The 230,686-nt window shown below is 51.9% G+C and carries 215 protein-coding genes, 4 tRNA genes and 2 pseudogenes (1 of these 221 cut by a window edge); 89 read left to right on the top strand and 132 right to left on the bottom strand.

The features are described 5' to 3' along the window. On the top strand, positions 1 to 148 hold a 148-nt coding region (locus tag DU000_RS13135; RefSeq protein WP_420812122.1), incomplete at its 5' end, for an ATP-binding protein. Between the two features lie 156 nt (positions 149 to 304). After that, entirely contained in the window at positions 305 to 1,204 is a 900-nt protein-coding gene (locus DU000_RS04050) for a response regulator (RefSeq protein ID WP_114402110.1), read from the top strand. A 117-nt stretch (positions 1,205 to 1,321) separates the two neighbouring features. Here DU000_RS04050 and DU000_RS04055 read toward each other — a convergent pair whose 3' ends face one another. From DU000_RS04055 to DU000_RS04065, 3 genes are all read right to left on the bottom strand, one after another. Further along, positions 1,322 to 2,836, bottom strand: coding sequence for a fumarate hydratase (locus tag DU000_RS04055; protein ID WP_114402111.1), 1,515 nt, complete (start codon positions 2,834 to 2,836; stop codon positions 1,322 to 1,324). 20 nt (positions 2,837 to 2,856) lie between these two features. Continuing rightward, positions 2,857 to 3,465, bottom strand: a complete 609-nt coding sequence (locus DU000_RS04060; RefSeq protein WP_114402112.1) for a YqhA family protein — start codon at positions 3,463 to 3,465, stop codon at positions 2,857 to 2,859. Between the two features lie 68 nt (positions 3,466 to 3,533). Then, positions 3,534 to 4,232 carry a hypothetical protein gene (locus tag DU000_RS04065; protein ID WP_114402113.1) on the bottom strand — a complete coding sequence of 233 codons (699 nt, stop codon included), beginning with the start codon at positions 4,230 to 4,232 and terminating at the stop codon, positions 3,534 to 3,536. Positions 4,233 to 4,540: 308 nt separating this feature from the next. Between DU000_RS04065 and mnmC the strand changes: the two genes are divergently transcribed. The 3 genes from mnmC to DU000_RS04080 all read left to right on the top strand — a co-directional run bounded on the left by mnmC (position 4,541) and on the right by DU000_RS04080 (position 10,048). Continuing rightward, on the top strand, positions 4,541 to 6,607 hold the full coding sequence (mnmC, locus tag DU000_RS04070; RefSeq protein WP_114402114.1) for a bifunctional tRNA (5-methylaminomethyl-2-thiouridine)(34)-methyltransferase MnmC2/FAD-dependent 5-carboxymethylaminomethyl-2-thiouridine(34) oxidoreductase MnmC1: 2,067 nt from the start codon (positions 4,541 to 4,543) through the stop codon (positions 6,605 to 6,607). A 121-nt stretch (positions 6,608 to 6,728) separates the two neighbouring features. Beyond that, positions 6,729 to 8,708 (top strand): acetate--CoA ligase, encoded by a 1,980-nt coding sequence (acs, locus tag DU000_RS04075; protein WP_114402115.1) that lies wholly within the window; start codon positions 6,729 to 6,731, stop codon positions 8,706 to 8,708. Between the two features lie 245 nt (positions 8,709 to 8,953). Further along, positions 8,954 to 10,048: a serine hydrolase domain-containing protein gene (locus DU000_RS04080; RefSeq protein ID WP_205074012.1), complete on the top strand. Its 1,095-nt coding sequence runs from the start codon at positions 8,954 to 8,956 to the stop codon at positions 10,046 to 10,048. Between the two features lie 55 nt (positions 10,049 to 10,103). On the opposite strand, the gene aspA is transcribed toward DU000_RS04080, so the two are convergent. After that, positions 10,104 to 11,516 (bottom strand): aspartate ammonia-lyase, encoded by a 1,413-nt coding sequence (gene aspA / locus DU000_RS04085; protein ID WP_114402117.1) that lies wholly within the window; start codon positions 11,514 to 11,516, stop codon positions 10,104 to 10,106. A gap of 105 nt (positions 11,517 to 11,621) precedes the next feature. On the opposite strand from aspA, the gene DU000_RS04090 reads away from it, so the two are divergent. Beyond that, positions 11,622 to 13,682, top strand: a complete 2,061-nt coding sequence (locus DU000_RS04090; RefSeq protein ID WP_114402118.1) for a VC_2705 family sodium/solute symporter — start codon at positions 11,622 to 11,624, stop codon at positions 13,680 to 13,682. Positions 13,683 to 13,738: 56 nt separating this feature from the next. Here the strand turns inward: DU000_RS04090 and DU000_RS04095 are convergent, their stop codons facing one another. After that, positions 13,739 to 18,595 carry an NAD-glutamate dehydrogenase gene (locus DU000_RS04095; RefSeq protein WP_114402119.1) on the bottom strand — a complete coding sequence of 1,619 codons (4,857 nt, stop codon included), beginning with the start codon at positions 18,593 to 18,595 and terminating at the stop codon, positions 13,739 to 13,741. A 176-nt stretch (positions 18,596 to 18,771) separates the two neighbouring features. On the opposite strand from DU000_RS04095, the gene DU000_RS04100 reads away from it, so the two are divergent. The 5 genes from DU000_RS04100 (at position 18,772) to DU000_RS04120 (ending at position 26,248) form a co-directional block, all read left to right on the top strand. Continuing rightward, complete coding sequence (locus tag DU000_RS04100) at positions 18,772 to 19,281, top strand: dihydrofolate reductase (protein ID WP_240001795.1); 510 nt, start codon at positions 18,772 to 18,774, stop codon at positions 19,279 to 19,281. Between the two features lie 403 nt (positions 19,282 to 19,684). Continuing rightward, positions 19,685 to 20,917 carry a TolC family protein gene (locus tag DU000_RS04105; protein ID WP_158529624.1) on the top strand — a complete coding sequence of 411 codons (1,233 nt, stop codon included), beginning with the start codon at positions 19,685 to 19,687 and terminating at the stop codon, positions 20,915 to 20,917. Positions 20,918 to 20,953: 36 nt separating this feature from the next. Next, the gene (locus DU000_RS04110; RefSeq protein ID WP_114402121.1) at positions 20,954 to 22,138 is read left to right on the top strand and encodes an efflux RND transporter periplasmic adaptor subunit; all 1,185 of its coding nucleotides are present in this window, start codon (positions 20,954 to 20,956) and stop codon (positions 22,136 to 22,138) included. Between the two features lie 21 nt (positions 22,139 to 22,159). Continuing rightward, positions 22,160 to 25,306, top strand: coding sequence for an efflux RND transporter permease subunit (locus DU000_RS04115; protein ID WP_240001796.1), 3,147 nt, complete (start codon positions 22,160 to 22,162; stop codon positions 25,304 to 25,306). A 9-nt stretch (positions 25,307 to 25,315) separates the two neighbouring features. Next, entirely contained in the window at positions 25,316 to 26,248 is a 933-nt protein-coding gene (locus tag DU000_RS04120; RefSeq protein ID WP_114402123.1) for a LysR family transcriptional regulator, read from the top strand. Positions 26,249 to 26,250: 2 nt separating this feature from the next. Here DU000_RS04120 and DU000_RS04125 read toward each other — a convergent pair whose 3' ends face one another. The 7 genes from DU000_RS04125 to DU000_RS04155 form a co-directional block, all read right to left on the bottom strand. Further along, positions 26,251 to 26,769: an Lcl C-terminal domain-containing protein gene (locus DU000_RS04125; protein WP_158529625.1), complete on the bottom strand. Its 519-nt coding sequence runs from the start codon at positions 26,767 to 26,769 to the stop codon at positions 26,251 to 26,253. Positions 26,770 to 27,001: 232 nt separating this feature from the next. Then, positions 27,002 to 28,312, bottom strand: a complete 1,311-nt coding sequence (gene aceA / locus DU000_RS04130) for an isocitrate lyase (RefSeq protein WP_114402125.1) — start codon at positions 28,310 to 28,312, stop codon at positions 27,002 to 27,004. Between the two features lie 286 nt (positions 28,313 to 28,598). Then, the gene (locus DU000_RS04135) at positions 28,599 to 28,874 is read right to left on the bottom strand and encodes a hypothetical protein (protein WP_114402126.1); all 276 of its coding nucleotides are present in this window, start codon (positions 28,872 to 28,874) and stop codon (positions 28,599 to 28,601) included. A gap of 283 nt (positions 28,875 to 29,157) precedes the next feature. Next, a complete protein-coding gene (locus DU000_RS04140; protein ID WP_114402127.1) occupies positions 29,158 to 29,469 on the bottom strand; it encodes a hypothetical protein in 312 nt (103 codons plus the stop codon). A gap of 2 nt (positions 29,470 to 29,471) precedes the next feature. Next, the gene (locus DU000_RS04145; protein ID WP_158529626.1) at positions 29,472 to 30,035 is read right to left on the bottom strand and encodes a hypothetical protein; all 564 of its coding nucleotides are present in this window, start codon (positions 30,033 to 30,035) and stop codon (positions 29,472 to 29,474) included. 125 nt (positions 30,036 to 30,160) lie between these two features. Continuing rightward, positions 30,161 to 30,508: a hypothetical protein gene (locus DU000_RS04150; protein WP_114402129.1), complete on the bottom strand. Its 348-nt coding sequence runs from the start codon at positions 30,506 to 30,508 to the stop codon at positions 30,161 to 30,163. A 114-nt stretch (positions 30,509 to 30,622) separates the two neighbouring features. Continuing rightward, positions 30,623 to 31,840: an MFS transporter gene (locus DU000_RS04155; protein WP_158529627.1), complete on the bottom strand. Its 1,218-nt coding sequence runs from the start codon at positions 31,838 to 31,840 to the stop codon at positions 30,623 to 30,625. A 132-nt stretch (positions 31,841 to 31,972) separates the two neighbouring features. On the opposite strand from DU000_RS04155, the gene DU000_RS04160 reads away from it, so the two are divergent. Continuing rightward, positions 31,973 to 32,827, top strand: coding sequence for an AraC family transcriptional regulator (locus DU000_RS04160; protein WP_114402131.1), 855 nt, complete (start codon positions 31,973 to 31,975; stop codon positions 32,825 to 32,827). Here DU000_RS04160 and DU000_RS04165 read toward each other — a convergent pair. The 6 genes from DU000_RS04165 to pdxR all read right to left on the bottom strand — a co-directional run bounded on the left by DU000_RS04165 (position 32,824) and on the right by pdxR (position 39,472). Further along, positions 32,824 to 33,747: a CysB family HTH-type transcriptional regulator gene (locus tag DU000_RS04165; RefSeq protein WP_114402132.1), complete on the bottom strand. Its 924-nt coding sequence runs from the start codon at positions 33,745 to 33,747 to the stop codon at positions 32,824 to 32,826. The genes DU000_RS04160 and DU000_RS04165 overlap by 4 nt on opposite strands. Positions 33,748 to 33,749: 2 nt before the next feature. Then, the gene (locus DU000_RS04170) at positions 33,750 to 34,871 is read right to left on the bottom strand and encodes a sulfate/molybdate ABC transporter ATP-binding protein (RefSeq protein WP_114402133.1); all 1,122 of its coding nucleotides are present in this window, start codon (positions 34,869 to 34,871) and stop codon (positions 33,750 to 33,752) included. Positions 34,872 to 34,882: 11 nt separating this feature from the next. Beyond that, positions 34,883 to 35,767 carry a sulfate ABC transporter permease subunit CysW gene (cysW, locus tag DU000_RS04175; protein WP_114402134.1) on the bottom strand — a complete coding sequence of 295 codons (885 nt, stop codon included), beginning with the start codon at positions 35,765 to 35,767 and terminating at the stop codon, positions 34,883 to 34,885. Between the two features lie 8 nt (positions 35,768 to 35,775). Then, positions 35,776 to 36,687, bottom strand: coding sequence for a sulfate ABC transporter permease subunit CysT (gene cysT, locus DU000_RS04180; protein WP_240001797.1), 912 nt, complete (start codon positions 36,685 to 36,687; stop codon positions 35,776 to 35,778). An 11-nt stretch (positions 36,688 to 36,698) separates the two neighbouring features. Further along, positions 36,699 to 37,745: a sulfate ABC transporter substrate-binding protein gene (locus DU000_RS04185; protein WP_114402135.1), complete on the bottom strand. Its 1,047-nt coding sequence runs from the start codon at positions 37,743 to 37,745 to the stop codon at positions 36,699 to 36,701. Between the two features lie 128 nt (positions 37,746 to 37,873). Next, a complete protein-coding gene (pdxR, locus tag DU000_RS04190; protein WP_114402136.1) occupies positions 37,874 to 39,472 on the bottom strand; it encodes a MocR-like pyridoxine biosynthesis transcription factor PdxR in 1,599 nt (532 codons plus the stop codon). 100 nt (positions 39,473 to 39,572) lie between these two features. Here pdxR and DU000_RS04195 point away from each other — a divergent pair, with 100 nt between their 5' ends. Beyond that, the gene (locus DU000_RS04195) at positions 39,573 to 40,238 is read left to right on the top strand and encodes a pyridoxamine 5'-phosphate oxidase family protein (protein ID WP_114402137.1); all 666 of its coding nucleotides are present in this window, start codon (positions 39,573 to 39,575) and stop codon (positions 40,236 to 40,238) included. On the opposite strand, the gene DU000_RS04200 is transcribed toward DU000_RS04195, so the two are convergent. The 12 genes from DU000_RS04200 to trpA all read right to left on the bottom strand — a co-directional run bounded on the left by DU000_RS04200 (position 40,239) and on the right by trpA (position 53,364). Beyond that, a complete protein-coding gene (locus tag DU000_RS04200) occupies positions 40,239 to 41,090 on the bottom strand; it encodes a 2-keto-4-pentenoate hydratase (protein WP_114402138.1) in 852 nt (283 codons plus the stop codon). A gap of 9 nt (positions 41,091 to 41,099) precedes the next feature. Then, a complete protein-coding gene (locus tag DU000_RS04205; protein ID WP_114402139.1) occupies positions 41,100 to 42,209 on the bottom strand; it encodes a patatin-like phospholipase family protein in 1,110 nt (369 codons plus the stop codon). After that, positions 42,206 to 44,098, bottom strand: coding sequence for an MFS transporter (locus tag DU000_RS04210; RefSeq protein WP_114402749.1), 1,893 nt, complete (start codon positions 44,096 to 44,098; stop codon positions 42,206 to 42,208). Before DU000_RS04210 ends, DU000_RS04205 begins: the two co-directional genes overlap by 4 nt. A gap of 81 nt (positions 44,099 to 44,179) precedes the next feature. Then, positions 44,180 to 44,557 carry a 50S ribosome-binding protein YggL gene (locus DU000_RS04215; protein ID WP_114402140.1) on the bottom strand — a complete coding sequence of 126 codons (378 nt, stop codon included), beginning with the start codon at positions 44,555 to 44,557 and terminating at the stop codon, positions 44,180 to 44,182. A 106-nt stretch (positions 44,558 to 44,663) separates the two neighbouring features. Continuing rightward, positions 44,664 to 46,811, bottom strand: coding sequence for a polyribonucleotide nucleotidyltransferase (pnp, locus tag DU000_RS04220; RefSeq protein WP_114402141.1), 2,148 nt, complete (start codon positions 46,809 to 46,811; stop codon positions 44,664 to 44,666). Positions 46,812 to 46,958: 147 nt separating this feature from the next. Beyond that, positions 46,959 to 47,228: a 30S ribosomal protein S15 gene (gene rpsO / locus DU000_RS04225; RefSeq protein WP_114402142.1), complete on the bottom strand. Its 270-nt coding sequence runs from the start codon at positions 47,226 to 47,228 to the stop codon at positions 46,959 to 46,961. Between the two features lie 131 nt (positions 47,229 to 47,359). Continuing rightward, entirely contained in the window at positions 47,360 to 48,877 is a 1,518-nt protein-coding gene (gene purF, locus DU000_RS04230) for an amidophosphoribosyltransferase (protein WP_114402143.1), read from the bottom strand. 62 nt (positions 48,878 to 48,939) lie between these two features. Then, positions 48,940 to 49,434, bottom strand: a complete 495-nt coding sequence (locus DU000_RS04235) for a CvpA family protein (protein WP_114402144.1) — start codon at positions 49,432 to 49,434, stop codon at positions 48,940 to 48,942. Continuing rightward, positions 49,431 to 50,270 (bottom strand): SPOR domain-containing protein, encoded by an 840-nt coding sequence (locus tag DU000_RS04240; RefSeq protein ID WP_114402145.1) that lies wholly within the window; start codon positions 50,268 to 50,270, stop codon positions 49,431 to 49,433. The genes DU000_RS04235 and DU000_RS04240 overlap by 4 nt, the downstream gene beginning before the upstream one ends. A 30-nt stretch (positions 50,271 to 50,300) precedes the next feature. Then, on the bottom strand, positions 50,301 to 51,596 hold the full coding sequence (gene folC / locus DU000_RS04245; protein ID WP_114402146.1) for a bifunctional tetrahydrofolate synthase/dihydrofolate synthase: 1,296 nt from the start codon (positions 51,594 to 51,596) through the stop codon (positions 50,301 to 50,303). Between the two features lie 51 nt (positions 51,597 to 51,647). Further along, positions 51,648 to 52,532 carry an acetyl-CoA carboxylase, carboxyltransferase subunit beta gene (gene accD / locus DU000_RS04250; RefSeq protein WP_114402147.1) on the bottom strand — a complete coding sequence of 295 codons (885 nt, stop codon included), beginning with the start codon at positions 52,530 to 52,532 and terminating at the stop codon, positions 51,648 to 51,650. Positions 52,533 to 52,566: 34 nt separating this feature from the next. Then, positions 52,567 to 53,364 (bottom strand): tryptophan synthase subunit alpha, encoded by a 798-nt coding sequence (trpA, locus tag DU000_RS04255; RefSeq protein ID WP_114402148.1) that lies wholly within the window; start codon positions 53,362 to 53,364, stop codon positions 52,567 to 52,569. Between the two features lie 253 nt (positions 53,365 to 53,617). Between trpA and DU000_RS04260 the strand changes: the two genes are divergently transcribed. Further along, complete coding sequence (locus tag DU000_RS04260) at positions 53,618 to 54,850, top strand: SGNH/GDSL hydrolase family protein (RefSeq protein ID WP_114402149.1); 1,233 nt, start codon at positions 53,618 to 53,620, stop codon at positions 54,848 to 54,850. 50 nt (positions 54,851 to 54,900) lie between these two features. Here the strand turns inward: DU000_RS04260 and pgsA are convergent, their stop codons facing one another. From pgsA to DU000_RS04275, 3 genes are read right to left on the bottom strand one after another with little or no spacing between them, the layout of a single operon-like run. Continuing rightward, positions 54,901 to 55,473, bottom strand: a complete 573-nt coding sequence (gene pgsA, locus DU000_RS04265; RefSeq protein ID WP_114402150.1) for a CDP-diacylglycerol--glycerol-3-phosphate 3-phosphatidyltransferase — start codon at positions 55,471 to 55,473, stop codon at positions 54,901 to 54,903. Positions 55,474 to 55,501: 28 nt separating this feature from the next. After that, complete coding sequence (gene uvrC / locus DU000_RS04270; RefSeq protein WP_114402151.1) at positions 55,502 to 57,475, bottom strand: excinuclease ABC subunit UvrC; 1,974 nt, start codon at positions 57,473 to 57,475, stop codon at positions 55,502 to 55,504. Beyond that, positions 57,462 to 58,106 carry a uracil-DNA glycosylase gene (locus DU000_RS04275; RefSeq protein WP_114402750.1) on the bottom strand — a complete coding sequence of 215 codons (645 nt, stop codon included), beginning with the start codon at positions 58,104 to 58,106 and terminating at the stop codon, positions 57,462 to 57,464. The genes uvrC and DU000_RS04275 overlap by 14 nt, the downstream gene beginning before the upstream one ends. A gap of 153 nt (positions 58,107 to 58,259) precedes the next feature. On the opposite strand from DU000_RS04275, the gene DU000_RS04280 reads away from it, so the two are divergent. The 9 genes from DU000_RS04280 (at position 58,260) to DU000_RS04320 (ending at position 65,505) form a co-directional block, all read left to right on the top strand. Continuing rightward, entirely contained in the window at positions 58,260 to 58,682 is a 423-nt protein-coding gene (locus tag DU000_RS04280) for a PaaI family thioesterase (RefSeq protein ID WP_114402152.1), read from the top strand. 208 nt (positions 58,683 to 58,890) lie between these two features. Next, entirely contained in the window at positions 58,891 to 60,339 is a 1,449-nt protein-coding gene (gene ccoN, locus DU000_RS04285; RefSeq protein ID WP_114402153.1) for a cytochrome-c oxidase, cbb3-type subunit I, read from the top strand. A gap of 13 nt (positions 60,340 to 60,352) precedes the next feature. Then, entirely contained in the window at positions 60,353 to 60,976 is a 624-nt protein-coding gene (gene ccoO / locus DU000_RS04290; protein ID WP_114402154.1) for a cytochrome-c oxidase, cbb3-type subunit II, read from the top strand. Positions 60,977 to 60,998: 22 nt separating this feature from the next. Further along, positions 60,999 to 61,190, top strand: coding sequence for a cbb3-type cytochrome oxidase subunit 3 (locus tag DU000_RS13100; protein WP_114402155.1), 192 nt, complete (start codon positions 60,999 to 61,001; stop codon positions 61,188 to 61,190). Next, complete coding sequence (gene ccoP, locus DU000_RS04300) at positions 61,183 to 62,103, top strand: cytochrome-c oxidase, cbb3-type subunit III (RefSeq protein ID WP_114402156.1); 921 nt, start codon at positions 61,183 to 61,185, stop codon at positions 62,101 to 62,103. Before DU000_RS13100 ends, ccoP begins: the two co-directional genes overlap by 8 nt. Positions 62,104 to 62,205: 102 nt before the next feature. Then, a complete protein-coding gene (gene ccoG, locus DU000_RS04305) occupies positions 62,206 to 63,819 on the top strand; it encodes a cytochrome c oxidase accessory protein CcoG (protein WP_114402751.1) in 1,614 nt (537 codons plus the stop codon). A gap of 24 nt (positions 63,820 to 63,843) precedes the next feature. After that, entirely contained in the window at positions 63,844 to 64,425 is a 582-nt protein-coding gene (locus tag DU000_RS04310; protein ID WP_158529628.1) for a FixH family protein, read from the top strand. A 33-nt stretch (positions 64,426 to 64,458) separates the two neighbouring features. After that, a complete protein-coding gene (locus DU000_RS04315) occupies positions 64,459 to 64,734 on the top strand; it encodes a hypothetical protein (RefSeq protein ID WP_240001798.1) in 276 nt (91 codons plus the stop codon). Between the two features lie 294 nt (positions 64,735 to 65,028). Further along, positions 65,029 to 65,505 carry a DUF4410 domain-containing protein gene (locus tag DU000_RS04320; protein WP_114402158.1) on the top strand — a complete coding sequence of 159 codons (477 nt, stop codon included), beginning with the start codon at positions 65,029 to 65,031 and terminating at the stop codon, positions 65,503 to 65,505. A 271-nt stretch (positions 65,506 to 65,776) separates the two neighbouring features. Here the strand turns inward: DU000_RS04320 and DU000_RS04325 are convergent, their stop codons facing one another. Continuing rightward, on the bottom strand, positions 65,777 to 66,055 hold the full coding sequence (locus DU000_RS04325) for a hypothetical protein (protein WP_114402159.1): 279 nt from the start codon (positions 66,053 to 66,055) through the stop codon (positions 65,777 to 65,779). A gap of 200 nt (positions 66,056 to 66,255) precedes the next feature. Here DU000_RS04325 and DU000_RS04330 point away from each other — a divergent pair, with 200 nt between their 5' ends. Then, positions 66,256 to 66,543 carry a FixH family protein gene (locus DU000_RS04330; protein WP_158529629.1) on the top strand — a complete coding sequence of 96 codons (288 nt, stop codon included), beginning with the start codon at positions 66,256 to 66,258 and terminating at the stop codon, positions 66,541 to 66,543. Positions 66,544 to 66,576: 33 nt separating this feature from the next. Beyond that, positions 66,577 to 66,852: a hypothetical protein gene (locus tag DU000_RS04335; protein WP_240001799.1), complete on the top strand. Its 276-nt coding sequence runs from the start codon at positions 66,577 to 66,579 to the stop codon at positions 66,850 to 66,852. 51 nt (positions 66,853 to 66,903) lie between these two features. On the opposite strand, the gene DU000_RS04340 is transcribed toward DU000_RS04335, so the two are convergent. The 4 genes and pseudogenes from DU000_RS04340 to DU000_RS04355 form a co-directional block, all read right to left on the bottom strand. Continuing rightward, complete coding sequence (locus tag DU000_RS04340; protein ID WP_114402161.1) at positions 66,904 to 67,320, bottom strand: hypothetical protein; 417 nt, start codon at positions 67,318 to 67,320, stop codon at positions 66,904 to 66,906. After that, a pseudogene (locus DU000_RS13140) lies at positions 67,299 to 67,451 on the bottom strand (hypothetical protein); the annotation flags it as partial. The pseudogene DU000_RS13140 and the gene DU000_RS04340, both read right to left, overlap by 22 nt. 58 nt (positions 67,452 to 67,509) lie before the next feature. Next, a complete protein-coding gene (locus DU000_RS04350) occupies positions 67,510 to 71,109 on the bottom strand; it encodes a UvrD-helicase domain-containing protein (RefSeq protein ID WP_114402162.1) in 3,600 nt (1,199 codons plus the stop codon). After that, positions 71,079 to 74,156, bottom strand: a complete 3,078-nt coding sequence (locus DU000_RS04355) for a PD-(D/E)XK nuclease family protein (protein WP_114402163.1) — start codon at positions 74,154 to 74,156, stop codon at positions 71,079 to 71,081. Before DU000_RS04355 ends, DU000_RS04350 begins: the two co-directional genes overlap by 31 nt. 313 nt (positions 74,157 to 74,469) lie before the next feature. Between DU000_RS04355 and trxA the strand changes: the two genes are divergently transcribed. Continuing rightward, the gene (gene trxA, locus DU000_RS04360; RefSeq protein WP_114402164.1) at positions 74,470 to 74,796 is read left to right on the top strand and encodes a thioredoxin TrxA; all 327 of its coding nucleotides are present in this window, start codon (positions 74,470 to 74,472) and stop codon (positions 74,794 to 74,796) included. Positions 74,797 to 75,108: 312 nt separating this feature from the next. Further along, complete coding sequence (gene rho / locus DU000_RS04365) at positions 75,109 to 76,371, top strand: transcription termination factor Rho (protein WP_114402165.1); 1,263 nt, start codon at positions 75,109 to 75,111, stop codon at positions 76,369 to 76,371. Positions 76,372 to 76,472: 101 nt separating this feature from the next. On the opposite strand, the gene DU000_RS04370 is transcribed toward rho, so the two are convergent. Further along, complete coding sequence (locus DU000_RS04370) at positions 76,473 to 77,399, bottom strand: LysR family transcriptional regulator (protein ID WP_114402166.1); 927 nt, start codon at positions 77,397 to 77,399, stop codon at positions 76,473 to 76,475. A gap of 153 nt (positions 77,400 to 77,552) precedes the next feature. Between DU000_RS04370 and gstA the strand changes: the two genes are divergently transcribed. Beyond that, positions 77,553 to 78,161: a glutathione transferase GstA gene (gene gstA / locus DU000_RS04375; protein ID WP_114402167.1), complete on the top strand. Its 609-nt coding sequence runs from the start codon at positions 77,553 to 77,555 to the stop codon at positions 78,159 to 78,161. Between the two features lie 8 nt (positions 78,162 to 78,169). After that, a complete protein-coding gene (locus DU000_RS04380) occupies positions 78,170 to 79,051 on the top strand; it encodes a DODA-type extradiol aromatic ring-opening family dioxygenase (protein ID WP_114402168.1) in 882 nt (293 codons plus the stop codon). On the opposite strand, the gene DU000_RS13185 is transcribed toward DU000_RS04380, so the two are convergent. The 5 genes and pseudogenes from DU000_RS13185 to DU000_RS04400 all read right to left on the bottom strand — a co-directional run bounded on the left by DU000_RS13185 (position 79,044) and on the right by DU000_RS04400 (position 84,078). Continuing rightward, the gene (locus DU000_RS13185) at positions 79,044 to 79,835 is read right to left on the bottom strand and encodes a dimethylarginine dimethylaminohydrolase family protein (protein WP_476704057.1); all 792 of its coding nucleotides are present in this window, start codon (positions 79,833 to 79,835) and stop codon (positions 79,044 to 79,046) included. The two genes, DU000_RS04380 and DU000_RS13185, sit on opposite strands and share 8 nt — an antisense overlap. 183 nt (positions 79,836 to 80,018) lie before the next feature. Then, positions 80,019 to 81,287: pseudogene (gene rocD, locus DU000_RS13145) on the bottom strand (ornithine--oxo-acid transaminase); the annotation flags it as partial. Between the two features lie 149 nt (positions 81,288 to 81,436). Further along, positions 81,437 to 81,916 (bottom strand): Lrp/AsnC family transcriptional regulator, encoded by a 480-nt coding sequence (locus tag DU000_RS04390; protein ID WP_114402170.1) that lies wholly within the window; start codon positions 81,914 to 81,916, stop codon positions 81,437 to 81,439. Between the two features lie 3 nt (positions 81,917 to 81,919). After that, positions 81,920 to 82,447: a GAF domain-containing protein gene (locus DU000_RS04395; RefSeq protein ID WP_114402171.1), complete on the bottom strand. Its 528-nt coding sequence runs from the start codon at positions 82,445 to 82,447 to the stop codon at positions 81,920 to 81,922. A gap of 188 nt (positions 82,448 to 82,635) precedes the next feature. Then, entirely contained in the window at positions 82,636 to 84,078 is a 1,443-nt protein-coding gene (locus DU000_RS04400) for an aminotransferase-like domain-containing protein (RefSeq protein WP_114402172.1), read from the bottom strand. Between the two features lie 161 nt (positions 84,079 to 84,239). Here DU000_RS04400 and DU000_RS04405 point away from each other — a divergent pair, with 161 nt between their 5' ends. Genes DU000_RS04405 through DU000_RS04420 form a run of 4 tightly spaced genes read left to right on the top strand, consistent with a single transcriptional unit; the run spans position 84,240 to position 86,295 of the window. Further along, positions 84,240 to 84,602: a DUF2917 domain-containing protein gene (locus tag DU000_RS04405; protein ID WP_158529631.1), complete on the top strand. Its 363-nt coding sequence runs from the start codon at positions 84,240 to 84,242 to the stop codon at positions 84,600 to 84,602. Then, the gene (locus DU000_RS04410) at positions 84,599 to 84,928 is read left to right on the top strand and encodes a DHCW motif cupin fold protein (RefSeq protein ID WP_114402174.1); all 330 of its coding nucleotides are present in this window, start codon (positions 84,599 to 84,601) and stop codon (positions 84,926 to 84,928) included. Before DU000_RS04405 ends, DU000_RS04410 begins: the two co-directional genes overlap by 4 nt. Positions 84,929 to 84,937: 9 nt before the next feature. Next, positions 84,938 to 85,345 carry a RidA family protein gene (locus DU000_RS04415; RefSeq protein WP_114402175.1) on the top strand — a complete coding sequence of 136 codons (408 nt, stop codon included), beginning with the start codon at positions 84,938 to 84,940 and terminating at the stop codon, positions 85,343 to 85,345. 8 nt (positions 85,346 to 85,353) lie between these two features. Then, on the top strand, positions 85,354 to 86,295 hold the full coding sequence (locus DU000_RS04420) for an NAD(P)-dependent oxidoreductase (protein ID WP_114402176.1): 942 nt from the start codon (positions 85,354 to 85,356) through the stop codon (positions 86,293 to 86,295). A gap of 11 nt (positions 86,296 to 86,306) precedes the next feature. Here DU000_RS04420 and DU000_RS04425 read toward each other — a convergent pair whose 3' ends face one another. After that, positions 86,307 to 88,199: a propionate--CoA ligase gene (locus DU000_RS04425; RefSeq protein ID WP_114402177.1), complete on the bottom strand. Its 1,893-nt coding sequence runs from the start codon at positions 88,197 to 88,199 to the stop codon at positions 86,307 to 86,309. A 206-nt stretch (positions 88,200 to 88,405) separates the two neighbouring features. Here DU000_RS04425 and DU000_RS04430 point away from each other — a divergent pair, with 206 nt between their 5' ends. Both DU000_RS04430 and DU000_RS04435 read left to right on the top strand, forming a co-directional pair. Next, positions 88,406 to 90,238: an acetate--CoA ligase gene (locus DU000_RS04430; RefSeq protein ID WP_114402178.1), complete on the top strand. Its 1,833-nt coding sequence runs from the start codon at positions 88,406 to 88,408 to the stop codon at positions 90,236 to 90,238. 110 nt (positions 90,239 to 90,348) lie between these two features. Then, positions 90,349 to 91,218 (top strand): oxygen-binding di-iron domain-containing protein, encoded by an 870-nt coding sequence (locus DU000_RS04435; RefSeq protein WP_158529632.1) that lies wholly within the window; start codon positions 90,349 to 90,351, stop codon positions 91,216 to 91,218. 119 nt (positions 91,219 to 91,337) lie between these two features. On the opposite strand, the gene DU000_RS04440 is transcribed toward DU000_RS04435, so the two are convergent. From DU000_RS04440 to DU000_RS04470, 7 genes are all read right to left on the bottom strand, one after another. Beyond that, the gene (locus DU000_RS04440) at positions 91,338 to 92,879 is read right to left on the bottom strand and encodes a 2-isopropylmalate synthase (RefSeq protein WP_114402180.1); all 1,542 of its coding nucleotides are present in this window, start codon (positions 92,877 to 92,879) and stop codon (positions 91,338 to 91,340) included. 57 nt (positions 92,880 to 92,936) lie between these two features. After that, the gene (gene pssA / locus DU000_RS04445; RefSeq protein ID WP_114402181.1) at positions 92,937 to 93,779 is read right to left on the bottom strand and encodes a CDP-diacylglycerol--serine O-phosphatidyltransferase; all 843 of its coding nucleotides are present in this window, start codon (positions 93,777 to 93,779) and stop codon (positions 92,937 to 92,939) included. A 28-nt stretch (positions 93,780 to 93,807) separates the two neighbouring features. Beyond that, entirely contained in the window at positions 93,808 to 94,449 is a 642-nt protein-coding gene (locus DU000_RS04450) for a phosphatidylserine decarboxylase (protein WP_114402182.1), read from the bottom strand. Between the two features lie 61 nt (positions 94,450 to 94,510). After that, entirely contained in the window at positions 94,511 to 94,750 is a 240-nt protein-coding gene (locus tag DU000_RS04455; protein WP_114402183.1) for a hypothetical protein, read from the bottom strand. A gap of 87 nt (positions 94,751 to 94,837) precedes the next feature. After that, entirely contained in the window at positions 94,838 to 95,854 is a 1,017-nt protein-coding gene (gene ilvC / locus DU000_RS04460; RefSeq protein ID WP_114402754.1) for a ketol-acid reductoisomerase, read from the bottom strand. Between the two features lie 239 nt (positions 95,855 to 96,093). Beyond that, positions 96,094 to 96,585, bottom strand: a complete 492-nt coding sequence (gene ilvN, locus DU000_RS04465; protein WP_114402184.1) for an acetolactate synthase small subunit — start codon at positions 96,583 to 96,585, stop codon at positions 96,094 to 96,096. Positions 96,586 to 96,595: 10 nt separating this feature from the next. After that, entirely contained in the window at positions 96,596 to 98,314 is a 1,719-nt protein-coding gene (locus DU000_RS04470; RefSeq protein ID WP_114402185.1) for an acetolactate synthase 3 catalytic subunit, read from the bottom strand. 392 nt (positions 98,315 to 98,706) lie between these two features. Here DU000_RS04470 and ruvC point away from each other — a divergent pair, with 392 nt between their 5' ends. The 13 genes from ruvC (at position 98,707) to DU000_RS04535 (ending at position 107,714) form a co-directional block, all read left to right on the top strand. After that, entirely contained in the window at positions 98,707 to 99,267 is a 561-nt protein-coding gene (gene ruvC, locus DU000_RS04475; protein WP_114402186.1) for a crossover junction endodeoxyribonuclease RuvC, read from the top strand. Positions 99,268 to 99,294: 27 nt separating this feature from the next. After that, positions 99,295 to 99,627, top strand: coding sequence for a hypothetical protein (locus DU000_RS04480; protein WP_114402187.1), 333 nt, complete (start codon positions 99,295 to 99,297; stop codon positions 99,625 to 99,627). Between the two features lie 34 nt (positions 99,628 to 99,661). Continuing rightward, entirely contained in the window at positions 99,662 to 100,246 is a 585-nt protein-coding gene (ruvA, locus tag DU000_RS04485) for a Holliday junction branch migration protein RuvA (protein ID WP_114402188.1), read from the top strand. Between the two features lie 46 nt (positions 100,247 to 100,292). Then, positions 100,293 to 101,360: a Holliday junction branch migration DNA helicase RuvB gene (gene ruvB, locus DU000_RS04490; protein ID WP_114402189.1), complete on the top strand. Its 1,068-nt coding sequence runs from the start codon at positions 100,293 to 100,295 to the stop codon at positions 101,358 to 101,360. Positions 101,361 to 101,478: 118 nt separating this feature from the next. Then, positions 101,479 to 101,949, top strand: a complete 471-nt coding sequence (locus DU000_RS04495; RefSeq protein WP_114402190.1) for a YbgC/FadM family acyl-CoA thioesterase — start codon at positions 101,479 to 101,481, stop codon at positions 101,947 to 101,949. A 64-nt stretch (positions 101,950 to 102,013) separates the two neighbouring features. Continuing rightward, positions 102,014 to 102,688, top strand: coding sequence for a protein TolQ (tolQ, locus tag DU000_RS04500; RefSeq protein ID WP_114402191.1), 675 nt, complete (start codon positions 102,014 to 102,016; stop codon positions 102,686 to 102,688). Between the two features lie 12 nt (positions 102,689 to 102,700). After that, positions 102,701 to 103,150: an ExbD/TolR family protein gene (locus DU000_RS04505; RefSeq protein WP_114402192.1), complete on the top strand. Its 450-nt coding sequence runs from the start codon at positions 102,701 to 102,703 to the stop codon at positions 103,148 to 103,150. A gap of 18 nt (positions 103,151 to 103,168) precedes the next feature. Then, on the top strand, positions 103,169 to 103,948 hold the full coding sequence (locus DU000_RS04510; RefSeq protein ID WP_114402193.1) for an energy transducer TonB: 780 nt from the start codon (positions 103,169 to 103,171) through the stop codon (positions 103,946 to 103,948). 33 nt (positions 103,949 to 103,981) lie between these two features. Next, the gene (tolB, locus tag DU000_RS04515; RefSeq protein ID WP_114402194.1) at positions 103,982 to 105,280 is read left to right on the top strand and encodes a Tol-Pal system beta propeller repeat protein TolB; all 1,299 of its coding nucleotides are present in this window, start codon (positions 103,982 to 103,984) and stop codon (positions 105,278 to 105,280) included. A 35-nt stretch (positions 105,281 to 105,315) separates the two neighbouring features. Beyond that, entirely contained in the window at positions 105,316 to 105,873 is a 558-nt protein-coding gene (gene pal / locus DU000_RS04520; RefSeq protein ID WP_114402195.1) for a peptidoglycan-associated lipoprotein Pal, read from the top strand. Positions 105,874 to 105,899: 26 nt separating this feature from the next. After that, entirely contained in the window at positions 105,900 to 106,694 is a 795-nt protein-coding gene (ybgF, locus tag DU000_RS04525) for a tol-pal system protein YbgF (protein ID WP_114402196.1), read from the top strand. A gap of 5 nt (positions 106,695 to 106,699) precedes the next feature. Beyond that, entirely contained in the window at positions 106,700 to 107,410 is a 711-nt protein-coding gene (gene queC / locus DU000_RS04530) for a 7-cyano-7-deazaguanine synthase QueC (protein WP_114402197.1), read from the top strand. A 13-nt stretch (positions 107,411 to 107,423) separates the two neighbouring features. Beyond that, positions 107,424 to 107,714: a SemiSWEET transporter gene (locus tag DU000_RS04535; RefSeq protein ID WP_114402198.1), complete on the top strand. Its 291-nt coding sequence runs from the start codon at positions 107,424 to 107,426 to the stop codon at positions 107,712 to 107,714. A 70-nt stretch (positions 107,715 to 107,784) separates the two neighbouring features. Here DU000_RS04535 and DU000_RS04540 read toward each other — a convergent pair. From DU000_RS04540 to pstS, 7 genes are all read right to left on the bottom strand, one after another. Then, positions 107,785 to 107,860: transfer RNA gene (locus DU000_RS04540), tRNA-His, on the bottom strand. Positions 107,861 to 107,873: 13 nt separating this feature from the next. Continuing rightward, positions 107,874 to 107,950, bottom strand: a tRNA-Arg gene (locus DU000_RS04545). A 55-nt stretch (positions 107,951 to 108,005) separates the two neighbouring features. Beyond that, positions 108,006 to 108,082, bottom strand: a tRNA-Pro gene (locus DU000_RS04550). A gap of 143 nt (positions 108,083 to 108,225) precedes the next feature. Beyond that, entirely contained in the window at positions 108,226 to 109,017 is a 792-nt protein-coding gene (gene pstB / locus DU000_RS04555) for a phosphate ABC transporter ATP-binding protein PstB (RefSeq protein ID WP_240001800.1), read from the bottom strand. A 46-nt stretch (positions 109,018 to 109,063) separates the two neighbouring features. Further along, a complete protein-coding gene (gene pstA, locus DU000_RS04560; RefSeq protein ID WP_420812104.1) occupies positions 109,064 to 109,987 on the bottom strand; it encodes a phosphate ABC transporter permease PstA in 924 nt (307 codons plus the stop codon). Next, the gene (gene pstC, locus DU000_RS04565; RefSeq protein WP_240001801.1) at positions 109,984 to 110,934 is read right to left on the bottom strand and encodes a phosphate ABC transporter permease PstC; all 951 of its coding nucleotides are present in this window, start codon (positions 110,932 to 110,934) and stop codon (positions 109,984 to 109,986) included. Before pstC ends, pstA begins: the two co-directional genes overlap by 4 nt. 85 nt (positions 110,935 to 111,019) lie before the next feature. Further along, positions 111,020 to 112,060, bottom strand: coding sequence for a phosphate ABC transporter substrate-binding protein PstS (pstS, locus tag DU000_RS04570; protein WP_114402200.1), 1,041 nt, complete (start codon positions 112,058 to 112,060; stop codon positions 111,020 to 111,022). 260 nt (positions 112,061 to 112,320) lie between these two features. On the opposite strand from pstS, the gene DU000_RS04575 reads away from it, so the two are divergent. The 5 genes from DU000_RS04575 (at position 112,321) to DU000_RS04595 (ending at position 115,094) form a co-directional block, all read left to right on the top strand. Next, complete coding sequence (locus DU000_RS04575; RefSeq protein ID WP_114402201.1) at positions 112,321 to 112,827, top strand: fasciclin domain-containing protein; 507 nt, start codon at positions 112,321 to 112,323, stop codon at positions 112,825 to 112,827. A 145-nt stretch (positions 112,828 to 112,972) separates the two neighbouring features. Further along, entirely contained in the window at positions 112,973 to 113,311 is a 339-nt protein-coding gene (locus DU000_RS04580; protein ID WP_114402202.1) for an ArsR/SmtB family transcription factor, read from the top strand. A gap of 12 nt (positions 113,312 to 113,323) precedes the next feature. Then, positions 113,324 to 113,890: an ArsI/CadI family heavy metal resistance metalloenzyme gene (locus tag DU000_RS04585; protein ID WP_205074015.1), complete on the top strand. Its 567-nt coding sequence runs from the start codon at positions 113,324 to 113,326 to the stop codon at positions 113,888 to 113,890. 30 nt (positions 113,891 to 113,920) lie between these two features. Further along, a complete protein-coding gene (locus DU000_RS04590; RefSeq protein WP_114402203.1) occupies positions 113,921 to 114,403 on the top strand; it encodes an arsenate reductase ArsC in 483 nt (160 codons plus the stop codon). 13 nt (positions 114,404 to 114,416) lie between these two features. Beyond that, positions 114,417 to 115,094 carry an aquaporin gene (locus DU000_RS04595; protein WP_114402204.1) on the top strand — a complete coding sequence of 226 codons (678 nt, stop codon included), beginning with the start codon at positions 114,417 to 114,419 and terminating at the stop codon, positions 115,092 to 115,094. A gap of 105 nt (positions 115,095 to 115,199) precedes the next feature. On the opposite strand, the gene DU000_RS04600 is transcribed toward DU000_RS04595, so the two are convergent. Next, positions 115,200 to 115,571, bottom strand: a complete 372-nt coding sequence (locus tag DU000_RS04600) for a Fur family transcriptional regulator (RefSeq protein ID WP_114402205.1) — start codon at positions 115,569 to 115,571, stop codon at positions 115,200 to 115,202. A gap of 109 nt (positions 115,572 to 115,680) precedes the next feature. Here DU000_RS04600 and zigA point away from each other — a divergent pair, with 109 nt between their 5' ends. The 10 genes from zigA to DU000_RS04650 all read left to right on the top strand — a co-directional run bounded on the left by zigA (position 115,681) and on the right by DU000_RS04650 (position 125,734). Then, positions 115,681 to 116,880 carry a zinc metallochaperone GTPase ZigA gene (gene zigA / locus DU000_RS04605; protein WP_114402206.1) on the top strand — a complete coding sequence of 400 codons (1,200 nt, stop codon included), beginning with the start codon at positions 115,681 to 115,683 and terminating at the stop codon, positions 116,878 to 116,880. Between the two features lie 48 nt (positions 116,881 to 116,928). Further along, the gene (locus DU000_RS04610; RefSeq protein ID WP_114402207.1) at positions 116,929 to 117,993 is read left to right on the top strand and encodes a CobW family GTP-binding protein; all 1,065 of its coding nucleotides are present in this window, start codon (positions 116,929 to 116,931) and stop codon (positions 117,991 to 117,993) included. Beyond that, entirely contained in the window at positions 117,990 to 119,399 is a 1,410-nt protein-coding gene (cysS, locus tag DU000_RS04615; protein ID WP_114402208.1) for a cysteine--tRNA ligase, read from the top strand. The genes DU000_RS04610 and cysS overlap by 4 nt, the downstream gene beginning before the upstream one ends. Before the next feature lie 167 nt (positions 119,400 to 119,566). Continuing rightward, positions 119,567 to 120,934 carry a dihydroorotase gene (locus tag DU000_RS04620; protein ID WP_114402209.1) on the top strand — a complete coding sequence of 456 codons (1,368 nt, stop codon included), beginning with the start codon at positions 119,567 to 119,569 and terminating at the stop codon, positions 120,932 to 120,934. Positions 120,935 to 120,952: 18 nt separating this feature from the next. Beyond that, on the top strand, positions 120,953 to 121,459 hold the full coding sequence (hisI, locus tag DU000_RS04625; protein WP_114402210.1) for a phosphoribosyl-AMP cyclohydrolase: 507 nt from the start codon (positions 120,953 to 120,955) through the stop codon (positions 121,457 to 121,459). Positions 121,460 to 121,471: 12 nt separating this feature from the next. Continuing rightward, positions 121,472 to 122,434 (top strand): M14 family metallopeptidase, encoded by a 963-nt coding sequence (locus DU000_RS04630; RefSeq protein ID WP_205074016.1) that lies wholly within the window; start codon positions 121,472 to 121,474, stop codon positions 122,432 to 122,434. A 41-nt stretch (positions 122,435 to 122,475) separates the two neighbouring features. Next, positions 122,476 to 123,237, top strand: a complete 762-nt coding sequence (locus DU000_RS04635) for a ZIP family metal transporter (protein WP_114402211.1) — start codon at positions 122,476 to 122,478, stop codon at positions 123,235 to 123,237. A gap of 27 nt (positions 123,238 to 123,264) precedes the next feature. Continuing rightward, on the top strand, positions 123,265 to 123,756 hold the full coding sequence (locus DU000_RS04640; RefSeq protein WP_114402212.1) for a DUF2796 domain-containing protein: 492 nt from the start codon (positions 123,265 to 123,267) through the stop codon (positions 123,754 to 123,756). A gap of 5 nt (positions 123,757 to 123,761) precedes the next feature. Then, complete coding sequence (locus tag DU000_RS04645) at positions 123,762 to 124,466, top strand: ABC transporter ATP-binding protein (RefSeq protein ID WP_114402213.1); 705 nt, start codon at positions 123,762 to 123,764, stop codon at positions 124,464 to 124,466. Next, positions 124,463 to 125,734 carry an ABC transporter permease gene (locus tag DU000_RS04650; protein ID WP_114402214.1) on the top strand — a complete coding sequence of 424 codons (1,272 nt, stop codon included), beginning with the start codon at positions 124,463 to 124,465 and terminating at the stop codon, positions 125,732 to 125,734. Before DU000_RS04645 ends, DU000_RS04650 begins: the two co-directional genes overlap by 4 nt. 27 nt (positions 125,735 to 125,761) lie before the next feature. On the opposite strand, the gene DU000_RS04655 is transcribed toward DU000_RS04650, so the two are convergent. After that, positions 125,762 to 126,922, bottom strand: a complete 1,161-nt coding sequence (locus DU000_RS04655; protein WP_114402215.1) for an aminotransferase class I/II-fold pyridoxal phosphate-dependent enzyme — start codon at positions 126,920 to 126,922, stop codon at positions 125,762 to 125,764. A gap of 77 nt (positions 126,923 to 126,999) precedes the next feature. Between DU000_RS04655 and nadB the strand changes: the two genes are divergently transcribed. Then, positions 127,000 to 128,613 (top strand): L-aspartate oxidase, encoded by a 1,614-nt coding sequence (gene nadB, locus DU000_RS04660; protein ID WP_114402216.1) that lies wholly within the window; start codon positions 127,000 to 127,002, stop codon positions 128,611 to 128,613. A gap of 69 nt (positions 128,614 to 128,682) precedes the next feature. After that, positions 128,683 to 129,513, top strand: a complete 831-nt coding sequence (locus DU000_RS04665) for a bifunctional transcriptional activator/DNA repair enzyme AdaA (RefSeq protein ID WP_114402217.1) — start codon at positions 128,683 to 128,685, stop codon at positions 129,511 to 129,513. Here the strand turns inward: DU000_RS04665 and nhaA are convergent. From nhaA to aceB, 9 genes are all read right to left on the bottom strand, one after another. After that, positions 129,510 to 130,757: a Na+/H+ antiporter NhaA gene (nhaA, locus tag DU000_RS04670; protein WP_114402218.1), complete on the bottom strand. Its 1,248-nt coding sequence runs from the start codon at positions 130,755 to 130,757 to the stop codon at positions 129,510 to 129,512. The two genes, DU000_RS04665 and nhaA, sit on opposite strands and share 4 nt — an antisense overlap. Positions 130,758 to 130,762: 5 nt before the next feature. Continuing rightward, positions 130,763 to 131,719, bottom strand: coding sequence for a calcium/sodium antiporter (locus DU000_RS04675; RefSeq protein ID WP_114402219.1), 957 nt, complete (start codon positions 131,717 to 131,719; stop codon positions 130,763 to 130,765). Between the two features lie 249 nt (positions 131,720 to 131,968). Further along, positions 131,969 to 132,856 carry an EamA family transporter RarD gene (rarD, locus tag DU000_RS04680; RefSeq protein WP_114402220.1) on the bottom strand — a complete coding sequence of 296 codons (888 nt, stop codon included), beginning with the start codon at positions 132,854 to 132,856 and terminating at the stop codon, positions 131,969 to 131,971. Beyond that, positions 132,856 to 133,701, bottom strand: coding sequence for a carboxylating nicotinate-nucleotide diphosphorylase (gene nadC, locus DU000_RS04685; RefSeq protein ID WP_240001802.1), 846 nt, complete (start codon positions 133,699 to 133,701; stop codon positions 132,856 to 132,858). Before nadC ends, rarD begins: the two co-directional genes overlap by 1 nt. Further along, entirely contained in the window at positions 133,676 to 134,194 is a 519-nt protein-coding gene (locus DU000_RS04690; protein ID WP_158529633.1) for an anthrone oxygenase family protein, read from the bottom strand. The genes nadC and DU000_RS04690 overlap by 26 nt, the downstream gene beginning before the upstream one ends. A gap of 55 nt (positions 134,195 to 134,249) precedes the next feature. Further along, positions 134,250 to 135,371 carry a quinolinate synthase NadA gene (gene nadA, locus DU000_RS04695; RefSeq protein ID WP_114402758.1) on the bottom strand — a complete coding sequence of 374 codons (1,122 nt, stop codon included), beginning with the start codon at positions 135,369 to 135,371 and terminating at the stop codon, positions 134,250 to 134,252. Positions 135,372 to 135,456: 85 nt separating this feature from the next. Next, positions 135,457 to 135,993: a gamma carbonic anhydrase family protein gene (locus tag DU000_RS04700; protein ID WP_114402223.1), complete on the bottom strand. Its 537-nt coding sequence runs from the start codon at positions 135,991 to 135,993 to the stop codon at positions 135,457 to 135,459. Positions 135,994 to 136,027: 34 nt separating this feature from the next. Then, positions 136,028 to 136,762: a S1 family peptidase gene (locus tag DU000_RS04705; RefSeq protein ID WP_114402224.1), complete on the bottom strand. Its 735-nt coding sequence runs from the start codon at positions 136,760 to 136,762 to the stop codon at positions 136,028 to 136,030. A gap of 131 nt (positions 136,763 to 136,893) precedes the next feature. Beyond that, on the bottom strand, positions 136,894 to 138,492 hold the full coding sequence (aceB, locus tag DU000_RS04710) for a malate synthase A (protein WP_114402225.1): 1,599 nt from the start codon (positions 138,490 to 138,492) through the stop codon (positions 136,894 to 136,896). 152 nt (positions 138,493 to 138,644) lie between these two features. Here aceB and DU000_RS04715 point away from each other — a divergent pair, with 152 nt between their 5' ends. Next, positions 138,645 to 139,892, top strand: coding sequence for a GNAT family N-acetyltransferase (locus DU000_RS04715; RefSeq protein WP_114402226.1), 1,248 nt, complete (start codon positions 138,645 to 138,647; stop codon positions 139,890 to 139,892). Positions 139,893 to 139,903: 11 nt separating this feature from the next. Here the strand turns inward: DU000_RS04715 and DU000_RS04720 are convergent, their stop codons facing one another. Next, positions 139,904 to 140,626, bottom strand: a complete 723-nt coding sequence (locus tag DU000_RS04720) for a pseudouridine synthase (protein ID WP_114402227.1) — start codon at positions 140,624 to 140,626, stop codon at positions 139,904 to 139,906. 71 nt (positions 140,627 to 140,697) lie between these two features. On the opposite strand from DU000_RS04720, the gene DU000_RS04725 reads away from it, so the two are divergent. Next, entirely contained in the window at positions 140,698 to 141,306 is a 609-nt protein-coding gene (locus tag DU000_RS04725; protein ID WP_114402228.1) for a DUF2238 domain-containing protein, read from the top strand. On the opposite strand, the gene DU000_RS04730 is transcribed toward DU000_RS04725, so the two are convergent. After that, positions 141,307 to 142,929 carry an NAD+ synthase gene (locus DU000_RS04730; RefSeq protein ID WP_114402229.1) on the bottom strand — a complete coding sequence of 541 codons (1,623 nt, stop codon included), beginning with the start codon at positions 142,927 to 142,929 and terminating at the stop codon, positions 141,307 to 141,309. Positions 142,930 to 143,081: 152 nt separating this feature from the next. Then, positions 143,082 to 143,615, bottom strand: coding sequence for an inorganic diphosphatase (gene ppa / locus DU000_RS04735; RefSeq protein WP_114402230.1), 534 nt, complete (start codon positions 143,613 to 143,615; stop codon positions 143,082 to 143,084). Between the two features lie 147 nt (positions 143,616 to 143,762). Between ppa and DU000_RS04740 the strand changes: the two genes are divergently transcribed. Further along, positions 143,763 to 146,306, top strand: coding sequence for a GspE/PulE family protein (locus tag DU000_RS04740; RefSeq protein ID WP_240001803.1), 2,544 nt, complete (start codon positions 143,763 to 143,765; stop codon positions 146,304 to 146,306). Positions 146,307 to 146,421: 115 nt separating this feature from the next. Next, on the top strand, positions 146,422 to 147,252 hold the full coding sequence (locus DU000_RS04745) for an HDOD domain-containing protein (RefSeq protein ID WP_158529634.1): 831 nt from the start codon (positions 146,422 to 146,424) through the stop codon (positions 147,250 to 147,252). Between the two features lie 51 nt (positions 147,253 to 147,303). Here DU000_RS04745 and pepN read toward each other — a convergent pair whose 3' ends face one another. Continuing rightward, positions 147,304 to 150,123, bottom strand: coding sequence for an aminopeptidase N (gene pepN / locus DU000_RS04750; RefSeq protein WP_114402760.1), 2,820 nt, complete (start codon positions 150,121 to 150,123; stop codon positions 147,304 to 147,306). A gap of 43 nt (positions 150,124 to 150,166) precedes the next feature. Between pepN and DU000_RS04755 the strand changes: the two genes are divergently transcribed. Continuing rightward, the gene (locus DU000_RS04755; RefSeq protein WP_114402232.1) at positions 150,167 to 150,892 is read left to right on the top strand and encodes a DUF4136 domain-containing protein; all 726 of its coding nucleotides are present in this window, start codon (positions 150,167 to 150,169) and stop codon (positions 150,890 to 150,892) included. A gap of 7 nt (positions 150,893 to 150,899) precedes the next feature. Here the strand turns inward: DU000_RS04755 and DU000_RS04760 are convergent, their stop codons facing one another. The 12 genes from DU000_RS04760 to DU000_RS04815 form a co-directional block, all read right to left on the bottom strand. Further along, entirely contained in the window at positions 150,900 to 151,442 is a 543-nt protein-coding gene (locus DU000_RS04760) for a disulfide bond formation protein B (protein WP_158529635.1), read from the bottom strand. Between the two features lie 47 nt (positions 151,443 to 151,489). Continuing rightward, positions 151,490 to 152,050, bottom strand: a complete 561-nt coding sequence (locus DU000_RS04765) for an RBBP9/YdeN family alpha/beta hydrolase (protein WP_114402234.1) — start codon at positions 152,048 to 152,050, stop codon at positions 151,490 to 151,492. An 85-nt stretch (positions 152,051 to 152,135) separates the two neighbouring features. Then, on the bottom strand, positions 152,136 to 152,960 hold the full coding sequence (locus DU000_RS04770; RefSeq protein WP_114402235.1) for an EAL domain-containing protein: 825 nt from the start codon (positions 152,958 to 152,960) through the stop codon (positions 152,136 to 152,138). 27 nt (positions 152,961 to 152,987) lie between these two features. Beyond that, positions 152,988 to 153,203 carry a TOBE domain-containing protein gene (locus DU000_RS04775; protein ID WP_114402236.1) on the bottom strand — a complete coding sequence of 72 codons (216 nt, stop codon included), beginning with the start codon at positions 153,201 to 153,203 and terminating at the stop codon, positions 152,988 to 152,990. A 33-nt stretch (positions 153,204 to 153,236) separates the two neighbouring features. After that, entirely contained in the window at positions 153,237 to 154,106 is an 870-nt protein-coding gene (locus DU000_RS04780; RefSeq protein WP_240001805.1) for an ATP-binding cassette domain-containing protein, read from the bottom strand. A gap of 15 nt (positions 154,107 to 154,121) precedes the next feature. Beyond that, entirely contained in the window at positions 154,122 to 154,928 is an 807-nt protein-coding gene (ssuC, locus tag DU000_RS04785) for an aliphatic sulfonate ABC transporter permease SsuC (RefSeq protein ID WP_114402238.1), read from the bottom strand. Positions 154,929 to 154,973: 45 nt separating this feature from the next. Next, on the bottom strand, positions 154,974 to 156,152 hold the full coding sequence (ssuD, locus tag DU000_RS04790) for an FMNH2-dependent alkanesulfonate monooxygenase (RefSeq protein WP_114402239.1): 1,179 nt from the start codon (positions 156,150 to 156,152) through the stop codon (positions 154,974 to 154,976). A gap of 11 nt (positions 156,153 to 156,163) precedes the next feature. Continuing rightward, positions 156,164 to 157,144, bottom strand: a complete 981-nt coding sequence (locus DU000_RS04795) for a sulfonate ABC transporter substrate-binding protein (protein ID WP_240001806.1) — start codon at positions 157,142 to 157,144, stop codon at positions 156,164 to 156,166. Positions 157,145 to 157,214: 70 nt separating this feature from the next. Next, positions 157,215 to 158,180: a sulfonate ABC transporter substrate-binding protein gene (locus tag DU000_RS04800; protein WP_114402241.1), complete on the bottom strand. Its 966-nt coding sequence runs from the start codon at positions 158,178 to 158,180 to the stop codon at positions 157,215 to 157,217. An 82-nt stretch (positions 158,181 to 158,262) separates the two neighbouring features. After that, positions 158,263 to 158,865 carry an NADPH-dependent FMN reductase gene (gene ssuE, locus DU000_RS04805; protein WP_114402242.1) on the bottom strand — a complete coding sequence of 201 codons (603 nt, stop codon included), beginning with the start codon at positions 158,863 to 158,865 and terminating at the stop codon, positions 158,263 to 158,265. A gap of 41 nt (positions 158,866 to 158,906) precedes the next feature. Then, on the bottom strand, positions 158,907 to 159,911 hold the full coding sequence (locus tag DU000_RS04810; protein WP_114402243.1) for a sulfate ABC transporter substrate-binding protein: 1,005 nt from the start codon (positions 159,909 to 159,911) through the stop codon (positions 158,907 to 158,909). Positions 159,912 to 160,053: 142 nt separating this feature from the next. Continuing rightward, the gene (locus tag DU000_RS04815) at positions 160,054 to 160,935 is read right to left on the bottom strand and encodes an MBL fold metallo-hydrolase (protein WP_114402244.1); all 882 of its coding nucleotides are present in this window, start codon (positions 160,933 to 160,935) and stop codon (positions 160,054 to 160,056) included. 148 nt (positions 160,936 to 161,083) lie between these two features. Between DU000_RS04815 and DU000_RS04820 the strand changes: the two genes are divergently transcribed. From DU000_RS04820 to DU000_RS04840, 5 genes are read left to right on the top strand one after another with little or no spacing between them, the layout of a single operon-like run. After that, positions 161,084 to 161,416, top strand: coding sequence for an ArsR/SmtB family transcription factor (locus DU000_RS04820; RefSeq protein WP_114402245.1), 333 nt, complete (start codon positions 161,084 to 161,086; stop codon positions 161,414 to 161,416). Beyond that, entirely contained in the window at positions 161,386 to 161,904 is a 519-nt protein-coding gene (locus DU000_RS04825; protein ID WP_338049454.1) for a YeeE/YedE family protein, read from the top strand. The genes DU000_RS04820 and DU000_RS04825 overlap by 31 nt, the downstream gene beginning before the upstream one ends. Before the next feature lie 17 nt (positions 161,905 to 161,921). Next, positions 161,922 to 162,362, top strand: a complete 441-nt coding sequence (locus tag DU000_RS04830; protein WP_114402247.1) for a YeeE/YedE family protein — start codon at positions 161,922 to 161,924, stop codon at positions 162,360 to 162,362. A gap of 10 nt (positions 162,363 to 162,372) precedes the next feature. Further along, positions 162,373 to 162,585: a YgaP family membrane protein gene (locus DU000_RS04835; RefSeq protein WP_114402248.1), complete on the top strand. Its 213-nt coding sequence runs from the start codon at positions 162,373 to 162,375 to the stop codon at positions 162,583 to 162,585. Position 162,586: 1 nt separating this feature from the next. Then, positions 162,587 to 163,318, top strand: coding sequence for a DUF599 domain-containing protein (locus DU000_RS04840; protein WP_158529636.1), 732 nt, complete (start codon positions 162,587 to 162,589; stop codon positions 163,316 to 163,318). A gap of 42 nt (positions 163,319 to 163,360) precedes the next feature. On the opposite strand, the gene DU000_RS04845 is transcribed toward DU000_RS04840, so the two are convergent. The 19 genes from DU000_RS04845 to tpiA all read right to left on the bottom strand — a co-directional run bounded on the left by DU000_RS04845 (position 163,361) and on the right by tpiA (position 180,441). Further along, positions 163,361 to 163,924: an NUDIX domain-containing protein gene (locus DU000_RS04845; protein ID WP_114402250.1), complete on the bottom strand. Its 564-nt coding sequence runs from the start codon at positions 163,922 to 163,924 to the stop codon at positions 163,361 to 163,363. A 17-nt stretch (positions 163,925 to 163,941) separates the two neighbouring features. After that, positions 163,942 to 164,271 (bottom strand): DUF2818 family protein, encoded by a 330-nt coding sequence (locus tag DU000_RS04850; RefSeq protein WP_240001807.1) that lies wholly within the window; start codon positions 164,269 to 164,271, stop codon positions 163,942 to 163,944. Between the two features lie 4 nt (positions 164,272 to 164,275). Then, positions 164,276 to 165,742 carry an NADH-quinone oxidoreductase subunit NuoN gene (nuoN, locus tag DU000_RS04855; protein ID WP_114402762.1) on the bottom strand — a complete coding sequence of 489 codons (1,467 nt, stop codon included), beginning with the start codon at positions 165,740 to 165,742 and terminating at the stop codon, positions 164,276 to 164,278. Between the two features lie 7 nt (positions 165,743 to 165,749). Then, positions 165,750 to 167,237, bottom strand: coding sequence for an NADH-quinone oxidoreductase subunit M (locus DU000_RS04860; RefSeq protein WP_114402251.1), 1,488 nt, complete (start codon positions 167,235 to 167,237; stop codon positions 165,750 to 165,752). A 51-nt stretch (positions 167,238 to 167,288) separates the two neighbouring features. Next, positions 167,289 to 169,289: an NADH-quinone oxidoreductase subunit L gene (gene nuoL / locus DU000_RS04865; RefSeq protein ID WP_205074034.1), complete on the bottom strand. Its 2,001-nt coding sequence runs from the start codon at positions 169,287 to 169,289 to the stop codon at positions 167,289 to 167,291. Positions 169,290 to 169,306: 17 nt separating this feature from the next. Then, positions 169,307 to 169,612, bottom strand: a complete 306-nt coding sequence (gene nuoK / locus DU000_RS04870; RefSeq protein ID WP_114402252.1) for an NADH-quinone oxidoreductase subunit NuoK — start codon at positions 169,610 to 169,612, stop codon at positions 169,307 to 169,309. Positions 169,613 to 169,625: 13 nt separating this feature from the next. Continuing rightward, positions 169,626 to 170,285 (bottom strand): NADH-quinone oxidoreductase subunit J, encoded by a 660-nt coding sequence (locus DU000_RS04875; RefSeq protein ID WP_114402764.1) that lies wholly within the window; start codon positions 170,283 to 170,285, stop codon positions 169,626 to 169,628. A 61-nt stretch (positions 170,286 to 170,346) separates the two neighbouring features. Next, positions 170,347 to 170,835, bottom strand: coding sequence for an NADH-quinone oxidoreductase subunit NuoI (gene nuoI / locus DU000_RS04880; protein ID WP_114402253.1), 489 nt, complete (start codon positions 170,833 to 170,835; stop codon positions 170,347 to 170,349). A 17-nt stretch (positions 170,836 to 170,852) separates the two neighbouring features. After that, positions 170,853 to 171,920 carry an NADH-quinone oxidoreductase subunit NuoH gene (gene nuoH, locus DU000_RS04885; protein WP_114402765.1) on the bottom strand — a complete coding sequence of 356 codons (1,068 nt, stop codon included), beginning with the start codon at positions 171,918 to 171,920 and terminating at the stop codon, positions 170,853 to 170,855. Between the two features lie 24 nt (positions 171,921 to 171,944). Beyond that, positions 171,945 to 174,281: an NADH-quinone oxidoreductase subunit NuoG gene (gene nuoG / locus DU000_RS04890; protein WP_114402254.1), complete on the bottom strand. Its 2,337-nt coding sequence runs from the start codon at positions 174,279 to 174,281 to the stop codon at positions 171,945 to 171,947. A gap of 40 nt (positions 174,282 to 174,321) precedes the next feature. Continuing rightward, positions 174,322 to 175,617, bottom strand: coding sequence for an NADH-quinone oxidoreductase subunit NuoF (gene nuoF / locus DU000_RS04895; RefSeq protein WP_114402255.1), 1,296 nt, complete (start codon positions 175,615 to 175,617; stop codon positions 174,322 to 174,324). Further along, entirely contained in the window at positions 175,614 to 176,102 is a 489-nt protein-coding gene (gene nuoE / locus DU000_RS04900) for an NADH-quinone oxidoreductase subunit NuoE (RefSeq protein WP_205074017.1), read from the bottom strand. The genes nuoF and nuoE overlap by 4 nt, the downstream gene beginning before the upstream one ends. Before the next feature lie 184 nt (positions 176,103 to 176,286). Beyond that, entirely contained in the window at positions 176,287 to 177,540 is a 1,254-nt protein-coding gene (locus DU000_RS04905) for an NADH-quinone oxidoreductase subunit D (RefSeq protein ID WP_114402256.1), read from the bottom strand. After that, the gene (locus DU000_RS04910; protein ID WP_114402767.1) at positions 177,540 to 178,139 is read right to left on the bottom strand and encodes an NADH-quinone oxidoreductase subunit C; all 600 of its coding nucleotides are present in this window, start codon (positions 178,137 to 178,139) and stop codon (positions 177,540 to 177,542) included. Before DU000_RS04910 ends, DU000_RS04905 begins: the two co-directional genes overlap by 1 nt. A gap of 29 nt (positions 178,140 to 178,168) precedes the next feature. After that, positions 178,169 to 178,669 (bottom strand): NuoB/complex I 20 kDa subunit family protein, encoded by a 501-nt coding sequence (locus DU000_RS04915; protein ID WP_114402257.1) that lies wholly within the window; start codon positions 178,667 to 178,669, stop codon positions 178,169 to 178,171. Between the two features lie 42 nt (positions 178,670 to 178,711). Then, entirely contained in the window at positions 178,712 to 179,074 is a 363-nt protein-coding gene (gene ndhC / locus DU000_RS04920; RefSeq protein WP_114402258.1) for an NADH-quinone oxidoreductase subunit A, read from the bottom strand. Between the two features lie 96 nt (positions 179,075 to 179,170). Next, a tRNA-Leu gene (locus DU000_RS04925) sits at positions 179,171 to 179,255 on the bottom strand. Between the two features lie 21 nt (positions 179,256 to 179,276). Continuing rightward, positions 179,277 to 179,612, bottom strand: a complete 336-nt coding sequence (gene secG, locus DU000_RS04930; protein WP_192878447.1) for a preprotein translocase subunit SecG — start codon at positions 179,610 to 179,612, stop codon at positions 179,277 to 179,279. Positions 179,613 to 179,673: 61 nt separating this feature from the next. Beyond that, on the bottom strand, positions 179,674 to 180,441 hold the full coding sequence (tpiA, locus tag DU000_RS04935) for a triose-phosphate isomerase (protein ID WP_114402259.1): 768 nt from the start codon (positions 180,439 to 180,441) through the stop codon (positions 179,674 to 179,676). Positions 180,442 to 180,953: 512 nt separating this feature from the next. Between tpiA and DU000_RS04940 the strand changes: the two genes are divergently transcribed. From DU000_RS04940 to DU000_RS04960, 5 genes are all read left to right on the top strand, one after another. Then, the gene (locus tag DU000_RS04940) at positions 180,954 to 183,812 is read left to right on the top strand and encodes a 2-oxoglutarate dehydrogenase E1 component (RefSeq protein ID WP_240001808.1); all 2,859 of its coding nucleotides are present in this window, start codon (positions 180,954 to 180,956) and stop codon (positions 183,810 to 183,812) included. Positions 183,813 to 183,883: 71 nt separating this feature from the next. Continuing rightward, entirely contained in the window at positions 183,884 to 185,167 is a 1,284-nt protein-coding gene (odhB, locus tag DU000_RS04945) for a 2-oxoglutarate dehydrogenase complex dihydrolipoyllysine-residue succinyltransferase (RefSeq protein WP_114402260.1), read from the top strand. A 297-nt stretch (positions 185,168 to 185,464) separates the two neighbouring features. Next, positions 185,465 to 186,889: a dihydrolipoyl dehydrogenase gene (gene lpdA / locus DU000_RS04950; RefSeq protein WP_114402261.1), complete on the top strand. Its 1,425-nt coding sequence runs from the start codon at positions 185,465 to 185,467 to the stop codon at positions 186,887 to 186,889. A gap of 81 nt (positions 186,890 to 186,970) precedes the next feature. Further along, complete coding sequence (gene zapE, locus DU000_RS04955; RefSeq protein ID WP_114402262.1) at positions 186,971 to 188,065, top strand: cell division protein ZapE; 1,095 nt, start codon at positions 186,971 to 186,973, stop codon at positions 188,063 to 188,065. Positions 188,066 to 188,076: 11 nt separating this feature from the next. Then, positions 188,077 to 188,421, top strand: coding sequence for a nucleotide pyrophosphohydrolase (locus DU000_RS04960; protein WP_114402263.1), 345 nt, complete (start codon positions 188,077 to 188,079; stop codon positions 188,419 to 188,421). Between the two features lie 17 nt (positions 188,422 to 188,438). Here DU000_RS04960 and DU000_RS04965 read toward each other — a convergent pair whose 3' ends face one another. The 9 genes from DU000_RS04965 to DU000_RS05005 form a co-directional block, all read right to left on the bottom strand. Further along, complete coding sequence (locus DU000_RS04965; protein WP_114402264.1) at positions 188,439 to 188,735, bottom strand: hypothetical protein; 297 nt, start codon at positions 188,733 to 188,735, stop codon at positions 188,439 to 188,441. An 80-nt stretch (positions 188,736 to 188,815) separates the two neighbouring features. Then, positions 188,816 to 190,288 (bottom strand): class I SAM-dependent DNA methyltransferase, encoded by a 1,473-nt coding sequence (locus DU000_RS04970; RefSeq protein WP_114402265.1) that lies wholly within the window; start codon positions 190,286 to 190,288, stop codon positions 188,816 to 188,818. Positions 190,289 to 190,581: 293 nt separating this feature from the next. Then, positions 190,582 to 191,406 carry a DUF3037 domain-containing protein gene (locus tag DU000_RS04975; RefSeq protein WP_158529637.1) on the bottom strand — a complete coding sequence of 275 codons (825 nt, stop codon included), beginning with the start codon at positions 191,404 to 191,406 and terminating at the stop codon, positions 190,582 to 190,584. After that, the gene (locus DU000_RS04980) at positions 191,403 to 192,146 is read right to left on the bottom strand and encodes a HipA family kinase (protein ID WP_114402267.1); all 744 of its coding nucleotides are present in this window, start codon (positions 192,144 to 192,146) and stop codon (positions 191,403 to 191,405) included. Before DU000_RS04980 ends, DU000_RS04975 begins: the two co-directional genes overlap by 4 nt. Further along, positions 192,143 to 193,645, bottom strand: coding sequence for a restriction endonuclease subunit S (locus DU000_RS04985; RefSeq protein WP_114402268.1), 1,503 nt, complete (start codon positions 193,643 to 193,645; stop codon positions 192,143 to 192,145). The genes DU000_RS04980 and DU000_RS04985 overlap by 4 nt, the downstream gene beginning before the upstream one ends. Beyond that, complete coding sequence (locus DU000_RS04990; protein ID WP_114402269.1) at positions 193,642 to 196,431, bottom strand: type I restriction endonuclease subunit R; 2,790 nt, start codon at positions 196,429 to 196,431, stop codon at positions 193,642 to 193,644. Before DU000_RS04990 ends, DU000_RS04985 begins: the two co-directional genes overlap by 4 nt. Positions 196,432 to 196,587: 156 nt before the next feature. Further along, entirely contained in the window at positions 196,588 to 198,537 is a 1,950-nt protein-coding gene (locus tag DU000_RS04995) for a DNA repair helicase YoaA (protein WP_240001809.1), read from the bottom strand. A 108-nt stretch (positions 198,538 to 198,645) separates the two neighbouring features. Further along, positions 198,646 to 199,494, bottom strand: coding sequence for a secretin N-terminal domain-containing protein (locus tag DU000_RS05000; RefSeq protein ID WP_158529638.1), 849 nt, complete (start codon positions 199,492 to 199,494; stop codon positions 198,646 to 198,648). Between the two features lie 38 nt (positions 199,495 to 199,532). Beyond that, positions 199,533 to 199,730 carry a YdcH family protein gene (locus DU000_RS05005; protein ID WP_240001810.1) on the bottom strand — a complete coding sequence of 66 codons (198 nt, stop codon included), beginning with the start codon at positions 199,728 to 199,730 and terminating at the stop codon, positions 199,533 to 199,535. A gap of 210 nt (positions 199,731 to 199,940) precedes the next feature. Between DU000_RS05005 and DU000_RS05010 the strand changes: the two genes are divergently transcribed. The 5 genes from DU000_RS05010 to DU000_RS05030 all read left to right on the top strand — a co-directional run bounded on the left by DU000_RS05010 (position 199,941) and on the right by DU000_RS05030 (position 205,215). Then, on the top strand, positions 199,941 to 200,687 hold the full coding sequence (locus DU000_RS05010) for a PP2C family protein-serine/threonine phosphatase (RefSeq protein WP_114402271.1): 747 nt from the start codon (positions 199,941 to 199,943) through the stop codon (positions 200,685 to 200,687). Positions 200,688 to 200,690: 3 nt separating this feature from the next. Further along, complete coding sequence (locus DU000_RS05015) at positions 200,691 to 201,218, top strand: GNAT family N-acetyltransferase (RefSeq protein WP_114402272.1); 528 nt, start codon at positions 200,691 to 200,693, stop codon at positions 201,216 to 201,218. A gap of 258 nt (positions 201,219 to 201,476) precedes the next feature. Next, positions 201,477 to 203,255 (top strand): flavin monoamine oxidase family protein, encoded by a 1,779-nt coding sequence (locus tag DU000_RS05020; protein WP_158529639.1) that lies wholly within the window; start codon positions 201,477 to 201,479, stop codon positions 203,253 to 203,255. Next, on the top strand, positions 203,245 to 204,447 hold the full coding sequence (locus DU000_RS05025; protein ID WP_114402274.1) for an FAD-dependent oxidoreductase: 1,203 nt from the start codon (positions 203,245 to 203,247) through the stop codon (positions 204,445 to 204,447). Before DU000_RS05020 ends, DU000_RS05025 begins: the two co-directional genes overlap by 11 nt. Positions 204,448 to 204,465: 18 nt before the next feature. Further along, the gene (locus tag DU000_RS05030) at positions 204,466 to 205,215 is read left to right on the top strand and encodes a response regulator (RefSeq protein WP_114402275.1); all 750 of its coding nucleotides are present in this window, start codon (positions 204,466 to 204,468) and stop codon (positions 205,213 to 205,215) included. Here the strand turns inward: DU000_RS05030 and DU000_RS05035 are convergent. Genes DU000_RS05035 through flgB form a run of 11 tightly spaced genes read right to left on the bottom strand, consistent with a single transcriptional unit; the run spans position 205,207 to position 217,584 of the window. After that, positions 205,207 to 209,109, bottom strand: coding sequence for an ATP-binding protein (locus DU000_RS05035; protein ID WP_114402276.1), 3,903 nt, complete (start codon positions 209,107 to 209,109; stop codon positions 205,207 to 205,209). The two genes, DU000_RS05030 and DU000_RS05035, sit on opposite strands and share 9 nt — an antisense overlap. A 6-nt stretch (positions 209,110 to 209,115) precedes the next feature. After that, positions 209,116 to 210,198: a TRAP transporter substrate-binding protein gene (locus DU000_RS05040; protein ID WP_114402277.1), complete on the bottom strand. Its 1,083-nt coding sequence runs from the start codon at positions 210,196 to 210,198 to the stop codon at positions 209,116 to 209,118. Positions 210,199 to 210,239: 41 nt separating this feature from the next. Further along, complete coding sequence (gene flgJ / locus DU000_RS05045; protein WP_114402278.1) at positions 210,240 to 211,247, bottom strand: flagellar assembly peptidoglycan hydrolase FlgJ; 1,008 nt, start codon at positions 211,245 to 211,247, stop codon at positions 210,240 to 210,242. Between the two features lie 12 nt (positions 211,248 to 211,259). Further along, a complete protein-coding gene (locus DU000_RS05050; RefSeq protein ID WP_192878436.1) occupies positions 211,260 to 212,375 on the bottom strand; it encodes a flagellar basal body P-ring protein FlgI in 1,116 nt (371 codons plus the stop codon). A 7-nt stretch (positions 212,376 to 212,382) separates the two neighbouring features. Continuing rightward, on the bottom strand, positions 212,383 to 213,072 hold the full coding sequence (locus DU000_RS05055; protein ID WP_114402279.1) for a flagellar basal body L-ring protein FlgH: 690 nt from the start codon (positions 213,070 to 213,072) through the stop codon (positions 212,383 to 212,385). A gap of 48 nt (positions 213,073 to 213,120) precedes the next feature. Continuing rightward, positions 213,121 to 213,897, bottom strand: a complete 777-nt coding sequence (flgG, locus tag DU000_RS05060; RefSeq protein ID WP_114402280.1) for a flagellar basal-body rod protein FlgG — start codon at positions 213,895 to 213,897, stop codon at positions 213,121 to 213,123. Positions 213,898 to 213,939: 42 nt separating this feature from the next. Further along, entirely contained in the window at positions 213,940 to 214,683 is a 744-nt protein-coding gene (gene flgF / locus DU000_RS05065; RefSeq protein ID WP_114402281.1) for a flagellar basal-body rod protein FlgF, read from the bottom strand. Between the two features lie 25 nt (positions 214,684 to 214,708). Then, positions 214,709 to 215,992: a flagellar hook protein FlgE gene (gene flgE / locus DU000_RS05070; protein WP_114402282.1), complete on the bottom strand. Its 1,284-nt coding sequence runs from the start codon at positions 215,990 to 215,992 to the stop codon at positions 214,709 to 214,711. Positions 215,993 to 216,031: 39 nt separating this feature from the next. Then, positions 216,032 to 216,706: a flagellar hook assembly protein FlgD gene (locus DU000_RS05075; protein WP_114402283.1), complete on the bottom strand. Its 675-nt coding sequence runs from the start codon at positions 216,704 to 216,706 to the stop codon at positions 216,032 to 216,034. 33 nt (positions 216,707 to 216,739) lie between these two features. Further along, on the bottom strand, positions 216,740 to 217,165 hold the full coding sequence (gene flgC / locus DU000_RS05080) for a flagellar basal body rod protein FlgC (RefSeq protein ID WP_114402284.1): 426 nt from the start codon (positions 217,163 to 217,165) through the stop codon (positions 216,740 to 216,742). A gap of 5 nt (positions 217,166 to 217,170) precedes the next feature. Beyond that, on the bottom strand, positions 217,171 to 217,584 hold the full coding sequence (gene flgB, locus DU000_RS05085) for a flagellar basal body rod protein FlgB (protein ID WP_114402285.1): 414 nt from the start codon (positions 217,582 to 217,584) through the stop codon (positions 217,171 to 217,173). 192 nt (positions 217,585 to 217,776) lie between these two features. Here flgB and flgA point away from each other — a divergent pair, with 192 nt between their 5' ends. The 3 genes from flgA to flgN all read left to right on the top strand — a co-directional run bounded on the left by flgA (position 217,777) and on the right by flgN (position 219,785). Then, the gene (gene flgA, locus DU000_RS05090; protein ID WP_114402286.1) at positions 217,777 to 218,631 is read left to right on the top strand and encodes a flagellar basal body P-ring formation chaperone FlgA; all 855 of its coding nucleotides are present in this window, start codon (positions 217,777 to 217,779) and stop codon (positions 218,629 to 218,631) included. A 214-nt stretch (positions 218,632 to 218,845) separates the two neighbouring features. Continuing rightward, entirely contained in the window at positions 218,846 to 219,154 is a 309-nt protein-coding gene (gene flgM, locus DU000_RS05095) for a flagellar biosynthesis anti-sigma factor FlgM (RefSeq protein ID WP_114402287.1), read from the top strand. Positions 219,155 to 219,191: 37 nt separating this feature from the next. Then, entirely contained in the window at positions 219,192 to 219,785 is a 594-nt protein-coding gene (flgN, locus tag DU000_RS05100) for a flagellar export chaperone FlgN (protein ID WP_114402288.1), read from the top strand. A 42-nt stretch (positions 219,786 to 219,827) separates the two neighbouring features. Here flgN and DU000_RS05105 read toward each other — a convergent pair whose 3' ends face one another. The 7 genes from DU000_RS05105 to flhB form a co-directional block, all read right to left on the bottom strand. Further along, positions 219,828 to 220,289 carry a response regulator gene (locus DU000_RS05105; RefSeq protein WP_114402289.1) on the bottom strand — a complete coding sequence of 154 codons (462 nt, stop codon included), beginning with the start codon at positions 220,287 to 220,289 and terminating at the stop codon, positions 219,828 to 219,830. A 9-nt stretch (positions 220,290 to 220,298) separates the two neighbouring features. Then, entirely contained in the window at positions 220,299 to 223,508 is a 3,210-nt protein-coding gene (locus tag DU000_RS05110) for a PAS domain S-box protein (protein WP_114402290.1), read from the bottom strand. A 21-nt stretch (positions 223,509 to 223,529) separates the two neighbouring features. Then, on the bottom strand, positions 223,530 to 224,267 hold the full coding sequence (locus DU000_RS05115; RefSeq protein WP_114402291.1) for an RNA polymerase sigma factor FliA: 738 nt from the start codon (positions 224,265 to 224,267) through the stop codon (positions 223,530 to 223,532). A gap of 118 nt (positions 224,268 to 224,385) precedes the next feature. After that, a complete protein-coding gene (locus DU000_RS05120) occupies positions 224,386 to 225,309 on the bottom strand; it encodes a hypothetical protein (RefSeq protein ID WP_114402292.1) in 924 nt (307 codons plus the stop codon). 17 nt (positions 225,310 to 225,326) lie between these two features. Next, on the bottom strand, positions 225,327 to 226,943 hold the full coding sequence (gene flhF / locus DU000_RS05125; RefSeq protein ID WP_114402293.1) for a flagellar biosynthesis GTPase FlhF: 1,617 nt from the start codon (positions 226,941 to 226,943) through the stop codon (positions 225,327 to 225,329). After that, on the bottom strand, positions 226,940 to 229,036 hold the full coding sequence (flhA, locus tag DU000_RS05130; protein WP_114402294.1) for a flagellar biosynthesis protein FlhA: 2,097 nt from the start codon (positions 229,034 to 229,036) through the stop codon (positions 226,940 to 226,942). Before flhA ends, flhF begins: the two co-directional genes overlap by 4 nt. Positions 229,037 to 229,251: 215 nt before the next feature. After that, on the bottom strand, positions 229,252 to 230,451 hold the full coding sequence (flhB, locus tag DU000_RS05135) for a flagellar biosynthesis protein FlhB (RefSeq protein WP_240001811.1): 1,200 nt from the start codon (positions 230,449 to 230,451) through the stop codon (positions 229,252 to 229,254). Between the two features lie 218 nt (positions 230,452 to 230,669). On the opposite strand from flhB, the gene DU000_RS05140 reads away from it, so the two are divergent. Then, positions 230,670 to 230,686, top strand: the beginning of a protein-coding gene (locus tag DU000_RS05140) for a tetratricopeptide repeat protein (protein WP_114402296.1). It continues 2,518 nt past the right edge of the window; only the first 17 of its 2,535 coding nucleotides appear in the window; its start codon is at positions 230,670 to 230,672; its stop codon lies beyond the right edge, outside the window.

Raw genomic sequence — 230,686 nt, forward strand, 5'->3', positions numbered from 1 at the left:
GACAGGATTGGGCTTGGCTATCTGCCGTGAAATCGTTGAGGCGCATCACGGTCGTATCAGTGCCCATAACAATGCCTCGCCCGATAACCCCTCACGACCAGGCGCCGCCTTCGAAATTAGATTGCCATTAACAAACAAAGAATTGTGACGTTAACAGAGATAGTCCATTTTTCTCTTACAAGAAGCTTAGATGAGAGCAGCCAGTGCCACGTCCGGCCAGGGGGCCAGACACCACGAGACGATTGGCAATGTCTGATTGATTTAATTCAGCTTTTCTATCCTATTTTTGGCATGAAAGGGCACCATGAACCCAGGTAACCAAGCAATGATTTTGGTCGTTGATGACGAACCCTTAAATCTGGAAATTATTGGCGAGTATCTCGACGACCCACGTTTTGTCCTGACCTTTGCCGAAAATGGCCAGGAAGCCTGGGAAAAGCTACAACAATCTCCCCCTTTCGATCTGATTGTCCTCGATCGCATGATGCCCGTGATGGATGGGATGGAGTTGCTGCATAAACTCAAAGCGGAAAGCCGGTTCAGTAAAATTCCGGTCATCATGCAAACCGCCGCAGCCAGTAAAGAGCAAGTCGCGGAGGGACTTCGGCAAGGCGCGTATTACTACCTGACCAAACCCTATGAAGAAGAAATTCTGCGCTCGATTGTTGAATCCGCACTCGGGGAGCAACAGCGCCTTGAAAATCTACGCGAGGAGCTCAAAGCCCAAGCGGGCTTAATGAAACTGCTACACCAGGCTGAATATCACTTTAGGACATTGGAAGAAGCACGCCGCTTGGCCGCTTTACTGGCCGAGACTTGCCCGAACCCCAGCAAAGCGATGACAGGACTCGCGGAACTCATGATCAATGCGGTCGAGCATGGCAATCTCGGTATTACCTACAGTGAAAAAAGCCGGTTAAATGCCGAGGGCCGGTGGTCCGACGAAATCGAGTTACGCTTGCAACAACCGCTTTACGCCGAGAAGTTCGCCACGGTATCCCTACAGCGTGAGACCAATCAGATCCGTTTCACCATCACCGACCAAGGGAATGGCTTTAATCCAGAAGGCTATTTAGAGCTTTCGGCTGAACGGGCCTTCGATACCCACGGGCGCGGTATTGCTATGGCAAAAATGTTCAGCTTTCACAGCATCGAATACCAAGGTAAGGGCAATATAGCGGTTGCAATTGTGGATCTAAGTTAACGACAAGCCAGAATATTAGCTCACAGCACATTTGCCCATAAAACTGGGGAGCAGATAAGATAAGGGCCGCCACACCAATAGCGTGGCGGCCCTTATCCATTTAGCCGACAGAGTTGCTTAGCTTACAACCACCGGAATTTTGCCAATCTTAGCTTGCCATTCTTTCGGTCCAGTTTGGTGAACCGAGGTACCCAAGCTATCCACTGCCACCGTCACGGGCATGTCTTTCACCTCAAACTCATAAATCGCTTCCATACCTAGATCAGCAAAGGCCAGCACTTTAGAGGCACGAATCGCTTTAGACACCAAGTAGGCCGAACCACCGACTGCCATCAAATACACCGCTTTGTTGTCTTTAATCGCATCAATCGCAGTTTGACCGCGCTCGGACTTGCCAATCATCCCTAGTAAGCCAGTCTGTTCCAGCATGGTCCGGGTGAATTTATCCATCCGAGTGGCGGTAGTGGGACCGGCAGGGCCGACGACTTCATCGCGCACCGGATCAACGGGGCCAACGTAGTAAATAAAGCGGTTGGTGAAATCCACCGGCAGTTTTTCGCCCTTGGCCAGCATATCGGTCATGCGTTTGTGCGCAGCATCACGGCCCGTCAAAATCTTGCCATTCAGCAGCAGTACTTCGCCAGGCTTCCAGCTCGCCACCTCGTCACGGGTAATCCCATCCAAATTCACCCGCTTGCCGTTGGTCGGGTTGTAGGTAATGTCGGGCCAGTCTTCCAGGCTCGGCACTTCTAACTCGGCAGGGCCGCTGCCATCCAACACAAAGTGAGCATGACGGGTAGCGGCACAGTTGGGAATAATCGCCACGGGCAGGTTCGCCGCATGGGTTGGGTAGTCTTTAATCTTCACATCCAGCACAGTAGTCAGGCCACCCAAGCCTTGCGCGCCAATCCCCAGTGCATTCACTTTCTCATACAGTTCTAAGCGCAGTTCTTCCACCCGGTTTTGCGGGCCACGTGCAATCAGGTCTTGAATATCAATCGGCTCCATTAGGGCTTCTTTGGCCAGTAGCATGGCTTTTTCAGCAGTCCCGCCAATGCCGATCCCCAACATACCGGGTGGGCACCAGCCCGCGCCCATGGTTGGCACTGTTTTCAGCACCCAGTCCACAATCGAGTCTGAAGGGTTCAACATCACAAATTTCGACTTCGCTTCGGAGCCGCCGCCCTTGGCCGCCACGATCACATCGACTGTGTTACCGGGCACCACTTCGTAGTTAATCACCGCCGGGGTATTGTCTTTGGTGTTCGTGCGTTTACCGGCGGGGTCGGCCAACACAGAGGCGCGCAGTTTATTGTCGGGATGGTTGTAGGCTCGGCGTACACCTTCGTTCACCATGTCCGCCACACTCATATTCCCTTCCCACTGTACATTCATGCCGATTTTCAGGAACACGGTCACAATCCCGGTGTCCTGACAAATCGGCCGGTGGCCTTCGGCACACATGCGCGAGTTCGCCAAAATCTGCGCCATGGCATCTTTTGCCGCCGGGGACTCCTCTTTCAGATAAGCCTGATACAAATTCTGAATGTAATCCTTGGGATGGTAGTAGCTGATAAATTGCAATGCATCTGCAATCGATTGAATAAAATCATCACGTTTGATCAGTGCCATGATCGGATACCCTTAAAAAATTAATGCTGAGCAGGAGACAATAAACGATCGCAATACGCAATCGCGAGTGCAGAGAATAAAAAGACAACATGGATACCCGTTTGGGCGACCAGCGTTTTGACATCATATTGCGGGGCGTTAATGAAAGTTTTCAGTAAGTGAATCGAGGAAATGCCGATGATCGCAGTCGCTAGTTTGACTTTGAGGACGGAGGCATTCACATGCGATAACCACTCAGGCTGATCGGGATGACCGTCTAACCGCATCCGTGAAACAAAGGTTTCATAACCACCGACGATCACCATAATCAGCAAATTAGAAATCATGACAACATCAATCAACCCGAGCACCAGCAACATGATCATGGTTTCATTCAGTTTAGTTGGGGTACTCTGCCCCTCAACGACGGTGAGATTCACGGCCTTGGCAATCGCCGCCACCGCCGTCTCGGAGCCAAACGCGGCTTCAATTAAATGAACCAGCTCAACCCAAAAATGCGCCACATAAACAGCTTGCGCGAGAATCAACCCTAAGTACAGGGGAAGTTGTAACCAGCGACTGGCGAAAATCAGGGCAGGTAAGGGGCGTAAACGAGCTGAAGCGTGATTAGGTGGCGTTGGCGTGTTCATAACAATCAAGCGAATAGAAATGGCTCGTGCAAGAGCCCAAAAACAAAAACAGTATTATGCAAGAAAAGCTATTGGATTGTCACAGTAGAAGACACGGTTGCGGGTGCCGGATTGCCCGATAAATCGTAGGCTTGGACTCGCAACACATGATTGCCAACGGCCAGATCGGTCGTCGGCGCATAGTAGTTATCTTTCGTCCCCAACTTAACCGCGACGCCATCTAAATAAACATCAAAGTAGGTTTCATTCGCACCGCCATAGACTTTCGCCCACTGCCAGCGAAAACGTTTATCGGTGGTGGTCAGGGTGCCGCCAGAGGGAACCTCAAACACAGGCGTGGTGGGTGCAATCGTGTCAATCGTTATTGTCGATGCCGAAAAAACTGGGCCTTTAGACTCGCCAGCAGGACCATTGGTGGCCCGAAACTGTACATTTTTATCACCATCAGTGCTGAAACTGACCGTCACCGTATCTCGCTGCAGGGGGATATTGCGACTCCAATTTATCCACGTGCCACCGAAATTCGTGCTGTATTCCAACCCAGCGCCATCCACGGGTAAGGTCACACTGTAGCGCAACGTACGCCTGCGGGTGTAATTATCGCTGTCGCTAAAACCCGTGTTGTCGGCCGCAAGCAGCTCGGCATAGGGCGCATCACTGGGCTTGGGGTAAGCCGGGGTCGAGCCAACCGGCGACGTCGTTGCACTGCTGTCTTCGTCCGTGCCCCCGCCGCAACCAGCTAATGCTATCGCGAAGATAACCGTCATCAACCCCGCTATGTTGCAGCGTCGTCGGGTCAGCCTCAAAAAAGGCGGGGCGTAAAAAGAGAAGTGCATTAAAATAAGAGAATGGTCACCGTCAGGCGCGATTGTAACCGAGCCGCCAGGCTTCATACGCATAGCCCGTCAGCAAAACCGCTTGAGATGGCTTACAAACATAACTTTGTCGTGAGAGATTGACGCAATTTAACAAATTCTGGCTGGTTGCCGCGTGATACGCTGGTTATGGCCTGTTATGTCTGTTGTATGGTGCTCTTTTGTAGTGCTCTTTTCGTGGATTTGTTACTGGTTTTGTGATGCCAACCCCTGCTGCCACCCCTGCCGATCTCGCACAACACGCCCAGCCCGCTCCTGACATCGCCGCCATAGACTGGTCACAAACACAACCGCATAACCAACAATTCAATGACATTTACTTTTCAACTGTCGATGGCTTAGCGGAAACGAATTATGTTTTTATTCAACACAATCAGCTCCTGGCCCGCTGGCATCGCCTGCCGAGCCACAGCCATTTCACGATCATTGAAAATGGGTTTGGCACAGGATTGAATTTCTTGTGTGCTTGGCAAGCATTTCTGGCTCAAGCGCCTGCCGACAGTCACCTGCATTTTGTGTCAACGGAACGGTATCCCCTCACCCGCACTGACTTACAGCAGGCGTTGCAGCTCTGGCCCAGCCTAAGTCTCGAAAGTGCTGCGTTACTGTCACAGTATCAACTCCCAAGCCGAGGCTTTCATCGCTATCATTTCGCGCAAGATCGCATTCACCTGACCTTGCTGGTGGGCGATATGAATCAGTTATTGCCCCAGCTACAAGCACAAGCCGACTGCTGGTTTCTGGATGGTTTTGCCCCGGCGAAAAACCCTGATATGTGGTCTCCTACGTTATTTCAGGAGATGCGCCGACTCTCTAAGCCTGGAGCAACCTTTGCCACCTTTACCAGTGCCGGCGAAGTCAAACGAGGGCTGCAAGCCGCTGGCTTTGACGTTCAAAAAGTGCCCGGCTATGGCCGTAAGCGTGACATGCTATGTGGTTATCTGCCGGATCAAACAAGCAGCGACGCACGGACTTGGCGTGCCACCTGTCGTCCCCCCCAGTCAGTAGCGATTGTCGGTGCGGGCTTGGCGGGCTGCCATGCTGCTGCTGCGTTGGCTCGATATGGCTGGTCTGTCAGTCTGTTTGAGCAAGGTCAAGCCGTTGCCAGCGCGGCCTCAGGGAACCCCGTTGGGGTTTTATATGCCCGACTGTCAACGCAACTTAAAGAGCAGCAACTGCAGCTACGCGCCCTATCCAAATTCATCCTTCAAGGCTTGGAATACAGCAGCCGCTTGCTATTGGGGCTTGCCCCAGCAAACACAACAGGAACGGCCGCCACCGCGCCAACCAGTACGCCTGCCGGGGTGTTGCAATTGGCATTCAACGACGCTGAATTAAGCCGCGCGCAAGGCATTTTAGGAGCCGGGCTACCGACAAATTTAGTGCAGTGGGTCAGTGCGGCTCAAGCCAGTGAACTTGCTGGGATTGAAGTCCGCTATCCTGGCCTGTTTTATCCACAAGCGGGTTGGACCAGCCCGCCCTACTGGTGCCGTGCGCTCACCCAACATACGCAGATACAGACCCACCTCACCACCACGGCTGTTGAGCTCTGTGTTAGCGCTGCTGGAGTAGCGGCTGGGGTAACCGCTGGTCTCGCCCCAAGTCTCATCATCAATGGGCAGAGCCAATGGGAGGTACGCTGCAAATTGGCGGAGACAAACGGCTTCGGGTATCGTTCAAGGCATGATCATTTGATCCTCGCCAACGCGCATGAAGCAAATCTCTTGCTGGGTAAACAGGGGCTTCCGGTGCTGCCCATGCAATATTTACGCGGACAGATTACCCAATTTCCGGCTTTACCAGCGAGTCAACCCCTGCGCACGGTGCTGTGTGCGGAAGGGTATTGTGCCCCCGCCAGCGCAGGCTGGCATACCTGTGGCGCGACGTTTGACAAGTCCGAACGCGATTTAAGCGTGCGCAGCGCAGACCATCTACAAAACTTGATGGCGCTGGCCCAGCTTTCCCCCGCGCTCAGCCAGAGTGCCGCCCCCTATCTCGGCGCTGGCACATCAGCCCCAGCATTACAAGGGCGAGCCGCTTTCCGCTGTGCCACGCCCGACTTTAAACCGATTGTAGGTTGGTTAGCGCAGCCCAACGAACTCCCCCTTGGCTTAACCCTAGCCCACGGTGCGCGAGGGCTGATTACCGCCCCACTCAGTGGCGAAAGTTTGGTTGATAGTCTATTAGGGCTGCCCCATTGCCTAAGCCAAACGATGCAAGAAAGCATTGATCCCATGCGATTTATGCAGAGCAAAAGACGGATTTAAGGCCTTTTTCTGTAAGAAAATAGTCAGTCAATCCCGTTAAAGTGCGCTTAGCATTTTTAGTATTGATCAAAACTGAGCGCAATAAGACTCAGTCACCCTAACGTATAACCTGGAGTGAGACATGTCCGGCATCGAATCCGTTTTGCAAGAAAACCGCCTTTTCCCCCCGAGCCCAGCGACCGTGAGCGCTGCCACGATTAGCGGCCAAGCCGCCTACGATGCACTGTGTGCCGAAGCAGAAAAAGATTACGCAGGTTACTGGGCACGCCTCGCCCGTGAGAACTTGCTCTGGCAAAAGCCCTTTACCCAAACACTCGATGAAAGCAACGCGCCTTTCTTTAAGTGGTTTGCCGATGGCGAGCTGAATGTTTCCTACAACTGCTTGGAACGCAACCTGCAAAACGGCAATGCCGATAAAGTCGCAATTATTTTTGAAAGTGACGGCGGCGAGGTCAACAAAGTCACGTATCGGCAGCTCTATGAAAAAGTCTGTCAACTCGCGAACGGCATTAAGTCACTGGGCTACCAAAAAGGCGAGCGCGCAATTATCTACATGCCCATGAGCGTCGAAGCCATTTGCGCCATGCACGCCTGCGCTCGCTTGGGCCTGACGCACTCCGTGGTATTTGGCGGCTTCTCAGCGAAGTCCCTGCAAGAACGGATTGTGGATGCACATGCCACCTTGGTGATTTGTGCCGACGAACAAGTGCGTGGCGGTAAAAACATTCCGCTCAAACCCGCTGTCGAAGAAGCATTTGCGATGGGCGGTTGCGAGCATGTGCGTAAAGTGATTGTGTATCAACGCACTGGCGGCAAAGTCAATTGGGATGCCAATCGCGATGTCTGGATGCATGAACTTGCCGCCAACCAAGCTACCGATTGCGCGCCGACTTGGGTGGATGCCGAGCACCCGCTCTTTATCCTCTACACCTCCGGCTCGACCGGTAAACCGAAAGGCGTACAGCACTCCAGCGCCGGCTATTTGCTGCATGCCATGCTCACCATGAAGTGGACGTTCGACATTCAGCCGAATGATGTTTTCTGGTGTACCGCCGATGTCGGTTGGGTTACCGGCCATACCTACATTGCCTATGGCCCACTGGCCGTTGGCGCGACGCAAATTGTGTTTGAAGGCATTCCAACCTACCCCCACAGCGGGCGCTTCTGGGAAATGATTGCCAAACACAAAGCCAGCATTTTCTACACCGCGCCCACCGCGATTCGTTCCTTGATTAAAGCCAGTGAATCTACCCCTGCTTCACATCCGCGCAATTACGACCTCAGCTCCTTGCGCCTGATGGGTTCGGTCGGTGAACCGATTAATCCCGAAGCCTGGATGTGGTACTACGAAAACGTCGGCGGCAAGCGCTGCCCGATTGTGGACACTTGGTGGCAGACCGAAACCGGCGGCCACATGATTACCCCCCTGCCCGGCGTGCATGGCCTCAAACCCGGTTCTTGCACCATGCCCTTCCCCGGCATTGCCGCCGCGATTGTGGATGAAACCGGCAACGATGTGGAAAAAGGCAAAGGTGGTTTCCTCGTCATTAAAAAACCCTGGCCCTCCATGATTCGCGCCATCTGGGGCGACCCTGAGCGTTTTGTTAAGAGCTACTACCCCGCCGACTTCAATGGCAAATACTACCTAGCAGGTGATGGTGCCAACCGCGACTTAGATGGCTACTTCTGGATCATGGGCCGAATTGACGATGTGCTGAATGTCTCTGGCCACCGCTTGGGCACCATGGAAATTGAATCGGCCTTGGTCGCGAACCCACTGGTGGCGGAAGCCGCTGTGGTGGGCCGCCCTGATGACCTGACCGGTGAAGCAGTGGTTGCGTTTGTGGTGCTCAAACAATCACGCCCCAACGCGGAAGAAGGCCAGAAAATCGCCAAAGAACTGCGGGAATGGGTGGGCAAAGAAATTGGCCCCATCGCCAAACCCAAAGAAATTCGCTTTGGCGAAAACCTACCTAAAACCCGCTCCGGAAAAATCATGCGCCGCCTGCTGCGTGACCTCGCCAAAGGTGCCGAGATTACGCAGGATATTTCGACACTTGAGAATCCGGCCATTCTGGATCAACTGAAAGTGGCGCAGTAAACGAAACATGTACCGCTGGGCCCAGCGGTACAGATAGCCAGATTTCGGTGCAGGCTAGCTTGCATAGCAAGTGAAACAAGCGAGGCACAGTGGCCATATTCAAAACCGTGTATGAAATTGAAATTTATTAAACAAGAAAATTTGCATCTCTGGACATAATAGACATTTACCGCAACGCAGAACGGGTTTGCCCTAATTAACACCTTCTCTCCTCTCTCTACAATGCTAGACACAGGGAGAAGATGATGAAAAATTTATTTCAGCTATACAAAGCCTATTTTGCTAACGTGGTTGCATATTTGGCAGTGACCCTCCTATACGGTGCCCCTGCAATCGCACAAATAAACTGGCAATCGTCAGCCATGCAAGACTACGGCAAGGGTTTTGAAAATCTCAGGCAAGCACTCAGTGACGATAGCCGTATCCGAGGCGTTGTAGTCATTCATAATGAGCAACTACAATTTGAATACTACCGGCAAGAACTAAATCAGCACACTTTGCATGATGCAGCTTCCGTAACAAAAAGCGTCTTATCCAGCCTAATCGGGATTACCACCGAGACGCATCATTTGAACCTGCAAGCTGGGATCAGGGCTTCCATGGAACAATACCCAACGCTCCAAGTATCCCCTGACATGTCCGCACCCACAGAATTACAACTGTGGCATTTACTGACTTTAAGCACAGGCTACGCAGCACAAGTACGTGATCGTTCGGGTGATTATTTTGCCTTTAAGCGAACGATCCAGAAAGGCGCTGCTCTACAGGAAGCATGGCAACGCCCTCGTTTATTTCAGCCTGGCCAAGGTTTCGTGTATAACAATATAGAACCTCATCTGCTTTCGATACTGTTGACGCAGCTCACACAACAAACGGCCCGCGAATTCGCTGCTAAACGTCTATTTCTGCCCCTGCAAATTTCGCAATATGAATGGCCCTCGGCGGGAATAGATACGATTGGCTCGACTGACCTAAAACTCACCACTCGCGACATGGCCAAATTAGGCCAACTGTGGCTACAAGACGGTTTCTGGGAAGGCCAGGCAATTATCCCGAAACAATACTTGCAGCAAGCCACGCAAGCTTATCAGCCGGTTCCTTCATCTGGCATATTGGGAAAGTTAGGTTATGGTTATCTGTTCTGGATTGTCTTATCCGATGCCACCACACCAGCGGCTTTTTTTGCATCTGGTCATGGCGGGCAATTAATTTATGTTGTACCCGGCAAAAAACTCGTTGTGGCCATTAACGCTGAATCCACGGATGCCCAACACGCTACCGGCGCAGTACAAACAGCCCGCATATTGAAACAACACTTATTACCTATTTTTGAAAACTAACCCGACAAAAAAGCCACGCAATCCGCGTGGCTTTTTGCTTCCAAACTAACTCAAATTATTTCTTCAACTTCACCGGCTGGGTCAACACCGCAGGCTGCAAAATCTCATCCAATTGCGCTTGCGTGAGCAAGCCTAATTCCAGCACTAAGTCACCGACACTGCGGCCTGTCTCTACAGCAGTACGTGCCACTTTGGTCGCGTTTTTGTAGCCGATATAGGGATTGAGTGCCGTCGCCAAACCAGCGGATTGCTGCACACGCTGCAAGAGCAGTTCACGATTGGCAGTAATACCTTGTACGCACTGCTGGCGCAGGGTGTGGCAGCCATTGGTGAGATGGCGAATGCTCTTGACCAAGCTCCAGAAAATAATTGGTTCAAACGCATTCAACTGCAACTGCCCACCTTCTGCCGCCATCGTCACAGCGATATCATTGCCGACCACTTCAAAGGCGATTTGGTTCACGACTTCAGGGATCACGGGATTGACCTTGCCGGGCATGATGCTGGAACCAGCTTGCTTAGCAGGCAGGTTAATTTCACCTAAACCAGCTTGTGGGCCGCTAGAAAGCAAGCGTAAATCGTTACAGACCTTGGAGAGCTTGACCGCCACACGCTTGAGTACGCCTGAAAGCTGCACATAGGCGCCGGTATCTTGGGTGGCTTCAATCATGTTGTCGGCCTTGATCATGTGCAGGCCGGTAATTTCGCTGAGGTATTGCGTGGCAAGGCCCGCGTATTCAGGATCGGTGTTAATCCCCGTCCCAATCGCGGTGGCCCCGAGGTTGATTTCGCGCATCAGGGCTTGCGCTTCGCGCACCCGTTGTTCGTCTTCCGCCAACATCACGGCGTAGGTGCTGAACTCTTGCCCGAGGGTCATGGGCACCGCATCTTGTAATTGGGTACGGCCCATTTTGAGCACATCGGCAAACTCTTTGGCCTTAGCATCGTATGCCTGACGCAGTTGAGCCATGGCCACCAAGAGTTGGTCGATCAAATACACCAAACCCAGACGAATTGCGGTGGGGTAAACATCATTGGTGCTTTGCGATTGGTTCACATCATCATTCGGATGCAGGTGTTCGTACTGACCTTTGCCAAAACCCAAAATTTCGAGGGCACGATTGGCAATGACTTCGTTAGCATTCATATTGGTGGAAGTCCCCGCCCCACCTTGAATCACATCGACTACAAATTGTTCATGTAGCTTGCCGGCAATGATGTCATCACAAGCTTTGAGAATCACTGCCGCTTTTTCGGTTTGCAGCAAACCCAATGTTTGGTTTGCTCGGGCTGCGGCTTTTTTCACTTGGCACAGTGCTACAACCAGTTCTTTAATGGAGCCAATCTGAATCCCTGAAATGGGAAAATTTTCAACCGCACGCAGGGTATGTACGCCCCAATAGGCTGCTGCCGGAATCTCGCGATCGCCTAACAAATCACTCTCAATCCGAATAGTTTGTGCTGACATCTGCGGCTCCTTGAATGGGGGAAAGTAAAGTCTGCACTGTAATGAGTGTGGTAAGCATGAGCCAATACTCTTTACACATAGCCAGGGCTGGCGCAGAGTACGGCAATGCGCCACCCCCCTGCGGCACTGGTCCGCAATTATCTTCTTCTTGTGTTGGGTTTACTGATTTTTTTGGCAAGCACAGCTTGGCTCGAAAATCAGGGGATCTCCGCTGCCTGGCTGGGCTATCTCTTTCTGTTCGCCACCATTGCGCTGTACGCCATCATCGGCTTGTTTTGTCGTACCAGTCAAATTGACGAATACTATGTTGCAGGTAGGCGGATTCCTGCTGTTTTCAATGGCATGGCGACTGCGGCAGATTGGATCAGTGCCGCATCCTTCATTGGTCTGGTCGGCACGCTCTATGTCACGGGCTATGATGGCTTGGCTTATGTTCTGGGTTGGACGGGCGGCTATGTCTTAGTCGCCCTGCTGATCGCCCCTTATCTACGTGAGCTAGGGGGATTTACAGTTCCTGAATTTTTAGGCCGCCGTTTTGCCAGTCGCACCGTGCGCTTCGCTGCAGTCCTCGCTGTTCTGCTTTGCTCCTTCATTTACCTCGTAGCGCAAATTCAAGGAATTGGTTTGATTACCCAGCGCTTTGTTGGGGTGGAGTTTACTGTCGGCGTCTTTTTGGGCTTAGCGGGTGTCCTGGTTTGCTCATTTTTAGGGGGCATGCGGGCAATTACCTGGACCCAGGTCGCGCAATACCTCATTTTACTGATTGCTTTTGTTTTGCCAACGGCCTGGGTAGCATGGCAACAAACGGCGAGCCTGTCGCCGCTGACCGTCTTGCAGCGCTCGCTGGCAACCATTGCAACACAAGAAAGTCGTTTAAGGGATGACCCGGCAGAGCAGCAAGTCCAGCAAGCATTGCGCAAGCAAGCTGCCAATTACCAAGCAAAGATCGATCAATTACCGGTAAGTTACAACCTTGAAAAACAGGCACTTGAAATGCAGATCATGCATCTGCGTCAAGATCATGCCTCGCTGCGTGAAATCAAGGCGGCAGAAAAGCAATTAAGCCAGTTTCCCGTTTCACCGGAGGAAGCCAACCGACGCTGGCAAGAAGCGCGGGATCAATATCTAAAACGGGCCGAGCCACCGGGAGACTACGCCCAACCCTATACCCACAGCAGCAACCTGGCGCAGGCTTCGACGCAGCATTACGTCAGCGCTGAGGCGGCACGTCAGCAAAACCGATTAAATTTTATCGCCCTGCTGTTTTGCTTAATGCTGGGCACAGCAAGTATGCCCCATATCCTGACGCGCTATCTCACCACGCCCACCGTTGCCAGTGCCCGGCAATCGGTGGCTTGGACCTTATTTTTTATTTTGCTGCTTTACCTTGCTACGCCAATCTTAGCTGCGCTGGTTAAAGCTGCCGTGATGACGGATCTCGTTGGTAGCTCACTGAAAGCGTTGCCAACTTGGCTAACCAGCCTCAAAAAGCTTGATGTGAATTTCGCCCATTTCACCGATTGGAATCACGATGGTATCTTGCAATATGCAGAGCTAAGCTTACATCCCGATATTGTCATGCTCGCCTTGCCCAGCATGTTTGGTCTGCCATCTGTCATTGCAGGGCTCATTGCTGCGGGGGCGCTTGCGGCTGCCCTTTCTACCGCTGATGGGCTGTTACTCACGCTCGCCAACACCATGTCGCACGATGTTTACTTTGCTCGCTTACACCCTCAGGCCAGCACTCAACGACGGGTCACGATTGCCAAAATCACCTTACTAGTAGTGGCCCTGCTCGCCGCTTATGTCACCTCGTTAAAGCCTGGGAATATTTTGAGCGTCGTCGGCGCTGCGTTTTCACTCGCGGCATCAAGCTTATTCCCAGCCTTGATCATGGCCGTCTTTTTCCCACATTACAGCCCACGGAGTATCTTTTGGGGTATGTTAACGGGAACCGCATTATGTCTGTTTTATATGTTTGCGCATTATCCACTATCGGCTAATTTACTGGGTTGGCAAATGGGTAAATGGGCAGGCATTGAACCGGTTGCTGCCGCCGTATTCGGCGTCCCAGCCGGTTTCATCACGATCGCCTGTGTGGAGGTCTTCTACCGGTTCAAACGCAGCTTTAAACCAAAAAAAGCCTCATCACGAACGGCAAAATAAAAAAGCCAAGTTATTCACTTGGCTTTTTAACTTGGAACAACCTTAGTGGATGTCACTTAGGCAATAGCGCGTAGCTCCCGTAAGGCGACAGACAACATCGCGAGATCACAGTGGTCGGAGACTTGCAGATCACGCAGCAAACGTTGCGCGCTATGCAAGGTACGTTGACCAGCCTGACGCCATTGAATCAATGCCGCAGCCAAGTCGCTGGTATCACTGGCCTGCTGCGCTAACTGGAGTGTCAAATTGCGCTGTTGCAGGGCTAAATCATCGCGCAGCGCCGCCCGTGCCAGCGTTTGCCAGTGCGTATCAGTTGGCAATGCGGCAATCTGTTGACGCACCCAGTCGAGTTCCAACTCAGCCCCCACTGCATGATAAAAACGGGCAGCGGTCTGAACGGGAAGCTGATGCTCCGTTGCCAACTCGACAATATCCAACAATGCCGCACCGGTTTCCAGTACCGCGACAGCGTCAGCCAAGCCGGCTGGCACTCGCTGGGCGATAAGATCATCAACAATACGCTGTATTGGCTGACGGCCGCTTTCGGTCATGCATGCCAACGCCTGCTCCAACAACTCAGCCACATGAGGACGCAGGCGAGCAATATTACTGCCCAACTGTGCCAGCAACTCAGGCTGCTGGGCACTGCGACGCATCAGCCAGACAACCGCTTTTTGAACAAAACGGGAAATCTGAATCAGCATATCACCTTGCGCTTTGTCACTCACTTGGTTGTCTAAGCCATCAATTTGCGCCCACAATTGCTCAAGGCCAAAGAGCTCTTTGGTCAGGATATAGGCTCGGACAATCGGGCCAGGGGCCGCGCCGGTTTCTTCCTGAGCACGATGGACAAACGTTGCACCAACGCGGTTCAGCATGGTGTTAGTGATGCAAGTGGCAATGATTTCGCGCTTCAACGGGTGTTTTGTCGCCGCATCAGCGAACCCTGTTTGGATGGGTTTGGGGAAATATTGCAGCAAAGTCGGCTGGAAGAACGCATCATCCGGGATATCGCTGGCAATCAAATCATCAAACAATTGCATCTTGGCATAGGCTAGCAACACCGCATTCTCTGGCGTTGAGAGGCCAAGGCGAGCTTTGCGTCGTTCCAATAACTGTTCATCAGTCGGTAAATACTCAATACGACGCTTCAAGCGACCGCTGGCTTCTAGCGCATGCATTAGACGAGTTTGGCCTTCGAGTAACTGCAGGCCACGGCGCGTGGTCACCGATAAGCACTGTGTTTGATAGTAATTATCTTCTAACACTAACAAGCCGACTTCTTCAGTCATGTTCGCCAGCAGTTCATTGCGCTGCTTGAGCGTCATATCCCCTGCCGCAACCAATCCATTCAGAAGAATTTTGATATTGACCTCATGGTCCGAACAGTCAACCCCTGCGGAGTTATCAATCGCATCGGTACAGAGCTTGACGCCGTGCATCGCGGCTTCGATTCGCCCAAGCTGGGTGCAGCCTAAGTTACCGCCTTCCCCCACAACTTTACAACGTAAGTCAGCCCCATTGACACGAATCGCATCATTGGCGCGATCACCAACCTGTTGATGTGTTTCTGTACTGGCCTTGACATACGTGCCAATGCCGCCGTTATAGAGCAGATCAACAGGCGCTTTCAGAATCGCCATTTTCAATTCATTCGGGGTCAGGCTATCTGCATCAATCCCCAATACCGCCTTGACTTCAGGCGATAGAGGAATCGTCTTGGCCGAGAGCGGATAAATCCCACCGCCTGCGGAAATCAAAGCACGGTTGTAATCTTCCCAAGAAGACCGAGGCAAGGCAAAAATGCGCTCACGCTCCTCAAAACTGCGTGCCGCATCCGGATTCGGATCAAGGAAAACATGACGATGGTCAAACGCAGCTAACAAGCGAATATGCCGCGATAGCAACATCCCGTTACCGAACACATCGCCGCTCATATCGCCGACGCCGACTACCGTAAAGTCCTGCGTTTGGGTATCACGACCCATTTCACGGAAATGCCGCTTCACGGACTCCCAGGCGCCGCGTGCGGTAATCCCCATTTTCTTGTGGTCGTAGCCATTACCACCGCCTGATGCAAAGGCGTCCCCCAGCCAGAAGCCATATTCTTCAGAAACGCTGTTTGCAATGTCGGAAAAGGTTGCAGTACCTTTGTCTGCCGCCACCACCAGATAGGGATCATCAGGATCATGGCGAACGACTTGAGCAGGTGGCACAAGCTGACCGGTAACCAAGTTATCCGTGAGATCAAGCAAACCACGCAAGAAAGTTTTATAGCATTCAATGCCCTCACGCTGATAGGCTTCGCGGTCACTCATTGGGGGCGCTTTCTTAAGGACAAAGCCGCCTTTGGAACCAACGGGGACAATCACCGTATTTTTGACCATTTGCGCTTTGACCAGACCAAGAATCTCGGTGCGGAAATCTTCGCGACGATCTGACCAACGCAAGCCGCCCCGCGCTACTTTACCGCCACGCAAGTGAACCCCTTCGACCCGCGCTGAATAGACAAAAATTTCAAACATGGGCCGTGGTTCCGGCATGTTCGGAATTTTAGAAGGGTCGAACTTGAATGAAATGTAGGCCTTATGCTCTCCCTGTGCGGTAAGTTGATAGTAGTTGGTCCGCAGTGTCGCCAAAATCGTTTCCAGGTACTGGCGGACGATCCGATCCTGATCAAGGTTGGCGACTGCCTCAAAATCACTACGTAGCTGGTTGACGATGACATTGGCCAGCTCATCACGCTGCGCCACACTCAATTCATTAAGCTCAAAGCGCGTGACAAATAGCGCCACCAATTGACGGGCAATGTGTGGATAAGCGGCCAGGGTATTCGCGATGTAACTCGCGCTGTACGTTAACCCCAACTGCTTGAAGTAAGCGGCATAAGCGCGCAACAAGACGATCTGACGCCACTCCAAACCAGCAGCCAGCACGAGTGAATTAAAATCATCGTTTTCAACAGCACCGGCCCACGCTTGCTCAAACAGCCCTTCAAAAAGCGCCTTCACCGCTGGAAGGTCATGGTCTAATTTGTCGCTGACATGCTGCAGGGTATCGGGCCGCACTTGCAAACCAATATCATGCAACCAGACTGGCTCGGCGCCCTCGGGCGTAATGGCGTAGGGACGTTCATCCAACACGCGCACCCCCATGCGCTCCAGCATCGGCAAACTATCAGAGAGTGCTAACGGCCCACCACGATGACAGACTTTGAAACGCAACATGCCGGGCAAAGCACCAAGCGGGCGATAGAGGTTGATGGCAAGCGGGGCGTTATCGCTAAGGGCATCAAACAGCGCAATATCTGCAACCGCACCAATGGCTGGATACTCTTCACGGTAACCGGCTGGAAATGCCATTGCATAGGCACGGTAACGGGCATTGCCCTCTGCCTCACCATAACGCTCAACCAGCGCTTCTTGGAGATCATCGACCCAACGCCGGACTGCCTGGATCAGGCGCGCCTCGACTGCACGAACATCAATTTGCTCAGTGGCGGTGTTTTCGGGGCGCGTGCGAACCACCATGTGAATCCGCGCCAGCATGGACTCCGAGAGATGCGGTGTGAACTCGACGGCATAGCCTTGAAAAGCCTCAAGCAGAATACTTTGAATGCGCTGGCGCAACTCCGTGTTGTATTTTTCACGGGGAACAAAGAGTAAACAGGAATAGAAGCGGTTGAATGGATCACGCCGGACAAACAAGCGAGTGCGCTGGCGCTCTTGCAAACGCAAAATACCGGTTGCAGTCGCAAACAACTCATCCGTGGTGCTCTGGAACAACTCGTCCCGTGGGAACGTATCCAAAATCGCTTCCAACGATTTAGCCAAGTGACTGCGCGGCAAAAAACCAGCTGTTTGCATGACTTGTGATACTTTGCGGCGAATAAGCGGAATTTCTTCTGGATGCTCGGTATACACCGTGGACGTGTAAAGACCAATAATCCGCGCTTCACCGATCACTTTACCCTGCGCATCAAACCGTTTCACCCCAACATAATCTAAGTAGCCGGGACGGTGAACCGTCGCCCGCGTGTTCGCGGTTGTCAAGAAAATGCATTCTGGCGCTTGAATGATTGCTTCAGAATAAGCGGGAGCTTCAGCCAGGGAGGGTTCACTATTTCGCTCATCACGCAAAATCCCGAGACCTGTTTTAGCAACAATCTGTAGATAATTCTTGCCCCCTTGCTGCACCAAGTCATACTCGCGATAGCCCAGAAGGGTAAAGTGGTCTTCCAGCAACCACTGAATGAAAGCCTGACTCTCGGCGATTTCTTCCTGACCGTAATTGGCCCCAGCGCAAGCGGCAGCGGCGGCCCGCACTTTGTCGCACATGGTTGCCCAGTCTTCAACAGCACAGCGGACATCGCTCAGCACATCAATGAGTGCCTGTTGCAGGCGCTCGCGCTCGGCTTCGGCAGCAATTTGGTCTAACTCAATATGTATGTAGGACTCAAGGTGCGATCCTGCGACATCGCTATCGCGTGGCAAAATGTGTTGCAGGCGTCCCTGGTCATCGCGTTGAACGCGAATCTGCGGGTGAATAATCAAATGCAAGGCATAGCCACTGCGGTTGATTTCCATGGAGACCGAATCAACCAGAAACGGCATGTCGTCATTGACAATCTCAACGACCGTATGTGTCGATTCCCAGCCATGCTCATCCGCATTAGGTTGATAAACACGGGCTTTCACCTCACCCGGTTTACGCTGCTGCGCTAGCTGCAGATGAGATAATGCGGTGCCATACAAATCAGCGATTTTGCGAGACTGCAGCTCTTCACTGTCAACATTCTGGAAATAGTGCTCTAGAAAAGGATTAGCAAGTGCCTGCGTGGCATCATTCAGCCGACCCGCCGCATATGTTTTAAGCTCGCGAATCAGTGTTTGCTTGAGATTTTGTTCAGTCATGACTGGCTAACCATGTAAAGGGGGTTAAACTGCAAAAAGAAGTGCGAGTAGCTTACAGAAATGCCTCTGGACTGTCTTATCGGCCATTTTCCCCAACCGATTAAGCATGATCTAATGCATTATCCGTATAATCATGCTCTATTTTATGCATCGTCGTCTTATTTGATTACCTTGTTATGATGCCCTACCCTAATCTGAGTTTAATTGTTGCAACTGCAAAAAATCGGGCCATCGGCATTAACAATACCCTGCCCTGGCACTTACCGGAAGACCTACGCTACTTCAAAACCCTCACGACCGGCCATACCATCATCATGGGGCGCAAAACCTATGAATCGATAGGGAAGCCCTTGCCAAACCGGCGCAATATCGTCATCAGCCGCCAAACGAGCTATGCCCCAGAGGGGGTTAGCGTTTTTCACACGCTGGATGTTGCCCTTGCAGCCTGCGCGCAGGAGCAAGAAGTCTTTTTGATTGGCGGTGCCATGCTCTATGAACAAGCGCTGCCCCTGACACAGCGCCTGTACATCACCGAGATTGATCTGGACGTAGCGGGAGATGCCTTTTTCCCACCGATCCCCCCAGCGTTTAAAGAGGTTTGGCGCGAAACCCATGTCAACAGCACCACGCCGCCGATTAGATTTTCATTTACACGCTGGGAAAGACTGCCCGCTGGGGTTGACTAAGGCGGAAACGCCCATAGGCTGATGCAACACCTGCTTACAAGTCGTCAGCCTAACGCCACACTGGCTGTAAAGACAGCATGCTAAGATGCATTTGTACTGTCAATGAGGAAATGACAGATAAAAACGATAGTCACCTTGGGCAAAACACAAACATAATCGTGCCCAACGCCGCTCAGGAAATCAGTTTATGGGTATTCGCCTCGTCTCGAAGAGGAATCGTTCGCGTCTGGATAGACGCGCACTAAAAGTAGCGCTCAATCTGTTATCAGATTACAGACTGATATTGTCAGTGCTATTAGTCTCAAACAGCGCTTCCGCGTTAAATTTAGATATTCGTCACTACAGTCAAACGCATCCTACTCATAGGGAAAGCCTCGATTCACTGCATGAATGCAGCAAGACCGTGCCTTTGAGCCTAGCAAATGCGCGGCAGCGCCTAGCAGAAGGTAACCGCGAGCTCAGACAAGCCAAAAACAATATCGCACTCGCCAGCGCAGACCAAGCCAGCGCGGCGGCTCGTCCGAATCCCCAGCTTTCTTATAATATGGCTAGTATCAACCCCAATGGTGGGATCGGTGGCGGGGCTTGGCCAGATAAGCGGATTGACCAGATAGTCCGCCTGGATCAATTAATTGAACGCGGCAACAAGCGAGAATTACGAATTGCGGTTAGCGATGCCAATAAACAAGCGAGTGAAGCAGACTACGCAAATACCCTACGGGAACAGCGACTGGCGCTGGATATTGCCTATTACGACCTCAAACTGGCCGAGCAAAAATTAAGTATCACCCGTGATAACGCCCAACTCTTCGCCGACACCTTACAAAAGCAACAACTGCGGCTGCAAGCCGGCGATATTGCCGGCGCTGATCTTGCCCGTATCCGGGTTGATGCATTACGGGCAAAAAGCGAACAACAACAAGCTACCCTCGAACTCCGCCAAGCGCAAGCCAGCCTGGCGTTGCTATTGGGGCTGGAAAACTGCAGCGATGCGCTACAGACGATTGACCCTTGGCCCCAGCTCAGTGATACCAGCACGGCTTCTGTTTTACCGGATAACCCAGAACTAGACCGTTTAGTGAATCAGCGCAGTGATGTCGTGGCTGCGCAGCAGCGCCGGCAAGCCGCGCAGCAAGCTTATGCCTTAGCGCAATCGCTACGCAGCCGCGATGTCAGTGTGAATGCCCAGTATGAGCGCTTTCAGCCCAACAGCCCAAATACCTACGGCATTGGGGTGTCGGTTCCGCTCTTTTTAGGCTATGACTACCGGGGTGAAATCCGCCGCGCACAAGCCTCACTCGACCAAGCCGACTACGAACTACAAAAAACCCAGCAAATTGCCGCTGCTGAAATCCGCCAGGCTCAGCAGCGCTATCAACTCACGCGCAATCGCTGGCAGGAATATCAAGAACAGATTCTGCCTGCCGCGCGTAAGGCAACGCAGGCCACTGAATTCGCCTGGCGGAATGGGGCAGCCTCATTACTAGACTGGCTGGATGCACGCCGAACCTTGCGGGCAGTCGAACTCGATGCCGCCCAAATTGATGCACAGCTGGCACGGGCACGGGCGGTCGTACAAGCCACCTTAGGCTTGAGCGCTGATTCGCCCCCCCGCACGCCGACATCTGCGCCCTAAACTCCTATCATTGCCGTTAAAAGGACACTCTCAGTCATGTTCGGTTCTGCCTCAATCCGCAATGTATCGCGTAAAACCTTTTTTGTACTGGCTCTGCTTGGCATCGGTGTTGCCTTGGTAATCAAATACGGGCAATCCAACACAGCGCCAGCTCCCCTTGCCAAAGAAGCCAGCAGCCATATCAAGGTCTTGTCTCCCTCACGTATCGCCATTACCGCAGGCGCACCCCAATTGGCGTATCTCAAAAGTGAACCCACTGAGACCTTTCCGCTCCCATTGGTTGAACCCCTCAACGCTCGGATCGCCTACAACGAAAACAACACCGCCAGAATCACCAGCCCGATCGCGGCACGGGTTATCCAAATTCAAGCTGAACTGGGTGACAACGTAAAGCAAGGCAGTGGGCTGGTGACGCTGGATGCCCCAGACTACGCACAAGCTGTCGCCGATGTCCGTAAAGCAGAAGCCGACTTAGCACTCAAAGATAAGCAACGTCAACGCGCTGAAATACTCTGGCGCGGGGAAGCCATCGCCCGCCGTGAGGTAGATAATGCCGAAGCTGACTTTCAAGTTGCTGTTGCCGAAACTCAGCGCGCACGACAGCGCTTGGCGAACCTGACCCATGGCGACAAGGCCAGTACGCAGCAAGGATTACTTACCCTGCGTGCGCCCCTCAATGGCACGATTGTGGAACGCCACATCAACCCTGGCAGCGAAGTAGGAACGGGGGATAATCAACCCCTGTTTGTGATCTCTAATTTGAACACCCTGTGGGTTTACGTTGATTTACCGGAGCGCTACCTGGGTAAAGTCGAACCCGGGATGAATGCGATTCTGACGGCTGACGCTTATCCTGCTGAGCGCTTTGGCGGTACAGTCGAAAAAGTATCGGCTGTGTTAGATCCCACGACACGTCGCTTTACCGTGCGTTGTCTGTTTCCAAATTCTGAACTGCGGCTAAGACCAGAAATGTTTGCCCAAGTCACCTTTGCCGCTAAAAACTCACTGGATGTCTGGCGAATTCCCAATTCAGCCTTAATCGTACAGGGGATTCAACAATATGCTTTTATCGAACTCCAACCTGGGGAATATGAAAAGCGCTCGCTTGATATCCTCAGCAAAGACCATCGCTATAGCTATGTTAGCGGCAACCTAAGTGGCCAACGCGTGGTTGTGAAAGGCGCTCTATTGCTCAATGCCGAATTACTGGCCGGTAATTAACTTGACTGACGAGACTCTCTGATGCGCGCGCTCATTGCTTTTGCAATCCAACAACGGGCCTTTATCCTACTGTTAACTGGCCTGTTAGCTGTCTTCGGATTTCGTTCTTTTTCAGCGATTCCGATCGAAGCCTTTCCTGACGTCCAAGATGTTCAGGTACAAATCGTCACGCAATACCAAGGGCAAGCACCCGAAGAAGTGGAACGGGCAATCAGCTTACCGATTGAACGTGAAATGAGCGGTGTTCCGCGCATGACCCAAATGCGCTCCATTTCTATTACCGGTCTCTCAATCGTTACCCTCACGTTTGCCGATGGCACCGATGATCACTTTGCACGGGCCAAGGTACTCGAAAAACTGCAACAAGTAAGTTTGCCCCCTGACGCGCAACCGGTCTTAGCGCCGCTAACGACCGCAGTTGGCGAAATCTATCGTTACATTCTTGAAATCCCAGAAAGCATGAGCCTGCGTGAAGCGCGTGCGATACATGATTGGGTCATTCGCCCGGAATTACGCTTTGTGCCAGGGGTGGCAGATATTGTCAGTTATGGTGCCACGATTAAACAGTATCAAGTTCGTATCAATCCCTCATTATTGAAAAAATTTGGCGTCACGATCAACGACGTAGCGCAAGCCCTAGAAGCCGGTTCAAGCAATGTTGGCGGTGGGACTATCCGTACTGGGGAAGAAGCCTACGTCCTGCGCAGTGTGGGCATTTTCCGCTCACTGGATGATATTGGCGATGTCATCGTGGCTGACCGCCAAGGTAAAACGATTACTGTACGTGATATTGCGATAGTCCAGATTGGCGATCGTCCGCGTACCGGCGTTGTCTCCTTCACCAACACGGAAGAATCGAAAAATAGCGTTGTGCAGGGCATTGTGCAAATGACCAAAGGCCAGAACCCTGCAGTCGTGATTGCAGCACTGAAAGAAAAAATTGAATTGCTGAATATCAATGGCAGATTACCGAAAGAAATCCGCATTCGACCTATCTACGATAGAACCAAGCTGATTGACAACACCCTACATACTGTCGGCCATAACTTACTGGTAGGGGCGGCATTGGTTGTCGGCATTCTCCTCGTATTTCTACGTAACTGGCGAGCAGCGCTGATTGTTGCCGCAGTAATCCCGCTATCCCTCTTGTTTGCCTTTATTGCGATGGATCTCAAAGGTCTTTCAGCCAACCTCATTTCGCTCGGTGCCGTTGACTTCGGGATCATTATTGACAGTGCGGTGGTGATGGTCGAAGCACTCATGGTTAAGCTGGCCATGGAACATCAAAATCTAGCCATGAATATCCGCACCCCAGAGCGGGCGCTCGGCTGGCGCTTGAGCACCTTACGTACAGTTGCAGCAGACATGGCGAAACCGATCCTGTTTTCCAAAATCATCATTATTTTGGCATTTCTACCGATCTTTACGTTTCAACGCGTTGAGGGGCGAATTTTTTCTCCCGTTGCGTTTACGCTCTCTGCCGCGCTGATTGGCGCCATTCTACTCACCTTGCTGCTGGTGCCTGTATTACTCGCTTTCACTATGCATCGCAGTGACATGGGCGAAAAACATTTAGCCTGGATGGAAGCGCTACAGAAAGGCTATCGACACAAACTACAACAAGCGATGATGTTCAAAAATCGCGTCATCTATGGCTCTTTAGTCATACTCGCCCTGACACTCAGTACCGTCCCTTTAATGGGAACCGAGTTTTTACCCAAGCTGGATGAAGGCAATATCTGGTTGACCATCTCACTAGCGCCATCGACGAATTTAGTGCAATCCAAAGAAATGGAAGAAACTATTCGTAGCGTGCTGCGTACCTACCCTGAGGTAAATATGATGATTGGCCAAGTTGGCCGCCCGGATGACGGGACCGATCCCAAAGGCCCCAATAATATTGAAATTCTTGCCGATCTCAAACCTCATAGCAGTTGGCGCCCCCAATTCAAAGACAAAGAGGCATTGGTCTCAGATATGTCACGAGCCCTGAGTCAAATACCAGGCTTACCCACCAATTTCTCGCAAGTGATTCAAGACAATGTTGAAGAATCGCTCTCTGGCGCTAAAGGCGAAATTGCGGTCAAAATTTTCGGCCCCGATCTAGAAATTCTGCAGGATAAAGCAGAGCTGATTGAGACTATTCTCAAGCGGATTCCCGGCAATGCCGATGTTGCCGCGATTCCTGTTGGCGGGCAAGCCGAAGTCACCATCACCCCTGACCGCCGCAAGATGGCCCGCTACGGTATCAATATCGCCGACATCAACCGGGTCATTGCCACTGCGTTTGGCGGGGCCGATGTGAACGACTTCTTTGAAGGAGACCGTAAATTTGATGTCACGTTACGGCTCCCCGCAGAATACCGGGACTCGATGGAGGACATCTTAAATTTACAAGTCCCGATCCCCAGCGCCATTGATGGCAACATTCAACGGGGTAACTTAACCTTGTCCGAACTTGCTACAGTCGAAATCCGGCAAGGCGCCTCGCGGATCGCCCGCGAAGGCGGCGGCCGGGTAGGCATCGTAAAAACCAATATCCGTGGGCGGGATATGGGTAGCTTTGTGCGCGAAGCACAGCAACAAGTTAAAAAAGAAATTCACTTACCCCCCGGTTACTTCATTACCTGGGGGGGGCAATTTGAAAATCAGCAACGCGCCTCCAAACGCTTAGCAGTGATTGTCCCGATCAGTCTGCTGGGTATTTTTATTGTTCTATTTTGGGCCTTCCGCTCGACCCGGCTGGCATTGCTGGTTCTAGGCATGGTACCGTTTACTCTGATTGGCGGTCTGGCAGGGCTGGGCCTGGCAGGATTAAATCTATCGATCTCAGCTGCCGTCGGCTTTATCGCCGTAGCGGGTATCTCTGTGCAAAATGGAGTGATTTTGGTTGAGCAATATCTGGATAATTTACAGAACGGGGAAGCCCCGCTAACCGCTTTAGTTGAAGGCGCGATCGCTCGACTTCGGCCTATTTTAATGACTGCACTCATGGCTGGCTTCGGCCTGCTACCTGCCGCTTTGTCTAATGGCATTGGCTCAGAAACGCAGCGCCCATTTGCGATTGTGATCGTTGGGGGTATCATTTCTGCGACCTGCTTCACCCTGTTTTTGTTACCCGTCTTGTTGGCACGTTTTGGCTTGCCTCCCACCTCGACACGACCCTAGCACCGGTAAATGGATAAATTCAAACAGCTTGAAACGTTTGTGGCCGTCGCGACCAAAGGCGGCCTATCCGCAGCGGCCAAACTTGAAAACGTTGCGCCGGCGATTATCGGTCGGCGTATCGATGCCCTCGAAGCCCGCCTCGGGATCAAATTACTTATTCGAACGACACGACGGGTCACACTCACTCAGGAAGGCCAAGCCTTCCTAGAGAATTGTGAGCGGATTCTGCAGGACTTAGACACCGCTGAAAATGCGGTCGCCCTCGGAAGTGTGCAGGCGGGTGGGCAGATCAAACTCAGCGCCCCAGGTGGCTTCGGACGACAGCATGTCGCTCCCCTGCTCCCCACATTCACACACCGGCATCCCGCCGTCCAGCTGCATTTGGATTTGAGCGATCGTTATGTGGACTTAATTAACGAAAGTATTGATCTCGCTATTCGGATTGGGCAACTGCCAGACTCTAACCTGATCTCCGTCAAATTAGCTGATAATCCACGCGTTATCGTTGCCAGCCCCAGCTATCTCAGTCAACATGGCACACCACAGACGCCGCAAGACCTCACACAACATCGTTGCCTGACTCTGGGCCAGGAATCTGCCCAGCATCGTGGCTGGCTGCTTAAATCAAGCCCCCATGATCCGCGCCAGCTCGGCTATATAAAAGTTCGAGGTGACCTTGCCTGCAATGATGGTTCGGCCCTGCTTGATTGGGCGATTAAGGGTTATGGGCTGGCATGGCGCTCTATGTGGGAAGTGCGCGGTGCCCTCAGCCGTGGACAGCTTGTTACCGTATTGAATGAATACGCCGCGCCACCAGTTGGGATTTATGCGGTTTTCCCAGACAAACGACTATTGCCGCTGCGGGTTCGCCTGCTGATTGATTTCTTTAAACAAACTTACGGCGATACAGAATACTGGCTCACCGGCAAGGTTACGCAATAACACTAAGGATTGCGCACCAAACGGACGTAATTGGTTGGGCTTTTATTGATCCAATTGGCAAACTCGCCGCTGGCAAAATCCACCAGAAAAGGATTTTTGCCATTATTTTCTTCCGCCAAAAATGACCAGTGCATCGCTTGTGGCGTCTCTGGAAACCATTTGGCGTTGATTGCTGGGTGCTTGCAGGCCTTCTCCGCCAGGCTATGCATTTCAGCATGGGTTGGTAAACGCCAGGCTCGCTTGGTCGCTGTGGCTGCCTTTTTTGCTAACTCTTGTGCCTCGTTCAGGCCGACTTTGATTGCCTCGCCCGCACATTGTTTGCCATCCCATTGCAGACCTTCGACACAACGCCGCCAGATCAGGCCCGACACGGTGTCTTTCACCTCTAAGCCGCCTAAGCCGCTTTCATAGCGGCTATCGGGTCGCGTCAATTTTGCGCCTTGGCATACCTGCTCTGCAAGCGTAACAGATGCAAAAAATAGCCCTGCGCCCAAGCTAATGATTAATTGAGCCAGTCTCATTTCCACCTCCCGCATGATTCACCTTTCTGACATTACGGCAACCTCCATAAAAACTAAATACCCAAAAAAAAGCCGCATGAACCTGACGGTTACATGCGGCGAGCACTGGGAATCGACTACCGTTTTACTGGACTGATTAACATCAAGCGACGCTCAGTCTCGTTATCGGTAGGTCTGTCTCCTCGTCGCGACGCTCCCCTTTATTCATATCAATCAGTACAAACAGCAGTCACTAAGCCACTTTATGCTCAAAGAACTGCTCATTTTCCGTGGAGCCTTTAAGGGCGGTCGTGGACGACTGCCCGCCCTCAATCGTTTGGGTGACGGCATCAAAATAACCAGTACCCACCTCGCGCTGATGCTTCACTGCGGTGAACCCCCGCTCAGCAGCGGCAAACTCGGCCTCTTGCAGCTCAACAAAGGCGCTCATGTTGTTTCTGGCATAGCCATAAGCCAAATTGAACATGCCGTAATTCAAGCTGTGGAAACCGGCCAGCGTAATAAATTGGAACTTGTAGCCCATGGCTCCTAACTCACGCTGAAATTTGGCAATCGTGGCGTCATCTAGATTCTTTTTCCAGTTAAATGAGGGAGAACAGTTATACGCCAGCATTTTCCCGGGGAACTGTTTATGAATCGCCTCAGCAAACGCTTTCGCATAAGCCAGATCAGGCTTACCGGTTTCACACCAGACTAAATCCGCATAGGGGGCATAGGCCAAACCACGAGAAATCGCCTGCTCCAGCCCAGGGCGTGTACGATAAAACCCTTCAACCGTGCGCTCTCCCGTGCAGAATGGCTGGTCAGTCTCATCCACATCACTGGTCAGCAAATCTGCGGCTTCCGCATCTGTCCGCGCGATCAACAAAGTCGGCGTACCCATCACATCAGCTGCCAGACGCGCTGCGCTCAGCTTGGCAACAGCCTCTCGCGTCGGCACCAACACTTTGCCACCCATGTGCCCACATTTCTTGACTGAGGCCAATTGGTCTTCAAAATGAACCCCTGCCGCGCCCGCTTCAATCATCCCTTTCATCAGCTCGAATGCATTCAGCACGCCGCCAAAGCCCGCCTCCGCATCCGCCACGATCGGCGCAAAATAATCTACATAATCAGCGTCTTGCGGGGTCTTACCCTCCATCCACTGAATCTGATCAGCACGCTGGAAAGTATTGTTAATTCGGCGGACAACCGCGGGGACTGAATTCGCGGGATACAAAGATTGATCGGGATACATTTCTCCAGCAATATTGGCATCGGCCGCTACCTGCCAACCAGAAAGATAAATTGCCCGTAAGCCTGCCTTAACTTGCTGCATCGCCTGATTGCCCGTCAACGCCCCAAGCGCATTAATAAATGGCTGGCCCTGCAAGTCTTGCCACAAACGCTCAGCGCCACGCTTAGCCAAGGTATATTCAATCGGTAATGAACCACGCAGGCGAACCACTTCTGCCGCACTGTATTGACGCTTGATCCCTTTCCAGCGGGGGTTTTCTGACCACTCTTTTTGCAACTTCTGTGCAGCTAACTCACGTGCGCTCATCTTGCTCTCCCTATCAATTAAAAAATGCATCACCTTAAAAACGGCTTCAGATCACTCACCTGTCATGATCAACATCGATCACCCTGCATTCATATTAATTTTTCAGCGCAACTGCAACAAGCGCTATTTTTAGGTTAGGCAATATAAATAAATTCATTGAAATCAAACACTTAAAAATTTATTTTTATAATGCGGAAAGACTTTTTTGCTAATGAAATATCAATTTGTGGCGACGCACAAGCGCTTTTCAGATAATAAAATCCGCCTTTCACAATATGAAATAATCTTATATCTTATATAAGACATAGCGAGCTAAGATAATCACTCGCCGGGAGTGGAGTCGCCCTTCAACGCCGTTGTAGAGCAGGTAGCCGTTGGCGTCGTAGCTTTGGCCAAGGGTGTTTACTGGGCCCCAGGCACCATCGGGCAGGTGCAGCGGGAGTGCTTGTTGCCAGTGGTCGCCTTGGTCTTGCCAGGCCCCAGGGTTGAGGAGAACGTCGCCGCTTTCTTTGACAAGAAATTGGATGGATTGGCTGCTGAGTTGGACGATATCCTTGTACATGCTCAACTTCGCTATCCCCCCGTCCCCTATTTACCCCGCGATTTATTGTTCGTCCCAGATTTATTAGTGGTACGTCCCCGTTTATTCGCCATTCAAGATAGAGTCCAGTTGCCATATTTTCATAAAGCCTCCCAAATTATTCATTTAATGGCACGACATTTACTTTGTATCCTAAGGACTCCCATAGCTTTTTGGTAGCAGCCCACTGCGTTTCAGTTATCCCTGCACCAGCACCGAATCGGCCAGACCAAGCATTAATTGTTACAGTGTTATTTGGGCCAGACTAGCAATTAGCCAATCTTTTTTCTAAATCTAAACCGATTCGTCTTACTAAATCAGCTGATTCCTCTGCTAATGAGTGAATAGAATTTCCATAATCATCATGGCAAATTTTAATTGAATGCCCTTCAATCTCAATTACCCATTTGCGAGCATCTGGGCCATCTATTGTATTGATAGCCCTCGCTTGATATTCATTTTTCAAGAATAGAAAAAGTTTATCAAATCCATCCCACCCAGAAACTGCTGGTACATCAACATCAACAATACCATTTCCTCGTTCCAGTATAACAACAGGTTTTCTATGCGCGTTCATGGTTATTTCCTTGTTAATCCTAGAGCATCGTCAACATTTTTATTTGACCGAGTAGCACCATCGCGAACATAGATCCAAACATCATCGCCTCGCAACCCCTGCTCATAAGCTTTACGTACAACATCCTGCAATGTTTTAGGTTCCGGAAGCTCTGCTGCGGCTGCTCTATCGCTCATTAATTCGCGAGCCTGAAGTTTTATTTCATTGCGCATCTGAAAAGATTGCAGCGCTTGTTCACGAAGAGAGAGAGTTGAATCAATTTGGGTTGGAATTGCATCAAGTTGATTGTGATACCAAATGCGTGTTTGTTCATTGCTCAATGAATAGGGCTTTAATGTCGTATTTACTCCACTCCCCACCCTCTGCAACGAGAATGGTAACGGATTAGCATTCAGCGTACCATACTCAAAAGGCCGTGGGGTAATCTTCCAATCCGGCACACCCAAATCACGCAAGTACTTGGCTGAGCCTTGGATTCCTTGCGCAATGCCTTCACCTACATCAGCACCCAGCACGGGCAGTCGGTTGAGTTGTTTAATACCCAGCCCGCCGACTTTACTCCCCACTGGCCCTAGCGCTGCGCCTGCCATAAACTCAGGCACGGTCTCTGGGGCCAGAGCGCTTACCACAGCATAGCCAGTGCCATAGAACCGATAGGCTAGGCTGCCTTCAGGGGCTTGCGCACCGCGTCTTACAAAGAAGGCAAGCGTTTCTTCTCTGAGTCTATTAACCGGGTTAGTGACAGCTGTGTGAGCGCGGGGTTATTGCTGGTAAAGGTCAGTAAGCCAGCTTCGCTAGGCGCTTGCGGGGGCATGGCGCTACTGGTTTCTGCATAGCGTGCTAGGCGGGCGTCTTCAGCTGGGCTTTGGTCGGGGATGGCACCGAGTTGGCTCGCAAGAGAGGCGCGATAGTCAGCCGCTGTATCGGGGTATCCAAATTTATCCAGCATTTGAATGAGCCGGAGTTTTTCGTTAATAGGTAACGCTTCACCTGGCAATGACCATTGCAATCGATCTCCCCCACCCCCAATATCCGTCATTGTGAGTTTATTACCCTTGCCGGCGAGTGAAGATGGCTTCGCCGCTGGCTAATTGCACAAGGGCATTGGTCAACGGGTCAAACCCCTCACTCAACAGCGGTACCGCTCTGGAAGCTAGCGCGTTACTGGCATAGTTGACTGACGCGCAAACCCTGCCAACACGACATTCAGACTAAAAGCGATAGCAACGCACAGAAACGCCCAGTGCGGCGATTGCTGATCGAGCAACCAGCCCAGCACCGCCGGGCCGGTTGCAGCGCCAGTATCGAGGCCCGCATAGACCATGCCATAGACCCGCCCGCTAGCCCCTGGCGGTGCGGCTTTGCGAACCAGCATATCGCGCGAGGGATTGGTGATGCCCGCGACCAAGCCAAGCAGGAAAAGCACGGGTAATAACCCCGGCGTGGGAATCAGGTGCGCGGCAAGTAAACCCGCAATTAGGGCTGCAGCAATCATGCCGCCCGCTGCAATGCGCTCATGGTGCTGCGCCCGGTTGGCCGCAAAGCCTCCCAGCAACATGCCAGTAGCCCCGCCGAGTAACAGCGTGGTTAGCATCGACGTTGCCTGCACAGGCGTTAAAGCGTAGGCGCTTTGTAGCAAGGTAGGCAAAAAGTTCTGCAGACCCATGACAGCAAATGTCGCGAATAAAAAGAAAAAGAAACAAGCAATGATTGGGCGTGTCAGTAAGGCCTGCAGATGCAGCGGCTGATGATTGGCTTTTTGCTGCGCGTGGTGACCGCCATCCAGAATCTGCCGCTGCAAAAAGACAAATAAGGCAACGGCGATCGCAATCGCCATCGCCACTTGTAATGCCACCCGCCAGCCTAAGCTGTGTGAGAGCGCCAGCATGGTGAGCGGCGCCGCAATGTACCCCAAGTTGCCAGATAAAGCATGCGTAGAAAAAGCATGGCCAAGGCGGCTGAGGGAGACGCGCGCATTAAGTAGCGAGAAATCGGCCGGGTGAAACACGCTATTACCCAAGCCAATCAGTGCGGCCCCGAGATATAACCCTGCCTGACCTTGCGCCAGTGAAGCGACCCCGGCCCCGACTGCTAAACACAATAGACCAAATAGTAAGACTCGTACCGCGCCCAGACGATCAACCACAAAACCGCTGAGGGCCTGAAACACCCCAGAGACCACGTAAAAACAGGTCATCGCCATACCGAGCTCAGCGTAAGTCAGTTGCAGGTCTTGCTTGAGTGCGGGAAAGAGTGCAGGTAAGGCGAGCTGGAAAAAATGGGAGGTGCCATGGGCGATTCCGATCACTGCAATGATATGGGTATCGGCCCGCCAAGAAGACGCACCCAGTGGTAGTGGGGAAGTTGTCATGAGAGACTCCAAGACTGAGCATGATTGAGTAATCATCACGATAAAACAAATCGACATAGTCTAAAATGCAACAAACAGACAAAGACTATCGCTAACCCGCCAAGCTTACCGCGTTACCTGCACAATACCCCTATGCCGCCCCCCCATACTTTTGCTCGCCAACATACTGTTCTGGGCATTACCGAAATCAGCCAAGGCGATGATGTGCCCATTCCCACGCCAGCGCGCCCGATACGGGTGCGCGTCAGGCCGCAAGATAGTATTGCAGGGTTGCCCCTGCACCAGCATCCTTGGGCGCAACTGACCTATAGTTTGAAAGGCGTGATGCGGGTTTCTACCCCCAGCGCAACCTGGATCGTGCCACCGACCCGCGCGATTTGGATTCCACCCCGCATTCCCCATGAAGTGCAGCTTTTTTCGGGAGCCCACCCGCATACCTTATACGTTGATGCGGCGATGAAGCCAATTAGCCATCAGGCCTGTTGTGTGATTGAAGTGCGGCCCTTCATGAGTAGCCTAATCAGTGAGCTGGCGAAGTTAGCCAAACAGCACGAAAGAACGTTGCGCGAAGAGGCGCTGGCCATACTTTTACTAGAAGAGTTAGCGCAAGCAGCGCGCCTCCCCTTGCACCTGCCGCTGCCGCAAGACCGCCGCTTGCGTAACTTGTGCGAATACCTGCTCCACCACCCCGCCACAACGCAGACGCTAGCGGCGTTGGCGGCAGACTGTGGCGCGAGTGAGCGCACTATCAGCCGCCTCTTTTTCAAAGAGTTAGGGATGCCATTTACCACTTGGCGTACGCAATTGAAACTCATGCAGGCACTAACACTCGCCAGCGATGGCACCCCTTATCAAGCGATTGCACAAGCACTCGGCTACCAAAGTGCGAGCGCTTTTAGCGCTATGTTTAAAAAAGCCTTTGGGGTGCCACCGAGTCTGTTTTTAAGGCCTGCTAAAGAATCTGGTGAGGCGAGTAGCCCCAATTAGGTAATCGCCAACCCTTGCATCACCACCTCACGCGTGAGCGCTGGCGAGAGTGTCTGCATAAACTGATAGGCATACGCCCGCAAATAGCGCCCGCGCCGAATGGCGACACGGGTAATATTGTCGGCAAAGAGGTGGCCGGCATCGAGACATACCAGACCGTGGTCTTTTTTCGGGTCATAGGCCATGGATGCCACAATCCCTACCCCTAAACCTACTTCAACATAGGTTTTAATAACGTCGGCATCCATTGCAGTGAGTACGATCTCAGGAACGACCTGTGCTTGTTGAAAGGCGTCATCGACTTTTTTACGGCCAGTGAAACCGGCGTCGTAGGTGATGAGAGGATGGGTTGCCAAATGTGCCAAAGTCAGTTTCTTGACCGTTGCTAGAGGGTGGTCAGGCGTGACCAACAACACATGGTGCCAAGAGTAAGCAGGAAAGGTGACCAGTTCAGGAATGTTTTCCAAGCCTTCCGTCGCGATACCAATATCCGCTTCGCCAGTTTGTAGCAGCTCGACAATGTGTGAAGGTGCAACTTGCTGCAACGCCAGTGTCACCCCGGGAAAAGCATCGCGGAAAGTTTTAATCACTTGCGGTAAAGCATAGCGCGCTTGTGTATGAGTGGTTGCAACGGTTAAGCGGCCCTGGGTTTGGCCGGTAAACTCCTCGCCCGCACGCTTGAGATTGTCTTGTTCTTGCAGCAAGCGTTCGATAATCGGTAACACCGCCTGCCCTGGCTCAGTGAGCCCTAGCAGGCGCTTGCCGGCACGTACAAAAATCTCAAAGCCTAGCTCTTCTTCCAGTTCGCGAATCTGGCGCGACACACCAGGCTGTGAAGTATAAAGAGCTTGCGCAACATCGGTCAGATTAAACTGCCGGCGCACTGTTTCACGGACAGAGCGAAGTTGCTGAAAGTTCATGGCTAGGCGGCTTGTTGTGCAAACACACGAAAGCCGGAGGGCTGCGCCCAGACTAATTCACCTGCTTGTAACCCAAGCTGCTGAAAAGTCGCGACCGGCAGATCCACTTCTATCCACTCACCGGTTTCACTACGCTCTAACTCCAGACGCGCTGAAGGACCAATGATATAAGCACGAATGTAACGTGCGCGAATGGCTCCTTCAACAGCGGGATGTTCGCTGACTTTAAGCAGATTGATTTCATGCGGGCGAATGTAGGCAGTTGCCGCAACGGGCTCGCTACCTGTCGTCAACGTAGTCGGCGCTGATTCATCAGCAATTGCAGATGAGATAGAGGTCGATAACGGCAAACGTGTTTCGCCCAAGTCCAGGTGCTGACCATCAGCGCGACCATGAAAAAGGTTAACGTTGCCCAAGAAGCCGTACACAAAGGGGGTGCTGGGATGGGCATAAACGGCATCTGGTGTGCCGACTTGTTCGATTCGACCATGGTTGAGCAAGACCACTTGATCGGCCACTTCGAGCGCTTCTTCTTGATCGTGCGTGACAAAAATACTGGTGACATGCAACTCATCATGCAAACGACGCAGCCAACGGCGCAATTCCTTGCGCACTTTTGCATCCAACGCCCCAAAAGGCTCATCCAATAATAATACTTTCGGTTCTACCGCGAGAGCACGGGCCAAGGCGATACGCTGACGCTGCCCGCCCGATAGTTGTGCTGGGTAACGGTCTGCAAGCCAATCCAGTTGTACCAGATTTAAAAGGCGATGTACTCGTTCGCCAATTTCAGCTTCGCTTGGCCTTTCCTGGCGCGGTTTAACACGTAGGCCAAAGGCGACGTTTTCAAAAACAGTCATGTGTTTAAACAAAGCGTAGTGCTGGAATACGAAGCCCACATTACGCTCGCGCACATGATCTTGAGTTGCATCTTCACCATCAAAGAGCACTTGCCCACTGTCGGGAATATCCAGCCCGGCAATCAGCCGCAACAAGGTGGTTTTGCCACAACCAGATGGCCCCAGCAAAGCAGTGAGCTGGCCTTGAGGAAAATCGAGGGAGACATTATCGAGTGCGGTAAAAGTACCAAAACGCTTGATAATATTTTTAACTTGAATACTCATAATAGATTCCACTAATTTGAAGGCTGGGTGAGCTGTTGCTGCACTCGCCATTCCAGCAGGGTTTTTAGAATTAGGGTGACCAGGGCCAAGATACTCAGGATAGAAGCCACCGCAAACGAGGCGGCGAACTGATATTCGTTATATAAAATTTCAACATGTAGCGGTAATGTATTGGTCATACCGCGAATGTGGCCAGACACCACTGACACGGCACCGAATTCGCCCATCGCCCGCGCATTACAGAGGATGACACCATACAACAAGCCCCATTTGATATTGGGCAAGGTCACACGCCAAAACATCGCCCATCCTGAAGCGCCGAGGGTAATTGCCGCTTCCTCTTCTTCGCTGCCTTGTGCTTGCATCAGTGGAATCAGCTCGCGGGCGACAAATGGAAAGGTCACAAAAATGGTTGCCAGCACAATGCCCGGCACTGCAAAAATAATTTTAATATCGTGCGCCTGCAGCCATGGACCAAACCAGCCCTGAGCCCCAAATAACAAGACAAAAATCAAGCCAGCAATAATCGGCGAGACTGAAAACGGTAAGTCAATTAGGGTAATTAAAAGCTGTTTGCCACGGAATTGAAACTTGGTAATGGCCCAAGCCGCCGCAACCCCAAACACAATATTCAGCGGCACCGATAAACCAGCGATTAACAGGGTGAGCTTGAGTGCCGCCAGCGCATCAGGCTCAACCAAGGACGCCAGATAAACATCCCAGCCCTTTTTCAGCCCCTCATAAAATACCGTACCCAAAGGCAAGATTAAGAAAACCAAGACAAAAAGTAGTGCAACGGTAGTGAGTACATAGCGTAGCCAGCGCGGCTCTTCCACCGCGATACTCCGCCGCCGCGCGCCCGCCCCGACTAAAGAACTGCCAACTGCGCCTGCCATAGCGATTCCTATACTTTCATGCCAGAGCGTTTGCGGCTCCAGACTTGTAATCCGTTAATCAACAGTAACAATACAAACGACACGGCAAGCATTGAAACCGCCAGTGCGGTAGCCCCCACGTAGTCGTACTGCTCCAATTTTGTCAAAATCAATAGCGGCGTAATTTCAGTTTCAAAGGGCAAATTGCCGGAAATAAAGACGACGGAACCAAACTCACCGACAGCACGGGCAAATGCCAGCGTAAAGCCAGTTAGCACCGCCGGTAACATGGTTGGCAAAATCACCCGCAAAAAGGTTTGCGCACGGCTGGCTCCCAAGCTCGCAGCCGCTTCTTCCAACTCTATTTCGAGGTCTTCTAACACGGGCTGCACTGTGCGCACGACGAACGGCAAACCGATGAAGGTCAGTGCAAGCACCACCCCGAGCGGCGCAAAGGCAACCTTGATTCCTAGCGGTTCCAGATATTGGCCGATTAACCCATTGGGGGCATATATGGCGGTTAGGGCGATCCCTGCGACGGCAGTGGGTAAAGCGAAAGGCAAATCGACCAATGCATCAATCACCGTTTTGCCAACAAATTGATAGCGCACCAGGACCCAAGCGAGCAGCACCCCGAATATCACGTTTAACAGTGCGGCAATCAGAGAAGCGCCAAAACTGAGCTGATAGGAAGCGACCACGCGCTCGGTCGTGATGGTTTCCCAAAACTGGGCCCAACTTAAATTCGCGGTTTTTAAAATGACGGCTGAGAGCGGAATCAACACGATTAGCGAGAGATAAACCAAGGTAAAACCCAGTGATAAGCCAAAACCAGGTAATACCGAATAATGCCGCCCCCCCCAACGACGCCCAGCCACAGGCGAGCTTGTGGTTGGCGCATTGGCGGGTGTAGTTTGTGCAGAAACAGACATGGAAGACATGGCATCAGTCATTATTTGTTGGTATAGATCTGGTCAAACGTCCCACCATCATCAAAGTGAGTTTTTTGGGCTTTTTGCCAGCCACCGAAAACCTCATCCACCGTGAAGAAATTGAGCTTAGGAAACTGCGCAGCATATTTCTTCAGAACCTCAGGATTACGAGGGCGCAGGTAGTTTTGTGCAGCGATTTCTTGCCCAGCCGGGGTGTAGAGAAACTCGAGATAAGCTTGGGCCACTTTACGGGTGCCTTTTTTGTCCACGACCTTATCAACCACAGCGACGGGCGGCTCGACTTGGACGCTTAAGCTGGGATAGACCACTTCAAATTGACCCCGCCCAAATTCACGGGCAATCATCTCTGCTTCGTTTTCAAAGGTGATCAAAACATCGCCGATTTGGCGCTGCATAAAGGTGGTGGTTGCTGCGCGCCCTCCCGTATCCAGCACCGGCACGTTCTTGAATACGGCACTGACAAACTCGCGAGCCTTGGCTTCACTGTTTTTATTTTGCTTTAGCGCATAAGCCCAAGCGTTCAGGTAGGTATAGCGGCCATTACCCGCAGTTTTTGGATTAGGAATAACCAGTTTTAAGTCTGGTTTGATCAGATCAGACCAGTCCTTTACCCCCTTGGGATTCCCTTTACGTACAATAAATACAGTGGCAGAAGTAAATGGCACGCTGCCGTTTGGCAAACGCTTATTCCAGTCTGCGGGAATCAGGCCAGCTTTGGTGTGCAAGATGTCAATGTCACTGGCCAGGTTCATGGTAATCACGTCTGCTTCCAAGCCATCCACCACCGCGCGCGCCTGTTTTCCTGAGCCACCATGTGACATTTGTACATTAACTGGGGCGCCCCCCTTGGCTTTCCAGTCTTGCAGGAAGGCGGGATTTAAATCTTTATAAAAATCACGCATGACGTCATAGCTGACGTTAAGGATGGTTTGCTCTTGAGCCTGAACGGGGTTGAGTAAACTGATCGCAGCGATGCCAGCCAAGCCAGCAAGCGACTGAGCAACCGCATGGATGATTCGTGACCCTACAAAACGGCGACGTAACATGGTGACTCCATAAATATCATAACGGAAGCCGCAGCTTACGCGTTTTTGTAATAAGCAGTAAACGAATAATTTCTTAGTTACTTATTTGTTTTTTGCATAAGTGAAATTAAAGATGGCAATACGGTTAACTAGGGCAGCCCATTTGCGATTGCTTGCGTGATGGTTTTCACGAGCAAGGAACACATGCTAGGCAGCATCTTGTCGTCAACATCGCCAAAGCCAATGACCAAACCACGACGCTGGCAGCGCTGGGCCAACTGGCGGTTCCAGTCTGTATCGTGGTGCGCTTCACGGGGGGCGATGGAATAAGACGATAGCGGGCGCGCATATATGCCACATGTCATTAGCGCCTGCGCGATCAACACATCATCGATACCGGCAGGAAAATGGGCGCAAAGATGCAGCCCTGCCTGTTCCCCGGTTAGGGGAAAAGCATCGCCAAACGCCGCATACCATCGCTGTGAAATGTAGCGGCTGCGGGCTTGATAACGTTGTTTTTGGCGCTGACAATGCCTGCTGAAATGACCATCATGCATCCAGGCTGCGAGGGCGGCCTGCTTGGCATAACCCGGTTCGCGATACTGGCGAGCTTGCCAAGCGACCACCGACGGTACCCAAGACGTCGGAACCACCATGTAGGCAATCTGTACAGCCGGAAATAAGCTTTTACTAAACGTCCCTAAATAGACGACCTTGGCGAGGGAGTCCGTTTTCTGTGCCAAACCATATAACGATAACAACGGTGGTCCAGCATAGCGGAACTCACCGTCATAATCGTCTTCCAAAATACACAGATCATGCTGGGACGCAAGCTGTAAGAGCGCTTGCCGTCGTGCCAGACTCATCACAGACCCCAATGGGTATTGGTGTGAGGGGGTAATGTAGCAAAGCGCGGCCGTGGCCCATTGCGCAGTAGCGCGTGCCTCAACGCACAAGCCCTCAGCATCGACGGGACAGGGCACAACAGTTAAGCCTGCAGCGCTCAGCGCCGCATACGCGCCGCCATAACCGGGCGATTCCATGATGGCAAGGTCGCCAACATCGGCCAATAACTCTGCCATAAGCTTAATCGACTGCTGGGTGTTAGCGGTGATAATCACCTGCGCTGGCGTGCAATGAATCCCCCGTGTCAGTAATAGATGTTCAGCAATCGCTTGTCGTAGCGATAATTCACCCCCATTCGCGACATACCCCTGCCATTCCAGCTTGGGATTTTTTTGGTAGTGGTTCAGATACCGATGCCAACTCTCAAGCGGAAAACGACTTAAATCGGGAACCCCCACCGCAAAAGGCCCGCGCATCGGCCCCCAAGGTGCTCCCTGTTGATTGATGCCCTGTGCCCGCTGGCTTAGCCATAGGTCTTGCGTTACGGGCAGGGATATTGTCTCGGGCAGACTCCGCTGGGCCACCATCGGCATCGACTTGACAAATAAACCACGACGTGGATGGCTCTCGATCAGGTCGTCAGCCAATAACTGCCCAAGCGCATCGAGCACCGCATTGCGTCCCATCGGCAACGATTGCCACAACTGCCGTGAAGACGGCAAGCGTGTTCCGGCAGCGACACGGGCCGATAAAATATCTTCACGCATCCACGCATAGAGCTGTCTGGGCTTGCTATAGCGCTCAGCGGCACTCGGCGCGGTCAGTAACCCTTGAAAGCGCGATTGAATGACCTCTAGCCAAGTGGCAGTAACCCAAGCATTTTTCGTCGTTATCTCTGTCATCAAGCGCGCCAAACTGGTTCTAATAAATTAAAAAAACTGTCTCTTTTTAAGGTAACAGAAAAATTTTACAGTAAGGCTCCGACTCCACCAAGGAACCATGATGGCTAACCGTAAAGATTTTTCTCCTACCGATAGGACGCGCTTGAAGCGTAAAAGTAATCGGGGGCGCTATGATGCAAAAACCGTCTATGATATTTTAGATGCCGCCATTTTTGCCAGTATTGGATTCGTGATTGATGGCCAACCGCACCTGATTCCAACCGCCATCTGGCGCGAAGACGTATGGCTCTACATTCATGGCTCCAATGGGAGTCGCTTAATCCAACACCTTGCTAGCGGTGCCCCCGCCGTTGTGTCTGTTACCCATTTAGATGGACTGGTACTCGCCCGCTCGGCGTTTCATGGTTCGGTGAACTATCGCTCGGTTTGCTTGTATGGAGAATTTGAAAAGGTTGAAGCCGCAGAAGAAAAGTATCGCCAAATGCAACTATTTTATGAAAAGCTGGTACCCGGTCGGTGGCAAGATATGCGTCCACCGACAGCCAATGAGCTTGCCGCCACGAGTGTGCTCATGATTAGAATTGAGGAAGCCGTTGCCAAGATTCGCAGCGGCCCACCGATTGATGATGAGGCTGACATGTTGCTACCGCATTGGGCTGGCGTCATTCCAACTCAGCAGGTGTGGGGGCAACCCCAAGCAGATGAAAAACTCAACCCCTGGGTTGTCATGCCAGACTATCTGGCGCGATATGGCGCGCAAGGGTGATTACTCAAACCTCACCACCACCTGAGGATTGCCAGGTAAGCCATCATAAATTGCCATGATGGTTTTACCAGCTGCGCTGGGGATGAGTTTGGAGAAGGAGCCTAGGCTTAATAAGTCTCCAGCTTTAAGCCTAACCCCACGCCGTTGCATTTCTTGCACCAGCCACAGCACGGCATTAAGCGGATGATCAAGAATCGCGGTTCCCGGGGCGCTGTCAAGCTGCGCACCCGAATCATCCAGCAGTTTCACTTGCATACTGGCCAACAACGGCACCAGCTCAGCCGTCATTGGCAATGGTTTGCCGAGCGCGCCCTGGCGGGCGCCGACATTGATGATGGTAATGCTATTCGCATTGGCCTGGCGCATATCGGAAAAGGCTAGGTCGGGCAATTCAATAAAGGGAATCACCGCTTTTACATGTTTAAGCAAATCGGCCTGCGTGCGGGCTTGCATGATGCCAGCGTCTTTCACTTCCACTAATAAATCGGCTTCAAATAATGGACGGGCACCGAATTGTGCGGGCAGTTTGGCGGGGGAAGTGAGCAAGAGATTTTTGAACAATACCCCCGCCACCGGCGCGTCCGCCCCAAAACGCTTTTGCGTCGCGGGGTTGGTCAAACCGGCTTTGTAGCCTGCCACGGGGCCAAACGCTTGCTGCAAATAGCGCACCACTTTCTGTTGGCTGCACAGGGCGTCGGCTGCAGTGATATTGCTGGCCTCAAGGCTAATCAGTTCTTTATTGACGTAGCGGCTGGCAAGCTGTGCCGCTTCTAAATCACTCAGGCAAGCCGCACTGGCATGGCTGAACGGGAGCCAAGCTAAACACATGACGACCACACAGCGCTTGAACATGGTGTTTCCTTATAAAAAGACTTTGGCAATATCGAGGCTGGATTTTTCACCGACGCTACGCCAGTGATAACGCAGCCATTGTTTGGCGGCGTGGTAGCCGAGATCGTGTAACTTGCTGAGAAATTCCCAACTGGTATTGAATTTTGACGAAGCGCCAAATTCGAGCAGGTCTTGCCCACCATCAATCATGTGCATATAAATGCGTTTGTAGTGGGCCTCTTGCGCTGACTTACGGCGGAATAAGCGCTGCACAAACCGTGGGGTACGATTTTTAGGGGAGGCTTCTTGAATCTGCCCTTCTTCGAGCATACGCTGCACAAATTCAATCGCCCGCATTTCCAGCATCAACGACGAATTAAACGAAATTTCATTCACACGGTCGATGATCTCTGCTGCCGTATCCGGCACTTGCGCACGCTCCAGCGGATTAATGGCGACCAATAAAATATCCGGTGCATTGGTGGCATATAGCGGGAACAACGATGGATTCCCCATGAAGCCGCCATCCCAGTACGCTTGGCCTTTAATTTCGACCGCCTGAAAAACAAAGGGCAAACAGGCCGAGGCCATCACCGCGTCGGCACTTAACTCCTCACCCGTGAATACTTTGGCATGGCCAGTACGCACATTGGTTGCACAGAGGTAAAGGTGAAATGGGCACACTTGCTTGATTTTCTCAAAATCAATCTGGGCCTCGACGACATCACGTAAGGGATTGAGGTTTAGAGGATTAAGTTGATAGGGAGAAGCGATCCGACTGAGTAAATCAAACCCCATAAAAAAGGGATTGCCTTCCATCGAATAATCGCTACCGGTGGCCGCATTCCAGCTACCGAAGCCAGGGCCATCGCTAATGCTTTGCCAAAACGTGGCGAGTTTTTCGCGTGCGCCTGTATGCGGGTCTTGTGGGTGGCTGGCCCACCCGGCTGCCAGCGCCGCCGCATTCATCGCGCCTGCACTGGTGCCGCTGATCGCCTCTATCTCAATCCGCCCATCTTCGAGTAAGGCGTCTAATACACCCCAGGTATAGGCCCCATGGGAACCGCCACCTTGTAAAGCAAGGTTAAGCGGCTTTTTTAGCGTTGAGTGAGGAGAAGCCTGCTGTACGGCGCGATTCAACGTACCTCTCCACGCAATGCTTGAACTTTTTCTTGCAAGGCATCCGGTGTCGCCTGCTCAGGCGGCACTGGCTCGCCGACCCGAACGACTAGGGGGAGAAAAATGCCATGAAAATTTTTCCACGCAAACGCTTTACCCCCCTTACGAGAAAAGAAAGAACCCCATAAACCGGAAAGCGCCATCGGCGTCACTGGCACCGCATCATTACTCAGTAGGCGCGTAATGCCAGGCCGGAAGGGGTAGAGTTCGCCGGTATCGGTAATGCGCCCTTCGGGGAAAATACAGAGCAGTTCGCCGTCACGCAGCACCTTGGAGGCCCGTGCGAAAGCCTTTTCCATGAGTTCAGGGTTAACTTTAGCCGAGGCAATCGGAATCGCCCCGCTATGCTTAAACATCCATGACAGCAGCGGGATTTTGAAAATCTGGTGATCCATGATGAAACGAATCGGTCGCGGGCTGACCGCCATCAACACCACGGCATCGACAAAGCTGACATGGTTGCAAATTAAGATTGCCGCCCCTTTTGCGGGAATCTTCTCGGCCCCTTCAACCCGCAAGCGGTACAAGCTATGGATCAATAACCAAGCGAGAAAACGAATCAGAAATTCAGGCACTAAGGAGTAGATATAAATCGCCACCCCGGCGTTTAAGATACCCACCACCAAAAACAACTGCGGCATGCTTAAGCCAATGCCATTCAGTAGCCAGACCGCCAAACCGGCTGAAAGCACCATCAGTAAGGCATTCAAAATATTATTAGCGGCAATAATCCGCGCGCGATGCGTTGCCTCGGAACGGGTTTGAATCAGGGCATACAAAGGCACACTGTAGAAGCCCCCAAACATCGCCAACAAAAAGACATCGGCCAACACGCGTAGATGCGCCCAACTCTGGATAAAGCTCGACCAGGTATGAGGCTGTACCAAATGGGTCACGAGTTGGCTTGCAAAGTACAAGTCCACTGCAAAGAGCGTCATCCCGATTGACCCGAATGGCACCAGGCCAATTTCGACCTTGCGCCCTGAGAGTCGCTCACACAGCAGAGAGCCGAGGCCAATCCCAAAAGAAAACACAGCGAGCAAGAGCGTGACGACCGACGCATCCCCGTGCAAGACCTCTTTGGCAAATGCCGGGAATTGGGTGAGATAAATAGCACCAAAAAACCAGAGCCAGGAAATGCCCAACATGGAAAGCCAAACAACTCGGTTTTGGTAAGCCGTGCGCAGGTTTGTCCAGGTTTCCGAAACAGGATTCCAGTTAATCGCTAAATCGGGGGTGATTGCCGGTGAGCGTGGAATGAAATGGCTGGTGAGCAAGCCCACTAGCGCTACCAGCAGGGAGGCCGCTGCTGCGAAGTAGGCGCTGTACTCGCCCAAATTCGCCAGGCTACCGCCCAACATCGTGCCCAGCAAAATGGCAACGAAAGTCCCCATTTCAACCAAGCCATTGCCCCCCACAATTTCTTCTCGCACCAAATGCTGCGGCAAATAGGCATACTTCACAGGCCCAAAAATAGTGGAGTGCAAGCCCATCATAAACGTACAGGCTAATAAAACCGGGACATTTTTGTCGATAAAACCATAGGTGGCAGCCGCCATAATGAGCAATTCAAGCCACTTGACGCTGCGCATAATCAAGGCTTTGTCGTACTTGTCGGCCAGCTGGCCACTGGTAGCGGAAAATAAGACAAACGGCAGAATAAAGAGGCCTGCAATCGCATTCGCCAGCACACTTAGTGGTAACGTTGAAATTTCCGCCGCATGAAAAGTAACCAGCAACGTAAATGAAAATTTGAAAATATTATCGTTCGCTGCGCCTAAAAACTGCGTCCAGAAAAACGGGGCAAAGCGCCGTTGCGTGAGTAGCTGAAATTGACTCTGGCTCACAATCGACTCTCCTACGCTAAGGAAACAGGGATTGATCTTCGCCAATGACGCGAAGCGCTGGCGATGCGGGCATCAAGGCCGTGATCACCCTAATGTGGGTTGCTCATACCAGCCGTCAGCCAAGACGGCTTGCAGTGTTTGTATTGCTGGGTCTTGTATTAACTTGGCTTGTACTTGCTGTGCCAATTCCGGGGTCACTGAGCCATGTGGATGCAGGAACAACCATCCTTGCGTCATGGCAAGCGGTAACTTACCACCAAAGCCCCCAACTTCAAGACCAAATTCGGCTGCCGTTTCGATCCAGCGGACGATCCAATCATCCCATGCCGTTTCGTCTAGGGGCTGCTTAAAGTGAAGCGCAATAAATAGACCGACTTCCTTAAACTCTGCCACGTGCAGCTTTTTGCGCTGGCGGCGATTCATGCGGCTGATCCGACTTGCTCCTGGCACCGTTTTCAACATACCTCTATCCCTCTCTCTCTGGCTGACAGCTTGCTGGTAATTGAAATTACCATAAAAAACGCCAGTGACTCACATCACTGGCGTTTATCTCTAGCGCGACGCTGGCTTATTGCTGCTGCTGTTGCTGCTGTTGCTGCTGTTGCTGCTCAGCACCTTCATTCAGCAACGCTTTCATGCTCAATCGCACGCGGCCTTTGTCATCCATTTCGATCACTTTTACGCGAACAACCTGACCTTCTTTCAGCACCGATTTAATGTCAGCGATACGTTCGTTGGCAATCTGGCTGATGTGCAAGAGGCCTTCTTTACCGGGCAGTAAGGATACGACCGCGCCAAAGTCGAGCAGCTTGGTAATCGGGCCTTCGTAGATTTGGCCCATTTCTACTTCCGCGGTAATCGCGGCGATACGGGCTTTGGCCAGCTCACCTTGTTCCGCGCTGAAGCAGGCGATGGTGACGGTACCATCATCTTGCAAATCAATCTGAGTCCCGGTTTCTTCGGTCAGCGCACGGATCGTCGCGCCACCTTTACCGATTACATCACGGATTTTTTCAGGATTGATTTTCATCGTGATCATACGGGGAGCGTGATCTGACAGTTCAGTACGCGCACCGTTAATCGCTTGTTGCATCTGGCCGAGAATGTGCATACGGGCTTCTTTAGCTTGCGCCAAGGCCACTTGCATGATCTCTTTGGTAATGCCTTGGATTTTGATATCCATTTGCAAGGCGGTAATCCCATTTGCGGTACCGGCCACTTTAAAGTCCATATCACCTAAGTGATCTTCATCACCCAGAATGTCGGTCAACACCGCGAACTTGTTGCCATCTTTAATCAAACCCATGGCAATACCCGCCACGTGATCTTTAACAGGCACGCCCGCATCCATCATGGACAAGCAACCACCGCACACGGAGGCCATTGAAGAAGAGCCGTTGGACTCGGTGATTTCAGAGACCACGCGCAGGGAGTAACCGAATTCGTCTGCGGACGGCAGCAAAGGCACCAAAGCCCGTTTTGCTAAACGACCATGGCCGATTTCACGACGCTTAGGAGCACCGAAGCGGCCAGTTTCGCCGGTGGCAAATGGGGGCATGTTGTAGTTGAACATGAAGCGATCACGGTATTCACCAGCCAGCGCATCAATGATTTGTTCATCTTGTTTCGTGCCCAAGGTGGTCACCACCAAGGCTTGGGTTTCACCACGGGTAAACAAAGCGGAACCATGGACGCGTGGCAGGACGCCTAAACGAATGCTGATCGGACGTACGGTACGGGTATCGCGGCCGTCAATCCGTGGCTCGCCCTCCAGAATCTGGCTACGCACAATCTTGGCTTCCAGATCAAACAGCAAGTTATCCACTTCGGTGCTGTCCGGTGCGGCGGCATTTTGCGCAGCGGCTTCGGCCGCCAAGGCTTCATGCACTTGCGCATACACTTTGCGCACTTCTTGGGTACGGGCTTGTTTTTGTTTGATTTGGTAGGCAGTGCGCAACGCGGCTTCGGCCAAGGCACCTACACGGCTAATCAGAGTTTCATTCTTCGCCGCAGGCTGCCAATCCCAAGCGGGTTTGCCTGCTGTCGCGACCAACTCATGAATCGAATTGATCACGGCTTGCATTTGCTCATGGCCATACACCACCGCACCCAACATCACGTCTTCAGTGAGTTGATGCGCTTCGGATTCCACCATCAACACAGCTTGCTCGGTACCGGCAACCACGAGGTCAAGCTGGGTTTCTTTGAGCTGGCTAGCGGTGGGGTTCAACACATACTGACCATTGATATAACCCACACGGGCGGCACCAATCGGGCCATTAAAAGGCACACCAGAAATCGACAGTGCCGCAGAGGAAGCGATCAGCGCGGGAATGTCCGCATCAATTTCCGGATCGAGCGACAACACATGCACAATCACTTGCACTTCGTTGTAGAAACCTTCGGGGAACAGCGGGCGCAACGGACGGTCGATCAAACGACTGGTCAGCGTTTCTTTTTCGCTAGCACGACCTTCACGTTTGAAAAAACCACCGGGGATACGACCTGCTGCATAGAATTTTTCCGCGTAGTCAACCGTTAAAGGGAAAAAGTCTTGGCCAGGTTTTGCTTCTTTTTGGGCCACGACGGTCGCTAGGACCACGGTGTCTCCCATTGAGGCCACCACTGCACCACTGGCTTGACGGGCAACTTCGCCCGTTTCGAGGGTGACGGTATGTTGGCCGTAGGGAAAACTGACTTTTGCAACATTAAACATATTTATTTCCTTTCAATCTGGGCGCGCATTTTGCGCGTCCCTCCTGAGCATCCACGGTGGCTCAGAACACCGCTTAAAAATGAAAATGCCCGCGTAGTTCTACGCAGGCATTTCCATGATTAACCAACTTGATCGCGCAAGAGACAATTACTTACGCAGACCTAAACTTTGAATCAATTTGGTGTAAGACTCAGGCTTACGACCTTTCAGGTAATCGAGCAGCTTGCGGCGGCGGCTTACCAGTTTCAACAAACCACGGCGGGAGTGGTGATCTTTAGTATGTGCCTTAAAGTGGCCGGTTAACTCGTTGATGCGGGCGGTCAGCAAAGCGACTTGCACTTCGGGGGAACCGGTATCGCTCGCAGCACGTTGATATTGTGCAATCACTTCTTTTTTGTTGATCTCTGCAACAGACATTTTTTATCCTTTAATTAGCTTAGAAACAGGCGGTCACACTGGATGGGCGTGCCGTGAAAAAAACTTACTTCGGAAAGCAAGACCAAGATTATAGCGCAACATCAAGCCCCCGGTAAAGGGCTGCGCCAGACTCAGCTATCGTTTCCCATAAAGCCGAGGTTGAGCTGGCTGCCGACCCCTTCTTTCTCAGTCGGGTTCAGGCGTGCATATTCGACTTTTTCAAGGTATTCGGGGGTGATATCGCCCGTTATGTAATGTCCATCGAAGCACGAAGCCTCAAAGTTGTTGATTTGCGGGGCTAAATCCCGCACCGCCCGCTTCATGTCATCGACCGTTTGATACACCAGGGCGTCAGCGCCAATCAACTTGCAGATTTCTTCGTCAGTATGACCATGCGCGATCAGTTCACCGCGGGTCGGCATATCAATCCCATAGACGTTGGCGAAACGCACAGGGGGGGCCGCTGACGCAAAAATTACCTTTTTCGCACCAGATTCCCGGGCCATCATCACGATCTCGCGTGACGTCGTACCACGCACAATCGAATCATCGACAATCATCACGGTTTTGCCCTTGAACTCCATCCCAACGGCATTGAGCTTTTGCCGAACTGATTTACGGCGGGTACTTTGCCCCGGCATGATAAAGGTGCGGCCGATGTAGCGATTTTTAATAAACCCTTCACGGTAATCAATATTGAGTAGTTTGGCCAATTGCATGGCGGCGGGGCGAGATGAATCTGGAATCGGCATCACGACATCAATCTCACCGGGGGCAAAGCGTTGGCGCACCTGTTCAGCGAGTGACTCTCCCATTTTTAAACGGGCGGCATACACCGAGACGCCATCAATCACAGAATCAGGGCGGGCCAAATACACATACTCAAAAATACAAGGATTCAGGCTGGCGACCGGCGCACATTGCTGACTAAAAAATTGGCCGTCGAAGGTGATGTAGACCGCTTCACCCGGTTGGATATCTCGTTTAACCGTGAAGCCCATGCCTTCGAGGGTTACCGATTCACTGGCCAGCATATATTCCATCCCACCCGCTGTTTGGTTTTCACCCAAAATCAAAGGCCGAATGCCATAGGGGTCACGGAAGGCAACCAAGCCATAGCCAGCAATCATTGCCACAACCGCGTACGACCCCCGCACGCGACGGTGTACCCCTTCAATCGCCTTAAATACGGTGGTGGCATCTAGAGACAGCCCGGAACTGCTGTCATGTAACTCATGGGCAAAGACGTTCAGCAACACTTCGGTGTCAGAGTCGGTATTGACATGGCGCCGATCAATGCGAAACATCTCGTCCTTGAGCTGTTCAGCATTGGTCAGGTTACCGTTGTGCGCCAAAATAATCCCAAAGGGGGCATTCACATAAAATGGCTGGGCTTCTTCCGAATTGGCGGCTGAACCCGCGGTCGGATAGCGCACTTGACCAATCCCCGCATTACCGGGCAAGGAACGCATATTGCGGGTACGAAAGACATCACGGACCAAGCCATTGCCTTTGTACATATTGAATGCTTTACCATGCGCGGTGGCAATCCCTGCTGCATCCTGGCCACGATGTTGTAGCAGCAACAGGCTATCGTAAAGCAACTGATTCACAGGGCTTTTGGCGACGACTCCAACAATCCCGCACATAGCCAACTCCTTAAAACATAAATAATCGATTCAGAGGACAACACCAAGCACGTAGCGACAAGCTACCCAAGCCGGGCCACCTGGGCCGCAATCGCCTCAGGTAACCAGGGCTGTACCAATAACAACGCACCTTCCACATAGGGCCGAAAAATGGCCTCGTGCCACCAAGCTTGTTGGGGTAAAGCGGTAAAACTTGCCCCCAAGACGAGGGTTAAAATAATCACGCTACCGCGCAAGAAACCAAATATGATGCCTAAACCGCGATCTGCCAATGTCAGACCCGCTGATTGAATCAACTGCACCAGCACTTTGCTCAACAGCGATAACAATAGCAGGCTCACTATCAACACAATGACAAACGCCAGCAGCAAACGCACTAACTCACCCGGGATCACGGTCGGCAACATCGCCGCGAAGGGTGCCCCCAGGACGTTAGCAGCAACAAAGGACACCCCCCAAGCCACCAAAGACATGAGCTCTTTCACCAAGCCCCGCAAGACGCTGATCAAGATCGAACAGCCCAAAATAAACAGGAACAGATAGTCAAAGACTGTCATTTTTCGATAACCAGGGCTGCATTCAATGCCAGGGGTTGCAAACGTTTCTGCGCTGCTTCCGCAGCGGCCTTGCTTGAAAACGGACCAAGCCGGACACGGGTGCGCGGGCCGCCAGACGTCTCTAACACGGCTGTTTGTGGATGAAAGCCACTACCACGCAGTTTAGTTAATAACTGATCGACCTTCTCTTGATTCGCAAACGCGCCGATCTGTAGCCAGTAGCGTTCGCCACCACTCTCCGGTTTGCGGTCTTGCGGCTTTACCGCCTCGGCGGCAGGGCTCGCCCCTTTGCCTTCCAGTAATGCCTGGGCACGGGCCTGCTGACTTGACTCGCGTGTGGCGTCAACGGCAGCTTTCTCTTTCTGGGCGACGCTGGCGCTACTCTCAACAGCCTTAGCGGACGCTTCCACAGCCGCTTTGGCGGGTTTATTCACGGCGTTATTCAGGGTGCTATTCACCGGGTTATCAACAGACTTATTCACTGTATTCTCGGTTGAATCAGCTGATGGCAGCCCAATGGGCTGCGGCGTCTCCTTAGAAGTCGCTGGCGCCGGGTTTGCTTCCTCGGATAAAGGGCGCTCATTGGCCAGACGCTGGTTGGAGGCCGGTACTGTTTTACTCGGGATAGTGATGGCAATCTCGCGAGTCCGTGGCTTAGGCTCACTATCAAAAATCATCGGCAGAACAATGATTGATGTCATCACCAAGGTTGTCACGCCCAAGAGACGATGACGGGCCCGTCGCTTCAACGCCAGCGCGGGATCTTGGGGCAAGGAGCCCGATCTCGCCGCACGCGGATCAGTAGTGTCAGTAGATTGGCGCTTAAAAATAGGCATGGAAAAGCATGCTAGCAAGAAAACAATAACTCATGACTGCAGCCCGGTTCGCTGCGCTAAAACCGGCGCAACCGTCATGAACGATCCAAAGACAACAATTCTATCACCCTCCGCTGCTTGCGATTGCGCCGCTGCCAATGCTTCTGTTGGCGAAGCGAATAGTTGGATCGCCGGTGCCGCAGCCGGTGAATGCGTTGCCAATAACGCGGTGAGACGTTGCGCCAAACTGGCTGCACTGGCTCCGCGAGGCGGTGGCAGATCACATAAATACCAGTAATCAACGCGCTCGCGGATAGCCTGCAACACCCCGTCTATATCTTTATCCTGCATCATCCCCAAGACCACATGGGTGTAGGGATAAAAGCCCATGTTGTCGAGGTTCTGAGCCAAGGTCGCGGTGGCATGGGGGTTGTGGGCGACATCTAGAATGAGTGTTGGTCGCCCAGGCAGCACCTGAAATCGGCCCGGCAATTCAACCAACGCAAACCCTTCACGGATGGCTTGGTTAGGGACTGGCAGAGTAAGTTTGAGAGCCTCCAGCGCAGCCAGTACGGCTGCGGCATTAAGGAGTTGATTGGCCCCACGCAAAGCTGGGTAAGCTAGCCCAGCACGACGCATCGCCCGCCCGCCATAAGCCCATTGCTGTTTGTCACCGGCATAATTGAAATCGCGACCGGCACGCCAAAGGTCTGCGCCGATTTGCTGGGCATATTGCACCAAGCTTTCCGGTGGCAAAGGATCAGCACAAATTGCGGGCTTCCCCGTGCGATAGATGTGGGCTTTTTCCCAGCCGATCGCCTCGCGCGTATCGCCGAGATATTCCATATGATCCAGGTCAATGCTCGTGACAATCGCACAGTCCGCATCAACCGCATTCACTGCATCCAGACGGCCACCCAACCCCACTTCGAGGATGATTACATCGGGCTGCTCTGCTTGAAATAAGCGCAGGATAGCAAGGGTCGTAAACTCAAAATAAGTCAGCTCGATGGGGCTAGGGGCAAGACGTGCGTTTTCCACCGCGGCAAACTGTGCCATCAAAGGCTCATCCGAAACAGCCTGACCTTGTAGTCTGGCACGCTCGTTGAAATGCACTAAATGCGGCGAGGTATACAAGGCAACACGATAGCCTGCACGTAGCAAAATCGCTTCCAGCATGGCGCAAGTAGAACCTTTACCGTTGGTACCGCCAACGGTAATGACAGGGCACTCAAACTGCAGATTCAGACGTTCTTTTACCGCGTTAACACGGTCCAAGCCCATGTCGATGGTGCGGGGATGAATCGATTCGATATACCCCAGCCAGTCAGCTAATTGCGCGAACATAAGCCTCTCGATTCAGCTTGAAGATAAAGGTCACTGAGCAGACAAGAATGTTCAGGCGGTTAACGTTTCCACAGACTGCTTTTGCAGTAGGGCCAACAGATGTCCGATTTCGCGCTTGAGCTGGCGTCGATCAACGATCATATCGACGGCACCCTTTTGCTGTAAAAATTCGGCGCGCTGGAAACCTTCCGGCAGTTTCTCGCGAACAGTTTGCTCAATCACCCGTGGCCCGGCAAAACCAATCAGGGCTTTCGGTTCGGCGATGACCACATCGCCCAGGAACGCGAAGCTGGCTGAGACGCCACCCATAGTCGGGTCGGTCAACACCGAAATAAAGGGCAGCTTGGCCTCCGCTAATTGTGTCAGCATTGCCGTTGTTTTAGCCATTTGCATGAGGGAAAGCAACCCTTCCTGCATGCGTGCGCCGCCCGAGGCCGTCACGCAAATAAACGGGACCTTTTGTTCGAGAGCCGTTTGCACCCCTCTCACAAAGCGCTCTCCCACCACTGACCCCATGGAACCGCCCATGAAATCAAACTCGAAGCACGCCAGCACCACGGGCAAGCTTAGAACCGTCCCGCCCATCACCACCAGCGCATCGGTTTCCCCACTGTCTTCCATCGCAGCAGCGATCCGCTCAGGATATTTTTTACTGTCTTTGAACTTTAGGCTATCGATCGGCAATACTTCTTGACCAATCTCGTAACGGCCCTCGGCATCGAGCAACATCTCGATTCGGGCGCGCGCATCAATCCGCATATGGTGGTCACATTTCGGGCAAACGCCCAAATTGGCTTCCACATCTGTTTTGTAAAGTACCGCATCGCAGCTCGGGCATTTTAACCACAAGCCCTCTGGCATATTGTTTTTCTTTTGGCCTTCTTCTTCCCGCTGAGTATTAATGCGTGGGGGTAATAATTTCTCTAACCAACTCATTTGCCTATTCTCCTAACCCGTAGCCCAAGTTCCATTAACTATCCAGCGCAGTTCGAATCTCGCGGAGAAATGTTTCAACCGCACTCACCGCCTGCGCGGGGCCAACCTGCTCCATCTCTTGAATAATCCGACTGCCAATGACCACCGCATCGGCGCAAGCCCCGATCGCTTTTGCGGTGGCACCATCACGAATACCGAAACCCACGCCGACTGGCAATCGAGTTTGCTCTTGAATCACGGGCACTCGTGCCGCCACGGCATCAATATCAACATGGCCCGCCCCGGTAATACCCTTAAGCGAGACATAGTAAATATAGCCAGAGCCTTGTTCGGCAACATGCGCAATCCGCTCTGGGGTTGAGGTCGGGGCGAGTAAAAAAATCGGGTCAATTGCCTGTGACCGAAGCTGCGCGGCCAGCGCCACTGATTCTTCAGGCGGATAATCGACGGTTAACACGCCATCAACTTGCGCCGCCACACAGGCTTGTGTAAACGCTTCATAACCCATCCGCTCAATCGGATTGGCATACCCCATTAAAACAATGGGGGTCTCTGTGTCGGTCTGGCGGAAAGTCGTGACCATCTGAAAAACCTGTTTCAGCCCGACCTGCTGGGCCAGCGCCCGTTCGCTGGCACGCTGGATTACCGGGCCATCGGCCATCGGGTCAGAAAAAGGAACACCAAGTTCAATAACATCTGCGCCGCCACGCACCAAGGCGTGTAACAGTGGTACCGTCAGTTCAGGGTGGGGATCACCCGCCGTAATAAACGGGATAAGGCCCTTGCGGCCCTGCGCCTTGAGGCTGGCCAGCCTATGAGCAATTTTTGACATAAACAGGAGGACACAATCCTTCATTGCGCTGCGCGATGAAGGATTAACGCCATAACAGACAATGGCCAGAATTATACGCTGAAGCGCTGATAGCCCCCAGCCTCTGCATAAAAAATGCCGAATAGTGCGCTGCCGCATAATTGTGCGACATTAGCACCACACCTAGAGCAGCTTCTCTATCTGCGCATAATCAAGCCGCTTGTTTAAGCGACCCGCTTCGATTACGCTGCAAAAAACCTGATGGAGGCAGACCATGAATCATTCTAAGTTAGCCAAGACACGACGCCAACTGGGTGGCCTCGCGCTGCTGTCAAGCCTGGCCTTAGTCGGCTGCGGCGGTGGTGGCGGCGGTGGCAGCACCAGTGGTAACGGCAGCCCAGCACCAGCCAGCCAATTCGTTGTTTTTGGCGATAGCCTCTCTGATGCAGGCACCTATGTCATGGTTGGCCTGGCGAAAGCAGGAACAGTGAATGGCAAAACCTACTCTGCCGCGGGTCGCTTCACCACCAATCCAGGGAAGACTTGGGTCGAATATCTGGCAGAGCGTTACGGAACCGTACTGGGCCCCAAACTCTTCACTGGGCCAAGTGTTGGCCCAGGTGGCACCGCGGGAACAGTGAATGCCGGGGGCACGAATTATGCGCAAGGCGGCGCCCGGGTTGCGGTATCGCCGGGCATTGGCGCTTTCGCTACCAATACCGCCGGTGATCTGATTGATGCTAGCGGTGTACCCTTATCGGGATACACGATTGTGGGAAGCAACTGCGTTCCCACTGTCGGCACACCCGTGTCAACGGGCATCACGGCAACGTCGATCACCAGCCAGATAGACAGCTACTTGGCCGACAACCCGACGATTCCCGCTGACAAAACCATCATTATTTCAGGCGGGGCCAACGATATCTTTGTTCAGCTCACCGGGATTAACAAGTGTACCGCCGCCTTTGCGGCCCAGGCACAAGCAAACGTGGTGACGGCTGCTGGCCAACTGGTTACGCAAATTAACCGCTTACTGACGGCAGGGGCCGCGCGGATCGTTATTGGAACCTTGCCAGATTTATCAAAAACGCCGCTGGGATTAGCTAACCCGACGGCACAAACTTTTTTGCAAGGCATGTCGCAAAGCGTCATTAACAATACGCTTGTCACCACTTTTACCGGCAACACTAAAGTTCAGTTTGCCCGGATGGACACTTTCTTGAATAATGTGCTCGCCAGTCCCAGTACTTACGGGATTACAGTTACCAACACCGCAACGGCGTGTGACTTAACCAAAATGTACACGCGGATTACAGACTACGCCACAGGCGGCACGCCGAGCCCAGCGAACCGTACGACCTCAGCGCTGGCATGTAATGAAATCGACTATGTCACCAGCAATGCGGCGAGCACCTATATCTTTGCCGATACGGTGCATCCTAGTAGTACGATTCATCAGCAATTTGCCAATAACATTTATACCCAGTTACGCGCCGCAGGGTGGTAAGACGAGAACACTGCCCGTATCGCGCCGATGGCGGGCAGCTTAGTTGTTAGTTATGTACGGCTTTTTATGACTGGCCATGCTTGGTTGAGGTAATAGCACATTGACCATACCGTGAGAACAACCGCCACCCACAGCAAGAGGGTGCCCAACGCCAGCGCTTGACCCAAAATCGGCAGCGGCCCGCCATAGAGTAATAACGGAATCGCCACCATTTGGGCAATGGTTTTAACCTTGCCCAGCCAATTGACAGCGACACTATTGCGGGCGCCTAGCTGGGCCATCCACTCGCGTAAGGCCGAGATGGTGATTTCACGGCCGATAATAATCAGGGCTGCGAGCATGTCAGTGCGCCCCAAATGCAGCAACACTAATAGCGCGGCACCCACCATCAGCTTATCGGCTACCGGATCTAAAAAGGCCCCAAAAGCAGAGGTTTGATGCCACTTACGGGCCAAATAACCATCCAACCAATCGGTTAATGCCGCACCAATAAACAAGACCGTTGCCGTGATATCACGCTCGCTTGCCGTCAACCAGCCGCTAGGCAGGTAGTACAACAAAATCAGCAGGGGAATGGCGATAATACGCAGCCAAGTCAGCAAAATGGGAAGATTAAAAGGCATAAATATTGTGTGAAAAACAAGGCTGCAATCAATGCAGGCGGCGGTAAATTTCTTCAGCCAGCTGACGAGAAATCCCCTCTACCTGAACCAAATCTTCAATACTTGCAGATTGTACGCCACGTAAGCCCCCAAAATGAACCAGTAGCCGCTGCCGCCGTTTCGCGCCGATTCCTGGAATATCTTCCAGACGTGATTGATTACGCTGCTTGGCGCGCTTGGCACGCATCCCGGTAATCGCAAAGCGATGGGCTTCATCACGGATCTGGGCAACCAGCAATAATGCCGGATGTTCTAATCCCAGACTCAGTGGCTCGCGCTCATCGGTAAAGAACAAGGTTTCCAGGCCAACTTTACGGCCCTCGCCTTTGGCGACCCCAATTAGACAATCGGTACTGAGCCCAAGCTCGTGAAACACCGCCACGGCGATGTTCAGTTGGCCTTTACCACCATCAATCAGAATCACCTCCGGCAGCGCTCCCTGGCCGGCAGCCACCCCTTCGTAACGGCGGCGCAAGGCTTGGCTCATAGCGGCATAGTCATCCCCAGGCGTAATATCGGTAATGTTGTAACGCCGATATTCTTTGGGTTGCAGGGCATGCTGCTGATACACAACACAGGCAGCTTGGGTCGATTCGCCCATGGTATGGCTGATATCAAAACACTCGATGCGCAATGGATCAAGTGCCTCAGGATCAAGCCCCATGCCTAATACCTCGGCTAGACTGCGGGTACGCATACGCTGCGAACTGGCTTCCGCAAGCGATTGACTGAGGGCCAGTTTGGCATTCGAATTCGCCATGTCCAGCCATGCCCGCCGTTGACCTTGCGGCTTATGTTGCACCAACAGGCGACGGCCCGCCTGGCTTTCTAGCATCGCCAATAAGTCAGGCTCTGCGACAGGATGACTACAGATCAACACAGGCGGTACTGGTGCCTCAAGATAATGTTGAGCAATAAACGCAGTGAGCAGCTCGCTGGCCAACGCTGCGATGGGGGTCGCGACTGGCGCCTCTTCAGCAGCGCACATACGCTCTGCTGCCAGACTCTCGTCAGTAACGTCCAATGCCTCTGGTAATGGCAGATCAACGGGTAATTGCGGGAAAAAGGTCCGATCACCCAAATGCCGACCACCGCGCACCATGGCCAAAGTCAGGCAGGCGGCACCGGCCTCAATCGCCACCGCCAAAATATCGGCATCTACCGCCTGCCCTGCTTCCATCGCTTGCTGCTGTTGCATCGTGGTTAAGGCGGTGATTTGGTTGCGAACCAGCGCCGCTTCCTCAAAACGCAGTGCTGTCGCCAGGGCGGTCATACGCGCACTCATTTCCTCTAGCATCGCCCGACTTTCGCCGCGTAGAAAACGCATTGCCTGCGCAACATCTTGTGCATACGCCGTCGCCGATATTTTATCGACACAGGGCGCACTACAGCGCTGTATCTGATGTAGCAAGCAAGGGCGGGATCGATTCTGAAAAACCGAGTCCTCACAAGTCCGCAGTTGAAAAACTTTTTGCAAAATCTGCACCGAATGCTTGACCGCGCTGGCATTTGGGAATGGCCCAAAAAATTGACTGCGCTTATCGGTCGCCCCGCGATAGAAACTCACGCGTGGAAAAGCATGCCCAGAAAACTTTAAATAGGGATACGACTTATCATCCCGAAACAAAATGTTGTAACGCGGATGCTGCGTTTTAATGAGGTTATTTTCGAGTAATAACGCTTCGGCTTCGGAGCGCGTGACGGTGATCTCAATCTGCCGAATTTGCCCAACCATGTGCGCAATCCGGGGCGAGATCAGGTTTTTTTGAAAGTATGACGACACGCGTTTTTTCAAATCGCGTGCTTTACCGACATAAAGCAGATTACCGGTTACACCGAGCATGCGATAAACGCCAGGCAAGTGGGGCAACTGCCGCAAAAATGCCGTCGCATCAAAGGCTTCTTCGGGCACTGGCGCGGCTACTTCAGCAGCGGGGGGGGAATCGGGTTTATCGGGCTGCATGCGTGAGATAGTCACGAATATCTGCCACCACCGCATCAAACATGGCAGGGGTTAACCGCCCAGTTTGGGTGTTGTAGCGGCTTACATGGTAGCTATCCACCAAACGCAAGCCGCTGACCAGCTCATGCACCGCATGATGAGCGAAAGGATAGGCACTTCTTTTGAGGTCAAGCGCCATCAGTACGGCCTGATGGGCGACCGCACCCAGCGCCAAAATAACGCGCGGCTGACACTGCGTCAGCTCGACCCGTAAATACCCATTACATTGCTTGATTTCAGCCGGGGTAGGTTTATTTTCTGGTGGTAAACACTTGACTGCATTGGTCACCCGGCAATTCAGTAACTGCAAGCCATCGTCGCGAGCGAGGGCTTCTGGCTGGTTCGCAAACCCATGCCGATGTAGCGTGCTGTAGAGCAGTGGCCCGCACCAATCCCCGGTAAAAGGCCGCCCGGTGCGGTTAGCGCCATGCATTCCTGGGGCCAAGCCCACAATCAGCAAATCCGGCCGGGCCGCGCCAAAGGCGGGCACGGGGCGCGCAAAATAACTTGGGTGTTGGCTGCGCACGATCGCTAGCGCTGAGGCCAATCTGGGGCACGCGGTGCAATCATGGTCATAGTCTTGACGAGACATACGTTTAACCCAATAAAACAGATTGATGGAGATAAAATTGACGTTAACGTTAATTTGAATAACAATCACTGATCGACCAACAATCCGAGTTGCCGTGTCGCGACCAGTGACTTAGCAGGATATCTTGACCGCCTTGAATAAAACGGAAATGCGATGAATCATCCAGCCAACCCGCATGATACAGCCCAATTCGCCGCACGCGGCGCGGAAGGCCTGCCCGGCCTGTTAGGTTTTACCGTCCTGAGCCAAGCAGACAAACAGTTGACCGCACAAATGGCGATCAAACCCGAATTCATGGCACCCAATGGCTATTTACATGCGGGAACCGTGGTCGCCTTCGCAGATACGGCGGCAGGCTATGCAACCCAGCTACATTTACCGCCTCAAGCCCGTGGCTTCACCACCGTTGAGCTGAAGACTAATTTTTTAAGCACCGCCAACAGCGGGAAGCTCGTGGCACGCGCTCAGGCCATGCATCTGGGGCGAACAACCCAAGTCTGGGATGTTGTTGTCAGCCATGAAGAAACCGGTAAGACGCTGGCACTCTTTCGCTGCACACAAACCCTCTTGTACTGACCCAGTCTTAGCCTGCTCGACACTGATTTCGCATTACATCCCGAACTGTCTATAACAAATCGCCCAACATCACTGCGGCGCGTGTTTCTCCTCTCATACAGATTAGCCGACTTGCCCAAGCAAGAAGGGTGGGCTTGACATACATCAACCCGATTCCTTCTCACCTCAATTATGGTGTTGCTGTATTCGTGGCTCATGGAGAGGTGAAATGCAAAATCAAACAGCTGTTGCCAATACCTACAACTATCAGGTTGTGAGGCAATTCGCGGTAATGACCGTCGTTTGGGGGATCGTTGGCATGCTAGTGGGGGTCATTATCGCCGCCCAACTCGCCTGGCCAGCCTTAAATTTTGATATTCCGTGGTTAACTTATAGCCGCTTGCGACCCTTACACACCAATGCAGTGATTTTTGCTTTTGGTGGCTCGGCCTTATTTGCGACCTCCTATTACGCGGTTCAGCGGACCTGTCACACCCGCTTATTTAGTGACAAACTGGCGGCATTCACGTTTTGGGGCTGGACTCTCGTGATTTTGCTCGCGGCGATTTCACTGCCACTGGGGATCACCTCGGGCAAAGAATATGCCGAGCTCGAATGGCCGATTGACTTACTGATCGCTGTCGTTTGGGTTGCCTATGCCATTAATTTCTTTGGCACCATCATCCAGCGCAAAACACCGCATATCTATGTTGCAAACTGGTTTTTTGGTGCCTTTATTATTACTGTTGCGGTTCTGCACATCGTCAATAGTGCGGCTATGCCCGTCAGCCTGCTGAAGTCTTATTCAGCTTACGCAGGGGTGCAAGATGCCATGGTGCAATGGTGGTACGGCCATAATGCAGTCGGCTTTTTCCTGACGGCAGGCTTCTTGGGCATGATGTATTACTTCATCCCCAAGCAAGCGAATCGCCCCGTCTATTCCTATCGCCTCTCGATCATTCACTTCTGGGCCTTGATTTTTACCTACATGTGGGCCGGCCCGCACCACTTGCACTACACCGCCTTACCCGACTGGGCACAGTCACTAGGCATGTTGTTTTCGCTGATTCTCTTGGCCCCGAGCTGGGGCGGCATGATCAACGGGATTATGACGCTCTCGGGAGCTTGGCATAAATTACGGTCAGACCCGATTCTCAAATTTTTGATTGTGTCACTGTCTTTCTATGGCATGTCCACTTTCGAAGGACCGATGATGTCGATCAAAACAGTGAACGCCCTCTCTCATTACACCGACTGGACAGTTGGCCATGTTCACTCAGGGGCGCTAGGTTGGGTTGGGCTGGTTTCCATGGGCTCCATTTACTACTTACTGCCCCGAGTTTTCGGCCGTGACAGCATGTATTCCACCAAGTTGATCGAAGTTCATTTCTGGGTTGCAACCCTGGGAATCGTGCTCTACATCGCTTCCATGTGGATCGCTGGCGTCATGCAGGGCTTGATGTGGCGTGCCACCAACCCGGATGGCAGCTTGACCTACACCTTTGTTGAAAGTGTGAAAGCAACCTATCCCTACTATGTCCTACGTTTAGGAGGCGGCCTGCTGTATCTGCTCGGCATGGTCATCATGGCCTACAACACTTTCAAAACGGTTGCCGCTGGGCGGGCTTACAACGCCCCGATTCCAGCCGCTCAAATTCATGCTGTTGCGCATGCGTAATGGGAGAATAATGATGAGTCAAAACGCAAGCAAACACGAAGTTATTGAAAAAAATGTAGGGTGGATGATCCTACTGATTGTGCTGTTAATCAGTGTCGGGGGCTTGGTCGAAATTGTGCCGCTGTTTTTCCAGAAATCGACGACCGAGCCTGTCCAAGGATTACAACCCTATACCGCACTACAACTGGCAGGCCGCGATATTTATATCCGCGAAGGTTGCTACAACTGCCATTCACAAATGATTCGACCATTCCGGGCTGAAACAGAGCGCTATGGTCACTACTCCGTCGCTGGCGAGTTTGTTTATGATCGCCCCTTCCAGTGGGGCTCGAAACGGACCGGGCCTGATCTCGCGCGTGTGGGCGGACGTTACTCCGATGAGTGGCACCGCATTCACCTCAACAACCCCCGTGATCTGGTGCCTGAATCCAATATGCCAGGCTACCCTTGGTTAGCAAAAAACACCCTTGACCCACAGGGCATCGCGCCAAAAATGAAGGCCTTACGCAAATTAGGCCACCCCTACAGCGACCAACAAATTGCAGAAGCCCCGGCTGCTGTACAAGGTAAAACAGAAATGGAGGCGCTGGTTGCCTACCTGCAAGTGCTCGGCACCAGCATCAAAACCAGTCGCTAATGGGTTGAAAGCGAGGATAAACATGGATATCAATACCCTACGCATTGCAGTGACCGTACTCAGTTTCTTTACCTTTCTCGGGATTATCTGGTGGGCACTGGCAAAAAAACACCAAGCCCGCTTTGAGCGCGCCGCTTATGCCGTTTTAGAAGATGAAACGCCCGCCGCTAGCTGGGCGACCGAACAAAATCTGAAAGGAACCCATCATGGCTGATTTCACCCACTCACTTTGGGGGACCTACATCACCATCGTTACGATTATCAGTATTCTTGGTTGTCTTTGGCTCTTACTCGCCCTGCGCAGCAAGAAACAAGACCCAAATCAGCCCGTCAAAACAATGGGGCATGTGTGGGATGAAACCCTAGAAGAATATGACCACCCGCTACCGCGCTGGTGGCTCTGGTTATTCATTATTACCCTGGTCTTTGCAGCCGTTTATTTGTATCTTTACCCAGGTTTAGGCACGCACAGCGGCGCCTATGCTTGGAGCTCAGCAGGGCAGTATGAAGCTGAAATGAAAAAAATGGATGCCAAAGTCGCGCCTCTATTTGCAAAATATTTACAGCAAGAAATTCAGCAAGTCGCGGCGGACCCTGCTGCCCGGGCCATGGGCGAGAAATTATTTCTCAACTATTGCGCTCAATGTCACGGCTCGGATGCACAGGGCTCCAAAGGTTTTCCTAATTTAACGGATAAAGATTGGTTGTATGGCGGTGATCCTGCCACCATTAAGCTAACCATTCTCAATGGCCGACAAGGCATGATGCCCCCGATGGCAGCAGCAGTCGGGGGAGAAGACGATGTGCGTAATGTTGCTAACTACGTACTGAGTTTGTCGGGGTCAGCCCATGACTCCATCAAGGCAGGTTTCGGTAAAGAAAAATTTGCAGCCTGCGCGGCCTGTCATGGTGCCGATGGCAAAGGCAACCCTGCGCTTGGCGCCCCTAATCTGAGTGACAAAACGTGGCTCTATGGTGGCTCAATTGACACCATTATGGAGACCATCAATAAGGGCCGGAGTAACGCCATGCCTGCCTTTAAAGAAAGGCTAGGCGAAGCCAAAATACAAGTGCTAGCCGCCTATGTATGGAGTTTATCTAACCAAGAGAGTAAGCCCGCTCAGTAACGATCAATGGGCACCGTTGCCAGAGCCCGATGCACCGAATCCCACCGCAGATGTCTCATGCGGTGGGCACAGAGATAAATCTTGAAAGCCGAAAGTAATGCCATGCCTGCTGATGATCTCTCCCCTGCCGCTGGTCTCGACATAGACCGTCAACAGGCAGAAGCAACCGAGTCTCAAGCAGCCGCATCCCACCATCCTCACACCACGATACCGCTCGCCCAAGTAGCGGCAGATCTAAAAGAAAAGACGGTCGCACAACGACAGCGCCTGCAAAATGAGCGCCCCACCAAAGCCCCGTCAGATCGCGATACAGACCTGGATTTGTATGAAGTGCGGAAAAAAATTTATCCCCGCGCCGTAGAAGGCTGGTTTGCAACCTGGCGCTGGAGTCTGGTTTGGTTAACCCAACTTCTCTATTACGGAACCCCTTGGCTGCAATGGAATGGCCGGCAAGCGGTCTTGTTTGATTTAGCCGAGCGTAAATTCTATATTTTTGGGTTGATTTTATGGCCACAAGATTTTATCTACCTCACGATTCTGCTCATCCTCTCCGCCTTTGGCTTATTTTTATTTACAGCTGTGGCCGGCAGACTTTTTTGTGGCTATGCCTGCCCCCAAACCGTATATGCGGAAATCTTTCTCTGGATAGAACGCAAAATAGAAGGTGAAAGAGGCGCACGCCAAAAACTAGATGAAGCCCCATTTTCAGCGCACAAATTCAGAATAAAGGCTACCAAATTTAGCGTGTGGGGGTTGATTGCGTTATGGACTGGCTTCACGTTTGTGAGCTACTTCACCCCCATGCAAGAGCTCTTGCGCGAAGCCCATAGCAGCAATGGCAATTTACGGTTTGGGGGCTGGGAATCTTTCTGGATGCTCTTTTATGCTGGCTTTACCTTTTTACAAGCCGGTTTCATGCGCGAGCAAGTGTGCAAATATATGTGCCCCTACGCACGCTTCCAAAGCGCCATGTTCGACAAGGACACCATGGTGATCACTTATGATCAAGGCCGTGGTGAGCCGCGTGGGGCTAGAAATAAAAAAGCCGATCCAGCGACACTCGGACTCGGTAGCTGTGTGGATTGTGGCATCTGCGTTCAAGTTTGCCCAACAGGGATTGATATTCGCCAAGGATTGCAATACGAATGCATTGGCTGTGCGGCCTGTATTGATGCTTGCGATCAAGTGATGGACAAGATGCACTATCCACGAGGGCTGATCCGTTACTCCACTGAAAACGGGATCAAACATAAATGGGATAAGTCGCAGATGCTGCGCCGGATTTTACGCCCCCGCATTCTCATCTATAGCGGTATCTTGCTCATCATCCTAGGCCTCACCCTAAGCAGTTTGCTGCTGCGTGATCCGTTTAAAGTCGATATCATCCGCGACCGTGGCAGCCTCGGGCGGGAAGTCGCAGACGGCTATATCGAAAATGTTTACCGCGTGCAGATTATGAATACCGACGAGCAACCGTATCAGTTTCAATTCACACCGCATGGATTGGACCACATTGAGATCGTCGGCGAGCCGCAGTTCACGCTCGCGGCAACCGAAACCCGTATGATTGCTATCAAACTGCGTGTGCCGCCACATACTGGCAAACCAGGTGCGAATCCCATTCAACTCGATATTGAGCGAATCCCGCTGAATGACGCCGCTACACTAACCCACGCTGTTGTTCACGAAAAAGCCGTTTTTCATATTCCGCGCTAATAACCCATTATGACTGGACTGACGATGAATATTCCCTCCGCTTCAAGCCCGGCCCCCGCCCTACCCTGGTATCGGCATCGTTGGCCGTGGTTTCTCATGCTTGGCCCAGGGCTGGTCGTGATTGCAGGCTTAATCACCGCTTATATTGCTTGGCATGGCCAAGATGGCCTAGTCGTTGACGATTATTACAAAGAAGGAAAAGCAATCAACCAAAATCTCGCCCGTGATACGCAGGCAAAGGCGTGGGGACTCACCGCAACACTGCAACTGCAACCCACGACAAACGATGCCCCGCGCCGGTTCACCGTTACGCTACAAACAAAAGCACCGCCCCTTGCAGAAAACAAACCAGCCTACACGCCACCACAAGGCTTGCGCCTGCGGCTGATTCATCCCACCCAAGCCAAGCAAGATCAGCTAATCGCTCTGCAGTATCAAACCCATACCGGCGAATGGCTCGGCACCTTGCCGACGCTTGGTGAGCAACATCAAACAACGCGCTGGATTATTCTTCTTGAAGACACAGAATTTCGCTGGCGACTGCAAGGGCACTGGCTGCTTAGCGCTGACCAGCCTACTCCCAGCTTAATGTTGGGTACGCCCTAAAATCTTTCCGGCAGCCTGCGCCAGGAGCACGCCATGTTGACATTTCTGATTCGCAAAATACTTTACCGGGGCATGGTGATTTTGTGGCCCTCGTTTCTCATGGCGGCCGCAGCGACAGGCCTCTTTTTTTCAGCGATCGATCCGCACGATCTCATTCTCTATGGTGCCTACGTACCCGATAACCGCATGGCCGCCTATACAGTAGGATTCCTGTTGATCTGGACATTTACCGCGATTGCCAGCATGCTGACCTACTACCTACACAGCGAGAAACAAGAAGAAGCTTACACTAGGCGATTTACGCGTTGATTGCGATGTTTTTTGTAGTGTGTATCTAGTATCGGGAAGATTGGAGCTGACGGAAAGATCATAGCAAAGGCTATTTTTGAGCTACACTTATTTTTTATTTAGTTAGTTATTTAATTGCTTGTGCACTGTCTTCCTCGGTTGCAATTATCTCGATACAACCTCAGTTATCAAGATCTGCAGAGTAGAAGCTTTCAGTTATGCTTAGGCACTAATCAACTAATTATTAATGCCCCCGTTTCTTATTGCGCCCTTTAGGGTTCAGCCAGCCACTGGCACTCAACAAGGAAATCTTGAATGCGAAGACTCACTAGCCTTTTAATTACTTTAATTTTTGTCCTTTCCGGCTGCGCCGGGACCACGGCAGCCGTTAAGTCGGAGTATAGACTTGCCCAGGGTGAAAAAGTTACATTCAAAGTGACAGCGCCAGAGAATCTTACTGAAGAAGCACGTGGAATCTTTATCTCTCGTCTTACTGAAAAACTTACATCCAGTGGCTTGCTCACTTCTGATGCGGATGCAAATGCCCGTGAGATTGATATCCAAATCATGTACTACAGAATGCGCCATGGCGCAACTCGCGCGATGCTTGGCGTGATAGCTGGTTCAGATAACATGCACAGTGTTGTCAAAGTAAAAAACAAATCCACTGGTGAAGTCCTCTCTGAATACACTATCGACTCAAACAATGCGACTGCAATGGGGACTTCCCGAGGCATGATTCGAGACCATGCGGATAAAATCATCGAGACCTTAATTGCTCCGAAAAAATAAACATCAAAATAGGGTTTATAAGAGTATCGAAGCGGCGGCCTGAGTGAATTCTCGTTAAAAATAGTGTGTTGAAAATACAATCATGGTAGAAAAATTGACCATCATCGTCATGATTCAACATAAATTACGCTACAACTAGGTGCCGTATCGCTACCTACACAACGAGAAACAAGAAGAAGCCTACACCAAGCGATTTATGCGTTAATTAAGACATTTATTAAGAAAAGATAGCTCTTGCAATACCTGACACCGCACTGATATCGCTCTCTCTTTATGAGCTCGAACGAATGACTATTTGTCCATAACCATAATCTATACAACCGTATTTTTTATCCAAAATGATGTCCGGTGGAAAATCAAACTCTTCTTCGAGTTGGTTAAAGTTTATCGGGAAACGAACCACCGCAACCAAGCCCGTTGGGTTACTCGCCCATCTATAACTTGTAGCCAGTTGGTTACCTTGTGCCAGTAAATAATCTAGTACTGGATCAAGTATTGCATGCCCGGGCATGCCCCGACTTAGTGTTATTTGCACTGTTTTCTTTGGCATTATGCATTCCTATGCGTTCAAGTATTACGTAGTCATCCGTGAGGCTATCCATTTTTACTGAGTTTGTATAAGTGATTGAATGGCCTTCAAAATCCTATTAAATCACTAACCTCTTTTATATCCTTGTACATGCTCAACTTCGCTATTCCCCCCCCGTCCCCTATTTACCCCGCGATTTATTGTTCGTCCCAGATTTATTAGTGGTACGTCCCCATTTATTCGAAAACAAACCAGCCTACACGCCACCACAAGGCTTGCGCCTGCGGCTGATTCATCCCACCCAAGCCAAGCAAGATCAGCTAATCGCTCTGCAGTATCAAACCCATACTGGCGAATGGCTCGGCACCCTGCCGACGCTTGGTGAGCAACATCAAACAACGCGCTGGATTATTCTTCTTGAAGACACAGAATTTCGCTGGCGACTGCAAGGGCACTGGCTGCTTAGCGCTGACCAGCCTACCCCCAGCTTAATGTTGGGGACACCCTAAAATCTTTCCGGCAGCCTGCGCCAGGAGCACGCCATGTTGACATTTCTGATTCGCAAAATACTTTACCGAGGCATGGTGATTTTGTGGCCCTCGTTTCTCATGGCGGCCGCAGCGACAGGCCTCTTTTTTTCAGCGATCGATCCGCACGATCTCATTCTCTATGGTGCCTACGTACCCGATAGCCGCATGGCCGCCTATACAGTAGGATTCCTGTTGATCTGGACATTTACCGCGATTGCCAGCATGCTGACCTACTATCTACACAGCGAGAAACAAGAAGAAGCTTACACCAGGCGATTTATACGTTGATTGAAGTATTTTAGTTTGTATCCAAGACACAGCTGTAATGAACAATATTCATTACTTGTGAAGCCAATTCTTCAAATCAAGAATATCTAGAATCCACTCAGATACATCTTCAGAAAATTCTTCATTGCTTTTTCGCGGCAGGATCAAACTTTCTAGGTACCCTCTGCTTTGAATTTTTGAGTGATCGATTTTTCTACAGAAATGCTCTTGAAAATAGACCACGCTATTATCTCGGTATACCGCCCAATACACTACTCCAGAACTATCTGCTGGACTCTGAATGTCGGTAATTAAACCAACTTTCATATGTGTTCCTGACACTAAATTATTAATTGCATCAAGCCATTGCGCAATATATTGATCTGTATTCCAAAATGTCAAAGTGAGTGGGGTAATCTCTGTGTGATCATTCAGTGTCGTGGAGCAAAATATTTTTGAGTTACGTTCTATACATGCAATATCGAACATTTCATTTCCCAATTTTGTTTAAACTGAATCATAGGTTCCAAGCCTGTTTCCTGAGCATCAAATATTTTCCAAACTCCCCTATTGTGTCCATCTGCATCAGGTGTAATGTATGTTTTATCATCCGTGTATACTTTTTGACCACGCGGATTACAGTATAGGGTTTACTAAACTGGATACGACAAATCGCCGTTAAACCACTTCAATCAATCTTCCTTCGGGGGTGATCAGGCCTAAGCGTATCGGTTTTTGCAGTGGGTTACGCCAAGGTTCGCGGGATAGCACGGCAGCGAAAGAGGCTCGATAGTGTTGCAGTTGGGCTTGATAGTCAGCCAAGTTAGCCGCGCTAACCGCCCACTTGTAGTCCAAGATCCAATAAGCGTCGTGTAGCTCCACCAAACGGTCTAGGCGTTTCAGTTCGCCATGCTCATTTAGGAGCGAAAGCTCGGTTTCAATCCGCAGCGCCGCATCACTAAAAAATGGGGCTAATGTTGGCGCAGAAATCACTTGCTTTACCGCTTGGCGCACTTGTTGGCGAAGCCCATGGGGTAAGGCATAGCGCGGTAAGATGGTGGTTAAGATCGCCTCAGCGTGGTGGTGAGTACGTATCCGCTGTAAGACACCGTGCCATGCAGTGCCCAACTGCTGTGCGGCTGATTCCGCAACGGATATTTTTTCATTGTCGTGCGAGGGCTGTGTGTGTTGCGGGGTGGTGATGTAAGCGAGGGGATCGCACCTATCGGCAATCGCTGGTGGGCAGAAATCATCATAGTCGCGCGCGCTATGCTTCAAGCCAGCGGCAAGGCCCGCAGTTGAAGCAGACTGTAAAGCCAGATTTAGGGTATCGAGAGACTGGCTATGGGGTTGAATCTGCTGATACCAGCTCGCTTCCCCGCTATTTTTTTTGCTGGGAACGCCTGTCACCACCACCAGTTGCTGAGCGCGGGTGAGTGCCACATAAAGTAGATTCTGCGCTTCCCGTTGCGCCAGGGCCTGCTCAGTTTGCCAGAGTGCCTCGCGCCGCTTACCGAGGCCCTGCGCACCGGTTATAAATGACACTTGCCGCGGGGCATTTAACGCTGGGGGCCAATCAAATAGCAAACCGGGTCGCCCTTCTTTGGGCTGATAGGTCGCATCAGCTAAACACACCAAGGGGGCTTCCAAGCCTTTCGCCGCGTGTACGGTGAGTAATCGTACAACGGCATGCTCGGTGCCGATCAGGCTCGCTTCGTCTGGCGATTCTTGCTGGCTCAGCTCACGCAGCAAGCTGATTTCCTGCAAAAAACGGCTCACACTGCTGTAGCGCCCCCCATCTAAATTCAATGCAAGGGCAAGAAACTCGCGTAAGTTAGCCTGCACTTGGGCGACCCTTACTGCGGGCACGCAAGCAGTGTAGCGCGCCAGTAATGCTGCTTGGTGATAAATTCGATCGAGCAAATCATGCACAGGGAGTCGCCCGGCGTGTTCCAACCAATCTTGCAATTGCGCCCGAATCCTCTGCCAGACTGGCTGAGACAGGGTGCTGGCCAGTTGCATCAACGCCTGCCACCAGTGCTGGCGCTGAGCTTGTACCGCCATCGCCAGATGATTCAACCCATTTTCTGTGCTGCCATAGGCCTCTGTCAATACTGGCGCAAAAAAGGGAGCGGCTAGGATTTGGGCGAGTGCCAAGTTGTCATGGGGCTCGCTTAAAAAACGCAGTAAGGCACACAAGTCCTGCACTTCTGGCGTTTCCAGCAACCCCCCTCGACGATCACTGACATACGGGATGCCTGCCGCTTGCAAGGCCTGTTCGTAGGCAGCCATATGTGTTCGGGTGCGTACTAAAATCATGACATCGCCATAGTTCGCAGGCCGTCGCTCCCCCAGTGCGGTTGTCACGGTGAGGGTTGGTAATAAACCTTGAATCAAGCTTGCCAGCGCAGTGGCTTCTTGCACTCGGCGCTCATCGGGTACGTCAGTCGCTGGTAGTAAAAGTGGGTTACGAAACTGCGGTAATGTCGTTGAAGCAACGGGCTCAATCACCGCCTCGGCGAGGCCTGGCGGTGCTGGCTCACTGTCAGCAAGGGGATAACAATAGACGCCCGAAAGCATAGCAGTGGTGCTGTCTGTGCCCTCTGGCTGAGGTAAGTTTTGTTGCTGGGCTTGGGTTGTTTGGGGCGCGAAATCTTGTGGCCGCATGGCCTCTGGCAAGGCCAGAAACAGGCTATTCACAGTCTCAATAATTGCCGTTGCATTGCGCCAAGTGTGGTTGGTACGCAGGGCTTGCGCCTGAAAATACTGCTGTAACCAGGCACCGGCACTGGCAAACAAACGTGAATCAGCGCGGCGAAAGCGATAAATCGATTGTTTTGGATCACCCACAATAAAAACACTGGGGCGCTCACCGTCGCGCCCATAACCGGCTAACCAGCTTTGAATAATGCCCCACTGGAACGGATTGGTATCCTGAAACTCATCAAATAACAAATGCTGGTAGCGCGCATCCAGGCGCATTTGCATGTAGGCAGCATAGCGATCGTCTTGCAATAATTCGCGTGTGTGCCACTCAATATCCGTAAAGTCGAGCACTTGCCGCGCTGCCTTGCGCTGCTGGTAGGCTTCTAACCAAGCCAGCGCACAGGGCCATGCCGCCTGGTTCAGGCGGCATGCTTGCCAGTCTTCGTAGTTAGCTTCTAGCGCGTGATAATGCGCAGCCAGGCTTTCCAGGGCTTGCACATAACTGGCCTGCCGCGCACCGATTAATCCCAGTTGTTTTTGATTGATCAGATTTTTTTGAATTTGCCCTTTTTGCGTCAACACGGCGGCAAAGAAATGGCGGTAAGCGCCGAGCACGCTCACTTCAGGCAGCCCTGCGGGGGTTATCGTAGCCAGACAATCTTGGCACCGCTGCAGTAAGTCGCGCACGCTGCCATTCAGCTCAGGGTGCGCTGGCACACTCTCAATAATCGCCTGGCAGGCCGCTTGTAGGGGTGGCTGTTGCCAGTCCAGGCGCGGGTCTTGGTTGGGCATATCGGCCCAAATCGCTAGGGCGGCCTCAATCGGCTCCCGCCCCTGCGCTTCCTGAGCAGCGGCAAAAGCCCACCACTCTGCCCGCTGGTGAAAGAGTGACGCCAGCAAGTCACGCGGCTGCGTCACAAACTGTAGTAGCGTGAGGTAATGCGCTTGCAAACTAAGGTCACGATTGGCGTGTGCAAGAAAATCATGCCAGGCCTCTTCTTGCAGGCGCTCTGTCTGCTCCAACAAGCCCGCCTGTGGCTGTGGCCAGCGTGGCCGACCCCATTGATTGACGCTTGCGCGGCCCGCTTGACGTGGCAAGTCAGGCGGCTCAAGCCGCCAGGGGGCGCGGCGTAAGACTTCCCAAAACCAACCATGAAATGTTTGAACTTTCAGGCTGGGTTGGGCTTGTAAAACCAGGTCATAGAGGGTTCTGGCCCGTGTCAACAAGGCGTGTGCCTGGGCTGGTTGTAAGCCACGTTGCTCTAGCAACGTGAGTGCCTGGGCTGCGGGCGCGCCAGCTAGCTGTTCTAGCAGTGTGAGCAACCGCGCTTGCATTTCTTGTGCCGCTTTGCGGGTAAAGGTAATCGCTAAGATACTGCTGGGTTCCGCCCCTGCCAGCAGTAAGCGCAACATCCGGCCCACCAGGAGCCAAGTTTTACCGCTGCCAGCACACGCCTCAACGGTCACGCTCTGCGCAGGATCTAGGGCGACGCTAACGAACGTGGCATGGGATACCGGCTCTTGATTCAAGGTGTAGGCACTCATGGCGCGCTCCAATCGCGTCGGCGACATAGGCCGCTTACCTCACAATACTCACAGACCGCCGGAATCCCGTGCGCGGGTAACGCCGCCCCAGCTTGCAATTGTGTCCAGACCGTTGCCAGACGCTTCTCCTCTGCAGCGAGCAAGGCTGCAAATTCCGTGGCGGGGTCCTCCTCTGCGGTTGAGTAGGCATACAAGCGTAATCCCGCCGTGGTTTCCGATTGCGTCGGGTTGTGCGCCGCGCCCGTCCGTGCGGTAACTGGTGGCGGAGTGATTTGCGCTGCGGTAGGTTTTTTACTGGGTAAGCTTGCCGGTAAATACGCCGCCCACAGCCGTGCCTCGGCCCCCTCGGCGGCGAGTTTCTGAGCTAGCAACAATCCATAGAATAAGAGCTGTACATCCTCTCCGGGCTGGGCGGCTTTTTCACGCAGGCGCTCGCCTCGCTGCGTTTTGTAATCTAAAACACGCCATTCCTTGGCGACAGGGTTTGCATCAATACGATCCAACCGTCCATATAAACGCAGTGTCTGCCCATTCCCCAGGTCCAAATGTCGCTCTGCCTGCTGCTCACTGGCCTGCCAGCGCCAGCCAGTTGTATATGCTGCACTCCACCAATCTAGAAAATAAGGCAACCACTGGCCAAAACGATGCGCCCAAATAAAGGCATCGGCGAAATGCTTGGCCCACTCGTTAAATAACGTCGCCGCCACCTTAGGGATGAGCTTTGCGAGTGCGGGGGCATCTACCCGTCCGCTTTGAGCCGCTTGTTGATGGGCCTGTTCGAGAATCTGATGCACTTGCGCACCATAATCACGAGGGCTGGCGAGTGGCGCTATGTCTGCTCGCTCAGCCAGCCGCCAGACCGATTGTGCCCAATATCGATAAGGGCAAGCAACCAGTTTTTCCCAAGCCTGGGCACTAACTTGCTGCGGTAAAAGTGCCGCTTGCATGGGAATGGCGGCCCCCATTCGCGGCGTGCTCACTTGCGACAACAATTCGGGAACATACGCCCGCACCAGCGGGGGCAGCAAAGCGCCCTCCCCCGTAACTTGCCCTGCTGTGGGCGGGGCGGCCGCCACCAGACGACAAAACAAATCCAGGCGGGCCAAGGGGGCAGCCAGCGCCAAGGGTTCACCCCGCTCTTGCGCACGCCAAGTACAGCATAGCGGGCGCTGGCTGGCAAAGAGCGCGCACAATGCTGAGTCGACAGACGCTTGACGAAGCGCGCGGGTGGGTAGGCCAAGCTCACGGCGCACTTGCTCGCCAAAGAAAAAGAGTTCTTGATTCCCTGCTTGTAGCACCGTGGCACCGCCCCCCAAAATGACCAGCGCATCACAGGGGCGCAAGCGTGCGCCCGCCAGAGAGACAAAAGTAATGTCAATCGTCGCGGGTAGAGTGGCATCACTCATTAGGGGCTGAGGTTGCGGTGGAATGAAGGGATGCGTTTCCAAAAAGTGGTCAAGCCAGGCGCGAAACTCGGCCACGCTCAGCGGCAGATCCTCGCGAGTTGGTTGAGCTTGAGAATAGCCAATCTCCTCATCCCAATACACTTTTTGTAGCGCTTGCCATAGCTGTAGGCCCGCGGCGTCTCTTAGCCAGTTGGCCGTAACCCCAAGGCACTCAAGGGCTGCAAACAGCGCTTGCAAATGCGCGCTGAGGGTTGCCCGCGTCGGATGCTTAGCGGCGGTGTCGGCCAGCATCTTAAATGCTGTTTGGGCATGGAGCGGCAATCCAGTGTGTGTTGATAGCGCCGCTGATAACGCCTGCCACCCCTGGCGCGTCTGCGTTTGACGCCAGCACGCGTCGGCTTGCTGGATCAGTTCTGCCCGCTCATCAGCACCCAGCAATCCCATAAAGGGAGATTTCAAGAAATCGAGCACCGTGGTCCAAGGCGCTTCTTGAGTTAGCGCCTCTAGCCAGCGCATCAGAATGGTTGCGGCAGCTGTCGTGGAGAGTTTCCAGCCGGTTTCGTCGCGAATCACCAGCCCCTTGCGGGTAAGCAACGCTTGCGTCCGACGGGCGACCACAACGTCTTGCGCGACGACCAATAACTGACGCGGGACAGGCTCAGTTTCGGCCAACCAACGTTCCTGCATCGCGCAGATGTAGCGGGTGGCGGTGAGCGCTTCTTCTTCCAAACTCTGGCAGGCAACAATTTGCCACGGCAAAGGGGGAAACGCTGGTTGGGTCATGCGGGTGGCAAACGCCTGCGCACGCACTAGCGCAGGCTCGACCGCGCTAGACCCCGGCGTTGACCACTCACCCTGATACCATTCTGGCCATGCGAGGGAGAGTAATGTCGACCACGGCTCGGCACTGGGCGCGGCGGCGGCAGGCGCAGGTAACCACAGGCGGACCGCATGTTGCTCGCTCACTAACGAGAGCCAGGCTGCCAACACCGGTGGCAGTGGCTCTAACGCCATGACCCATAAGGCCTGACACTGCCAATTAGCAAGCTGCTGAGTAACGCCAACCAGCCGCGCCAACTGCACCGCTACAGGGCTGCGCTGATCATGCAAAGCTTGCCAGACCGTGAGCAGTAAGCGACTTTCGAGGGTCAGCAGCGTAGCGCGAGGACCAAAATGTTGCTGCAAGAAGTGCTCTAATTGCGCGGGCTGCAGTAACGGGTTTGCGGTTGCTGGCAAGTAAAGACTAAGCTCATCACATAGGCTCAAGAGCTGCCGGGCGATCCGCCATAAATTCGTTTGCGTCGTTGATGCCGCGTCTTCTTGGGACTGCGCCCCCATCATTTTTTGCAACAGCGGCTGCGCCCGCAACACGGTGTAGACGGTTAATAGCCGTGCGTCTTCGCTGATTGGCGCGGGGGCCGTGGCGGCACCAATATCTTCTGCGAGCGTTTCAAGCGTGAAACAGCGCGGGGGAATAATTGGCCCTAAAGCCTGCCGCAAAAGCCGCTGGAAAAGGTGAATATGGGCATGGCTGGGCAGCACTAACCAAAGCGCGCTCCAGTCCGCCACCGGGCTGGGCTGCTGTTGCGCCGCCCAGGTACGAACCGCCTGCAGCAAAAGCGGCCAGCAGTCAGCAGTGGGAAAATAAGATTCTTTAACGAGGGGCATACGCTTACAACGCTAGATTTTCTCTCATGATTAGAAACCACCAAGCCAGGACATGAGGCAAGAAGGTACAGGATGGTAGCCAAGATTCTGGCGCTATTGCCAACATTGTGGTTTTAAGACTGCAGCCGCAATTTAGCAGCACCAAACCCCGTTTCGGGCCGACTTGACCGAGCCTGCGGGCGAATAAAGCGTAAACTCGCCTTGAAAAGCACGAATATCACCCCACGTATTGCCTGTGAAGGCAGAGTGCAGAGTCCGCAAATCCGTTTTATACTCCTTCTGTTATTTTATTATTGATCGTTGAGGAGCCGCCATGAGCGACAAAATCAAATATATTTCCGATGCCAGTTTTGATGACGATGTGCTCAAAGCGGACCAAGCAGTGCTAGTGGACTACTGGGCTGAATGGTGTGGTCCTTGCAAAATGATTGCCCCTATTCTGGACGAAATCGCCAATGATTACGCTGGCAAGTTGGTTGTCGCGAAAATGAACGTTGACGAAAATCAGGAAGTGCCCGCGAAATTTGGCATCCGTGGGATTCCGACCCTGATGTTGTTCAAAAATGGCGCGGTGGTCGCGACCAAAGTTGGGGCCATGTCAAAATCACAGCTAACGGCATTTTTAGACAGCCACCTGTGATACCAGTGCAGCCCTAATGCCTAAACCGTGGCGTTAGGGCAATAGCTACCGATCAGGAATCCTCTCTCTGCCCCTCACAAAGCCCGAAAATAAGGTAAACTTGTGGTTGAAGTTGTTTTGGCAACCGCGGAGGTTGCTAACAGCACGATGCAAGTAGTTCGTTTCTGGTCAACGTCGCATCCTTGCGCATCTGACCCCATTCCAACACTTTCTTAATTAACCAAACTGGTTTTGCCCAAGTCATTGAAATGATAACGATTAAATCGATATCACACTGGGGCAGTCACATACTAGCAAGTCACTCATAAATTTATGCACTTATCTGAACTCAAGGCGCTGCATGTCACGCAGCTTGTCGATATGGCTCTCGGACTGGAAATCGAAAACGCCAACCGCATGCGCAAGCAAGAACTCATGTTTGCCATTCTCAAGCGTCGCGCCAAACAAGGCGAATCGATTTTTGGTGACGGCACCCTTGAAGTCTTGCCCGACGGCTTTGGCTTCCTGCGCTCGCCCGAAACCTCGTATCTGGCTAGTCCGGACGATATTTATATCTCCCCTTCGCAAATTCGCCGCTTTAATCTGCACACCGGCGATAGCATTGAAGGCGAAGTGCGCGTGCCCAAAGACGGCGAGCGTTACTTTGCGCTGGTCAAAGTGGATCGCGTCAACGGCCAAGGCCCCGAGTCCACCAAAAACAAAATTCTGTTTGAAAACTTAACCCCACTGCATCCCGATAAGCCGTTGCCTTTGGAGCGTGACATTCGCGCCGAAGAAAATTTAACGGGCCGTATCATCGACATCATCGCCCCGATTGGTAAAGGGCAACGCGGCTTGCTCGTCGCCCCGCCTAAATCCGGTAAAACCGTGATGCTGCAAAACGTCGCGCACGCCATTGCCACCAACCATCCTGATGTTGAGCTGTTCGTGCTCTTGATCGACGAGCGCCCAGAAGAAGTAACCGAAATGCAGCGCTCCGTGAAAGGCGAAGTGATTGCATCGACGTTTGATGAACCCGCTGCACGCCACGTGCAAGTCGCGGAAATGGTCATTGAAAAAGCCAAGCGCTTGGTTGAACACAAACGCGATGTGGTGATTTTGCTCGACTCCATCACCCGCCTTGCCCGCGCCTACAACACCGTACTGCCTAGCTCCGGTAAGGTTTTGACCGGCGGTGTGGATGCGAATGCGCTGCAACGCCCCAAACGCTTCTTTGGTGCCGCCCGTAACATTGAAGAAGGCGGTTCACTCACCATCATCGCCACCGCGCTGATCGACACCGGTAGCCGCATGGATGATGTGATTTACGAAGAATTCAAAGGCACTGGCAACTCCGAAATTCACCTCGAACGCCGCATGGCGGAGAAACGCGTCTACCCTGCCATCAACCTCGGCAAGTCCGGTACCCGTCGCGAAGAACTGCTCATTCCGAAAGACCTCCTCCAGAAAGTCTGGGTGTTGCGCAAACTGCTATTCGATATGGACGAGATCGAAGCGATGGAGTTCATGCTGGACAAAATGAAATCCACGAAGAACAACAGCGAGTTCTTCGACATGATGCGTCGCGGGGGCTAAGCCTTTCGCTTGCATCAACAGGGTTTCAAACAAAACGGCCACTCATTGAGTGGCCGTTTTGTTTAGGAGCTGATAACTAGTCACGCCTTCGGCATAGAGTTCTATTGTGGTGATGAAGGACATGCTGATTGCTCTTGATTTTGATTTTCTAACCACTGCTGAATAAAGCTCACAAACGTGCGCACCTTGGCCGACAAATGCTTACGGTTGGGGTACACGGCATAAATCGTCATTTCGTCCGCGCTGTATGCTGGCAATACTCGCACCAAGCGCCCCGCTTCGAGGTAGCTACGTACAATAAAGCACGGCCCGGTGCCAATGCCCGCGCCATGCGCAGCGGCTTCCACCATGAACTCACCATTATCGGTATGTACCTCGCCCCGTACTTGTACGGCGTGTTTATTACCCTGCTCATCGTAAAAATTCCAGATGCCGCCATCACTATCGTGCTCGTAGGTAATACAGTTATGTGCGGCTAAATCACTAGGCGTTTGAATGGGCGGATGGCGTTTCAGGTAATCCGGCGAGGCCACGTACAGCAATTTAGTTTTGCCAATTGGGCGGGCCACCACATGTTGTGACCCAGGGTCACCAATGCGCAAGGCCAGATCAAAGCCCTCTTCCACCAAATCCACCTTACGGCTGCTGATCGAGACATTAAATTGCAACTGCGGATGCACCTGCCGACAGGCGGCCAACGCAGGCGCGAGGTGGTGTACCGCAAACCCGGTGGACGTAGTGATTTTGAGGGTGCCGCGCGGCACCACCGCTTGTTCACTGACGGCGGATTCCACTTCATCCAGCTCGGTGAGCAGGTGTGCTGCACGCTCATAGTAAGCCTGACCACTTTCAGTCAAGCTGATGCGACGCGTCGTGCGATTGAGCAAACGCACCTGCAAATGGCTTTCCAACTGCGCAACCCAGCGCGAGACGGCCGAGGTAGACTGCCCCAACTTATCTGCTGCCGCGGCAAAACTACCTAGTTCGACCACGCGGCAAAACACCCGCATTGCCTCTAGTCTATCCACATCCCCTCCTTCACTATTCCACTTAATAATCCCACTTTATATGACAATATATTACATAACAGACTATTTATCTTATTTTTATTGAGGATTATTGTATCGGTGTCGATCTTAGATTGATGTTTTCTGCTCACAACCTTCGCTTAAGGAGAAAAAATGAAACTGTACTATTCGCCCGCTGCCTGTTCTCTGTCCCCCCACATCGCCCTGCGTGCGGCCGGCATGGCCGTTGAGCTGATAAAAGTTGATCTAAAAAGTAAGCAGACGCAAGATGGTCGCGACTTTTATCAAATCAATCCCAAAGGCTCTGTCCCTTGCCTGGAACTGGACAACGGGGAGCGTATTACAGAAGGGCCCGCGATTGTGCAGTACATTGCCGATCTCAACCCGGCGGCCAATCTTGCCCCAGCGAATGGCACTTTCGCGCGGACCCGGCTACAGGAATGGTTAAATTTCATTACCAGTGAGCTGCATAAGGGCTTTTCTCCGCTCTTTAATCCCCAAGCGCCGGCCGAATGGAAAACGTTGGTAAGGGCCACATTGGGCAAAAAATTGGATGTTGTCAGTCATCATCTCGCCGCTCAGCCTTATCTCTTGGGTGATCAATTTAGTGTGGCCGATGGCTATCTCTTTACCGTCTTGTTTTGGACGCGATGGGTAGAGATTGATTTGCAAGCATGGCCCGTGTTACATGCCTACTTCCAGCGCATAGCGACGCTGCCCGCCGTCGCCGCCGCCCTCGAGGCTGAGGGCGTAAAGGCCTAGGTCAGACCATGCGTACCGCCGTTGAAAGCCCCCAAGTATCCTCACTCCCGCAGCCATTCATTGCGCGAGACAGCCTGCTACCGACCTTGTTTTTATCGCATGGGTCGCCAATGCAAGCGATAACGCCAAGTGCCGTTAATCGCCTGTGGCAGCAGCTGAGTGATCAATGGACTCGGCCAACGGCGGTGCTGGTGATTTCAGCCCACTGGGAATCCACCTTACCGTTGATCAGCAGCGCTCCCAACCCGGCGACAATTCATGACTTCGCTGGCTTTCCGCAAGCGCTGTATCGCTTGAGCTACCCAGCCCCAGGGCTGCCCGCCTTGGCCGAGCGGATTCAGGACCAACTCCATGCTGCTGGGTTACCCTGCCAACGAGAAGGCTGTCGGGGGTTCGATCACGGGGCATGGGTGCCGCTGCGGTATCTGTATCCTGATGCGGATATCCCCGTGCTACAACTCTCAGTGCAGCCCGCTTTACCCGCTAGCCACCATTGGCAAATTGGCCAGGCTCTGCAATCGTTACGCGCCGAGGGGGTCTTAATACTGGCGTCAGGTCATACCACCCATAATTTGGGCCTTGCTATGCGTGCAATGCAACAGCACGACGAGACGGTTCCGGCCTACGCACAAGCATTCTGCGATTGGCTGCAGACACATCTCGATCAACTCCAAAACGTAACAACCCAAGCGCTTGCCTGTAAGCAACTGTTGAGCTGGGAACAAAGCGCCCCTGCCGCAACCACGGCGCACCCTACCCCCGAACATTTTCTACCGCTATTCGTCGCGTTGGGGGCCGCTTTTACTGCGGGTCAGGCTCTCCAAGCCCAGCCATTATTCAAGGGCTGGGAATGGCCCGGCTTGGCCCTGGATAGCTATTTGTTCAAATAAGGGTAGCGCGCCGACGTGAATCAAGCCGTAAGGTCAGGCAATAGGCAGCACCACCCGAACGATTGAAAGAACCCAGCGGGATCACGTGGACCCGATAGCCCAGTGCAGTGAGCTTGGCCTTCAGCGCCGGAGAGCAATGGCACATGACAATGTCCTGACCGATACACACCGAATTAACGCCTAAATGTAGCGCATCATCCTCGCCAGCTTCAATCAACTGGGAACCAACAACGGCGGCTAACTGCTGACGTCCGACCTCGCTAAAAGCAGGGGGGTAGTAAATCACTTCGCCACCACTTAACAAACAAAAGCAGGTATCTAGGTGATAAAAGCGCGGGTCAACCAGCTCTAAGGCCAGCGTTGGAGTTTGAAAGACCGCTTCAAGGGTCTGACGTGCGGCATAACTGCTGCGTTGCCCATAACCACACCAAAATAGTTGACGTTGGGCATCCCAGATCGCATCGCCCGCCCCTTCAAAAGGAACGCCTACCGGGGTGTAATGGAGTGACTGAATCACCCCCTGGCGACATAGCGCGGTAAAGATTGCCTGACCATGCGGTTCTTCCCCTTGGCGCTCAGGGCAGGCATAACGGGCCAATAACACTTTGCCATCCAGGACAACCCCTGCATTTGCCGTGAATACCATGTCTGGTAACCCGGCAACCGGCGGCTGCAGCTCGATCTGCGCGCCCAACAATTCGTATTGCTGGCGCAGTTGCTGCCAGCCCCACTGCGCATCTTGCTTGAGGCGCTCAGCCTGGGGGGCCCAGGCTTGTGGTTGCATCCAAGGGTTAATGGAATAACTCACGGTGAAATGATCCGGGGCGCTCAGTAAAAAGCGGGGGGAGCTTGCCGCAGGAAGCGGCTGCGAAGGCGCTGCCTGTGGCGCGGTGCTCACTGGGGTGGCGTTGCCAGTGTCGTGGTATGGCCGCTCCGCACTGAATTGCCCCTTCTCCGATTGCGCTGTCTCGGCCAACACAGCCTCAAATTGCGCGAGGGCCCAAAGCAAATCCGCCCGGGTAATGGTCAACGGTGGCGCAAAGCGAATCACGGTGTCATGCGTCTCTTTCGACAACACGCCTTTTTGCGCCAGGCGCTCGACCAGATCGCGGGCACGATACGGGGCGCGAATATCAACGCCAGCCCACAAACCCAAGCCCCGTACGGCTTGAATCTGCGTAGGATAACGTTGCTGCAACCTGTGTAATTCGGCAAGCAGCACCTGCCCCAATGCCGCACTGCGGGCAATCAGATTCTCTTCTTCGAGCACGGTTAACGCCGCAAAACCCACCGCTGCCGCGAGGGCATTGCCACCAAAGGTCGACCCATGACTACCGGGGCTAAACACATCCATCAAAGAACGGTCTGCCAGAAAAGCGGAAACAGGCAATAGCCCGCCGCCCAGGGCTTTACCAACAATCACCGCATCGGGACGAATATCAGCATGCTGGTATGCAAATAAGCGCCCTGTACGGCCTAAACCAGATTGAATTTCATCCAAGATCAACAATATCTGATGCTGATCACACCATGCCCGCACCGCTTTTAACCAACCTGCTGGCGGTAAGACAATCCCGGCCTCGCCCTGAATCGGCTCAATCAGAACAGCACAGGTATGCCCACTACGCTGGGCATCGAGGCTTGCCATATCGCCAAAGGTAAAGCTTTTGAAGCCTGGCATATATGGGCCGAAGCCGTGGCGATAATCCTGTTCGCTGGAAAAACTGATAATCCCTGTTGTGCGGCCATGAAAATTTTGTCTTGCCACTAAAATTTCTGCACTGTTGGGGGGGAGCCCTTTGACCTGATAAGCCCAGCGCCGCGCCGCTTTGATGGCGGTCTCAACCGCTTCAGCCCCACTATTCATTGGCAGCGCTCGCTCGAAGCCGCTCATGGCACAGAGCTTTTCCAAAAAGGGAACGAGTGCGCTACTGTGAAAGGCGCGTGAGGCGACGGCCACCTTTTCTAATTGCGCTTGCATTGCTGCGACGAGCGTCGGATGCAGGTGTCCATGACTCACAGCAGAGTAAGCACTGAGCATATCCAGATAGCGCTTGCCGTCGGCATCCCACAACCACACATCCTGGCCTCGTTCAATCACAATCGGCAGGGGATGGTAATTATGAGCGGCGACCTGCTGTTCACGCTGTATGAGCTGGCTTGATGCCGAGAGCCCTGATAGCCCACTTGCTTGAGCCTTGGTTGGAGAGGAAAAAATTAAATCGGCGGCACCCATGGGAGACTCCTTCTCAATCACATTGATCTACTTGATGGTAGATCGTTCGCGCCGGAAAAAGGACGAAATACGGGGGCCAAAACCGCAGCAGTTACGCTATTGGGACGCGCTTGCCGTCGAGACGACGGTTATCGGGCAATCAGCCAGCCTCAGGGTACGTTTAACGCTTTTAACGGCCACCGGCTAAAGTGTCGCTGCGTTTGCAAAACTTGATAGGAAACAATGCGGGCAATATTTAAGCTGAGGTTTTCCAGCCAGGCATTGGTTAGCTCACGGTAGCAAGTCGCATCAGGACACACCACCCGTAACTGGAAATCAAACTCGCCACTGATTAAATCACAACTGACGACCTGCGGGCAGCTCAAGACATGCTGTAAGAAAGCAGCGGTTGCTGCGGCACGCTGATCGCGTAGCGTGATTTGCGCAATCATTTGCACATGGGCAGGCAACTGGGCGGGATCGAGCTGGGCTTGATACCCCTGGATGAGTCCAGCCTGCTCAAGCTGCCGCACACGTTCCGAGCATGCACTGGGAGATAAATTGATCGCTTGCGCCAATTGTTGATTGGTGATTCGCCCCTGTTCCTGCAGCAGGGTCAAAATTCGCCAATCTGTGCGATCCCGTTTCATCAATCAACTCTGTTTTGGTAAACGTAATGCCACGGCACCGGCATCAAGGGCTTTATCGAGAATCACTTCTTTGACCAGTTTGGTTAAGTCTTGCAAGGCTTGAATATGATGCTCTTCGACCATGTGGGGGATCGAATCAATTAGGCACAAGGTACCAATATTCTTATGATGGATTTTGATCGGCGCACCCATATAAAAACGAATATGAGGTGGGCCAGTAACCAACGGGTTATCGGCAAACCGGAAATCTTGGCTCGCGTCTGGAACGATGAGGGGGTGATCAGACAAAATAGCATGACCACAAAAGGAAATCTCACGTGACGTTTGAGTTGCATCGAGACCGCAAGCCGATTTAAACCACTGTCGGTTTTCATCGACCAAGCTCACCAGAGCGATCGGCACCTCAAAAACACTGGTCGCATACTGCGTGATGATGTCGAGACGATCTTCTGCTGGCGTATCTAGAATCAGCAGATCACGCAGTACTGCCAATCGGCTGGCTTCATCATCAGGAATCAAAGGAGCTTGCATAAGATCGACGTTAAAAAGTTTGTTTACCCGTTCACAAACGGCAATCAAGCATATAACGGCTCAAGCGCGAGGAATTACAATCAGGAAAGAAAATTTAACACTTCTAGCAAAGACGATAGGATATTTTGCCCATTCTGTTGGAATGCACCCCGCCCAGCCTGACAAAAACGAGCGGTATAGCGAGTCACTTACCCCTGCATAGCCGCAACCAGTCGCCCCAACTGTGCCATGGCGCGCTCAGCCTCAGCATCAAAAGCGTTGCCACAGCTAATCCGCAAATAGTCTTTAAATCGACCGCTACCGGTAAATAAGGTTCCCGGTGTTACCCCAATCCCTTGCTGCACGGCTTGTTCAAACACCTGCCAGGCGTCGATTTCATTGGGTAAACCAATCCACAATAAATAACCGCCAGAGGGAATATGCACCACCGTCCCGGGTGGAAAATGATGGGTGATGGCTTGGGCTGTTTGCCGTGTTTGTATTTTTATTTGTTGCCGCAAACGACGTAAATGGTGGTCGTATCCCCCTGAGGCCATGAATTCAGCCACCATGGCCTGCGGCAATTCTGCGGTGTTGATCGACTGGGTAAACTTCAGGGCTTCTACCCGGTTCTGCCAGCGCCCTGCCACAATCCAACCCACCCGTAAATTAGGCGCCAGCACTTTACTCGCTGAACCGCAGAGCAAGACATTGCCTGTGGTATCCCATGACTTGAGGGCGAAAGGCCGCTGCCCGCCAAAATGCAACTCGCCATAGACATCATCCTCAATCAAAGGAATCTGCCGGGCATTTAATAGCTCGACCAATCTTTTTTTATGGGAATCTGGCATCAGACTGCCCAGTGGATTATGAAAATTAGGAATACTGACCACCGCCGCGACCCTTGGTCCGGCTGTATCGGGTCGGGTCACCAGTTCTAAGGCCTCTAATGACATGCCATGGCTAGCGCTGGTAGGGATTTCCAAGGCACGCAAGCCCAAACTGGCCAAAATCTCTAATAAGCCAAAATACACTGGCGACTCAACGGCGACCGTGCCTCCGACTTGTGTGGTTGCCCGTAATGCTAAATTCAAGGCTTCCGTACACCCGTTGGCAATCAAGACATCATCTGGCCTGACTGTGCAGCCCGCATTCAGCAAACTACGGGCAACCTGTTCACGCAAAGGCAAATAGCCGGTGCTATTCATGCCATAAGAGCTGACGAGGTTCGGTTGCCGCCGCAAAATCTGCCCCCCCAGAAGCTGTAGCTTACGTACGGGATAGAGTGCGGGAGGGCCAATCGCGACATCGAAATGAATACGGCATGTGCGACGAATTCGATTGTAAGAAAGCACCCGATCTTGCACAGCTATCGGATCTACCGTGTCTGCTTTTAGCGGCCCACTGCGCTTTGTGTCAGCCGCGACAGTCACAAAATAGCCTGACTTGGGTCGCGCTTCGACCAACCGCCAATTTTCCAACTGCCGATAAACCTGCAAGGCAGTGGAAATTGACACCCGATGTTGCGCCGCCAAGTGTCGCACCGAGGGCAAGCGACTACCGGGTTGCAAGGTGCCACTGCTAATCGCACTTTGCAGATGGCGCGCCAATTGTTGGTAGAGAGGAATATCCATCTTCACAGTGTGGACCATCACAGAATACGATTAAAGATACAGGAATACTCAAAAAAAACCATAACAGAACACGAAAAAAAGCACCTGTTAGCGGTTATTTATATAACTGTTATGCCTACTCAACCCCACTCTACTTTTCTATGATGCCTTTACCCAGTCACCGAGAAATGGAGGCAATCATGTTACCCCCTCTTTTTACAACCCACGAACTGGCCGCCGGAGCGGTCACGAGCGATATCCGCCATCACGCCCGTACCCTGTCTTGTCAGCAGGGACAGTTATGGGTGACCCTCAGCGAGGATAAAACAGATTATTTTTTAGAGGCAGGGATGTCGCTCGTGCTCAGCCCAGACAAACTGTGCGTTATTGAGGCGGCATCTCTGAGTCGGTTTACACTGACGCCAGATAGGAAAGAAGCTCGTTTTCAACGGGCGATAAGCTTGCTACAGAAATTACGCGGCTTGCTGCGTATGCATACGAGCACGATGCGCTCTCACTTGCCTATCTCCCCCACTTTATTCGATGCGACTAGGAAATCATGAAAATCGAGAATCTCCCATTTGTGACGACCGATTGGCACACTGTTTCACGCAGCGCCCATCCCGGCACCCACGGCATGGCGTATTGGCGCACCCAGCAATTTGGCGACATTCGTGTGCGCATGGTGGAGTACAGTGCGGGCTATCTGGCCGACCACTGGTGCCAGAAGGGTCATATCTTATTGTGCTTGAGCGGAGAATTGCATACCGAACTCGCCGATGGTCGCCACTTCGTCCTCACGCCCGGTCAGAGCTATCAGGTGGCCGATGGCGCAGAGCCGCATCGCTCCAGCACACCCACTGGCGCGACGTTATTTATTGTGGATTAGGAGACGTCCATGTTTGAAATCCAAACACATAATCCCGCCCATACGCCCACTCCGATTGGCCCCTACCATCACATAGCACAAGCGGGGCCATTCATTTGGTTATCGGGCACACCCGGTGTCGATCCCGCTACGGGGCAGCTCGCGGGTACCGATGCGGGTAGCCAAACGACGCAGATTATGGCGAATCTACACACCATGCTGGCGAGTTGTGGTGCCTCCTTGGCACACTTAGTCCATGTGACGGTATTTTTGAAAAAAAACGAAGACTTTGCCGCGATGAATGTGGCCTATGAACAGGCGCTAAAAAAACAGGCTGGAGGGCACTTACCCGCACGCACAGTGATTGTGGTGGCCGACTTACCTAAACCCGGCGCATTGTTAACCATGAACGCCCAAGCGATTCGCCCGACCGCATAAGGATAACCATGCAGATTGGCTTTTATGGCTACCCGCAGCAAATCGAAACCTGGTTACAGCCCTTGCGCCAGGCATTACCCACAGCCGCCATCCGCGTGCTGAGTGCAGAAGATCAGGCCGCTGCGGATTACCTGATTGTGCGTAATCCACCCGCCTCGATATTGGGGGAACGCGAGCGCCTGAAAGCGATTTTTAATTTAGGGGCCGGCATTGATTACTTAGCGCAACTGCGCGCACAAGCTGCGCCGCGTGCATTAGAACAGGTGCCGCTCATTCGCTTGGAAGATGCGGGCATGGCAGAACAAATGCGCGACTATGTCACGCACTGGGTGCTGCATTTCTTTCGGGGCTTTGATCGCTATCAAGCGCAACAGCAACAAGCACATTGGCAAGCCTTGCCGACGCCACAAAAAAGCGACTTTACCGTTGGTATTTTAGGGGGTGGGCAATTGGGGCAGACGATTGCCTTGCACTTGCAGTCATTGGGTTTTCCAGTCCGCGTATGGAAACGCCAGGCTGACCCACATGCACCCTACCCTTGCTGGCACGGCACGGATCAACTCACTGTTTTTGCCCAGAATGTGTCCGCGTTGGTGAATGTATTACCGCTCACCCCTGCTACTCAAGGTATTTTGAATCGGGTTTTATTTCAAGCCTGTCGGCGAGGAGCGTACTTAATCAACGTGGCACGTGGCCAGCACGTGGTCGAAGACGATCTATTACAGGCCCTTACCAGCGGCCAACTCGCGGGCGCATGCCTAGATGTGTTTGCGCAAGAACCGTTGCCCGCGACGCATCCGTTTTGGACCACGCCAAACCTGTACCTCACCCCGCATTGCTCGGCGGACAATCTGCCGCAACCTTCCATGCAACAGATTGCGCACAAGATTCAGCAGATTGAAGCCGGGCAGACTGTCACCGGTATCGTCGATTGGATACGTGGTTACTAGAAGATTCGCCATCAAGCCTGCCCAAGCGCTCGCTGAATCTGCGCGAGGGCGGTGGGGTCTTCAATCGTCGTTAAATCACCGGGATCTCGTCCTTCGCAGAGGGCTTTGAGCGAACGCCGTAGCAATTTGCCAGAACGAGTTTTGGGGAGCGCCGTCACAAAATAAATTCGCTCCGGTCGCGCCACCGCACCTAATTGTTTTTCGACTACCTTTTTAAGCTCGACCTCTAAGGCTTGTGCCGCAATACTCTCTGGCAATGCGGTGCGCAAAATCACAAACGCGCAGGCGACTTCCCCTTTGAGCTCATTCTGCACGCCAATCACCGCCACCTCTGCCACACTGGGGTGTGAGCTGAGCGATTCTTCAATTTCGCGCGTACCTAGGCGATGCCCCGCCACGTTAATCACATCATCGGTGCGACCCAAAATAAAGGTATAGCCCTCGTCGTCTTGTATGCCCCAATCAAAGGTGGAATAGACGTGTTTGCCGGGCACACTGCTGAAATAGGTTTTAACAAAACGGGCATCATCGCCCCACACCGTACTGAGGCAGCCAGGAGGCAAAGGGGGCTGAATCGCGAGCACACCTTTTTGATTACGTGTAACCGGCTCTCCGGTGCGCTCATCGAGTAATTGGACATTAAAACCATACACGGGGAAGCCGGGGCTGCCTAAACGGGTAGGTTTAGGGATGTCATTGGGCAAAGCGCGAGGAATGGTGAGAATCGGCCAGCCGGTTTCAGTTTGCCAGTAATTATCGACAATCGGGACGCCCAAGGCATCGCGAATCCAGTGTGCGGTCGGTTCATCCAAGGGCTCGCCCGCCAAAAACAAAGCCCGCAAGGAAGAAAGCTTGGCTTGTTTTAACCAATGCTCATCTTGCTTCTTGAGCACCCGAATCGCGGTGGGTGCCGAGAACATGCCGGTGACTTGATATTTTTCTACCAAACGCCACCAAATGCCGGGGTCAGGATTGATCGGCAGCCCTTCGTACATGATGGTGGCCATGCCCGCCAGCAAGGGCCCATAAATAATGTAGGAGTGGCCAACCACCCAACCGATATCGCTAGTAGAAAAGAAAGTCTCTCCTGCACGGCCATCAAAGATGTAGCGCATCGAAGCTGCGAGCGCCACTGCATAGCCGCCGACATCGCGCTGCACGCCCTTAGGTTTACCGGTAGTGCCACTGGTGTAGAGGATATAGCTCGGCTGATTAGACTCTAACCAAACGACCGGCACTTGCGCATGCCGTAGCAACGCCAGCGCGGCCTGGGCATCCACGTCCCGCCCGGGTTTGAGCGGCAGTTCAGCCAAACCCCGATTGACCCACAGTACAGCTTGCGGTTGATGTTGGGCGTGTTGTAGGGCTTCGTTCAGCATAGGCGCATAGGCCACCACCTTGCCCGCGCGGGAACCAGCATCGGCACTAATAATGAGCTTGGGTTGCGCATCATCAATTCGGCTCGCCAAACTGATGGCGGCAAAGCCACCAAACACCACCGAGTGAATCGCGCCAATCCGCGCACAGGCGAGCATAGCAAAGGCCGCTTGAGGAATCATGGGCATATATAGCAGAACACGATCACCCTGCTCGACCCCATGCTGCAGCAGGAGCGCAGCCCAGCGATTCACCTCCGCATACAAATCGGCAAAGCTGTAGGTCTGCTCTTGGCCCGTTTCTGTCGAAACATAAATTAAAGCGGGCTGCTGGGCTTGCGTGGGTAGCCAACGATCCACGGCGTTGTGGCATAGATTAGTCGTGCCACCGACAAACCAGCGCGTAAACGGGGGGTGGCTGAAATCCAATATTTGTTGGGGGGCTTGTTGCCATTCAATTAACTGGGCTTGCTCGGCCCAAAAAGCGGTAGGTTGCGAGATAGACCACTCATAAAAATTGATCGCCATGATCAGCTCTTTCTATCCAGGGGATAGTTGACTGTCTCTTACTGCGCTGACGGTAGCCTGACACGCAAACCCTTGGATTCAAGATGAATACCGGTGATGATCTGCAACACGGTGGCTTGCGTGATAAGCAAAGTCGCTCTAGCATCACCCTGTGATTGCTTTCGGTGTTTCTTTATCGTGCGACGCAGCATTTAGCCGGAGACGCTATGCCCCCTGTGCCATCCAACCCTACCCTCAGCAAGCGGTTACCGTCAGCATCAAACATCCCCATTCAGCCCCATGACGTGGCGGCCAATGAGCAATCAGTCAAGTTCACTGCACCATCGATACCCGGCGCCGACGCTTACGCGCAGCTTTACAACCATTTTGGGTGGGCTGTACCCGAGTTTTTCAACCTCGCCGAGGTTTGTTGCCGGCGCTGGCAAGATAAACCTCAGCGGATTGCACTATTTTTGGAAAATGAGGCCGGACAGCGCAGCACGATCAGCTATGGCGAGCTAGGGCAACGCGCAAATCAACTGAGTGTGGCCCTGCAACGACTAGGCGTCAAACGGGGTGACCGGGTTGCCCTTTGCTGTCCACAAACAGCCGAGGTGGCTGTGACCCATATTGCGGTTTACCAGCTCGGGGCCGTCGTTGTGCCGTTGTCGCATTTGTTTGGGCCGGATGCACTACAAGTTCGCTTGAGCTTGAGTGGGGCCAAGGTATTGATCAGCCACCACAGCACCTTACCAGCGCTAGCAGCACTCGCTGCAGGAGACTTGCGAAGCCAATTCGAGACGCTTGAGCATCATATTGTGATTGGAGGTGAATACGAAGGCAGTCTGCGCTGGCACGACCTCTTGGCACGCTCGCCCATTCACTTTGATGCCGTAGAGACCCGAGCTGAAGAGCCAGCACTCTTGCTTTTCACCAGTGGCACTACGGGGCAACCCAAAGGGGCTTTACTGCCGCACCGAGTTTTGCTGGGTAACTTACCCGGCTTCGTCGCTTCACAAAACTGGTTTCCCCAACCCCAAGATCGCTTCTGGACGCCGGCCGATTGGGCCTGGACAGGCGGGTTAATGGATGGCTTACTGCCGACACTTTATTTCGGTATGCCGATTGTCGGCTTTCATGGGCGGTTTACGCCAGCGCGCACGCTCGACCTCTTGCAACGCTATCGAATTACCAACACCTTTCTGTTCCCGACTGCACTCAAAATGCTCATGCGTGAGTACCCTGATCTATCGCCACAGGCCCAACCCTGTGCGCTGCGTGCCATCATGAGCGCCGGTGAAGCCGTGGGTGGGGTCGTCTGCGATTGGGTAGAGCAGGCCTTTGGCGTGCCGTTGAATGTCATGTTTGGGCAGACTGAAATGAATTATCTGATTGGCGATAGCGCCTACTGCTGGCCCAGCCGAAAAGGTAGCATGGGGCGAGCTTATCCAGGGCATCGAATCGCCTTGCTGGATGAGCGTGGAGCCCCGGTTAAACCCGGTCAGATAGGCGAGATCGCCGTTTGCACGCATGATCTGCAGGGGCACCCCGATCCAATTTTCTTTCTTGGTTACTGGCAGGATAACGCCGCCACACAGAAAAAGTTCTGTGGTAATCATGCCAATCATTCGCCCCCAGCGCCACGCCAGGCGCGCTGGTGCCGCACGGGTGATTTAGCCCGCCAGGATGAAGCGGGCTATTTTTGGTATCAGGGTCGAACCGATGACGTCTTTAAGGCCGCGGGTTACCGGATCAGCCCGGCGGAGATTGAAAATTGTTTGCTACAGCATCCGGCCGTTGCCAATGTCGCCATCGTTCCCAGCCCGGATAGCTTGCGGGGTCATGTCGTTAAAGCCTTTATCGTGTTGGCAGCGGGCTATCATGGCGATGAAGACCTCCAGGCCGCATTGCAAGCCCATGTGCGCGATAAGCTGGCTCCCTACGAATATCCTAAACGTATTGAATTTGTGAACTCGCTGCCGCTTACCGCCACCGGTAAAGTGCAACGCCATACCCTCCGCGCCCAAGAAAGCGCGTCGAAACTTATTGCCTCGGAATAAGTCTCACCAAAACCAAGCGTTTGGTTAAGGTTGGCTGGCAAATAGGCCAGATGGCCCTGGCAATTCGCACACTAAGCGATACAATAAGAAAATTCTTGAATAGGTTCGCCATGCCACTTGAGTTATACCGTGATGCCACCCATGTTGTGCAGCAATACACTGATCTATTGCCGCAGAGTGACCTCGCGAGCAGTGAAATCGGCCTAATACAATCCAATCAGTTTTTATTGGTACATGATAAGCAAGGTATCTTGCTCGACCCCGGTGGCACTGCTACATACAGCGGGCTATTCATGGGGGCCAGCCGGTTTTTTTCGCCCAAAGATTTACGTTATCTTGTCGTGAGCCATTGCGCGCCAGACAGTTTGCATTCTGTCGGCCGTTGGTTAATCGGCTCGCAAACAGAGTTACTGATCAGCCAGCACTTGCTGCCTCAACTGCCTCATTTGTGCGACCCAGATCGGATTGTTAATCGTATTCACGGCATTCCTGATAGTGGTGCAGTCATCCAATGCGGGGGGGTTGAATACTTACTGCTATCCGCTCATTTTTTGGGCCACAGTGCCTGCTTTCAGCTTTACGACCCCATTAGCAAAATTCTGTTTACGGGTCCCTTAGGTTGCAGTGATATTGACCCGGGTCAAGCAATTGATATTCACCACTTCCCGGCGCATCAACACAATTTACGAGCATGGCATGCGCGGCATATTCACAGTCGGCGGGTCTGTCAACTGTGGGTGAACATGCTCGAAAACCTGGATATTGCACAAATCGTTCCGCAGCGTGGGCCGCGGCTGCAAGGGCGCGACACCGTTGCCGCATTTTTCGAATGGCTGCAAGAAACCCCCTGTGGCACCGATCTGGTTACACAAGACCATTACCGCATTCCCAAGCAGCATGGTCGCGCCGCCATGATTGGCTGGGAAAAAGAGTTGCCTCGCCTTGATGACACGCAAAGCATCATTCGTACGCCTTCTTAATACAACGGCGCCCCAGCTGAAATGCCTGGGGCGCCGTTGATCTAGATCGGCAAGTAAACTTCCAGCGCTGTCATCCACGATTGAATCAAGGGCTGGCAAGTCGTACTACTCGCGACAGTCTAGACAGGTGTGGCCATTGTTTGTGGATTAAGGCGCTCATCAGTACCGAGTTTGTTCAGCGCACTCAGGTAAGCTTTCGCTGCGGCAACAACGATATCTGGGTCGGCTGCTGTACCATTCACAATGCGGCCATGACGCGCCAGCCGCATCGTCACTTCACCCTGTGCTTCCGTTCCTGTGGTAATGGCGTTAACGGAAAACAAGAGCAATTCGGCACCGCTTTGCACATGCCGCTCAATCGCTTTCACCGTCGCATCGACCGGGCCATTACCATCTGACTGGCTGCTGACTTCGCTCCCTTGCTGGGTAAAAACCAGACGGCATTGGGGGCGCTCACCCGTTTCCGAGTGCTGTGATAAAGAAATAAAACGATAGGCCTCAAGCTCTTCCCTGCCATCGCTAAACAGCGCTTGGATATCTTCATCAAAGATTTCCGACTTGCGATCGGCCAAGTCTTTGAACCGCGCAAAGGCTTCATTCAGGGCTTGCTCTGAGTCCAGCTCAATCCCCAGTTCCTGCAAGCGCTGCTTGAAAGCATTGCGGCCAGACAGCTTGCCCAACACAATTTTATTTGCTGTCCAACCCACATCTTCAGGGCGCATAATTTCGTAAGTCTCACGATGCTTGAGAACCCCATCTTGGTGAATCCCAGACTCATGCGCAAAGGCATTGGCACCCACAATCGCTTTGTTAGGTTGCACCGGGTAACCCGTGATCGTGGAGACCAATTTCGAGGTGGTCACAATTTGGCTGGTCTCAATTCTGGTTTCCACCTTGAAAATATCAGGTCGAGTACGAATCGCCATCACCACTTCTTCCAGTGACGCATTGCCAGCACGCTCACCCAGGCCATTGATGGTACATTCAACTTGGCGGGCCCCATTCATCACCGCAGCCAGAGAGTTCGCCACCGCCATGCCCAAGTCGTTATGACAATGCGTAGACCAGACAACTTTATCTGCATTGGGCACACGCTCAATCAACTGTTTAAAGCGTTCCCCCCACATCGCCGGAACACTGTAGCCCACGGTATCTGGGACATTGATGGTTTTAGCGCCGGCTTTAATCACGGCGTCAAAAATACGGCATAGAAAATCGAGTTCAGAACGCACTGCATCTTCCGCAGAAAATTCCACATCATCGGTATATTCCCGCGCCCATTGCACAGCTTTTACGGCATTTTCCACAACTTGATCCGGCGTCATACGGAGCTTTTTCTCCATATGGATGGGACTCGTCGCAATAAAGGTATGAATCCGTTTTGACTGCGCTGGCTTGATCGCCTCACCTGCGGCCCGGATATCGCGTTCAGTCGCCCGAGCTAGCGAACAGATCGTGCTGTCTTTCACAGCTTGCGCTATCGCATGAATCGCTTCGGCATCGCCTGGACTGGCCGCAGCAAAGCCAGCTTCAATCACATCGACGCGTAACTTTTCGAGTTGTTTCGCAATCCGAACTTTTTCGTCTTTGGTCATGGCAGCGCCAGGGCTCTGCTCGCCATCGCGAAGGGTGGTATCAAAAATAATGATTTTGTCTGTCATCGTCTTCTCCAATCGTTAACCACCTTGTGGGTGGCAGCAGTGTGCGTCTTGTGAACGCTATTCCTCAGCATCAGGCAAGGCTGCTGGTCTAGGGGCTTTGAATAATGGCGGCAAGCCTCGATATTCACGCCACGCCCAAACCGCCCAGCCTGAAAAAGCATACAACACAAATACGGCGAAGAGGGCAATCGGCGGGTCAGCCGAAATCAGCGCCAGGGCAGCCATCAACGCCAACATCACCCAAAAGGGAACGCTGTGTCGCACATCCAGGGTTTTACCGCTCCAGAATGGCGCATTGGAGACCATTGCCACGCCAGCGTAGATGGTCAATGCCCAAGCCAGCCAAGGCATCGCACTCTCACGAATGGAAAATTTATTATCTTCGGCTAGCCACAAAAACCCGGCTATCAAGGCCCCGGCAGCTGGGCTGGGCAAGCCCTGAAAATAACGTTTATCGACCACACCTATGTTGGCATTAAAGCGCGCCAGTCGCAACGCGGCGCAGGCGCAGTAGGTGAAGGCGGCCAGCCAGCCCCACTTGCCCAAATCTTTAAGTATCCATTCATACATGACCAAGGCTGGCGCCACACCAAAAGAGGTCATGTCGGCCAAGCTGTCGAACTGCTCACCAAACGCACTTTGCGTATTCGTTAAGCGCGCCACTCGGCCATCCATGCCATCCAAAATCATGGAGGCAAAAATGGCAATCGCAGCTAGCTCAAAGCGGCCATTCATGGCTTGCACAATTGCAAAAAAACCGGCGAAAAGCGCTGCGGCAGTAAAGGCGTTCGGCAGCAGGTAAATCGTTTTATGGCGTTGCGCAAAATCACCGGGGAGACCACTACCGGACAAACGGTCTGTCGCACGACGGGTAAAGCGTAAAGGACGAATAGGACGCATAGTTACCTCAAAGAGAAACCCGCTTAAATTAAAACTCAGCAAGAATAGTGCTGGTAGCACTGACTTTATCACCAATGCTGACGCGTGGTTTTGCGCTAACCGGTAAATAAACATCAACACGCGAGCCAAAGCGAATAAAACCATAGCGCTGACCGCGGGCTAAAACAGCTTGTGCCTGGGTGTAGCAAAGAATCCGGCGTGCCACCAAGCCTGCCACTTGAACACTGGTCACTACCCCATGTGGCGTGTCGATGATCAAGGCATTGCGCTCATTTTCCAGCGACGCTTTGTCTAAATCCGCATTGACAAATTTACCCGGGAAATATTGAACACTGCGTACCGTGCCATCGACCGGGGAACGATTCGAATGCACATTAAAGACATTCATAAAAACACTGATTTTCAGTGCCTCCCGATTCGCATACGGATCCTGTACTTTTTCTACGGCAACAATGCGGCCATCGGCGGGAGAGAGCACAGCATTTTCCTGTGCAGGAATAACCCGCGCTGGATCTCGAAAGAATTGAATTGAAAACACCGCAAAGAGCCAAAGTGCCCAGGCCAAGCTGGAACCCACCAGCACTTGCGCTACCAGCGCGGCTAACACTGCGCCAGTAATGATAGCCCAGCCTTCACGGGCAATAATAGGATGAGGATAAGGATTGTTCATATTCGCTGCGCTGTATTAATTGCTTTATAGATAAGTCATATCAACCGGAAGGTTGGATTCATCATGGATGACTCGCTACGCCGGAGGAAGGCGGCGATATCGGCTGAGAATCTGACAGACGTGTTTGTGATTCTATCAATTGTTTCTGCACTTCTAATTGTTGCTGAACTTGGCCTTGCACTGCTTTCGCTTTTTCCAAGGCTTCGCGTTGCCCTTGCATAAGACCAGGGGGTTCAGGCTTCTGACAGGCGGTTAACGCCCCCAAAAATAACACCCCCAACAGGCCTTGCTTGAGCAGCATACCCTCCGCGTTATCGCTTTTGGTAGAAGTTGAAAAGTGAAAAGGCACCCAGATTTGAGTGCCTTTTCTACTCATTGCGAGGCCCAATTAATTTTTCGATTGGTCAACCAGTTTGTTTTTGCTGATCCAAGGCATCATCGCACGCAATTGTGCGCCGACTGTTTCAATCGGATGCTCCGCATTCAAACGACGACGGGCAGTCATGGATGGATAATTGGTACGACCTTCCAAAATGAAGTTTTTAGCGTAGTCGCCATTCTGAATGTTTTGCAGACACTCTTTCATTGCAGCACGGGCTTGATCAGCGATCACGCGGGGGCCAGTCACATACTCACCATACTCCGCATTGTTGGAGATGGAGTAGTTCATGTTGGCGATACCACCTTCGTACATCAAGTCCACGATCAATTTCAGTTCGTGTAAGCACTCGAAGTAAGCCATTTCAGGCGCGTAACCGGCTTCAACCAAGGTTTCAAAGCCTGCTTTTACCAACTCAACCGCACCGCCACAGAGAACGGCTTGTTCGCCGAACAAATCGGTTTCAGTTTCTTCACGGAAGTTGGTTTCGATCACGCCACCTTTGGTACCGCCGTTTGCAGCCGCGTAGGCCAAAGCGATATCACGAGCTTGGCCGGATTTATCTTGGTACACCGCGATCAAGCTAGGTACGCCACCGCCTTTGAGGTATTCGGAACGCACGGTATGACCAGGGCCTTTAGGGGCAATCATGATCACATCCAAGTCAGCGCGGGGCACAACTTGGTTGTAATGAACGTTGAAACCGTGTGCGAAGGCCAAGGCTGCGCCTTGTTTGATGTTCGGCGCTACTTCTTTGTTGTACACCTCAGGAATGTTTTCATCAGGCAACAGAATCATGACCACATCCGCCGCCTTAACAGCATCAGCAACTTCACGCACTTGCAAGCCAGCGGCTTCGGCTTTGCTCCAGCTCGCGCCACTTTTGCGCAGACCAACGATCACATTGACGCCGGAATCTTTCAAGTTCAGCGCGTGCGCATGGCCTTGTGAACCATAACCAATAATCGAAACTTGTTTGCCTTTGATGATGGAGAGATCCGCATCTTTATCGTAAAAAACTTTCATCACATTACCTTTCAGTACAAATTTATTAACCACAGAGGTCACAGAGAACACAGAGGAAACTCTTCACAGCATCCTCTGCGGCAAAAACCACGGCGCATCTATAAATCCATTTTCCGGATGAGTTGCGTTGTCGCATGCTCGCTCAAGCTTCGCTGTACCTTTAAGTACTATCTCAGCTCTCGCTGCGCGGCTCCTAGCACTTCATTCCGAAATTCTGCATTTCTAGTCGCGCCTTAAAACTAAACTTTCAACACGCGCTCGCCGCGTCCGATTCCAGAGCTGCCCGTTCGCACTGTTTCCAGGATAGCCGTACGATCAATCGCTTCAATGAAGGCATCCAGTTTAGGACCATCACCCGTCAGTTCAATCGTGTAGGCACGATCGGTGACATCGATGATGCGGCCACGGAAAATATCCGCCATCCGCTTCATCTCTTCACGCTCTTTACCCACGGCCCGCACTTTAATCAGCATGAGTTCACGCTCAATGTAAGGGCCTTCGGTCAAATCCACTACTTTGACCACTTCAATCAAGCGGTTTAGGAGCTTGGTGATTTGTTCAATGATGTCATCTGAACCACTGGTAACAATCGTCATCCGTGACAGCGAACCATCTTCTGTCGGCGCTACATTGAGGTTCTCAATGTTATAGCCACGCGCGGAAAACAGACCAACCACCCGTGACAAGGCACCGGGCTCGTTTTCAATCAAAATCGAAATAATATGTCGCATCGCTGGCTCCTTATAGTTCTTCTGCACCGAGCAGCATTTCCGTTAACCCTTTGCCCGCTTTCACCATGGGCCAGACGTTTTCGGTACGGTCGGTGTAAATATCCATAAAGACCACCCGATCTTTGAGCGCAAACGCTTCACGCATCGCACTCTCCAAATCGGCGGGATCATGCACTTGCATGCCGACATGACCATAGGCTTCTGCCAGTTTCACGAAGTCTGGCAACGAATCCATATAAGACTCAGAGTAACGGCTGCCGTAATCCAACTGTTGCCACTGGCGCACCATACCTAGGTAACGATTATTCAAATTGATAATCTTGATCGGTAGGTGATATTGCTTGCAGGTCGACAGTTCTTGAATACACATTTGAATCGAGCCCTCACCGGTTACGCAAGCCACGGTCGCGCCTGGATTCGCCATTTGCACCCCCATTGCGGCGGGTAAGCCAAAACCCATCGTGCCCAACCCACCTGAGTTGATCCAACGTTTAGGCTGATCAAATTTGTAATACTGCGCGGCCCACATTTGGTGCTGGCCGACATCGGACGTGACAAAAGCGTCGCCGTGAGTCACCTTCCATAAAGTTTCAATGACTGACTGCGGTTTAATCACGTCAGTTGAGGTTTTGTACTTCAGACATTCACGACCTCGCCATTGATTGATCTGTTCCCACCACGCGCGAATATCACGCGGCTTTTGCTCACTTGCTTCTAACAAGGCAGTCAGCTCGCGCATGACCTCCGCCACATCACCGACGATGGGCACATCGACTTTCACACGCTTGGAAATGGAGGAAGGATCAATATCGATATGAATGATTTTACGCGGGTGCGTCGCAAAGTCTTTCGGGTTACCGATCACGCGGTCATCAAAACGCGCCCCAATTGCCAACAGAACATCACAGTGCTGCATGGCCATATTGGCTTCATAGGTACCATGCATGCCCGGCATACCCATAAATTTTTCGTCTGTCGCCCGATAACCGCCCAATCCCATCAGGGTATTGGTACAGGGGAAACCGAGTGTATCGACCAAACGATTTAATTCAGGCGCGGCATTGGCTAGAATAATGCCGCCACCGGTATAGACCATCGGACGCTCAGCTTGCAGCAACAACTGCAAGGCTTTTTTGATTTGCCCTTGATGTCCTTTTACGGTGGGATTGTATGAGCGCATGCTCACCGATTGCGGGTAATGAAACTCGCACTTATGCGTCGTAATATCTTTCGGAATATCAACCAGTACCGGGCCGGGACGGCCGGTGGCAGCGATATAAAACGCTTTTTTAATAGTACTCGCCAGGTCTTTCACATCTTTCACGAGGAAATTGTGTTTGACACAGGGACGGGTAATACCAACGGTATCGCATTCCTGGAAAGCGTCCTGCCCAATCGCATGGGTCGGTACTTGTCCAGACAAAATTACCATTGGAATTGAATCCATGTAGGCTGTCGCAATCCCTGTCACGGCATTGGTTAAACCGGGACCGCTAGTCACCAGTGCCACCCCTACTTTCTGAGTAGAACGTGAATAGCCATCAGCAGCATGAATTGCGGCTTGCTCGTGGCGCACCAAGATGTGCTTTACTTTTTCTTGCTTGAAAATTTCATCGTAGAGATAGAGCACTGCGCCGCCGGGGTAGCCAAAAATATGCTCAACATTCTCTTCTTGCAGGCAGCGCACGACAATTTCGGCGCCATTAAGAACACCATGAGGGGTTTCCATTTGCGTTCCTTTCAAGGTCCACTGGAGATTGATCGGATGACTCGTGACCCACTTGTGGTAGGCGTTGAGCCGAGCAGGCAAGCTATCTGCAAGCAGAATCGCCAACCCACCGATAAAGCGCTAACAGACAACAAGCAAACACAGCTAATTGCTATTAACATTTCGATCCGCGACTATCGCGGCGGAAAGAACTCGTAAAAATACCGTTTTAACCCCTCTTGGTCAAGTTTCAACGGGCAAATACCTTATTTTTAGGCTGTTAAGGCCCAAATAATTCCCGCCAGCACGCAAAAATGCCACGCTTACCCAGCGTCTTAAGGGCATTTTTTCTTGAAACCGGACAAGCTGTTCAAATAAACGTATACTGTATATAAACCCACTCATTTACTTTCATGCAAGCAGCCAGCCGTAAAATCCTTGGTATTGACCCCGGCCTGCGCGTCACTGGCTTTGGCGTGATTGTGCAAACCGGCAGCCAGATTAGCTACCTCGCCAGCGGCACCATCAAAACACCCGATGCCGATTTAGCAGAACGCCTTGGCGTGATTTTGCGGGGAGTGCGAGAAGTCATTCAGACCTACCAGCCTGATCTAGCGGCGATTGAAAAAGTGTTTGTCAACGTCAACCCGCAATCGACGCTATTGCTCGGACAAGCCCGTGGCGCCGCCCTGTGTGCGTTGGTGGATGCGAATTTACCGGTCACCGAATATACGGCTTTACAGCTTAAACAAGCGACCGTTGGATACGGACGCGCGACCAAGGAACAAATGCAAAGCATGGTGCAACGTCTGCTCAAGCTCCCTACCCCACCTGGGCGGGATGCCGCCGATGCCCTGGCTGCCGCGATTTGCCACGTACACAGTAGTAGTATGCAGGGAGCGGTGGGGGGATTGGCCCCGAGCTTGGTCGCCAAAGGCTATCGCGTACGTAAAGGCCGCTTGGTACAGAGCTAAACCGCACCACACAGATTGGAGAATGACATGCGTGTTTTATTACTAGTGCTGGTCAGTACAGCCCTCTTGGCCTGCACCCAAGAACAACAAAATAAAATTCACCGAGAAATTCAAAACTGGACCGGGACCAACGGCGTGCTGGAGATTTATGCGGGCGAGAAGCTGGTAAAACGCTTCCTCAAAATTGATAAACTCAGCACCGCGCTCGGCACCGACGATGGCAAACCCCGGGCCTACCGCTATGGCTATGGCGTGCTGGATGAAAATTTGAACGGCGTGGTCGATAACGGCGAAAAGCGCGTCTACTTTGAAATCAGCGATTTCAATACCTATGTGTTTTTCGATAACCCACGCCCGTAATTACCCAAGTGCTTAGTTTGCGAAAGACACCGCTATGATTAGTCGACTCCACGGCATCCTGCTCGAAAAAAACCCGCCTCAAATTATGCTGGATGTCCAAGGCGTGGGTTATGAGGTCGATGTACCGATGAGCACCTTCTACAACCTGCCGGCGAATGGCCAAAGCGTGACCCTACTCACTCACCTTGCAATCCGCGAAGATGCGCATCAACTCTTTGGGTTTGGCAGTGCAGAAGAACGCAACACCTTTCGCCAGCTGATTAAAATTTCGGGTGTGGGCGCACGTACGGCGCTCTCGATTTTGTCGGGCCTGTCCGTTGCTGAACTTGCCCAAGCAGTCAGTTTGCAAGAGGCGGCCCGGCTCACGCGTGTTCCCGGCATTGGCAAAAAAACGGCAGAGCGTTTGCTACTCGAACTCAAAGGTAAGCTGGGGGCCGACCTTGGTCACAGCAGTCCCGGTACCGCAGGCAGCGACCAGCAGCACGACATCCTACAAGCCCTGATCGCACTCGGCTATTCGGAAAAGGAAAGTAGCACCGCCCTCAAAGCCCTACCCGCCGATGTTAGCGTCGCAGAAGGGATTAAACTGGCGCTCAGACATCTCGTGAAAAGTAATTGACGCACCCTTCACTACTGAATACAACCGGGCTTCGGCAAAATAAAATATGATTCAAATCGACAGCATCCAAAGCGACTCCCCCTCCAATCGGCTGATTACACCCAGCGCCGCCTCACCGAATGAAGAAGTCGTCGAACGCGCGCTGCGCCCGCAACTCCTCGATGAATATGTGGGGCAAGAAAAAGTGCGGGAGCAGCTCGATATTTTTATTGGGGCCGCCCGCAAACGCAAAGAAGCGCTCGACCATGTGCTGCTGTTTGGCCCGCCGGGTCTGGGTAAAACCACATTGGCTCACATCATCGCTCGCGAACTGGGCGTGAATCTCCGCCAGACTTCTGGCCCGGTACTAGAGCGCCCAGGTGATCTGGCGGCCTTACTCACCAACCTCGAAGCCAATGACGTTTTATTTATTGATGAAATCCATCGGCTGTCACCGGTGGTCGAAGAAATTCTCTACCCCGCCCTCGAAGATTATCAAATCGACATCATGATCGGTGAAGGCCCTGCCGCCCGCTCAGTCAAATTAGATTTGCAACCGTTTACCCTCGTCGGCGCGACTACCCGTGCCGGTATGCTCACCAATCCCCTGCGCGATCGTTTTGGGATTGTGGCGCGCCTGGAGTTTTATAATGTCAAAGACATGACGCATATCGTGCAGCGTTCCGCACGCCTGCTGAATGTGGACATGGAAGAAAGCGGCGCGATTGAAATCGCCCGCCGTTCACGCGGCACCCCCCGGATTGCCAATCGCTTACTGCGTCGCGTGCGTGACTATGCCGAAGTCAAAAGTACCGGCACCGTCACCGCCCAGCTCGCCGATGCGGCTTTATCTATGCTCGATGTCGATCAAGCCGGGTTTGATTTAATGGATCGTAAATTACTGGAAGCGATTCTGCATAAGTTTGATGGCGGCCCGGTCGGCGTGGACAACCTCGCCGCCGCGATTGGGGAGGCACGCGATACGATTGAAGACGTGCTCGAACCCTATCTCATTCAACAAGGTTTCTTGCAACGCACGCCACGCGGCCGCATTGCGACGCAAGCAGCGTATCGTCATTTTGGGTTATCAGCGCCAAAAGAGGTGGGTACAAACTCGTTATTTGATACGCCATGACGATCAGTGCGTAAAGTCTCACAGATATTGCTCCACAATCAGACATTGAATCGTAAAGATTCGTAACGCCCACACCGAAAACTGAGTGCACCTGCTTTAAAATGGCAAGATGAATGTAATGTCGCTATTGCCACCTTCGCACTTTAACCACCAGGTCCGTATCTATTTCGAAGACACCGATGCCGGTGGGGTGATTTACCACGCCAGCTATGTGCGCTTTTACGAACGCGCCCGCACCGAATGGTTACGTGCCCAGGGTCATCATCAAACTGAATTATTGGAAGGCCATGATGGTGGAAATGGGAAATTTGGCTTTGTCGTCGTCAAAATGGAGCTAGATTATCTGCGTGCAGGACGATTAGATGATCTGCTGACAATATCCGTTGTGGTGGAAGCTGTTGGCAATGCTTCTGTAACCCTGAAACAAGAAACTTACTGTATTGAATCCGGTGGTAAAGTGCTGGCTGAACCAAGATTGCTGAACCGGGCGCAGGTGAAACTAGTTTATGTAGATTTAATAAAGATGAAGCCGCTAGCGATTGCACAGCCTTTCCGCAGTTTGTTCACTGCCGCGCTGCAAGACACATAACTGAATCACCCCCTGTTGCAAGATACTCATTTCAAGAACGAACACTCATTATTTGGAGCACGCTGTGAACGTATCGCACGACATTTCGATTCTTTCCCTTATTTTGAATGCCAGCTTTGTCGTGCAATGTGTGATGGCGCTGTTATTACTCGTGTCGCTCTGGTCATGGACCTACATATTCCGTAAAAAATTTGGTTTATCCCGCGAAAAACGTCTCACGGATGACTTCGAGCGTAATTTCTGGAGCGGTGGCGACTTATCGGCGCTCTATCAAAAAGCAACCTCTGATCTGCAAAACGCAGGTTCTTTAGAACGGATTTTTGAAGCCGGCATGCGCGAATTTTTGAAAGTCCGCAAGCTCCAAAATACCGATCAAGGAGCCTGTTTAGACGGTGCGCGTCGGGCAATGCGGGCAGCTTATCAGCGTGAGCTGGATGAGATTGAACTGCACTTACCCTTCCTCGCCTCGGTGGGCTCAGTCAGTCCTTATGTCGGTTTGTTTGGTACGGTATGGGGCATCATGCACGCCTTTCGTGGTTTAGCAAATGTGCAGCAAGCGACCTTGGCCAGCGTGGCACCCGGGATCGCGGAAGCACTCGTTGCTACCGCCATTGGTCTATTTGCGGCCATTCCAGCGGTGGTTGCCTACAATCGCTATGCCTCACAAATTGACCGCTTGGCAATTCGTTTTGAAAGTTTTATGGAAGAATTTCTCAATATTCTGCAGCGGCAAAAATAAGGACAGATCACAATGGCAGCTGTGCAAAGAAGCTCCCGCGGTGGCCGTGGCCGGCGCATGATGAATGACATCAATGTGGTTCCTTATATTGATGTCATGCTGGTCTTACTGATTATTTTCATGGTGGCCGCACCCATGATTAATCCGGGTACCGTCGATTTACCCAGTGTTGCAAAATCTACCAGCCCCCAGCGCCCCCCACTCGAAGTGATTCTCAAAAGTAATGGGGATTTATTGTTACGCCAGCGAGATAAAAATGGCCAAAGCCAGGAGCAGCCCATCAACAAAAATGATTTACCCCTGCGAGTCGCCGAACTACAGCGCGAAGATCCTGAGTTGGCGGTCGTGATTGCGGCGGATAAATCAATACGCTACGAACTGGTCATGCAAACCTTAAGCAGCTTACAAAAGCGGCAAATTCAGAAGGTCGGGCTCCTGGTCAACCCAGAGAATGCACCGTAAGCTAAGGTAACGTAGGCTATGTCTGTGAGTTTGACGATTGATACACGGCATCCAATCCAGCGCTCGCAGCGTTGGCAGCTCCGTTCGCTCGGCCTGGCCGTACTGATGCACAGTCTCTTGTTACTGGGGCTATTAATGCATGTTGATTGGCGCAGCAGGCAAACTGAGGCAGTTGAGGCTGAGATCTGGTCTAGCTTGCCTGTCACTGCGGGGCGCCCAGCGCCGCCACCCGAGCCCCCTGTCCCACCGACTCCTCTTGCAAAACCGGTTGAACGGCCAGCACCGGCTATTCAGGAAAAACCGGCTATCGCTTTACCTGAAAAAAAACCACCCCCCCCCGAGAAGACCCCGGTAACTAAGCCGCCTGTACAAACTCCGGCATCGGAATCCAACAAACAAGCCGAGGCCCTGCGCGAAAAATTACGCCAGCAAGAGCTAGATCGTTTGTTTGGTAAAGCCAGTCCGGAAGCGAAGGGAAACGACAGCCAAAGCACAGCCAGCCGGAGCCAAGGGCGCAATGATAATGAGTTTGCCAGTCAAGTACGCGGCTGCATTCGCCCGCACATACGCAAATTAGCCACGCTAAACGGGAACCCCGAAGCACTGTACCGCATCGAATTACTGCCCGATGGCACACACATTGAAGTAAAACTGCTCAAAACGAGCGGACAGCGTACTTGGGATGAAACAGTGGAAAGGGCAATTCGGAATTGTGACCCCTTACCCCGCCCGAAAACAGGGTCGATGCCGCGCCATATAGACATTGGCTTTCGGCCTCTTGATGACAGCACACCCTAGGCCTTATCCGGTATGATTTAGGAATGAAACAACATGAGTAGAACATCTATGCAATTAACGCGACGGCATTATCTACAAGGCGCAGTGGGGCTCGGCGGTTTACTCACTCTGGCTCAACACTCAACGAGCTTGGCGCAGATGCGAATCGACATTCGTGGCACCGGTAATGCACAGATTCCGATCATTATTGCCCCCTTAAATAATGAGGGGAATACAGAGATCAGCAGCTTGATCCGTAATGATTTACAAAACACCGGCGCATTTCGGCTACTGGACATTAGTGCGGACAGCAAACTCACCGAAACGACGCCGCTCGCTTTCGCTGAGTGGCAACGCAGTGGTGCCGATGTACTACTGAGCGGCAGCGTTCAGCGCTTGGCTAACGGCAGTTGGGATATTCGAGTCAGATTGGTGGATTTGGTGAAGCAAACCAGTTTGTTCAACCAAACCTTTACCGCCGATAGCCCACGCTTTGCCGCGCATCGGATCGCTGATCTGATCTACGAACGCCTGCTCGGTGAGCCCGGCATTTTCAGCACTAAAATTGCCTTTGTCACCAAACCAAGTTCAACGAGCTGGGAACTTCGCGTTGCCGATTATGATGGTGCTAACCCAATTGCGGTTTTAGTCTCACGCGAACCCATCTTGTCTCCGGCCTGGTCGCCAGATGGAATGCGCTTGGCCTATGTTTCTTATGAAACCAAGAAACCAGTTATCTATGTTCATTGGATCACCGAAGGGCGACGCTTACCGGTCGCCAACTTCAAAGGCAGCAACAGTGCGCCCGCCTGGTCGCCAGATGGCCGTCAACTCGCGGTTGTCTTGTCCCGCGAAGGATTGCAGCAGGTTTACTTGCTGGGTGCCGATGGGACAAATCTGCGTCGCCTGACGAATTCAAATGGGATTGATACTGACCCATGCTTTTCACCCGATGGGCAGTTTGTCTACTTCACCTCAGACCGTGGCGGCTCGCCGCAAATCTATCGAACCGCTGCGAACGGCGGCGAGACCAGCCGTGTCACGTTCAAGGGCGACTATAATGTCCGTCCAAGGGTCAGCCAGGACGGTAAACGGATGGCTTACATTACCCGGCGCGAGGGATCTTACCGTGCCGCTGTTTACGATATCGAGAGCCAACAAGACATCTGGATCTCAGATTCTAACAATGATGATGCCCCTAGCTTTGCGCCCAACGGTAGAATGTTGGTCTATGAAAACAGTGCGGGGCGCAAAAGTACGCTACTGCGCGCAAGTCTAGACGGCAAGGTGCGGCAGCGTTTACCATTGGATGATGCGCGAGATCCGGCCTGGGGGCCATTGCTCAAATTTTAGTAATATATTGATTAATCACTTTTAGGGAGAAAACCATGTCCACTCAATTCTTGCGTCTCGGCGCGCTTGTATTCGCAGTTAGCTTGCTTAATGCATGCTCATCCGTCAAATTAGACGACAAAAAGGCAGAAGTAAAAGACGCCAACGTCAGCACTGTTAACAGCAGCGGTGCCAATAGTGGCAGCAGCACAGGCAATGCCAATAACAATGTCGTGACAGTCCGTGCCAATCAAGATGGTGGCGCCAAACAACCTGAAGGTCTGCTCGCTAAACGCAGCGTCTATTTTGAGTACGATAGCTATGTCATTAAAGATGAATTTCAAGCAGTGATTCAGGCCCATGCAAAAAATCTCACGGCAAATAAAAATGCCAAAGTCATCATCGAAGGTAACGCGGACGAGCGCGGTAGCCGTGAATATAACTTGGCCTTAGGACAAAAACGGGCTGAAGCTGTGCGTAAAGCGCTAGCCGTCCTGGGCGTGGGTGATAGCCAGCTCGAAGCAATTAGCAATGGTGAAGAGAAGCCCAAAGCCACTGGTAGCGATGAAGCGGCTTGGGCAGAAAATCGGCGTGCTGATATTGTTTACAAATAATCTACTCTGCTCTATCGACGAATTACATGATGCTGAAAACTCACTTATGCCGAGCATGCGTGCTCGGCTTTTTCTTTGTTGCCAGTCACACACACGCCGCTATCTTTGCCGATGACGAAGCCCGAAAAGCCATTTTGCAGCTCCGACAAAGACTGGATACTTTCAATGCCGATCAAAATCAGGAATTGAGTGACATCAAAGCCAGATTACAAAAACTCGAAGAGGGTTTGGAAGCCCGCGCACGCGGTCAGCTCGAAGCAGCCAGACAGACAGACTTATTGCAAAAAGACCTGGCCCAATTTCGGGGCCAATTAGAATTGATCCTCAACGAATTGAGCAAAGCGCAAAAGCAGCAACGCGATTTGTATTCTGATTTAGATAAGCGTATCAGTGCTTTCGAACCAAAGCCGGTTACGATTGATGGCAATACTGCCATGCTTGCCCCAGCCGAAATCAAAGCCTATGAGCAAGCAATCGCCCCCTATCAAACACGCGATTTCAAACAAGCGGCGATCTCCTTGCCCCGTTTTCTAAGTAGCTTTCCGGAAAGCCTCTATGCCCCACAAATTTATCAGTGGCTCGGCAATACCTACTATGCATTACGAGATTGTAAGAACGCGATCACCACACAAGAAAAGCTGGTTCAAACCTACCCCAACAATAGCCGCGTCAGCGATGCGTTGTTAACGATGGGAACATGCCAACTTGATCTGAACGACAAAAAGGCTGCGCGTAAGACCTTTGAGACCATTGTGCGCGATTATCCAACGACACCCGCAGCCGAAACAGCGAAAGAACGGCTGAGCAAATTACCGAAGTAGTAATCGTGAATGCCGCCCCTTCGTCCCCTCAGCGCGCTGTTGTTTTGCTCTCTGGCGGACTTGACTCGACGACCGTGCTGGCGATTGCCCGCGCAGCAGGGTATGACTGTGCCTGCTTGTCCTTTGACTATGGGCAACGCCATCGCGCTGAATTACAGGCGGCCAAGCGAATTGCAAATGCGCTGGGCGCTTATCGGCATCAAGTCGTCCAGCTCGATTTACGGCCATTTGCGGGGTTTGGTGGATCAGCCTTAACGGATGAGAGCATTGCCGTACCAACAGCAGGCTTAAGCAGCGGGATTCCTGTGACCTATGTACCTGCCCGCAACACCATCATGCTCGCCATCGCGCTGGGTTTTGCGGAAGTAAATCAGGCCCAGCATATTTTCTTTGGGGCAAATGCCGTTGATTACTCGGGTTACCCTGACTGCCGACCAGCCTATGTACAAGCGTTTAGTGCGATGGCAAATCTTGCCACCAAAGCGGCGATAGAAGGCCAATTATTAGAAATTCATACGCCAATTATTCATGCCACCAAGGCAGAAATCATTCAACAAGGCCATGCACTGGGTGTTGACTATGGGCTGACCGTATCTTGCTATCAAGCGAATGATGCTGGCGAAGCTTGTGGTGTCTGCGATTCCTGCCGGCTCCGTAAAATTGGCTTTCAACAAGCAGGGTTGGCTGATCCAACACGCTATCAGTCAGCCCAATAAAGACTCGTCTGTCATGTTGAGCCCTAGCGACATTCTCGGTTATGCGGCGGCAACCCTCACGACCTTGGCTTTCTTCCCACAAGCCTGGCACTGCTGGAAAAACCGGGATGTCACGAGCATCTCCTTACCAATGTACTTCGTGTTCTCTTTGGGCGTGGCCTTATGGCTTCTTTATGGCGTGTGCTTGCAATCTTGGCCGATTATCATTGCCAACAGCATCACACTCGTTCTTGCTTGTTTGATTCTGTTTATGAAGATACGCTTTTCAAGCCAGCATGATGCATCGCGTGACAACGCCGCCTAATTTCACACAAACACATGCGGCCACCAAATATGGCAGGCTTGTAGGCGTTTATTTATAAGTTACAAGAGATTGGGGCGAACGATGGGATTCGAACCCACGACAACCGGAATCACAATCCGGGACTCTACCAGCTGAGCTACGTCCGCCACTAAAGAGGGTTGGCCTGCCCGGCAGGAGTCGAACCCGCGACCCTCGGCTTAGAAGGCCGATGCTCTATCCAACTGAGCTACGGGCAGATTTCTACAAGACAGTCAACAAACAGAGGTTTGAGTTGAATACTCAAATAAAAACTGGTCGGGGCGAGACGATTCGAACGTCCGACCACCTGATCCCAAATCAGGTGCGCTACCAGGCTGCGCTACGCCCCGAGAGCTGTGCATTATAGCGCGAAAAAAGCTACTTTAGCAAGCTGTGATTTACGCTTTTGCTGGTGTCAATGCTTTTACCGAGTAAGCCGGTAAGCGCTACATCTAGCCACCAATCGCGCACGCAAAGAAACGTTGAAACAGGTTTAACCAAAACGACCCGTAATGTAATCTTCAGTTTCTTTCTTACTTGGCTTAATAAACATTTGGTCAGTCGCCCCAAACTCGACCAGGTCACCCAAATACATATAAGCCGTGTAGTCGGAGCAGCGCGCCGCCTGTTGCATATTGTGGGTCACGATGGCGACGGTATAATCTTTTTTCAGTTCATGAATCAATTCTTCAATTTTTGAAGTCGAAATGGGATCCAGCGCCGAACAAGGTTCATCCAGTAGTAACACCTCTGGTTTAATCGCAATGCCACGCGCAATGCATAAGCGCTGCTGCTGGCCACCCGATAAACCAAAACCACTTTGATGTAGCTTGTCTTTCACTTCAGTCCACAGCGCGGCTTTGCTCAACGCCCACTCAACGCGTTCATCCATTTCAGCTTTGGTTAAGCGCTCAAACAACTTCACCCCAAACGAGATATTTTCGTAGATCGACATTGGAAATGGCGTTGGCTTTTGAAAAACCATCCCAATTTTGGCGCGGATCAGAGAAACATCGCGCTTACTCGTAATAATGTTTTCACCTTCAAACAGAATTTCGCCTTCAGCGCGTTGCTCTGGATAGAGCGAGTACATCCGATTTAATGTCCGTAGCAAAGTCGACTTGCCGCAACCAGAGGGCCCGATAAAGGCAGTCACTTTTTTCTCGGGAATGTCTAGATTGATATTCTTCAAAGCGTGGAACTTACCGTAATAAAAATTCAAGTTACGTACCTTGAGGGCAATTTTTTGATCTTGCAACAGTTGTGCGGTAGTCATAGTTGGCATAGCAGTCTCTTCTCTTCAGTATGCAATCGATATCCGGCGAGCCGGGTTATTTCATATTTGGCCGCAAAAAGACGCGGGCCACGATGTTCAAAATAAGGACGCTCAAGGTAATCAGGAATACCCCAGCCCAAGCCAAACGCTGCCAGTCTTCAAAGGGGCTCATCGCAAACTTGAAGATGGTTACAGGCAAGTTCGCCATTGGCTCCATGACATCCACACTCCAAAATTGATTATTGAGCGCGGTAAATAACAAGGGCGCAGTTTCTCCTGCAATCCGGGCCAACGCTAACAGGATACCGGTCATCACCCCCGAGCGGGCTGCCCGCAACGTCACACTCAAAATGACTTTATATTTTGGCGTTCCTAGTGCAAAGGCGGCCTCACGTAAGGCAGCAGGAATCAGTTTCAACATATTTTCTGTGGTACGAATGACCACAGGAATCACAATCAGCGCTAACGCCAAAATACCCGCAAAAGCGGAAAAGTTGCCCATCTTGGCGACCACTAGGGCATAAATGAATAAGCCAATAACGATGGACGGCGCAGAGAGCAAAATGTCGTTGATAAAGCGGGTGACAGCACCCAAGCGATTGTGCTGACCATACTCCGCCAAATAGACCCCGGCAAGCACGCCCAGCGGTGCGCCAATGAGTGTCGCGAGCGCAACCATTAAAGCACTACCAAAAATCGCATTGGCTAAGCCCCCTGTTTCAGAACCCGGCGGTGGTGTCATGTCGGTGAATAAACTGAGTGATAACCCGCCCAACCCCAAGGTCAGTGTCGTCACCAAAATCCAGATCAACCAAACCAAGCCGAAGGCCATCGCTAAAATGGAGAGCGTTAGTGCAATCCGGTTGCGCCATACGCGCTGACGGTGAATCGGATTGTTATCGGTAAAGTTTGTGGCTGTCGATTGACTATCCATATCTTCTCGCATCAATTCAGCAGTTTCGTTTAAAAGGGCGCTCATGATTTGCTTCCCTCATTGCGGCTCAAGCGCAATAACAGCAATTTCGATGCCGCTAAAACCAAAGCTGTAATGATAAACAGAATCAGCCCTAATTCCATCAACGCAGCGGTGTGCATGCCGCCTGCTTCTGCAAACTCATTCGCCAATGACGAGGTAATACTATTGGCCGGCTCAAATAAAGAAGCGCTGTTTAATAAATTGGTATTGCCGATGACGAAGGTCACGGCCATTGTTTCGCCAATCGCGCGACCTAAGCCCAGCATAATTCCACCGATTACCCCAACTTTGGTGTATGGCAACACGACCTTCCACATCACTTCCCAAGTCGTTGAGCCCATCCCATAAGCGGCTTCTTTCAGCATGGTTGGCGTGACTTCAAAGACATCACGCATCACTGATGCAATGAAAGGGATGATCATGATCGCGAGAATAACGCCCGCGCACAGCAAGCCAATCCCAACCGGAGGGCCTTGTACTAGCTGACCAATTACAGGCCAGTCGCCGATCATGCGCTGCAGCGGTAACTGCAAGTATTGCGAGAATATCGGCGCAAAAACCAATAAACCCCACATCCCGTAAACAATACTTGGGATGGCGGCAAGCAGCTCGATTGCCGTCCCCAATGGTCGGCGTAGCCAGACCGGAGAAAGCTCAGTGAGAAACAGCGCGATTCCAAAACTAACCGGCACAGCAATAATCAGCGCAATAAGAGAACTGACCAAGGTGCCATAGATCTGTACCAAAGCACCAAATTTTTCCGCTGGCGGATCCCAATCGGTTGTAAACATAAACCCAAGTCCGAATTTCTCGATCGAGGGCCACGCACTCACCACCAGTGAAAAGATAATCCCTGCCAACAAAATCAGCGTCAGGATCGCCGCTGCCCGGGTGACGTTAAAAAATACAACATCAGCGGTTTGGCCAGCAGTTTGCTTAGAGTTCGCCATGACTTTCTCACACATGCCAACGCCCCGAGGAAACTGACGGGGCGTTGTATCTTGTTATAACAATCTTTACTACAGCAATGCGGACTTATTTGCTACTGAATAAGGCTTTGCCTGCACCATCTTTCACACTGCTGCTCCACTGTGCGCGTACCAAGTTAGCGACGTTTTCTGGCATGGGAACGTAATCCAACTCTTCTGCCATTTTGTCGCCATTTTTGTAGGCCCAATCAAAGAACTTTAACACTTCAGCACCTTGCTGAGCTTTTTCCTGATTTTTGTAGAGCAAAATAAAGGTGGCACCCGTGATTGGCCATGCGTCCTTACCAGCCTGATCAGTCAGAATTTGTGCAAACGACTCATTCCACTTGGCACCTGCTGCGGCCGCTTTAAACGTTAAATCATCCGGTGCAACATAGTTACCTGCTTTGTTTTGCAACAGCGCAAAGGTCAGTTTATTTTTCTTGGCGTAGGAATACTCAACATAGCCAATCGAAGCTGGAATACGCTGAATAAATGCAGCAACCCCTTCATTGCCTTTGCCACCGAGACCGACGGGCCAATTCACCGTTGCACCTTCACCAACGCGCTGCTTCCAGTCTGCACTAATTTTGCTCAGGTAATTTGTGAAAATAAAGGTGGTACCAGAACCATCAGCACGACGTACTACAGAAATGTTCTGATCAGGCAGCTTCACACTGGGATTCAGATCGGTCAATGCCTTGTCGTTCCACTTCGTGATTTTGCCCAAATAAATATCAGCCAAGATAGCAGGCGTCATGCGAATTTGACCGGGCTGAACACCCGCCAAGTTCATGACAGGCACCACGCCCCCCATTGCCATCGGGAACTGAATCATGCCGTCTTTATCCAGTTCATCTTGCTTGAGCGGGGCATCTGAGGCACCAAAATCGACAGTTTTCGCTTTGATCTGGCGAATGCCGCCGCTTGATCCAATCGATTGATAGTTGAGCTTAACGCCAGTTGCTTTCTGATAGGCATCGGCCCACTTTGCGTATAGCGGTGCCGGAAAACTGGCACCCGCACCCGTAATTTCTGTTGCCTGAGCAACCGCCAACATACCACCCAAGACTGTTGCGGCTAACAACTTGACTCGCAGAGCTTTCATGTACATCCTTTCAAAATTAGCTGCGTCTTGTGATTCAAACAGATCGAAACTTGCGCAGTTAAAACAAATACACCTAAGCGATAACAGGACGCATTCTAAGAAGCGATTATGACAACACTATGACAAGTCGCTTTCTATTTCTTGCTTTTATGCCCCTGCAGTAGCCTGATCGGAGACGGGTCACGAAGCATTCATATTTTTGTCATATATCTCCAGTAATCTGGGCGAGCTTTTTATCAGCAACCTCGTACGGAGAAAATATGAAACGCCTATCTATTCAACAAGTTTTCGCAAAATTATCGCTGGTCGTTGGTGCCGGCCTACTCGCAGCAGGTTGTGCGACTGGCCCTGACAACACCCCCAAAAATCTCGTTGATACCGCCGCCAGTGCTGGTCAATTTAATATTCTTAGCCAAGCAATCAAACAAGCCGGCTTGGAAGAAACGCTCAAAGGAACCGGGCCCTTTACCGTTTTCGCGCCAACAGACGCCGCATTTAACAAGATTCCTAAAGCCCAACTCGACAAATTGTTGGCAGACAAAGAAGCCCTGAAAAATGTGCTCACCTTCCATGTATTGCCAGGGAAAGTAATGAGCAAAGCCGTTACTAATGCCAGCGTTAAAACGGTCAATGGTGCCAATGTTACCGTCTCACGTTCAGGTGACTTTGTAGGCTACGATGACGCCCTAGTCACCAAGGCTGACATTGAAGCAACTAATGGCGTGATCCATGTCATTGATACCGTTGTCATGCCACCCCGCCGCTAAATTAGACATTTGGCCCTGCCCCGCTCAGGACAGAAGCCACTCCAGATAGGCTTAATAGGCTGACAAGCCATGCTTGAACGGCCTATTTTTAAGCCCTATATTTTGATATTATTAGAAATATTGAAATTTAGACCATTGGATAAAAATGAATGATGCCGCTGCCGTCACCGCACTGAGCGCACTCGCACAGCACCACCGACTGGCCATTTTTCGCCTGCTGGTGGTCGCAGGACAAAATGGCATGCTGGCCGGTGAGCTGGCAAAAGCGGTTGACTGTGCCCCCAGTGCCCTTTCTTTTCATGCGAAGACGCTATTGCAAGCGGGGCTCATCCAACAAGATATTCAAGGACGTCATGTGCGCTACCAAGTTGCCCTAGCGCACATGCAGAGCTTGCTGACCTACCTCACCGAAAACTGCTGTGGCGGTAGCAGTTGCGATGCTGCTGTCCCCTCTGTTTGTTGCCCCACCCCAGAAAAAACTTAAGGGAGAATATCCATGAAACGCTTACATATTCATGTCGCTGTGGCCGATTTACAGCAAAGTATTGGCTTTTACTCCGCGCTCTTTGCCAGTGAGCCCAGCCAGGTTGAGGCAGATTACGCCAAGTGGATGCTCGATGACCCACGCGTGAACTTTGCCATTTCTCAACGCGGGCAAACCCCCGGTTTAGACCATTTAGGTATTCAGGCGGAAAACGCCGGCGAGCTAAACGAATTAGAGCAACGCATTACACAGGCGGCCCTGCCCCATCTCGCGCAAACGAATAGCCAGTGCTGTTATGCGGAATCGAATAAACATTGGAGCGTGGATCCCAGCGGCATCGCGTGGGAAACCTTTCACACCCTCAATCAAATCCCTACATACGGTGCACAGGGCCGTGACCCTGCGGAAACTACTACCGCCTGCGCAACTGAAGGAAATGCAGCGTCCTCGTCCCCATCTAGCTGCTGCGCTCCCGCTGCTAACCCAGTAGCCAAGGTCGGCTTGCCCCAGCTTAGCACCCAGCGCGCGGGGAACTGCGGCAGCACATCCAATTCCACTAACGGCGCTCGTTGCTGTTAAGTAACACGGACTCTATTTTTAGGAAATATCATGAACGTTCTTATGCTCTGCACCGGCAACTCTTGCCGCTCTATTTTGGCCGAAGCCACCTTCAATCACCTCGCCCCTGCTGGGTGGCGCGCCCTCAGCGCGGGCAGCAAACCCACTGGTCAGGTGCATCCCCGCGCCTTGGCCCTACTCGCACGCGAAGGCATTAGCACCGAGGGCTATCACAGCAAATCCTGGGATAACTTACCTGTCATTCCCAATATTGTGCTCACGCTCTGCGCTAGCGCGGCAGGCGAAACATGTCCTGTTTATCTGGGACCAGTCATGCGCGCTCACTGGGGCGTGGCCGACCCCGCCCACGCCACCGGTACTGATGCCGAAATTGATGCAGCCTTTATGACGGCTTACCGAATTATTCGTGCCCGCATTGAAGCCTTCTTTGCCCTACCCTTGGCCGAGTTAGTCGAAGACAAAGCACAACTCAAGGCCGAGCTGGATCGCATTGGCCAATCATTTGCTGATTGAAAGAGGACGCCGCATGTCACGTTCGAATTCTGTTCACTATCCAGCCTATCTTAGCGAAACGCTCGGCACACTCATTCTCCTCGCGGTGGTGGTTGGCTCCGGCATCATGGGTGAACAACTCGCCCAAGGCAATACCGCCGTGGCACTGCTGGCGAACAGCCTCGCCACCGGCTGCGCCCTGTTTGTGTTGATTACCTTATTCGGCCCCCTCTCCGGCGCGCATTTCAACCCCGTGGTGACCTTACTGAGTGCCTGGCAAAAACAACTTACGTGGTCACAGGTGCCGGGCTATCTGATCGGCCAAGTAGTGGGCGCATTGCTGGGTGTGGCGCTGGCGCATGGCATGTTTGATTTGGCATTGATTCAGCAGTCCACGCATATCCGTACCGGCGGCCCCCAATGGTTGGGCGAAATCACGGCCACCGCCGGTTTAATCCTCGTCATTCAATGCATCGCCACACGTGGCAAACTGGAACTCACCGCTGCCTGCGTCGCGCTTTACATCACTGCGGCGTATTGGTTTACCTCATCTACCTCGTTTGCCAACCCCGCCGTCACGCTAGCACGTAGCTTCACCAATACCTTTGCCGGGATTGCCCCGAGTGATGTGGCGGGGTTTGTGATGGCGCAGCTCATTGGCGCAGGTGTCGGCGGGGGGTTAGCTCGTTGCCTACACGGTGGCAAGCAGTAATCGCATTAGCATTTTAGTCCTACGTAAGCATTAATACTTTCACCATTCGCCATGGTAATGGATAGCGGCGAGAGTAACCCAGCGAGTGTCTGGATGAGATATTGCCTAACCCGCGCACGCGCCGCAGCGCCCGTAGAGGATGACCTCATGGTCTTCTACCAAGAAACCAGAAGGTGCTAATTGCTCCATATTTCCTAAGCAGGACTCAAGATCAAAGACTCGCTCACACTGACGACATTGAAAGTGGTGGTGGTGGGTGCTATTCGCAGGTTCATAACGTGGGTTTTGCCCAGGCAGGTGAACCACTTTGAGCAGTCCTTCCTCATAGAGTCCTTTTATGTTTCTATACACAGTGGCCAGTGATAGACGCGGCACTGTTACCGAGGCCATCAATAGGACTTCCTGCGCCAGTAGCGGCCGCTGCGCATCAACAATCACATCCAAAATAGCCTGACGTTGTCGGGTCTTGCGTTCCATAGCGATTCAAGGTTGGTTTGCCGTAGGACTAACAGTACCTAGATTATACGATTGTGCCAACTTCTTATTGAGAATACAATACTATTAGTAAAAAAGGAGATATCAAGCCATGCAATCGACAACGCGCTTGCCAGTGACCGTCCTTTCTGGGTTCTTGGGGGCCGGGAAAACCACGTTACTCAACCATATCCTAAACAATCGTGAGGGAAGACGTGTCGCCGTCATTGTGAATGACATGTCCGAAGTCAATATTGATGCAGCCCTCGTGCGTGAGGGCGGTGCGGAGCTATCCCGCACCGAGGAAAAGTTGGTCGAAATGAGTAATGGCTGTATTTGCTGCACACTCCGCGAAGATCTCTTGTTGGAGGTCGAGCGCCTCGCCAAAGAGGTGCGTTTTGATTATCTGGTGATTGAATCCACCGGTATTTCTGAACCGCTACCAGTGGCTGAAACTTTTACGTTTGAAGGCGAGGACGGTCGCAGCCTGAGTCATGTCGCCCAGTTAGACACCATGGTTACCGTGGTCGATTCATTCAATTTTTTAAAGGACTACAGCTCACGCGATAGTTTGCAAGGGCGTGGAGAGTCACTCGGGGAAGAGGATCAGCGAACGGTGGTTGATCTGCTGATTGAGCAGATCGAGTTCTGCGATGTTATCGTACTGAACAAATTAGACCTCATTAACACCGTTGAACGTGAGCAACTGACGGGCATCCTGAAGAGCCTCAATCCTCGCGCACGAATTGAGCTTGCTTCGTTTGGGCAAGTTCCGCTTGATAAAGTATTGGCTACCGGCCTGTTCGATTTTGAGCAAGCGTCACAAGCCCCCGGCTGGCTTAAAGAAATGCGCGGTGAGCATGTGCCGGAAACCCAAGAATATGGAATCACCAGCTTCGTTTACCGTGCTCGCCGGCCATTTCATCCGACCCGTTTCAAGCAGTGGGTGGATAGCGAGTGGCCAGGAGTCGTGCGATCTAAGGGCTATTTTTGGTTAGCCAGTCATCCTACCTTAGCAGGTTCATGGTCACAGGCAGGGGCCGTAGCAAGGCATGAGCCTGCAGGCTATTGGTGGGCTGCTGTACCAAAAGAAAAATGGCCGGCTGATTCAGAGGCTGTCAACCTTATTCTACAAAAATGGCACCAAGACGTCGGCGATGCCCGACAAGAAATCGTCCTGATTGGTATGGCAATGGATGAAGCCGCGTTACGAGCCCAATTTGATGCTTGTTTATTGACTGATGCGGAAATGAAGCAAGGACCTGCCACCTGGTCTACATGGCCTAATCTGCTGCCAGGCTGGCCAAACTAGGATAGCACTGTCACCACATTGCCCCTCACCAACATAAGAAAAGGCATCATGAACCTCATTCCCGTCACCCTCATTACCGGCTTTCTCGGTAGTGGCAAAACGACTTTGCTCAACCATTTGGTTTGTCAGCCCGAACTGGCCGATAGCTTGGTCATTATCAATGAGTTTGGCGAAATGGCTTTGGACCATATGCTGGTCGCACATAGCACTGAGAATTTGATCATGGAGATGAGCAGCGGTTGTCTATGCTGCACCATTCGCCATGATTTAGTAAAAACATTACGCGATATCACTTGGCGCTTTGCGCGGAATGGCCAACGCCAATTTCAGCGGGTGATCATAGAAACGACGGGGTTGGCTGACCCAGCCCCGATTATTCATACCCTAATGAGTCATCCGGAAATTCTTTCGAAGTATCGGCTTGATGGGATTGTGACCACAATAGATTTAGCCACCGGTATGAATACCCTGGATCAGCACCAGGAAGCCATCAAGCAAGCGGCAGTCGCCGATGCGCTCCTATTGACCAAAGCAGACTTGGCCAGCGAGGTGCAACGTCATGCCCTGCTCCAACGACTGAACAGTATCAATCCCGCTGCTACTCGTTGGGAAGTGACAAACGGTGAAATCAGTGCTCAGCATGTGCTCAATCTCGGTTTGTTCGCCACAACCGACAAAACGCCCGATGTGCAACGCTGGCTCAACGAAGAGGCTTATGCTGCGGGCGCAGATTCGCATGCACATCATCACAACCACGATCATAACCACGATGTAAACCGCCACGACGACAGAATCCACGCTTTCTGTTATTCGTTTGCAGAACCGATTTCTGACGAGGTGCTAACAGCCTGGCTTGAAACAATGACGGCTTTTGTAGGCAGCAATATTCTGCGCGTCAAAGGAATACTCAATATAGAAGGGAATCCCCGCCCGGTGGTGATTCATGGTGTGCAACACATTTTTCATCCACCGGTCACCTTACCTGCTTGGCCGAGCGAAGACCGTCATTCGCGCTTGGTATTCATTACCCAAGAGGTAGGGCGAGCCATGATTGAAAAAACCTTTGCGCCTTTTCGTCAAATCCAACCAAAACCGCAAGAAACCATCGCATGACCCCTTCAATCATCCTGCACAACACACTGACACGCAAAAAAGAACCGCTGCGAACCGAACAGCCAGAGCGCGTTACATTGTATGTGTGTGGCCCCACCGTTTATAACTACGCGCATATTGGCAATGCCAGGCCTGCCGTGGTGTTTGATGTACTTTCGACTTTACTACGTCAACAGTATTCTCAAGTGGTATATGTGCGTAATTTCACCGACGTAGACGATAAAATCAATGCAGCTGCTCGCGCTGCGGGCGTAGCGATTGGGACCATCACAGAACGTTACATCAATGCGTATCACGAAGACATGTATGCGCTTGGCGTATTAACACCGGACATAGAGCCACGCGTCACGGAACACATCCCCAGCATCATTCAACTGATTCAGACCTTGATCGAAAAAGGCCATGCCTATGTGGAACAGGCACATGTGCTGTTCCATGTACCCTCTTTCCCCGCCTACGGTCAGCTTTCGGGGCGGCGCACTGAGGATATGATCGCGGGGGCGCGGGTGGAAGTGGCGCCATATAAGCGTGACCCGATGGATTTCGTACTCTGGAAACCATCAAGCCCTGATCTCCCAGGCTGGGATAGCCCCTGGGGGCGGGGCCGTCCTGGGTGGCACATCGAATGCTCGGCCATGATTAGCCAGCACCTAGGACATACCATCGACATTCATGGTGGCGGGCAGGATCTGATCTTTCCGCATCACGAGAATGAAATCGCCCAAGGCACCTGCGCTCACGGTACGCCCTATTGCCGTACTTGGGTCCACAATAGTTTTGTCACCGTGGATGGGCAGAAGATGTCCAAATCTCTCGGCAACGTCTTGCTGGTACGCGATCTATTGGCTCAGGCTCCTGGAGAAGCGATTCGCTTAGCGCTGCTCTCAACCCACTACCGCAAACCGTTAGATTGGAATGCGCAACGCTTACAAGGTGCAAAAGATACCCTGATCAAGTATTACGAGAGCTTGAATAAGGTGAGGCACATTGATGTCATACCGCAGACCCAGCCCGACGAACGGGTCCTAGAAGCACTGTGCAGCGACCTAAATCTGCCCGGCGCACTGGTGCGACTACACGTGTTGCTAGCGCAACTGAATCATGCAGAAACCGATACCCAGCGGGCACACGCTAAGTCTGTGCTGCTGGCGTCTGCTGGGATGCTGGGGCTGTTGCAACAGCCCCCCTTGGAGGCCCTGGCAACACTGCGTCCAGAAACTGCGAAGAGACCAGTATCGCCGATCGATGAAACCATGATTAATGGCTTATTGGCTGAACGCGCGGCTGCACGTTTAAATCGAGACTTTGTCAAATCTGATGCCTTGCGCGACACGCTAGCAGAAGCAGGCTTTATGGTTGAAGACAGCGCTCAAGGACAAGTATTGCGAGCCCTCACCAAAGAATAATGAGGTGAAATCACAGCACGTTATGGCTGACTTTAGGTAAAGACTGCGATTTGCTGAATCTAGTAGAGAGGAACCTCTATCACTTCAGTCAGCCCTAACAAAACCTAACAACGATTTACCCGCTACAAGAGGATGAAGCCCAAACCAAACGATCAGGAGCATAATGAATGTCAATACAATTTAATCACCCTCATTCTAATCATGCCGATTTATTGGTGCTTGGGGGCATCGTGATCACCCCCAATGGCCCTGAATCTATCGATGTCGCCTGTGTCAATGGCCGTATCGCCGCTCTCGGCGATCTGCGTCATCACTGGAGTGCAGAAACCTTGCTGGACGCAACCGGACTACACGTCCTTCCCGGCGTGATTGATAGTCAAGTGCATTTTCGGGAGCCTGGTCTCACCCACAAAGAAGATCTGGAAAGTGGCACCCGTGGCGCCGTGCTTGGGGGTGTGACAGGCGTATTCGAAATGCCCAACACCCACCCGCTCACATTATGGGAAGGCGATTTGCAAGCCAAGCTTGATGCCGCACAAGGACGAGCTTGGTGTGACTACGCGTTCTATATGGGGGGCTCTGCAGTCAATGCGGAACAGCTAGACACTTTAGAAATGCTACCAGGCTGCGCGGGTGTCAAGGTTTTCATGGGCAGTTCCTTCGGTGACTTACTGGCCGACGAAGACGATGTGCTACGCCGTATTTTGCGGCATGGTAAGCGCCGCATGGCCGTGCATGCCGAAGACGAGACACGACTGCGTGAGCGTAAGGCATTGGTTGAAGCCAGTGGCGATGTAAGAGAGCACCATCATTGGCGTGATGTTGATAGCGCGCTACTCGCCACGCAAAGAATAGTCAGTCTCGCCGCTGAAACTGGTCGTCGCCTCCATGTCTTGCATGTCACCACAGCCGAAGAAATGGCGTTTCTCGCCCAGCACAAGCGCCGCGTAACCGTAGAAACCACGCCGCACCACCTCAGTATGTATGCCCCCGACTGTTATGAGCGCTTAGGTAGCTTGGCGCAGATGAATCCTCCTGTGCGCGAAAAACATCATCAGGATGCACTCTGGCAAGCTATCCGTAATGGGGTAGTGGATGTTATCGGTAGCGACCATGCACCGCACACCCGCGCGGAAAAGGCCAAGCCTTACCCGCAGTCGCCCAGTGGCATGACCGGAGTCCAAACCCTGCTCCCGCTGATGTTGGACCACGTGAATGCCGGTCGCCTTAGTCTGCAACGGTTGGTCGATTTGACCAGTGCTGGACCTGCGCGCATTTTTGGTATCGAGGGCAAGGGCCGGATAGCGCTCGGTTTTGATGCTGACCTCACGCTAGTTGATTTAGCTGCGCAAAGAACAATCCGTAACGAATGGATTGCCAGCCGCAGTGGCTGGACTCCCTATGACGGACTGCATATTACCGGCTGGCCTATTCATACCGTTATTCGTGGTCAAGTCATCATGCGCGACGAAGCTTTGCAAGGTTCACCGCAAGGCCAGGCCATTCGCTTTTTAGAAACGCCTACCAATCCATAACCAGCTAGGAGCTCACTTATGACCACGTCAACGCCTGATACCCATCCCCCAGAGGTTATTCACTTCGCGGCCCGCACGTCGATTGAACAAGTTGAAGAAGGCCACGATCTAGCGCCGAAATTCGATCAGGATGGCCTCATCGCCTGTGTCACTACCGACGCGACCAGCGGTGAGGTACTGATGCTGGGCTATATGAATCGTGACGCTTTGGAAAAAACGATACAGACTGGTGAGGCACACTACTGGAGCCGCAGTCGCCAGGTGTTATGGCACAAAGGAGCTACCAGCGGCTTGGTGCAGCGCGTGGTTGAAATACGTATCGATGATGACCAAGACGCCGTGTGGCTGCGCGTATCGTTATCTGCCGGCACTTATGCGGCACCAGCGAGCTGCCATGTTGGCTACCGTAGCTGCTTTTACCGTACTATCGAACTACAAACGGGTAAGATTGGCTATGCAGAAAACGCAAAGACCTTTGATCCAAAGCAGGTCTACGGTGATGCCCCTAACCCCACTATTTTATGAAATGAGAAAATTGTGTCTGAGTTAACCATCCCAACTGGGATCGCTATTCACCAATTTGCCAGCCTGCAAGCAGGACCTAGGCTGATCATATTGGGCGCGGTTCATGGCAACGAAGTGTGTGGCACCTTAGCCATTCGTCGCTTAATGACCGATATTGAGCAGGGCCGCCTCATTCTCACCCGTGGTCACCTGACGCTAGTCCCCATCACCAATCCACTCGCTTTTCAGCTCAAACGTCGCCACGGTGACCGCAACCTAAACCGCAATATGCGTGAGTCTGCTACCCCACAAGACTTCGAGGACCACTTGGCCAACGTCCTCTGCCCACTATTGAAAGCGCATGATGTTTTACTTGATCTGCACTCCTTCCATACGCCGGGCACCCCATTTGCACTCATTGGGCCAAGTAACAATCATGGTGAAATTGAACCGTTTACCCGCGCCCATGAAGAAGAAGCCCTCGCTTTGGCCTTAGGCGTTAGTCGTTTTGTGGAAGGCTGGCTGGAAACGTATGCCCAGGGCGTAAAAGATCGACAAGCCCGTGGCGCAGAGGCGAATATTGATTATGGCGTCGGCACAACCGAAACCATGCGCCGTTATGGCGGCATCGCGATCACGCTGGAATGTGGTCAACACGAGGAGGATGCCGCGCCCCAAATCGCGTATCAAGCGATCTTGAATACCTTGCACCATCTGAACATGATCCGTGATGCTGCGCCCCCAGCCCCCGCCGCTGCGCGCGAAGTTATCCGACTATACCGGGTGATTGATCGCCTTCATCCCGACGATACATTTTCGCGAGCTTGGCAAAGCTTTGAATCGGTCCAGTATGGCGATCTCATTGCTCATCGTCATGATGGCACGGCATTGATAGCTGATCGGGATGGCTGGATTGTTTTTCCCAATCCAAACGCACAAGTAAATCAAGAATGGTTCTACTTGGCAGAAAAATCGTCGCGGTTGAATCAGGGTTGAAGATCTTGTTTGAATGATACCAATCATGGAATCGTACCAATATGCCATTAATTCTGCAGATCGTTAGCGCCTGTTTGCTTGGTGGGGTATTAAGTTTACTTGCTGCAGGGTGTGTGATAGCAGGTCTTTCAAGGCGATGGCTGTCTTACGCTGTTAGTTTTTCCACGGGGATACTCCTGGCCACCGCAATGCTGCACTTGTTACCTGAAGCACTCAGTTCTGGTTTAACCCCGCATGAAGGCTTTCCTGTGCTACTTGGCGGGGTCCTTGGTTTCTTTATCCTGGAAAAATTAGCATTGTGGCGGCATGCTCAGCCACATAGCGGCCCAGGCACCGCTTTGTTGCATGAGGAGGATCGTTCGCTTCCTCATCATCTTGCTGAATCTGCCCCAGTGAGTATTTTGATTGGTGATGGCTTTCATAACTTCACCGATGGACTCCTCATCGCTGCTGCCTTTTTGACTGACCCAGCGCTCGGTTGGACAACTGCCGTCGCCGTCATCGCCCACGAGATCCCCCAAGAGGCGGGCGACTTTGCGATTTTATTAGCGGCTGGGTGGGGGTACAAACGGGCACTTTTCTGGAACGCGCTATCAAGTCTGGCATCGGTAGTGGGCGGCTTGGCTGGTTATATTGCGCTTGAACAGATTCAGGACTGGGTGCCCTATGTCATCATCCTCGCTGCAGCTAGCTTCTTGTATATTTCAATCGCTGACCTTTTACCTCGGCTCAAGTCCCAATGGCAAGGTCTCGGCTGGCATGGATTGCTGCTAGGCGCTGGCGTCGCGATCTCTGTGCTTTAATACTTAACGCCATTTCGGAGAACGAATATGAAAAAACATATTTTTATGGCCCTTCTACTCACGTCTTGGATGTCATCCCTGATCGCCCATCAGAAGCATGTACATGGTGAAGGAAATCTAGATGTCGCGATCGAAAAATCGACCCTCTCAATCATGTTGACCCTCCCTTTAGACGTACTGGTTGGCTTTGAACGCGCCCCCAAAAATGACAAGGAAAAGGCAGCACTGGCGTTAGCGGAGAAAACGCTGAGAGATGCTACTGCGCTGTGGATATTGCCCCCTGCTGCGAATTGCCGTATTGAATCTACCCAGGTACGCCTACCCAAATTTGAGGGAGGACATGCAGATATCAACGCCGACTATGTTTTCCACTGCAACGATCCAAACGTGCTTAAATCAATCGAGACCACCCTCTTTAAAGCCTTCAAACGCTTGTATCGCCTTGACGTTCAGCGGATTGGACCAACCGGGCAAGGCGCCGCTCGTTTAAGTCCTAATCGTCCCCGACTAAACTGGTAGAACGAATGTCTAGCACCGACACGCTCGCTATTCGGCTAAGTCAACTACGCTACAGTTGGCCACAGCAACAACAGGCTTGCATTGACATCCCTGTTTTCACAGTCGCACAGGGCGAGCGTGTATTTCTGCATGGGCCATCGGGGAGTGGTAAAAGTACGCTGCTGGCGTTGCTCGGTGGCGTGGCCAGACCACAATCTGGAACGATTCATCTGCTAGGGACTGATCTCACACGCTTACCCAGTGCTACCTGTAATCGCTTTCGCGCAGATCATATCGGCTTTATCTTTCAACAGTTCAATTTATTGCCATGGTTATCTGCCATGGATAACGTGTTGTTGCCTGGCACTTTTTCAGCACGACGCCGACACCAGGCTGGTGACTTACGCACGCAAGCACAGCATCTACTCACTCAACTCGACTTATCTCAAGCGCTCTGGCACTGCCCGGCCTCATCCCTGTCTGTCGGACAGCAACAACGGGTTGCGGCGGCCCGGGCATTAATTGGCAAACCGGAAATTGTGATTGCCGATGAGCCTACCTCGGCGCTGGATGACGCAAGGCAGCAGGCTTTTATTAATTTATTGCTAGCTGAAGCCAGTAGCGTTAATGCTACCCTGCTATTCGTGAGCCATGATGCTCGGCTGGCCACACACTTTGACCGTACGGTAGCACTCGCAGACATCAATCAGCCCAATAGGGAGCCTGCATGAAAGCCATCATCAAGCTTGCAGTCAACAGCGCTTGGGCACGTCGGCAGACTCTCATCATCGTCCTATTTTCGATTGCCTTGTCAACGGCGGTGTTACTAGCCGTTGAACGTGTACGCACCGATGCTCGAGCGAGTTTTACGCAATCGGTATCTGGCGTTGATCTGGTGGTGGGCGCACGTACCAGCCCAGTACAACTCATGCTGTATGCCGTTTTCCATACCGGTAATGCGACCCAGAATATCAGGATAGATAACGTCGAGCGTTTAGCAACACACCCTGACGTCGCTTGGGCTATCCCACTCAGTCTGGGAGACTCTCACCAGGGATTTCCTGTGCTAGGGACAACACCGCAATACTTCTCCCATTTACGTTATGGTTTACAACAACCCCTGTTTTTCGCCAAAGGGAAAAGTTTTGGCGGTACGGTGGATACGGTGTTTGAGGCTGTTATCGGGCATCAGGTAGCGAAAACCCTGGGGTATACCATTGGAGACAAAATCACGCTCTCGCATGGCATGCAAACTCTAGGGCCAGAGCATGCTGATAAGCCTTTTAGGGTTGTTGGCATCCTAGCGCCAACGGGCACGCCGATTGACCGTACAGTGCATGTCAGTCTTGAGGCAATTACGGCGGTTCATTTGGATTGGATGGGTGGGGTACCATTACCTGGGGTGAAGATCCCCGCCGAACATGTCAGAAAATTCGACTTACGCCCGCAAGATATCACTGCAATATTGATTGGGCTAAACAGCCGATCGACTGTCTTTAAGCTGCAGCGCCATATCAATAACGACCCTGGAGAACCGCTGCTGGCCGTCATGCCCGGTGTTGCACTGGATGAGTTGTGGCAAACACTCACGATGGTCGAGAATCTCTTGTTATTAGTATCATCCCTTGTGGTCATCGTTGGCCTAGCCGGGCTCACTGCAACCCTGATGGCTGGGCTAACCGAGCGGCGCCGTGAGCTAGCCATCTTGCGAGCCCTCGGGGCAGGCCCAAGAGATCTATTTCTGATGCTAACCGCTGAAGGTATATTCATCACGGTACTCGGTATCGCATTGGGCTATGTGTTATTGGCTGTCGGCATAACCAGCTTGGCTCCCCTACTACAATCCCAATTCGGGATTGTAGTATTGCAACGCCTGCCTACTTATAACGAATGGTGGTTAATCGGTGCCATCTTATTGACCGGCCTTGTCGCCAGCCTGCTACCTGGCTGGCGAGCATGGCGCATATCATTGGCTGATGGCCTAACCCCCAGATATTAGCCATAGGGTTCTACAGAAACGGAATACTTACAACCTGCTGGACCAACTTGCCAGGGCATCACATAGCGCCTTGATCTGACTTGGCGTATGCAAAGCCGAGAGCGAGACTCGAATCCGCGCGGTATGAGGTGGGACGGTGGGTGGGCGGATCGCTGAAGCCAGCAAACCCCGCTCAAGCAAATAATCTTTCAACGCCAAGGCTTGGCTTTCTGCGCCCACAATCAGCGGCACGATATGCGTGGTAGAGGTGCCCGTATCAAAACCCAAGGCTTGCACAGCGTGGCGGAATTGCGCAGCGGTTTCTAACAAAGCCGTGCGCGTAGCTTGTAGGCTGGGGAGCTTGGCCCAAGCGGCTTGCACCGCCCCCACTACGGCAGGCGATAAGCCCGTAGAATAAATAAAGCCCGTGCAGCGGTTGAGCAGATAATCGCGCACCACTTCGCTACACGCCACATACGCGCCGGACACGCCAATCGCCTTGCTAAAGGTGCCCATTACCGCGCCACGACGGCCTCCATCCATCCACTGCGCAGCCAGACCATAGCCCTGCGTGCCGAGCACACCCGTGGCATGCGCTTCATCTAAAAATAAGAACAAATTAAATTCATCGGCCAAAGCGGCGATGGCGGGCATATCTAAACAATCGCCATCCATCCCAAACACCGTCTCCGCCACCAAAAATTTCGGGCGGGGATCATGGGCATACTTTTCCAATAATTCGCGTAAATGCGTGAGGTCATTGTGCCGGTAGCGAAGCTGGTGCACACCGGCCAACTGGCAACCATGATGCAAACTAGCGTGATTCAGCCGATCGGCAAACACCAGTGGCTCGGCGCCCAATACTTTTTTATCCAGCAAGGCTGCCAGCGCGGTGGCATTGGCTTGATAACCAGAATTAAAGGTCAACGCGCATTCCGTGCCCTTCGCAGCGGCAATCGCCGCATCCAGTGCAGCATGAGGGGGCAAATTGCCGGACAGTAAGCGTGCCCCCGTTGCCCCCACGCCGTACGCCTGCGCACAGGCATGCGCAGCGGCAATCAGCTCAGGATCTTGCGCTAGGCCTAAGTAATTGTTGTGGGAAAAATCCGCCAACAAACCGGGCCATTCAGTCGATGGCAATGCGCGGCGCCGCGCACTGGGCTCAAGGCTGCGGGTGTAGTCAGAAAATTTAGATTGGCTGTTGCTCATGCCTGCATTGTAACGCGACGCTCAATCTGCGCTTACAATGCTCTTTATGTTGATATGTGCATAAAGTTGAATGAATTATGAGTGATTTGCATGCCCATGATGTTCTCATTATTGGCAGCGGCTTGGCTGGGCTGACCGTGGCGCTTTCACTGGCCAATGAAAAACGCGTGGCGATTGTGACCAAACGCGCATTGATAGAAGGTGCGAGTGATTGGGCGCAAGGCGGGATCGCGGCCGTGCTGGACCAAGACGAAGATAATTTCGCCGATCATATTCAAGACACGCTGATTGCGGGTGCGGGTCTGTGCGATGAAAACGCCGTGCGTTACATTGTGGAAAATGGTCCTAGCAGCATTCGCTGGCTGATTGAACAAGGCGTGCCCTTCACGCCCGATGCCAGCAGCAAAACTGGCTACCACTTAACCCGCGAGGGCGGCCATAGCCACCGTCGAATTATTCATGCCGATGATGCCACTGGCCATGCAGTGCAAACCACGCTGGAAGCCAAGGTACGTGCGCACCCGAACATTACCCTGTTTGAAAGTCATCACGTCGTCAACCTGATTACCACCGCCAAGCTAGCGAAGTGGGAAGGCGGGAATGAGCAAGCCATAACGGATAATCACTGCGTCGGCGCATATGTGTTTAACAAAGCCACGCAGCAGGTCGAAACCTTTACCGCGCCCTTTGTGGTGCTGGCGACGGGCGGCGCGGGTAAGGTCTATCTGTACACCAGCAACCCTGATACCGCGACCGGCGATGGCATTGCGATGGCCTGGCGCGTGGGCTGCCGCGTGGCGAACATGGAGTTTATTCAGTTTCACCCAACCTGCTTGTATCACCCTCACGCCAAATCATTTTTGATTACCGAAGCGGTGCGCGGCGAAGGTGGCAAACTGCTGCTGCCCGATGGCTCCCGCTTTATGCCCAGCCATGATAAACGCGAAGAGCTGGCCCCGCGTGATGTGGTGGCCCGTGCGATTGACTACGAAATGAAAAAGCGCGGCTTGGATTGTGTGTATCTCGATATTACGCACCAACCTGCCAAATTTATACTGAGCCACTTCCCCAATATTTACGCAACGTGTAAAGAATTGGGCATCGACATGACACACGAGCCCATCCCCGTGGTGCCCGCTGCGCATTACACCTGCGGCGGGGTGCTTACCGACTTACACGCCCGCACGGACATTACAGGCTTGTATGCGGTGGGCGAAGTCGCTTGCACGGGTTTACACGGCGCGAATCGCTTGGCCTCAAATTCCTTGCTGGAATGTTTGGTCATGGGCAAGGCGGCGGCCGCGGATATTTTGACGCGCCCAACGCAAACCATTCCATCTATCCCGCAGTGGGACGAAAGCCGCGTAACGCGGGCCGAGGAAGAAGTCACCGTCTCGCATGACTGGGATGAGCTGCGCCGCCTGATGTGGAACTACGTCGGCATCGTGCGCTCCAACCAGCGCCTAGCTCAAGCCCAACGGCGGATTAGCCTGCTCAAAGAAGAAGTGGATGAGTTTTATAACCGTTACTTGATCAGCCCAGATTTGTTGGAGCTACGTAACCTCACCACCGTCGCGGATTTAATTGTGCAAAGCGCCGTGCAACGTAAAGAAAGTCGGGGACTGCATTACACCAAGGATTTCCCAAACAAGGAAGCCTCGCCTAGCTTCACAATTTTGCATCGGCACTAATTCAATACCCTGACTACCCAACGCAAAAAACGGATAGGCTTATCTAGCCGATCAAGCTACAGTACACACATGGAAAAACTTGATCGGCTCGAACAATTCCGCCAACTCCTTGCCCAATCAGCGACTGAGTCCCACTCCGTCAGCGACATTGCCGCACAAGTGGGTGGTAGCCCAACCCACCTGCAACGCGCCTTTACCGCACGCTATGGCATTACGCCCAAACAATACCAACTGGCGCAGCGTCAGCAATACTTTAAGGCCCAATTGCGCCAGCAAGTGCCAGTGACGCAAGCACTGTATGAAGCGGGATATGGGGCGACCAGCCGCGTTTATGAAAATATCGATCAAACCCTGGGAATGACTCCGCGCCGTTACCAGCGCGGCGCGGCCGGAGAGGTCATCAGCTACGCCCTTGCCGACACACCTTTAGGCCGCATGCTCCTCGCTGCCACTGATCGGGGCTTATGCTGTGTGCAATTCGGAGAGGATGACGCCGCCCTGCTCTCGGCCTTACAGCGCGAATTTCCACAGGCTACGATTGACGCTATGCACACGCCCTCTCCCGCCTTTAGCGAATGGATTACCGCCCTCAATGCGTACCTGCGTGGTGAGCACGCCTTGCCCGATTTGCCGCTGGATGTTCGTGGCACCGTATTTCAAATCAAAGTCTGGCGCTACCTACAACAGATTCCCGCCGGCACCCACCAAACCTATATGCAAGTAGCCGCTGCAATTGGCCACCCCAAAGCGGTGCGGGCGGCTGCCAGTGCCTGCGCGGCGAATCGGCTAGCCTTACTCATTCCTTGCCACCGCGTCTTGCGTGGCGATGGTGGGTTGGGTGGCTACCGTTGGGGCTTGGATCGCAAAGCAAGTTTGCTAGACATAGAGCAATCAGATTAAGGTTTTGTCTGATCATGCGCCTCATACTTCGGCTCGGCACGGATAAAGGGGCGAGTTTGGTCCTCTGCTGAGAAAAAATGAATCCGCCCCGCTCGCGGCAAGCTTAGCGTCAAAATAATTAAGCCTAAACAGGCTGAGAAAATAGACCCGGTATAGACCCCTAACCGAACCGGTGTTGCGAGCGTCGGCTCAGTAAAGGCTAGCGCCCCAACAAATAAACTCATCGTAAACCCGATGCCAGCAATACAACCCACACCAATAATTTGACCTAAATTGCCTGGGGGTCTTGCCTTCATAAGCGTGGCACCCAAATAAGTCATGATCGCAATGCCGGCAGGCTTGCCGACCGCCAAACCCAGTGCCGTCCCTAAGGTTATTGGATGCATCAAATACTGACTGGCGCCGTTCAAACTGAGTCCGGCATTCGCAAACGCAAATATCGGCATAATGAAAAATAACACCCAAGGCCGAAACTGGTGTTCGGCTTCATGCAAAGGGCTATGCCCATCTTTTGCACGCAGGGGAATGCAAGCCGCTACGATCACCCCCGCAATCGTCGGACTGATCCCTGATTGATACATGACCGTCCATAAACCAATGCCCACCAAGAGATACAGGCCAATAAAAGGCAGCTTAAACCGGCCCATGATCCACAGCACGCTAGCAATACCCAGCGCTATCAACAAGTAATCCGTCAGAACTTGTTCTGTATAAAATAGTGCGACGATCAAAATCGCACCCAGATCATCCACCACCGCAACTGCAAGTAAAAAAGCCTTGAGGGCGACTGGAACACGATTCCCAAGCAGTGATAAAACGCCAAGCGCAAAAGCAATATCCGTTGCGGCTGGAATGGCCCACCCCTTAGCGAACCCAGCTTCCGCTGCAAATACCCAGTACAGAAATGCGGGCGCAGCCATTCCCCCTAAAGCAGCGAGCACGGGCAAGAACGCCGCTTTGGGATTAGATAGCTGGCCCTCTAACAGCTCGCGCTTCAGTTCTAGTCCAACAAAAAAGAAAAATAAGGCCATTAACGCATTTTTAATCCAGTAGGCCACGGTCATTTCTATACCACCACCCGTTGGACCAATACTGAAGGGCGTTGACAGTACGGTTTGATAGAGCGGGCCCAACGGCGAGTTAACGACCAGCATCGCCAACGCCGCAATCAATACCAGCAGAGCGCCAGGGAAGGCTTCTTGCGGTAAAAAACCCAATACTTTATGAGAAGAAGGAGCAGTCATAGAGATTAAGCAATCGCAATTAAATAAGCGGTATAGGCAGCGTAACCCAGCATAAATACACAGCCCTCCCAGCGTTGTAGCTTTGCCCCTGTACGCGCAAAATAAATCAACAGGACGGTGGTCATTAACATGACCCAGATATCAAAACGGATAATCTGTTGAGGAATCTGAATGGGTTGAATAATGGATGTCGTCCCTAAGATAAATAGCACATTAAATATATTTGAACCAACGATATTTCCATAAGCGACATCTGCATGTTTGCGCAGCGCCGCCATAACAGAAGTCACCAGCTCGGGCATAGAGGTTCCAACCGCCACAATGGTTAAGCCAATGATCGTATCTGAAACCCCCAACCCTTTCGCTAGAGCAATCGAGCCCTCTACTAAATAGCGCGCACCAAAAATGGTGATAGCAATACCGACAATCGCCATTCCGACTGAAAGCAGGATGCTGGTTGGTCCTTTGCGCGCATCTTCCGCACGATGCTCAGCCACCAGAGCTGCCTCATCCGGGATTCGTTTTTCTTGAATTGCAACATAGACTACATACATCAAGAGAGCCGCAACAAAGACACAGCCGACCCACCGATACATTTCGCCATGCAGCACGACTGCTAAACAGGCCAGGGTAGAGACCGCTAACATCAATGCGTCTCGTTTAAATCCCTTTGGATTAACAGTTAATGGATAGATCAGTGCCGATAGTCCCAAGATGAATAGAACGTTAGCAATATTTGAACCGACCACATTACCCACAGCAATACCTGGCGATCCATTTAACGCAGCCGTAACACTGGTCACCAACTCTGGGGTTGACGTACCAAACCCCACTAGGGTCAGACCGATCAATAACGGTGAAACACCCAGAGACTTAGCAGAGGCAACCGCACCACGAACAAGCAGTTCGCCGCCTGTGAGTAAAAGCGCTAAGCCCAGCCCAATACTGATCCAAATATCCATATGCTCACTCTTATCGTGGTTTAATCAGCTCACAACAACTTGGTCAAGACGAGGTGCTTCAAGGCAATGAATGAAGCATTAAATCGATCAGAGTCGAACAAACCAGGATAGTTCAACGCTTAAATAGAATTGAGTCAGCCAGTAATTCGGCATCATTGGGGGTTATTGAGCGTTAATCGGTTGATAAACTACATAAAACGCAGAAAGTGAACTCAATCGTTCAATGCATAATCAGTCAATAGATCACGTTCACCGGCTCGCGATTTGTCTGGCCTGCCGATTGTTGAATAGACCTTCAGCAGAGTAAACCAACAGTGCCAACCAAATTAACCCATAGCCCCACAGCTTATGTCCTTCCAGCGGCTCATTGTATAAATACACACCCAGTAAGAGCTGTAACGTGGGGCCAATGTATTGCAGTAAACCCAGCAATGAGAGCGGAATCCGTCGTGCCCCCGCCGCGAACAGCAAGAGCGGAATCGCAGTAATCGGCCCCGCCAGTAGCAACCACCCTTGCGTACTCAGCGGCGCAGACACCGCGTCGCTTTGGCCCTGCTGAATTAACCAAGCCCAATACGCCAAGGCAAAAGGGGCGAGGAGCAACGTTTCGAGCGAAAGTCCTTCCAGCGCACCCAAACTGGCGGTTTTACGCATCAGGCCGTACGTACCAAAGGAAAGCGCCAACACCAGCCCGATCCAGGGTAACTGACCTGCATCATAGGTTAGCCAGAGCACCCCCAGCGCGGCCAAAGCAATCGCCCCCCACTGCCCGCGTCGCAAGCGCTCCTTTAAGACCAGATACCCGAGCAAGACATTGATGAGCGGGTTAATAAAATAGCCCAAGCTGCCATCCACCACATGGCCGTTATTGACTGCCCAGATGTAGACCCACCAATTGAGTGAAAGTGCAGCAGAACTCGCCAAAAAACGCAACACCACTCTCGGTTGCTGGCGTAGGGCCGCCAGCCAGGCCCACTGGCGGCGAAACGCCAAGATCACGTACAGGAATACCGCAGACCACATAATCCGATGCAACACAATTTCCAACGCGCCTACACTTTGTAATTGCTTGAAGTACAGGGGAAACAAGCCCCACAAAAAGTAGGCGGCAGCGGCGTAGAGGATGCCGAGTTGCATCAGTTGAATGAATCCAAGCGCATCGAAAAATCGACCGATTGCACATCCTTGGTGAGGGTGCCAATCGAAATACGATCCACGCCGGTTTCGGCAATTGCGCGTAGAGTCGTTAGATTCACGCCGCCCGAGACTTCGAGCTTGGCCCGACCGGCGTTGATGCGAACTGCTTCGCGCACTTGGTCGAGGCTAAAGTTATCCAGCAAAATCAAGGTGCAGCCCCAGTCTAAGGCGTCGCTCAGTTGCGCGAGGGTTTCGACCTCGACTTGAATGCTCACGCCGGCATTGAGTGCTTTGGCTGCATTCAGTGCCGGCACCACGCCGCCTGCACCGGCGATGTGATTTTCTTTAATCAAAATGCCGTCATACAAACCAATGCGTTGATTCGCGCCACCGCCTACCCGCACCGCGTATTTTTGCGCTAAACGCAGGCCGGGTAAGGTTTTGCGCGTATCCATCACCACTGCATTCGTCCCCGCAACGACCTGCGCATATTCGCGCGTTTTAGTGGCGACACCAGAGAGGGTTTGCAAGAAATTCAGGGCCGGACGCTCTGCGGTGAGCAACGCACGCGTTTTGCCGGTGAAGGTACACACCGTATCGTTCGACTGCATGGCAGCGCCTTCCGCGATATGCCACGTTAATTCGATGTTGGGGTCTAAGCGTTTGAAACAAGCTTCAAACCACGCTTGCCCACACAACACCGCATGGTCACGGCAGATTACTTTGCCGCTGCGGGTCTGTTCGGCGGGCAACAACATCGCAGTCCAATCGCCCGCGCCCACATCTTCCGTCAGCGCAACGGTAACGTTATTTTCGATTTCAGTTGTTAAGTGATGAGTTTGCATAAGCATTTTGAGTTGATATTCGTATAGTCAAAAATAGTCCGGCGATAAAGCACATTGTTGCGGCAGCAGTGCGAATGTAGTTACTCATATTCCAGCGATCTCTTAAAACCTGCCAATTTTCTGGCGGCAAGTTAGGATTCCAATCTGCCATTTCTTGATTGATGGGCACATTCACCCAGCGCGTTAATACAAAAACCATCACAAAATAAATCAGTGCTACGATCAACCATGCTTTGGCGTATAACAGTGTTTTTCTTTGATAATAAGACCACGACAAAATGAATGGAAACACTGCAGAGCCAAAATAGACCATGCCAAAAACAACATTACGTACGACACGATTGATCGCTTGTTGTGTCAATACATAATGCTCTGCATCCAATTGCAAGGTAGCCGGTACAACGTCAAACGCAAAAGCAAAGAAAAAGCCTGCCATCAAACCAAGTAACAACAAGGTTAATAGTTGCACCAGCGTATGCCAGCGTGCATTCATGACTTCTCCTCTCAGCATTTCTCAATTGCTAGCCGCTAGCGTGCGCATACCATTACTATGCTGGCCCCATCCCATGCGCATATTTTTGGTTGTAGGTTTCGGCAGGTTTGCTCACGCCCGCTTGCACCGCAAAATCCAGCATGCGGTCAATACAGCGCACGGCTTGTTGCCCAATAGCAGGATCAACGAACACTTCATTGCTGCCGGTTTCTAAGGTGCGAGCCAGATTACGCAAGCCATTCATCGCCATCCACGGGCAATGGGCGCAGCTCTTGCAGGTGGCGCCATTACCGGCGGTAGGCGCTTCAATAAAGACTTTACCGGGCGCGGCTTGCCGCATTTTGTGGAGAATGCCGTTATCGGTCGCCACAATAAATTCCAGCGCATCCAGCTCTTGGGCCGCTTTGATGATTTGCGTGGTTGAACCGACCACATCCGCCATTTGCAACACGCTGTCAGGTGACTCGGGGTGTACCAAAACCTTGGCGAGCGGATGTTTGTCTTTCAGGGCCAGTAATTCATTCGCTTTGAATTCGTCATGCACCACACACGCAGCTTGCCAGAGCAGCATATCAGCGCCGGTTTTTTGTTGAATGTAGTGCCCGAGATGTTTATCGGGTGCCCACAGAATTTTTTTGCCTTGGGCGTGCAGATGTTCGACAATTTTGAGGCCAATACTAGACGTCACCATCCAGTCGGCCCGCGCTTTGACCGCCGCGCTGGTATTGGCATACACCACCACTTCGCGGTCAGGATGCGCATCACAAAAGGCCGCAAATTCATCGGCGGGACAACCTAAATCCAAGGAGCAAGTGGCCTCTAAATCCGGCATCAAAATGCGTTTTTCGGGGCTGAGAATTTTGGCCGTTTCCCCCATAAAGCGCACCCCGCACACGACCAGTGTTTGGGCGGCATGGGCTTTGCCGAAGCGCGCCATTTCGAGCGAATCAGAAACACAGCCGCCCGTTTCATCGGCGAGGTCTTGTAGATCGGGATCGGTATAGTAATGCGCCACCAGTACGGCGTTTTGTTCTTTGAGCAAGCGCTTGATCTTGGCTTTGAGTTCCGTGCGCTCATTCGCACCCGGCTCTTCGGGCACCCGCGCCCAAGCCTGCGCCACGGTGGAGTCGTGGCGACAAAATTCAACGGGGAAAGTAGCAGTAGTGGCTGTCGTCATTTCAGCAGTCATGACCTATGGGGTCTCCGATGGATCTATAACTCCGCTATTGTAAGTGACTACAGCCGACCTTACTGGAACAAGCTTATTTGCTTGCTGACAGGTAGTTATTTTTTACGCGCACATAGTGCTCGGCGGAATAGCGTAGATAGGCGATTTCCTCGGGCGTGAGCGGGCGCACTTGCTTAACGGGTCGGCCAATGTATAGGTAGCCGCTTTCCAGCACTTTGCCAGGGGGAATTAAACTCCCCGCCCCCACCATGACTTGGTTCTGCACCACGGCATCATCCATTACCGTCGTGCCCATGCCGATTAGACACTCATTGCCAATCGTACAGCCATGCAATATGCAGCTATGCCCAATCGTCACGTAATCGCCAATGATGAGCGGTGAACCCTCGGGCTTACTCGGCGTCTTGTGCGAGACATGGCACATGGTCAGGTCTTGCACATTGCTACACACCCCAATGTGGATATGGTTCACATCGCCGCGCAAGACTGCGTGGCACCAGATAGAACTGTCTTGCCCAATTTTGACATCGCCAATGATTTGTGCGCTGGCATGGAGAAAAACCTGTTCCGCGATGTGCGGAAAGGTATCGAGATATTTTTCAAGCGGCATGATAAAAAAGTGAAATATAAAAATTAAAACGCAGTTAGTATGGCCCCGTTAGGGTATTCAGAATATCCGCGTACCAGGCACAGTTTAGCCCAAGCGCCTCATCGACTTCGATATCGCGTGACCCCACATCGAGCCGGGCTGAATGCACGCCCAGCAGAAGCCAAGGCAACGTAGCTTGGTCCACCGTGGGATGCATAATGCGCATGACGACTGGCGCACCGCTGGTGCCGCGATGGGTGCGGGCATCGGTTAAAAAGTAGCCTTGCCCCTGAAACCGCAAGCCAAAGGAAGAGGCAATAATCGCTTGCCGCACCACCGGCATGTGATGCAAGGTATCGTGAAACCCCAAGGGGAACCCCACCACCAACAAAGAGCTGCCGACTTCGACTTGATGGTTCATCGCCACCAAATGGGCCGGCGTAAAGGCTTGATAAACAGCGGTTACGGGCAGTGCGGCCCGGTCAATTTCAATCAAAGCCACATCCACCTCACCCGCCGCGTCATTCGTTTGTCGCCACAGGCTTTGTCCATCGCGATACAGGGGAATAGAAAAACCAATGGATTGCGCCATGTTCTGCGCATTGGTATGCAACTCAATTTCTAAACGACTGGGGAAATGTTTGCTCGGTTCATCGTAAATCACATGCCGACTAGTGACCAAAAACAGCCGTTCATCCCGTGCAAAGAAGAATCCACTGGCATTTGTCAGCGGTGTATCAATGTCATACGTAAAGATGGGAACCGCGCTGAGTAGAATGGATTCGATCATCGTGTGGCAGTCATAGAAGAAAAGGCATGGACATCCAAGACTGCCCATTATGCGCCTATCTGCGATGATAGTAAGTTTAATAAAAAGCCCCTGCACAGGGTGCAGGGGCTGGGTGTGGCTATTTCTGAAAGTTAACCTTGCAACTCTTCATACAACGGCAAAGTCAAAAACTCCGTAAATTGCGAACTGGTGGACATTTGTTCAAAAATCTCCGCCGCCCGCACATACGTAGCCTCATAACGTTCTGCACCAATGGCATCTTTGATCTTAGCCATTTCTTCAGGGATAAACTGGCGAACTAACTCTGCCGTGACTTTGCGACCATCATCCAGCGTGCCTTTGGGTGAGCGAATCCACTGCCACACTTGCGAGCGCGAAATTTCGGCGGTGGCGGCATCTTCCATCAAGTTAAAGATGGGCACGCAACCATTGCCCGCCAGCCAAGAACCGAGGTATTGAATCCCCACGCTGATGTTGTTGCGCAAGCCCGCTTCGGTGATGGGCGCTTCAGGTTGGAAGTTGAGCAAATCCGCCCCAACCACTTGCACATCATCGCGTTTTTTATCGATTTGGTTCGGTCTATCGCCCAACACTTTTTGAAACTCGGCCATCGCAATCGGTACCAAGCCTGGGTGGGCTACCCAACCACCATCGTAGCCATCCCCCGCATCGCGGGCTTTGTCGGCGCGTACACCGCCCATGGCCACCTCGTTTGCAGCCTCATCATTTTTAATGGGGATGAGGGCGCTCATGCCACCAATCGCCGGGGCATTGCGCTTGTGGCAAGTTTTGAGCAACAGCAAGGCATAGGCACGCATAAACGGTACGGTCATGGTGATGTTTTTGCGGTCGGCCAAGCAGAAGTCTTGATTGACTTTGAATTTTTTGATGCAGGAGAAAATGTAGTCCCAGCGCCCTGCGTTCAGGCCCGCGCTGTGTTCGCGTAGCTCGTACAAAATTTCGTCCATCTCAAACGCGGCAAGAATGGTTTCAACCAACACCGTGGCTTTAATCGTGCCGCGCGGAATGCCGATCTCTTCTTGTGCCAACACGAAAATATCGTTCCACAAGCGGGCCTCTAAATGGCTTTCCATTTTGGGCAGGTAGAAGTAAGGGCCAGAACCACGTGCTAACAATTCTTTGGCGTTGTGATAGAGGTAGAGCGCAAAATCAAAAATACCGCCGGATACGCGCTGACCATCGACGGTCACGTGTTTTTCATCCAAATGCCAACCGCGTGGGCGTACGACCAGCGTGGCGACTTTGTCATTCAAGCGATAGCTTTTGCCGCCGCTTTCCAGCGTCAGCGTGCGCCGAACCGCTTCTTTTAAATTGATTTGACCTTGAATCTGGTTATCCCAGCTCGGCGCGTTGGAATCCTCGAAGTCGGTCATATAACTATCCGCGCCGGAATTAAGCGCGTTGATAATCATTTTGCGTTCAACCGGGCCGGTGATTTCAACCCGGCGGCATTGCAGGTCGGCAGGCAGCGGGGCAATCGTCCAATCCCCTTCGCGAATCGCACGGGTGTCGGTGAGGAAATCGGGCAGTTTGCCACCATCCAGTTCAGCCACGCGGGTTTGGCGAGCAGCCAGTAAGCTTTGGCGACGCGCCTCAAACTCCCGATGCAGTTTGGCCACCAAGGCCAAGGCATCCGGGGTCAGAATCTGGGCAAATTCGGGGGAAATATCGGCAGTAATCTGCATGCCGGTGGGCAGGGAAATCGTCATGGTGGCCTCCTTGGTGGTCTTTGTTTACGATGGATTGACTGTACACCCAGCTCTTTCACCTTAAAAGCATGAAATAGTGGCAAGATTTATGACTTATTTAGCTGTAATTGCACTTGGACACTCTAAATGCTGATTTGGGGTACGCTCTCATAATGCAAACACCTTCAGATATCACACCCACTGGCGCAGCAGCGTCACCCTACGAAATCAAATGGCTCAACACGATTAGCGACTGCCCCGCCACCTCTTGGAATGCTTTGCTTCATCCCAAGCATACCGACATGGGTGGGCAGGTGTTTGCCCGGCATGAATTTCTCGCCGCGCTGGAAACTGCCGGCTGTGTGAGCCGCCAAACCGGCTGGCAGCCGCGCCACCTCACCGTATGGGAACCGGCCACCGAGAATCAGGCTGCACGCTTAGTCGCCGCCTGCCCGCTGTATTTAAAAACCCATTCGTATGGCGAATTTGTTTTTGATTGGTCATGGGCCGAGGCGTATCAGCGGCACAGTTTGGCGTATTACCCCAAGCTCCTCTGCGCCGTGCCCTTTACGCCCGTACGTGGGCCACGCCTGCTGGCGGAAACACCTGCCTTGCAAGCGCTACTCATCAGCACCCTGCAAACGGCAGTGCGCGAACTGGGTTTGTCATCCCTGCACCTGCTCTTTCCGCCCAACGCGCAAACCTCACCCTTAAGCGAAGCCGGGTGGGCGCTGCGCACCAGCGTGCAGTTCCATTGGCAAAACCAAGGGTTTGCGCATTTTGAAGATTATCTGCAAGGACTGACGCAGAAAAAGCGCAAGAATATCCGCCAAGAGCGGCGCTATGCCGCGCAGCATGGCCTCCAGTATCAACACCTGAGCGGTGCCGAGATGCGCGAACAGGACTGGGCGGATTTTTATGCCTGCTATGCCCACACCTATCATGTACGCGGCAATCCACCCTATTTGAACCAGGCCTTCTTCACTTTGCTGGGGCAACATTTACCCGAACATGTGCAGGTGATTTTTGCGACCGATCCGCAGCAATCTCAGCGGCGCGTGGCTGCTGTTTTCTTGATGGTTGATCACACCCTGGACACGCCCACCGCTTATGGGCGCTATTGGGGCGCACTGGGCGATTATCCCTATTTGCATTTTGAGCTGGCGTATTACCAGAGCATTGAATATTGCATTCGGCATGGCATTCAGCGCTTTGAAGGTGGCGCACAGGGCGAACACAAAATGGCACGGGGGTTTATGCCGGAACCGCTGCTATCGGGGCACTGGATGGCCCATCCTGGCTTTCATGAGGCGGTGGCTGATTTTGTGGCGGCTGAAACCAAGGGCATGCAACATTATCTGGATGAGCTGGCTGAACATAGTCCGCTCAATCATTCAAGCCTCACCCTGCGCGTGGCGTAAGCAAACGCCAACTATTTCAGCGGCGTTTCAATTTGCGTTAATTGTTCGGGCGTAAGCCAATGCCAGCTCCCAGGCGCCCAGTCGGGAGGCATTACAAACTGGCCAATCGCAATCCGCTTGAGTTGTTCCACGCGATTACTCACCGCCGCCAACATGCGCTTAACCTGATGGTATTTGCCTTCGGTAATCGTTAAGTGCAAACAGCATTCATCTTTAATGTCTGCCGCATGGGCGCAGACTGTATCGGGGTCGTCGTTCAACACCACGCCATTTAGCAACTGTTGCGCCATCGCCTCGGTGAGCGGATGCTTGGTTATCACCTCATACACTTTCGGCACCATTTTTTTCGGCGAAGTACAGCGGTGGATAAACTGCCCGTCATCGGTGAATAGCAACAAACCCGTGGTGTCTGCATCCAAACGTCCAACCGGTTGCACCTCACGTTGCCGCAGCGGAACCGGCAGCAGATTCATCACACTGGGATAGTGCTTGGGTTTGGTGGAACACTCGTAGTCAGCCAGTTTATACAGCGCGACATAGGCTTTCTCTTGATAAGGCCAAGCCTCGCCAGCGATAGTGAGCTGATAGCCCGTTGGGTTTAATTTCTCGCGGTACGAATCAATGGTCTCGCCATTCACTTGTACTTGTTCGGTCTCAATTAAATACTGGCATTCACGGCGTGTGCCGAAGCCTTGCGATTGCAGAATCCGATCCAGGGTTTGTAGCGTGGGCATAGTAATCAATCAGGTTGAAATTGGTTTTATGATGCAGGCAAGATTATGTAGGCAAACTAAAGGATACCTAGATGCCACAAAAAAATTACCTGATTGTCTTGCAAGCGATTGTGCTATTTGCGCTCCTAATCTCTGGGCTACAGCCCTTTGATCGGATTACTTGGTGGCTGGAGGTGTTTCCGGTGCTGTTTGGCTTGCCCCTGCTCTGGCTAACTTATCGCCGCTGGCCGCTGACGCCATTGCTGTATAGCTTACTCGCCCTACATGCGGTGATTTTGATCGTGGGTGGCGCATACAGTTATGCGCGTGTGCCACTTGGATTTACCTTGCAAGAGTGGCTTCATCTTAGCCGCAACCCCTACGACAAGATCGGCCACTTTGCCCAAGGTTTTGTCCCCGCGCTGATTGCACGGGAAATTTTGTTAGGTGGAGCCTATGTTCAAGGCCGCAAGATGCTCGCGTTTATTTGCATCTGCATCGCCCTGGCGACTAGCGCTAGCTATGAATTGATTGAGTGGGTTGCGGCACTCATTCTCGGCCAAGGGGCCGAAGAATTTCTGGGCACTCAGGGCGATATATGGGATACGCAGTCCGATATGGCGATGGCTTTACTCGGTGCTTGCTGCGCCTTGGCGCTGCTAAGTCGTAGGCATGATCGGCAAATACAAAAACTACGCTGATTACTCTCTAAATTTATTGGTAATCGGATACCGCCAGTCACGCCCAAAGCCGCGCTCGGTCACGCGAATGCCTACCGGTGCTTGGCGACGTTTGTATTCGTTCAGCTTAATTAAGCGCACGACTTTATTCACCACCTCCGCCGCATGGCCGCTGGCGATGATGTCGACGACAGGCTCATCTTGTTCCATGTAGCGACGAATTATATCGTCCAGCACTTCATAGGGCGGCAAGCTATCTTGATCGGTTTGATCGGGTCGCAGTTCGGCGCTCGGGGCACGCGTGAGAATGCGTTCAGGAATATCCGGGCGCAGGGTATTGCGATACGCGCACAGGCGATACACCATGGTTTTCAGCACATCTTTAATCACGGCAAAGCCCCCCGCCATGTCGCCATACAGTGTGCAGTAGCCCGTTGCCATTTCGCTCTTGTTGCCGGTGGTCAGCACAATCGAACCATATTTGTTGGAGAGTGCCATCAACAGCGTGCCACGAATCCGCGCTTGTAAATTTTCTTCGGTGGTGTCGGCTTTCAGGCCCTTAAATTCGTCTGCGAGCGTGTGCAGGAAGGCATCGAAGCAGGGCTGAATAGACACTTCGTCATAACGTACCCCGAGGTTTTCCACCAAAGCCCGCGAATCCAGCCAGGAAATTTCAGCGGTGTACGGTGAAGGCATCATCACGGCGCGGACTTTGTCTGGCCCCAGCGCATCCACGGCCACGCAGAGCACCAGTGCCGAATCCACCCCGCCGGACAAACCCAGCAGCACACCGGGGAAGCCATTTTTCTGCACATAGTCACGCACGCCCATCACCAGCGCGGCATAGACTTCGGCTTCCAAGCTTGGGGCGGGTTCAGCGACAGCATTCGAAATAGCTTGCAGCTTGCCATCTGCATAATCCACAAACACCATATCTTCGGCAAAGCTGGGGGCTTGCGCTACGCAGTCGCCCTGTGCATTGAGTGCTACCGATGCGCCATCAAACACCAATTCGTCTTGCCCACCTACAAGGTTGGCATAGCAGATCGGCAAATTGGTTTCCTGAATGCGCTGGCGCAGCACATCTAGGCGTGTGGTTTGTTTACCCATGTGATAAGGCGACGCATTGAGCACCAATAGCACTTCGGCACCGGCCGCTTTCGCGCATTCAGGCGCATAGGCAAACCAGGTATCTTCACAAATATTCAATCCCAGACGCACGCCCTGACACTCGAAGACACAGGGGCGATTGTCGGGTGTGAAATAACGCTGCTCATCAAAGACCGTGTAATTCGGTAAATCATGTTTGTGGTACTGCGCGACAATTTGCCCACGGTACAGTACCGCCGCCGCATTAAAAGCCTTGCCTTGAGGATTCTGCGCGGGGTAGCCCACAACGACATGCACTTCTAACTCCGCCAGCTCGGTTGCCAGCGCGGCCAGCTCCTGTGCACAGGCCTGATAAAACGCGGTGCGCAAAAGTAAGTCTTCCGGTGGATAGCCCGTGAGCGATAGCTCGGGCGTTAACACCACGTGGGCCCCTTGGGCGGCCGCCTGTTGCGCCGCGCGCAGTAGTTTTTTACGATTGCCGGGCAAGTCGCCAACAACACAGTTGAGTTGAACCAGAGCCAGACGAAGGGTCATAAGTGACATCCACAGAGCAATGAAAAAACAATCATTATCTTAACGGCAAGAAAAAGCGCAGGCCTTTTCAGGCACTGCGCTTGGAGCAGCATGATTATTCACTGAGCTTATACTCAATTCAGTAATAGCTCTAGCAGTCTAAAGTGGCGATGTTATTTCGCCGCTGCCGCATTGGCCAGCCCTTTGCGGATCTCCGCTTTGGCGACCTCTGCATCTGCCCAGCCTTTTACTTTGACCCACTTGCCTTTTTCGAGGTCTTTATAGTGCTCGAAAAAGTGGCGAATCTGATCGAGTTGTATCGCGGGCAGATCCTGGGGTTTTTGCAAGCTCTCATACAAAGGCAACTGCTTTGTCGTGGGCACAGCGAGTAATTTCGCATCACCGCCGGCTTCATCATCCATTTCTAACACGCCAATCGCACGACATTTGACTACCGCACCAGCCACAATCGGGAAAGGAGTCAACACTAAGACATCGACCGGATCACCATCATCCGCAATGGTGTTGGGGATATACCCGTAATTGAGCGGATAACGCATTGGGGTCATCATAAAACGGTCTACAAACAGCGCGCCTGTTTCTTTGTCGATCTCATACTTAATCGGGTCCGCATTCATGGGGATCTCGATAATGACATTGAATTCTTCTGGGGCTTTGGTGCCGGGACCAACGCGGTCTAAGTTCATAGCTGTATCCAATCAAAAAACTAACGTGGGTTGATTATAACTTCCTGAATCCATTGCCAAGGCGCAGCGATCTGCAAAAGCTTAATAATTAGACAATTAAGTTATCAGCTTGCAGGCCGATATAGAGTTACTGAATGGAAAACGACCATGGACCACAGCCCTGCACCAGCAACCTTGGAATATTCGACAGCCCCCTCACCAGACAGCCCTCTAAGCGGCACTGAGGGTTTGCCTGTGCGCGAAAAAATTACGCGCCAGAACTTTGCTTGGCCCCACCCGCCCGGGGCAGAACTAAAACTGCCGCGCGAGCAGGACGACGCCGAGCCTTGTTTGCTGATCATGACCAATGGCGCCAAATTAAGCTGCCGCTTGGTCTTTTTCTTGCCCGAAGAACAAGTCGTGAATGTGCAAATCCCGCCCTCGCGGACGACGCTCACCATTCGTTTTGATACTTTCCGTGCATTGCGGCTATCCAATCCCGTGCAACTAGAAACCATGTTGCCCGATCTCAACCGCTCACAACCAACTGTGCTGCCGTTTAATTTGGTTTACCAAGATGGCAAAGACTGGCAAGGCCACACAATTGGCGAAATCAGTCACGAATTTGGCCATTTTTTGTTTGTACCTGACAGCAGTAAAGCCGGATTCATCAAACGGGTGTTTGTGCCTAAAGTCAACCTGAAAGAGATTCATATTGGGCAAAAACTGGGTGAAGTACTCGTCCAGGAAAACATCGTGACACCGCAACAAATCGATGAAGCGCTGGACCAACAGCGGAATTTGCGCGAGAAAAAACTCGGGGAACTGTTGGTTGAGAAAAATATTGTGAGTGCAGAGAGCCTGATTGACGCGATCAAGCGCCAAGAAAGCAAACCTGTGATGAAGTTGGGTGAAGCCCTGCTCGAAACCGGTGCCATTACCAAGACACAACTCGATTCCGCGCTGAAAGATCAGCAAAGTGGGCGTAAAAAACCCTTGGGTGAATTACTGATTGATGCCGGGGTCGTCACGGAAGAGCAGTTGCAAATTGCGCTGGCGAAAAAGCTCGGTTTTCCGCTGATTAAGCTCGATGTATTCCCGGTTGAAGATGAAGCGCTGCTGAAAGTGCCGGCCACAACCGCGACTCGCCTGAAGATTCTGCCTATTCTGAAACGGCAACAAATGTTGGTTGTGGCGATGGAAGACCCCTGGCGTTACAGTGCGCTGGATGAGTTGAAATTTGCAACGCAACTTAAAATCGTCCCGGTGATGGCTCCCCCGCGGAGTGTCGAGGCAGCGATTTATCGCCAGTATGTTGAGCGCAGTGGTCCCTGGCAAGTTCCCCCTGAAACGATTAGCGCGGGAAATTTGCTACCCGACATGGAGTTTGGTGGCAATATCAAAGACCTTGCCAAAGAGCTGGATGGTGACGAAGAAGGCGACAACACTGGCAATCGTCAAGTGCAGGAAAGTGACAATGCGCTGGTTCGCTTGGTGAACTCCATGATTCTTGATGCTTACCAACGCGGTGCTTCTGACATCCACGTAGAGTGCTATCCCGGCAAAGAAAAAGTACGGATCCGCTTTCGTCAAGATGGCTCGCTGGTTTCCTATCTAGAGCTACCCGCGAGCCACCGTGCGGCGCTTATCGCTCGATTGAAAATCATGGCTGATTTGGATATTTCAGAGAAGCGTAAACCGCAAGATGGCAAAATCAATTTTGCTAAATTTGGCCCAGCCAGAATTGAATTACGGCTGGCGAGCATTCCGACCGCCAATGGCTTGGAAGATATGGTGTTGCGGATTTTGGCCTCGGCCAAACCGGTGCCGCTCGATCATTTGGGTTTGGCAAAACATAATGTTACGGGCATGCATGCCATTATGGAACGGCCCTATGGCTTATTCCTGATTTGTGGCCCCACTGGCTCAGGTAAAACAACCACCCTGCACTCGGCCATTTCATATATCAATGTTCCCGAGCGAAAAATATGGACTGCGGAAGATCCCGTCGAGATTACCCAACCCGGCTTACGCCAAGTACAAGTCCAACCCAAAATCGGCTGGACCTTTGCGACGGCCTTACGCGCTTTTTTACGTGCCGATCCTGACGTCATTATGGTGGGCGAAATGCGCGATGAAGAAACCGCCCATATTGGGGTAGAAGCCTCGCTCACGGGACACTTGGTGCTGTCCACACTACACACCAACAGCGCTCCCGAATCAGTCACCCGCCTGTTGGATATGGGACTAGACCCATTTAATTTTGGTGATTCACTGCTGGGCATCTTGGCGCAACGCCTCGTAAAAAAAATGTGTAAAGAATGCAAGGTTGCTGAACCAGCGAGTCAGGAGTGGATTGAGCAGCTCTTGGATGATTACTGTCATCAATTCGCCGAAGACAGCCCCATAACCCGCGCTGATATTCATCAGCGTTGGGTAGATGAATATGCCGAAAAAGGCCAATTCATGCGCTATACGTGCAAAGGTTGCGAGGAGTGTAATCACACTGGCCTAAAAGGTCGCCTAGGGATTCATGAACTCTTGCAAAATAGCCGTGCGGTGAAGCGATTGATTCAAAAAGGCGCGCGTGCTGAAGAGATTCAAGCGCAAGCGCTATTAGATGGAATGCGCACATTGAAACAAGATGGGATTGAAAAAGTGTTACAGGGCCTAACAACACTGGAAGAAGTTCGAGCTGCAACCGCAGGTTAAGAAAATCCGGATCATGTCGTTGATACCAGGGCTGTTAACCTGATGGACTAAATCTGTATTTTCGTCACTTCAGCAATCATTGAGTATGACCCCCGCTTTACAAGGAGTTGCTAGCATGTCAGCACCGTATGAAATTCAGCGTATCTTGACCCAATCTGAAGAATTGGCGCCGGTCTCGCCTGCCGCCATTCAACTCCTACAGATGCTGAATGATCCCGATGCGGATCTGCGGCAAATTGCCGACAAAGTGAGATTGGATCCGGTCGTCTCGCTACGCGTGCTGCGTGCAGCCAACTCGGCGCACTTTTCACGTGGCCGACAGGTCAGTGCCATCAGCGAAGCGCTCATGATTTTAGGCTTAACACAAGCGCGGCCACTCATCTCTGCTGCCATCATGCTCAGCAATACCCGTGCCCCCAAACTACCCGGCTTTGATGCTAACCAATTTTGGCATCACAGTATTTGGGCAGCGGCCAACGCTGAATATCTCAGCACCGCTGTCCGTGAAGCCCCCTGGATTGGCTTTACCTGCGGGCTGCTGCATGATCTCGGACGCTTATTATTTGCCAATGCCTGGCCCCAGGAATATGCACGAGTGCTCACCAATGTCACCAGTGATGATGCCGCTTTGTGTGTCGCAGAAAAAGAGGTGTTTGGCTTTGACCATACCGAATTGGGTGCCGCGTTGCTAGAGCAGTGGCATTTACCCGCCGATGTTTGCCAGGCCATCCGCCTGCATCACCAACCGGCAAACACCACCGGCTTGCCCTTGGTTGGGCTCTTGCAATTTGCCGATGAAATGGCCAACCATATTGATGGCCAGCACCTGCAAATGGTGCCTGCTGAGATGATGCAAGCCCATCAAATTCCTTTAAGTGAAGAACAGTTGCAAGCAGCCTTACCGGCGATGGAGAAGCACCACGAACGGTATATGGTTTTGTTTTAAGCGGACTGCACGCACACTATTGCTGCTACACAGCACGGTCTCTATTAGCGCTCATTGCAGGGCCTTCTCAACCACCTCCCGCACATCTTTTGACAGGGCTGGCTGCTGTTGTAATTGTTGCAGCGCCCGCTGCATCGCATGTGCCAGCGGTGCCACATAACGCTGCCATTGCTCTAAAGTCCGCGCCAAGCGCGCCGCCACTTGAGGATTGAAGGCATCAATCGCGCTTACCTGAGCAACCCAAAAATCATAACTGGGCGTCTCACCCGTTACGCTTTGCCAGTGAAACCCAGCCGGGTTATTGGCAAAATAGCGGAGCAGCAGAGCATAAATTTTATTTGGGTTACGCGGCGAATAGGCTGAATGCTGTAGCAGGTGTTCGACGGCTTGCAAAATAGCCACAGGGGAACGGGTAGCGCTAGGGGCTGCCATCGCTTGCAAGCTAAACCACTTATCCATGACCAAGGGTTCATGCTGCCATTGCGCCGCAAAGTCAGTGAGTATCTCACTGGCAGTGCTTTCCTGAGTCAACACACTGAGCGCTGCCAAACGATCCGTCATGTTGGTTGCAGCCCAATACTGTTGCTCGGCAAGAACGCGCGCGGGGCTGGAGACTAGCTCGCTTTCAGCTAACACCCAATATTGCAAGCACAGATTGCGCCATGCGCGGTAACCCGCTTGCTCAGCATTCGGGGCATAGGCAACCACGGGGGGCAAATGAGGTGAGGTCTGTTGAATCAAGGTTTCCCAGTGGGCCGCCACTGCGCCAGCAATGGCGGCTCTCAAGGTTTCACGCGCCCAATGCAAGCGGGCGGGATCTATCACCACCAATGTTTCTGTCAACACATTAAAGCTGGGCAACGTAAGGCTGATTTCCCGAAAGGCGGGCGCCAGCGTTTGATCTTGCGCGAGCTGAGCGACAACCGCGAGCAGCGCCGCATTCACCTCAACCCCTGCGGCATGACGCGATAGAGCAGCCTCGTCCTGTTCTTGCGCCCAAGTGTAGAGCCGCAAGATTTCTTGCTGAAACAGCTGTTGCCCGGCTTCCCAACGATTAAAAGGATCGGTGTCATGCGCCAACAAGGTGATCAGCGCTTGTTGGGAATATGGGTATTGCAGCGAAATGGGCGCAGAAAAATCACGCCCCAGTGAGGGAATCACGGCGAGGTGTTTGGCAGGAACCCCCTTAAATTCAAAGGATTGCTTGGCTTGTGTAAACTGCAACAAGTGTTCATGCTGTATCACCTCAGCAGCCGCGGCTTGGAAACAAGCCGTTTCTAAAGGCTGCCCCTCCGTACTAAAAAAAGCGACTTTGAGGGGAATCAAATAAGGCTGTTTATCGGTACTGCCTGCCATCTGTTGGCGCTCAATGCCGACCGGTGGACAGCGCTGTGTCAGGTCTAATCGGATGGTGCCCGTCGCAGCGTCAAAATGCTGCTCAACCGTCACGCGAGGCGTGCCCGCCTGACTGTACCAATGCTTAAACTGGGTAAAATCAACCTGACTCTCTGGATTGGCATCGGCTAGCGCTTGCACGAAATCATCACAAGTCACCGCCTGACCGTCATGCCGCGCAAAATACGTATCCATGCCGCGACGAAACCCCACAGGACCCAGCAGTGTCTGCAGCATTCGAATCACTTCGGCCCCTTTCTCGTACACGGTTGCGGTGTAGAAATTGGAAATTTCCTGGTAACTGTCAGGGCGAATCGGGTGAGCCATGGGCCCCGCATCTTCCACAAACTGGGTTGAGCGTAACGCCCGCACATCCTCAATCCTTCTGACTGCGCGCGCCAATGGCTGAGCACCGAAATCGCTTGCCATGTCCATGGAAAATTCCTGATCACGGAAAACAGTGAGCCCTTCTTTAAGGCTCAGCTGAAACCAATCGCGACAGGTAACGCGGTTACCGCTCCAGTTATGAAAATACTCGTGGCCCACGACCGACTCGATGTTGGCAAAATCGACATCAGTGGCAATCGCTGGGTTGGCCAACACATACTTGGTGTTAAAAATATTGAGCCCTTTATTTTCCATGGCCCCCATATTGAAATCACTGACTGCCACGATCATGAATCGATCCAGATCTAGCTCTCGGCCAAAGCGTTGCTCGTCCCAGTGAATCGCCCGTATCAGGGATTGCATGGCATGCTCAGTTTTGTCCAGATCGCGCGCCTCAACCCAGATTTGCAGTTGCTTTTCTGCGCCAGATTGCGTACGAATCGTGCTTTCAACGCAAGAGAGTTGGCCTGCCACAAGCGCGAACAGATAGCTCGGTTTAGGAAAAGGATCTTGCCATTCAGCCGCATGGCGTCCATTCGGCAAGAGCGCGGTTGCTACCAAGTTGCCATTAGCAAGCAAAACAGGATAATCTGCCTGATTGGCCTCTAAGCGCACCTGATAGCGGGCCATGATGTCAGGCCGATCAAGAAACCAAGTAATCCGACGGAAACCTTCCGCTTCACACTGGGTAAAAAAATTGTGATTGGAAACATATAATCCCATCAATGACGTATTTTGGGCTGGGGCCAATGTCACCGTCGTTTGTACTGTGAAATGGGCAGCCGGAACGGGCAAGGTCAGACTGGTTTCTGTGAGCGTGTAATCCGTTGCCGCCAGTTCTACGTTATTGATAGCAACGCGCTCTAAGGTCAAGGCCTCACCCTGCAATACCAGCGGGGGCAAAGCGCCTGTCTGTGCGGCTGCAGGGTGACGATAAACGGTCAGCGTGGCGCTTACCCGGGTGCAGACAGGGTCGAGCTCAAACCGCAGGGAGACTGACTCAATCAGATAGTCTGAAACCTGATAGGCTTGGCGCCAGTAGGTTGGAGAGCGATCTGCTTGCGCTGGCACGGCAGCTTGGGCAGCCATATCTGGCGCGCCTGAAGATGATGAATGTTGATTGGATGACATAATGTTTTTTTCCTTTTCGCGCAAAGATGCCATGGATCAATTTGCTTGCTATTGTGCCTCAGTTGTTCTTGGCTTCTGGAAAACAAGCTCACTCTCACGTTTTGTCCCAACGCTTAAACGCGCTAGCCTATTGGCATGTGTACTACTCCTCTCTGGCTGTGCTACCCAGTTTCGCGCTCAAGTCAGCAGCCAACATACCTGGCCTCCCGCCAATTTACCCGCCACCTTGCAACTCCCCTATCGCTTTGCCAGTGATAGCCAACAATCTAATGAAGAGCGGCTTGGCCTGGAGCAACAAATTGATAAATTTCTGAGTATGCAGTTTTGGCAACTGACAGACGGGCAAGCGGCATCCCCCGCCGTCTTAGAGCTGGCCCCCAGTTACCATAAAACCATGCAAGAAAAGCGCGTCTGGGAGCCCTATTACATCCCCATGAGTGTGCCGATTCGGACCAATAATGGCGCCACTATTTGGACCACACAAATGATCTATGGGGGACAGCGCGAGCGGCTGATTCGCACTTATGAGATGCGCTTGAAAATCGACTTATTTAGCTTGACAGCGGGGCAGCGCAGCGCCCAGCCGGTGTGGGCAGGTGAAGCCTCAACGGTGAGTGGAGTTGATAATGCAAACGCGGTTTTACCCCTGCTGCTGGAAGCCTTATTCAAAGACTTTCCTGGGCCAAATGGACAAAACCGACAAGTGACTATCGAGCTGAGTCGTTAAGTGCTGGCTAGTCCACTGACCGACGATGAAGGGCTTGCAAGCGAGGTAAGCAACCAGCCAGAATGGTAAACAGCAAAAACCACAGCCAAGTCCACTGCGGAATCGTTAAGCCGACAAAGGTCCAATCAATTTTGGAACATTCCACCGTGCCATTCAGTAAATTTTGAGCAAATCGTAATAGCGGCAACTCGGCAAACATATCCCCCAAACTACCAAAGCACGATGGAATAGCCAATTCAGGGTGTTTCTGAATCCAAATATGCCGGCTGGCTAAGCCCAGCCCGACCAGACTAACCAAAGCCAACCAAATACTAACCAGCCCCAAGCGACGCTGACCGTTCGCCCAGTAGGCGGTTACCGCAAAACTGATTGCCAGCACATACAACACACCGCGCTGCACAACACACAGCGGGCAAGGCTGCAAACCCCAGCCGTATTGCAATGCATAACCCGTGGCGAGTAGCGCCACACAGATGAAGCTAGCCAGCGCGGCGAGGCGACGCGCAGTGAATACGGCAGCAATACAGCAAAATAAGGATGTATTTGTCACAGGACAGGTCTTTCTGAATGATTCAATACAATCGCCCAGAGTGTAGCCTAAGGAGCGTCAGGGTGCGGGGTCGGCTGTAAGAGAGTTTGTAACCATTCATAGCCTTGTGGCCATGCTCCCAAGCCACTTTCGCTATTGATATGGCCTGCGCCAATCATGACCTGGCACGGAACCGCCCACGCCTGCGCGAAGGTTTGCGCCCGTGGCAACTGGCAATAAGGATCATTATCGCTGGCAATCACCTGCGCCGGGAAAGGCAAAGGGTCCCGCGGGATCGGACTAAATCCGGTAATTTGTGGGGGTAAATCAGGGCGCTCAACATCAGGCGGCGCCACCAGCAGGGCCGCCCGCACGCTTGCTAAGGCAGCTTTGGGTAAATGCGCCAAGGTCATGCACCCGAGACTGTGGGCGACGATAACGGGCTGATTTCCCTGCGCCACCACTTTCTGGATCGCTTGCTCAAGGGTGGCAACCCAGGCATGGCGCTCGGCATGCAACCAATCGGATTGGTTCACCCGTTGCATACGATATTGTGTTTCCCAATGGGATTGCCAGTGCGTTGGCCCGGAATTTTGCCAACCCGGCACAATCAGGTAAGTGATTGTCATGACACTCTCTCATCTCTGTGCAAAGCCCTGACCATTATGCCACTGTTGGGTCTGCCATCCCGGACCTTACGTTATCGTGCTGACCTCAATTCACCGCAACGTCAACAGGCGCGCCCAGTGTCGGCGCAGGTAATGGTGCCCCGAGATGATGACCCTGTGCCAGCCCAATCCCTGCCTGACGAATCAGCGCAAGATAAGCGGGCTGCTCCACCTTGGTGGCAATCACTTGAATCTGTAACTGCTGTAATGTCGCGACGACCTCGGGTAAATCAGCCAATGTCGCCACATGGAGGCTATCCAATTTGATGATGTCAGGGTGAATCAAATGAGCCAGGGCTAGGGCATCAGGCAATTGACGAATGTTGAGCGCAATTTTAAATCCATAATGACGATAGCTGGTAACAACCTTCGCCAATAGCGGGAAGTCATTGGCGTGAATCACGGGTAATTCGAGCACGATGGAAGCAGGATCAATCTGCAATGAATCGAGCACCCAGCGAAAGGCCTGTCCATGATTCTCATTCACCGCCAACAACAGCCGGCTATGCACATTCAGAAAAAGGGGCGGAACTTCAGCGGTCAGAAAATAGTTCAGGGTATGAACAGTTCGGCAGAGTCGGTCTAAGCGGACCAAATCTGCATCTTCCGCTTGCAATGCAAATAAATTCCAAGGCGATAGCCCGCCTAGTTCGTGATGATGACTGCGGATAAAGGCTTCATAGCCGACCACATGATGACCAGCAAGCGCATAAATCGGCTGGAAGGTGCTGACTAGGCGGCACCCATAGAATTGCCCAAGCACTTGCTGATGATCGCTATCAAACCCCAATTCATGCGGTTTGCCCATGGCCGTTGCTGGATAAGGCTGGCGTGCCAATTTATCCCGAAACTGTGTCACCGCTACTGTCATCGACGACTCCCTAGATTAATCTGGCCCTCATAGTTTTGCCAATGAGACTTCTGTCGCTTTTACCAGCGCCACGACTTCAGAGCCTACACCCAGAGCGAGATCCTGCACGGAACGGGTGGTAATGACAGACGACACAATTCCCGCCGGGGTTTCTACTTCTACCTCTGAGACCACTGGGCCACTATGAATCGCCTTCACACGACCTTTAAATTGATTACGAACATTAATTGCGGTAATTGCCATGTTGCACTCCTAAGTAAAAGTAAGTTTAAAAAATTACACTGCCCATGCCACGCTGGCAAAGCTGGCATAGAGCGATTGGTCACCGAGTTCATTCTCTGGTGCTGGATTGGGTTGCTGCAGGACCCGTCGTAAGACGGTTTCTTCCAGGGCGGCAAACGCCGCACTGCCTCGTGCGCGTGGCCGTGGCAAATCGATGGTGAGGTCGAGTGTGATCCGCCCTTCTTCAATCAGAATCACGCGGTCAGCCAAGGCAATCGCCTCTTGCACGTCATGGGTGACTAATAAAGCCGTAAAACCATGCTGCTGCCAAATATTCTCAATCAGTTGTTGCATTTCAATGCGGGTGAGGGCATCTAAGGCACCCAACGGCTCATCGAGCAATAACAAATGCGGTTGATGGACCAAGGCACGCGCCAAGGCCACGCGTTGGCGCTGCCCGCCCGATAATTGCGCTGGCCAGTCCTGTTCCCGTTCGGCGAGGCCGACTTGGCTCAACACCTGCCGCACCAGTGACCAAGCACTGCGCGGCAATCCTAGAGCAACATTTTCAAAAACACTGCGCCAGGGTAGTAGGCGCGAGTCTTGAAACATGATGCGCGTCGCCTCGCGAGTCTGACTTGTGGGGGAACGGTCATCAAACAGTAATTCGCCTTGCGAGGGTTGATCCAGCCCTGCGACTAAACGCAATAAGGTACTTTTGCCACAACCGCTACGCCCGACAATCGCCACAAATTCACCGGCTTGGATGCTGAGATCGATATCGTGTAACACTTGGCGCGACCCAAACGCCTTGCCTAGCCAATTGGCGTTTAAGCGCAACCCTGTCGGTTCTGGCTGCACCGCCACTGCATCGGCCAATTTAAATTGTTCTAGCGCACTGATTTGCATTGCTTGTTCTCCCATAACTCGCTCACCACATTACGTAGCCGTCGCTGGTTGATAACCAGGATGCCAGCGCAACCAATAGCGCTCTAAGCGTTTCGCCAAGACATCGGCTAACTTACCCAACAGGGCATATAGCAGGATGCCCACCAGGACGACATCAGTTTGTAGAAACTCGCGGGCATTCATGGTCATGTAACCAATCCCCGCTTGCGCGGAAATGGTTTCCGCCACAATTAATAACACCCATATCAATCCCAGCGAAAACCGTACCCCAACCAAAATAGATGGCAAGGCCCCCGGCAGAATCACCTCGCGGTATAAATCCCAACCACGCAAGCCATAGCTGCGGCCCATTTCAATCAAGCCTTTATCGACACTGCGAATGCCGTGGAAGGTATTGATATAGACGGGGAAAAACACCCCAATCGAGACCAAAAATAATTTCGCGGTTTCATCAATGCCAAACCATAAAATCACCAGCGGAATCAAGGCGAGTGGCGGGATATTGCGAATCATCTGCAAGGTCGTGTCTAACAAGGTTTCGGCCCAGCGTAGTGATCCGGTTAACAAGCCTAAAATCAATCCCGTTCCACCCCCTATCGCAAAGCCGGTTAAGGCGCGTCCAGCACTGATTTTGACGTGTGTCCATAATTCACCACTGGCGGCGAGTTTATAGGCCGCTTTCAGCACATCCCAGGGGGCGGGCAAAATCCGGGTAGACAACCAGCCAAATTGGGCGCTGATTTGCCATACCAATAGCAACAGCAAGGGCACTAACCACGGCACTAAGTTTTGCCGCGCTTGGCCTAGCGTGCGAGATTTAGCAGTTGCTAGGGTCATCAGACGTTCCTTTCATTCTAGGCATCATGCGCCAACTCTCTCAACTTAGCCCTGCGCTGCTTGCAGAGGGGGAGCGCTCGGTACAATATTGTTGGCAATCACTTCACCAAAGGGGCCATTCAAGATGCGCCCCGGTAAGCTGGACTTGAGGCGATCCGGTAAGAGCGGGAACACCAGTTCGGCAAAACGATAGGCTTCTTCTAAGTGCGGATACCCAGAGAGCACAAACGTATCCAAACCGAGGTCGGCATATTCTTGCAAGCGGGCCGCGACGGTTTGCGGATCGCCCACCAAAGCCGTCCCTGCACCACCCCGTACCAAGCCCACACCTGCCCATAAGTTCGGGCTGATTTCTAAATCTTCACGGCGTCGCTTTGTGCCGCCAGCATGCAGTTCGGCCATGCGTCGTTGCCCCACCGAATCCATGTTGGCAAAGGCTGCTTGGGCACGCGCTACAGTGGCATCGTCCACTTTACTGATCAGGCGCTCGGCATCGGCCCACGCTTCCGCATCAGTCTCCCGTACGATCACATGCAAGCGAATCCCAAACTTCACGGTGCGACCATATTTAGCGGCACGTGCGCGCACATCCGCGACTTTCTTGGCCACTTCAGCCGGTGGCTCGCCCCAGGTTAAGTAGGTCTCCACATGCTGCGCCGCAAGCTCATGCGCCGCTTCAGAAGAACCACCGAAGTACACGGGGGGGTGCGGATTTTGAATCGGAGGGAAGAGTAACTTTGCCCCTTCCACTGCAATGTGCTCCCCTTGAAAATCGTAGGATTCGCCATCATGGCTGCGCGCCAATACTTCACGCCAGACCTTAATAAACTCTTCCGAAGCTACATAGCGTTGGGCATGATCTAAAAAGAAACCATCGCCTTTGAGTTCAGCCGTATCCCCACCTGTCACCAAGTTAATCAGCAAGCGGCCGCCGGAGAGCCGATCAAAAGTGGCGGCCATCCGTGCCGCTAAACTCGGTTGCATCAGACCAGGACGAACCGCCACCAAAAAGCGCAGTTTCTGGGTCACGGCAATCAGACTCGATGCAATCACCCATGGGTCTTCACAGGAACGACCGGTTGGAATAAGTACGCCGTCATAGTTCAAGCTATCCGCAGCAACGGCGACTTGTTTGATGTAATCCAAATTAACCTGCCGCGCGCCAGCACTGGTGCCGAGATAGCGGCTATCGCCATGCGTGGGTATGAACCAAAATACTTGCATGTTCGTCTCCTTTATTTTTTAGGTTGCCACACCACATCGGCGACACGAATCGACTTAGGAATCAAACCCAACTTAAAAAAGGCATCGGCTACGCGCTGTTGCTGGGCAATGATGGTGGAACTCAGCAAATCCACCTTTGAAGGGGGGCGGCGACCCAAGAAGCGGAAACTCGTCGCTAAATCTAAGCCCGTAAATTCTGCAATAATTTTTGCAGCTTCTTTACGGTTGGTTTGCGCATAATGATCGGCCTCGGTTAGGGCTTGTAACAGATCACGTATGGTGTGGGGGCTGTTTTCGACGAAGCCCCGTGCAGCCAAGTAAAACGAGTTGTTTTCTGCCAAACCACTGCCCGTCGTTAATACGCGGGGCTTAATGGCTACCTCGGCGGCTGCATAAAAAGGATCCCAAATCGCCCAGGCATCGACACTGCCACGTTCAAATGCGGCGCGCGCCTCTGCCGGGGTGAGATAGGCGGGCTGAATATCACTCCAGGCCACCTGGCCTTTTTCTAAGGCTCGTAGCACCAGATAATGCGCACTGGAACCTTTCTGAAAGGCAATCCGTTTCCCTTTTAAATCGGCCAAATTATTGATGGACGATGTTGCCGGCACCAAGATTGCCGAACTTTCTGGCTTGGGCGGTTCGGCTCCGACATATAGCAAATCTTTCCCGGCGGCTTGTGCAAATACAGGAGGACTATCGCCTGTCAAACCAAAATCAACGCTACCCACGGCCAGTGCTTCGAGTAATTGCGGCCCAGCAGGAAATTCGATCCAGCTCACCTTGCTATTTTTGAAACGCTGCTCGAGCACACCGCGCTGCTTCAATAAGACCAAATTCACTGCACTCTTCTGAAAACCAATGCGGATCTGTGCCGGCGCGACCGCTACGGCGGGTAGAGACTGTGCTCGACCTTTGCTAGCGAGCACCAATGCTGTACCGCCGATAGCGCCAAGCACTACAGCACGACGAGTTTGTTTAAACGTAGTCATTCTTGACCCCATGTTATGCATGATAAAAATGGCCTAGCGCAGTCAGCGACGGCGCTATTCACCTATCCCCTTATTTCAATAAAGGTGCTGCCTCACGGACATTGATCTTTTTGGGAATCAGCTGTAAATCACTAAACACATCGGCAATTTTTTGCTGTTCCGCCAACACCGCTGCATTCAAAGGACGCACATCGTGGCTGTAGCGACGCAAGCTTAGTTCAATCACGGCGGGATCTAACCCTTGCAAAGGCGACAGCGCTTGTGCCGCACCTTTATAGTCTTTGGTGATGGTTTGACCTTGCTTGGAAAGCACATCAAACAAAAGTGTGATGACATCCTGGCGACGCTCGGCATACTGTTTAGCGGCCAGGAAGAAAGCATGGTTATTCACCACCCCTTTACCGTCAGCCAGTACTTTGGCTTCAATTTGTTTTTCTGCTGCCGCGAGGAAGGGATCCCAAATCACCCAGGCATCGACACTGCCACGTTCAAACGCGGCGCGCGCATCAGCAGGTGGGAGAAAAACGGGCTGAACATCGCTGTATTTCAAACCGGCTTTTTCAAGTAACTTCACCAAGAGGTAATGCACATTCGAGCCTTTGTTTAAGGCAATTTTTTTACCTTTCAATTCCGCTACGGATTTAATGGGCGAGTCTTTTGGCACCACAATCGCCTCAGCGGCTGGCGCAGGGGCTTCATAACCGATGTAAATAAAATTAGCGCCTGCAGCTTGGGCAAAAATCGGGGGCGCCTCACCTACATAACCAAAATCAATCGAGCCAACATTTAAGCCTTCCAGCAATTGCGGGCCAGCGGGAAACTCGATCCATTTCACTTCCACCCCCAGCGGTGCTAAGCGCTTTTCTAGGGCACCCTGTGATTTCAACAAAGTTAACAAGCTGGCGGATTTTTGAAAACCAATGCGTAGTGGCTCTGCCGGCTTTTGGGCAAACGCAGAGGAACTTAGCCCCAAACCGAGTGCAGCAGTGGCAATAATATTTTTTAAAAATTGGCGACGGAATTGAGTGTTTAACATAGATTTCTTTCTAAATATTCAGACAAAAGTTAACCCTGCCAAGTAGGCATCAATAAAGGAAATTAAATGTGGAACGAAAGAATTAGGTACTACATCGAACCGTCTGAAAATTGACGGGTTCAAATACGGTCGTCTGCCAGGCTTGATTTTCTGTGCTAGCAAAAGTAAGTGTTTGGTGAACACGCTGCACACTGTCTTGCAAACGCAGTTCGATTTCAGGATCCAGTGTTAAACCAGCTTCTTCAGACCACTGAACCTGTTGCTCAACCGCATAAACACTGGGCAGAACCTGGCGAGCTGCCAATGAACTTAATACAGGGCGCAGACCATAATCCAGCGCCAGCATGTGAGCAAGGGAACCGCCCGTCGCCAGAGGCAGCACCAACTTACCTGCAAGACCGGTCTGTGGCAACAGATCGAGGAAAGCTTTCAATACCCCACTGTATGCGGCTTTATAAACCGGCGTGGCAATCACAACGGCATCGGCGAGTGCCACTTTGTTCTGCGCGATTTTTATAGCCGGGTGTGAGAAATCTGCATGCAATAATGGCTGAGAAGGAAGATCTCTTACATTCAGTTGATCCAATTGATGCCCCAACTCGCTCAGCCTGTCACCCACATAAGAGAGCAGGCGGGCCGAACGTGAGGGAGATGTTGGACTACCAGCGATCAATAATATTGTCATGTTATTTCCTGAGCGGGCACAGGCCTAGCGTCGCTGGATCGTTACTTAGATTGGTAAATTTGGTCAAAAACACCACCGTCACCAAAGTGCAATTTTTGTACCTTACTCCAGCCACCGAAGACGTCATCAATATCGTAGAGCTTCACTTTGGGAAACTGCTTGGCATATTGCGCTGCAATCTTGGCATTGGTAGGACGATAGTAATTTTCGGCGGCAATTTTTTGCCCTTCTTCGGAATACAGGTATTGCAAATACGCTTCAGCAACTTTACGTGTACCTTTTTTATCGACCACTTTATCGACCACAGCGACAGGGGGTTCTGCCAGAATGCTCAAACTCGGCACAACGATATCAAACTTCTCTGGACCCAATTCTTTAATCGCTAGCAGTGCTTCGTTTTCCCATGAGATAAAAACATCGCCGATACCCCGCTCTGCAAAGGTAGTGAGTGAGCCGCGCGCACCAGAATCCAAAACCGGCACATTTTTGTATAGCTTGCTGATGTAATCACGCGCCGTAGCTTCACTGCCACCCGGCTGTTTAACGGCCCACAGCCAACCTGCTAGATAATTCCAGCGCGCACCACCTGATGTTTTAGGATTAGGGGTAATCACCTTGGTACCGGGTTTGATTAGATCGCCCCAATCTTTAATGCCTTTGGGGTTACCTTTACGAACCAGAAAGACAATGGTCGAGGTGTAAGGGGAGGCATTATTCGGCAGACGCTTTTGCCAGTCACCTTGGATCAAGCCTTTTTCAGCTATCACATCAATATCGGCACCCAAAGCTAGCGTGACAACATCGGCTTCCAAGCCATCAATCACGGAGCGCGCCTGTTTGCCAGAACCCCCGTGTGATTGTTTAACGCTAATATCCTCACCCGTTTTTGCTTTCCATTGTTTGGCAAACGCAGCGTTAAAATCTTGATAGAGCTCGCGGGTAGGGTCATAAGAGACGTTGAGCAAGCTGCTCGCAGCATAGGCACTAAATGTGCTCGCTAAGGCGGCAGTAACTAACCCCAACTTGATTTTTTGTGTCAATTTCATGGTCTTCTCCATAACAAAAATTAGCATGGATGAAGCTTAGCGATTGACGTTAATTGAGGGAACGAATACTTTGGCAGATCGTTAGTCGTTTTTTACATATCAAGACTGAGACGAGCCGGAACGGCGATATGTTCAATCGTATTTATAGGGCATTAAGGGGGATTTTCAGAAACCGCTGTCCCTGCTCATTCGCGGGAGGAAATTCACCTGCGCGGATATTGATTTGAATAGATGGCAGGATGAGGACTGGCATGGCCAAGCTTGCATCGCGAGCTTCACGCATCGCCACAAAGGTGGCTTCATTTACATCATGATGCACATGAATATTATGAGCCAGCTGTTCACCAATAGTGGTTTGCCATTTTGGCGTCGTGCGGTTAGCGTACTCGGGATAGTCATGACACATAAACAAGCGTGTTTCTTTGGGTAATTTAAATAGGCGCTGTAACGACTGATACAAGGTACGCGCATCACCACCCGGAAAATCACAGCGGGCCGTTCCCACATCAGGCATAAAAAGGGTATCACCAACAAATACCGCATCAGCTATACAGTAAGCCATGTCTGCTGGCGTATGCCCTGGCAAATGCAATGCACGAATTAAGAGTTGGCCCAACGGTAAGGTATCTTGATCTTGCAGTAAGCGGTCAAACTGGGAACCATCACAGACGAAGGTAGGCTCGAGATCAAAAATTCTTTTAAAGACTTGCTGTACGTCACGTATCGATTCGCCAATTGCGATCTGCCCTCCGAGTCGCTGCTTTAAATACGCAGCTGCAGACAGATGATCGGCATGCGCATGTGTCTCTAAAATCCACACCAATTGCAATCCAGCTTGCTGGATGTACGCCACGATTGCGTCGGCATGTTTGGTTGAAGTACGTCCTGAGTTTGGATCGTAATCAAGAACACTGTCGATGACTGCGGCGTGTTTGCTAGCAGGGTCATGCACCACATAACTGATGGTATAAGTTGCCTGATCATAAAAGGCTTTGACAACGGCTCCCTGATCCGCTGTGTACATCCCGTTATTACCAACTACGGGATAAGTTATAGGAGCATCCTTTAAAACGTCATTTTGAGCAGTCATTTACGCTTCTCCAATAATTTACTTGTAAATAATATATATTAATATATAATATATTCAAGTTAAATATTATTGAGCACGTTAAATGAATAGTCCGACAGACCTTAACCTCTCTGCGCTGCGCTTGGCCGCTATGGATGCCTGTGCGTTGCTCAAGACGCTTAGTAATCCTGACCGTCTGCTGCTGCTGTGCCAACTTACGGAGGGTGAGCGCTGTGTCAGTGAGCTTGAAACATTACTGGACATTCGGCAACCAACGCTATCGCAACAACTCACCGTATTACGGCAAGAGGGCTTAGTGGCAACACGCCGAGAGGGAAAGAAAATCTATTATCAAATCGCGCGAACCGAGGTGCTGGCGTTACTGCAAACCTTGCACGCACTTTTTTGTCCCGACGTCAGCAAAGCAAGCGAGTAGCCTTACTAGACTCAGCCCGGAAAGGAAACACAACGATGATCATCAATTGGCCGGCATTTACGCCCTTTACCGCGCTGCTCGGCGGCATATTGATTGGCGGTGCAGCCAGTGTGCTGGCATTAAGTCTGGGCCGTATTGCGGGAATCAGCGGCATTATTGGGATGCTTCTACCGAGCAGACATAACTCGCACCCCGGCAACCCAAACGCATGGCGTTGGGCATTCATTATGGGCTTAGTGCTGGCAGGCAGTCTCATCCCAACCATCGCGCCAATGGTCAGCCCACCGGTTCTCACTCTCAGCGCGTTCGGTCAACCGATCTGGGTTGTCATAACTGCGGGGTTACTCGTCGGTTTTGGCGCACGCCTAGGTGGTGGTTGTACCAGTGGCCACGGAGTTTGTGGGCTGGCACGCCTCTCACCCCGCTCCGGCGTTGCCGTCGGGGTCTTTATGACAGCGGCCTTTTTAACCCATTACTGTATTCAGTAGCATTGAGACATCAGCACATGAAAATTCAAAACCGAACATTCTCAACGACAATCTTTGGTGGCCTGTCCGGTTTCTTGTTTGGGATAGGTCTGCTTATCGCTGGCATGACCTCACCGCAAAAGGTATTAGGATTTTTAGATCTTTTTGGTCACTGGGATCCATCTCTGGCGTTGGTCATGCTCGGGGCGATTATGACGGCGGCGCCCACCTATCATTGGCTGCAAAAGAAAAGCCATACCCCGACAGGCGAGGACTTGCATTTACCTACCCAACGGCAAATTGACCACCGATTAATTGGGGGCAGCTTACTGTTTGGTATTGGCTGGGGATTACTCGGACTCTGCCCTGGTCCCGCATTGGTTGTACTCGGCAACCAGTTTTTGGAACCTACCCTGTGGCTCTTTATCGTTAGCATGCTGTTGGGTATGTGGATTTTTGAAATTTACTTCACACGTTAGGAGAATCATCATGCGTTGTCAGCAAAATGTAGGGGGTATTGATCGTCTTGCCCGTATCGTTCTGGGCCTGGCTCTATTAGGAAGTATGTTTGCAGGACTGATTGGCGTCTGGGGCTGGGTGGGTCTCATCCCCTTGGCAACCGGGCTATTAAAATTTTGCCCACTCTATGGCTGGCTGGGAATCAATAGCTGTCAGGGATGCGCAAAAAAGGAGTCGCAATAGCATGTCACTGCTTGCTCAGTTAGCAGAGTCTGCATGGCTTGAGTTCATCTCCCTCACCGTTAGTCTGACTGCGGTCATCGGCTATTGGTACTGGATTAATCATCGCACTGGCACGAATAAACGCGGACAGCTCAGCACACCAGCGCAGAATCGACTCATCCGACAATGGTGGGTGCAAACACTCGATAACCAAACTGGCGCAGAAATTCTTGCAGTACAAACACTTCGCAATGCGATTATGGTGAGCACTGCCCTAGCATCAGCCACCATGTTGATACTGCTGGGTGTTTTCACCTTGATCGCGCAACGACAGGAATTGGTAGCGATTTCAAATACGCTCTTAGGGGTCCCGCTGATTAGTCTCGATCCGCAAACGGTGGGCCTGAAGTTATTATTGCTCGCTGCATTACAAATCAGCGCGTTTTTTTGCTTCCTAACCGCTATTCGTTATTATGGCCACATCAGTTTTTTGGTTGCCATGCCAACTGCTTTACGCCACGCGATGCAAGCCTCACAAATCGCGACACCACCCAATGGAGCCATAAGCCATGAAACACAGCCAGACCCGCTACCCAACTATCTGCAACGTGCGGGTAGCGCTTACGCGATTGGCATTCGTATCATGATCTATAGCATTCCGCTATTCAGTTGGTTATTGGGCAATCTGGCTTTGCTGGTAGCAACCGCACTCACCGTCAGTATTATGTATTGGACGGATCGCGCCCCGCACTGATTTTTCCCGCTTAAGGACAGGAAACTCTCCGGCATGGAATAGTTAGCGGGCCAACCCCGCATAGAGCCAGAGAACCCCAATTTGGGTTTTCACATCAGTGAGTTTTCCTGCTTTCAACAGCGCCATGAGTTCTGGCAAGGTCGTGATAAAGGTTTCTAAAAACTCGCCTTGATCCAGTTTGGCTGGCCCGGCGGTGAGTCCTTGCGCCAAGTACACATGGATAGTCTCTGTCGAATAGGAAATCCCAGGATTAATCGCGGTGAGATACTGCCAGTGACTTGCCTGATAACCCGTTTCTTCGAGTAGCTCGCGCTGCGCACAAACAAGCGGGTCTTCGCCCGCATCCAGCTTGCCTGCTGGAAACTCAATGAACATTTGCTGCAATGGGTAGCGAAATTGCCGCTCGAGCAGCAGTCGCCCATCCGTAAACTGCGGAATCACCATCACCGCACCGGGATGCTCAATGTACTCGCGTACCGCTTGTGTGCCATCGGGCAGCAACGCTTGATCTGCCTGCACATGCAACAACACACCGTCGAAAACCGACTGTTTGCTGATACGCGTTTCGGCAAAACCATCTGTATCAAATAAGGCCGTTATATCCATGGGGGCTTTCGTGTCGCTCAAGAAGCTGACTGCCGACGCAAATAGCGCCAGACATAGCCAGGAAATGCCATCACCAAAAACATGCAAGCGGTGATCGCATAAAATTCCCATTTTTGCGGATAAATATTACCGTGCTGTTGCTCAAGCCAGCGCGTGAGCAGCCCGAGTAGCAAATAAAACACAACTAACTCAAGCATTCGCCAAGCCAATGATTTGGTACGGAGTTCCTCTTTATGCTGAAGCGACAGAGGCCAAATACCGAAATACCGTTCTGAAAAGAAAGGCAAATTCGCTAAAAAAATGGCGCTGAGAATAATCAGCGCCACACTGAGACTTGAATTCGCCATGGGGTTACGAAGCCAAAGTACGCACAATGACCCAACCACATAAGCTGAGTAAGCCGCTAGGTAATAAGCCAAAAATTAACACTGCCGCGCCATTCACGCCTAATATTAGTCGTGCATCAGCACTGGCTTGCAGCGGCTCAGTGTCGCTTGGCTCATCAAAGAACACTACTTTAACGACACGCAGGTAATAAAACGCACCCACCAGTGAAAAGAGAACAGCCAGAATGGCCAGCCAAATATGGCCTGCATTCATTGTCGCCTTCAAGACCACCAGCTTCGCATAGAAGCCAACCGTTGGGGGGACTCCTGCGAGTGAAAACATCAGTAGCAGTAAAACGATGGCATAACCGAAATGCCGCTTACCCAGCCCTTTGAGATCGTCAATCTGTTCAATTTCAATACCGGCTCTGGCCAACAATAACAAAATACCGAATGAGCCTAGGGTTGTCAGCACATAGATCACGATATAAAACAGGGCTGAACTGTAAGCCTCACTGGCAGAAAAGGTATTGCCGTTCACCACCCCAGAGAGTAAGCCTAAGAGCATGAAGCCCATGTGAGAGATGGTGGAATAAGCCAGCATCCGCTTGATATTCTTTTGCGCAATGGCGACAAGATTTCCCAAGCCAATCGACAAGACAGCCAGCACCATCAACATTTGTTGCCAGTCTTTGGCAAGTGGCAGCATCCCCTCAACCAGCAAGCGGAGTGTAATCGCAAACGCCGCGAATTTGGGTGCGGCACTTAGCAGTAGCGTAACGGCTGTTGGTGAGCCTTGATAGACGTCGGGAACCCACATATGGAAAGGCACCACGCCAAGCTTAAACGCCAAGCCAGCCACGATAAAGACCAACGCAAAAACAAGAATCATTTTGTTATCGGGAGCGATCGTGGTGACTGCCTTGTTGATGGTACCGATATCAAGGGAACCTGTAGCGCCATACAACATCGACATGCCATACAAAAGAAAACCAGACGCCAGCGCACCCAGAACGAAATACTTCATCGCAGCTTCAGTACAAGCGAGCGTGTCGCGACGAATCGCAACCAAAGCGTATAAAGAAAGGGATAACAACTCTAACCCGAGATAAATGGTTAGCAAGTTATTCGCCGAAATCATGACCATCTGCCCGAGTGTGGCGAGCAAAGCAAGTACGTAGTATTCGCCCTTAAACATGTCACGCTGCTGGGTATAGAGTCGCCCGTAACACAAGGTAACCATCACCGCGACCAGGGTCAGCACTTTCAGCAAGTTACTTAGTGCATCGGTTACAAACATATTATTAAATGCGTAAACGGTCTCACCGGCACGTAAGTAATCGTAGCTGATCAGCGCTGTTGCGCCCAGCGCCACCACGCTCAACCAATGCGTCAAATTGCGTTGATCATCTTTGAGGTACAAATCCAGAATCAAAATGAGCAAGGCGCTCAATAACAAGCAAATCTCTGGATAAAGCGGTAATAAATTCATTTCCATATTAATAAGCCTTGGGAACAGCCACATGTTTGAGTAATTCGACCACAGAGGCGTGCGTAACATCAGTCAGCGGTTTAGGGAAAAGGCCAAAGTAAAGAACCAAGCCAGCCATGATCGCCAACATCAAAAATTCACGGCCGTTGATATCTTTTAAAGCAGCAACGTTTGGGTTACTCACCGCCCCGAACACCACACGCTTATACATCCACAGCGAATAGGCTGCACCAAAAATCAAGGTTGTTGCGGCCAACAAACCTATCCAGAAGTTATATTCGACTGCGCCGAGAATCACCATGAATTCACCAACAAAACCACTGGTAGCCGGCAACCCACAATTTGCCATGGCAAACAAGAGGAAGAAGGCGGCAAACTTTGGCATGGTATTAACCACGCCACCATAATCTGCGATCTGACGAGAATGGACACGGTCATATAAAACACCAATACAAAGGAACATGGCGCCAGATACAAAACCGTGCGAGATCATTTGGATGATGGCCCCTTCCACACCCAATTCGTTAAACATGAAAAATCCAAGTGTGACGAAACCCATATGCGCAATAGAAGAATACGCCACCAACTTTTTCATGTCGGCCTGAACTAGCGCGACAACACCAATGTAAACCACCGCAATCAGAGACAACGTAATGATAAACGGCGCAAGGTTATGACTGGCATCAGGCAGAATTGGGAGCGAGAACCTGAGGAAACCATAAGCCCCTAACTTCAGCATAATCGCTGCCAGCACCACAGAGCCACCCGTCGGGGCTTCTACGTGTGCATCTGGCAACCAAGTATGGACTGGCCACATCGGAACTTTGACAGCAAAGGCCATAAAGAAAGCAAAAAATAGAACCACTTGGGCATCCAGTGACAACGGCAGTTTATGCCATGCCAAGATATCAAAACTCTGATTTGCCTTGAAATACAGATAGAGCAACGCGACCAATGTCAGCAGGGAACCGAGTAGCGTGTATAGGAAAAATTTAAACGCAGCATAGACTCGATTAGGCCCTCCCCATATCCCGATGATGATGTACATAGGAATGAGTGTCGCTTCAAAAAAGATGTAAAACAACAAACCATCAAGCGCGCAAAATACCCCGATCATCAGACCGGAGAGAATCAAGAAAGACGCCATATATTGAGCAACACGTTGCTCAATGACTTCCCAAGCAGCAATCACGACAATGACCGTAATCAACGCCGTTAAGATCACAAACCAGAATGAAATCCCATCAACACCCAGATGATAGTTAATGTTAAGACTGTCAATCCAAGGTGACTTTTCGACAAATTGCATCGATGCCTGGCTGCCGTCAAATAGGCTCAATAAGGGCAAGGTGACTAAGAAACTCAAGACACTACCAAGTAAAGAAACTGCACGGGTCACGGCAGGCGCGGTGTCACGACCGAAAATCAATATAAACAAACCAAAGGCAATTGGTAGCCATATGGCGAGGGAAAGATAAGGTAGTGTTGCTTGCATCAGGGTTACCCTTGTAAATTTTTATCTGGCAATATCGTGTGCTGAAGTCGTTTATTTCGCGAAAAGAACAAACCCGGTTAACAAAGCGAGTAAACCAACCAACATAGCAAAGGCATAGTGGTACAGATAGCCAGATTGAATATGGCGCACAACGCCAGCTAACCAACCGACTAACTTGGCACTACCGTTAACCATCACACCGTCAATAATTTGCTGGTCTCCCATTTTCCAGAGTCCGCGCCCTAAGCCACGAGCGCCCGCAGCAAAAACAACTTCATTCAACTTATCGAGGAAATATTTATTTTCTAAGACCGCATGCAACCAACCGAGCCTGGCTTTGAACCAAGCAGGAATAGCCGGCTTCACTAAATAGAAGTACCAAGCGGTAATGACTCCAGCAAGCGCCAGAATAAAAGGCAAGGTAGTAAACGCATGCAGCGCCATTGCCAATGGGCCATGCTCTACATGGTGTTCTACAAAGTGAGCTAACGCCGGGTGTTTAGCGACATCAACAAAAATAACGTCTTTGAAATAAGTACCCGCTAGCATCGGCTCCAAAGCCACATAACCAATCATCACTGACGGAATCGCCAATAAAACCAGCGGTAAGGTCACGACCCAAGGAGACTCATGCGGCTTTTCACCTGGGGCAAGACCGTGGTGGTGATCATCGTGCCCCTCTTCCTCATGATGATGTGCATGACCGAAGCGCTCTTTACCATGGAAGACCAAAAAGAACATGCGGAAAGAATAAAAGGCGGTCACAAAGACGCCAGCAAGCACCGCAAACTGGGCAAACTGGGCGGCTGGAAGGTGCGATTCCATCACGACGCCTATAATGGAGTCTTTCGAGTAAAAACCAGCAAAAAAAGGCGTGCCAATCAATGCCAAGGACCCCAAGAGAGAGGTTAACCAAGTAATTGGCATGTATTTCCAGACCCCGCCCATGTTACGAATATCTTGATCGTGATGCATACCCATAATCACCGACCCTGCACCCAAGAAGAGTAGCGCCTTGAAAAAAGCATGGGTCATCAAATGGAATATGGCAACGGAGTAGGCGGATGCGCCCAATGCGACTGTCATGTAACCGAGCTGTGACAGGGTGGAATAAGCAACCACACGCTTGATGTCATTTTGGATGATCCCCAGAAAGCCCATAAATAGCGCGGTGATCGCACCGATGAGCATAATGAAATTCAATGCAGTATCGGAAAGCTCGAAAAGTGGCGACATGCGCGCAACCATAAAAATACCGGCAGTCACCATGGTTGCAGCGTGAATCAAAGCAGAAATAGGCGTTGGGCCCTCCATCGAATCAGGCAGCCAGACATGCAGCGGGAATTGCGCTGATTTGCCCATTGCACCGATGAAAAGGCAGATACAAGCAACCGTCAGCAATCCCCAATCGGTTCCGGGAAAGGCTTGTGCCACCAGCTGCTCGCGCTGCGCAAAGACTTCAACGTAATCTAGGCTGCCAGCATACGCGAGGAGTAAACCGATCCCTAATATAAAGCCGAAATCGCCGACTCGATTCACCAAAAACGCCTTCAAGTTGGCATAAATGGCGGATGGCTTGGTATACCAGAACCCAATCAACAGGTAGGACACTAAGCCAACTGCCTCCCAACCAAAAAACAGTTGAAGGAAATTATTGCTCATCACGAGCATCAGCATGGCAAAGGTAAACAGCGAGATATAGGCAAAAAAGCGTTGGTAACCGGGGTCTTCTTTCATGTACCCAATCGTGTATAGGTGAACCATCAACGAGACAGAGGTTACGACACACATCATGGTCGCAGTCAGGGAGTCGATGAGAAACCCGACTTCAAACTTGAGATCACCCAAACGCATCCACTCGTAAACAGTGCCATTAAAGGTATTCCCCGCACGGACATCCATGAATACGCAAATTGAGCCTAAGAAGGCAATCAGCACACCCAATATGGTGACCGTATGCGCGCCGATTCGGCCAATCTGCTTACCCAAAAGCCCTGCCAATATCGCGCCAACTAAGGGTGCCAGTGGGACGAGTAAATATACCTGTTGCATTGTCATAAACTGCCTCATTAGCCTTTCAGTTGGCCTAATTCATCGACGTTAATCGTATTCAAGTTGCGGAACAATACGACCAAGATAGCCAGCCCGATTGCCGACTCTGCAGCGGCTACCGTCAGGATAAAAAAGACAAATATTTGCCCTGCATAATCTCCCAGGTAACTGGAAAACGCGATGAAATTCATGTTGACTGCTAACAGCATCAACTCAATCGCCATCAGCAACACGATGATATTTTTCCGGTTTAGAAAAATACCAACGACACTAATGGCAAACAGAATCGCGCCGAGTACAAGATAATGGGTCAGTGGCACCATATTGAATACGCTCTCATTTAGGGTTGGCCGTAGGGTTGGCGCTATTAGCATTGGGGGTTGCGTCTATCGCAGCAGGGATGTCCTTGACGGCAGGCATGCTAACCAATCGAACACGGTCTGCCGCTTTTACCTTGACTTGCAACCCTGGAATCTGTCGCTTCGCGTCTTTACGGCCACGCAAGGTAAGGGCCACAGCGGCGACCAAAGCGACGACCAAAATAACCGCAGCAATTTCAAAGGCCAATACATGCTGGACAAAAATTTGTTCAGCAAAGCCTTTGATACTGGAGACATCCTTGACGGTGTTGGCAGCCGGTAAACGGTCAGCACGGAAAGTGTGGAAAATGACCATTGCCATCTCCAACACAATCGTTACGCCAACAATCGCCGCCACCGGAAGATGGGTCCAGAATCCTTGACGCAATTTATCGATATTGATATCGAGCATCATCACCACAAACAGGAACAGCACCATTACAGCGCCAACATAAACGAGTATGAGCGCGATTGCCAAGAACTCAGCCCGCAACAACATCCATAAGGCGGCTGCTGAGGCGAAGGAAAGCACCAGAAACAAGGCTGCATGCACAGGATTGCGTGCGGTGATCACACGCAGACCCGCCAGTATCAAAATACCAGCGAACACATAAAATAAGACAGCAGTGAAATTGATCATGAATTACGATTCCTTAATACACAAGCGCTTCAGCAGATTGAAGTGCTGAGCGAGATGATCAGCGATAAGGCGCATCTGCCTCACGCCGCGCCGCGATTTCTGCTTCGTAACGGTCTCCCACTGCGAGCAACATCTCTTTGGTGAAATACAGATCGCCACGCTTTTCGCCGTGGTATTCCAAAATGTGGGTTTCGACAATCGAATCCACCGGGCAAGATTCCTCGCAAAAACCGCAAAAAATGCATTTGGTGAGATCAATGTCGTAACGAGTAGTGCGGCGGCTGCCATCGTCCCGTTGCTCAGACTCAATCGTGATGGCCATTGCAGGGCAAACTGCCTCACACAGCTTACAGGCGATACAGCGTTCTTCGCCATTGGGGTAGCGTCGCAACGCATGCAAGCCGCGAAAACGCGGAGATTGCGGCGTTTTTTCTTCAGGAAACTGAATGGTTACCTTACGCGCAAACAGGTACCGCCCCGTCAGCGCTAGGCCTTTTAACAGTTCGCGCAGCATTAAGCTGCTAAAAAAATCTTTAATGGCTTCCATGTTTGGCTATTCCAACATTATTTCCAGATATTCCAGGGTGTTTGCATCCAAATTGCAACCACAACTAACCAAACCAAGGTCAGGGGGATAAATACTTTCCACCCTAGTCGCATAATCTGGTCATAGCGATAGCGTGGGAAGGTGGCACGAATCCAGATAAAGAAAAACAAACCAAAGAAAATTTTGGCAATTAACCAGACGAAACCCGGGATGAATTCCAAAAAGGCAAACGGTGCCGACCAACCGCCCAAGAAGAAGATCGCCGTTAGCGCAGAAATCAAAATCATGTTGGCGTATTCGGCTAAGAAGAAAATGGCAAAGGACATACCGGAATACTCAACCATATGGCCAGCCACAATTTCGGACTCGCCTTCAACCACATCAAAGGGATGGCGGTTTGTTTCAGCGACACCAGAAACCAGGTAAATCACAAAAATCGGGAACAGTGGAATCAAATTCCAGGACAAAAAGTTGAGTCCTTGTTCAGCGCCCCAACCTTTTTGCTGGGCGATGACGATATCCCCTAAATTTAAGCTGCCTGAGACCAGCAACACAATTAGCAAGGCAAAGCCCATGGCAATCTCATAAGAGACCATTTGTGCCGATGCGCGCAGGGCGCCGAGGAAAGCGTATTTAGAGTTGGAGGCCCAACCTGCAATAATCACCCCATAGACTTCCAGTGATGTAATTGCCATAATAAATAACAGACCCGCATTTACATTCGCCAGCACCAGTTCTGGGCCAAATGGAACAACCGCCCATGCGGCGAGGGCAGGCATAATCACCATCACAGGTGCCAATATATAGAGTCCCTTATTCGCACCGGAAGGAACAATAATTTCCTTCAGAATCAGTTTAATCGCGTCTGCAATCGGCTGGAGCAAACCTATCGGGCCAACACGCTGAGGTCCAATCCGAACTTGGATGTAACTGATGACTTTACGCTCCATGTAGGTGGTGTAGGCCACAGCCAACATTAGTGGGGCGACAATCGCCACGATTTTCACTAAAGACCACACCACTGCCCAAACAGCAGGCCAATAGGCGCCGAACAGAACTGTGCCTTGGCTTTGTACGGTAGTCATGAGGGTTGTGAACAGTTCATTCATTTACACACGCTCCACCGAAATTTGACCAAACTGGGCGCCAAGAACAGACGTTGTCAGATGCGCGGCCGGAATGCGAACCACCCCATCGGCCAGAGCGGCGTCAATCACCAGCGGCAGGGAAACTTTCTGGCCCTCTTGAACAACAGTGATCTGCGTAGCGCCTGCCACACTCTGTTTCTCAGCAGTTGCGGCATTCATACGGACGACGGGTGCGGCAGCATCTGTGGTTACTTGCAAGCTAGGCGCACGCCGCACCAAGGCATCAGCAAAGTACACGGGCACATCTGCTAAGCGCTCTAGACTTGAGGTAGCAGCGGATAGGGTGACCTGCTCAATCGCAATGGCAGGCTGGTTACTCAGACGTGCTACAACATCCCCAATGGCCGTCAAGGCTTCTTCACGCACCGCTTCAGCGGATTCGTACTCAAAACCGTTCGCACCGAGAATATTGCCCAGTACGCGCAAGACTTTCCAGCCTGGACGCGCCTCACCGGCAGGGCGAACAACCCCGTGGAAACTCTGCACCGTCCCTTCAGCATTCACGAAGCAACCGGCGGTTTCAGTAAACGGCGTGATCGGCAGTAACACATCCGCGTATTCACTGGCAACCGACTGGAAGCTGGTGAAGGCAATCACGGTTTGCGCTTGGCTGAGCGCCGCACGCGCTTGCGCCGGGTTAGCAGTATCTAATTGGGCTTCAACATCAAACAAGACATACGCTTTTTTATTAGCAGCCAGAATTTGTTGTGCGGTATTCGCCGCAGCCGGGCCAGAAGCAGTGGCCGCCACCAAACTCGCGCCCACACTATTTGCTGCTTCGACGGTATAGCCAAAACGTGCGCCCGTTTGCTGCGCAATCCAATGTGCGACGGCAGCCAATTGCGCGGCTTGCGGATGCTGTGCAGCGGCATTACCAAGCAGGACAACGGCACGCTCGCCAGAGACTAAACTTGCCGCGATTTGTTGGGCTGCTGCGGAGGCTTGTACTTGTGCAAAGACCGCAGGTGCAGCTACGCCTTTCGCTTGGGCCACGGCCACGGCAATTTCCGCCAAGGTGGATAACCAAGCACTGGGGGCCACAATCGCTTGGTTCGCGACGGGCATGAGCAAATCATCATTGCTTGCGTGCAGCACATTGACCTTCGCCCCACGCTTGGTGGCTTGACGAATTTTGGCGGACAGCAGCGGATGATCTTTGCGCAGGAATGAACCCACTACCAGGTAACGATCAGCCTGCGCGACATCTGCAATGCTGGCACCGAGCCAAGGCACACTCGCCAAAGGCTGGGCGTCAGCTTGGCGGAGACGTGCATCGACGTCTTTTACCCCTAAGCTGGCCAGCAGCTTATGCGCCAAGAAAATTTCTTCGAGCGTGCTATGGGGGGATACCAACGCGCCCACCGCATCTGCGCCATATTGATTGACCACATCGCGCAAAGCATTCGCCACGTATTCCAACGCAACTTGCCATTCCACGGTACGCCACTCACCGCCCTGTTTAATCATGGGTTTGAGCAGACGGTCTTCGCTATTGACGGCTTCGTAAGAGAAACGATCTTTATCAGACAACCAGCATTCGTTAATCGCCTCGTTTTCCAGTGGCAACACGCGCAAGACTTTGTTGTTCTTCACTTGCACGATCAAATTAGAACCCAAGCTGTCATGGGGCGCAACGGACTTACGACGGGACAATTCCCAAGTACGCGCACTGTAGCGGAAAGGCTTGGAGGTGAGCGCGCCGACAGGGCACAAATCAATCATATTGCCGGACAACTCGGAATCGACCGAACGGCCGACGAAAGACATAATTTCAGAATGCTCGCCACGGCCTTGCATGCCGAGCTCCATCACACCCGCAATTTCCTGACCAAAGCGCACACAGCGGGTACATTGGATGCAACGGCTCATTTCTTGCGCAGAAATCAGCGGCCCCATTGGTTTGGGCTCGACCACCCGTTTTTCTTCCGCGTAACGTGAGCTTGAGCCACCATAACCAACGGCCAAATCCTGCAACTGACACTCGCCACCCTGATCGCAGATCGGGCAGTCGAGCGGATGGTTAATCAGCAAGAATTCCATCACGCCTTTTTGGGCTTGCACGGCTTTGGCGGATGCGGTGCGGACCACCATACCTTGTGTAACCGGTGTCGCGCAGGCGGGCAACGGTTTTGGCGCTTTTTCTACTTCCACCAAGCACATGCGGCAATTGGCCGCAATCGACAATTTTTTGTGATAGCAGAAATGCGGTACATACGTGCCCAGCTTTTCAGTGGCATGCATCAACATGCTACCTTCGGGCACTTCGATTTTCTGGCCGTCGATTTCGAGTTCAACCATTGCGTTACCTTAACTATTTAACCATTACGCACAAGTGCCATCACACATAAGCGGGCACGAGACAGCGCTTGTGCTCAATGTGATAAGCAAATTCATCACGATAGTGTTTCAAGAAAGCGCGCACGGGCATGGCCGCAGCATCGCCCAAGGCGCAAATAGTGCGGCCTTGAATATTGTCAGCAACGCTGTTCAACATATCCAGATCTTCTGGACGGCCTTCGCCGTGTTCAATGCGCTTAACCATGCGATACAACCAGCCTGTGCCTTCACGGCATGGCGTACATTGGCCACAACTTTCCTCGTAGTAGAAGTAGGACAAGCGCAATAAAGATTTCACCATACAGCGCGTTTCGTCCATCACGATCACCGCCCCCGAGCCCAGCATAGAACCCGCCTTGGCAATCGAGTCGTAATCCATATCGGTGGCCATCATCACATCACCGGGCAATACCGGCATAGATGAGCCACCGGGAATCACCGCTTTGATCTTTTTGCCATCACGCATGCCGCCAGCCAATTCGAGCAACTTAGCGAAAGGCGTACCCATCGGCACTTCGTAATTACCGGGCCTAGCCACATCGCCAGAAACGGAGAAAATTTTCGAGCCACCATTGTTAGGCTTGCCCATTTCCAAATAAGCCTGCCCACCCATCCGCATAATGAAAGGCACGGCTGCAAACGTTTCGGTATTATTAATGGTCGTCGGTTTGCCATACAAACCATAACTTGCGGGGAAAGGTGGTTTGAAGCGCGGCTGGCCTTTTTTGCCTTCAATCGACTCCAGCAAGGCTGTTTCTTCACCACAAATATAGGCACCATAACCATGGTGGGCATGCAATTGGAAACTAAACTGGCTGCCGAGGATGTTATTGCCCAGCAGACCTGCAGCACGGGCTTCTTCCAAGGCTTCTTCAAAACGCAAATAGGTATCGAAGATTTCGCCGTGGATGTAGTTGTAGCCAACAGTAATGCCCATTGCATAGGCGGCAATCGCCATGCCTTCGATTAAGGCATGCGGGTTGTAACGCAGAATATCGCGGTCTTTAAAGGTACCAGGCTCGCCCTCATCCGAGTTACAAACCAAGTATTTTTGCCCAGGGAATTGCCGGGGCATAAAACTCCACTTGAGGCCGGTCGGGAAACCTGCACCGCCGCGTCCACGCAGGGCCGAGGTTTTAATTTCGGCAATGACCTGCTCTTGCGAGATATTTTCACTGAGAATTTTTTTCAGGGCTTCATAGCCACCGCGCTTAACGTAATCGGCTAAATGCCAATTTTGGCCATCTAGGCCAGCCAAAATCACGGGTTGAATGTGGCGATCGTGTAAACAGGTCATTTCGCTGCTCCTTGCAACTCATTCAGCAAGGCATCAATTTTTTCGTTGCTCATAAAACTGCACATGCGATGGTTATTGACCAGCATCACTGGGGCATCGCCACAGGAACCCATACACTCGCCTTCTTTCAAGGTAATCGCGCCATCGGCAGTGGTTTCATTGAAGTGAATGCCCAACTTTTCTTGCAGATAGTGCGCTGCCTTGTTGCCACCCGACAATACGCAAGGCAGATTAGTACAGACCGTCACTTTAAATTTACCCACTGGCTGATTGTTGTACATGGTGTAAAACGTCGCAACCTCATGCACCGCAATCGGCGGCATACCCAAATAGTTCGCGACATCTTCAACGACCTCAGGTGACAACCAACCTTTTTCAACTTGCGCGATACGCAGCGCAGACATCACCGCAGACTGTTTTTGCTCTGCGGGATATTTCGCTAACTCGCGATCAATTTGTTTATATGCTTCTGCGGAGAGCAGCATGTTTGGGCACCTCTATAAATTCATTTTTCGAGCAAGATGTTAAAAACTCGGCGTTGTCGCACTTATTTTCAACACCCCGCTCGTCGTTCACTGTATAACCGCATACTATTTCACTTCTCGTTCCGCGGCTCCTAGCACTTCATCTCGAAATTCTAAATTTCTAGAAGTGCCCTTTATGACTCAATTAGCGATCAATTTCGCCGAATACAATATCTTGTGTACCAATAATCGTCACCACGTCAGCTAGCATATGGCCGCGAGACATTTCATCTAAGGCCGCCAAATGCGGGAACCCAGGCGCACGGATTTTCAACCGATACGGTTTGTTGGCGCCATCAGAAACCAGGTAAATACCAAACTCGCCCTTGGGATGCTCTACTGCGGCGTAAGCCTCACCTTCAGGCACATGCATACCTTCGGTAAACAGCTTGAAGTGGTGAATCAGCTCTTCCATGTTGGATTTCATACCTACACGCGAAGGCGGTGCCACTTTATGGTTTTGCGTCATGACTGGGCCAGGGTTCTTGCGCAGCCAGTCAATACACTGTTTGATGATGCGATTGGACTGACGCATTTCTTCCACGCGGACCAAATAGCGGTCATAGCAATCGCCGTTTTTACCCACGGGGATATCAAAGTCCATCTGATCGTAAACCTCGTACGGCTGCTGTTTACGCAAATCCCAAGCAATCCCAGAGCCGCGTAACATCGCGCCGGTAAAACCCAAGGCTTTGGCTCGCTCCGGCGTCACGATACCCACATCCACCAAGCGCTGTTTCCAGATACGGTTATCCGTTAACAGGGTTTCATATTCATCAACATAAGTTGGGAAGCGATTGGTGAAGTCTTCGATAAAGTCGAGCAAGGAACCTTCACGATTCGCATTCATCGCTTTCACAGCGCGCGCGTTCCGGACTTTTGAAGCCTGATATTGCGGCATGCTATCGGGCAAATCACGATAGACGCCGCCCGGGCGATAGTAAGCCGCATGCATACGCGCACCGGAAACGGCTTCATAACAGTCAAATAGGTCTTCACGCTCGCGAAAACAATACAGGAAGGTCGTCATGCCGCCCACATCCAGCGAGTGGCAGCCCAACCAGAGCAAGTGATTCAGCAAACGGGTAATTTCATCAAACATCACCCGGATATACTGGGCACGAATCGGTACCTCGATACCGAGCATCTTCTCAATCGCCATGACATAGGCATGCTCATTACACATCATCGACACATAGTCGAGACGATCCATGTAGGGCAAGGATTGAATAAAGGTCTTGCTTTCAGCGAGTTTTTCTGTCGCGCGATGGAGCAAGCCAATATGGGGGTCGGCACGCTGCACGACCTCACCATCCAACTCCAACACAAGGCGGAGTACGCCGTGTGCGGCTGGGTGCTGGGGACCAAAATTGAGTGTGTAATTCTTGATCTCAGCCATTACTTGTTACCCCCATAAGTTTCTTCACGAATAATGCGCGGGGTAATTTCGCGGGGATCAATTGTCACAGGCTGATACACCACCCGCTTTTGTTCGGCGTCGTAGCGCATTTCAACATAACCAGAAACAGGGAAATCTTTACGGAATGGATGCCCGACAAAACCGTAGTCAGTCAAAATGCGGCGCAAATCATTGTGGCCATCGTAAACAATGCCATACAAATCGAAGGCCTCACGCTCAAACCAATTGGCAGCAGGCCAGATAGGACTCACCGAATCCAACAGAGGAAATTCATCATCTTGCGCAAATACACGGACACGTAGACGCCAGTTATGCACCACAGACAAGAGATGCAAGACCGTCGCATAGCGCTGGCCATCCCACGCACCCTCAGCATACGACTGATAATCCATGCCGCATAAATCAATTAAGGTATCGAAACCCAAGGTAGGCTCATCACGCAATTGCTGGCAAACACTCAAGTAATCACTCGCCTTGACCACCAACGTTAATTCACCCAAAGCAAAGGACAGGGATTGCACCTTATCCACTAACACCTCGCGCAGCGCTTGCTCGAGATTCTGAAGTTTGACTGTCATCACGGCCATCATCACCCTTTCACGTTGACTTAAGCGGCTTTAGCCGAAGGGTTACGCGCAATGGTATTGTTGCGCTTGATTTTGTTTTGCAATTGAATCAGGCCGTACACTAAAGCCTCGGCTGTTGGGGGACAACCTGGCACATAGACATCCACTGGCACAATGCGGTCACAACCACGCACGACCGAATAAGAGTAGTGATAGTAACCACCACCATTAGCACAGGAACCCATCGAAATCACCCAGCGCGGCTCGGGCATTTGGTCATACACTTTACGCAACGCTGGGGCCATTTTGTTACACAGCGTACCTGCCACAATCATCAAATCAGACTGACGTGGGCTGGGGCGAAACACCCCTGCACCAAAGCGGTCCAAATCGTAACGCGCTGCCGCCGCATGCATCATCTCTACAGCGCAACAAGCCAAGCCAAACGTCATTGGCCATAACGAGCCAGTATGCGCCCAATTAATTAGTTTATCGGCCTGCGTGGTGATAAACCCTTCATTCAAGACCCCATGAATACTCATATCATCGCCCTGCTATTTGCAAACCTACAAGAGACAACTGCCCTATTCCCAATCTAACGCTCCGCGCTTCCACAAATAGAAGAAAGCCAGCGCCAACTCGGCAATAAAAACCATCACCACTAGGAAGACCTCAAAACCTAACTCTTTTGACGCCACAGCCCAAGGGAACAGCAAGGCTGTCTCAAGATCAAATAAAATAAAGAGAATAGCGATCAAGTAATATCGCACATCAAATTTCATGCGCGCATCTTCAAATGCTTCAAAACCGCATTCGTAAGCTGAATTTTTCGCAGGATCAGGATTGTGAGCACCGAGAAGTCGGCCAAGGAGCATGGGCACCACGCCTACCGCGGCGCCAACAAGAATAAAGAGAAGAACAGGTAAATAATCAGCAATATTTAACATGCGGTCGCCACACTGAGATACACACCTTTTACCCATCTAGCCAATACTAGCCAGACAAAAAACAGGCACCAGAACCCGTCTGATGCCCTCTCTATTTGGTGCCGACGGCGAGACTCGAACTCGCACAGCTTGCGCCACTACCCCCTCAAGATAGCGTGTCTACCAATTTCACCACGTCGGCATATTTTTTACAGCCTATATTTTACTTCGGAATTTCGTTGGTTTGCGGTGCGGCAGGCGCAACTTCTTGCGCGTTCGCGCGGACACGATCAACCACGCTCTCACCCTGCTTGGGCTGCACAGTTGCCAACCAAGTAATACCGAGCGTCGCCACAAAAAAAATCGTCGCTAGGACACCCGTGGTCCGGCTCAAAAAATTTGCTGAACCAGTCGCCCCAAACAAACTACCCGAAGAGCCACCACCAAAAGCAGCCCCCATATCAGCACCCTTACCATGCTGGAGCAACACTAAGACAATCACGCCCAGCGCCGATACAACCTGCAAAACCACTAACAAACCATGTAAAAAATTCACCATCATTCCTTTACATTTTTTAGGCTTTTACCCCCCACCCCTCAGCTTGAGGAAACTGGAAGGCTCATGCCGCGCGGCAAATAGCCAAAAATTCTTCTAGCACCAATGAGGCACCGCCAATCAAACCACCATCAATATCAGGCTGCGCCAACAAACTTTGCGCATTGGCCGGCTTCATGCTGCCACCGTACAAAATACGCACCCCAGCAATGCGTTGCTGTGCCTCGAGGCTGATTGCCGCAGCACGCTCAACTAACCAGTTACGCAGATAGGCATGCACCTCCTGCGCCTGCTCAGGACTTGCTGTTTTACCTGTCCCAATCGCCCACACAGGCTCATAAGCCAATACAAAATCAGCAGAAGTCAACAATCCAGCCCTCAAGGGCTCCAACTGAGATTTCAACACATTTAGCGTCGCACCTGACTCGCGCTCGGCAAGGGTTTCCCCCACACAAATAATTGGGCACAAACCTGACACACGAGCATGCTCTGCCTTCTGCGCAACTACAACACTCGACTCACCAAACAGGGTACGGCGCTCTGAATGACCAACAATCACATAGCGGCAGCCAAACTCTTGCAACATGGACGCCGCCACTTCACCCGTGCAAGCGCCAGGCTCACGCTCGCTCAGGGTTTGCGCCCCCCAAGCAACAGCCGAATCTTTCAGCACTTCTTGAGCTTGCGCCAAATAGGGAAAAGGTACGCACACAGCAACGTCTGCCACCAACCCTTGCGACTGCCCTACCAGGCCAGACAACAAAGCCTGATTTGCCGACAAACTGCCGTTCATTTTCCAGTTGCCAGCAATTAACTTTTTGCGCTGCGTCATGCTTAACTCAAAATTGATACCACGATTAAAATGCCTAATTTTTGCGCTTTTGTGCAATGCACACAGCAAAAGAAAGGAGCGACATTCTACCGCTTAGCCCTAGGTTTGGTCAAACTAAAGCGACGCTAAGACAACACAGCACGCCCACAAAGATAGATCCAACCCACTGCGCAGAGCGCTACCGCACAGCACGTAGCATGATGACGGCATCCTGGTTCCTGCTATCACACCGCACAAAAATCAAGCCTAGAGTAAGCCAGCAAAGCGAGAGCGCACAAGAACTTTTCACCAACTCCCCTACCCGCCAGCCATAGAAAAGGGTATGATTGCGGTCCGTTTACCTAGTTTCAGCCAATATGTAAGACACCCGTCCACAATTTGTCTGGGTCGCAATTCGTCGGACATGGCGTAGCCATGTCGCGAAGGGTGCTGCCGCAGAATGCTTTTTTTCTGCCAGCCAGGTAACCAACCCGCATCTTAAGCGAGAAACTCGACTTGAAAGGTGAAGCGATATGTTAATGAAGCAGTTCCAAAACAACTCTTATTTGTTCGGTGGTAACGCACCCTACGTAGAAGAGCTTTATGAAAACTATCTGGATAACCCTGCCTCGGTTCCAGAAAAGTGGCGTGCCTACTTTGATGCGCTACAGAATGTTCCCGCCGCTGATGGTGCTGTTGGAACACGTGATGTCCCCCATGCTCCTATTGTTGACTCATTTGCATTGCGTGCGAAACAAGGCACACTGATGCCTAAGGTTGCGACTGCTGATCTGGCCGTTGCCCGTAAGCAAGTGCATGTGCAGTCGATTATTGCTGCTTACCGTTTCCTCGGTTGCCGCTGGGCCAATTTGGACCCCCTGCATCGCCAAGAACGTCAAGCCATTCCCGAATTGGAACCCAGCTTCTACGACCTGGACGAAGCCGATATGGATACCGTGTTCAATGCGAACAATCTGTATTTCGGCCAGGAAGAAATGAGCTTGCGCGATATTATTAACGCGCTGCGCGACACCTACTGCGGCTCCATTGGTGCCGAGTTTATGTATATCAGTGATCCAGCCCAAAAACGCTGGATTCAAGAACGCTTGGAAAGCAGCCGTGCGACTCCCGCATTCACCGCCGACCAGAAAAAACACATTCTGGAACGCTTGACGGCAGCCGAGGGCTTAGAGCGCTACTTGGCCACGAAATACGTGGGCCAAAAACGCTTCTCGCTCGAAGGCGGCGAAAGCTTCATAGCCTCGATGGATGAAATCATCCGTCGCGCGGGCAAACAAGGTATTCAAGAAATCGTGATCGGCATGGCCCACCGTGGGCGTCTGAACGTTTTGGTTAACACACTGGGCAAAATGCCTGCCGATTTGTTTGCCGAATTTGAAGGTAAACATTCCGATGACCTCTCAGCCGGTGACGTGAAATATCACCAAGGCTTCTCGAGCGATGTTTCTACCGAAGGCGGTCCCGTACATCTGACCTTGGCCTTCAACCCTTCACACTTGGAAATTGTGAACCCCGTCGTGGAAGGTTCTTCCCGCGCCCGCCAAGATCGCCGTGGCGATACCAATGGCTCACAAGTTATGCCCGTCTTAGTACACGGTGATGCTGCGTTTGCCGGCCAAGGCGTGGTTATGGAAACCCTGAACCTCGCCCAAACCCGTGGTTACGGTACCGGCGGTACGGTACATATCGTGATTAACAACCAGATTGGTTTCACGACCTCTGACCCACGCGACTCCCGCTCCACGATCTACTGTTCTGACGTGGTCAAGATGATTGAAGCGCCCGTACTGCACGTCAATGGTGATGATCCCGAAGCGGTGATCCTCGCGACACAAATCGCCGTGGATTTCCGTCAGACCTTCAAAAAAGACGTCGTGTTGGACATCATCTGTTTCCGCAAGTTGGGTCACAACGAGCAAGACACCCCCGCGCTGACTCAGCCGCTGATGTACAAGAAAATCGGTCAGCACCCCGGCACCCGTAAACTGTACGCCGACAAACTGACTGCCCAAGGCGTGCTCAAAGCGGATGAAGGCGATGAGTTCGTTAAAACCTATCGTAAAGCGATGGACGAAGGCCGTCACACGGTTGATCCCGTACTGACCGACTTCAAACGCAAATACGCTACCGACTGGACACCTTACCTTAATCGTAAATGGACAGACGCTGGCGATACCGCCGTACCGCTGGCCGAACTGAAGCGTTTGTCTGAACGCATTACCACCCTGCCAAAAGATTTCAAACCCCATAGCTTGGTTGAAAAAGTCGTGGCAGACCGCGCCAACATGGGTAAAGGCGAGCAAAAACTCGACTGGGGTATGGGCGAGCACTTGGCGTTTGCCTCTTTGGTGTCCAGTGGCTATGCCGTGCGCATTACCGGCCAAGATTGTGGCCGTGGTACCTTCACCCACCGCCATGCAGTTTTGCACGATCAAAATCGTGAAAAATGGGATTCTGGCACCTACATTCCTCTGCAGAATGTTTCCGAAGGCCAAGCCCCATTCCTCGTGATTGACTCGGTGTTATCTGAAGAAGCCGTGCTCGGTTTTGAATACGGTTACTCGACGACCGAACCCAATTCCCTCGTCATTTGGGAAGGCCAGTTCGGTGACTTCGTCAACGGCGCACAAGTGGTAATCGACCAATTCATTTCCTCTGGTGAAGTGAAGTGGGGCCGCTTGTCTGGCTTGACCCTGATGCTGCCACATGGCTACGAAGGTCAAGGCCCAGAGCACTCCTCTGCCCGCCTAGAGCGCTTCCTGCAGCTCTGTGCAGAAAACAATATGCAAGTGGCACAACCCACGACGCCCGCCCAGATTTTCCATATCTTGCGCCGTCAAATGGTTCGCCCCTTCCGCAAACCACTGGTGTTGATGACACCCAAGTCCTTGCTGCGTCACAAAGAAGCGGTATCGGATCTGAGCGAACTCGCGAAAGGCGGTTTCCAAACTGTCCTCGCAGATTCCGGCGAAGCCAATGCGAAAGAAGTTAAACGTGTACTGTTCTGTAGCGGTAAGGTTTACTACGACCTCGTTGCTGAACGTCGCAACCGCAAGGTGAACGATGTGGCCATTCTGCGCGTGGAACAGCTTTACCCCTTCCCGCACAAAGCCGTTGCCGCCGAGCTCAAAAAGTATCCCAAAGCCGAAGAAGTGGTTTGGGTACAAGATGAGCCACAAAACCAAGGCGCTTGGTTCTTTGTACAGCACAACCTGCTGGAAAACATGAATGAAGGACAAAAACTGGCTTACGCTGGCCGTCCTGCTTCTGCTTCACCAGCCGTGGGTTATTACGCTAAACACAACGAACAACAGAAAGCCCTGATTGAAGCCGCGTTTACGCGACTCAAAGGTTTTGTCATTAACAAATGATTGTGAAACACAGCCCAGCCGTCCACGCGCTGGGCTGACATGTTCAATACCAGAATTATTGAGGAATTAAAATGGCCTTAGTAGAAGTGAAAGTTCCGCAACTGTCCGAATCCGTTGCCGAAGCAACCCTGCTCTCTTGGAAAAAGAAACCCGGTGAAGCGGTTGCACAAGACGAAATCCTGATCGAAATCGAAACCGACAAAGTGGTGCTCGAAGTGCCTGCGCCCGCTGCGGGCGTGATGGCTGAAATCATTGAAGCCGATGGTGCTACCGTCACCGCCGATCAATTGATTGCAAAAATTGATACCGAAGGTAAAGCCGGTGCCGCTGTTTCCACACCAGCTGCAGCAGCAGCCGCGCCCGCCGCAGCTCCAGCTGCCGCACCTGCACCCGCACCTGTTGCCGCCGCACCGGCAAGCAATAGCGCAGCTGGCGTTGCCATGCCTTCTGCCGCGAAGATTTTGACCGAAAACAACCTGAGCGCCGCAAACGTCGCCGGTACGGGTAAAGATGGCCGCGTAACCAAGGGTGACGCCCTTGCCGCAGCCGCCAACAAAGCCAGCGCTCCCGCAGCAGCAGCAGCTCCTGCAGCCAGCGCCAAACCGGCACTGCAACAAGTTGCTGCCCCCGTTGCCTTGAGCGGTATCACTGAAGGCCGTCCAGAGCAGCGCGTACCCATGAGCCGTCTACGCGCGCGCGTGGCTGAGCGTCTGCTGCAATCGCAAGCCACCAACGCCATTTTGACCACGTTCAACGAAGTCAATATGCAGCCCGTGATGGACATGCGTAACAAGTACAAAGACAAGTTTGAAAAAGAGCATGGCGTTAAGCTCGGTTTCATGTCTTTCTTCGTCAAGGCCGCTGTGCATGCTCTGAAGAAATACCCCGTCCTGAACGCTTCTGTCGATGGTAACGACATCGTTTACCACGGCTACTTCGATATCGGTATCGCTGTTGGCTCACCCCGTGGTTTGGTGGTACCGATTCTGCGTAACGCCGACCAAATGAGCTTGGCCCAGATCGAACAGAAAATTGCTGAATACGGTGCAAAAGCCAAAGACGGTAAATTGTCGATTGAAGAAATGACTGGCGGTACCTTCTCGATTTCTAACGGTGGCGTGTTTGGTTCTATGCTCTCCACCCCGATTATCAACCCACCGCAATCCGCGATTCTCGGCATTCACGCCACCAAAGATCGTGCAGTGGTTGAAAACGGTCAAATCGTGATTCGCCCGATCAACTACCTCGCCATGTCTTACGACCACCGTATCATCGACGGTCGTGAAGCGGTTCTCGGCTTGGTTGCCATGAAAGAAGCACTGGAAGATCCAGCTCGCCTCTTACTCGATCTGTAATTCCAGTTTGCAATAGCAACGATAACTTTGTTGGCTACGAAAATTCATGCTCGCTGTACTGTTAGGTACTATCTCCGCGTGAATTTTCTAGCCGCCTCGTTCTCCTTCCTATTGCTTGCTGGAATACGTGAATGAATTTTTTAAATGCACAGTTCACCACGGAGCACATAGAAAATGGGGTCAGATTCAATTTTTTGAGCCGCACAGGGCGAAAAAACTTTGAGTCTGACCCCATTTTTCTGAGCAAACTTAATTGTATTTTCTCCGTGGACCTTGTGATTATTTTTGGGATTTCCTATGTCTAAACAATTTGATGTCCTCGTGATTGGTGCTGGCCCTGCTGGCTACATTGCGGCGATTCGTGCCGCACAACTCGGTTTTAGCGTCGCCTGTGCTGAAGGCAATGCCTATGCTGACCCCAAAGGCGAACCCCGCCTCGGTGGTACCTGCTTAAACGTCGGCTGCATTCCTTCTAAAGCCCTGCTAGCTTCTTCTGAAGAATTTGAAAAAATCCAACATCATTTAGATGACCACGGCATTAGCGTCTCCAGCGCCAAAGTCGATGTCGCGAAAATGGTGGGCCGCAAAAATGCCATCGTTGACAAAATGACCGGTGGCATTCAATTCCTATTCCGCAAGAACAAAGTTACGCTACTCAAAGGCTACGGTAAATTCGTTGGCAAAACCGATGCGGGTGTACAAGTGGATGTCGCGGGTGAAGTATTCACCGCTAAGCAAGTGATTGTTGCTACTGGCTCCAAAGCTCGCCACTTGGCTGGCATTCCCGTCGATAACAAACTGATTTGCGATAACGAAGGCGCCTTGAATTTTGATGCCATCCCTAAAAAACTCGGCGTGATCGGCGCGGGCGTCATTGGTTTGGAGCTGGGCTCAGTTTGGCGCCGTTTGGGGGCTGACGTTGAAATCCTCGAAGCCGCCCCATCCTTCTTAGCCGCCGCCGACGAAGGCGTGGCCAAAGAAATGCAAAAGATTTTCACCAAACAAGGGCTGAAGATAAGCACTGGCGTGAAAATCGGCGACGTGGCTACCACCAAAAAAGGCGTAGTCGTTAACTACACCGATGCGGCTGGCGCTGCGCAGAAGCTGGAATGTGATCGCCTGATCGTCTCCGTTGGCCGCGTGCCCAATACCGACGGTCTCAACCTCGAAGCGATTGGCCTGAAAGCCAACGAACGTGGCCAAATCGACGTTAACGATCACTGCCAAACCGCCGTCGCTGGTGTATGGGCGATTGGTGACGTGGTGCGTGGCCCGATGCTCGCCCACAAAGGGGAAGAAGAAGGCGTGATGGTGGCAGAACTGATCGCTGGCCAAGCCGGCCATTGCAATTTCAACACTATTCCTTGGGTGATCTACACCTCCCCCGAAGTGGCTTGGGTGGGCGCCACCGAGCAACAGCTCAAAGCCGAAGGCCGCACTTACAAAGTGGGCTCTTTCCCCTTTATGGCCAATGGTCGCGCTCTGGGTCAAGGTGATTCACAAGGTTTTGTGAAAATCCTCGCCGATGCCAAGACTGACGAAGTGCTGGGTGCCCACATCATCAACAGCCACGCCTCCGATCTGATTGCGGAAGTGGTGATGGCAATGGAATTCAAAGCCGCCTCTGAAGATATTGGCCGGATTTGCCATGCCCACCCCAGCTTATCCGAAGTAGTGAAAGAAGCTGCACTAGCCTGCGATAAACGTGCGCTCAACATGTAAGCATGTAGGCTAAAGATAAGGGGAGCCTAGCTCCCCTTTGTTTTTTACCCCCCCCCCCACTAATCTTCAAATTTAATTCACATGACGCTGGTTGAACAATACCATTCAGCCCTGCACGCCAAAGGGTATGTTGCCGACGATGCGCAACTCCGAGCCGTCACACGCCTGAATGAATGCGTTGACGCCTGGGCCAATTACAAGGAAATTCGTGCCAGCACCCTCAAGCGGCTGCTATTACGGCCAGATTTACCGCGTGGCGTATATATGTATGGTGGCGTCGGGCGCGGCAAGAGTTTTTTGATGGACTTGTTTTACCAACACGTCGCCGTTAAACGCAAAACCCGCATTCACTTCCATGAGTTTATGCGTGCTGTGCATCGTGAACTGGAAGAACTCCGTGGTACTGCCGATCCGCTCGATGAAGTGGCCAAACGGATTGCCCGCAAATATCGCCTGATTTGTTTTGATGAGTTTCATGTCTCCGATATTGCCGATGCCATGATCTTGCATCGCCTACTCGACCGGCTCTATCAAAATGGCGTGGTGTTTGTGATGACCTCCAACTATCACCCGGATGGACTCTACCCCGAAGGCCTACACCGCGACCGCATTCTGCCCGCGATTGCCCTGCTCAAAGAAAAAATCGACATTCTGAATGTGGATGCGGGCATTGATTATCGCCGCCGCTCACTAGAGCAAGTGCAGGTCTACCTTGCACCTATCAATGAACAAACTCAGGCACAACTCAGCAGTAGCTTTGAAGCGCTGGCCGAAACGCCGGATGAAAAACCGGAGCTAATGATTGAGCAACGTCAACTCAAAGCCATTCGCCGCGCCGGTGGCGTGGTGTGGTTTAGCTTCAGAGAACTGTGCGATGGACCCCGTTCGCAAAACGACTACCTAGAAATTGCCAGCCAATTCCACACCGTGATTGTTTCCGATGTACCGGTGATGAGTGCGGCCATGTCATCGGCTGCCCGGCGCTTTACCTGGCTAATCGATGTATTTTACGACCACGGCATTAAGCTGATTATGTCCGCCGCCGATCAGCCCGAAGCGTTGTACATTGCGGGCCAATTGGCCAATGAGTTTCACCGCACCGTGAGCCGGATCGTGGAAATGCAATCGAAAGAATATCTTGAAGCGCCTCGACGCGCGATCATTCACTCTTTTTAGGCTTTAAGACGATGACTGCCCCTTTGATTGAGCTATCTAAACTCGAAAAGACTCTCACTGAATTCGCGCAAGCAAGAAACTGGACACAGTTTCACTCACCGAAAAATCTGGCGATGGCCTTAACGGGTGAAGTCGGTGAGTTGGTTGAAATTTTTCAATGGCTGAGTGAAGCGGAGTCCAAACTGGTTGCGCATCATCCCCACACGAGTGAAGCGGTAAGAGATGAGCTCGCCGATGTTTTTATCTATCTCGTGCGGATGGCGCAGGTGCTTGAAGTCGATCTGAATCAAGCGATTACACAAAAACTGCAAAAGAATGCACACAAATATCCGGCGATAATCAGCCCTGATGCATGAGAGACGCTAACCCTCGTTTAAAAACCATCTTCAAGTAAGCTCGCCCCCTGGGCCGTCACGCGATGGCGCTGCCCAGAACCACTGATCGCCGTATAACGGCTTTCGACGTCAAGCCACCACTGCGCACCGGTTTGCTGCCACTGGTAAGAAAAATAGCCCATCCCTGGTACTCGAAATACCGCCACCTCGCCTGCCGGAGTCGGCTTTAGCAATGGTAAAGCCAACGCATATTTGTCAATGTATTGCGCCGCCCGCAATCGAATCAGGCTATGGAAAACATTTTCTATTTGCCTTAAGACTGTTGGATCTCTCATTATTCTAGCCTAGCATTGTTGTAATCGAAATCTTGTCCTATTAACACGCAATAGACTTGATAAAAAGAGAACACCATTGCTTATTCTACTTGCATACGGGCAGGCAAGGCAGCCGCCACATCGCGAAACGACTGTAATGCCGCCTCTAGGTGCTCAATAATCTCTTGCTGTAACACATCGGGGGGTGGCAAGTCATCTAAGTTATCAAGGCTGTCATCCTTCAGCCAAAATAGGTCTAGGCTCGCCTTATCCCGCGCCATCAATTCTTCATACGAATAGCACTTAAAGCGTTCTGTTTCGTGGCGCTCATGGCGGTTTTCAGGGTGGTAGCAATTGATAAAGTCTTGCAAGTCAGCAAATTTAAGCGGACGCGTTTTCAGCGTGAAATGCTGGTTTGTTCGCAAATCATAAAACCACACACCTTTGGTATGCACCCGCCCGTCTTTTGGCGCGTTATCAAAAAACACCACGTTCGCTTTCACCCCTTGTGCATAGAAGATGCCGGTGGGTAAACGCAAAATCGTATGCACATCGCAAGTCTCCAGCAACTTGCGGCGAATTTTTTCCCCCGCTCCGCCTTCAAACAGCACGTTATCGGGCAACACCACCGCTGCCTTGCCTTCTATTTTCAGCATGTTCACAATATGCTGTAAAAAATTGAGCTGCTTGTTCGACGTGGTTTCCCAAAAATCTTGCCGCTCATAGGTGAGCGCTTCGCGGTCTTCTTCGCCTTCCTCATTGGTAATTGTCATACTGCTTTTTTTACCAAACGGTGGATTCGCCAACACATAATCCACCTTCAGCTTAGGTTCTGCAATCAAGGCATCCGAACGCTCTACCGAGGGTTCGCCATCCAGCTCGCCAATGTTATGCAAAAACAAATTCATTAAGCACATGCGCCGCGTATTCGGCACAATTTCATTGCCGTGAAAAGTCTGGTCGCGCAAAAATTCTTTCTGCCGTTTATCCAGCTTTGCACCTGGGCGCGTGAGCCAGCTATAGGCCCCCAAAAAGAAGCCGCCCGTACCACAGGCCGGGTCCGCAATCGTTTTCAACGGCTCGGGCTGCACACAGGCCACCATGGCCTCAATCAGTGCGCGGGGCGTAAAGTACTGGCCCGCTCCACTCTTCGTATCTTCCGCGTTCTTTTGCAGCAAGCCTTCGTACAAATCGCCTTTGGTATCCGCATCCAAGCTAATCCAGTTTTCCGCATCAATCAGTTGCACCAAGCGCGAGAGCTTGGCCGGGTCTTGAATTTTGTTTTGTGCCTTAAAAAAAATCGCCCCCAACATGCCCGACTCTTGGCCCAGCTTGTGCAACACCGCCAAGTAATGCGCCTCCAGTGGCTCGCCCACTTTGCTGCGCAAACTCGCCCAGTCATAGCCCTGCGGGATATGCGTATCACGGTTGTATGGCGCTTGCGCGTATTCGTGCGCCAGCTTCAAAAACAGCAAGTAAGTAAGCTGCTCCAGATAATCGCCATAACTCACGCCGTCATCGCGCAAGGTGTGGCAAAAGTTCCAGACTTTTTGAACAAGAGAAGAAGTATTCATGGGTAATCGTTATCGAGTTAAGTATCCGTCAAGTAAAAATAATCTGCTAAGCCCTTGATTTTTATGCACTATCAACAACTCAAAGAAACCGCCAGTCAAATACCCGTCAAGTAAACCAAGTATCCGCATCTCCGCTCCTTTTACGTAGACGTGACTTGGAAGTAGCGGCGCATACCATGAGCTCAGGGCGCTGACACGCTAACGCATGAAGTATGGCTTCAAATCCAAACCTCATATCAAGCGAAGAAGTACTCTTAGATTAGGAAAGGCAGCGAAATTAGCTGCGAATTGAATTAAAACCCCTGACGTGCAAAGGTCAAAATACGCTCGCTCGCATGGTGCGGCAATACGCTTGCCTCTACTTCTTGCAAAATCTCGGTAACCTCTTGCGCTACTTGCTGATGCGGCAAATCGGCCCCAGTCTGCAAAGTAAATAGCACCTCGCCGTTCAGCAATGCACGACGACGTAGCTCACGAATGCGTCCGGCCCACTGCACCCCATGATCGACTGCCTTAGTCAGTTTTTGATGCGTTAAGTGCAAAGGCTTAATAATGCGAATGCGCTGGCCCTGTTCTGCCACAAAAGGGAACTCATATTCAAACAACGCATCGCCCACCGCACGAGAGCGATAGCGCTCTGCCAACTTATTCTGTTGGAAAAGCAGCTTCAACTCACGTTCAAGCAGGACCTCCTGGTTTTCTTTCGTCGCGAAGCGATGTTCCACATATTGCGCATACAACTGTTTGACCGCTTCATTGGCATCCGCTGTCAACAGCGCCCGCACCGGTGAAAAACGAAACATGGTTTCCCGGCGGCGAATCAGCTCATCAAACAACCCCGACCGCATTGGCTCAGGCTTACCCTGGCCACGCAGGGTTGCCAATAAGCGGCTGACACGCTCCAAATCCTCAGTGACCAGTTTCAGGCAAGCGTTAAGAGGCGCTTTAGTATCCAAATCAAAAAAATCGGTTACCCGCTTCCAGTTTTTAAGCAACTGAAAATGCAAGCTGCCTTGCTCATGGTTAAACAGCACCACCCCAATGTTGGCAAACTCTCCCGTTTCCACATAGGGTAAAAATTGCAAGATCGCGTAGCGGCAGGCAAAAGGGCTGCTCACATCAAACTCCAAAAATCATCTTGATCAACACGTGCTAAATCAGTGTAGACCCGTTGCAGGTCAAATTCATAGGGATTTGTCATTTCAGCGTCCAAATAGTGCCACAGCGGCGGCACACTTGCCACTATTTGCGGCCAAGCGGTTAAGGCCTCTTGCAGACGCTGCGCCATCTCGGCCCGCACCAAAAAATCACTCGCCAGATTTTTTAACGCCGCCGCAAACACATGCGTCTCTAAAAAATGTTGTACCTCAAAATCGTCCGCAAAGGCCAAATTATGGTCAATCACCAGCAAACTCGCTTTGTCACTTTCCCAAAACAAATTCGGGTTGCCCCCCTGCCGGCTCAAACTACGATCCATATTGCGCACCCACCAATCAAAGACCGCCACCGCTGCTTGTAAATCAGGCGGGATTTTTTCCGCAATGCTCGCATTCAGCTCCACCACCTCAGAACGTCGCGAGCCAAATACCAACCCCGGCCCCAAGTCACTTAAATCATGCTCTCCCACACGCCCCAAGGCCAACAGCTCATCCGGCACCGCCAGCAAACAAAACGGTGCTATCGGCAACCCAACACGCTGGGCCAACTGCCCCGCCAGCCATTCACACCACAAACTACGTTTGCCCGCTCCCGCCCCTTTCACAAAATACACCGCCCCATCTGCCGCCCGACAAATAAAGGGCCGTGTCATCCCCTGCTCACTCCGCCCGAGAATTTCAACAATGGTTTGTTCAGTCATACCAGCTCCTTGGGCTGACGTTTACGCGGATTAGGGGTGGCAGCACGTTGCGCCCGCCCAGCGCAAATCCGTTCTAGCAACACACTGGCCGGTTCGTCGCTGGGGTCTTGCGGCACCAGTTGGCCGGCAAACGCCGCACGCAGAATATTTTGGCGTTGGGCGGTGGATTGTTTGAGGACAAGTTCTGTTTGCTGTTCTAGCTCTTTAATAGCGCCTAACCGCTCTTCTAATAAAGAAAGTATCACCCCTTGCTCAGAGACCGAAGCAAGAGGAATTGGAGTTTTTTTCAAGTCTTCACCTGAAATTCCGGTTTGGCCCGCCGTAGTTTTTACTCGCGACACTAAATGCTTGCGCGAACAACTGACGTTGCCGCAGACTTCCATCCAAGCCCCCAAACCCACTCCTAAAATAGGTTTCATACGAATAAGTTTATCTGGGTGCAGCGTGCGCTCAGGCACATTTTTAATCATGCCAAAAACACCCAACAAATCGACACTACCGTTGTACCGCGTTGCCAAGACATCACCGACTTCAACCCAATAGTCAGCAGCCTCATTCTCATCAATCTCAATATGTTTGATGGCTTCAAAATTTACAGACATTGGTCGTACCGCATTAATTTTGAAGATGGGAAAGCCACGCTGCTCGGTATTGGGCGTTTTCGACAATCCATTTCGTACTGACTCTGACAATTGCTCCACACTCGCCCACACCCACCCCTCTGGCAGTTCCGGTAAATCGGTGGTGTCCGGTTGCACGGGTTCGGGGTATTTTTTTTGCCAGTCTTTGGGGGGCGTTTTGCCTTGTTCGGCAAATTTGGCGAGTTGCTTGGCTTCCCAGCGGGCGCGGCGTTCTTGCAGGATTCGTGCGAGCAATTGCGCGCCGCTTTCGGTAGCGGGGTGTTGCTTGCGCCATTCTGCGGTGAGTGCGCCTTCAACCGCTGCTTTGAGCAGCGATTGGCGGTATTGCACCAGCTTCTTTTGCGCGGCCTTGAGTTCGGCCACGCCAGCATCCAGGTCGGAGAGGAGTTCTTCGAGCTTGGCAACGATGCGGGTTTGTTCGGCAGCAGGAGCTACTGGACAAGAAATATCCCGAACAAACTGCCCACTTATTGCCGCAAATGTTGAACCTGTACCTTGCTCTGATAGCCAAGGCTCAATGCTCTTAAAAAAGTAGTATAGGTATGACTGATTAACGCCAGTCTCTCCATGGACACCAGCTAAACCACGGCCAATACAACTTTTTTCAGGCGCGATATTTGTAGGTCCAACCGGAGCACGGATCGAAAGCAAAATGTCACCACGCTCAACAATCTTTGTTGGCTCCGAGCACCACTTTCGTATTTCAGGGAAAACAGCTTGAAATTCTGCCTTACCCTGAAAAAATGGGAGTCCTTTCCCTTCGGCATTGTACGAACGTGAGTCGGGAGACTGCCCCATTTCGATCATCGCCAAATTGGCTAGCGCCGTCTTGGTCCAGTTATTTGGCAATCCGCTCACGCCACCAACTCCACATTCAGTTCATCCATGAGTCCATCCAGTTCTTGACCAAACACGCCCCAGGCTTTTTGTAGCCCGCCTTTGTCGGCCAGTTCGGCATAATCAAAATCGTCCCGGCTGATGCTGCAACTGCTGGCGATGTGGTCTTTCATCAAGCGTAGCCAGTCCGTTTGTTCGGGGGTGAAGGCGCTACCGCGCTGGGCATTGTGGCGGAAGATCCAGGCTTGAAAGCGTTTATCCACTTCATCGGCAAAGGGTTTGAGTTCGCCTTGTGCACCCTCTAACCCCAAGGCAAAGCGCACGAGGCTGACCAGATCGGTCAGTTGGCGTTTGCGGTCTGCACCTTTTACCTGCGCCGCTTGCACCCGCGCATAGGCGCTCCACAGCCGTTCGGTGGTGAGCATGAGCGGCGGTTTGGCAAGGTGTTCGTGCAATTCTTCGATCATGTCATAGGTGAGTTGGCGGCGCTGGTAGGGTTGTTGGTAAAAGAAACTGAGCGCGGCAATTTCGTCTTTGTGCTGTTTGAGGTATTCGGTAAAGGTTTGAATCACGCTGTGGGCCTGGGTTTCGGCTTGCTGGCTGAAACCGGCGAAGGTGACTTGGTCGAGGTTGATGTGGTCGATGAGTTGATCGCGTTCGCGGCGGGCGGTGTCGATCACCTCGCGCAATTCTGGTTTATCAAAGGGCGCGCAGGCGGCGGCGACACGGGTGGCGCGGGCGGCTTCAATTTCTTCGGGTAGCAGCGTTTCTTCGCTGCGTGTGATGCCTTGGGCGTGCGCGGTGTTGAGCGCGGTTTGCACAATGGCATCGGGGTTGAGCGCGACAATCAGGCTTTTACCGAGCTCGGCAATCGGGATACCGCCACTGGCTTTTTCAATGCGGGCTTGGGCTTTGTCATCGAGTTGTTTGGCGAGGCGCACGAGGCGGTTGGCGAGCGAGAGCACGGTGTCGTCATCCCGATGCCCGAGGGCCACGCCTTGCAGCAGGTCTTTAAGGGCAACGCCGGGTTTCTTTTCGAGTGGGCGGCTTTCGGTTTTGAGGCTTTTTTCTACGCCGACGGCATCAATCAACACAAAGCGGGTTTTAGCCCCCTCGGCACTATTACTCACACGCTTGAGGCTTTCGCCATCGAGGCTACGCACGCCCCGGCCTTTCATTTGTTCGTAGTAGCCTTTGCTGCGCACATCGCGCATGAAGAGCAGGACTTCGAGGGGTTTTACATCCGTCCCCGTGGCGATCATATCCACCGTGACGGCAATGCGTGGGTAGTAGTCGTTGCGGAAGCTGCTGAGGATGCTGTCGGCATCTTCTTCGGCGCGGTAGGTGACTTTTTTGCAGAAGGCATTCCCCTGCCCATAGACCTCGCGCACCATGTTGATGATGTCATCGGCATGGCTATCGGTTTTGGCGAAGATGAGGGTTTTAGGCGTTTCTTTGCGGGCGGGGAAAATTTGCGTTTCCACGGCGTTTTTCATGGCCTGAATGACTTGGCGAATCTGGCTGGGATTGACCACTGAACGGTCGAGTTCTTTACCGGTATAAATGGTGTCTGCTTCGGTTTCGGCCCAGCGCTTTTTACGGGTGGCGCGGTCGCGGTGGTCTACCCATTCTTTGGCTTTGAGCTCGCTGCCTTGTTGGGTAATGGTGGTTTCGATCTCAAACACGTCGTAGCCGACGTTAACGCCATCGGCCACGGATTGTTCGTAGGTGTACTCGGCGACGATGTTTTCGTTAAAGAAGCCAAAGGTACGGTTATCGGGCGTGGCGGTAAGGCCAATGAGGAAGGCATCGAAATAGTCGAGCACTTGCTTCCACAGGTTGTAAATACTGCGGTGGCATTCATCAATAATAATTAAATCAAAGGTATCTACCGCCACGGCGGGGTTGTAGCGCACGTGTTTGGCTTGCTTGGTGGTTTGCTCGATTTCGTTGAGCGAAATGTCTTCGGCGGAATCGTCAATTTGTTCGCCACTGAGAATGGAGTACATGCGCTGAATGGTGCTGATGCAGACTTGCGCATGCGGATCAATATGTGGGCTGGCGAGCCGCTGAACGTTGTACAGCTCGGTAAATTTGCGGCCATCATCCGGCGGGGTGTAGGCCATGAATTCTTGATGCGCTTGCTTGCCGAGGTTGCGCGTATCCACCAAAAACAAAATGCGCTTAGCGCCGCCGAATTTGAGCAAACGATAAACCGAGGTAATGGCAGTAAAGGTTTTACCCGCGCCGGTGGCCATGTGAATAAGCGCACGGGGTTTGTTGAGCGCGAGCGATTGTTCTAAACCGGTGACGGCGCTGATCTGGCAATCACGCAGATTACGTTCGGGCAATGCGGGCATGGCTTCGGCCAAACGCCGCCGCAGGGTGTTAGGTTGAGCCAGCCACTCCGCTAAGGTTTGCGGTGGAAAGAAATGAAAAATTTCACGCGAACGGGGCGCAGGATCGGCGTTATCGGTAAAGCGAATAATTTGCCCGGTGGCTTCAAACAAGAAACGCAAAGGAGTTTGCTCGGTGCGCCATTTAAGGGTGGCGCTGGCGTAGCGTTCGGTTTGTTGCTCTACGGCGGTGATGTTTTCAGCGGCGCTATCGCGTTTGGCTTCAATCACGCCCACGGCCTGCCGGTTTACAAACATCACATAATCCGCTGGGCCGGTATCGGTGGGGTATTCACGCACAATCACGCCAACACCGGCACCGAGATTAAGTGCGGCCATGTCTTGGATGATCCAGCCCGCTTGCTGGAGCTTTTGGTCGATACGTTCGCGGGCTTTGATTTCTGGGGTCATAGTGAGTGGATATGGAATACCGTGATTGCACAGAATATCGCCATCATAAAACGGCCTGCGGGATGGTTGAAGTAGATTGGCTGGTTTTGCGGCTTTCCAAACACATAGGAGACAAATCCGGGCTAAAAGTGTTGCATTCGGCCCGTTTGGCTTAGTTTAAGCTGCGCCATTGCGCCAAAACTGCGTGACGACGCTTTCTTCCCGCGTCCGCGCAAACTCGGGCAAGCTGCGCCAGATTTTTTTGCCATACCCTTTACTGATTAAACGGGGGTCGCAAATCATTAGCACGCCACGATCCGTTTCGGTACGAATCAGGCGGCCCGCGCCCTGCTTGAGCGCCATGATAGCGGCGGGTAACTGAAAATCCATAAAGGCATTCCCGCCTTCGGCTTCAAGCTTGCGCAGGCGTGCGGCAAGCACCGGATCATCCGGCGGGGCGAAGGGCAGCTTATCAATAATCACCAGCGAGAGGGCATCGCCCGGCACATCGACGCCGTCCCAAAAGCTGTGGCTCCCCACCAAAATCGCATGCGGTGTTTGGCGAAAACGTTCGAGCAAGACATTGCGCGATTCGCTACCTTGGACCAGCAAGGGGTAATCGAGTTTGAGCTTACTTAATTCTTCCTGTAAACGGCTGGCGAGCTGATCGACCGCACGCAAAGTCGTACACAGCACAAAGGCATGGCCCTGACTCGCTTGCAGCGCAGGTAAGGCCGCTTGTAACACGGCTTCGAGATAATCAGGATGCTGCGGCTCCGGCATGTTTTGCGGCACGTAGAGCAAGCCTTGTTGGGCATAATCAAAGGGGCTATCCCAACGTGCGCATTCGGCTTCTTCTAACCCCAGCAGTTTTTGGTAATGTGAAAAGTCATCGCCCACGCCAAGGGTAGCGGAGGTGAAAATCCAGCTACGCGGCGTGTCTTCTCGTTGTTTCGTAAATAGGTCGGCGACAGAGAGTGGCGTGCGGTGCAGCTGCACATTGCTGTGGCTCACATCAATCCAGCGGATGGTCTCAGGGTCATCCTGTTTTTCCCAGGCCTTGAGTTCAGCAAGCAGTACTTCTGCTCGGGCCTGGCAGCGCGCCAACCCTTCGCTGCGCACGGCTTGGTCTTCCAATGTGGGCAATAAGGTTTCTAGTTCACGTCTTACTTTGGCCAGCGCATCCCACATGCCATGGGTTTTACCGATTTGATTCCACGCCAGCTTTTGCGAGCCTTGCCCAAACGCCAACCGTAAGTCGCGAGTCGCCGTTTCAAGCGGCCGCAAGGCCGTGGGCCAGTCTATTTCACGGGCTTCACTCAGCCCTTCGGCGAGGGTATCGCGGTTCCATTCCAAGAGTTGCCGGGTGGAGATCATTTGCCCAAAGAAGAGCGTGGCGGTATCTGGGAGCTGGTGCGCTTCGTCAAAAATCACGGTATTTGAAGTGGGTAGTAATTCGGCTACGCCTTCATCGCGCAACATCACATCGGCAAAGAAGAGGTGGTGATTCACCACCACCAAGTCCGCCTCTTGGGCCTGTTTGCGGGCGTTCATGAGAAAACACTCTTTCACATGCGGACAATCTTGGCCCAGACAATTTTCACGGGTCGAGGTAACATGGGCCCAAATGCCGGACTCTTCCGGCACATCGACACAATCGGCTTTATCCCCCGTTTGCGTCACTTGGGCAAACTGTTCCACCCGCCGCAGTTGGGCGACCTGCTCACGCGACTCGAGCAACCCTTCCGTCTTTGTCTGGGCTAAGTGGTAATTGCACACGTAGTTAGCCCGCCCCTTGAGCAAAGCCACGGTAATCGGCACATTGAGCGCGGCACGCAGTTGCGGAATATCGCGCTGAAACAGCTGGCTTTGCAGGTTTTTGGTACCGGTAGAAACAATGACCTTGCCTCCACGCAGCATGGCGGGCAGCAAATACGCAAAGGTTTTGCCCGTACCCGTGCCCGCCTCTACCAACAAGCTGCTGCGCTTGAGCAGCGCGCGGCCAATCGCCTGCGCCATATCAATTTGCTGTTGCCGTACTCGGTAATGCGGAAAGGCTTGGCCGAGCGGGCCATCCGCCGCAAAGCAAGTAGCGAGTTCGTTGAGGAAGGTGTGAACGGTGGACACGGTGCAGCGAAAGGAAGGAAAGTAGAGATGAATGATACCGCCCTACCCCCACGCTTTAAGACATTCGGCCAGAAAAGTTATCAACCTTATCGACCACTCGGGCAATGTTCAGGGGACTAAATCGACTTTGACGAGTAAACGTTGGCCGCGCTGGCGCCGCGCCTCATTGCTCGATAAAATGCCGCGCCTACTGCTATCAGCCTGCTCGTCCATACTGCCGATTTCAACCCATTCGCCGAGGTTGACCGTGATCGTGGTGCTGAGTTGGGTAACTTGCGCTCCCGCATTCGGATAGCCTTGATTGAGGCCATAGTTCGGTGCGTTATTCACTTGGCTACGCTGTGGGGATAAAGCCAGTTGCACCTGCTGGCTGTTACCGATTTGGCGTGGACTGACCGCTAAACCACTATTGAAACTCACATACTGGCTACCGGTGCTGCTCACCACGCCGTAGGGAGTGATCGTGGTTTGCCGGACTTGCAACGGCACCTGCTGATTGAGCGTAATCCAAGCACTGCCGCCTTCCATGACCCGCACTTGCTGGCTGAAATTATCGCGGCGATTATTTTGGGTACTGAGTACGGTCCCACCCGCTTGCCCACCTACGGTGCGTCCATCGGAATTCAAAACCACCGCCCCATTTAAAGCATCACGATTAGCTTGTTCTTGGCCGGTAATTTGCCACTGCACCACATACTGTTTGGCGGGCTGGTCGATTTGTTCCAGAATGCGGCGGACATTGGTCACCGTGGCGGGGCTGGCCCGTAAGATAATTTGATATTGATAGGCGCTGATGCTTTCGCCCGGCCCGAGCAGGGGACGCAAGACCTCTACCAGCTCTTGCGCAGGGCGATGCCGGGCTCGCAACATTTCCATGCTTTGCGCAAATACGGTCGCCCCCCACAACAGCAGTATCCAGCCGCAGTAATACCAATGCCGCACAGACAAGCGTTTCATCCTCATCTCTTTCTATCAACGTCACCCATCTGAGATGCTTACGCCAAAATATCGGGCTCTAACTGTATTTCCCAATAACTGATTTCATCACGCAGTTGCAAACGATGTTTTTTAAGCCGCCGTAATTGCAATTCGTCATGCCCAGGCGTTTCTGAGAGTCGATCAATCGCCGTGTCTAAATCTTGGTGTTCGACTTTAAGCTCGACTATCCGTTTTTTAATTAATTCAATATCCACACCGACCCCTTTACCTGTCGTCCCGATGTTTCTACACAGGCGGCTTTTGCAGGCCGCGAACGGCCACTGAAATGTTGGTTTTTTGTCGCGCAGCCCGGGCGCTAACCCCGGATTCAAGTAGCCTAGGTAAGCAGTCCACTAACCGGGTTGTTGCCGAGCGCAGAATGCCCGCATAATACGGGGGTATTGCCAACCGGACAAGCCTCTATTATGAAATTTCGAGTCAATGCCTGCACTGCCCAGCACATCGGTGATCGCGCCGAACAACAGGATCGCGTTGCGATTTTCCGTAGCGAACAGGTAGCGGGTTGTATGCTGGCCATCTTGGCTGATGGCATGGGAGGAAAGACCGGCGGCGCTTTAGCGGCGCAGCAGGTGCTTGAAACGGCGAAAAATCTCTTTACAGAATACACGCCACGAGCCATGGAAGCGGAAACCTTGTTGCGCAACATCGCCTATGAGGCCCATACGGTGATCAAACTCACGGCCATGTCGAGCGAGAAAGAACCGCATAGCACCATGGTTTTACTTCTGCTGCGGGCGGACCGGATCGACTGGGCGCATATCGGCGATAGTCGCCTTTACCATTTTCAAGGGCCGGATTTAGCTTCGCGTACCATTGATCATACTTTTGCCGAAACGATGGTGCGTGAGGGCAAGCTCAATCCAGAAGAAGCCCGGCGACACCGCCTAGCAGGCGTTCTTACCAGCGCCCTGGGTGGGCAAAAAGACCCGGAAATCAGTTTTGGGGGCTTAGATTACCCAAGTCAAAATGACCGTTTTCTGTTGTGTACTGATGGTATCTGGGCACACTTCAATGAGCGGGAACTGGGCCATACTTTACAAGCCTATGAGCCTCGCAAGGCTGCTGAAATCATCACTGAAAATGCCCGTGCGCGCGCCAAGGGCCATGGAGACAACGCCTCTATGGTCATTATCAAACTCGACCCGCGCTAGCCGATGGAATGGGTTAGCTGCACCTATGAGGAACAGGGTGAAGCGATCCTGTCCATTCTGAATGAGGCGATTTTAACGAGCACGGCGCTCTACGATTATCAGCCTCGCACAATGGCGCAGATGGCGGAATGGTTCGCCTTAAAAAAAGCCCAGGATTTTCCAGTGTTAGGGTTGATTGCGCCCAATGGTCAATTAGCAGGCTTTGCAACATATGGGACCTTTCGGGCCTTTCCTGCATACCAATATACGGTTGAGCACTCTATTTATATTCATCACAGCTTTCGCACTCAGGGTTTAGCCAGTTTGCTCATGGAGCGCTTGATCGCCACCGCCGAAAGACAGCAATACCATACTCTGATTGGGGTTATTGATGCGGCCAACCAAGCCAGCATCGCTTTACATCTCAAACACGGGTTTGTCCACGCGGGTAGCTTGCAACAGGTAGGCTACAAATTTGGGCGCTGGTTAGATGTCGTGCTTTATCAACGACTACTAGCCACGCCAACAGACCCCTGTGAGCAACGGAAATGACCAGAAGTGTCGCATTCAGCAATAGGCGGTCTCAGAATCATTTTATTTTTGCGATTGATCCTCGCAAAGCAACTTGCTAATTTCTGCCCATCAGGTAATACTCATTAGACATATTTATAACGTCACCGCTTATTAAAGACGGCTGACAAAATCGGTGGTGATTTGGGTGCAAAGCTAGGTATGCTTGTGCGAGCGGCTTTGCGTCACCAAGGAATTGATCCCTTCCTGTCGGGAAGGTTAAGACCTATGGTGATGAACATGATGAGCCCTCGTATCGAAAAAGCGCCCGGTTTAGCGATTGACCTAAGCGTAAAGCTAGATTTCAAGAATGCTGCAGCCACTGATTACGATGTTGTTATTGTTGGTGCTGGCATGTCTGGTCTGTATACCGCCTGGCGCCTCGCGCAAAGCTGGCAACAAAGCCCCAAACTGCAAAAACTGGCCGCAGCCCGCGCTGACAACCAATTACGGATTGCCATTTTGGAGTGGAGTGACCGTGTTGGTGGCCGCATAGATAGCTATATTTTGGATGGCATGACCCATGTGCCAGCAGAACTCGGCGGCATGCGGTTTACCACCAGCCACCAAGTGCTCATGCAAGTCATTAACATGATGAACATGGCAACTGAACCCTTTCCCATGACCGATAACAGCCAATTCCTGTTGCGTGGCAAACGCATGGATGAAGCAGCGATCAGCAATGGCACCGATATTCCGCCTTATGGTCTGACCCCACCTGAGCAAAAACAAACCCCCAACCAACTGTTTAACTACGCGATTAGCCAGATTTGTGACTATCAACAAAACTGGAGTGATGCAAACTGGCAATGGGTTAAACAAAATGTCACGTTCAGCGATGCGGTCTACCAAAACTTAAATCTTTACGACATTGGCTTTTGGAATATTCTCTACCGTGTGCTGAGCAATGAAGGTTACGATTATGTCTGGGATGGTGGCGGTTATAACTCAAACACCATCAACTGGAATGCCGCTGAAGCGATGCCGTACATGCTGACCGATTTTTCACAGCCGACTAATTTTCTGCGGATTCCGACCGGCTTTCACACCCTGCCCGCCGCGATGGCGGCTCAATTAGTCAACCAACTGAATGTGCCGATTTATGGCAAATGTCGGGTGGTCCGTTTTGATACCGATACAAGCAGCGGAACGACCACCGTCTTGGTTGAAAACACCGACGATCCTAGTCAACGCGGCACGCTCACCACGCAGGTATTGTTTTTGGCAATGCCACGGCATAGCCTCGAACTGATTGATCAAGACTGTGATTTCTTTTTGAATGAAACGGTTCAATACAACATACAAGCCGTGATTCCGCAGCCCGCCTACAAGCTATTTTTAGCCTACTCATCACGCTGGTGGAACCCCGAATTATTCAAGGCTGGCCCCACCATTACGGATCAGCCACTGCGGATGACCTACGATTTCGGCACTGAAGCAGAGCGAGGTGGAGACCCTAACGATCAACGGGTGTTGTTACTGGCCTCCTACGCCGACATGCAAGCCACCAGTTTCTGGGGGGTATTAGAACGGGATACGGTGTTCACGAGCCCCCCGAACTGGAACCAGACCGGTGCAGAAGGCGGGGCTGATGCCACTGGCACCATGACGCGCATGGCGCAGGGCATGTTACAACAAGTCTTTGTCTCCCCGGATAACCCGAATCCAACGCCGACTACGCTCCTCGCTGCGCATTATCAAGATTGGTCGCAGGACCCATACGGTGCCGGTTTTCATGCCTGGGCCGCCCACTACAAAGCGTGGGAAGTTATGCAGAATGTTCGCTGGCCAATGCGTGATCGGAATATCTTCATTTGCGGTGAAGCCTACTCCAATGCGCAAGGTTGGGTTGAAGGCGCTTACTGCACAGCAGAGTCTATTCTGGAAGAGTTCTTTGGCTTGCCACGGCTGACGGGCGTCCCTGCTGACTATCCGCTCTTGAGCCCAACCCCAGTCGAACCCGGTAACTACGAGGCCAACCCTACCTATCGTTACAAGGAAATGCAATATGTCTACTAATCCAATTCATCCCCAACAAGCCATAGAGAGCGCCTACGAAGTCGATATTGCCATTATTGGGGGAGGGACGACGGGAACCTCGGCTGCCTACTATGCCGCCAGTGCGGGTTATAAAACGGTGCTGTTTGAGCAATACACCATCGGCAATAACTATGCCAGTTCGGACGGTGAGTCACGTATGTTTCGGATTATGTATTCCGATGCCACCATGGCACGCCTTGCAGAAAGCGCGCTCGGTATGTGGCATGAGATTCAAGAATACAGTGGCGTGACCTTACTCGAACGGGATGGTTTATTGTTCTACGGCTTACCTGCAGCCAGCGTCGAGGGTAATCTGGAGCAATGCGCTCAAGTCATGTCAAGTTTGGGGGTGCCCTACACGCGCTATGACACAACCGCCTTGTATCAAAACTACCCCGTCTTTCAGTCCTTGCCCGCGGACTATTTTGGCCTATCGCAACCCAGCAGTTGCATGATTGTGGTCAAGAACTCGCTACAAACATTTTGTGATTTGGCGGCCAATGCAGGTGCAGCATTATTGACTAACTGCCCAGCCACCATCGTTAGCGCCCCGCCCGGTGGGCCGTATGTCATAAGTTCACCGCAGGGGTTGTTTTTGGCGAAAAGCCTGATTATGGCCCCTGGGGCTTGGTCTAATCGTCTCTTTAGTGCGTTTGATATTCAGTTAAACCTGAAAATTTGGCAAATGACGGTGGTGTTTTTTGGCGTTGATACCAGCCTGCCCTGGCCCATGTGGTACGAATTTGGACCAACGGTTGATAATCAACAGCAGTTATTTTATGGTTTCCCCCCATTGGAATATCCAGACATGATTAAAGTCAGTGCTGATTTCACCAATGATATTTATGATGATCCTAGCCAATGTACGTATCAGCCAGACCCTGTAATTTTGCGTGCGATGTCAAATTTTGTTGGCCAACGCTTTACGGGGATCAGTACTGCGCCACAAAATCCGATAACCTGTTTGTATACCATGACACCCGATGCCCAGCTGGTGCTGGATACGCTCCCCAACTATTCCAATGTTGCCGTATTGACGGGTGAGTCGGGCCGGGCGTTCAAATACACACCGCTGTTTGGGCGTATTTTGGTGGAGCTGGCAACCACTGGAAAATCTGCCTATGACATCAGTGAATTCAGTATCAATCGACCTGGCATTATCCAGTCGTGAAGGATTAAGGAAATCAGTATGCGAGTCATGGTTGTTGACGATGATGTAATTTCAAGAATGGCTCTCATGGAGATTCTGCAAGGAACGCTGCCGATGGGCATTGTAGAAGCAGAAAATATCGATAATGCCTGGGAGTTACTGCAAACACCCTTTATGCCATTGGCGATTTTTTGTGATCTGCACATGCCCGGCGGCAGCGGGGTTGAACTGGTTAAACGGATTCGGGCTAACCCGCTCTTAGCTGAAACGCTAGTTGTGCTCGTGACGGCTGCCGTCGATCATGCGACCGTGTTGACCCTAACCAAGCTGGGTGTATCAGGGGGTATTGTCAAACCGTTTGAAGGCCAGGCAGTGCGAGCGAAAGTCTTAAAACTGTTTAATGACATGCAGTCAAAATGGATGGAAAAAGCGGACAGTGTGATGGCACGGCTGCATATTGATACCAATCGCTATCTCACTTACATCGGCAACTTGAATACCCAAACTGCCATGCTACTGGCGGAACTAGATCGATTGCTAGCAGAGAAGCCCAGCTCGTTGGCCCCTTTCGAAGAAAAGCTTGACGCCCTGCATGCAGGTTGCCTATCGCTCGGTCTACATTTGTGTACTAAGTTACTGGATAAGTTGCGGCACAGTCTGAAACATCAAGGCTTGCTACAAAGCACGAAACCTGCGCTACAGGATGTCCAAAAACTGGTTGCACTGGCAGGGGCGATTGTTAAAAAAGCCAGTGGTCAAAGCCAAGGAGGCTCTGTAGAATTATTTTGATGCCATGCCCTCTAGCTCTAGCAAAGCCGTAATATCTTGCAGCACCAGTTGTAAATGTGACGTATATTCAACCACGCAGGTACTGAGCGCACTTGCTACATGCTCAGTCATATCCTGTGTTGGTTTGTCATTTACGGGAATCATCTGTACCTGTAAGCAAAGGGTATTGATTTTTTCCGCTAGCGCTGAGAGCTGGAAGGCGCCGATTGTCCCTGCTGCCCCTTTGAGCGTGTGACTCAGCTGGTGCAACGCCTGCCAATCTCTGTGCTGAAGGCTGTGCTGTAGCTGCTGAGCGCTATCTGCATAAGTAGCCACGAAAACACGCAGCAGACTGAAATAACCGCTGGAGTTTGGGGCAAGCGCGAGTCGATCTAAATCGAGCGAAGACAATCGAATGCTTCTGACTTTCTGCAATGCAACCGGCTCTCCTTTAGGGGACGCTTCCTCATCACGCTGCTTTCTGGTCTGCGGAGTCAGCGTTGTTAAAGACCAGTCAGTTTGCAACTGCGGCAGGTGTTTACGCAGGACGACCGCCAACTCTTGAATCTGCATCGGCTTGGTTAAATAATCGTTCATCCCTGCACGTAAACATGCTTCTCGGTCGCTCGGTAAGGCATGGGCAGTCATGGCAATAATGGGAATCGACGCACCATGTGGCAGTGCCCGGATTTTTTCAGTCGCCTTGATGCCATCCATGATGGGCATCTGGATATCCATCAGAATCGCATCATAGCGATGCCCATCTGAGAGTAATTTTTCTATGGCCACAATCCCATTGTTAGCTGTCTCAACCGCTATGCCATAGTCATTCAGCAAAATCATCCCAGCCTCTTGCAATAAGGGGGTATCTTCCACCAATAAGATATGTAAGCCCTGTAGCTGCCTGCTTAACTGCTCGTTTAATACGGTGTCAAGATGGCTTTCGTATGGGTCCACCTCAATCTGACCACCTTTGAATCCGGGTGATAAGTCACTGCGGCCCAGCATGGGTAACATTTCCGGCCAGATAACAGGCTGTGGCCAGAGCGCATCCACCCCGGCAGGTAAGCCATAGTCTTGTACTAACTGCTGCACGCCTAAATTGCCGATGAGGATGACGCTATCCGCTTGCTGACAAATGCGCAGGTAGGGCGCAATAAAATCAGTGAGTGCCGTGTAGTGCGGCCACTTTTGAGCGGGTAAGTCGATCATCAGATCATATTGGCTTGAGGCGGATGGCGGGCGCCATTGCGAGAGCGCTGGATAATCCATGACCTGTAAGGTCCAAGTGAAGCCATAGCCTTGACTTAACTGTTCAAACAATGTGTCGCAGAGATGACCCGCGTTATAACTGCTGCTGATTAATATCAACTGCCGAGGGGTGCGTGCTGCGAGCCCTTGCATGAGCTGCAAACCCAGAGATTGGCTGCGGTTTGCAGGCAGTAGCGGGACTTCAAAACGAAATTCTGAACCTAAACCGATATGGCTCCGCGCTGAGACAGTGCCGCCCATCAGGCTCACCAACTGTTTAGAAATGACCAGGCCCAAGCCCGTGCCGCCATAACGACGTGTGGTACTACTATCAGCTTGAGTAAATGGCTGGAACAGCCCCGCCAATTGGGCTTCTGTCATCCCTATACCCGTATCACTGACTGTAAATTGCAGATACTGGCCCGCATTACCTTGGACCTTGATGGTGATTTCACCCGACTCGGTAAACTTAATCGCATTACTCACTAAATTCAGTAATACTTGTCCAATCCGCAAAGGATCACCGCAGATACGATTGGGTAGATTGGGGTCAAGATCGATCAAGACCAGAAGCTGTTTTTCTTGCGCAGGTTGGGCGACGATCACGAGCAGATCATGTAACACTTGGCTCAGATCAAACTCAATCGTTTCAATTCGAATTTTTCCGGCTTCCAGTTTAGAAAAATCAAGAATGTCATTGATCACATGCAATAAAGATTCGGCAGCAATCCGCGCTTTCTTTAAATAATCCGCCTGATTCCGCCAAATTTTTAACTCAGATGGCCCCCAATGATCTGTCTGGTGTTGGCGCACAAGAGACTGTAGGCGCTTATGATTAAGCTGTAGCGCAAGTTGGACATAATTCATGACTGCACTTAATGGCGTGCGAATTTCGTGGCTCATATTGGCCAAAAAATCACCTTTTGCCTGAGCCGCTTGCTCGGCCAACAATTTGGCCTGTAGTAAATTTTCGCCGACTAGTTTCTCGTTCATCAGAGCATGGCGAAATACCAGCAATGTTTCTGCCATTTTGGCAATTTCATCACTGCCCTTTATCGAGATCGGGTAACTTAAATCGCCCGCAGCATAGTGATGCATGGTGGTGGATATTTCCGTTAATCGACTAACGATTCGACGACCGAAATAGTAGTAACCAATCATCAATAAAATGGCAAACGCTAAAATCGCCAGCAGCCAAATTGAGAGTGTGTTTTCATAAAGACGCTCATTGATTCGCTCGTTTTGTTGTTCCAGTTGCTGTTTGACCTGGTTCGTCAACGCCAAGACCAGCTGCGTGATTTGTTCACTGAGCTGCTGACTTTCCTGAAGTAGATGATTGATGCTGTGCTCAATCTCAATTTGCTGCTGGCGTAATAAAAAAAGGGAAAGACTGCCTGATTCGATTAATGATAAGCGCTTTACCAAAGCAACGAGCTGTGACAGGCCCTGATTAAACCCTTGCTGTAACTTCAACTCAACCCCCGCAACCGGTTTATCTAGCCCCTGCATCAGGCGATTAATTTTTTCACGTTGCTGTTTGAAAAGTTGTTGCTGTTGCGCTAGCTCATCCAACTGATTCACATATGGAATCCGCCCTAATAAAGCCAGTGACTGCAGCAGTGCTGCCTGTAATTCATCCAGCATGGTTAGGCCAGCCAAATAGTCACTCACCGTAACGGTGACGGCATTGGCAGAGTCGCGGTTGGCTGCATCACTGGCACGAATCAGTTGTAAGGCATGACGGCGCATATTTGCTTGTAACAGGCTATCAAACTGAAAAAAAACCTGCCGTAATTTGTCTGTAGTCAACTCACCGCGGTCATGGCGAGAAAAGCTGTCATACAGCAGTTGCCAACTACTTTCTAATTTGATAGCTTCATCCAGAGTATTACTGCTAGCGATATCGCTATTTTTGAGATAGCGCACGTAATCCCTTACCTGACGCGCCAATCCTTCCAGTCGCTGCACAGGATTCACTGACGAGAGAGGCGTCAATGAATCAGCTTGAGTACGATTCATAAAAACTTGCTGCAGCTCTGCTCGCAAACGAATCAGCCGCTGACTGGTCGCCAATTCATCATCGATCAGTTGCTGCACCGAGGCCGCGCTTTTAGCCACCACTTTGCGGGTTGCCGCGAGAAAATCTGCTTTAATGGCTAATTGCAAGGGCTCGACTGCAACCAGGAGGGCACTCTCTATTTGTGTCATCTCTTGCAATTGCTGCCGCAAGCGTTGATTTTTTTCGATCCGCTGCTGAATGTAGCGATTCGTTTGCTCGGCATTGGCTTGCAAGGCTTGAACGGTTTTGATGAATTGCTCATTCAACGCAGCATTTTTTTCACCCAAGCGCGCAATCCGATCAGGTAAGTCTTGAAAAAGCTGTCGAATACGTTGTATCGCCTCTTCGCGCTGGGCTAGCGTATCCGCATCTGTCAATGCTTGTAAATAACGGCGCAGCGCTTCTGTATCGTTCTGTAAAAGTTGGGCTTGTAGGGTATTCGGGAAGCTCTCTTGGACCATGCTTTGATAGGCCCGTTCGACCATGTGAAACATGAACGTTGCCACCAGGGTCGACGTCAATATCATCAGCGCTACCAGGCCCAGGCCATAGCGAAACTGCGTGGCCAGGCGGGCCTTGCTGGGGATGAGCGGTAACCCTAGCATGGTGGCTTAGTTCAATACCTTGCCGACTGATTGCTCCCATGCACGGATACAGCTATCACCACAACGGGTTGCCCACCGCGGAATGACGGTCTCTTTCAACAATTTTTGTAATAGGCGGCGGTCAGCGTCTGTTGTCGGCAATAGGACCATTTTGCCCAGCTCACCTCGTACGCAGGGTTGACGGCCAATATTGCAGTTGATACCTTCCTGTGTTTCACTGGCTGTTGCGGCCCAGATTTCTTCTGTATAACGATTAATGCCTTGTTGCATCGTCTCTTGCAGTGTCACCGGCAAACTTTGCCAATAACTTAAATTAGCGGCTTGCATTGCCATGCTCCAGCCAACAGGCAAGGGATAGAGATATTGGGTAATGCGATGCAACTTTGCCAGATTACCCGGCAATGTGCCGGTAATGGCACAATCTATCCGGCTGTCTTCTAGTGCCTTGTAGGCATCTCCAAACGGAATATTTACCGATACTCCACCCAAAGCTTCTACAAACTCGCCAATCGGCCTTGTTCCGACGCGAATACGTTTACCTTTCAAATCACTAAGACCACTGATGCGGGTTTTACAGTAAATGACCTGCGCGGGGTAAGGCCAAAGGCTCAATACCTTGATACCGTATTTCTTTTGAAAAAATTGATCTAGTACCGGTAGGTAAGCCTGCGCGACACGTTTTGCAGTTTCAATATCAGGGCTCAACCCCGCTAAATCCGCCCCCTCCATTTCAACATCAGCACTGGCGCCATAGGCGAGCACCGTACTACCGAAATCATACTCACCCAACCGCAATAATCGAATAATTTCTGTTCCAGTTAAGCCCAATTGATTGAAGGGGGTTAAGTCAACGGTCAGCTGTCCCGCGGTTAACGCTGGCACTTGCTTTGTCCAGAATGGCTGTTCATGCTCTTTATACTGACGCAGAAAATCCCATGAGCCCAGCACTCGAACAGGCGTGGCTTGTGCCTGCACGCAGGCTGAGGCGAGGAAGCTAGCGGCAATGACTGAGCAAAAAAATGTGCGTAGGGCATCACCGAATACCGGGAAACGACGAGTAAGTATGAAAAAACCGATACGCCAACCCATACAAGCCACCTAGTCGATTAATGAGAAATAGTGTGCAAAGATTATGCGATAACGCGCAAGGTTGTGGCAATCGTTTTTGTCAGCTTTGTGGCATAGTAAGGGTCTGTCGCGTACCCAGCCTTTTGCAACTGTGCGGCATAACCAGCGGCGCTATCAACTTCCTGCAGGGCTTGTTTATAGCGTGGGTTCTGGCTGATTAATCTAGCGTAGTCGTTAAAGGCGGCGGCATACGAGTCATAAGCCCGGAATTTTTCGGTCACTTGCTTAGGAACACCATTGATGTACTCGGTGGTGACGGTTTCCACGACTTTGCCACGCCAACCTGGGCCAGCCTTAATCCCAAACAGATTATGACTGGGATCGCCATTGGCAAACTTAATCTCACGCTTGCCCCAGCCCGATTCGAGTGCCGCTTGTCCCAGCATAAATTGGGCCGGAATACCCACTTGTTGTTCAGCCTGCTTGGCTTCCTGCCACAAACGCTGCACAAACTCCCGTGGTGCTGCGGTTGTGCTGTTGGTATTACTGACCCCATTCTTGGGAGAGGTTAATTCAGGACGCGAAATACCCTGTGTCGCTTGTTGCGCTTCTTGCGTTGCGCGATTCAATTTTTCAAGGGTTGACACAGGATTCCAGGTACTTTGATCCGGCCGCAACAGAGGTTTGATCGGCAAGGTAGGGTTTGCTTGCTCAGGCTTGATTTGCCGCATCAACTGCTTTTCTAACATGTCTGCTAACCCAACTCCACGTTGACTCAGCGTTTTGGTGAGTTGCTCGTCATACATCCCTTGAAACATATCGCCACTGCTACTCTCCAGTAAGCCACTTTTCATTTCAGTGGCGCGCATACTTTTGAGTACCATCTGCAAAAAAACCGCTTCAAACTGTTTTGCTGCTGCCCTGACTGCTGCCTCAGGATTGTCACGGGCGATCCGTTTTAAATCCTCTAGATTATTACCATCCGTGGCAGATAACGGTTTCGCCGACCCACGAAAATCGCTGGCACTGAGCGTCACCGCAGTGGGATAGAGTGAAGATGATTGCGTCATGATCTCAGCCGATTAAATGATTTCCAACTCAGCCCTGAGTGACCCTGCTGACTTTAAGGCCTGCAAGATTGCCAGCAAATCTTGTGGGGTTGTCCCAATCGTATTGAGAGCCTTCACCACATCAGCTAATCGTGTCCCGCCAGCCAATTCCAGCATTTGCCCGCCATCCGCCTTGATCTGAATGTTGGTATCATTCGTCACCGTGGTCTGCCCAGGAGATAAGGCATTGGGTTGGCTTACCTGAGGCGTGTTTGAGATGGTGATCGATAAATTGCCATGAGAAATCGCACAGGGTTGGAGAATGACCGTTTGATTCATGACCACTGAACCCGTACGGGCATTCACGATGACTTTGGCTGCTTGACGAGCTACTTCCACCTCTAAATTTTCAATTTCGGCCATAAATGCCACCCGACTATTCGGGTCTGGCGGCGCAATGACTTGCACCAACCGTGCATCAAGTGCGGCTGCAATCGGTTGCCCCATCCGTTGATTAATCGTTTGGGCAATTTTGATGGCGTTAGAGAAATCGCCTTGCAAAAGTTCTAGTTGAACTGTTTCACTCTGCGCAAAAGGCGAAGCTACTGCCCGCTCAACCAGGGCCCCATTCGGAATACGGCCCGCATTGAGGTGGTTCACTTGAGCTTTATTACCGCCGCTCGCCGCGCCTGCGCCTGCGACCACCAAATTTCCCTGCGCCAGGGCATAGACATTGCCATCGGCCCCTTTTAAAGGGGTCATTAACAGCGTGCCTCCGCGCAAGCTGCGAGCATTCCCCATGGAGGAAACGGTGACATCCAGTGTCTGACCTGGGCGGGCGAATGCCGGAAGCTGTGCCGTAACCATGACTGACGCAACATTGCGTAACTGTAGGCTCTGCCCTGGTGGCAACTGGATGCCCATTTGTGACAACATGGTATTAATACTTTGCACCGTAAAGGGCGTTTGTGTGGTCTGGTCACCCGATCCATCCAATCCCACTACAATCCCATAACCAATCAACTGATTTGGCCGCACACCCTGTATGCTAGCTAAATCTTTGATCCGCTCAGCCTGGGCAGCGGTCATCATGAGAAATAAGATCAGACCTAGAAAAAAAGGAGAATAGCAAGTGGTGGACTGTTTCATAGCACACCTAGAAAGGTAAAAAGGTATTGAAAAAACGCTGTAACCATCCCATCCGTTGGGTATCATCCAACGCGCCGCGGCCATAGTATTCCAAGCGAGCATCGGCGATCAACGTTGAGCTAACGATATTCCCTGCCAGCACGTTCAAGGGATTAACCACACCGGAAAAACGGAGAGTTTCAACTTCACCGTTAATCCCAATTTGCTTCTCACCGCTCACAATCAAATTACCGTTACCCAACACCTCAATCACAGTCGTCGTAATCGTACCGTTGAATAAATTATTGTTGCCGGTCTGACCTGTTCCTTCAAATTTATTTGAGCCATCAGCGGTAATCCCTAACCCTTGAAAACTTTTTCCCCAAAATTTACTAATCAGTGGGATTGAGGTATCCATACTGCTGGTCTTGGAGGTTTTGGTATTGGTGGATTGACTGGAGGTGATGCGCTCACTCAAATTAACGGTAATGGTGTCACCCACAAACCTTGCGCGCCGATCTTCAAAAAGTGGGCGGCTATTGCTATCGGCATAGATGCTCCCCGTTGCCAACGCTGGCGTTGCTGGGGTTATTGGGCGCGCTGTTTTTTGAGGAAGAACGTCAACCTTAGAATCCAGGTGATAGCATCCTGCTAACCAACAAGGGGTAATGAGTAAGAGTACTTTTATCCATGTAGGTGAGTGAATTGTCATCATCATTCATTCTCCGCACTAATCACTGGTATCGATCACTGAGACAGGCGTTGTTTATAGCTGGGTCAGGCGCTGCAGCATCTGATCGGATGTTTGAATCGCTCGGGAATTAATTTCATAAGCACGCTGTGCTTGAATCAAGCTCACCAGCTCTTCTGTCACGTTCACATTAGAGGTTTCTACGTAACCCTGGCTCAATTGTCCGGCGCCATTTGAACCCGGTGCATTGGTGGTCGCTGTACCAGAGGCCGCTGTTTCGGTAAACAAGTTTTGACCTAACGGCTGCAAGCCAGCCGGGTTCACGAATACCGCCAATTGGATACTACCGATCTGGGTTGAGACTCCCGCTACCGTTGCGCTTACTGTGCCATCTTGCGCAATCGAGACTGCCGTGGCTGCAGCAGGAATAGTGATCGACGGCGATAAGGGATACCCATTCGAGGTCACAATTTGACCATTGGCATCTTTCTGGAAACTGCCATCGCGAGTATAGGCAGTCGTACCATCAGGCAGGGCCACGGGGAAAAACCCATTGCCATTAATCGCGACATCAAGACCATTGGTCGTTTGCTGCAGATTACCCTGGGTATAGTTACGGACAGTAGCAACCGGTCGAGCTCCGCTGCCGATATTCAACCCTGAAGGCACCAGATTTTGCTGGGTTGACTGTGATCCGGTCTGCCGTAAATTTTGGTACAGCAAATCTTCAAACACTGCCCGTGAACGCTTGTAGCCATTGGTTGAGACATTGGCTAAGTTATTCGTAATCACATCTAACTGGGTCTGTTGAGAATCCAGTCCCGTTTTAGCAATCCAGAGAGAACGCATCATGATGGGCCACCTGCTTTAGGTTGAGTTATTCGGGTCAATTTCTTAGCCAGTCTGGGCCAGAAGTTGATCGCCTTTTTGCGAATTTTGCTGCGCCAATTGAATCAGTTTCAGATTCGTTTCAAACTGTCTGGCAGCACTGATCATTTGCACCAGTTGATCGACTGCGTTGACATTACTGCTTTCAAGATAACCACTCGCAATCCGGACTGCTCGGTCGGCATCTGCGGCCTGCCCGCTGCGTAGTTGGAACAGGCCATCAGGCATGCGCTGTAGTTGCTGATCATCCGGATTAACCAGTTTCAATCGCCCTAGTACCACCGCATTATTTTTTGCCCCGGTGAGTGGGGTTGCTGTCACTGTGCCTTCATCAGCAATCGAAATTTGTTGATCGGCGGGAATCGCAATTGGGCCGGCCTCTCCTAATAAAACCTGACCGTTTGCCGTCGCCAAAACACCTTCATTGTTCACCACCAAATGACCGTTGCGGGTATAACGCTCTTGCCCATTAGCCGCCTGAACAGCAAGCCAGCCTCGCCCTTGTACGGCAATATCCAGCTCACGCCCTGTTTGCTGTAACGCTCCTACGCTTAAATCAGCACCGGGGGTACTTTCCACCGCATAGGCACGAGTGGGTAAGCCTGGCCCCACTAGTGGCGCGGTACGAAAAGCCGCCATCTCAGCCCGAAATCCGTTGGTGGATAAATTCGCTAAATTATTCGCGACGATGTCTTGCCGCAACGCGGTATGCTTGGCACCCGTCATGGCGGTGTAGATTAATTTATCCATGTGCTATCCCAACTATCCAGTCTCACTAACGAAGATTGACCAGCGTTTGCAGCACCTGATCTTGTGTTTTGATCGTTTGCGCATTCGCTTGGTAAACCCGCTGAGCGGTAATCATGTCGACCAGCTGTGCAGTGAGATCGATATTGGCTTCTTCAATCGCGCCCGATTGCAAACTTCCTAAACTACCTGAACCAGGCGCTCCAACCAATGCAGGCCCAGAATCAGAGGATTCTGACCACTGGTTATTCCCCAGTTGGCGCAATCCATTCGGGTTGGTGAAATTAGCCAATACGACCTGCCCCTGAGGGCGGGACTGACCATTCGAGTAGCGGCCCAAAATCGTTCCATCGGTACTGACACTAAACCCAGAAAGGCGACCTGCGGTATAACCGGTCTGGCTAAGCGCATTCACACTGTAGGGTGTACCGTATTGTGTCGATTCGGCAAAGACCAAGCCATTTCCCAGGCCCTGGCCGGTTGGGTCGGTGGTCAGCGCAATGGGCCCGGTCAGTACGGGGTTACCTAAGGCCGCGCCAGTATCTGGGTTGGTAATAGGAATCGTGAAAGGCCCCGCGCCGCCAGCGGTTAGCTGACCCGAGGCATTGAATGTTAACTGCCGAATAGCGGCATTTTGTATTTGTGCCCCATCCAGCGCACCGTAAACATCCCAAGTTGTTGAACTCCGGCGCGCAAAATAAAGCGACAGGGTGTGTTGGTTACCAACCGCGTCATAAACAGAGAGTGAAGTCGAGTTGGTATAAGTCGAACCATTGTTGATATCAAATGGTGTCGTAACCGGATTAATCACCGCCGCCTGCGAACTCAAATTCACATTCACATTAATCCCATCAGTGACTTTAGGGGCAATATCTGACGAGGAAATGCGAAGTGGCGAGGGCGTAGATTGCACAATTTGATTATTGCTATTGACCCCAAAGCCGGTTAATTTTTGACCTGAGCCATTCACAATATAGCCATCTTTATCAAGAGAAAACTGCCCCCCACGGCCATAGGTCACCACGCCGTTGTTATCCATACGGAAAAAGCCATTGCCGTTAATCGCTAAATCAAGCGGGTTATTGGTGACTGAAATATTTCCTTGGGAAAAATTCTGTAATACCGCGGCGACACTGGTTCCAATCCCGACTGCGGTACTGGCACTGCCACCACCCGCTTGGGAAAACACGTCAGCAAAAATCGCATTCGCAGCTTTAAAGCCGGCGGTGTTGGCATTTGCCACGTTATTGCCAATCACTTCCAGTTGTTTGGAAGCCGCACTTAACCCACTCAGACCTTGTTGAAAACTCATGGCTTACTCCTTACACTCAATTGTGATTGGTATAACAACTTACAAAATCCGGCGAATCTGACTCAAGGTATAGGGACTGGCCTGCCCTGATACGGTCAGACTTGTGCTGTTACCGCTCTGGTTCACGCCCATCACCTGACCATAGGTCAGCCCGGTTACTTCAATATTGTTACCGCCTTGGCTAGCACTCCAGGTCACGCTGTATTTACCGTCAGTGAGTTTTTGCCCATTGTTATCATAGCCATCCCAAGTGTAGGCATTTACGCCGGATTGCTGAGCGCCTAAATCTTTTTCAAAGACCACATTGCCGCGCGCATCTTTCACCGTCATTTTCAAGTTATCGACTGGCTGTTTCAGCTCATAGCCTGTGGTGGTTTGCCCATTCGTTAGCTGGGCAGTGTTGCCGGGTACCAGCACCCCTTTCCCCATCAGTAGAGCCGATTGCAGGGTTTGCAACCCATTCAATCCACTTGCCAGGGATTCAATGGCGCTGTTTACTTGGTTAATCCCCGTGACGGTGTTGATTTGCGCTAACTGCGAGGTGAGTTCGGAGTTTTCAAGAGGATTGAGTGGGTCCTGATTTTTCATCTGCGTTGTCAGCAAACTCAAGAATCTATCTTGCAGGGCTTCGCTCGTGGTTTTTTCGGTATTAGGCCGAGATGCGCCGGGTAAACCAGCATAAGGATTGGTTGTATTGCTCGCGATGCTTAGCATAAAGTCCTCTCAATCTGTTTCACATCTCACTACTTATTGCCCAAGTGATAAGGTTTTCAAGAGCATCGTTCTTGCGGTTGCCGCCACATCGACGTTCGCCTGATAAGCCCGCGATGCCGATAACATATTGACCATTTCTTCAACCGCATTTACATTAGGCAAGGTGACATAACCTTCTTTATCCGCAAACGGATGCTTGGGGTCATATTGCCGACGCAAAGGGGTCGTGTTATCAACGGTCACCTCCTTGACCTGGACCGCTTGCGCACGCTGCTCTGCCAGCCCCTGCTGACCTGCGACAGGCACAGCCTGAAAAACCACTTGACGGGCACGATAGGGTTGTCCATCGGGACCAGCGACGCTATCGGCATTCGCCAAATTACTGGCAACGGTATTAAGCCGTTGACTTTGGGCGGTCATTCCGCTACTGGCAATTTGAAAGGTCTGGAGTAGCGACATAATCCTTATCCATTGGTTTGCAGGGCACTACGAATACTATTTATCGTGCCGTTTACGCCACGCAAGGCGGCCTCATAGCGCAGGCTGTTATCGGCAAACTGCGCACGTTCGGTATCCATATCCACGGTATTACCATCCAAACTAGGTTGGCTTGAGGCCCGAAATTGCAGGCGTACCCCCAGGCTGTTCAAGGCGCCCTGATTACCTGCAAGATGTTGTGTATGTGTTTGCTGTAATGGTGCGGCAAGGGGTTTACCCGCGGTTGCTTGTTTAAGCGCCGCAGCGAAATCAAAATCTTGGGCCTTGTAGTTAGGGGTATCTGCATTGGCAATGTTGGCCGCTAAGACACCCTGCCGTTGCCCCCGTAACTTCAGGGCTTCGGCATTACGCTGCATGGCCTCTTGCACTTTACCGATCATGCGATCCTCACACTCAGGGGTTCTTTATTAATAAGCCCCAATCTGTGGGGGCTCTGTTGCTTGAACACATTATTCGTGAACTTGAGGAAAGTAATGCGGCAATTAAACCGACTTTCTACCGTCTTTTCTGAACTTATTGTTGTGCCAATCTGGCTACATTAGCGATAGGCCCACGTTTTGAATTGCTCAAGCATGTCATTTTTGATTGCCAATCACCGCTATCGTCAACCCCTGTCTTATCTGGCAGCCTGTGGGCAACCGATAATCGCTGTATTTTTACTGATATTTTGTCCAGCATTACTGGCGTCAGCTAGCCCACCTGCACGAGATCATGCGATGGTAGGGCTTAATCGAGACCAAATTAGCGCATTGGTCACACAAGAAATTGAGGTTGCCAGCCGTCATTGGCAGCAGTATGGTTTTGAGGTCAAGGCAGCGCTGCTACCCGGTATCAGCACCGCAGCGCCATGTCAGGGACTGGACATCAAACCCGCTCACCCACAGCCTTGGTGGGGCCGACTGATGCTAAAACTGACTTGTGTCAGCCCAATTAATGCCGCGCAAAAAGGCTGGTTCGGCTTTGCTCCAGTTGAGGTACAAGTCTGGGGCCCTGTTTTTATTACTAAACGGCCCCTGCCGCGCGGAAAGCCTGTCAATCTCGATGATTTTGAGGCCGTGATGCAAAATTTGGTTCCTATTTTTCCTTTCCCACCCAGTTTGCGTCAGCTTGAGAACAATGTGTCACTCCCGCCTGGTTATGTGAGCCTGTCCCGATTGCAATCAAGTACCCGCCCGCCCCAAGTGTTGTCACTTGCCTTGATGGCAGGACAAGTCCTACGCAGTGAGGCGATTAAATCTGCCCCCACGGTAAGCCAGGGCGACATGGTCGCGTTGCGAGTTCGACATGCGCAGTTTGAAATGAACACCTCCGCGACCGCACTCATGGATGGTGGGATTGGTGATGTCATTCGCGTCAAAACGGAACAAGGTAAAGTATTGAATGCAACGCTAATTGATCAAAAACTCGCGGAAGTGCTTAACAATTAGATAGACAGAATCCTTGAACATATATTTATCTAACGATTTAACAATTTAGGTGCATATTTCTTCATTTATTTAACAAAATTGCCTCAAGTTTTCAGCTGGGTGTCCGAAATACTTTCCAAGTAAGGGCAAAGCGCGTCTCATGCAGCATGTAGGAAATTTACCTACAAGATGATAAGCTCTGTTCAAAGTCGCTTTTAAACACTTGGAGATGATGATGAAAATTGGCAATGGCAACGGTTTAGGGCAGGTTGACCGCACTGACCGGGGAACGACCACGAGTAGCGCCGGACGAGCGAGTCAATCTGATAGCGGTACGAGTGTGAGCAGCACGGAAAGCGTCCAGCTGAGTGGTTTTTCCTCTCGCTTGCAGGATCTTGAAAAAACACTGTCGGCCTCACCGGCGTTTGATGCCCAGAAAGTCGAAAGTATTACCCAAGCAATCCGTGACGGTAAATTTACGGTTAATAGTGATGTTGTAGCAGATAAATTATTAGCAAGCGTGCGGGAACTTGTTGGCAACTGACCCCCTTCCCGCACCCTAAATCAAGGTGTGCGGAACGATGGATACCCAACAATTACAGCAGCAGCAAAAAAAATCACAGCAAGCGTCGCTCAAAACAGAGAGTGATGCTTCTTTGTTATTGGTCTGCCGTCAGTTATTTGAGCTGATTCAAGCCGCAAACCAACTACTTCCTGGTATTCAAACTTTGCTTTTAGACGAGCAAACGGCCTTGACACAGCAAATTCCGGCGCCCCTAGAATTTGAGGCGCTTCTGAATAAAAAAGAAAAGGCGCTCTTGGCGCTGCAGCAGCACTGGGAAAAAATAATACACTTCATTCAGGAAAATCAGACTGATAAAGCAATCCAACCCGATCTGCGGCAATGGATTCAAACCACGAGCAACATCCTCGCCCGACCTGCGCTGGGGCGTCAATTGACTCAAGCCTTGGACAAGCTACAACTCGGTATGCAAGAGATTGTTGAATTAAATCAGCTCAATGGCCAGCTGATTGTGCGTCAGCGTCACCAAGTCGAGCAAAGCTTACATATTTTGCGCGGGACAGATAACCCGCAATTGCCAAGCACACCGCTTTACACTCCCACGGGTGGCGCCCACACGACCTTGAATAAAAATCGTCGCGGCATAGCGTAGGCTCAAGGTCTGTTTCGTCGGTGCGTCGCTTTAAGTGTTGACTTAAATACCAGATGAGGCCAGATAGCTGTCTAAATGAAGGGGTCGCACATTAAAGTGTAACCAATACTGAACGATACGCCCTAGTATCGTATTGAGATCATCAAAATTAACGGGCTTCACCGTGTAGCTATTTGCCCCCAGTTGGTAGGCGAGAACCAGATCGCGCTCTTCCTGGGAGGAGGTAAAAATAATCACAGGAACATAAGCCAAATCAGGATTCGCCTTGATCAAGCGCAGTAGCTCCAGACCATCTAACTTTGGCAACTTCAGATCTAACAACATCAGCTTAGGCAGCGCCTGCATTTCTCCTTGGCGAAGTTTGATGATGGCGTGCTCTAAGTAGGTTTTGGCAGCGACCCCATCTTCTACATGCACAATCGATAAGTCTTGCGCTGCGCGCCGCAGCGCCAGTAACGTCAACTCTGCATCACTAGGATTATCTTCAACCAGTAATATATCCATCGCTCCCCCTTATACCGTTGCTAGTGGTAAGGAAAAATAGAAGGTTGCCCCTTCACCCGGAATCCCCTTACCCCATGCCTGACCACCGTGACGCATGACAACCCGCTGCACAATCGCCAAACCAACACCGGTTCCTTCATATTCATTGACACTGTGCAGGCGCTGAAAAACACCGAATAGTTTATGGGCATATTGCTGATCAAAACCAACACCATTATCACGGACATAAAATGCACCGCTCTCAACACCAGCGCTGTAGCCAATTTCTACACGCGGTTCGCTGGATTTTTGCGAAAACTTGCAAGCATTGCCAATCAGATTCGCCAGCAATTGTTGCAGCAACGTCGGGTCGCCTAATACAGGGGGCATGGCATAAACAGCAAGCTGGTGTTGGGGCCACTGCTCTTGCACTTCATGGCAAAGACGCTGGGCTAAGGCTTGCATATCAACCCATTCCGATTTCATTTCGGTCCGGCTGATGCGCGCATAACTTAATAAATCTTCAATCAATTTCGCCATTTTTTCTGCATTCCGACCGATCCGCTGCAAATAAAGGCCCCCTTGTTCATCCAGCTTGTCCTGATACTCCTGCTGGACAATCGCACTAAAGCCAGAGATTGCGCGTAGCGGCGCACGCAAGTCATGGGCGACGGAATAAGAAAAGGCCTCCAACTCGCGATTCGCCTGTTCTAGCGCCGCAGTCCGGGCAATGACTCGTTCTTCCAACTCGGTATTCATACGTTTCATTTCGCGCTCGGACCATTTTTGCGCAGAGATATCTCGAACCTCAATTTGCTGATAAGGCAAGCCATCAATGTAAACCGTGGAGCTCGCAATTTCGACTTCTAACTCACTCCCATCCAAACAGCGTAATGCACTCTCTCGATAGGTAAACTGCTTGATATCGGTACTGGTCTGATGAATTAGCTCCATCATCGCGGGACGAAATATCGGGGCAGTCATTTCCAGCAGGTTACGCCCGATGAGTTCTTCGCTCGACATGGCGTGCATCATTTTGACAAAAGCATGATTGGTGTAAAGTAAATCACCTTCACGATGAATACAAATCCCATCGACCGAAGCCTCAACCATGCGCCGATAGCGGGCTTCACTCTCACGTAGCGCACGCTCAGCACGCGTGCGATCAGTAATATCAATAGCCATCGCCAGAAAACCCAAGACTTTACCTTCGCGGCTGCGCAGCGCAGCGTTATACCACTCACAGACCAACTCTTGGCCGCCAGCAGTTACATTGACGTTCACACCCCGCACCATACTTTCGCCCTGACGTAAACGCTCCGTGCGTTGCTCGACCAACTCAATATCTGTTTTCGCAACGATGGTTTCTTCGGCACGCTTACCAATGACATCTCGTAAACGATAACCAAAGAGACTTTCGGCAGCGGGGTTCCAGTATGTAAAGCGTTGCTGACTGTCTTTGATCACACAAGGAATGGGCATTAACATCATCTGTAATTGCTGCATCTCCAGTAATTGAGATTTTTCCTCAAGCAGCGCAATTCGATCGAGTTCCATTTGCATTCGTTCACTGATATCCATCAGACTGGCACGAATAATTGTTTTACTCCGATGGGGCATCGCTACTAGGCGCAGTTCGCAGTGGATGACCCGACCATTGGCATGTCGCAGTGTCCATTGAGTCGTGACGATATGTCCAGATGCAACTTGTGCAGTAATCTCACGTGCTTTCGAAAAGGTATCTTCCCCGGCCTGGGTATCGGTACAAAAATGACGTGGGCTCGTTCCGATAAATTCTTCGCGAACATAACCCAGCATCTTTTCTGCCGCCGGATTAACGTCGATAATTCTCAATGGCTCTAGCGTAAATAAAATAATCGCTTCAGGCGCATTCTCTACCATCGTTCGATAACGCGCCTCGCGCAATCGTAGACTTTGCAACAAACGTTCTTTACCAAGACTGAGTAGGCCAATTGCATTCGCGATAAAAACGCTAATCAGTAAAAAAATTTGGAGTAGTAAATTTCCTTGAATACTTAATACCGGGCCGAATAAAAAAGTAAATTGACTGACATCACCCACCTGCTCAATAAGCCCCTGAAAAATCCGCATGGTCTGCAGGTTAGCGGTGATCAAGAACCAAAGAATCACGATCATCAGCACGCGAATCTGACTTTGTAGCGCAGCATAAAATAAAATCCCGGAACTCAACACTAACCATAAGGTATGGATCAGTGTTTTACCAATCCCTCCAGGTAAAGAGGATGCACCGAGCCAGCTCATAACACCAGAATCGGGTAACCAAGTTGCCAGCACAATCAATAACAGGAGCCCCTTCTCTCGCAAGTTAATATATAAAAAATAGCGCGGTTTGAACCATAAAAGCAGCCCTGGCATCAATGCCAGCAGCAAATAGAAATGTGTTGCCCCATACGCAAATAAACGTGGCCAGTGTTCATGGATCGACCAACCCAATAGCGTGGCAATCAGCGCGGGCAGTAAAATACTTAATGGCATTAATACAAACAATAATCCCAGTCCATAACGGGTATAGAGTGATAAAGATCGGAAATGAAGCTGCACCCCAAGCACCCGTCGCGTCAACCCTGCCGCACACATAGCCAGTAGTATGGTGGCAATCACAAATAGCTCGCCCCAGGTAATTACTTGAGTGAGTCCTGACTGAGTGTTGGGTAAACCTCCAGATGGATAGACAAGATTCATCACGTATAGCATCAGCCCTGCACTCAACAAATAGCGATAGCCATAAATCGCTGCCAGTGCAGCCATGGGCGCAACCAATATCGCCAGTGGCAAGAAACAGGCACCGGCATTGATATTGCCCAAGTCTGCGAGCTGGGCACAGAAAGTCCGCTGCAACAGTGTGTTTGTCAGGAAGTATAAAAGTGCCGTAATGGGTACGATCAAACCATGAAACAAGACTTGCGCGGCAATACCCCAGCGTTGACGTTGTGCCAAATAACGGGAAAACAGGGCAATTCCTGCTTTGCTAAAACGAGCGATTGGCTGCAGCAATGAGGTGATAGGTGCGCTGAGTTTCTTGAGGTAGCTGACGACACTCTCTAGCCAACGATAGCGTGGTCTTGGCCGCAGTGTTGGATTGATAGAATAAGTGATCGTGTCAGAGGGCCAGTCGCTCTCATCGTCCCAGCTAGGGCTGGCTTCCCGCGCGCGGGGGGTAGGTTCTTCTGAGATCGAAAAATCAGGTGCGGGCGTCATGGTTAGTCCGCAAACGCAAGGTTATCCCTGCCAATCGCGGAGCCGAACACGCATTCTGGCAATCGCTTGACTGTGAAGTTGGCAAACACGAGATTCTGTGACCCCCAGAATGGCGGCAATTTCACGGAAGTTTAATTCTTGTTCGTAATACAGGCCCATTAACATCTGCTCACGCTCGGGTAAGTTTTCTATTGCCTGGATCACCGCCCCACGAAAACGCTCGTCACCGAGAATATCAATCGGATTCGAATCTTCGTCGGCGATATTGCGATCCAAGAAAGGATCGCTGCCATCGTCATCGTCATTCTGATCAAAATAGATTAATTGATAGCCGCGCGCACTCTGCAGCATCTCTTGATATTCTTCCAGCTTAACGCCGAGTTCCTTCGCCATCTCGCCTTCATTTGGAATACGCCCTAAACGATGCTCAAGCCGTTGCATGGCATTTTCTATCGTCCGCTGGGTTTTTCGCAAACCTCGGGGCAGCCAGTCTCCTGAGCGTAGCTCATCTAGCATGGCGCCGCGAATCCGCTGCGTAGCGTAGGTCTCGAATTGAGCACCCTGCCCTTCTTCAAAACGCGAAACGGCATCCATCAGACCAATCAAACCAGCTTGAATCAAATCATCGAGTTGCACACTCGCAGGTAGTTTTGCCAACATGTGATGCGCCATGCGTTTTACCAAAGGCGCATATTGCTCGACATATTGATCACGGTCTAATTTGCCCGTTGCATTGTAAAGATTCGCGGTTTTAACCATGCCTGTTACTTATCGTTGCGCGATAGCGCTCAAAGGCCTATCAGCAATATTTATTCAAAGGTACAAGGGCACTGCCCGATCAGACCGCAAAAAGCATTGCCACAAATACGTTGGTACCTTACCTCGACACAGGCACAAACACACTGCGCAACCAAGCGCAAATTTGCTGCTGCGACTGACCAAAAAATGCACTAAAACTGGCTGGAAAAGTCAAACTGCCGGGACTGACCTGCCAATCAAGCCAATATGGATGATAAGGGATTATGCGCGGAGATTCGAGGCCTGCCGGCGGCTTTTTCAGGAAAAACGCTGATTTTTCCTGGCTGGCGTGCCTATTTTCCTGGGTTTTGCTGGCCTTTTGCGACAAACGCTGCGGTTCTAATACCCAATAATCAACACTCACCCCTGACTGGCTTAATTTTTCATAAAAAGGCAGCCCTTGCCTATCACCTTGCGAAACATGCGTATCGGCGGCACTAATCAAGCGCAATCGCTTTGGCCCTAGGGTCTGTAATAACCCCTGACAGAGCTGTAATAGCGCACGTGAATGCCACACCGCGGGAAGATGGGGGATATGCAGCAGAATCTGATCAGGGCAATCTGGCAAGACGGTGAAAGCCTGCAGCCAATCACGGATCCCATTCGGCGTTTGCAGCAGCGCGGGTAAGCCGCGTGCCGCCATCATCAGGGTAACTCCAGACGTCAGTGGCGTGCTAACTTGATGGTAGGGTTTATCTCCCTCCAGCAAATGCAACAGGTCATAGCGCGTTGTAATACCCGCCGCTGAGGCTAGGTTAACCAAGCTACTTGGGCACGCCTCGACCATCAACACCCGTTGCTGTTGCTGACGTAGCATCTGTGCCGCAGCCAAGATCAGATGAGGCAGCGTTGGTGAAGCTGAACAACTGTGCACGATAGTCACGTGGGGCAATGTCGCCGTTTGAATCACGCTCTGGGGCGCAGCAGACTGGGCCATCGCAGAAAACATATGGCGCAAACCAGCAGCCTGATCGGCTTGAATCATGGGCTTTGCAGAACGCATCTGGTTTTCTCCTTAGCTTAGACTGCTGGCATCGTGACGTTGGTCAACAGACGGCGATCACGTTCCTCATCACGCATACTAAACAAAGGATGATTCGGCGCTTTAAGGGCGCGATGCAATAACAATTGTGGGTTCGGGGCGTGAAAATCTTCAGGAACACGCTGACCATTGCAAACAAATTGCAGTTTTAGTTTGTGACGCATTAAGACGTCCAGCACGCCACCCGTTTTCATGGCCTCATCCAGCTTACTGATTAAAGCCCCACTCAAACCCTGGCCATGCTGCGGCGCATTATAGGTGCGCACCACATCTTCCAGGACTTCGGTTTGTGCGGCAGCATTTAATACGAGCATGCGCTTTATGGTCGGGTCAGACAGCATCGCCAACTGTTCAGGGACGCGACTATCACGCTGGCCCATTCCAACGGTATCAATCAAGACCATTTTCTTTTGCGCCAATAAGCCCAACATAGATTGCAACTCTGCCGTGGTGTGCGCGGTATACACTGGTACATTCAAAATTTTTCCATAAACCCGGAGCTGGTCCTGGGCGCCAATCCGATAAGAATCGGTGGTGATCAACCCCAATGATTGAACGCCCCAGCGCATGACACAGTGGGCCGCCAATTTTGCCGTGGTGGTGGTTTTACCCACCCCGGTCGGCCCCACCAGCGCATAGACCCCCCCCACACTGATCATGTCATCCGCGACCAGATTTGAGACAGTTTGAGAAGCCACTTTCGCGACCTGCAGGTTATGTTGTAAGACTTTATACAGCCAGTCATGGGCCGCTTTTTCACTGTAATCATCGGGGAGCTTCTCCACAATCGCCCGCGCATAGGCTGTCGAAAAACCGGCTTCAACCAATGCCCCCCATAAGCTGGCGCGCAAGGGGTTGCGCTGAGCGCTATCACGCCAATGCAAGGCCGCTTGCTGTTCTTGCAAAAGCGCCCGCATGGTTTTGAGTTCTGCTAGCACGGCAGCCTCAGAGACCTCATCAGTGCGGCTGACTTCCTTGCTTGGAACATTTGCCGATGCTGCAGGTAGGGCGCCCGCTGGGGGCGGCTCAGCCCGCTCCCGCGCGCCACGTGCTTGCGCCGCTAGTAAGGCTTCGACACCCGCCGGCACTGGGTTGGCTGGGGTCTGAGTCCGCTCGGCAAAACTGGGGCGACGGCTAGCTTGAGGCGCGGCCTTATTGCCCTTGAATGGCGCATGCGCCGAAGGCCGAATGGCTGCAAAGGGATTTGGCTCTTGTGCCGCTAATTGATCCGCCAAGGCATCCCAATTGGGTTGCGCAGCACCTGATTTAGCGGTGCTAGGCGATTTTTGCCGCCCACTCCGTGCCAATGGCGTCTGCTGCGCCATTTGTCGCCAGCCACCCAGATCAGCATCCTCCTCTTCGGGCAACAAGCCGCGCTGCAATTTCCCTGCGGTAAAGTGCAACGGCGGCGGCGACTGACGATGAGCCGGCTGATCACCGACCAATTCATCGACCTCGTCGGCTGGCATCGCAACCATTTCAATGCCCTCTGCCACCTGCCTGGAGGAAAGGATCATGGCGTCATCCCCCAATTCTGCACGCATCATCCGGAAGCACTCACGGGTCGTTTTGGCTACAAATTTTTTGACATTCATGCGCGCGCTCCTATCACACTACTAACTTTGATACTACGAGACTCGGGAATTTCAGCATGCGCCAACACCCGCAAGCGCGGCACCGCTCGCTTAAACATACGGGCCAATGGCAAACGAATTTTGTCTGGCACGAGCAGAACCGGGGCTTGCCCAAGCGCTTCTTGGCGCTGCGCGTTGGTGTTCATATCGCTGACCATCGTATCTGCCAAGCCAGGCTCCAAGCCCATTCCCTCATGGCTATTGCTGACGGTTTGTTGAATAATCCGTTCCAGATTCGGGTCTAACACCAACACATTCAGCTCACCCTGATGACCCGCCAAGCTCTGGACGATACTGCGCGCTAGCGCGATCCGAACGGCTGCGGTTAGCTCATCTACCGCCGTTGTCCGTGTTGCCTGCTCACACAAGGTCTCAATAATCGTCCGCAAGTCGCGTAAATGCACGCCCTCATCGAGTAAGTTTTGCAACACGCGCTGTACGGTCGCCAGGGGCACTAGCTTCGGCGTCAAATCTTCCACCAACTTCGGTACGCTCTTGGTAAAGTGCTCTAGCAGCGCCTGGGTTTCACTGCGTCCTAGCAGTTCTGCCGCATGGGTATGCAGTAAATGAGAGATATGTGTCGCTACCACGGTGCTAGCATCTACCACGGTATAACCCGACATCTGAGCCTGATCGCGTGAGCCCTTATCGATCCAGATCGCGGGTAAGCCAAATGCCGGGTCTTTGGTTGCTGTGCCACTGAGCGTTTGTGAAACACTCCCCGGATTAATCGCCATTAATTGATCAGTGAAAACCTCACCAACCCCAATCTCGACGCCTTTCAGTAAGACTCGATAAGCACTGGGCCGCAGCTCCAGATTGTCACGAATATGGACGGCAGGCGGCAAAAACCCGATTTCTTGTGCAAACTTTTTCCGAATTCCTTTAATTCTTTTGAGCAAATCACCATCTTGGCCGCGATCCACCAGCGGAATCAAACGATAACCGACTTCCAACCCCACCATATCCACCGGTTGAATATCGTCCCAACTTGCCTCAATTTGTTCACTGGGTTGGCTCGCCTGCGCCTGTGTTTGTACTGACGCAGCTTCTTGCGATGCTTGCCGTCGAGTTTTCTCGCCTTGCCACCATCCTAATGCCACCAGCCCTGCTGCAAAAATGAGAAAAACCAGATGTGGCATATTGGGAATCAAGCCTAGGGCACCGATTACCCCACCCGAGATCATCAAGACCTGGGGCTTAGCCAATAGCTGCTGGGCGACTTGTGAACCAATATCTTTACCATCACCGACCCGTGACACAACCAGACCTGCGGCAACCGAAATAACCAGTGCGGGAATTTGCGCGACCAAGCCATCGCCAATGGCTAGTAGCACATAGTTATTGGCTGCATCACCCGCACTCATATCATGCTGGACGATCCCCACAATCAAGCCGCCAATAATATTGATGAAAAGAATCAGAATCCCCGCAATCGCGTCACCACGAACAAACTTTGAGGCACCATCCATTGAGCCGTAAAACTCAGCCTCTTGGGTGATTTCTGTCCGGCGGCGTTTGGCTTCATCTTCTTTAATCAAGCCTGCGTTTAGATCCGCATCAATCGCCATCTGTTTGCCAGGCATGGCATCTAACGTGAATCGCGCAGAGACTTCCGCAATACGGCCGGCACCTTTGGTAATCACGATAAAGTTAATCACCATCAAGATGACGAAGACGATGATACCTACCGCAAAATTACCGCCCACCAAGAAATGGCCAAAGGCTTCAATCACCTTCCCAGCCGCATCAGGGCCAGTATGCCCATGCAATAGAACAACCCGGGTTGAGGCCACATTTAATGACAAGCGTAATAGGGTGGTTAAGAGCAGAATCGTGGGGAAAGCCAAGAAATCGAGTGGTTTGGTGGTGTACATGCTGGCAAGAAGCACCAGCAAGCCCAAGCCAATATTGAAGGTAAACAGTAAATCCAGAATAAAGGGCGGTAATGGCAAGACCATCATCGCCAATACCAGCATAATAAATATCGGGGCACCCAGGTTACGCGCCTGACTCAGATCTACGCGAATAGGACCAATCGCAATGTCACTCATGCTCTGCCTCGTTCAAGTATTAAGCGTGGACCCAACCATTCAGATCCATGAACAATCTCATTATTGAAGAAACTTGAGGAGCCTGATGCGTCAATTAAACCTATAAAGCGGCTTCAATTGCACGCTTGGCTGTCGCTTCTATGACTCGCGCTTGTTTTATTCAGCGCGCAGGCATTGCGTTGCACCAATCCGAGGATCGCAATCAATGACCTCAATTAGGCGACAGCCCCGGTTGCGGCTGGGTCTAGTTCTTTGGGAACAGGCAAATCGGCGGGTAGCGGCAGGTGGTGACGATCAGTCGGCAAGCCAGCGGCGCGGTGAGCCCGTAATTGATACACATACGCTAACACTTGGGCGACCGCGGTATAGAGCGACAGGGGAATTTCCTGACCTAATTCGGTATGGGCATAAAGCGCCCGCGCCAGTGGCGGGGCTTCTAAGAGAGGAATGTTGCTTTCCTGTGCAATTTCGCGGATGCGCTGCGCGACATGATCGGTCCCTTTCGCAACCACCAAAGGCGCCCGCTGCCCTGATTCCTGGTATTTAATCGCAACAGCATAATGCGTTGGGTTTGTCACAATGACATCCGCTTTAGGGACTTCGGACATCATCCGTTTACGCGCCATATCTCGCTGTTGCTGCTTGATGCGACTTTTAACGTGCGGATCCCCTTCGGTCTCTTTCGCTTCGCGCTTATATTCTTCCATCGTCATGCGTAGCTGGCTAAAATAGCGCCACGCTTGAAACGGTACATCCAGCGCGGCGATCAGCACCAACATGCCGCACAAGATAAAGAAATCTTTCAGTGCCAAGCCCATCAGATGGCTTAACGCTTGCTCAGTGGAATCCATCAACATACCCACAAACGCATCACGTTGTAACCACACCAGCCACACCCCCATGCCCCCGATCAAGAGTGACTTTAAGACGGCCTTGACCAATTCCCCCAAGCCTTGCCAGGAGAATATTTTTCCTAAGCCGCTGATAGGATCTAATTTTGTAAAGTCTGGCATGAGGGCTTTCGTGCTGTAGTTCCACCCTCCCAGCATGATTGACCCCAACAAAGCTAACACAGACGTCGCCACAATAAACGGCAAAACCAACTTTAGGCCCAATAACCCAAGGTCTTGCATGTGCGTTAACATCCCCGCTGGATCATGGCTATTGGCATGGTTAAAGCGTAACCCAACCAGCATAATCTCGCGCCCCCCGCTATAAAGCCAACTCGCGCCAAACCAACACACCGCCAATCCGCTGAGTGTTACCAAGGCCGTCACCAATTCACGCGAGCGCAGGACGTTGCCTTCTTCGCGCGCCTGATCAATGCGTCGTTGCGACGCCGGGAGGGATTTTTCTTGATCGCTTTCTTCTGCCATAACAGATAAGTTACCGTGAAGACGAATGGACTGTTGCACTGATTATGGCGTGAACATGAACGGGGCAATCACTGGATAAACCCAGTGAATTGCGCCTATTTTGGCGCATCAGGCGCCTCAGAAAACTGAGGCAACGTCAAAGAATGGATTTGATGGTGAAAATGACCGCTAATTGATTGAGTATCGCGCCAGTGAATCCATCAAACTAATGACAATATGATGGAAAGATTGATTCATGACCACAGACTGATAGCACTATGCAAAGCCCAGGGCG

It is taken from the genome of Parvibium lacunae (genome assembly GCF_003335215.1).
Classification (GTDB): Bacteria; Pseudomonadota; Gammaproteobacteria; order Burkholderiales; family Burkholderiaceae_D; genus Parvibium; species Parvibium lacunae.

What these genes read in the sequence shown, in the direction of transcription:
- DU000_RS04050 (WP_114402110.1), top strand. Translation starts at nt 305, where the DNA reads ATGAACCCAGGTAACCAAGCAATGATTTTGGTCGTTGATGACGAACCC.
- DU000_RS04055 (WP_114402111.1), bottom strand. Translation starts at nt 2,836, where the DNA reads ATGGCACTGATCAAACGTGATGATTTTATTCAATCGATTGCAGATGCA.
- DU000_RS04060 (WP_114402112.1), bottom strand. Translation starts at nt 3,465, where the DNA reads ATGAACACGCCAACGCCACCTAATCACGCTTCAGCTCGTTTACGCCCC.
- DU000_RS04065 (WP_114402113.1), bottom strand. Translation starts at nt 4,232, where the DNA reads ATGACGGTTATCTTCGCGATAGCATTAGCTGGTTGCGGCGGGGGCACG.
- mnmC (WP_114402114.1), top strand. Translation starts at nt 4,541, where the DNA reads ATGCCAACCCCTGCTGCCACCCCTGCCGATCTCGCACAACACGCCCAG.
- acs (WP_114402115.1), top strand. Translation starts at nt 6,729, where the DNA reads ATGTCCGGCATCGAATCCGTTTTGCAAGAAAACCGCCTTTTCCCCCCG.
- DU000_RS04080 (WP_205074012.1), top strand. Translation starts at nt 8,954, where the DNA reads ATGAAAAATTTATTTCAGCTATACAAAGCCTATTTTGCTAACGTGGTT.
- aspA (WP_114402117.1), bottom strand. Translation starts at nt 11,516, where the DNA reads ATGTCAGCACAAACTATTCGGATTGAGAGTGATTTGTTAGGCGATCGC.
- DU000_RS04090 (WP_114402118.1), top strand. Translation starts at nt 11,622, where the DNA reads ATGCGCCACCCCCCTGCGGCACTGGTCCGCAATTATCTTCTTCTTGTG.
- DU000_RS04095 (WP_114402119.1), bottom strand. Translation starts at nt 18,595, where the DNA reads ATGACTGAACAAAATCTCAAGCAAACACTGATTCGCGAGCTTAAAACA.
- DU000_RS04100 (WP_240001795.1), top strand. Translation starts at nt 18,772, where the DNA reads ATGATGCCCTACCCTAATCTGAGTTTAATTGTTGCAACTGCAAAAAAT.
- DU000_RS04110 (WP_114402121.1), top strand. Translation starts at nt 20,954, where the DNA reads ATGTTCGGTTCTGCCTCAATCCGCAATGTATCGCGTAAAACCTTTTTT.
- DU000_RS04115 (WP_240001796.1), top strand. Translation starts at nt 22,160, where the DNA reads ATGCGCGCGCTCATTGCTTTTGCAATCCAACAACGGGCCTTTATCCTA.
- DU000_RS04120 (WP_114402123.1), top strand. Translation starts at nt 25,316, where the DNA reads ATGGATAAATTCAAACAGCTTGAAACGTTTGTGGCCGTCGCGACCAAA.
- DU000_RS04125 (WP_158529625.1), bottom strand. Translation starts at nt 26,769, where the DNA reads ATGAGACTGGCTCAATTAATCATTAGCTTGGGCGCAGGGCTATTTTTT.
- aceA (WP_114402125.1), bottom strand. Translation starts at nt 28,312, where the DNA reads ATGAGCGCACGTGAGTTAGCTGCACAGAAGTTGCAAAAAGAGTGGTCA.
- DU000_RS04135 (WP_114402126.1), bottom strand. Translation starts at nt 28,874, where the DNA reads ATGTACAAGGATATCGTCCAACTCAGCAGCCAATCCATCCAATTTCTT.
- DU000_RS04140 (WP_114402127.1), bottom strand. Translation starts at nt 29,469, where the DNA reads ATGAACGCGCATAGAAAACCTGTTGTTATACTGGAACGAGGAAATGGT.
- DU000_RS04150 (WP_114402129.1), bottom strand. Translation starts at nt 30,508, where the DNA reads ATGACGGATATTGGGGGTGGGGGAGATCGATTGCAATGGTCATTGCCA.
- DU000_RS04155 (WP_158529627.1), bottom strand. Translation starts at nt 31,840, where the DNA reads ATGACAACTTCCCCACTACCACTGGGTGCGTCTTCTTGGCGGGCCGAT.
- DU000_RS04160 (WP_114402131.1), top strand. Translation starts at nt 31,973, where the DNA reads ATGCCGCCCCCCCATACTTTTGCTCGCCAACATACTGTTCTGGGCATT.
- DU000_RS04165 (WP_114402132.1), bottom strand. Translation starts at nt 33,747, where the DNA reads ATGAACTTTCAGCAACTTCGCTCTGTCCGTGAAACAGTGCGCCGGCAG.
- DU000_RS04170 (WP_114402133.1), bottom strand. Translation starts at nt 34,871, where the DNA reads ATGAGTATTCAAGTTAAAAATATTATCAAGCGTTTTGGTACTTTTACC.
- cysW (WP_114402134.1), bottom strand. Translation starts at nt 35,767, where the DNA reads ATGGCAGGCGCAGTTGGCAGTTCTTTAGTCGGGGCGGGCGCGCGGCGG.
- cysT (WP_240001797.1), bottom strand. Translation starts at nt 36,687, where the DNA reads ATGTCTTCCATGTCTGTTTCTGCACAAACTACACCCGCCAATGCGCCA.
- DU000_RS04185 (WP_114402135.1), bottom strand. Translation starts at nt 37,745, where the DNA reads ATGTTACGTCGCCGTTTTGTAGGGTCACGAATCATCCATGCGGTTGCT.
- pdxR (WP_114402136.1), bottom strand. Translation starts at nt 39,472, where the DNA reads ATGACAGAGATAACGACGAAAAATGCTTGGGTTACTGCCACTTGGCTA.
- DU000_RS04195 (WP_114402137.1), top strand. Translation starts at nt 39,573, where the DNA reads ATGGCTAACCGTAAAGATTTTTCTCCTACCGATAGGACGCGCTTGAAG.
- DU000_RS04200 (WP_114402138.1), bottom strand. Translation starts at nt 41,090, where the DNA reads ATGTTCAAGCGCTGTGTGGTCGTCATGTGTTTAGCTTGGCTCCCGTTC.
- DU000_RS04215 (WP_114402140.1), bottom strand. Translation starts at nt 44,557, where the DNA reads ATGTTGAAAACGGTGCCAGGAGCAAGTCGGATCAGCCGCATGAATCGC.
- pnp (WP_114402141.1), bottom strand. Translation starts at nt 46,811, where the DNA reads ATGTTTAATGTTGCAAAAGTCAGTTTTCCCTACGGCCAACATACCGTC.
- rpsO (WP_114402142.1), bottom strand. Translation starts at nt 47,228, where the DNA reads ATGTCTGTTGCAGAGATCAACAAAAAAGAAGTGATTGCACAATATCAA.
- purF (WP_114402143.1), bottom strand. Translation starts at nt 48,877, where the DNA reads ATGTGCGGGATTGTTGGAGTCGTCGCCAAAAGCCCTGTGAATCAGTTG.
- DU000_RS04235 (WP_114402144.1), bottom strand. Translation starts at nt 49,434, where the DNA reads ATGACAGTCTTTGACTATCTGTTCCTGTTTATTTTGGGCTGTTCGATC.
- DU000_RS04240 (WP_114402145.1), bottom strand. Translation starts at nt 50,270, where the DNA reads ATGCCTATTTTTAAGCGCCAATCTACTGACACTACTGATCCGCGTGCG.
- folC (WP_114402146.1), bottom strand. Translation starts at nt 51,596, where the DNA reads ATGTTCGCGCAATTAGCTGACTGGCTGGGGTATATCGAATCGATTCAT.
- accD (WP_114402147.1), bottom strand. Translation starts at nt 52,532, where the DNA reads ATGAGTTGGTTAGAGAAATTATTACCCCCACGCATTAATACTCAGCGG.
- trpA (WP_114402148.1), bottom strand. Translation starts at nt 53,364, where the DNA reads ATGTCAAAAATTGCTCATAGGCTGGCCAGCCTCAAGGCGCAGGGCCGC.
- DU000_RS04260 (WP_114402149.1), top strand. Translation starts at nt 53,618, where the DNA reads ATGAATCATTCTAAGTTAGCCAAGACACGACGCCAACTGGGTGGCCTC.
- pgsA (WP_114402150.1), bottom strand. Translation starts at nt 55,473, where the DNA reads ATGCCTTTTAATCTTCCCATTTTGCTGACTTGGCTGCGTATTATCGCC.
- uvrC (WP_114402151.1), bottom strand. Translation starts at nt 57,475, where the DNA reads ATGCAGCCCGATAAACCCGATTCCCCCCCCGCTGCTGAAGTAGCCGCG.
- DU000_RS04275 (WP_114402750.1), bottom strand. Translation starts at nt 58,106, where the DNA reads ATGTCTCGTCAAGACTATGACCATGATTGCACCGCGTGCCCCAGATTG.
- DU000_RS04280 (WP_114402152.1), top strand. Translation starts at nt 58,260, where the DNA reads ATGAATCATCCAGCCAACCCGCATGATACAGCCCAATTCGCCGCACGC.
- ccoN (WP_114402153.1), top strand. Translation starts at nt 58,891, where the DNA reads ATGCAAAATCAAACAGCTGTTGCCAATACCTACAACTATCAGGTTGTG.
- ccoO (WP_114402154.1), top strand. Translation starts at nt 60,353, where the DNA reads ATGAGTCAAAACGCAAGCAAACACGAAGTTATTGAAAAAAATGTAGGG.
- DU000_RS13100 (WP_114402155.1), top strand. Translation starts at nt 60,999, where the DNA reads ATGGATATCAATACCCTACGCATTGCAGTGACCGTACTCAGTTTCTTT.
- ccoP (WP_114402156.1), top strand. Translation starts at nt 61,183, where the DNA reads ATGGCTGATTTCACCCACTCACTTTGGGGGACCTACATCACCATCGTT.
- ccoG (WP_114402751.1), top strand. Translation starts at nt 62,206, where the DNA reads ATGCCTGCTGATGATCTCTCCCCTGCCGCTGGTCTCGACATAGACCGT.
- DU000_RS04310 (WP_158529628.1), top strand. Translation starts at nt 63,844, where the DNA reads ATGAATATTCCCTCCGCTTCAAGCCCGGCCCCCGCCCTACCCTGGTAT.
- DU000_RS04315 (WP_240001798.1), top strand. Translation starts at nt 64,459, where the DNA reads ATGTTGACATTTCTGATTCGCAAAATACTTTACCGGGGCATGGTGATT.
- DU000_RS04320 (WP_114402158.1), top strand. Translation starts at nt 65,029, where the DNA reads ATGCGAAGACTCACTAGCCTTTTAATTACTTTAATTTTTGTCCTTTCC.
- DU000_RS04325 (WP_114402159.1), bottom strand. Translation starts at nt 66,055, where the DNA reads ATGCCAAAGAAAACAGTGCAAATAACACTAAGTCGGGGCATGCCCGGG.
- DU000_RS04335 (WP_240001799.1), top strand. Translation starts at nt 66,577, where the DNA reads ATGTTGACATTTCTGATTCGCAAAATACTTTACCGAGGCATGGTGATT.
- DU000_RS04340 (WP_114402161.1), bottom strand. Translation starts at nt 67,320, where the DNA reads ATGTTCGATATTGCATGTATAGAACGTAACTCAAAAATATTTTGCTCC.
- DU000_RS04350 (WP_114402162.1), bottom strand. Translation starts at nt 71,109, where the DNA reads ATGTCGCCGACGCGATTGGAGCGCGCCATGAGTGCCTACACCTTGAAT.
- DU000_RS04355 (WP_114402163.1), bottom strand. Translation starts at nt 74,156, where the DNA reads ATGCCCCTCGTTAAAGAATCTTATTTTCCCACTGCTGACTGCTGGCCG.
- trxA (WP_114402164.1), top strand. Translation starts at nt 74,470, where the DNA reads ATGAGCGACAAAATCAAATATATTTCCGATGCCAGTTTTGATGACGAT.
- rho (WP_114402165.1), top strand. Translation starts at nt 75,109, where the DNA reads ATGCACTTATCTGAACTCAAGGCGCTGCATGTCACGCAGCTTGTCGAT.
- gstA (WP_114402167.1), top strand. Translation starts at nt 77,553, where the DNA reads ATGAAACTGTACTATTCGCCCGCTGCCTGTTCTCTGTCCCCCCACATC.
- DU000_RS04380 (WP_114402168.1), top strand. Translation starts at nt 78,170, where the DNA reads ATGCGTACCGCCGTTGAAAGCCCCCAAGTATCCTCACTCCCGCAGCCA.
- DU000_RS13185 (WP_476704057.1), bottom strand. Translation starts at nt 79,835, where the DNA reads ATGCAACCACAAGCCTGGGCCCCCCAGGCTGAGCGCCTCAAGCAAGAT.
- DU000_RS04390 (WP_114402170.1), bottom strand. Translation starts at nt 81,916, where the DNA reads ATGAAACGGGATCGCACAGATTGGCGAATTTTGACCCTGCTGCAGGAA.
- DU000_RS04395 (WP_114402171.1), bottom strand. Translation starts at nt 82,447, where the DNA reads ATGCAAGCTCCTTTGATTCCTGATGATGAAGCCAGCCGATTGGCAGTA.
- DU000_RS04400 (WP_114402172.1), bottom strand. Translation starts at nt 84,078, where the DNA reads ATGGTCCACACTGTGAAGATGGATATTCCTCTCTACCAACAATTGGCG.
- DU000_RS04405 (WP_158529631.1), top strand. Translation starts at nt 84,240, where the DNA reads ATGTTACCCCCTCTTTTTACAACCCACGAACTGGCCGCCGGAGCGGTC.
- DU000_RS04410 (WP_114402174.1), top strand. Translation starts at nt 84,599, where the DNA reads ATGAAAATCGAGAATCTCCCATTTGTGACGACCGATTGGCACACTGTT.
- DU000_RS04415 (WP_114402175.1), top strand. Translation starts at nt 84,938, where the DNA reads ATGTTTGAAATCCAAACACATAATCCCGCCCATACGCCCACTCCGATT.
- DU000_RS04420 (WP_114402176.1), top strand. Translation starts at nt 85,354, where the DNA reads ATGCAGATTGGCTTTTATGGCTACCCGCAGCAAATCGAAACCTGGTTA.
- DU000_RS04425 (WP_114402177.1), bottom strand. Translation starts at nt 88,199, where the DNA reads ATGGCGATCAATTTTTATGAGTGGTCTATCTCGCAACCTACCGCTTTT.
- DU000_RS04430 (WP_114402178.1), top strand. Translation starts at nt 88,406, where the DNA reads ATGCCCCCTGTGCCATCCAACCCTACCCTCAGCAAGCGGTTACCGTCA.
- DU000_RS04435 (WP_158529632.1), top strand. Translation starts at nt 90,349, where the DNA reads ATGCCACTTGAGTTATACCGTGATGCCACCCATGTTGTGCAGCAATAC.
- DU000_RS04440 (WP_114402180.1), bottom strand. Translation starts at nt 92,879, where the DNA reads ATGACAGACAAAATCATTATTTTTGATACCACCCTTCGCGATGGCGAG.
- pssA (WP_114402181.1), bottom strand. Translation starts at nt 93,779, where the DNA reads ATGCGTCCTATTCGTCCTTTACGCTTTACCCGTCGTGCGACAGACCGT.
- DU000_RS04450 (WP_114402182.1), bottom strand. Translation starts at nt 94,449, where the DNA reads ATGAACAATCCTTATCCTCATCCTATTATTGCCCGTGAAGGCTGGGCT.
- DU000_RS04455 (WP_114402183.1), bottom strand. Translation starts at nt 94,750, where the DNA reads ATGCTGCTCAAGCAAGGCCTGTTGGGGGTGTTATTTTTGGGGGCGTTA.
- ilvC (WP_114402754.1), bottom strand. Translation starts at nt 95,854, where the DNA reads ATGAAAGTTTTTTACGATAAAGATGCGGATCTCTCCATCATCAAAGGC.
- ilvN (WP_114402184.1), bottom strand. Translation starts at nt 96,585, where the DNA reads ATGCGACATATTATTTCGATTTTGATTGAAAACGAGCCCGGTGCCTTG.
- DU000_RS04470 (WP_114402185.1), bottom strand. Translation starts at nt 98,314, where the DNA reads ATGGAAACCCCTCATGGTGTTCTTAATGGCGCCGAAATTGTCGTGCGC.
- ruvC (WP_114402186.1), top strand. Translation starts at nt 98,707, where the DNA reads ATGCAAGCAGCCAGCCGTAAAATCCTTGGTATTGACCCCGGCCTGCGC.
- DU000_RS04480 (WP_114402187.1), top strand. Translation starts at nt 99,295, where the DNA reads ATGCGTGTTTTATTACTAGTGCTGGTCAGTACAGCCCTCTTGGCCTGC.
- ruvA (WP_114402188.1), top strand. Translation starts at nt 99,662, where the DNA reads ATGATTAGTCGACTCCACGGCATCCTGCTCGAAAAAAACCCGCCTCAA.
- ruvB (WP_114402189.1), top strand. Translation starts at nt 100,293, where the DNA reads ATGATTCAAATCGACAGCATCCAAAGCGACTCCCCCTCCAATCGGCTG.
- DU000_RS04495 (WP_114402190.1), top strand. Translation starts at nt 101,479, where the DNA reads ATGTCGCTATTGCCACCTTCGCACTTTAACCACCAGGTCCGTATCTAT.
- DU000_RS04505 (WP_114402192.1), top strand. Translation starts at nt 102,701, where the DNA reads ATGGCAGCTGTGCAAAGAAGCTCCCGCGGTGGCCGTGGCCGGCGCATG.
- DU000_RS04510 (WP_114402193.1), top strand. Translation starts at nt 103,169, where the DNA reads ATGTCTGTGAGTTTGACGATTGATACACGGCATCCAATCCAGCGCTCG.
- tolB (WP_114402194.1), top strand. Translation starts at nt 103,982, where the DNA reads ATGAGTAGAACATCTATGCAATTAACGCGACGGCATTATCTACAAGGC.
- pal (WP_114402195.1), top strand. Translation starts at nt 105,316, where the DNA reads ATGTCCACTCAATTCTTGCGTCTCGGCGCGCTTGTATTCGCAGTTAGC.
- ybgF (WP_114402196.1), top strand. Translation starts at nt 105,900, where the DNA reads ATGATGCTGAAAACTCACTTATGCCGAGCATGCGTGCTCGGCTTTTTC.
- DU000_RS04535 (WP_114402198.1), top strand. Translation starts at nt 107,424, where the DNA reads ATGTTGAGCCCTAGCGACATTCTCGGTTATGCGGCGGCAACCCTCACG.
- pstB (WP_240001800.1), bottom strand. Translation starts at nt 109,017, where the DNA reads ATGCCAACTATGACTACCGCACAACTGTTGCAAGATCAAAAAATTGCC.
- pstA (WP_420812104.1), bottom strand. Translation starts at nt 109,987, where the DNA reads ATGAGCGCCCTTTTAAACGAAACTGCTGAATTGATGCGAGAAGATATG.
- pstC (WP_240001801.1), bottom strand. Translation starts at nt 110,934, where the DNA reads ATGGCGAACTCTAAGCAAACTGCTGGCCAAACCGCTGATGTTGTATTT.
- pstS (WP_114402200.1), bottom strand. Translation starts at nt 112,060, where the DNA reads ATGAAAGCTCTGCGAGTCAAGTTGTTAGCCGCAACAGTCTTGGGTGGT.
- DU000_RS04575 (WP_114402201.1), top strand. Translation starts at nt 112,321, where the DNA reads ATGAAACGCCTATCTATTCAACAAGTTTTCGCAAAATTATCGCTGGTC.
- DU000_RS04580 (WP_114402202.1), top strand. Translation starts at nt 112,973, where the DNA reads ATGAATGATGCCGCTGCCGTCACCGCACTGAGCGCACTCGCACAGCAC.
- DU000_RS04585 (WP_205074015.1), top strand. Translation starts at nt 113,324, where the DNA reads ATGAAACGCTTACATATTCATGTCGCTGTGGCCGATTTACAGCAAAGT.
- DU000_RS04590 (WP_114402203.1), top strand. Translation starts at nt 113,921, where the DNA reads ATGAACGTTCTTATGCTCTGCACCGGCAACTCTTGCCGCTCTATTTTG.
- DU000_RS04595 (WP_114402204.1), top strand. Translation starts at nt 114,417, where the DNA reads ATGTCACGTTCGAATTCTGTTCACTATCCAGCCTATCTTAGCGAAACG.
- DU000_RS04600 (WP_114402205.1), bottom strand. Translation starts at nt 115,571, where the DNA reads ATGGAACGCAAGACCCGACAACGTCAGGCTATTTTGGATGTGATTGTT.
- zigA (WP_114402206.1), top strand. Translation starts at nt 115,681, where the DNA reads ATGCAATCGACAACGCGCTTGCCAGTGACCGTCCTTTCTGGGTTCTTG.
- DU000_RS04610 (WP_114402207.1), top strand. Translation starts at nt 116,929, where the DNA reads ATGAACCTCATTCCCGTCACCCTCATTACCGGCTTTCTCGGTAGTGGC.
- cysS (WP_114402208.1), top strand. Translation starts at nt 117,990, where the DNA reads ATGACCCCTTCAATCATCCTGCACAACACACTGACACGCAAAAAAGAA.
- DU000_RS04620 (WP_114402209.1), top strand. Translation starts at nt 119,567, where the DNA reads ATGTCAATACAATTTAATCACCCTCATTCTAATCATGCCGATTTATTG.
- hisI (WP_114402210.1), top strand. Translation starts at nt 120,953, where the DNA reads ATGACCACGTCAACGCCTGATACCCATCCCCCAGAGGTTATTCACTTC.
- DU000_RS04635 (WP_114402211.1), top strand. Translation starts at nt 122,476, where the DNA reads ATGCCATTAATTCTGCAGATCGTTAGCGCCTGTTTGCTTGGTGGGGTA.
- DU000_RS04640 (WP_114402212.1), top strand. Translation starts at nt 123,265, where the DNA reads ATGAAAAAACATATTTTTATGGCCCTTCTACTCACGTCTTGGATGTCA.
- DU000_RS04645 (WP_114402213.1), top strand. Translation starts at nt 123,762, where the DNA reads ATGTCTAGCACCGACACGCTCGCTATTCGGCTAAGTCAACTACGCTAC.
- DU000_RS04650 (WP_114402214.1), top strand. Translation starts at nt 124,463, where the DNA reads ATGAAAGCCATCATCAAGCTTGCAGTCAACAGCGCTTGGGCACGTCGG.
- DU000_RS04655 (WP_114402215.1), bottom strand. Translation starts at nt 126,922, where the DNA reads ATGAGCAACAGCCAATCTAAATTTTCTGACTACACCCGCAGCCTTGAG.
- nadB (WP_114402216.1), top strand. Translation starts at nt 127,000, where the DNA reads ATGAGTGATTTGCATGCCCATGATGTTCTCATTATTGGCAGCGGCTTG.
- DU000_RS04665 (WP_114402217.1), top strand. Translation starts at nt 128,683, where the DNA reads ATGGAAAAACTTGATCGGCTCGAACAATTCCGCCAACTCCTTGCCCAA.
- nhaA (WP_114402218.1), bottom strand. Translation starts at nt 130,757, where the DNA reads ATGACTGCTCCTTCTTCTCATAAAGTATTGGGTTTTTTACCGCAAGAA.
- DU000_RS04675 (WP_114402219.1), bottom strand. Translation starts at nt 131,719, where the DNA reads ATGGATATTTGGATCAGTATTGGGCTGGGCTTAGCGCTTTTACTCACA.
- rarD (WP_114402220.1), bottom strand. Translation starts at nt 132,856, where the DNA reads ATGCAACTCGGCATCCTCTACGCCGCTGCCGCCTACTTTTTGTGGGGC.
- nadC (WP_240001802.1), bottom strand. Translation starts at nt 133,701, where the DNA reads ATGCAAACTCATCACTTAACAACTGAAATCGAAAATAACGTTACCGTT.
- DU000_RS04690 (WP_158529633.1), bottom strand. Translation starts at nt 134,194, where the DNA reads ATGAATGCACGCTGGCATACGCTGGTGCAACTATTAACCTTGTTGTTA.
- nadA (WP_114402758.1), bottom strand. Translation starts at nt 135,371, where the DNA reads ATGACGACAGCCACTACTGCTACTTTCCCCGTTGAATTTTGTCGCCAC.
- DU000_RS04700 (WP_114402223.1), bottom strand. Translation starts at nt 135,993, where the DNA reads ATGCCGCTTGAAAAATATCTCGATACCTTTCCGCACATCGCGGAACAG.
- DU000_RS04705 (WP_114402224.1), bottom strand. Translation starts at nt 136,762, where the DNA reads ATGATCGAATCCATTCTACTCAGCGCGGTTCCCATCTTTACGTATGAC.
- aceB (WP_114402225.1), bottom strand. Translation starts at nt 138,492, where the DNA reads ATGACGATTTCCCTGCCCACCGGCATGCAGATTACTGCCGATATTTCC.
- DU000_RS04715 (WP_114402226.1), top strand. Translation starts at nt 138,645, where the DNA reads ATGCAAACACCTTCAGATATCACACCCACTGGCGCAGCAGCGTCACCC.
- DU000_RS04720 (WP_114402227.1), bottom strand. Translation starts at nt 140,626, where the DNA reads ATGCCCACGCTACAAACCCTGGATCGGATTCTGCAATCGCAAGGCTTC.
- DU000_RS04725 (WP_114402228.1), top strand. Translation starts at nt 140,698, where the DNA reads ATGCCACAAAAAAATTACCTGATTGTCTTGCAAGCGATTGTGCTATTT.
- DU000_RS04730 (WP_114402229.1), bottom strand. Translation starts at nt 142,929, where the DNA reads ATGACCCTTCGTCTGGCTCTGGTTCAACTCAACTGTGTTGTTGGCGAC.
- ppa (WP_114402230.1), bottom strand. Translation starts at nt 143,615, where the DNA reads ATGAACTTAGACCGCGTTGGTCCCGGCACCAAAGCCCCAGAAGAATTC.
- DU000_RS04740 (WP_240001803.1), top strand. Translation starts at nt 143,763, where the DNA reads ATGGACCACAGCCCTGCACCAGCAACCTTGGAATATTCGACAGCCCCC.
- DU000_RS04745 (WP_158529634.1), top strand. Translation starts at nt 146,422, where the DNA reads ATGTCAGCACCGTATGAAATTCAGCGTATCTTGACCCAATCTGAAGAA.
- pepN (WP_114402760.1), bottom strand. Translation starts at nt 150,123, where the DNA reads ATGGCTGCCCAAGCTGCCGTGCCAGCGCAAGCAGATCGCTCTCCAACC.
- DU000_RS04755 (WP_114402232.1), top strand. Translation starts at nt 150,167, where the DNA reads ATGTTTTTTTCCTTTTCGCGCAAAGATGCCATGGATCAATTTGCTTGC.
- DU000_RS04765 (WP_114402234.1), bottom strand. Translation starts at nt 152,050, where the DNA reads ATGACAATCACTTACCTGATTGTGCCGGGTTGGCAAAATTCCGGGCCA.
- DU000_RS04770 (WP_114402235.1), bottom strand. Translation starts at nt 152,960, where the DNA reads ATGACAGTAGCGGTGACACAGTTTCGGGATAAATTGGCACGCCAGCCT.
- DU000_RS04775 (WP_114402236.1), bottom strand. Translation starts at nt 153,203, where the DNA reads ATGGCAATTACCGCAATTAATGTTCGTAATCAATTTAAAGGTCGTGTG.
- DU000_RS04780 (WP_240001805.1), bottom strand. Translation starts at nt 154,106, where the DNA reads ATGGGAGAACAAGCAATGCAAATCAGTGCGCTAGAACAATTTAAATTG.
- ssuC (WP_114402238.1), bottom strand. Translation starts at nt 154,928, where the DNA reads ATGACCCTAGCAACTGCTAAATCTCGCACGCTAGGCCAAGCGCGGCAA.
- ssuD (WP_114402239.1), bottom strand. Translation starts at nt 156,152, where the DNA reads ATGCAAGTATTTTGGTTCATACCCACGCATGGCGATAGCCGCTATCTC.
- DU000_RS04795 (WP_240001806.1), bottom strand. Translation starts at nt 157,144, where the DNA reads ATGACTACGTTTAAACAAACTCGTCGTGCTGTAGTGCTTGGCGCTATC.
- DU000_RS04800 (WP_114402241.1), bottom strand. Translation starts at nt 158,180, where the DNA reads ATGTTAAACACTCAATTCCGTCGCCAATTTTTAAAAAATATTATTGCC.
- ssuE (WP_114402242.1), bottom strand. Translation starts at nt 158,865, where the DNA reads ATGACAATATTATTGATCGCTGGTAGTCCAACATCTCCCTCACGTTCG.
- DU000_RS04810 (WP_114402243.1), bottom strand. Translation starts at nt 159,911, where the DNA reads ATGAAATTGACACAAAAAATCAAGTTGGGGTTAGTTACTGCCGCCTTA.
- DU000_RS04815 (WP_114402244.1), bottom strand. Translation starts at nt 160,935, where the DNA reads ATGTACACAGCGGATCAGGGAGCCGTTGTCAAAGCCTTTTATGATCAG.
- DU000_RS04820 (WP_114402245.1), top strand. Translation starts at nt 161,084, where the DNA reads ATGAATAGTCCGACAGACCTTAACCTCTCTGCGCTGCGCTTGGCCGCT.
- DU000_RS04830 (WP_114402247.1), top strand. Translation starts at nt 161,922, where the DNA reads ATGAAAATTCAAAACCGAACATTCTCAACGACAATCTTTGGTGGCCTG.
- DU000_RS04835 (WP_114402248.1), top strand. Translation starts at nt 162,373, where the DNA reads ATGCGTTGTCAGCAAAATGTAGGGGGTATTGATCGTCTTGCCCGTATC.
- DU000_RS04840 (WP_158529636.1), top strand. Translation starts at nt 162,587, where the DNA reads ATGTCACTGCTTGCTCAGTTAGCAGAGTCTGCATGGCTTGAGTTCATC.
- DU000_RS04845 (WP_114402250.1), bottom strand. Translation starts at nt 163,924, where the DNA reads ATGGATATAACGGCCTTATTTGATACAGATGGTTTTGCCGAAACGCGT.
- DU000_RS04850 (WP_240001807.1), bottom strand. Translation starts at nt 164,271, where the DNA reads ATGGCGAATTCAAGTCTCAGTGTGGCGCTGATTATTCTCAGCGCCATT.
- nuoN (WP_114402762.1), bottom strand. Translation starts at nt 165,742, where the DNA reads ATGAATTTATTACCGCTTTATCCAGAGATTTGCTTGTTATTGAGCGCC.
- DU000_RS04860 (WP_114402251.1), bottom strand. Translation starts at nt 167,237, where the DNA reads ATGCAAGCAACACTACCTTATCTTTCCCTCGCCATATGGCTACCAATT.
- nuoL (WP_205074034.1), bottom strand. Translation starts at nt 169,289, where the DNA reads ATGCAACAGGTATATTTACTCGTCCCACTGGCACCCTTAGTTGGCGCG.
- nuoK (WP_114402252.1), bottom strand. Translation starts at nt 169,612, where the DNA reads ATGGTGCCACTGACCCATTATCTTGTACTCGGCGCGATTCTGTTTGCC.
- nuoI (WP_114402253.1), bottom strand. Translation starts at nt 170,835, where the DNA reads ATGGAAGCCATTAAAGATTTTTTTAGCAGCTTAATGCTGCGCGAACTG.
- nuoH (WP_114402765.1), bottom strand. Translation starts at nt 171,920, where the DNA reads ATGACTACCGTACAAAGCCAAGGCACAGTTCTGTTCGGCGCCTATTGG.
- nuoG (WP_114402254.1), bottom strand. Translation starts at nt 174,281, where the DNA reads ATGGTTGAACTCGAAATCGACGGCCAGAAAATCGAAGTGCCCGAAGGT.
- nuoF (WP_114402255.1), bottom strand. Translation starts at nt 175,617, where the DNA reads ATGACCTGTTTACACGATCGCCACATTCAACCCGTGATTTTGGCTGGC.
- nuoE (WP_205074017.1), bottom strand. Translation starts at nt 176,102, where the DNA reads ATGCTGCTCTCCGCAGAAGCATATAAACAAATTGATCGCGAGTTAGCG.
- DU000_RS04905 (WP_114402256.1), bottom strand. Translation starts at nt 177,540, where the DNA reads ATGGCTGAGATCAAGAATTACACACTCAATTTTGGTCCCCAGCACCCA.
- DU000_RS04910 (WP_114402767.1), bottom strand. Translation starts at nt 178,139, where the DNA reads ATGACAGTCAAACTTCAGAATCTCGAGCAAGCGCTGCGCGAGGTGTTA.
- DU000_RS04915 (WP_114402257.1), bottom strand. Translation starts at nt 178,669, where the DNA reads ATGAGTATTCATGGGGTCTTGAATGAAGGGTTTATCACCACGCAGGCC.
- ndhC (WP_114402258.1), bottom strand. Translation starts at nt 179,074, where the DNA reads ATGTTAAATATTGCTGATTATTTACCTGTTCTTCTCTTTATTCTTGTT.
- secG (WP_192878447.1), bottom strand. Translation starts at nt 179,612, where the DNA reads ATGGTGAATTTTTTACATGGTTTGTTAGTGGTTTTGCAGGTTGTATCG.
- tpiA (WP_114402259.1), bottom strand. Translation starts at nt 180,441, where the DNA reads ATGACGCAGCGCAAAAAGTTAATTGCTGGCAACTGGAAAATGAACGGC.
- DU000_RS04940 (WP_240001808.1), top strand. Translation starts at nt 180,954, where the DNA reads ATGTTAATGAAGCAGTTCCAAAACAACTCTTATTTGTTCGGTGGTAAC.
- odhB (WP_114402260.1), top strand. Translation starts at nt 183,884, where the DNA reads ATGGCCTTAGTAGAAGTGAAAGTTCCGCAACTGTCCGAATCCGTTGCC.
- lpdA (WP_114402261.1), top strand. Translation starts at nt 185,465, where the DNA reads ATGTCTAAACAATTTGATGTCCTCGTGATTGGTGCTGGCCCTGCTGGC.
- zapE (WP_114402262.1), top strand. Translation starts at nt 186,971, where the DNA reads ATGACGCTGGTTGAACAATACCATTCAGCCCTGCACGCCAAAGGGTAT.
- DU000_RS04960 (WP_114402263.1), top strand. Translation starts at nt 188,077, where the DNA reads ATGACTGCCCCTTTGATTGAGCTATCTAAACTCGAAAAGACTCTCACT.
- DU000_RS04965 (WP_114402264.1), bottom strand. Translation starts at nt 188,735, where the DNA reads ATGAGAGATCCAACAGTCTTAAGGCAAATAGAAAATGTTTTCCATAGC.
- DU000_RS04970 (WP_114402265.1), bottom strand. Translation starts at nt 190,288, where the DNA reads ATGAATACTTCTTCTCTTGTTCAAAAAGTCTGGAACTTTTGCCACACC.
- DU000_RS04980 (WP_114402267.1), bottom strand. Translation starts at nt 192,146, where the DNA reads ATGACTGAACAAACCATTGTTGAAATTCTCGGGCGGAGTGAGCAGGGG.
- DU000_RS04990 (WP_114402269.1), bottom strand. Translation starts at nt 196,431, where the DNA reads ATGACCCCAGAAATCAAAGCCCGCGAACGTATCGACCAAAAGCTCCAG.
- DU000_RS05000 (WP_158529638.1), bottom strand. Translation starts at nt 199,494, where the DNA reads ATGAAACGCTTGTCTGTGCGGCATTGGTATTACTGCGGCTGGATACTG.
- DU000_RS05010 (WP_114402271.1), top strand. Translation starts at nt 199,941, where the DNA reads ATGAAATTTCGAGTCAATGCCTGCACTGCCCAGCACATCGGTGATCGC.
- DU000_RS05015 (WP_114402272.1), top strand. Translation starts at nt 200,691, where the DNA reads ATGGAATGGGTTAGCTGCACCTATGAGGAACAGGGTGAAGCGATCCTG.
- DU000_RS05020 (WP_158529639.1), top strand. Translation starts at nt 201,477, where the DNA reads ATGATGAGCCCTCGTATCGAAAAAGCGCCCGGTTTAGCGATTGACCTA.
- DU000_RS05025 (WP_114402274.1), top strand. Translation starts at nt 203,245, where the DNA reads ATGTCTACTAATCCAATTCATCCCCAACAAGCCATAGAGAGCGCCTAC.
- DU000_RS05030 (WP_114402275.1), top strand. Translation starts at nt 204,466, where the DNA reads ATGCGAGTCATGGTTGTTGACGATGATGTAATTTCAAGAATGGCTCTC.
- DU000_RS05035 (WP_114402276.1), bottom strand. Translation starts at nt 209,109, where the DNA reads ATGCTAGGGTTACCGCTCATCCCCAGCAAGGCCCGCCTGGCCACGCAG.
- DU000_RS05040 (WP_114402277.1), bottom strand. Translation starts at nt 210,198, where the DNA reads ATGGGTTGGCGTATCGGTTTTTTCATACTTACTCGTCGTTTCCCGGTA.
- flgJ (WP_114402278.1), bottom strand. Translation starts at nt 211,247, where the DNA reads ATGACGCAATCATCTTCACTCTATCCCACTGCGGTGACGCTCAGTGCC.
- DU000_RS05050 (WP_192878436.1), bottom strand. Translation starts at nt 212,375, where the DNA reads ATGAAACAGTCCACCACTTGCTATTCTCCTTTTTTTCTAGGTCTGATC.
- DU000_RS05055 (WP_114402279.1), bottom strand. Translation starts at nt 213,072, where the DNA reads ATGATGATGACAATTCACTCACCTACATGGATAAAAGTACTCTTACTC.
- flgG (WP_114402280.1), bottom strand. Translation starts at nt 213,897, where the DNA reads ATGATGCGTTCTCTCTGGATTGCTAAAACGGGACTGGATTCTCAACAG.
- flgF (WP_114402281.1), bottom strand. Translation starts at nt 214,683, where the DNA reads ATGGATAAATTAATCTACACCGCCATGACGGGTGCCAAGCATACCGCG.
- flgE (WP_114402282.1), bottom strand. Translation starts at nt 215,992, where the DNA reads ATGAGTTTTCAACAAGGTCTGAGTGGGTTAAGTGCGGCTTCCAAACAA.
- DU000_RS05075 (WP_114402283.1), bottom strand. Translation starts at nt 216,706, where the DNA reads ATGCTAAGCATCGCGAGCAATACAACCAATCCTTATGCTGGTTTACCC.
- flgC (WP_114402284.1), bottom strand. Translation starts at nt 217,165, where the DNA reads ATGTCGCTACTCCAGACCTTTCAAATTGCCAGTAGCGGAATGACCGCC.
- flgB (WP_114402285.1), bottom strand. Translation starts at nt 217,584, where the DNA reads ATGATCGGTAAAGTGCAAGAGGCCATGCAGCGTAATGCCGAAGCCCTG.
- flgA (WP_114402286.1), top strand. Translation starts at nt 217,777, where the DNA reads ATGTCATTTTTGATTGCCAATCACCGCTATCGTCAACCCCTGTCTTAT.
- flgM (WP_114402287.1), top strand. Translation starts at nt 218,846, where the DNA reads ATGAAAATTGGCAATGGCAACGGTTTAGGGCAGGTTGACCGCACTGAC.
- flgN (WP_114402288.1), top strand. Translation starts at nt 219,192, where the DNA reads ATGGATACCCAACAATTACAGCAGCAGCAAAAAAAATCACAGCAAGCG.
- DU000_RS05105 (WP_114402289.1), bottom strand. Translation starts at nt 220,289, where the DNA reads ATGGATATATTACTGGTTGAAGATAATCCTAGTGATGCAGAGTTGACG.
- DU000_RS05110 (WP_114402290.1), bottom strand. Translation starts at nt 223,508, where the DNA reads ATGACGCCCGCACCTGATTTTTCGATCTCAGAAGAACCTACCCCCCGC.
- DU000_RS05115 (WP_114402291.1), bottom strand. Translation starts at nt 224,267, where the DNA reads ATGGTTAAAACCGCGAATCTTTACAATGCAACGGGCAAATTAGACCGT.
- DU000_RS05120 (WP_114402292.1), bottom strand. Translation starts at nt 225,309, where the DNA reads ATGCGTTCTGCAAAGCCCATGATTCAAGCCGATCAGGCTGCTGGTTTG.
- flhF (WP_114402293.1), bottom strand. Translation starts at nt 226,943, where the DNA reads ATGAATGTCAAAAAATTTGTAGCCAAAACGACCCGTGAGTGCTTCCGG.
- flhA (WP_114402294.1), bottom strand. Translation starts at nt 229,036, where the DNA reads ATGAGTGACATTGCGATTGGTCCTATTCGCGTAGATCTGAGTCAGGCG.